Source organism: Streptomyces sp. NPDC053069, from assembly GCF_044546895.1.
Taxonomy (GTDB): domain Bacteria; phylum Actinomycetota; class Actinomycetes; order Streptomycetales; family Streptomycetaceae; genus Streptomyces.
This window is the reverse complement of sequence record NZ_JBITZN010000007.1, coordinates 57672-244733: the sequence shown is the minus strand read 5'-3', so window position 1 is coordinate 244733 and position 187062 is coordinate 57672. Positions and strand designations below refer to the sequence as shown.

The window sequence follows — 187062 nt, the reverse complement described above, 5'->3', positions numbered from 1 at the left end:
GGCGGGGCCCCGCGCGCCCGCCCCCCCCCCCCCCCCCCCCCCCCCCCCCCCCCCCCCCCCAGCGCCGCCGCGCCGGCGCCCGCCCCCCCCCCCCCCCCCCCCCCCCCCCCGACTGCGTACCGGCCCTGGCGGCTGGACAAACACGGAGTCTCGTCTAGACTGATCATCCAGAGATGGATATTTGGTCCAAGGTCTTGCTGGAGGGCTTTCCGTGGACGAAGTGGCACGCAGCGCGGCAGCCCCCGACGAGGCCGATGAGCATCTCATCCGCGAGGCCGAGAAGATCGCCGTGGCGCTGGGGCGCATGTTCCCCGGGCTGTGCGAGGTCGTCCTGCACGATCTGCGGGATCCGCAGCATGCGATCCGGGCGATCGAGAACAACCTCTCCGGCCGCCGGGTCGGGGACTCCGCCACGGAGCTGGGGCTGGCCCGCATCGAGGACCCCGACTACCCCAGCGTCATCCAGAACTACCCCAACCAGTTCCCCGACGGCCGCCCCGCCAAGAGCACGTCCATCGGCATCAAGAACGCCGCGGGGCAGTACATCGCGGCCCTCTGCCTGAACCTGGACGTGTCCGTGCTGTCCCCGGTGACCCTCGCGCTGTCCAACCTGGTGGCCACGGAGGCCGAGCACCGCGAGCAACCCCTGGAGACCCTCCGGGACCGCAACGCGCGCGAACTGCGCCGGGCGGTGGAGGCCCATGCCGCGGAGCGCGCCGCGACTCCCAGGTCGCTGAGCCGGGAGGACAAGAAGGACCTCGTACGGCAGTTGCAGCGCGACGGCTACTTCGACTCCCGCGATGCCGCCCAGACCATCGCGGACCTGCTGGGCGTCTCCCGGGCCACTGTCTACAACTACGCGAAGTAGCGGCGGCACTCCATGACCACCGAGCGGGCGGCGCGACCGTCCGATCCCGAAGAAGCCGGACTCCCCTCCGTGAGCACCCCGGTGAACACCGCTGTGCACGCCCCAGCGACCCTGGCCGACCCGGACACCCCGTTCGCCGTCGTCGACATCCACACCGTGCGGCGCAACATCGCACGCCTCAAGGACCGGGCCGACGCGCTCGGGGTCACCCTGCGCCCGCACGTGAAGACGGCGAAGAGCCTCGACATCGCCGCCCTCCTGCACCCCGGCACACCCTGCCCGGTGACGGTCTCCACGCTCGCGGAGGCCGAGGCGTTCGCCGACGGCGGCTACACCGACATCACGTACGCCGTCGGTATCGACCCCCACAAACTCCCGCGCGTCATCGCGCTGTTGCGCCGCGGCGTCACCCTGCGCATCCTGCTCGACAGCATCGAACAGGCGACGTTCGTCGCCGAAGCCTCCCGTCGGGCGGGTCTCCCGCTGCCCAGCCAGATCGAGATCGACTGCGACGGCCACCGCGGCGGACTGGGGCCCGAGGATCCCGCGCTCCCCGAAATCGGCCGCGTCCTGCACGCCGCGGGATGTCTGGACGGCGTCCTGACCCACGCGGGCGAGTCCTACTTCGCCGCCACCGCCGAGGAACAGCGCCTGGCTGCGAAGAACGAACGCGACACCGCCGTGGCCGCCGCGGAACGGCTGCGCGCGGCCGGCCTGCCCGTGCACATCGTCAGCGTGGGCTCCACGCCCACCGCCCACGCCGCCGAGGACCTCACCGGCGTCACCGAACTGCGCGCGGGGAACTACGTCTTCTTCGACCTGGTCATGGCCGGGCTGGGGGTCTGCCGGGTCGAGGACATCGCCCTGTCGGTGGTCGTGACCGTCATAGGTCACCGCCCCGAGCACGGATGGATCATGACCGACGGCGGCTGGATGGCCATGTCGCGCGACCGCGGGACCGCCGCGCAGGCCCAGGACCAGGGCTACGGCCTGGTCGCCGACCTCGCCGGCCACCTCGTCCCGGGCCTGGTCATGACGGCCGCGAGCCAGGAGCACGGCACCCTCACGGCCCGCGACGGCGCCGACCTGCCCCACCTGCCGGTGGGCACCCGCCTGCGCATCCTGCCCAACCACGCCTGCGCCACCGCAGCCCAGCACCGCGGCTACCACATCGTCGACGGCACACGCCGCGCCGGCCCGGCTCCGGCGATCGAGCATGTCTGGGAACGTGTCACCGGCTGGTGAGCACCAGCTGCGCACCACCGGCGCGGCGATGACACCGGTGAGGGGCGCGCAGCGTCGCGCCTCGAAAATCGATGTCATGGGCAGTACCGGCTCCGATAGCGTCGGCGACGTGACTCCAGCAGATCTCGCCGCCGTCATCTCCGACGGCATTCAGACGGCCATCCAGTCCGGACGCATCGCAGCGCAGATGCCCGAGGAGATCCGCGTGGAGCGCCCCCGCCACCGCGGCCACGGCGACTACTCCACCAACGTCGCCCTGCACCTCGCCAAGTCCGCGGGCCTGCCCGCCCGCGCCGTCGCCGAGGCACTGGCGCCGCTGGTGAGCGCGGCCCCCGGAGTCGCGAAGGCCGAGGCCGCCGGCCCCGGTTTCCTGAACATCACGCTGGAAACCGCGGCGATCGGCGCCCTGGCCCGGGACATCGTCCTGGCCGGCGACACCTACGGACACACCGACCGGCTGGGCGGCCTGCGGATCAACCTGGAGTTCGTCTCCGCGAATCCCACCGGGCCGGTACACATCGGCGGAGCCCGCTGGGCGGTCGTGGGCGATGTCCTCGCCCGGCTGCTCGAGGCCGCCGGCGCGGATGTGTCGCGGGAGTACTACTTCAACGACGCCGGAGTGCAGATCGACCGCTTCGTCCGCTCACTGCTCGCCGCGGCGCACGGCTCGCCGGTGCCCGAAGACGGCTACAGCGGCGCGTACATCGAGGAGATCGCGGCCGCCGTGCTGCGGCGGCGGCCCGACGCCCTGGACCTGCCCGCCACCGAGTCCTTCGCCGTGTTCCGGGCGGTGGGAACGGAGCTGATGTTCGACGAGATCAAGACATCGCTCGACGCGTTCGGAACCCGCTTCGACACCTACTTCAACGAGAAGGCCCTGCACGACCAAGGGGACTTGGACACCGCCGTCGGCCGACTGCGCGACGGCGGCCACGTCTTCGAGCACGAGGGCGCGGTCTGGCTGCGCACCACGGACTTCGGCGACGACAAGGACCGGGTCCTGGTCAAGAGCGACGGCACCTGGACGTACTTCACCGCGGACTGCGCGTACTACCTGAACAAGCGCTCCCGGGGGTTCGACCGGGTGGTCATCATGCTCGGCGCCGACCACGCCGGCTACGTGGGCCGGATGCGGGCCATGGCGGCCTGTTTCGGCGACGATCCGGACCGGCATCTGGAGATCCTGATCGGCCAGCTGGTCAACCTGGTCAAGGACGGCACCCCGGTCCGGATGAGCAAACGGGCGGGTACGGTCCTCACCCTCGACGACCTGACCGAGGCGGTCGGCGTCGACGCCGCCCGGTACGCGCTGGCGCGGGCCAGCGTGGACGCGATGATCGACCTCGACATCGACCTGCTGACCCGGCAGTCGAACGACAACCCGGTCCATTACGTCCAGTACGCACACACCCGGCTGTGCTCCGTCCTGCGCAGGGCGGAGGAAGCCGGTCTCGGCCGGGGCGACCCGGAGGACTTCGACCCCGCCCTGCTCAGCCATGAGCGGGAGGCCGACCTGCTGGGCACACTGGCGGAGTTCCCTCAGGTCGTGGCCACCGCGGCCACCCTGCGCGAGCCACACCGGGTGGCGTACTACCTGGAGGCGCTGGCTGGTACGTACCACCGCTTCTACGACGCCTGCAGGGTCCTGCCGCGGGCCGGCGAGGCTCCGGACGACCTGACCCGGGCCCGGCTGTGGCTGACGGATGCGAGCAGGCTGGTCCTGCGCAACGGGCTGCGGCTGCTGGGCGTCTCGGCACCGGAACGGATGTAGACGCACCCGGAGCCGATGCTACGAGGTGGGGCGGAAGAGGCCCGCGACGGCATCGCACGGAGTCGCCGCGCGGGCCTCCACGAACCATTCCCGGCCGAGCAGCCGACCGAAGACAGGGACCGGCAGACGCACCAGCACTCTCAGCACAGGAGCAAGGCGGCCCGTGCCCGAGACCTGCGAACGGTGGGCGGCCAGAGCCGCCCGCTTCCGTGCGGCGAAGCGTCGGACATCGACGGTGTGGGTGATGGCCGCGCGCGGCGTGTAGCAGGTGCGCACCGTCTCCGCGTCGAACCGCAACGGGATCCGCAGCACGCGCACCAGCTTCACCAGGCGCGCCACCGCGTCCCGCGGCAGGGTCGCCTCCAGCACACGGGGCACCCCGGCCAGCTCGGCGGCGCGTCGGCCGACCTCGTGCACCTTGACGTGGTCGCGGTGGCCGTATCCGCCGTGTGCGTCATAGCTGAGGAGCAGGCCCACGTCCTCCTCGCGGAGGATGGCGGCCAGCCGTTCGGCCGCCTCCTCCGTGTCCGCCCGCACGAAGCGTGCCCGGTCCGGCGGATCCGGATGGAGGACCGCGCCGTGGCCGCTGTCCGCGTACCCCAGATGCACCACCCGCTGCACACCCAACGCGGCAGCACTGGCGCGGAGTTCGGCCAGACGTGGCGTGTCGCCGTCCGGCGCGGCGTCCATGAGTCCGTCCGTGGCGACCACGATCACCACGCGGTGCCCCTCGGTCGCAGCCCGCGCGAGCGTGCCGCCCGTCAGTAACACCTCGTCGTCCGGGTGGGCGTGAAAGGCCAAGACGTTGGTCACGAACCCATTCTGACGCCCTTATCGTTGTGTCGCATGAGCAAGTGGCTGCCGCTGTCCGCGGTTCCCAGGCTGGCCTGCGCGGTGCTCGTCGGAGCGGCGGTCGGTGCGGCCGTCGGCGTGGCGACGCGCCCCCCGCTGGGAATCCTCGCCGGCACCGCGACAACGGAAGCCGTCTTCGTCGTGACGGGCTGGCTGGTGCTCTGGCCGATGGACGCCACCGCGACCCACCGCAACGCCCGGCGTGAGGAGCTGCGACCCCTCCTGGAAGAGCTGGTCGTGGTGGCCGCCTCGCTGTGCGGGCTGGTCGGAATCGTGCTGCTGCTCCTCCTGAACGGATCCGCAGCCGGTCGTGCCGCTGCCCCGACCGCGCTCGCCGGTGTGTTCCTGGCCTGGGCGGCACTTCATCTGATGTACGCCACCCGCTACGCCCATGTCTACTACGACGCGTCCGCCGGCGGCATCGACTTCAACGACCACCAGCCGCCCGCCTACCGGGACTTCCTCTACTTCAGCTACAACCTCGGCATGACCTACCAGGTCTCCGACACCGCCGTCTCCAGCCCGCTGATCCGCTCGATCGTGCTACGGCACACACTGCTGTCCTACGTGTTCGGCACCGGCATCCTGGCCACCACCCTCAACCTGGTCGCGAGCATGGTCACCGGCTGACACATGTGCGGCGATGGTCCGTGCGCACTCCATCGACTCCGTGTGCGTCGTGTCCACTTCCAGGACGTAGGTCACGCCCTGGTGGACCACTTCCGCCTGGGCGGCGGCCATGCCGATGGCGCGATCACCTCGCGCGACCTCACGGCCTGCGGCCACCGCGGCGTCACACCTGACACCGACCCACAGCACCCGCAGGTCACCCAGAGCCTTCCGCCATCGCTGCTGCGAGTACGCCCCGCCGAGGAAGACCTCGTCGACGATGACCCGGGCACCCGCCCGGGCCATCGCGGCGATCCCCTCGATCCATGCCGCTTCCAGCGTCCGGAACTCCGGCCCGACGCTCACCTCTCCGTCCGGAGCGAACTCGATCCCGCCGGCCGATGTGTGCATCGCCGTCGGCATCGCATCGACCAGTGTGTCCGTCCCGAGAGCCAGCCACGGATCCGGCAGCACTGCCTGCAGGCACCGGACGATCCCGGACTTTCCCGAGCTGGACCCACCATTGACCACGATCACCTGAGTCGTCACCGCGCCACGGTAGACGCGTCCGGGCACCGCTCATAACGGATTTCGCGGGGGAGACATCCGCGGCGGGACACACCACGGACTGACAGCCGCCGTGGCGGATGCCGTGGACCGGGCGGCGCGCCCCTGCCGGACTGCCCGAGCCGAGACGTGGCGCTCACGGTCATGTCCGAATCTGGCCAGCACCGGGACCAACCGATCGCCTAGAAAGGGGACATGACGACTTACTCGGCCGTGGTCACCACCGGCATCTACTGCCGGCCGGGCTGCGGGTCGAAGCCGCTGGCGGAGAACGTGCGCACGTTCGAGCACCCGGCGGCGGCCGAGGCGAACGGATTCCGGGCGTGTCTGCGGTGCCGGCCGTACCGGGTGGCCGGGCCCATCGCCGCGGACGTCCCCGAACTGCTGTGCCGGGCCGTACAGTTGATCATCGCGGGAGCGCTGGACACGGGGACCGAAGCCGCGCTCGGTGCCCGGCTCGCCGTGTCGCCCCGGCATCTGCGGCGGCTGTTCACCCAGCACCTCGGTGTGACTCCGGACCAGCTCGCCCGCTCGCGCCGCGCCCACTTCGCGCGCCGCCTGCTGGACGACACGGATCTGCCGGTGGCCGATGTGGCGTTCGCGTCCGGGTTCGGCAGCGTACGGCAGTTCAACCGGGACATGCGGTTCGTGTTCCGGGCCTCACCGCTGGAACTGCGCAGCCGGCGCCGGCGGGCGGACCGGCTGGTGGCGGACGGCGGGCTGGTGATGCGGTTGCCGTTCGCACCGCCCCTGCACTGGCCGGCACTGCTGGCGTTCCTGGCCGAGCGGGCCGTACCGGGCGTGGAGTCCGTGGCGGACGGCGTGTACCGGCGCACGATCAGCCTGGACGGCGAGGCCGGGCTGCTGGAGGTGCGTGCGGGCGGCGAGGACCATCTGCTGCTGCGGGCCCATCTGCCGTTCTGGGAAGGGCTGATCCATGTCGTCGAACGCGTCGGCCGGATCTTCGGCGTGGACACGGACGCCGCCCCGGCCGAGGCCGCCCTCGCCGGAGACCCACGGATCGGCCCGCTGATCGCGGCCCGACCGGGACTGCGGGTGCCCGGCGCCTGGGGAGCCTTCGAGATCGCCGTGGACGCCGTGCTCGGCCAGTACGCCGCACGGCCGCGCGTGCGGGAGCAGCTGGCGGCCCTGATCACGGCCGCCGGCCAGCCGGTTCCCGGGCTCGGCCACGGCCTGACACACCGCTTCCCGTCGGCCCGGACGGTGGCCTCGACCGACCTGCGGAGCGCCGGACTGCCGAAGCCCGCGGCGGACACGCTCGGCGCCCTCGCCCGGGCCGCCGCACAGGACGACACGCTGTTCGACGGGGGCTCCTGCCTGGCGGACTTAGTGCGTGCCGTGGCAACCGTCCCCGGCGTCACCGAGGACACCGCGCACCGGATCGCGCTGCGACTGGGCTACGACGACGCCTTCCCGGCCCTGGATCGCGAGATCGCGCACACACCGGGGGATGAGGCGGGCGCCGCATGGCGTCCCTGGCGCGCCTACGCCGCGACCCACCTGGCCGTGGCCCGACTCCCCGCCGTGACCGCCTGACCGAACCGACTCAACAGCCATCAGTACCGAAGGGATCGCTCATGCACACTGCCCAGCGAGAACTGGCCGACGCCCTGCGCGCCCTGCACACCGCCTCTGACGGGCGCGCGCTGGTGCTGCCGAACGCGTGGGACGCCGCGAGCGCGGCGCTCATCGCACAGGCGGGCGCCCGGGCCATCGCCACGACCAGTGGCGGTGTCGCCTGGTCGGCCGGCCGGCCCGACGGCCACGGCCTGACACGGGAGGAGATGGCCGCGGCCGTACGACGGATCGCCGACGCGGTCGACGTGCCGGTGAGCGCCGACATCGAGGGCGGTTACGGGCCCGGCGCCGACGATGTCGCGGCCACCGTCCGCGCGGTGATCGCGGCCGGAGCGGTCGGTGTCAATCTAGAGGACTCACAGGCGCCGGGCGGGCCGCTGCACGACGTGTCCGCTCAGGCCGTCCGGCTGCGCGCGGCCCGTTCCGCCGCCGCGGAAGCGGGTTTGCCCGGCCTGTGGATCAACGCGCGCACGGATGTGTTCCTGTTCGGCATCGGCGCCGCGGAGGAGCGCCTGGAACACGTGCTGACCCGGGCGAAGGCCTACGCCGATGCGGGCGCCGACAGCCTGTTCGTCCCCGGTCTCGTCGACCTGGACACGGTGGCCGAGCTGGTCCGCCGCGGTCCCCTGCCGGTCAACGTGATGGCGGGCCCGGGCGCGCCGCCGGTGACGGCGTTCGAGGCGGTCGGCGTCCGCCGCGTCAGCGTGGGCACCGCGCTCGCCCAGACCGCGTACGGGACCGTCCGGCGCGCGGCCGCCGAACTGCTGGACACGGGCTCCTACGACGCGATGCGGGGCGCGGCCGACTTCGGCACCGTCAACAACGCCGTCAGCGCCGCACGCGCGGCGCGGTGACGCCCGGCCCACCGTCTGTCTTCGGCGTTCCCCCGCGCGCGGAGCCCCGCGCTCACACCCGCCTCCCAGGCCCTGTGCGGTGCGCGTAACCCCTGGTGAGCAGGGGTGGAGACACCCACGTAATGAGCGGTTCGTACGGTCACGGAAGGTGAGACCAGGTCGAGCACAGCAGAGGGGAGGCGCCCGTGGCCGCGCCGGACTCGCGGAGCGAGGACACGACGAAGGTGCGGACGGTCTGCTCCTACTGCGGGGTGGGCTGCGGCCTGGTCCTCGACGTCGGCACGGGACCGGACGGACGGCGCACGGTCCTGAAGGCGTCGGGGGACAAGCAGCACCCGGCGAACTTCGGCCGGCTGTGCACCAAGGGCGCCACCACCGCGGACATGCTCGCGGCCCCGGGCCGGCTGACCACCGCGCTCATCCGGCCGGACCGTGGCGAGGAGCCGCAGCCGGCGCCCGTGGCCGATGCCGTCGCCGAGACCGCCCGCCGCCTGCGCGCGATCGTCGACGAGCACGGCCCGGACGCGGTCGCGTTCTATGTCTCCGGACAGATGAGCCTGGAGGCGCAGTACCTGGCGAACAAGCTGGCCAAGGGCTTCCTGCGCACCAACCAGATCGAGTCCAACTCCCGGCTGTGCATGGCGAGCGCAGGCGCCGGTTACAAGCTGTCGCTGGGGGCGGACGGGCCGCCCGGCTCGTACCAGGACTTCGACCGGGCCGATGTCTTCTTCGTCATCGGTTCGAACATGGCCGACTGTCATCCCATTCTCTTCCTGCGGATGATGGACCGGGTGAAGTCGGCGGGCGCCAAGCTGATCGTCGTCGACCCGCGCCGTACCGCCACCGCGGCCAAGGCCGACCTGTTCCTGCAGCTCAGGCCCGGCACGGACCTCGCCCTGCTCAACGGGCTGCTGCACCTGCTGCACGAGAACGGCCACACCGACCCCCGCTTCATCGCCGCGCACACCGAGGGCTGGGAGGCGATGCCCGCCTTCCTCGCCGACTACCCGCCCGCCGCCGTCGCGGAGATCACGGGCGTCCCGGAGGAGGACATCCGCGAGGCGGCCCGGCTGATCGGCGAGGCGGGGGAGTGGACGAGCTGCTGGACGATGGGCCTGAACCAGTCCACGCACGGCACCTGGAACACCAACGCCCTGGTCAATCTGCACCTCGCCACCGGCGCGATCTGCCGACCGGGCAGCGGACCCTTCTCCCTGACCGGACAGCCCAATGCCATGGGCGGCCGGGAGATGGGTTACATGGGGCCGGGGCTGCCCGGACAGCGGTCCGTGCTCGCCGACGCCGACCGGGCCTTCGTCGAGGAGCTGTGGCAGCTGGAACCGGGCACCCTGCGCGCCGACGGCGTCGGCAGGGGCACGGTCGAGATGTTCCGCAGGATGGCCGGCGGGGACATCAAGGCGTGCTGGATCATCTGCACCAACCCGGTCGCCTCCGTCGCGAACCGCAAGACGGTCATCGAGGGCCTGGAGGCAGCCGAGTTCGTCGTCGCCCAGGACGTGTTCGCGGAGACGGAGACCAACGCGTACGCCGACGTCGTGCTGCCCGGCGCCCTGTGGACCGAGACCGAGGGCGTCCTGATCAACAGCGAGCGCAACCTCACCCTGGCCCGGCCGGCCGCAGATCCGCCCGGCGAGGCGACGGCGGACTGGCGGATCATCGCCGCCGTGGCCCGCCGGATGGGCTACGAGAAGGGCTTCGCGTACGACAGCGCCGAGGAGGTCTTCGAGGAGATCAAGCGCGCCTGGAACCCGTCGACCGGCTGGGACCTGCGCGGTGTGAGCTACGAGCGACTGCGGCACACGCCCGTGCAGTGGCCGGCGCCGAGCGCCGACGGCCCCGACCGCAACCCCGTCCGGTACCTCGGCGAGGACGGATCGCCGACGTTCCCGACGGCGAGCGGACGTGCCGTCTTCCACGCCCGCCCGCACCTACCGCCCGCGGAGCTGCCCGACGACGACTACCCGTACGTCCTCAACACCGGCCGTCTCCAGCACCAGTGGCACACCCTGACCAAGACGGCCAAGGTGGCCAAGCTCAACAAGCTGAACCCCGGCCCCTTCGTCGAGGTGCACCCCCAGGACGCGGCCGAACTCGGGCTCGCCGAAGGGGATTCGGTGGAGGTCGCCTCGCGGCGCGGGCGGGCCGTGCTGCCGGCGGTCGTCTCGGACCGGGTGCGGCCGGGCTGCTGTTTCGCGCCGTTCCACTGGAACGACCTGTTCGGTGAGTACCTCAGCGTCAACGCGGTGACCAGCGACGCCGTCGACCCCCTGTCGTTCCAGCCCGGGTTCAAGGCGTGCGCGGTGTCGCTGACCAAGGTGGCCACCCCGGTGACGGTGCGTGCTCCGGCCCCGGCGCTCCCGGCGGCCGAGCTCCCGGCGGCCGTGGAGGTCATGGCAGCCTCCACCGCCGCCCCGTTCGGGCTGGAGCCCGCGCCGCCCCCGGTCCTGGCCGAACCCGAGCGCCGCTATCTGACCGGCTTCCTCGCCGGCATCCCCTCCGGCTTCCCGGGCGTACCGGTGCTGCCGCCGGACGCCCCGTTCAGCCCGGAGCACGCCCTGTGGGTGAACGGCGTACTGGCCGGGATGTACTCCAGGACGGAGCCGGCGTGTGCCACCGATGGCCAGCCGCGGCCGATCTCCGACTCCCCGCGCCGCCAGGTCGTGATCCTGTGGGCGTCACAGACCGGCAACGCGGAGGAGTTCGCGACCACGGCGGCGGAGCGCCTCACCGCGGACGGCCATCCCGCCGCCCTTGTGCCCATGGAGGAGGCGGACCCCGCCGCGCTGCCGTCCGACGCCGACCTGCTGCTGATCACGAGCACCTTCGGCGACGGCGACGCCCCCGACAACGGCGCCGGATTCTGGGACGCCCTAGCCGCGCCCGAGGCCCCGCGCCTGAAGGGCAGGCGGTACGCCGTCCTGGCCTTCGGCGACTCCTCCTACGACGACTTCTGCGGCCACGGCCGCCGCCTGGACCGGCGCATGGAGGAGCTGGACGCGGTACGGCTGGCACCGCGCACCGACTGCGAACCGGACTACGAGACCACCGCCGGAGCCTGGCTGGACCAGGTACTCACCGCCTTGCAGACGACCGAGCAGCCGGCCCCTGCCGCTCCCGCTCCGGCGTCCCCGCCGGCAGCCCCTGCGCCGTCCCGGCCGAACCGTACCGCTCCCGTCACCGCCCGTCTCACCGGCAACCGCCTGCTCAGCATGCCCGGCGCGGGCAAGGAGGTCCGGCGCTTCACCTTCGACACCCGCGACAGCGATACGCCGCTCGTCTACGAGGCCGGGGACGCGCTGGCCGTGCACCCGGTCAACCGGCCGGAGCTGGTGACCGAGTGGCTGGCCGTCACCGGTCTGGACGCGGACGCGACCGTGCAGGTCAAGAGCGTGGGAGAGGTGCCGTTCGCCGAGGCCCTGCTGCGCCGTCTGGACATCACCCGCATCACCCCGGACCTGCTGCGCTTCGCCGCCGGCCGCGCCCGCGACCCGCGCGAGCTGCGGAAGCTCCTGCGGCCGGACAACAAGGGCGAGCTGGCGCAATGGTCCTGGGGACGCCAGGCCGTCGACCTGGTCGCCGAGTTCGGCATCCGGGCCGGGGCACAGGAGTGGGCCGACGTGCTGGGCCGCCTGCAACCCCGCCTGTACTCCATATCGTCCAGCCCGCTGACGGACCCCCACCTGGTGTCGCTGACCGTCTCCGTCATCCGCTACGAGAACCTGGCCGGCCGCCCCCGGCAGGGCGTGTGCTCCCCCTTCCTCGCCGACGCCGAGCCGGGCACGCCGGTGCCGGTCCGTGTCCAGCGGGCCCCGCACTTCCGCCCGCCCGCCGACCCGGCCACACCCGCGGTGATGGTGGGCCCCGGCACGGGCGTCGCGCCCTTCATCGGCTTCCTGGAGGAACGCAGGGCCCGCGGCCACCATGCCCCGAACTGGCTGTTCTTCGGCGAACAGCACCGCGCGACGGACTTCTACTACGAGGAGGAGCTGGCCGGGTTCCTGTCCGAGGGCACGCTCACCCGCCTGGACACGGCCTTCTCCCGCGACCAGCGCGCCAAGGTCTACGTGCAGGACCGGATGCGTGAACACGGTCCCCTGCTGTGGTCCTGGCTCCAGGACGGCGCCCACTTCTACGTCTGCGGCGATGCCTCCCGCATGGCCAAGGACGTCGACCGGGCCCTGCGGGACATCGCCGTCCTCCACGGCGGCCTGGACGAGACGGAGGCGGCGGCGTACGTCAAGCAACTCGCCGCCGGCAAGCGCTATGTGCGGGACGTGTACTGACCGTCACATCGTGTCCTGCACGGGGGGCGGGGTCAGGTCTGCCCGGTGTGTACCGGGCCGTCGGCGACCTCGTCGGGGCACTTCCGGCGGGTGCGGGCGGATCCGCCGGTCGTGCCGCCAGTCGAACGCCGCCAGTGCCAGCGACGCCGCCATGCCGACGAGGGCGGCGCCCAGCGCGGTGACGAGGGCAGCGCGGTAGTCGTCACTTCTGCCGAGCACCAGATAGAAGAGGCCGGGCAGCGCGGCGGTCCCCACCGCGGCGCCGAGCCGCTGCCCGGTCTGCAGGGCACCGCCCGCCGCGCCCGCCATGCGCACTGGTACGTCCCGCAGGGTCATGGTGATGTTGGGGGAGACCACGAAGCCGCCCCCGACGCCACCGAGGAACAGAACCGGGGCAGCGGCCCAGGCAGCAATGCCGGGCGGTGCGAAGCGGAGCAACAGCGCGGTTCCCCCCAGGCCGGCGATCACACCCGTGAGACCGCACACGGTGAGCAGGCGGCCGTACCGGTCCACCAGCCGGCCGGCGACCACGGCCGCGCCCGCCGTGCCGAGGGCGAAGGGGGTCACGGCGAGGCCGGAGCGGAGCGGGGAGTAACCCAGGCCGTGCTGGTAGAAGAGCGCGAAGACCAGCCAGACGCCGCTGAAGCCGATGAAGTACAGCGTGCCGACACCGGCCCCGACGGCGTAGCCGCGCACGGTGGTGAACAGACGCGGGTCGAGCAGTGGCTGGGCACCGCGACCGACGAGCCGGCGCTGCCACCGGGTGAAGACGGCCAGGACCGCGCCGCCGGCGGGGAACAGCCACCAGAGACTGCCGATGCCGCCGGAGTCCGCCTGGACCAGCGGGTACATCAGCGCGAGCACGCCGAGTCCGAGGAGCAGGACGCCGGGCAGATCCACATGGCCGCGCCCGGACCGCCGGGTGCGGGGCAGCAGACGGCGGCCCAGCAGTACGGCGAGGATGCCGATGGGCACATTGACGTAGAAGATCCACCGCCAGCCCTGGTCACCGGAGGCCAGGGCGAGGATGGCGCCGCCGGTGAGAGGCCCGGCGGCGGACGAGATGCCCACGGTGGTGCCGAAGAGACCGAAGGCCCGGCCGCGTTCCGCGCCGCGGAACATCTGCTGGATCAGCGCGGAGTTCTGGGGCGCCATGAATCCGGCCGCCAGTCCCTGGGCGAGGCGGGCCACCACCAGCAGAGTGATGTCGGGGGCCGCTCCGCACGCCGCGCTGCAGACCGCGAATCCGCTGAGGGCCAGCAGGAAGATACGGCGCCGGTCCAGGGCGTCGCCCAGCCGGCCGGCGGTCACGAGGGCGAGCGCGAAGGCGAGGGCGTAGCCGGACACCACCCACTGGACCTGGGCGGGGGAGGCGTGCAGGTCCCGTTGGACCGTGGGCAGGGCGACCGCCACGATCGTCACGTCCAGCAGGCTCATGAAGCCGGCCACCAGGGTGACCCACAGGGCCCGCCACCGGCGCGGGTCCGGTTCGTACCCGTCCCGACCGCTTGCGGCTGACGCTGTCACCGGGGCGCTCCTCTCCCCGGGCCGGCACCCGGCTCACCAGGACCGCACCCGGGCGAGTCAAGTTCCCGCGCCGCGACGTGGCCACACATCCCGTTCGAGCGCGCGGGAAATGTGCAGGCGGCATGCCGCCATCGGCTTCCGGGCACCGGCCTTGTCGATCTTCTTACGGCCCGGCCGCCCCACCGCTTCCGGACGGTCGCCGGGCGGGAGCTGAACGGGGCGGCTGGGACGGGACGTACCCTGACCGGGCGATGAGGGAGGGCGCATGAGGGACAACGCGTGCCCCGGTGCGGTGCTGGTCGTCGACGACGACGCGGCCATCCGGCGGTCGCTGGAGCGTGGCCTGAGGCTGAACGGCTTCATGGTGCGCACCGCGGCCGACGGACCCGGGGCGCTCACCATGATCGAGAAGGAACCACCGGACGTCCTGGTGCTCGATGTGTCGATGCCCGGGATGAGCGGCATCGAGGTGTGCACCCGGCTGCGCGACTCGGGCCGGGACCTGCCGGTGCTGATGCTCTCCGCCCTCGACGAGACCGCCGACCGTATCGCCGGACTCCAGGCGGGCGGCGACGACTACCTGGTCAAGCCGTTCGCCCTGCAGGAACTGGTGCTGCGGCTGCACGCGCTGCTGCGCCGCCGGCCGCCCGCCGACCGCGCGCTGCTGCGGGTGGCGGGCCTGCTCATCGACCCGGCGGCGCGCACCGCCGAGCGGGACGGCCACACGCTGGATCTGACCCGTCGCGAGTTCGAACTCCTGGAGGTGCTGGCCCGCAACGCCGGACTCGTCCTGACCCGCGACCAGCTCCTCGAACGCGTGTGGGGCTACGACTTCGACGTGCGCACCGACGCCGTCGACACCTTCGTCAGCTATCTGCGGCGCAAGCTGGAGGCGGACGGAGGCTCCCGGCTGATCCACACCGTGCGCGGAGTCGGCTTTGTGCTCAGGGAGGCCCGGGACACGCCGTGAGACTCTCGACCCGTATCGGCCTCGCCGTCGGCTGCACCGTCCCGCTGCTGGTCCTGGCCTCCGGCTGGCTGCTGCTCAACCTGGTCGCCCGCGATCTGCACCACACCGAGGACCAGCATCTGCGCCAGCGGGCCGCGGCCGTCGCCCCGGACGCCCGGTCGCTGCTGCGGGCCTCGGAGAACGGCCGGCCCAAGGCCACCGACACCAGGGAGCGAAAGCTGTTCAGCGCGGCCCTCGACGTCGGCGTACGCGTCGTCGGACCGCACGCCGACTTCAGCGGCGGCCCCCAGCCCGGCCCGTCCGTGACCCTCCCGCCCCGGCCCGCCGGCCCGGTCACCGTCCGCGACGGCGCCCGCAGCTGGCGAGCCCTGGCCCGGCCCGTCCGGGGCACCACCGGCACCCTGTGGGTCTTCGCCACCGACACCGCCGACCGCACCCAGCTCCGGCTCGTGCGGCGCCGCGTGCTCCTCGCCGCGCTCCTCGCCGCGCCCCTGTCCGGCCTGCTCGCCTGGGGCCTGGCCGCCGGTGCGAGCGCCCCGCTGCGCCGTCTCACCCGCCGCACCGCCGGGCTCGACCCGCGCACCAGCAGCGCCCGGCCGGCCGACCGGCGCACCGGAGTGACCGAGGTCGACGAGCTGGCCGCCACCCTGCGGACCGTCCTCGCCCGCTACGACGAACAGGCCGCCCGCACCGCCGAGGCCCTGGACACCGCCCGCTCCTTCTCCGCCGCCGCGGCGCACGAACTGCGCACGCCGCTGATGAGCATGGGCACCAACCTCGACATCCTCGCCGACCACCCGGGCCTGCCCGAAACGGACCGCGCCGAGGTCCTCGCCGACCTGCGGCGCGAACACGCCCGGCTGCTCGGCCTGTTGGTGATGCTGCGCGAGCTGGGCCGCGGGGACCTGGTGGAGGCGGAGGCGTTCCGCCCCGTCGACCTCGCCGACGTGGCGGACGCCGCCGTCGCCGACGCCCGCCGCCGGGCCCCGGACGCCGAGATCATCCTGGACGCCGCGCCCGGACTCACCGTGCACGGCTGGGAGCCCGGCCTCAGGCTGCTCCTGGACAACCTGCTCGGCAACGCCCTGGCCCACGGCCGGGACGCGCGCGGCCGGGCGCGGGTGCGGGTGGGCGCGAGCGCCACCGCGGACCAGGTCGCGATCACGGTGGACGACCAGGGGCCCGGCGTGCCGCCCGCCGCCCGGAACCGGATCTTCGAGCGGTTCCAGCGCGGCCCGGACAGCGCGGGTTCCGGGCTCGGCCTGACCCTGGTCGCCCAGCAGGCGGCGCTGCACCGGGGGAGTGTCACGGTGACGGACGGACCCGACGGGGTCGGCGCCCGCTTCGCCGTACGGCTGCCCTCGGGCGGTGGCCGACTGCCGGACCGGCGGAACTGGCTCATCGGCACAGCCGGGGCAAACCGGTCACAGAGTTTCCCCAAAGACGCTCCGTAGCCTCCCCCGCGGCGGACGGCGGACCTGGCCGTCCACCGGAAGAGAACGGAGAGGCAGATGAACGTACGACGACGCACGCGCACGCTGCTCGCGGGGCTCGCCATGACAGCGGTCCTGGCGGGCGCGGCGGGGACCGCCTCCGCGGCCGACAGCACCCCCACCGCCAAACCGGCCGGTGACGGGGCCCACGCATTGTGCAAGCGGGTGCCGAAGATCGACCGCCGGATCACACGAGCCCTGCAGCGGCTCGACGCCGGAGCGGGAACGCGCGGCTCGGTGGCGCGGCTGGAGAAGCGGGTCGACAACGCGAAGAAGGCGGGCCACACGGAGATCGCCGGCTTCCTCCAGGACCGGCTGGAGTTCCGTAAGTCGTTGCGGACCAATCTGGAGCAGCGCCAGAAGGACCTGGCGGCCGTCAAGACGTGGTGCGCGGCGGGCGGCAACGGGAAGGCGGCGAGCTGATGCGGGCCCGGCGCCGGGCACTGACGCTGACGGCGGTCACCGCGCTGGTGGTGGTGCTCGGCGCGGGCTGCGCCCACCACGACGGTGCCTCCCCCAAGGCCACGCCCGACGGCGCGGCCACCACCGCGCCGTCCGCCGGGCCCGCGCAACTGGCCGAGATGCAGAAGAAGGTGAACGCGGCCGAATCCGCGGCCGCCGCGGCCGACCGGGACGCGGCGGGCACCGCCGACCGCTGACCCGCGCGGGGGGCGCCGCGCGGCGCCCCCCGCCCGGCACCCCCGTATGCCCGGCCCCCGTCGGGAGACCGGCGCTCAGGTTCCGGGCGCCCCGGTGCGCAGGCCGTCCATGACCAGGTCGAGGAGCCGGGTGGCGCGTGTTTGCCAGTCGTCGTGCGGGTCGAGCTGCCACAGGCCCGCGATGGCGAGGAGGAAGTCGTCCGCGGTGACTCCGGGCCGGATGGTGCCGGCCTCGTCGTTGGCGCGCAGCAGGAGTTCCGCCGCGGACGTCACCGGTGTGGGGGGCGGCTTCCCCGGGCCGCCCGGTGCGCTGGTGGCCTGCCGGATCGCCTCGGCCAGTCCGGCCTTGGTCATGGCGAACTCGGAGAGCCGGTCCATCCAGGCACGCAGGGCCTCCTCGGGTGACCGGGTCCGCAGCAGGTGGGCCGCGGCGTCGGCGACCTGCTGCATCTCGTGCCGGTAGATCTCCAGGACGAGCGATTCCCGGTTGGGGAAGTTCCGGTAGAAGGTGCCCTGTCCGACCCCGGCCTTCTTCGCGATCCCGCTGAGCGGGGCGTCCGCGCAGCGCGACAGTTCGGCGATCGCCACTTCCAGGATGCGCTCGCGGTTGCGCTGTGCGTCCGAGCGCCGGGGTGATTCCTGCTGCTGCGGCACTCGTCCTCCTCGATCGAGGGGTCGTGGCCGAACCTCGACCTTGCTAAGCGGACAGCTGTCCGTTACGTTTCCAGTTAGCGGACAGTCGTCCGGTTGCGTCCACCATAGCCCGCGGACGCCGTCCCACGGCAGTCGCCGGCTGCCACGGTTCCCTCCCGACAACCCCGCGCCTGTGCGGCAGCCGGACCCCTCCTGACCTCCCTGGAAACGCGAAAGAAGCAGCTCATGGCCTCATCGACGTCCAGTGTCATCACCTTGAAGATCAACGGGGAGAAGTACACACTGCCCGTCGACCACCGCACCACCCTGCTCGACGCACTGCGCGAGCGCCTCGCTCTGACCGGTACCAAAAAGGGCTGTGACCAGGGGCAATGCGGTGCCTGTACGGTCCTGCTGGACGGGCGCAGGGCCGTCGCCTGCCTGCAACTGGCCGTGGCGGCCGAGGGCCGTGAGATCACCACCATCGAAGGCGTGGCCGACGGCGACCGGCTGCACCCCGTCCAGCAGGCCTTCCTCGATCTGGACGGATTCCAGTGCGGTTACTGCACGCCGGGACAGATCTGTTCGGCGATCGCGGTGATCGAGGAACACGCGGCGGGCTGGCCGAGCGCCGTCACCGACGACGTCCGGCCGGAAGCGGGGCCACCACCCCTGACAGCCGACGAGATCCGGGAGCGGATGAGCGGCAACCTGTGCCGTTGCGGCGCTTACGTCTCCATCGTCGAGGCGGTGGCCCGCGCCGCCGAAGAGGCGGCGGACGAGCGACGTACGACTCCCACGGCGGGTGCGGAAGAGGTGGCGGCATGAAGGAGTTCGCCTATCAGCGGGCCTCCGACGTGGCCGGCGCCGTCGCGCTGCTCGGTGCCGATCCGGACACCCGCTTCCTCGGCGGCGGCACCAACCTCGTCGACCTCATGAAGACCGGTGTCGAGCGGCCCGCCCGGCTCATCGACATCCGCGAACTCCCGCTCGACGGCATCGAGTCGACACCGGAGGGCGGTCTGCGCATCGGTGCCACCGTCACCAACGGCGACCTGGCCGCCCACCCCGAGGTCCGGCGCCGATACCCGGCGCTGGCGCAGGCGGTGCTGGCCGGTGCGTCGGGGCAGCTGCGCAACATGGCCACGGTCGGCGGGAACCTGATGCAGCGCACCCGCTGCGGCTACTTCACCGACGTCACCAAGCCCTGCAACAAGCGCGTCCCCGGCAGCGGTTGCCCCGCGATCGAGGGTGAGCACCACAACCACGCGATCCTCGGCGCGTCCGGCCACTGCGTGGCCGTACACCCCTCGGACATGGCCGTGGCCCTGACCGCCTTCGACGCCGTCGTCCACTTCGAAACGGCCGACGGCCCGGGGGAGTTGCCGCTCGCCGCGTTCCACCTGCCGGTCGGTGACACCCCGCACCGCGAGACCGCCCTGCCGCAGGGCGCACTGATCACCGGCATCTCGCTGCCGCCCGCCCCGGTTGCCGCCACCTCCCGCTACCGCAAGGTCCGCGAGCGTGCCTCGTACGCGTTCGCCATCGGCTCGGTCGCCGCCGCGCTCGACGTCCGGGACGGTGTCGTCCACGACGTGCGCCTGGCCTTCGGCGCCGTCGCCTCCCGCCCGTGGCGGGCCGTCGCCGCCGAACGTGTGCTGACCGGTGCGACGGCCGACGCCGCGACCTACGCCGCCGCCGCGGACGCCGAACTGGCGGCGGCCCGGCCGCTGCCGCACAACGGATACAAGGTGGACCTCATGCGCAACCTCGTGGTGGCCGTCCTGTCCCAACTCGCCGAGGAGGCCGCCCGATGACCACCGTCACCCCCGGAACCGTCACCCACGCGCCCTCGGTCGGCACCGCCCACACCCGTGTGGAGGGCAGGGACAAGGTCACCGGAGCAGCCCGCTACGCGGGAGAGGTGCCCTTCGACGGCCTCGCCCACGGCTGGCTGGTGCTGTCCACGGTCGCCCGCGGCCGTATCCGCGCCCTCGACACCGACACCGTGCTCGCCATGCCGGGTGTTCTCGCGGTCCTGGACCACCGCAACGCCCCGCGCGTCGACACCGACTTCACCGGCCTGCTGGGCACGCGTCCGGACCCGACCTGCGCGGTCTTCCAGCACGACCGCGTGCCCCACCTGGGCTGGCCGGTGGCCCTGGTCGTCGCCGAGACGCCCGAGCAGGCCAGGGAGGCCGCCGAGACGCTCGTGGTGCACTACGAGCAGGAGCCGCACGACATCGACTTCACGGGCGAGCGCGCGGACGCCTACCCGGTGGACGGCCATATGCCCGGCGTGACGGAGAAGGGCGACCTCGACGCGGCACTGGCCGCCTCGGCCGTCGTCCTGGACGCCGAGTACACCACGCCCGAAGAGCATCACAACCCGATGGAACCGCACGCGGCGACCGCCCGCTGGGACGACGGCCGGCTGGAGGTGATCGACTCCAACCAGGGCGCCACCTGGGTCGTCGGCGAACTCGCGAAGCTGTTCTCACTCGACCCGGCCTCGGTGCGCGTACGCTCCGAGCACGTCGGCGGTGGTTTCGGCAGCAAGGGCCCCCGTGCCCACCAGGTGGCCGCCGTGATGGCCGCGACCGTCCTTCAGCGGCCCGTGCGCGTGGTCCTGACCCGCCGCCAGATGTTCTCGCTGACCGGCTACCGCAGCCCCACCACCCAGCGCGTCCGGCTCGGCGCCGACGCCGACGGACGGCTGCGGGCACTGGAGCACCGCTCGGTCAGCGTCACCTCCACGGTGCACGAGTTCGTCGAGCCGAGCGCCGTGGTGGCCCGGGTGATGTACGACGCCGACGCCCACCACACCGCCAACCGCGTCGTACGGCTCGACGTGCCGACCCCGACCTGGATGCGCGCCCCGGGCGAGGCGCCCGGGTCGTTCGCCCTGGAGGCGGCGTTCGACGAGCTCGCCGAGCAGTGCGGGATCGACCCGATCGAGCTGCGTCTGCGCAACGAACCCGACAAGGGCCCGGTGTCCGGCCTGCCGTTCGCCGGCCGCAATCTGGCCGCCTGCTTCCGCGAGGGCGCCCGCAGGTTCGGCTGGGCGGACCGGGATCCGCGCCCCGGGCTGCGCCGGGACGGCCGCTGGCTGCTCGGTACCGGTACGGCGGCGGCCTCCTTTCCCTCGGGCGCCGCGCCGTCCACCGCGACGGCGACCGCGCACCCGGACGGCACCTTCACCGTCCGGATCGCCGCGGCCGACATCGGCACCGGGGCCCGTACCGCACTCACCCTGGTCGCCGCGGACGCACTCCAGGTGCCGCCGGAGCGTGTCCGGGTGCGCATCGGCGACAGCGACTTCGGCCCGGCGATGATCGCGGGCGGTTCCATGGGTACCCGCTCCTGGTCCTGGGCCGTCAGGACCGCGGTCGGTGAACTGCGCGAACGGCTGGCCCTCGGGGCCGACATCCCCGCCGAGGGCATCACGGTACGGTCCGACACCACCGCGGCCATCGGCGCCCTCGCCCCCGCCGAACGGCACTCGTTCGGAGCGCAGTTCGCCGAGGTCGCCGTGGACCCGGCCACCGGCGAGGTGCGGGTGCGGCGCATGCTCGGCGTCTTCGCGGCGGGCCGGATCGTCAACCCGCTCACCGCCCGCAACCAGCTCCGGGGCGGCATGATCTGGGGCATCTCCATGGCCCTGCACGAGGAGGCCGTCCGGGACCGCGCCTCGGGCGGCCACGTCGGCGCCGACCTCGCGGGCTACCACGTGGCCACGCACGCCGACGTACCGCACGTCGAGGCCGACTGGATCGAGGACACGGACCCGAACGACCCGGTCGGGATCAAGGGCATCGGCGAGATCGGTATCGTCGGCGCCGCGGCGGCCGTCGCCAACGCGGTCTGGCACGCGACCGGCGTACGCCACCGCAGCCTGCCCATCCGCCCCGACCGCGTCCTGTCGGCCGCCGCGGGGGCGCCGGATGCTTGACCTCGCCGAGGAGCTGCACCGCTGGGCCGAGGAGGGCCGGGAGTTCGCCGTCGCCACCGTGGTGGCCGTCGGCGGCAGCGCGCCACGCGGTCCCGGCGCCGCCCTCGCCGTCGACCGCGCGGGCACGGTCATCGGCTCGGTCTCCGGCGGCTGCGTCGAGGGCGCGGTGTACGAGCTGTGCCAGGAGTCGCTGCGCACCGGCAAGGGCGTGCTCGAACGGTTCGGCTACAGCGACGAGGACGCCTTCGCCGTGGGACTGACCTGCGGCGGAACGATCGAGGTGCTGGTCACACCCGTGGCCGGACAGGCAGGGGCGGTCCTGGTGCGGGCCCTGTCGGCCGCCGCACGGAACGAGCCGGCGGCCCTCGTCCGGGTCGCCCGCGGCCCTGCCGCACTCCTCGGCCGCGCCCTGCTGGTGCGGCCCGACGGCACGTACGAGGGCGGCCTCGGCGGCCGTCCGGAGCTGGACCGGACGGCGGCGGCCGAGGCACGGGCCCTGCTGGAGGCGGGCCACACCGGCACGGTGGACGTCTCGGCGAGCGAAGCGGGAGGGGAATCCCCCCGGACGGGGTCCGGGGGAGGCTTCCACTGCCCCGGCGGTCTCACCCTGCTGGTCGAGTCGAACGTGCCGCCACCGCGCATGATCGTCTTCGGTGCGATCGACTTCGCGGCGGCGCTGGTGCGGGCCGGAAAGTTCCTGGGCTACCGCGTGACCGTGTGCGACGCCCGTCCTGTCTTCGCCACGCGGGCCCGTTTCCCCGACGCCGACGAGGTCGTGGTCGACTGGCCGCACCGCTACCTGCGCCGCACCGGTACCGACGCCCGTACGGTCCTGTGCGTGCTCACCCATGACGCGAAGTTCGACGTGCCTCTGCTGAAGGAGGCCCTGCGCAGGCCGGCGGCGTTCGTCGGCGCGATGGGCTCACGCCGCACCCACGAGGACCGCAACCGGCGGCTGCGGGCGGAAGGCGTGACCGAACGGGAACTGGCCCGGCTGCGCTCCCCGATCGGCCTCGATCTGGGCGCGCGGACTCCCGAGGAGACCGCGCTGTCGATCGTGGCGGAGGTCGTCGCCGCGCGGCGGGGCGGCACGGGTGTTCCCCTCACCGGCTCCGGGACGCCGATTCACCGGGAGAGTATAATATTCAGCACTCGATGAATTACTGCTCTCCCGAAGGGCAGGACCGTCATGGAACAGAGGGAACGGACCACCTGCTGTGTGGTGGGCGGCGGCCCCGCGGGCATGGTGCTCGCCCTGCTGCTGGCCCGGGCCGGCGTCGATGTGACGGTCCTGGAGAAGCACGGCGACTTCCTGCGCGACTTCCGCGGTGACACCGTCCACCCCTCCACGCTGGCGCTGCTGGACGACCTGGGCCTGGCCGAGCGCTTCGCCCGGCTGCCGCAGCGCCGCGTACGCACCGTCCAGCTGCCGATCGGAGCCGGCCGCTCGGCGGTCACGGTCGCGGACCTCACGGTGCTGCGCGGTCCCTACAACTACGTGGCGATGGTGCCCCAGTGGGACCTGCTGGACCTGCTCGCGGACGAGGCCCGGCGCGAGCCGTCCTTCCGTCTGCGCATGAACACCGAGGCGACCGACTTCCTGATCGAATCCGGGCGGGTGACCGGAGTGCGCTACCGCACCTCCGACGGCCGCACCGGCGAGCTGCGCGCCGTCCTCACCGTCGCCTGCGACGGACGGGGATCACTGGCCCGTGCCCGCCCGGAACTGGGACTGCACGGCTTCACCTGCCCGATGGACGCATGGTGGTTCCGGCTGCCGCGCAGGGAAAGCGACCCGCAAGGACTCGTCGGCGCCGTCGGCGACCGCTTCCTGACCGCGATGATCGACCGTGGCGACTACTGGCAGTGCGCCGGGCTCATCCCCAAGGGCACCAACACCCAGCGCCGCGCCGCCGGCCTCGACCGTTTCCTGGCCGAATTCGCCGCCGCTGCCCCATGGATGGCCGACCGCGTGCACGCCGTGCGCTCATGGGACGACGTCAAGCTCCTCGACGTACGCCTGGACCGGCTGCGCCGCTGGCACCGCCCCGGCCTGCTGTGCATCGGCGACGCCGCGCACGCGATGTCCCCGGTCTTCGGCATCGGCATCAACCTCGCGGTGCAGGACGCCGTCGCCGCCGCCCGCTGTCTCGCCGAGCCGCTGCGCCGGGGAACCGTGGGCCTGTGCGACGTGCACCGGGTGCAGCGCCGCCGCCGTCCCACGACGGTCGCCACCCAGGCCCTCCAGCGGACCGCCCACGCCCGCTTCATCGCTCCGGTCCTGCAAGGCCGGCCGCCCCTCGGCAGCGCGGACCGGGCCCGGCGCGTGGCACGCCTGATCGCCGAGTCGCGGTGGCTTCGCCGACTGCCCGCGTACTTCGTCGCCTACGGCGCCCTCCGGGAACGCCCGCCCGCCGCGGCCGTCCGGTAGCTCCCGCGGCACCACCCGGCCGGGCTCCGGAAGTGTTTGTCGCCTTGACAAGAGTTGTCGTGACAACGCCTGGTCGACCGCCTCGCGGCCAAGGGCCTCGTCCGCCGCGAGCCCGATCCCGCCTCCCGGCGCACGGTCCGGCTCGTGCTGACCGAGCGGGGGCACACCCTCGTACCGGAACTGGCCCAGGTGGGCCTTGGTCAACGTCCGGTCCGTCGAGCCCACCGACGACCCCGACTGGTGGCGCATGTCCACCCCGCAGGGACCGGCCCGGCTCCGGCTGCGCGCCCACGCCGAGTACGGCATCCTCGATCACGACTACGTCGACGACACCGCCTCCTGGCAGGTACCGGCCCGGGTGGTCCCCAACGGCGAGGGCGCCGAGTTCATGATCACCTTCCATCGGCCGCCGTCGCTCACCGACGCCGTCTTAAAGGAGCAGACCGACCTGGTCGACACCGAACTCGCCGCCCTCAAGGAGATCCTTGAGAGCGGCCGGGCCGACGTCACAGCATGACGTGCTTGACCTGCGTGTAGTCCAGCAGACCGGTGAGGGAGAGGTCGCTGCCGTAACCGGAGTGGCGTACGCCGCCGTGCGGCATCTCCGAGACCGTCGTGCCATGCGTGTTGACCCAGACGATGCCGGTGTGCAGCGCCCGGCTCGCGCGCATGGCCCGGTCGTGGTCGCGGGTCCACACGCTCGCGGCCAGCCCCTGGGGAACCGCGTTCGCCATCCGGAAGGCCTCGGCCTCGTCACCGAAGGGCTGGACGGTGACGACCGGCCCGAACACCTCGCTCCGTACGATCTCGTCCTCCTGACGGACCCCGGCCACCACCGTGGCCTGGTGGAAGTAACCGGGGCGGGCCAGGGCCGCGCCGCCGGTGACGACCTCGGCGTGTGCCGGCAGACGCTCCAGCAGCCCGCGCACGGCGGCGAGTTGACCGGCGTGGATCAGTGGGCCGAAGTCGGCCTCTTCCTCGTCGGGTGCGCCGGGCACGCGCTGCGCCGCCCGCCGGGCGAACGCCTCCAGAAAGACGTCGTGGATCCGCTGCTGGACCAGGATCCTGGTGGCAGCCGTACAGTCCTGGCCCGCGTTGTAGAAGGACAGGTACGACAACTCCTCGACCGCTTGGCCGAGATCGGCGTCCTCATGGATCAGCACCGGTGCGTTGCCGCCGAGTTCGAGGTGCAGCCGCTTGAGGTCGGCCGCCGCTGCCGCCGCGATCTCCTGACCGGCGCGCACGCTGCCGGTGACGGCGACCAGCCGGACGCCGGGGTGGGCGACGAGCGTACGCCCGGTGTCGCGGTCGCCGCACACGACGTTGAGGACGCCGGGCGGCAGGTGCGCGGCGGCCAGCCGGGCGAGCAGTACGGCGGAGGAGGGCGTGGTGTCGGACGGCTTGAGGACGACCGTGTTCCCGGCGGCCAGCGCGGGGGCGATCTTCCAGACGGCCATCATCAGCGGGTAGTTCCACGGCGTGATCTGGGCGCAGACGCCGACCGGCTCACGGCGCAGCACCGAGGTGCGCCCCGGTGTGTACTCGGCTGCCGCGGCACCCGGCAGGTTCCGCGCCGCTCCGGCGAAGTACCGCAACACGTCCACAATCCCCGGCAGTTCGTCCGCCAGGAACAGGGCCCGCGGTTTGCCCGTGTCGGTCACCTCGGCGCTCGCCACGGCAGCCGCCTGCCGTTCCAGGGCGTCGGCGATGCGCAGCAGCGCGGACTGCCGCTGCGCCGGAGTCGCGGCCGACCAGCCGGGAAGGGCCTCCTGTGCCGCCCGGCATGCCGCGTTCACGTCCTCGGGGCCGGAGCGCGGAGCCGTGCCGTGCGGGAGTCCGGTGGCCGGGTCCACCAAGGGCAGCGTGGACCCTGAGGCGGCGGGCACGTCCTTGCCGGCGATGTGGTTGAGGCGGTCGGTGTCAGCCACGGCGCAGTGCCTCCTCGGCGGCGGCTCGGCCGGTGCGGACGGCGCCTTCCATGTATCCGGCGACCCACTGGTCCGAGCCGCAGACGTAGAACGGCGGTTCATGCGTGCCGTGCAGCGGGCCGACCGCCATCACCTCGCCCGGCGGCCACTGGGTGACATAACCCCGGGTCCACGGGTCGGTGCCCCACAGCCGCAGATGACAGGCGGTCGGCCGCAGTGCCTCGTCACCGAACATGGCGGCCACCTCGGCGAGCAGCTCGGGGGTGCGCAGATGGGGCGGGGTGCCCAGCAGGACGCCGTAGCGCTCGGGCGGTATCAACGCCGACAGCACGCCCTCGCTCTGCGGCCAGGTGCTGCCCAGGATCCCTTCGGCCTCGGACAGTCCGCTCAGGCCGTCGGCGCGCCAGAAGGGGCGGTCGTACACGGCGGCGAACTTCGCGGCCGTCGCCTGTCGTTGCCGGTGCAGCGAGGCCAGGCGGGCGTCGCTCACCCCGGTGACGGCGACCGACCGCAGTGGTCCCACCGGCAGGGCGCTCACCACGGCCGCCGCGGTGAGCACCTCGCCGGTGACCAGGCGCACGGCGCAGTGCCCGGGGCGGACGTCCAGCGCGGCGACGGGCGACCCGAGGCGGATGCGCGGGCCCAGCTCGCGGCCCATGACCTCGGCGAGGGTGGCCGACCCCCGCGCCGGCCGCAGCCCCTCCCAGGCGTCGTAGTCGTAGTCCCCCGTACCCGGGACCGCCGCGCTCTTGCGCAGCGCCGCCCGGAGCGAGATCCGCTCGTACGAGCCGCCCGCCAGCGCCAGTTGGCCGATCTCCCACAGCCGCACCACGGCGGGGCCGGCGTGGCAGGAACGCAGCCAGTCGGCCACGGACAGCCGGTCCAGAGCGGCCGCCTCCGGGTGCGACCACGGGTCGTCGGGGTCGACCGTGGCGGCGAGTTCGCTGAACTCCCGTCCGAACAACTCGTGTTGGGCCAGATCGCCGGGGCCGAACCAGTGCGGCGGATCGCCGGCCGAGAGACCCTCGGGGGTGGAACGGGTGATGACGCCCGGCTCGGCGACATAGCTGGGAACCAGTTCCAGGCCGAGTTCCTCGGCCAGCCGGAGGTAGGCGGTGTGGGCCCGTCCGACCACTTCGCCACCCAGCTGGACGGTACGGCCGTCGGGAGTACGGATCTGTTCGACCCGGCCGCCGACACGGTCCCGGGCCTCCAGGACGAGCACATCGGTGCCGGCGGCGGCCAGGTCCCGGGCGGCGGCGAGGCCGGCCAGCCCGGCCCCGAGCACGATCACGTCGTGATGCATCGCATTCGCTTTCGTCGCGGGCGGGCTCAGGCCAGGACCAGACAGTGCTCGGGCCGCCAGCCGAACTCCACCGTCTCGCCGCCGCTCCAGCGGTCCTCCATACGCGCGCGGGCCGTGTTCTGCTCCAGCACCGACAGCGTGACCCCCGGGGCGAGTTCGATCAGGTAGGTGGTGGTCGGACCGCTGTAGACGGTCTCGCGCACCACACCGCTCAGCATCGACATGCCCGGTTCGAAGTCCGACAGCCAGATCTTCTCGGGGCGTACGGAGACGCTGACGGCGGTGCCGTCCGCGACGCCGGGACGTGCGCCGACCGGCAGGGCGGGACCGCCGTCCAGGGCGACCTCACCGCCCCGGTAGGTGCCGTTCATCAGGTTGGAGGTGCCCATGAAGGACGCCACGAACCGGGTGGCGGGGTGCTCGTAGACGTCCTCGGGGGTGCCGCACTGCTCGATCCGCCCCTCGTTCATCACGGCGATCCGGTCGGACATGGTCAGCGCCTCGTCCTGGTCATGGGTGACGAAGACGAACGTGATGCCGACCTCACGCTGGATCTGCTTCAGCTCCACCTGCATCTGCCGGCGCAGCTTCAGGTCCAGGGCGGCCAGCGGCTCGTCCAGGAGCAGCACGGCCGGGCGGTTGACCAGCGCCCGGGCGAGGGCGACGCGCTGGCGCTGACCGCCGGAGAGCGTACGCGGCTTGCGGTCGGCGAGGCCGGCGAGCTGGACCAGGTCCAGCATCTCGCCTACACGCCGCCGGATCTCGGCCTTGCCGACGCCCTTGCGCTTGAGCCCGAAGGCGACGTTGTCGGCGACGCCCAGGTGGTCGAACAGCGCGTAGCTCTGGAAGACCGTGTTGACGTTGCGCCGGTCGGGCGGCAGGGCGGTCACGTCCTCCCCGGCGAGCAGCACCGATCCCTCGGTCGGATCGCTGAACCCGCCGATCATGCGCAGCGTGGTGGTCTTGCCGCAGCCGGAGGGACCCAGCAGGGAGAAGAACTGGCCGGCCTCGATGTCGAGGTCGAGGCGGTGGACGGCGTAGGAGCCGGCGAACTGCTTGGAGACGCCGTCGAGCCGGACTGCGGGCATCGCGTCCATGGGTCACTCTCCGGAGAGGATGTCGAGGCCGCCGCGGCGGCCGAAGAGGCGCGGGATGAACAGGGCCAGGGCGATCAGGCAGATGGATCCCGCGAGCATCAGCGTGCCGACGGCGTTGATGGTGGGCTGCAGCCCGAAACGGATCGCGGAGTAGATCCGCACCGACAGCGGCTGCGGGTCGACGCCGGTGGTGAAGTAGGCGAGGACGAAGTCGTCGAAGACGAGCGCGAAGATCAGGACGGCGGAGGCGAGCACAGCGGGCAGCAGGGCCGGCAGGGTGACCAGGCGGACCGCCTGTCGGCGGGTGGCGCCCAGGTCCATCGCCGCCTCCTCCACCTCGGGGTTCAGCGCGGCGACCCGTGAGCGGAGGATGACGGTGACGTAGGAGATGGAGAAGGTGATCTCGGCGAGTGTCACCGTGCCGGTCGACAGGGCCACGCCCAGTCCCTTGAACAGCAGCATCGACGCCACGCCCGTGACGATCTCCGGCGTGATCAGCGGCACCAGCATGATCAGGCCGGCCAGCGAGCCCAGCCGGGTGCGGCAGCGGACCAGACCGAGCGCGAGCGCCACGCCGAGGACGACCGAACCGGCCATCGCCACCAGGGAGATCCGCAGGCTGGTGCCCAGCGAAGCGATGAGGACGTCGTCGTGGGCGAAGGCGCGGTACCAGCGCAGGCTGAACCCGCCGAAGACGGTCAGCGACTTCTTGGAGTTGAAGGAGAACAGGGCCACCACGGCGATGGGCAGGTAGAGCAGCGCGAAGAAGAGGCCGGTGACGGCGATCAGGATCCGCGGTCCGCGGTCGGCGCGGCCGCGGCGGGTGCGGGTCCGGCCGGTCGTGCGGGCGGGGGTGGTGGCGGAGGGCAGCCGCAGCAGGGTCATCGGGTGGCCTCCGCCTCGTCCATGCGGGTGCGCCGCAGGTATCCGAACATCCCGATGAGCAGGACCAGCATCAGCAGCATCGTGAGCGCGGAGCCCAGCGGCCAGTTCTGGCCCTGGAAGAACTTGTCCTGGATCAGGTTGCCGATCATGATCTGGTCCGGTCCTCCCATGAGCTGTGCGCTGACGAAGTCGCCCATGGCGGGCAGGAAGACCAGGACGAGCCCGGCCGCCGCACCCTGCCGGGTGGCGGGCAGGGTGACGAAGAAGAAGGTGCGGACCGGGCCGCCGTAGAGGTCGCGGCCGGCCTCGATGAGGGAGACGTCCAGCCGTTCCAGGGCCGCGTACAGCGGGATGATCATGAAGACGACGAAGCCGTAGACGAGACTTGCGACCACGCCGACGCCGGTGTTGAGTATCTTCGTGTTCCCGTCGGCCAGTCCGACGGCACGCAGCGCGCTCAGCACGGGGCCGTCGTCGGAGAGGACGACCGACCAGCCGTACATGCGGACCAGGTAGTTGGCGAAGAACGGCACCACGATCGCGGCGATCAGCGCGTGCTTGTACCGTCCGCCGTACAGGGCGATGGTGTACGCCACCGGGTAGGCGATCAGCAGGCAGATCAGACAGGTCAGCAGGGCGTAGCCCAGCGAGCGGGCCAGGACCTCGGTGTAGGCCGGGTCGGCGAGGGCGCGCACGCCGGACAGGTCGAAGCCGAAGCGCGGGTTGCCGAGATCGTCGGTGGTGCCGACCGCGAGGACGGCGACGAGGACCAGTGAGGCGATCAGGAATCCCGTCATCCACAGGGTTCCGGGCAGCATCAGCCAGGTCCACATACGGGTGCCGGTGGCGTCGGAGCCCCGGCGGCGGGGGAGGCGTGCCATGTCAGCCCGCCTTCACATGGGTCCAGGCGGTGTCGCGGGCGTCCTCCGCCGCGCGGCTGCCGTTGCGGAAGAACAGGTCCCCCTTCAGCTCGTCCTCGGTGACGAGGCACTCGGGGAAGGGTTTGACCAGCTCGGCGTAGGTCTTCTCGGAACCGGCCACCGGCATCGGGTAACCGATGTACGCGATGTTCTTCATCACGTTCTCCGGTCGCAGCATGTAGTCGATGAACAGCATCGCGGTGCCGGGGTGCGGGGCGTTCCACGGGATGGCGTAGCAGTCGGAGTTGATCGGCGTGCCCTCCTTGGGGGCCTCGAAGCCGAACACCGAGGGGTCCTTGGCCTGGTTGAGCATGGCGGCCATGTCGCCGCTCCACGCCTGGGTCATGACCGCGTTGCCGTTGAGCAGGTTGTTGTAGCTGTCGCTGGAGAAGCCGCGCAGCCGCGGGCGCAGCGTGCCCAGCAGGGAGGTGATGCGGTCCAGGTCACCGGTGTTCCCGGTGCTGACGTCCAGGCCGAGTGCGAGGGCGCCCATGCCGAGCACCTCGTCGCGGTCGTCCAGCAGGAAGACCCTGCCGCGCGCCTTCTCGCTCCACAGGTCCCGCCAGGAGCCGCTCGGTTCACCGAGTCTGTCGCGGCGCCAGCCGATGCCGGTCTTGTACGCGGTGAACGGGACGGTGTGTGCGGAGCCCGGGTCGTACCAGGGATCGGCGAAGTAGGTGTACGTGTCGAATATGGCGTGGGATTCGGTGAGTTGGGAGTGGTCGATACGGCGCAGCCGGCCCGCGTGGGCCAGCCGCTGGGCCCATTTGGCGGAGGGGAAGACGATGTCGTAGCGGTTGCCGGCGTTGAGCTTGGCGACCATGCCTTCCATCGAGTCGAAGTTCGACTGGATGACCTTGACGCCATACTCCTTCTCGAAGCCCTTGAACACGGTCGGGTCGACGTAGTCGGCCCAGTTGAAGTAGACGAGATCGCCGTCGACGCGCGCTTTCACCGGGGCGAGCGCCTGCGGGCCGGGGCGCTCGGCGGGCATGAACCCGCAGCCGCCGGCCGCGGCGCCGAGCAGTCCGCAGGCGCCGGCCCGCAGCACGGCGCGTCGGGTGGGTGGGGGAACCTCGGGGGACACGGGACGTCCTCTCCGTCGAGGAACGGCACAACTCCAGGGCTGGACCGGCTGGTCGGCTCGCGGAGGCCCTGACTCCGCAGGAAGGACCGGTCTGGGGAGGGTGCGCGCTGCGTCAGCGGGGGAGGGGTAAGCCCGTCCGGAGGCGTACGGTGCGGGGCGCGCGGCAGGACGTCACCGGGTGTCCCCCTCCAGGTCGGCCCGGACCCGGCGGGCGAACCAGCCGACGGCGGCCTCGCGCTGCGACAGCGGGCCCGGCTGGAAACCGGGCGTGGTCAGACCGGCCTGCACGCGCTCCACCAACTCGGCGTCCTCGTCGTTGGTGACCCAGCCGATGCGGATGTTCAGCCGCCGGGACAGCCGGGTGCGGACGCTCTCGCCGTGCCTCGTGTAGAAGCCCCCGGGGATCGCCGCCCGGTCCTGGGCGGTGGGCAGGGCGGTCCACGCGAGCACGTGGTCAGGGTAGAAGTCGATGAGCGTGTTCGGATAGATCACGGCGTACCGCCACACCCGCCGGTCGGCCTCGGTCAGCCCCGGCATCGGGGTCGCGAGGCGCTGGTAGAGCCGCTCGCTCCAGTTCGAGGAGGGCTTGTCGCGCAGCGGTGACTCGAACAGGACGTAGTCCTCCCGCACGTCCGCCGTGTACGCCTGGTAGTCCAGCAGCCGCATGAGCGCCGGGTGGGCCACCGGGACGTGGTACCCCTCCAGGTAGTTGTCGACGATCACCTTCCAGTTGGCGTTCTGCTGCTCGCCGCCGGACAGGTCGTGGATGCGGTGCTTGCCGACGGGGACGAGAGCGGGCCCGGCGTAGCGGCCGACGGCCTCGGCGAGCCCGGCGCAGCTCTCCGTGAGCGGGGTCGCCTCCATGTCGAGGTTGACGAAGACGAACCCGAGGAAGGACTCGACGTTGACCGGGTGCAGGCCGAGCCGGGGCTTGTCCAGGCAGGGGATCCGGCGCGCCTCGGGGGCGCCGACGAGGCGTCCGTCCAGCTTGTAGGTCCAGCCGTGGTAAGGGCAGCGGATCGCCTTGCCGGCCGGCTCGGGCGCGGTGACCAGGCGGGTGCCGCGGTGCCGGCAGACGTTGAGGTGGGCGGCGAGGCCGCCGTCCTCGGTCCGGACCACCAGCACCTCCCGGCCTGCAGCGGTGGCGGTCAGCCGGGAGCCGGGGCCGGGGAGGTCGGATTCGTGGCAGACGAGCTGCCAGGACTTGGCGAAGATGCGGTCGGTCTCGGCCTCGGCGATGGCCGGATCCGTGTAGTAGCGGGCCGGCAGCGCTTCCCCGGGATGCTCGGGGGGCGGATCCGGTGGGGCAGGGGAGAGGGCGGCTGCCCGGGTGGTCGGGGAGTGCATGGAGTCCTCCTCCGCGCCGCGGCGGCGGCGATGGGCGGTGAGGCTGCGCGGGAGATTCAGGCAGGTCGGGCCCCGGGCTGCCGGGCCCGGGCTGACTAATTGGTTAGTCAGAGTGCGGCCCGGGCGGCGCCAAGTCAAGACTTGTGGGCTGACTAATCAGTTAGTTAGTGTCGGGGCAGGCGCTGTCCGGCTCGGCCGGGCACCGCGCACCGATCCGGACACCTGTTTGTCCCCGTCGTGCCCGGCCCTCCCGGCCGGCATCTCGCACCCGCTCCCCGCCCCTCCCGCTCAGGCGTCGGAGCACCGCCCGTCCCTGCCCTCGCCGCGCCACCCCCGTTCCGGGCCGTCCGGACACGGTGCGACCCAGGAGGCCCGCATGAGCGCTCGCCGAAATCCGGTCTGGCTCGGCCTCACGCCCGAGCCCGAACAGGAACTGCCCGCCGCGGTGGCCGCCCTCCGGGCCCCGGCGGACGGCCGCCCGCCACCCGACCTGGTCGCCGCCGAGCGCCACCGCGTCCAGCGGCTGGTGCTGCGCGGCACCCAGGGCGGCTGGCTGCGCTACCTCCGCGAAGTCACCGACCTGGTCGTGGCCGCCGCGGCCTCCGCGACCGCCGACCCCCGCCCGGCGCTGGTGGCCGGCGAGGTCGTCCTCGACCACCACCGCATGCTCATCGGCCTGCCCGGCACCGCCTACGCGCGAACGGCCGCACAACGGCGGGCCCTGGAAACCGCGCTGGCGCGCCTGAGAGCCCGCGGCTGCCCCGCCCTCTCCGACCGCACCGAGCCCAGGAGCACCGTATGACCGGCGTCCACTCACTCCTTCCCGAAGGACAGCCCGGCCTGCTCGTCTCCCCCGTGTTCGGCGCCGAGCCGCACCGCGGTGTGGAGGACCTCGCCCGCTATCTCGCCGTGGGCGGGTATGCGCCGTTGCCCGCGCGCGACCGGCTGCTCGATCTGATCGCCGAGGCCGGACTGCGGGGCCGCGGGGGTGCCGGCTTCCCGGCCGCCGCGAAGCTGCGCGCCGTACGCGCATCATCCGGCAGGCCCGTCGTCGTCGCCAACGGTGAGGAGGGCGAGCCCGGCTCGGTCAAGGACCGGTGGCTGCTGTGCCACCGACCGCACCTGGTCCTGGACGGCCTGCGGCTGGCCGCGGCCCTGACCGGTGCCGAACACGGCTTCGTCTACCTCTCCGACCCCGTCGCCGAACAGGCCGTCCGGCACGCGCTCGGCGAGCGTCCCGCCGGCCTGCGCGTCGATGTCGTACGGACCCGGCACACCTACGTGGCCGGGGAGGAGACCGCGGTCGTACGGCGCATCGAGGGCGGCCCGGCGCTGCCCACGGCGAAACCCCCGCGCCCCTTCGAGGCGGGGGTCGGCGGCGCCCCCACACTGGTCGCCAACGTGGAGACGCTGGCACGGATCGCGGTGCTGCACGCGTGCCCCGACGCCGCCATCGCCGTCGCCGGTGCTCATCTGGTGACACTCTCTGGACCGGGCGGATCCGCCGCCGCGCTGGTCGAGGCGCCGGCCGGTACGCATCTGAAGGCCCTCGCCGACCTGTGCGGGTACGGAAGGGCCGAGGCGGTCCTGCTGGGCGGCCTGTTCGGCGGGCTGTACGGCGCCGGCTGGACGGACCTGCCGCTCGACCACGACGGGCTGAAGGCCGCCGGCGGAGCCCTCGGCTGCGGGGCCCTGCACTTCCTGCACCCGGAGGACTGCCCGGTCGCCATGGCCGCCGAGGCCACCGCCTACCTGGCGGCCCAGAGCACCCGGCAGTGCGGTGTGTGCGTGTCCGGCACCGGTGCGCTGGCCGGCACCCTCACGGCCGTGGCACGCGGCGAGGCCGGTGACGACGCGGCCGAGAAGCTGAACCGCTGGTCGCGGCAGCTGCCCGGGCGCGGGGCCTGCGGGCTCCTCGACGCGGCCGCCCGCCTCGTCGCCACCCTCCTCGCCCACTTCCCCGACCGGCTCGACGCCCACCGCGGCTCCGGCTGCCCGGCGTGCACCGACACGGCACCCGACGACGGCCGCCGCTTCACGGTGGCCGTGCCCTGACCGCTCCACCCCTCGCCCCGAAGCCCCGCGCACCCGAAGGGACCGACCGTGAAACTCCTGCTGGACTCCACCCGCTGCCAGGGCTACGGCCTCTGCCAGGAACCCGCTCCCGAGCTGATCGACCTCGACGAGTGGGGGTACGCCCAGGTCCGCGTCGGCGAAGTGGCTCCCGGTGACGCGGACGCCGCCGTCGCCGCCTGCCCCAACTCCGCTCTCCGCCTGGTGAAATGACATGGGACGCGACCTGTCGGCACTCTTCGACCCCGGCTCCGTCGCCGTCGTCGGGGCCAGCGACGACCCCGCCAAGTACGGCCACGCCATCGCCGCACAAGCCCTGCGGGCCAACGGCCGCCGCCCCGTCCACCTGGTCAACCGGCGAGGCGGCACGGTCCTCGGGCGTACCGCCGCCCCCAGCCTGAGCGCGATCGGCGAGACCGTCGACCTGGCGGTCGTCTCCGTACCCGCCGCCGGCTTCGAGGACGCCGTCGACGAGGCCCTGCGGTGCGGGGCCCGAGCCATCGTCGCCATCACCGCCGGCTTCGCGGAGACCGGCGACGCGGGACGGGCACGCCAGCGTGTCGTCGCCGCACGCGTACGCGCCGCGGGCGCCGTGATGGTCGGGCCGAACTGCCTGGGACTGGCCGACAACACCACCGACCTCTTCCTGGCCTCCGACACCTTCACCCCCGGCGGTGTCGCGCTGCTCAGCCAGAGCGGCAACCTCGCCCTGGAACTCCAGCTCCGCTTCCGCCCGCACGGCCTCGGCTTCTCCCGGTTCGTCTCGCTGGGCAACCAGGCCGACGTCACCCTCGTCGACCTGCTCACCGACTGCGCCCGGCACGAGGGCACCCACGCCATCGCCGTCTACGCCGAGGACTTCGCCGACGGACGCGCCTTCGCCGAGGCGGCCGCCGCAGCGGGCAAGCCCGTGGTCCTGCTCACCGCCGGACGCGGTGACGCCTCCGCCCGCAGCGCCCAGTCCCACACCGGGGCGCTGACCACCTCCGCCGACGTGGTGACGGCGGCGTGCCGGGACGCCGGTGTGGAACTGGTCGCCACCCCGCGTGAACTCACCGTCGTGCTGGCCGCGCTGCACGGCGCTCGGCGCGCGGCCGGACGCCGGGTCGCCGTCCTCACCGATGGCGGGGGCCACGGTGTCATCGCCGCCGACGCCGTCGAGACGGCCGGCCTGACCGTCCCCGAACTGCACCAGCCGACCCAGGACCACCTCCGGACGGTCCTGTGGGACCAGTCGGCCGTCGCCAACCCGGTGGACCTCGCCGGGATGGGCGAACAGCACCCGGGTTCGTACGCCGAGTCCGTCGCCGCGCTGCTGACGGCCGAGGAGACCGACGCCGTCCTGATGACCGGCTACTTCGGCGGGTACGCAGCCGCCGACGGCGGGCTCGGCGGAGGCGGAAGCGCCCTCGCGGACGCGGAACAGGCCGCCGCGCGCCTGATCGCCGCCCGCCACCGCACCACGGCCAAGCCGCTCGTGGTGCAGTCGATGTACCCCGCCTCACCCAGCTGCCGGGCCCTCGCCGCGGCCGGCATCCCGGTCTTCTCCGCCACCGAGGACGCCGCCCGCGCCCTGGCCGCCACGGCACCCCGCCCACCGCACACGGGCGTCACACCCCTGCCCCGCCCCGCAGCACCCCTTCACGAGTGCGGCTACCTGCCCACGCGCAGCGCCCTCAGGGCGGCCGGACTCGCCTTTCCCGTCGCCCGGGAAGTCCATGACGAGCCCGAACTGCTCGCAGCCACCCAGGAGTTCGCTGGGCCGTACGTCCTCAAGGCCCTCCACCTGCTGCACAAGTCCGACGCCGGTGGCGTGGCACTCGGCCTGGCCGGTCCCGCCGAACTCCGTGCCGCCTTCCGCGAGATGCACGCACGGCTCGGCGCCGCCTCCTACTGCGTGGAGGCCATGGCGGACCCGACCGACGGCGTCGAGCTGATCGTCGGAGTCCACCGCGACCCCCGGTTCGGCCCGGTCGCCATGGTGGGCCTGGGCGGAGTGCTGGCCGAGGCCCTGCACGACGTCGCCTTCACCCTCGCCCCCGTGACCGCCGGCCGTGCCCTGCACCTGCTGCGCGGACTGCGCACCGCCGCCCTGCTCGACGGGGCACGCGGCAGACCACCCGTCGACGTCGCCGCGGCCGCCGCGGCCGTCGAGACGATCACCGCGTTCGCCGCCGCCCACCCGGAGCTCGCCGAGATCGAGGTCAACCCGCTGCTCGTGACCCCGCACGGGGTCCTCGCCCTCGACTCCCGCGCCGTACTCGCCTGACCCTTTGCGACCGACCCAAGAGGCCCCCATGGACATGCGCTACACCCCCGAACAGACCGGCCTCAAGCGCCGCGCCACCGCCTACGCACGCCTGCTGATGCGGTACGAGGACCAGTCCGAGCAGGCCGGCGGTCCCCTCCCGCAGAGGACCGTCGCCGAACTGGCCCGGGCCGCCATGGACGCCGGCCTCTACGCCATCAACATGCCCGCCGAGTGGGGCGGCGCCGGGCTCGGCCTCCTCGACCAGGTCATCGTGGAGGAGGAGTTCGGCAAGGTCACCAACTGCCTGTGGGACATCCCCTGGCGGCCCGCCAACGTCCTCGCGTACGGCGACGAACGGCAGCGCGAGAAGTACCTGCTGCCCGTGATCCGCGGAGAGAAGTTCGACGCGTTCGCCGTCACCGAGCCGGGCGCGGGCTCGGACCCCTCCTCCGGCACCTCCACGGCCACCCGCACCGACGGTGGCTGGCTGCTCAACGGGGAGAAGTGGTTCGTCACCTGCGGCGACATCGCCGACTTCCTGCTGGTGCAGGCCGATGCCGGTCCCGAACGGCTGCCCACCCTCTTCTTCGTGGACAAGGGCGCCCCCGGAGTGGCCATGACACGGGTGCCGCACTTCATGCACTCCGCGGTCAACGGGCACCCCGAGTTCACCTTCACCGACGTCTTCGTGGCCGACGAGGACGTCCTCGGCGGCGTCGGCAACGGCTATGAGCTGACCAAGGAATGGTTCACGGACGAACGCCTGATGATCGCCGCCCGCACGGTCGGTGCCGCCGAGCGCGCCCTGCGGCTCGCCCGGGACTGGGCGGTGGAGCGTGAGCAGTTCGGGGCGCCGATCGCCTCGTACCAGCTGATCCAGGGCATGCTGGCCGACTGCGCCGTGGACATCGCCGTCAACCGGGCCTACACCCACCAGGTCGCCTGGGAGGCCGACCACGCCTCGGCCGACGACCGCAAGACGCTGCACGCCAAGGCCTCCACCGCCAAGCTCGCCGCCAGCGAGGCCGCCGGCCGGGTCGCCGACCGCTGTCTGCAGATCTTCGGCGGCCGCGGCTACGACCGCACCTACCCCGTCGAGCGCATGTACCGGGAACTGCGCGTCGACCGCATCTGGGAGGGCACCTCCGAGATCCAGCGCCTCATCATCGCCAACGAGCTGATCAAGCGCGGCACCCGCGCCCTGGCCCTGCCCACCCGCTGACCCCGCCCCTTCATCGCGAAGCGAGGACCTCCATGGACTTCCGTCTCACCCCGCGCCAGGCACAGCTCAAGGCCGCCGCCCGCGCCCTCACCGACGTCATCGCCGCCTACGAGATCCCGTGCGAGGAGAACAACGGCCTGCCCGCCGACGCCCACGCCGAGATCCGCGACGCGGTGCTCGACTCCGGCCTGCAGGCGGTCAACATGCCGGCCGAATGGGGCGGCGCCGGCCTCACCATCGCCGAGCAGGTCACCGTGCAGGAGGAGCTGGGACGGCTCACCGGAGCCCTGTGGGACACGGTGTGGCGGCCCGCCAACGCGCTCCGGTTCTGCACGCCCGAGCAGCGGGACCGCTTCCTCATCCCGGTGATCAAGGGCGAGCGCCGCGACTGCTACGCCGTCACCGAGCCCGGCGCCGGTTCGGACCCGCAGAACCTGGCCACCACGGCGACGAAGAACGACCAGGGCTGGGTGCTCGACGGCGAGAAGTGGTTCGTGACCGTCGGCGACCACGCCGACTTCATGATCGTGCTCGCCGCGGCGGGTCCGGACCGTGCCCCGACGCTGTTCCTCGTGGACAAGGACACCCCCGGCATCGAGATGACCCGCGTGCCGCGCTTCATGCACACCTTCGTCTACGAGCACCCCGAGTTCACCTTCACCGACGTACAGGTCGGCGAGGACGCCGTGCTCGGCGGCATCGGTGAGGGGTACGACATCACCCGTTCCTGGTTCACCGAGGAACGGCTGATGATCGCGGCCCGTACCACCGGTGCCGCCGAGCGCGCGGTGGAACTGGCCCGGGACTGGGCGGTGGAGCGTGAGCAGTTCGGGGCGCCGATCGCCTCGTACCAGCTGATCCAGGGCATGCTCGCGGACTGCGCCGTGGACATCGCCGTCAACCGGGCCTACACCCACCAGGTCGCCTGGGAGGCCGACCACGCCTCGGCCGACGACCGCAAGACGCTGCACGCCAAGGCCGCCATCGCCAAGCTCGCGGCGAGCGAGGCCTCGGGCCGGGTGGTCGACCGGTGCCTGCAGATCCACGGGGGCCGCGGCTACGACCGTGCGTATGCCGTCGAGCGGCTCTACCGGGAACTGCGCGTGGACCGCATCTGGGAGGGCACCTCGGAGATCCAGCGGCTGATCATCGCGGGCGAACTCATCAAGCGCGGCTCCGGGGTCCTGGACCTGCCCACCGCCTGACACCACGGCCGACGCCCCGGTGGGGGAAAGCTGAGGGAAGATGGTCGGGGCGTACGACCACCGAACGAGGGGAGCCGCAGGGTGTCCACCAAGGTGCGCACGGCAGACACGCGTGAGCGCATCCTGACCGCGGCGTGTGAGGCCATCGCCGAGATCGGTTTCGAGAAGATCCGGATGCGCATGGTCGCGGAACGGGCCGGCGTGTCGACGGCGCTGCTGCACTACCACTTCGACACGCGCGAGAAGCTGTTCACCGAGGCGATGACCCACTCCTTCGCCAACACCGCCACCGATGTGGAACGCGACGCCGGGACGGCCCCGGCGGCGGTCGTCCTGGCCCGCATCCTGCGCAACCTGCTGCCGACCGACCCGGAACTGCACCAGGACTGGCGACTGTGGCAGGAACTGTGGGTCCGGGCCCTGCGCGACGAGGCCACCCGGGCCTATGCCGTGGACCTGTACGCCCAGCTGCACACCTGGGTCGCCGATGCGGTCCGGCGGGGCATCGCCTCCGGCGAGTTCGAGCCGACCGACGTGGACGAACTCTGCACGCTCGTGCTGTCCCTGAGCGACGGCTACGGCATCCGCCTCATGCTGCGCGATCCGGTGGTCACCCTGGACACCGCGCTCGCCTCCATCTGGCGCCACGTCGCCGCGGCGCTGGGCCTGCCGGAGGCGGTGCCGGTGGAGTGAACGCCGTAGCGGCTGAGTTTCTTCTGCTCGGCGCCTCTTGTCCTGCCGGCGCCGGCTCGTTCGCCGCGGCCCGGCCTCCGCGCCGGCCCAGATCGCCAACTCCGCCGAGCGCTCCCGCAGATCAGCACCTGTGCGTCTCCGGTGCGCTAGCCGGCTCCGCGGTCCAGGACGCGACGGGCCGCCTCGGCCTCTGCCGCCGGCGGGGACAGCTCGTCCAGCGTGTCGAGCTCGTCATCCGATTCCAGTTCCCGTTCCCAGGCCGCCGCGAGCCTTTCCTGCTCCTGGCGCGGCTTGGCGCCGATCGCCTCCCGGTGATTCGGGTCGAGGGCTGCCAGGAATCGTCCTACCTGATCCGTCGGCATACCGTGCTCCTTGTCGCATGGAGGGGTGCCACTCTGGGCCAGTATGGCCGAATATGCGGGCAGCGGCCGCCCGAGTCTGCCGGGGAACAGCCGGCGCTACTCGACGGCCGGGTCCTCCTGGGCATGCCGCACGGCCTTCTTGACGGCCTGCTCGACCTCGAACCGGCTGGCTTCGGTGGCTGCGGCGTGCGCGGTGATGGCCGCCTGTACCGCCTCGGACGCCTCGCGCCAGCGGCGCATCTGGGCGTCGTACTCGTCACCGGTCAGGCCCGCGAGCTTCGCGCGCTCTACCTCGGCGGATCGTTCCAGCTTGATCAACTCATCGGGGACCTCTGCCACGGGCACGGATCCTAAACGGTGGGAGCACCGCATCGGCCGGCGGACTTACCGGCCGATCGGGTAGAGCCGCCGTCGGTCTCCGTGCGGACCCCGAGGGGGAGCCGAAGGCGGGGCCGAGGGGGAGCCGGTACGGGGTGCGGTGGTCCCCCTACGCTCCCGTACGCCGCAGTGCGGACTCCACGAGCGCTCCCGCCGCCCAGCGCATGACCTCCTTCGCCTCCTCCGTGTCGAGTCCGCACGCGTCACGCGTCGAGATGAGCGCTTCCACGCCGTAGACCAGCATGACCGCCATGGTCAGGCGACGGTGCTCGGCGGGTGGGAGGACGCCGGCGAGGGGTTCCAGCGCGGTGCGGGTCAGATCCAGGCGGGTGCGGTTGCGGAAGGGCAGGTCGTCGGCACGCTCGCCCTGCTCGACCTGCTGCCAGCGGTCCAGGCTCGCCCGCAGCAACGCCCGCCACATGAGCTCGTCACCGAGTTGCACATCCGCGATCCGGGAGACGACCGCATCGACCCGCGCGGCCGGCTCGTCCGGCAGATCGGCCAGCACGTCCGGCGCCCGCATGAGCGTGCGGGCTTCCAGCAGCAGGTCCGAGGGATTGGAGAAGTAACGATACGCCGTGGCCGTGGACACCTGGGCCGTCTCGGCGGCCTCCGCGATCGTGACCGCCCTGCCCTCCCGCAGCAGCGCGACCGCGGCGTCGATGAGCGCGCGCCGGGTGCGCAGCTTCTGCTTCCGCCGGCCGTCACCCCGCCGCTCTGCGCCGTCCGTGCTTCGCGCGCCCCCGTCAGTCATGAGAGAATCCTCTTGTCGTGAGAATCGCCTCTCATTACGGTAGCACTGTCTCATCGCGGGGGCCGCGGGCCGTCAGGCGTGCGGCGCGAGAAGAGAGGGGGCCTCTCGTGGGCTCCACGACACCAGAGGAAATGGAAGCTCTGATCCGGCAGCACATGGCCGCCGAGGAGCGCGCCGACCCGGAAGGGTCGGTCGCGATGTACACCGAGGACATCGAGCACGACGTCGTGGGCGACCCCGGCGGCCCGAAGCACGGGATCCCGGCGGCGCTGGAGTTCTACCGCGGGCTGTGCGAGGAATTCCGCGCGGAGAAGGAGGAGCGCACCCGCACGTACTACGCGGACGACGCCATCACCATCGAGAACGTGATGACGGGTACGGTCCCGAACTCCTTCATGGGCCTCCCGGGCGACGGCCGGCGGATCTCCTTCCGGATCCTGCACGTCTTCGAGTTCCGGGACGGCCGGATCTCGCGGGAGAACGTCTGGCTGGACAGCGCGTCGATCGTCGCCCAGCTCACGGCTCCCGCCCGGACCGGCTGACGCCCGGTTTCCCGCAGCAACCCTGTTCCCTCGCGTTCGACTTCACAGAGAAGCGCGTTTCACTCCACAGAGAAAAGGGACAAGAGTGCGCCACACGTTATGCGTCGGAAGGTGGCTCTTCGCCGCCGTCAGCGCCATCGCGCTGGCACTCGTGCCGAGCCTCGCCGGTGCGGTCACCGCCGCCCCCGCCGAGGACGCCCGGCAAGTCGCGGGCAGATATCTGAACCTCCAGCAGTGCCTGTACTACTCGGCCTCGGCCGCCGACCACTTCACGACCTTCGTGCCGAGCCAGGACAACCGTTTCCTGGCCGGCACGCATGTCTCCGACACCCAGGACAGCGCGCCCACCTGCGGCAGCGGCGACGGAAACTTCGGCCTCATCGCTCTCCTGTCGGGCGTCAAGCCACTGGACCTGCGCGGCGGCCGCTACCTGAACCTGCATCAGTGCACCTACTACTCGGCATCTGCCGTCAACTACTTCACGACGGTGGTACCGAGCCGGGACGGCCGCTTCCTGGCCGGCACGAACGTCTCCAACACCCCGGGTGGCAACGTCAGTTGCGGCAGTGGTGACGGCAACTACGCCATCGTCCCGAACCTGTCGTACGTGAAGGCCCTGGACCTGACCACCGGGACCTTCCTCGACCTGCACCAGTGCGTGTACTACTCGGCCGCGAACACCGACCACTTCACGACGGTGCTCGGCGGAGGCGGGGCCTTCTCGACCGGGACGAAGGTGTCCTCGACCGCCGAGACAACCCCTGCCTGCGCCGCCGGAACCCAGGGCTACGACCTGCTTCCCGTCCTGCCGGGCGTCAAGGCACTCCCGCTGACCTGAACCGCGCCTCGTGTGCGGCGGTGGGCCATCACCGCCGCACACTGCAGCTGGTCGTGCCGGAGCACCACCGTCAATGCTCGTCGTCCGGTGGCAGGCTGGGCACATTGGCGCGAAAGAGGCTGACCAGCAGCCCGTACGGCGCAGGAACTCCGGGCGGACCGCCGCCAGCCGCGCCGGCCCGGCCTCGCGCAGCACGAGGACTTCGTCACCTGCCGGAGAGCCCCCAAGGAGTCCGGTACCTCTCGCCACGGCCTCTGCCGCCTGCGCCCTGAGCCCGGACGGCCGCGGCACCATCACGGTTGCCGCCGGACCTGCAGCCTCACGGCCACCCCGGACCGGCTGGAGGCGACCGCCACCGCGGTCGACGCCGAGGCGCTGGGCCCGGTCCAGGACGTGATCACCCGTCACCTGGTGCGGTTGGCGGTCCGGTAAGCCGCCGCCGGCGCCGCGCACATGCAGGTATCCGCCGACGAAGGCACGCTGCTCACGATGCTGACCCCGCCTGACGGACGCCCGCTGCGCGGTCGAGGTCGGCGTCTTCACCGGATACTCGACCCTCTGCATCACCCGTGGCCCGGCCGCCGGCGGCCGGTTGCTCGCCGGCGACGTCAGCGGGGAGCGGGCCGCGATCGGCCGGCCGTACCGGGCACGAGCGGGCGTCGCCGACCGGATCGACCTGCGCACCGCGCCCGCGCCGGCGACTCGCAGATGCTGAGAACCCGGCCAACCGAACCCGACGACACACGAACTCGCGGGCCCGCCGGTGCGCTTGACGCGCATCCGGTACGGGACTTCGAGGGAGCAGGTCCGCGTCAAGTCACACCAATCGCTCCACTGACCACCGGTCCCTCTGCCAGGATGACCACGCAACGGAGCAGAAGTGACGGGAGGTCCGCGTGGACGAGCGGTTAGTGGTCGAGGTCGTCGGTGAGCGGGCTGCCGACGAGCTTCGGTCACTGCGTGACTGGCTGGTCGCCGAGGAGGAACTGCGCGGGCGGGTGCGGCTGGAGTTGCCTCCCCCGGCGCCGGGTGCCCTGGGCTCGCTCGTGGCGGCACTGACGGTCGCGCTCGGCCCTGGAGGCGTGGCGACGGCCGCCGCGAGCGTACTGATCTCCTGGCTGCGTCGGCGTACCGGCAACGTCTCGGTCAAGGTGGTCCGGCCGGACGGGACAGCGGCGGAGTTCAGCGCCACCAACGTCCTCGGCCTGGACGCAGCGGAAGTACAGCGGATCACCGCCGAACTCTCCCGCTCCCTCGACCCCGCCGGCGATCGGGAAACCGGTGACGCAGGCTGAGCCGTACGGCGCATCCCCGGCGACCGGCCTCGGCTCGCCCGGATCGCGCGCTCTGCTCATCGGCACCGGACGCCACCTCCCCGGCTCCCGGCTCCCCGACGTGCCCGCGGTGTCAGCCACCATCCGGGAGCTCGGCCGCACCCTGGTCGACACCTGCGGGCTGCGGCCCGAGAACCTTCTCCCGCCGCTCCTCGATCCGAAGGACCCGATCGAGTTCGGCAACGCCGTCGTCACGGCCGCCAGACAGGCCGAGGACGTCCTCCTCCTCTACTACGTCGGCCACGGACTGGTCAGCCCGGGCAACGAGCTCTATCTGGCCACGGCCGCGACGGACGACCTGGCCGAGGGGCTGGCGTTCAAGGCGCTGCCGTACCAGGCGGTGCGCGACGCGTTCAGCAACTGCCGGGCGCGCTCCATCATCGTGGTGCTGGACTGCTGCTTCGCCGGACGCGCACACGGGTCCTTCGGTACGGCGGCGGCCGACGCGTTCGCGCTGGCCTCGCTCAGCGGCAGCTATGTGCTGGCCTCCGCCTCGCGGGACGAACAGGCACTGGCGCTGCCGGACGAGCCGTACACGGCATTCACCGGCGAGCTGCTGCGCTTTCTGCGCGAGGGAGACCCCGGCGGCCCGCCGGGACTCACCATCGAGGGCGCCTACCGGCACCTGCGCCGCGTCCTGCCGCTTCGGCACCTGCCCGCACCGGAACGGCACCTCAGCGGCCGGGCCGGGGACCTGGTACTGGCGGCCAACCCGGCCGCCGCGCCCCGGCACACCCCGCCGGCCACCCATGCACCGCCCGAGCAGCCCGACGAACAGATCTGCCCGTATCCGGGCCTCGATCCGTTCACCGCCGACGACGCCAGGTTCTTCTTCGGCCGGTCCCAGACCACCGCCGAGTTGCTCACGAAACTCGCCGACTGGTCGCAGGACGACGGGCCGGTCGCACTGGTGGGGCTGTCCGGCGCGGGGAAGTCCTCGCTGCTGCGCGCGGGCCTGCTGCCCGCCGTCAAGCGCGGCGAACTCCCGCTGCCCGGCGCCGGTACCTGGCCGCAGTTCATCCTCACCCCCGGCGAACACCCGCTGGACAGCCTGGCCGGTCAGCTGGCCCGCCCGACCGGACACACGAAAGCCGAGCTGATCGCCGAGCTGCGTGCGGACCCGACCCGCTCGGCCGGCCTGATGCGCCGCGCCCTGCACCGGTGGAGCGGCGGCCAGGACGTGCCCGGCGGCCGACTGCTGCTCGTGGTGGACCAGTTCGAGGAAGTGTTCACCGCTTGCCAGGACGAGCAGGAGCGGCGCGACTTCATCAGCGCGATCTGCTCGGCAGCGACGGGCGACGAGGCCGCCGCCGTCGGCGCACCGGCCCTGGTCGTGCTCGGCATCCGCGCGGACTTCTACGCCTCCTGTCTGGCGCACCCCGAGTTGGCCGACGTGCTCAAGCACCGCCAGTTCCCGGTCGAACCCATGACGCCGGAGCAGCTGCGCGAGGCGATCGAGAAGCCCGCCGAACTGGCCGGGCTTGAGCTCGAAAGCGGCCTGGCCAGCACGCTGTTGCGCGATCTGCGGGCCGACCGCGAGTTCGCCGGCGGCACCCTCCCGCTGCTGGCCTACGCGCTCTGGCTGACCTGGGGCCGCCGCGAGGGCCGCACCCTGACCCTCGCCGGGTACGGCGCGACCGGCGGCATCTGGGACGCGATCACCCAACAGGCCGACCGCACCTACGACAGCCTGACGCCGGACGCCCAGCGGGCCGCCAAGCTGATGCTGCTCCGTATGGTCCGGATCAGCGAGAGCACCGAGGACACCCGTCGGCGGCTCGATCTCACCGACCTGCTGGCCCAACGGCCGCCGGACGAAGCCGCCGCCATCGCCGCCGCCCGCGACGCGCTGGCCGGCGCGCGCCTGATCACCGTCGACGGCGACAGCGCCCAGATCGCCCACGAGGCGCTGTTGCGCGCCTGGGACCGGCTGCGTGGCTGGATCGACGCCAGCCGCGCCGGTCTGCTGGTCCAGCAGAAGCTCCTCGACGCGGCCGAGTCCTGGGAGAGAGACGGACGCGACCCGAGCGCTCTCTACCGTGGCAGCCAACTGGAACTCGTCCGCGACCAGTTCGGCGACACCGGCCGGCACGGTGGGCGCGACGGCCAACTGGGCGAGCTCGCGGCCGAGTTCTTCGCCGCCAGCGTACGAGCCGACCGGCGGCGCCGCCGCATACGGACGGGAACAGCCGTCACACTGATCCTCCTGGTGGTGGCATCCCTGATCGCGACCGGCTTCGCCGTGCAGGGCCGTAAAGACGCACAGAGACAACAGCGCTCGGCGATCGCGGAGGCGCTGGTGCGCGACGCGGACTCCGCCCGGGCCAACGATCCCAGACTGGCCCTGCAACTCGGCATCGCGGCCGACCGCCTGGACCACACCCCCGCGACCACCGCGAACCTCCTCAGCAGCCTGTTCACGCCCTACGCCAGCACCCTCGCGGCCCACTCCGGCGCGGTGGCCGGTGTGGCGTTCACGCCCGGCGGGCGGACCCTTGCCACCGCGAGCCAGGACGGCACCGTCGTCCTGTGGGACACCAGCTCCCCGCAGAACGTCAGGAGGCTCGGCCGGCTGCAGGGCCCCAGCTTCGGCGTGTACACCGTGGCGTTCAGCCCGGACGGGCGTTACCTCGCGGCCGGCGGCAGCGACCGCGCCGGACTCACCGTGCAGATGTGGGATGTGAGCTCTCCGCGACGACCACGCCGTCTCGGCGAGCCGTTGACCGGCCCGGCCAACGTCCACACGCTGGCCTACGCACCGGACGGACGCATGCTGGCGGCCGGCGCACCGGACGGCAAGGTCTGGCTGTGGGACACCAGCGACCCCGGCCGCACCCACCCGCTCGGACAGCTCCTGACAGTCCAGAACACGGACGTGTCGGCCCTGGCGTTCAGGCCCGACGGGCACCTGCTCGTGACCGGCGGCTTCAATGGCACCGTGGTGCTGTGGGACGTCACCGATCGTGCTCATCCCCGGCGGCTCAAGAACCCGATCAGCCACGCGTACGGGGTGTCCGCTCTCGGCTTCGCCCCCGACGGCCGTACGCTCGTCATCGGCGGCGGAGACGGCAAGGTCGACCTCTGGAACGCCGGCGATCCGGACCATCCCGCCTGGGTGAGCCAGATCCCCGCCGGAGATGCCCCGGTGAAGGCCTTGCAGGTGTTCCGGCATGAGATCGACGTGGCACTGGCCGACCATTACACGACCGTGTGGAACACCTCGCGGCCAACTGCCCCCCGCATGGTCAACATTTCCATCGCCGGGGCGTCCAACTGGACCGGCGCGGTGGCGTTCGCACCGCACGCCGGCCTGCTCGCCACCGGGAGCGCCGACAACACGGTGATCCTGTGGCAGGGCAAGAGCGCCGGCGGAACCGTTCCGCTCTCCGCCCGCATCGGAGGCATCGGTGGGGTGCAGACGATGGCGCTGCGCCCGGACGGCCACGCGGCGGCGACGGGCGGAGTGGACGGCAAGGTGACGTTGTGGGACCTGGCCGATCCGAAGCATCCCAGCGGAGTGACACGCAAGACCGTGCGTCACGCGGGCACTGTGTTCGGGGTGGCCTTCAGTCCCGACGGACGCATACTGGCCAGCGGCAGCCTGGACCACACCGTGATCCTCTGGGATGCCGGCGACCTCCACCATCTCCGCAAGATCACACAGTTCACCGCCAACAAGGGCGGAGTCGACGGGCTGGCCTTCAGTCCGGTCGGCCATACCCTCGCCACCGTGGGCGGGGACGGCGCGATCACGCTCTGGGACACTGCGGACCCCTCCCGTCCCCGGCCCATCGGCCGGCCGATCACGGGGCACCGTGCGGGTGTGGACGCGGTCGCCTTCAGCCCCGACGGACACACCCTGGCCACCGGAAGCTGGGACGGCACGGCCAGACTGTGGAACATCGACGACCTGGCCCGGCCGCATCCCCTGGGCACGCCACTGGCCGGCCACACCAACTGGGTCTCCTCCGTGGCCTTCAGCCCCGACGGACACACCCTGGCGACCGGCAGCCTGGACTCCAGCATCATCCTGTGGGACACCACCGACCCGGCCAAGCCCCAGCACCTCGGTCCGCCGCTCGTCCAGCACAGCAGCTGGGTCCTCGGACTGGCCTTCGGCCCTGACGGCCACACACTGGTGTCGGGCAGCGCCGACCGGACAGCGATCCTCTGGGACGTCACCGATCCCGTTCACCCCTACGACCTCGGCGTGGTCGGCAGCAACCACACCGACTCGGTCACGTCCGTGGCGATCAGCGCCGACAACACCATGCTGCTGACCGCTTCCGCGGACGGCACCGTCAACCTGAACAGCCTGACAAAGCTCAACAACGCGCGCACCCATGCCCGCGACATCGCCTGCGCCCGGGCAGGTCACGGGCTGGCCGCCGGGCAATGGTCCCACTACCTCCCCGATCTCGAGTACGAGCGCACCTGCTGACGGTGACACCTCCACCGCGCGTGCACCCCGTCCACCGCCGCCGGTTCACCGACCGGCGTCAGTGGGCGAGGTGGGCGGCCTGCGGCGAAAGATCTCGGCCACCGCTGTGTTGGCGACCACGACGACCGCCATGGCTACGGCGGCAACAGGATGCCCGACCCCGTACAAGGCCGCTGCCCCGCCGCCCAGCACCACCGTCTTGACGGCGAGTACGAGGGGCAGCCGTGGCCGCAAACGGGCCTTCGGCGCCGCGAACAACGACCACAGGACGATCGCCGCCAGGGGCGTTCCCAGGCCGAGCAGGAGACGAGGCGCAGCGCCCTCGCCGACGGCCGATCCCCACCAGCCCAGACATGCCAGCGCAGCGAGCTCCAGCAGAAACGCCAGGAGTTCGTTCGCGGCGTACCACCGCCGCTCATCGATCACGACCATGGCGTCCGGGCCTTGTGACATGGAGTCCTTCCGATGCGCCGGGACCCCAGCATGACAGGGCGGCGACGTGTGCAGTGCCCTTTCGGGGAACTGCGGACCGGCCCCGGGAAACGGCCGGGATCGCTTCTCCACTAGATTGCGATCATGGAAGATGCTCGTGGACGAACCGGGCGTTCAACGGCTCTCCGACCTGCCGAAGGCCAAGAGGCTGGCGTTTGTGTGGGGCATGGACCAGCTGGACCAGCTCGGAGAGGCGGTCGAGCGGGCCTGCCGGCGCCTGAACCCCGCATGCCGCCGGGTCAACCGCCATCACCAGCGAATTGAACCGTGCGAATTGAGCCGTGCGCTTCGGGATCACCCGATGGAACGAGAAGCACCGGCGTGACATGGGGCTGCGGGGGTCGTTGACCAGGCTATGAAGAAGATCACCGCGCTCGCCGCGCTCACCGTGGCCGGTTTCTCCCTCGCCACCCCGGCCCACGCCGACGAGGACGGCAACCGCCCCGACCACGGCCGCATCAACATCGCCGGCCGGCCGTTCACCGGCGACAACCTCTGCAGGCAGGCGGCCGGGCTCGTCCGCTTCGCCGCTCCGTTGGCCGGCGACTCGATGCAGGACGCCTGCAACAACCATGAGCACCCCGACCGCGTCCGCACCCGGTCCGAAGAGCCCGGCTCCTTCTCCGGTCAGGAGTGACCGCACCGCCGGCACCCGCCGACCGACTGCGTCGCCTGTTCGTCAGCTGGACACGGCCCCGCCCGCGAGGTTCCTCGCAGGCGGGGCCGCGGGGTCTGCGCCCCGGAGGCCGCCGGGGCCGGCCCGCGCCCGCGGCCAGGGCCGGCCGGCTGACGCGAACCGAGGAGGTTCTGCCCCGGCAGCCGGAAGGCTGGACGCCTAGCAGTAGTGACGCCTACCAGTAGTGCCGTCGGCCGGCGACCGCGTGACCCATCGAGCCAAGGATCCAGAAGATCGCGCCGATGACCACGAGGATGATCCCGATGGTCCACAGGATGGACAGACCTGTGACGAAACCGACGACGAGCAGGATGATACCGAGGGCGATCATGACGCGCCTCCTGTTGATGAATCGCTCCTGTCCCTCCGAGTGCCCCGAAGCGGACGATGTCATCACCCGCAAGCCGAAAATCTACGGAAGCCCCGTACCGGTGTGATCGGTCCGCTCAGGGAAGTCGCCAGGACGCGTCGCTCGACAGCTGCTGCTCCGCCCAGATGGTCTTGCCCGTGGCGGTGTACCGCGTGCCCCAGCGCTGGGCGACCTGCGCGACCAGGAAGAGACCGCGCCCTCCCTCGTCGGTGCTGCGGGCACGGCGCAGGTGCGGAGAGGTGTTGCTGGCGTCCGACACCTCACAGATGAGAGCCCGTTCGTGGATCAGACGCAGACCGATCGGACCGCAGGCGTGCCTGATGGCGTTGGTGATGAGTTCGCTCACGATCAGCTCGGTGGTGAAAGCGATGTCCTCCAGCCCCCAAGCGGCCAACTGACGGGCGGCGTTGTCGCGGGCCTCGTGCACCGCCCGGGGATCGGCGGGCACTTCCCAGGAGGCCACGCGGTCGGGGGCCAGGGCGCGCGTCCGGGCGACGAGGAAGGCGACGTCGTCGTGCGGATGACCCGGCAGCAGGATGCGGACCATCGTGTCGCAGATCTCCTCCAGCGGCCGGTCGGGGTGGGCCAGGGCGAAGCACAGCCGCTCGAAGCCGACATCGACATCGCGGTCCGAGGCCTCGATCAGGCCGTCCGTGTAGAGGGCGACGACGCTGCCCTCCTCCAGTTCGATCTCGGCCGACTCGAAGGGCAGACCGCCCAGCCCCAGCGGGGGGCCGGCGGGGATGTCGGGCAGCTCCACCGGTTCGCTGAGGTGGGCGATGGCGGGCGTGGGGTGCCCGGCCCGCGCCACGCTGAGTTTCCGCGAGATGGGGTCGTAGACCGCGTAGACGCAGGTCGCGCCGATCACCACCGGTCCGTCCGTGGCCGCCTCCGCCTCGTCCGCCAGGCGCAGGACGAGGTCGTCGAGGCGGGCGAGCAGCTCGTCGGGGGGCAGGTCCAGGTCGGCGAGTGTCTGTACGGCCGCACGCAGCCTGCCCATGCTGGCCGCCGCGTGGATGCCGTGGCCGACGACGTCCCCGACGACCAGGGCGACGCGGGCGCCGGACAGCGGGATGACGTCGAACCAGTCGCCGCCGACGCCGGCCTCGGCGTCGGTGGGCAGATAGCGGTAGGCGACGTCGACGGCACAGTGCTCGGGCAGATCGGGCGGAAGGAGACTGGTCTGGAGAGCGAGAGCCGCGTGATGCTCGCGGACGAAACGCCGGGCGTTGTCCACGCACACCGCGGCCCGAGCCACTAGCTCCTCCACGAGCAGCAGATCGTCCTCGTCGAACGGGTTGGGGTTCTCCCAGCGCAGCAGCGTGACCACCCCCATGGTCACGCCCCGGGCCCGGAGCGGCACCACCAGGTGTGTGTGCACACCCAGGGAGACGATCTTGGCCATGCGCTCCTGATCACCGGCCAGCCACCATGTCGTCGGTTCCAGTACCGGATCGAGGATCGGCCGGCCCGTGGTCAGGCACCGTCGCTGCGGGGAGACGGCCGGGTACCCGGTCGGCTCCCCGATGGGAACGATCGCCTCCGGAATGTCCTCGCGGATCGACCGGTGCACCGCCCGCTGCAGCGTGTCGCCGGCGACCGGTCCAGGAGTGAGTTCCCTGGCCGCGAGGACGCTCCGGAAGAGGTCGATCGCCACGAATTCTGCGAGCTGCGGTACGAGCACCTCGGCCAGTTCCTGCACCGTGCGGTCGAGGTCCAGGGTGGTGCCGATCCGCTGTGCCGCCTCGTTGACCAGGGCGAGCCGCTCACGTGCCCGGTCCTGCGCGGTGAAGTCGACGGCGGTGTGACACACCCCGAGCGTCCGGCCGCCGACGTCCCGCAGCGGGAACGACGAGCGGAGCCTGAGGTGACCCTGCGCGTTCCGGCGGGACCTCCCGTGCGGGGGTGGCACATGCTCGACAGCGGGCGTCACCCGGCCCGAGATCAGCGCCTGGCGCGCCTGCCAGTCCACGGCCGACGGCACCTGTCCCGGTCCGGCCGGCACCTGTCCGGTTTCGGAAGGCAGCGGGTCCGACGGCACCTGTCCCGGTCCGGGAGGCGCGGGAGTGCGGTCGGCCCCGGGCTGGGTCGGCAGGCCCTCCATGGCGACCAGTGCCTGGTTCACCCACTGGAAGCGCAGCTCACTGTCGAGGACGGCGATGCCGATCGGTGACTCCTCCAGCAGGCCGCGTACCACTGCCTGATCGAGTTCCCACCGGCGCGAGTCGGAGACCTCACAGGCCACGGCGAGCCAGGCGGAGCCCTGCTCCGCGCTCAGCGGACACGCCCGCAGGGCCAGCTCGACCGGGTGGCCCGCACGGTGGCGCACGGTGATCAGGCCCTCCCAGCCCTCGCCGACCCGCTGCGCCGTGGACAGCGCGGACGCCGGCGAGTCCTCGCTCATGAGGACGGAGGTCGCCGGCTGCCCCAGCACGCTGGGCGCCGGATAGCCGAGGAGGTCCTCCGCCCGCTGACTCCAGTACCGGATCAGGCCGTGTCCGTCCACGAGGGCGACGGCGGCAGAGGTGATGCCGAACGGATCGTCCTGGTGCTTGTTGTCCAGATCCTTCAGACCCATGGTGGCGGCCGCATCCGCAAGCGTGTTTTCTCACACCACGGTCTCACATGGACCCGGGTGTGTCTTCGCGCCGACCACCCGGGCCTGTGCACGGTCCGCGGTCCGCGGGGCATCACCCGGCGGCGCGCCGGCGTGGACACTCGGTCCGTGCCCCGCCGGCGCCGTGAGCGTTACCCGCGCGGGCGCTCGAAGGTCAGCAGCAGCCCCTCCACGGCTCCGGGCCCTATACGGCCCTTGACGTCGGCGGAGGTGATGGCCTTGAGGCCCCAGCCGTCCTCGGCGTGCTTGTTCAGGACCTTCTCCAGCTTGTCGCTGTCCAGCGCGTCGCCGATCAGCGACTCCCGGAAGGTGACGACCTTGTACTCGTACGTGTAGCCGCTGCTCATGTGCGGAGTCCTCCTGAACCCGGGCCGGGTGGTGGTGTCATGGCCGGGGCAAGCTAATCATCAACGGGCCGTACGGCAGAAGGCAGGAGGCGTCCGTCGGGTGGGAGGCCCGCGCGGGGTCCCTGTCTCAGGGGGGAAGCGTCGAGGCGTCGTTGAGGCGGACGGCGCACTCCAGCAGGAGGGCGTGGACGAAGGCCTGGGGCAGATTGCCGCGCAGCTGGCGCTGGCGCACGTCGTACTCCTCGGCGAACAGCCCCGACGGCCCGCAGGCCGCCCGGGTTCGTTCGAACCAGCGCAGCGCGCCGGCGCGGTCACCGAGGTGGTCGGTGGCCAGCGCCATGGTGAACCCGCACAGCAGGAAGGCCCCTTCGGCCTCACCCAGCGGGATCCCCTGGTGGACGAAGCGATAGAGGTACCCGTCGTCGCTCAGCTGGTCCTCGATGAAGCGGCGGGTGACGGAGTTGCTCGGGTCGTCGGCGGACGGGAAGCCGCGGGCCAGAGGCGTCAGAAGAGCGGCTTCCGGTCCGTCGTCGTCGGCGGCCCGCCGCCACCGGCCGTCTTCGCGCAGACAGCGGCGCCGGGTCTCCGCGAAGACCGCCTCGGCGAGGTCGGCGCACCGCTGTCCCGTCCGCCCCGGCAGCGCCTCGGCCACGCGTCGCAGACCGCACACCACGCTCAGCCGGGACTGGGTCCACCACCGCTCGTCGAGTTCCCACATCCCTGCGTCGGCCCGCTGCCAGTTGTGTTCCACCGCCCGGACCGCGACCGTGACCGCCTGCTCGGCCTCGGGCGTGAGCCGATCGTGGTGAGCGGCGGCGGCGAACAGCTGGAGCACCTCACCGAACGCGTCGAGCTGGAACTGATCGGCCGCTCGGTTCCCGATCCGGTCCTGGCCTCCCGGGTAGCCGGGCAGCGGAAGCCCTCGTTCTTCCGGTACGGGGCCGCCGTCGACGGTGTATGCCGGGTGCAGGCCCTCACCGTCGGCGAGAACGCGTTCGGCGGTGAAACGCACCGCGGTGTCGAGCAGGTCGTGCGGCCCGTGCGCGGCGACCGCGAGGCCGGCGTAGCTCTGGTCGCGCAGCCAGGCGTAGCGGTAGTCGTAGCTGCGGCCGGTGTTCGCGCGCTCCGGCAACGACGTGGTGACGGCCGCGACCATGCCGCCGGACGAACTCGTCAGGCCGCGCAGAACGGCGTAGGCGTGCCGGGCGTCACGCGGGGCTGCCAGGCCGGAGCAGTCGGGCACGGCCCGCCGCCACGCCTCCTCCGTCCGCGCCCACAGCCGCTCCGGATCCAGCCGGGCGGTGCTCTCCTTCTCCGACAACTCCAGGACCAGGTCGTGCTCCTCGCCCTTGCGCAGGCGGAACTCACCGCGCAGGACGGACCGGGCGTCCCACGCGGCCCGCCGCGCTCCGTGGAGCCGCAGCCGCAGACCGTCGGTGTACGCGGTCCACACATCGCCCTCCAGGCGAGGGCCGCGCATCCCGCCCCGTCCGAAACCCGGACGCGGGTCGAGGGTCAGCCGTAGGCGTGCCTCACCCTCTTCGACACGTATCCGGCGCAGCAGCACAAGACGGTCCACGGAGGCCGGCATCGCCAGCGCGTCGCGGCACTCGATCACGGAGTCGGCGGTCACCCACCGGCTGACCCGGATCAGCGTGCCGTCCTCGTAGTAACCACCCCATACGTGCCAGTGGTCCTCCGGTTCGACGCCGAAGTACCCGCCGCCTCCGATGAGGGCGGAGAACACCGCGTCACTGTGCCAGCGAGGAGCGCACAGCCACACGATCCGGCCCTTCGGGTCCACCACGGCGCCGCGTTCGCCGTCGGCGAGGACGGCGTAGGCCCGCAGCACCCACGGAGGGCAGACGTCGTTCGGCACCTGTGCCGCCTTGTCCGCTGTGTCACCCATGGCACTGCAGATTTCCCGGCCGCCCCGCCGGGAAACGCCCACTGGGCCGGCGGAGGCCGAGCAGACCAAACCCGGTACGACCCTGAGCCGGCCGAACGTGTCCTCGTAGGTGCAGGTGAGGCCGTGGGGCTCGCCGACGGGTCTCTGATGCCTGCCGTGCCGGGGCGAGGTCCTGAACGTCGGCTCGACGGTCGAGGTGCGGGCCGGTTTCACCTACCACGGTGAACGGGTGCTGCGGCAGGTGCCGGTGTCCGTCGAGGTGTCCGAAGGGCTCTCGTTCACGACCGAGTACAGCAACTGCTACTACGGCACCGAGGTGCAGCCCCGCACGGTCGAGACGCACCACAGAGCGCTGTGCCTGATCGACATGCAGGTCGCGCCGGGCCGGTCCGTCGACCTGGCGCCCGTCGCCCTGAAGGTGGGCAAGCGGGCGCTCCGGAAGGACGTGGCCGTGCGGGCCGCGACCGGCATGGACTGGTCGGGCGGCGAGTGGCGGGACATCCACCGGGGCCGCGGTGGGGAACTGACCCTCGCGCAGCGCACCGCAGGCGTGCCGCCCGCCGCCCGCCGGACCGGAGGCATGTCGTACGGCCTGCTGGGTGTGCCCGTGCACAACGCGTGGGATCTGGAGGTGACAGGAGCCGCGCTCAAGGGCAGGAAGGGTGAGACACTCACGGCCCACCTGTCCCTGGACCACCACGGTGCCGATGTCGCGGCCCAACCGGACTCCGAGAACAGCGTCCCGTTCGCCAGGGTCGAAGTGCGGTTCCCCGAGGGCGTGACCGTGCTGAGCACGCCGAAGCTGTGCGGGGTCCCCAACAGCAGGAAGAGGACGCATTACCGGTGCGAGTACGGCCTCTACACCAGCGGTTTCGAGGTACCCGTGCTCCGGGACGGGTTCCACGTGGACTATCCCTTCAAGATGCGGATCGACGACCCGTCCAGGCTCACCGGCGGCATGATCCGTGTCGACGCACCGCCGGAACGGCTGCGGGACGACGCCGACCCCAGGAACAGCACCGCTCCCCTCACCATCGAGGCAGCCGGCGCGGCAGGCGGCTTCGGTCCGACGGCATGGGCCGTGGCCGCGGGTGCGGCAGCCGCGGTGCTGACCGGGCTCCTCGCCCTCGGCCGTCGGCGCAGGCGCTGACGCCACCCCTGCGATCGTTCCCGTCCCCGGTCCCGATGCCGCGTCCCGCATCCGGACGGCACGCGCATACAGCGCTCGCAGCACACGATGCCTCAGCCGGCTACGAGGCGCCGTCGTAGACGAGAAGCCCGTCCTCGCGCACACGCGCGCCGGGCGTCACGGTGTGCGCGCTGAGGCGGCCGTCGTGCATGAGGTGGTAGGCCGGTACACCGCGCGCGAGGACCGCGAAATCTGCGATGAGGCGTCGGTGGCAGCGCCACCAGACCGCTTCCCTGCACATGACGGCGGTGCGGACGTCGGTGGCCTGGAGCAGCAGCTCGTCCATCGCGGTGACGAACGCGTCGGAGCGGGTGTGGGCCGCGTAGCCGCGGAACGAGGCGTTGCGCCAGACGGTGTCGGGACTGTCCGGAGGGGCTCTGCGGAACCCGCCGAGGTCCGGCTCCCACCGGTACGCGATCCCGTGCTGCGGCAGCCACTCGGCCAGCTGCTGCCGGAAGAAGTGCGGGTAGCGGCGGCTCCCGGGGGCGGTGCGCACGTCCACGACGGCCGCCACACCGGCCTGGCGCAGCAAGGAGACGATCCGCTCGCGATCGGCGGTGTTGTGCCCAAAAGTGAGCAGGGCCCCGTCCATGGGGCCAGAGTGTCCATTTTTCCAGGACCCAGGCGTGAGAACGGTACGACGCGGCGCGGGTGCCGGGTGACGAGCGGGTGCGTCCGGCGGCGTGACGAGTCGGGGGTTCGAAGCTGACGTACCGTCAGATGGCGGGCTCGGCCCAGACATCGGGCGGGACGATGCCGGTGGACCGCCCGTAGGCGTCGAGCAGGCGTCCGAGGAGCTTGTCGTGGCGCAGGGTGATGACGCGGTCGACGATGTCGAGGCTGGGATGGGCGGTGGCGAGCTGGGTCTCCAGGCGCAGGGCGTCGTCCACGGAGTGCAGGCTGGCCTGCACGACGAGGTTCTGCGGGCCGGTGACCGCGGCACAGTTGCGGGTTTCGGGCAGGCGGATCAGGGCGTGGCCGATGGCGGGCAGGTCGGCGGGCGGAACCCTGGCCCAGAAGGTGACGGCGACGGGCCAGCCGCCGAGGGGGCGGGCGAAATCACAGCGGAAGCGCAGGACATCGAGTCGGATCAGCTGCTCGATGCGGCGTTTGGCGCTGGACAGGCTGACGCCCAGGGCGGTGGCCAGCGACTGGTAGGAGGCGCGGCCGTCGTGCACCAGCCGGCCCAGGAGGGCGCGGTCGAAGGCGGTGAGGTCACTGGGCCCGGGCCGCGGCGACCGGGTGGCGGGCGGAGTGCTGAGCCGGGCGCGCTGGTCGGGAGCGAGGGCGGCGATGCGCCAACGGCCGCCCTCGGTGAACATGTGGGTGACGATCCGGGCGTGGACGGCGGTGATGCCGGGGACGTGCGGGAGCAGGTCGAGGGTGTAGCGGGACAGGGCGTGCAGGTCACGGGTGGCGACGGTGGCGAGGATGTCGTGGCCGCCGGCGGAGCGCTCCAGGGTGAGCATGTGCGGATGGCCGCTCAGGGCCTGGGAGACGGAGGCCGCGGCGCCCGGGGCGCAGTCGATCTGGGCGTAGGACAGACATATCCGGTCCAGCAGGCGCGGGCCGGGTGAGAGCGCGACCCACGCCGTGCCGTGCTCGGTGAGGCGGTTGAAGCGGCGGGCGACGGTGACCGGGTCCACCCCGAGGGCACGGCCGAGCTCGGTCCACGAGGCTCTCGGCCGCAGTTGCAGCGCATGGATCAGCGCAAGGTCGTCCTCGCTCAGCTCGTGTGCACCTTCCTGCACCACTACGGGCTCCCTGGCGAGAATCCTGCGTTTCCCCTGCCTTCCATGGCCAGTCTTGCACTGTGGAAGCGGCAGGGCCCGCACGGGGCGGGCCGGAGCAGGAGGACCGGACCATGGCGTTCGCCGACTACCAGAACGAGATCTACCTCGCCGGGCTGCACGGCGTGGCACCGCGGCTGCCGATGACCTGCGCGGAGCTGGAGGCGCCGGCCCTGGCCGCGATGACCCCGTCGGTGCGCTCCTACGTCGCGGGCGGCGCCGGGGACGAGTACACCCAGCGAGCCAATGTCACCGCCTTCGAGCAGTGGGGTCTCGTCCCGCGCATGCTGGTCGGCGCGAGGGAACGGGACCTGTCGGTCGACTTGTTCGGCATGCGCCTGCCCGCGCCGCTGTTCCTTGCTCCGATCGGCGTGATCGGGCTGTGCGCCCAGGACGGCCACGGCGACCTCGCCACCGCACGCGCCGCCGCCCGGACCGGTGTGCCGATGATCGCCTCCACCCTGACCGTCGACCCGATGGAGCAGGTGGCCGCCAAGTTCGACGGCACCCCGGGCTTCTTCCAGCTCTACACGCCCACCGACCGGGAACTGGCCGAAAGCCTCGTCCACCGTGCCGAAAAGGCCGGCTTCAAGGGCATCGTGGTCACTCTCGACACCTGGATCACCGGCTGGCGTCCCCGTGACCTCGCCGTCAGCAATTTCCCTCAGCTGCGCGGACACTGCCTGGCCAACTACACCAGCGATCCGGTCTTCCGCTCCCGTCTCGCCAAGTCCCCCGAGGACGACCCGGCAGCCGCGGTGATGCGCTGGGCGCAGACCTTCGGCAACCCGCTCACCTGGGACGATCTGCCCTGGCTGCGGTCGATGACCGACCTGCCGCTGATCCTCAAGGGCATCTGCCACCCCGACGACGCCCGCCGCGCCAGGGACGCCGGCGTGGACGGCATCTACTGCTCCAACCACGGCGGACGCCAGGCCAACGGCGGGCTGCCCGCGCTGCACTGCCTGCCCGGCGTCGCCGAGGCCGCCGGTGACCTGCCGGTCCTCTTCGACTCCGGCATCCGCTCCGGCGCCGACATCGTCAAGGCCCTCGCCCTGGGGGCGACCGCCGTCGGTATCGGCCGCCCGTACGCCTATGGCCTGGCCCTCGACGGGACCGACGGCATCGTCCATGTCCTGCGCTCGGTGCTCGCGGAGGCCGACCTCCTCATGGCCGTCGACGGCTACCCCACCCTGGCCGACCTCACGCCCGACGCCCTCCGCCGCATCCGCTGACCCGGGACGGTCCGTGCGCCCCTGACGTCCGGCTGCGAGAGGCGCCCGGAGAGCTCGCAACCGGGCGGCGCGGGCCGCCCGGCACACACCGTGCTCGTGTGAGCCCTGTACGCGCCCCCGCCCGGGCGGGAAGACTGCCTTCGCGGTGGGTGGTTGGCCAGAACATCACCCACCGATACGGATCCGAGTTCTCCGGAAGGCAGGTCGGCTGCTGTGCTGTTGAGGCTGCCCACATCCGTGTCCGAAGCCCAGACGTGCCTGGCCGAGGGTGCCGTGCCGATCGGCGGGGCGACCCTCGTCTGGGCCACCTGGCAGCGGGACGGATTTCCCGAACAGGCCATGTCGCTGCGGGAGTTGCCGGAGGCCAACGTAATGGGGCGGCAGACGGTGGGCGGCGCCGTGGTCCTGCACCGGATCGACGACCGGGTTCCGGACGTGCTCCGCCTGGCCGCCGCCATGGTGGGCACCGGAGCCGTGCGGCGGACCGCGACGGTCGGCGGCAACCTCGTCGGCAGCACGCTGCGCTGTCTGCTGCCCGCGGCACTCGTCCTGGACGCCCGGGCGACAGTGCTGGAATCCGACGGCCTCCAGGAGACGGACATGGCCGAGCTGGTGGCCAAGCGTCCCGTCCTCGTCAGCCTGCGCTGGCGTACACCGCTCGCCTCCTCCTACCGCAAACTGGCCGGAGAGACAGGCGGACCGCCACCCCTCGTCGTCGCCTCGGCGGTCCACGCCGACAACAGCGGCAACCGCCTGCGGGTCGCCGTCCGCGACGGTCATGAGGTGCTCAGCGGCAGCGTCAGGTGCACCACCGCCACCGACGCCGAGGAGACCCTGCACTCGCTGAGCGAGACCGCCCTGGGTGACCTGCCGGCCTCCGCATGGCAAGCCGTCCACGCACAGGTCACCGGTCTGCTCGGCGATCACAGCACGGAGTGACGAGGCGGAGCGCCGACCGCTCCGCCCCCGGCACACTGCTTCGTCCCGCAGCACCTCCCGCCGAACGCGCGGCCCGCATGCCCTGAGGCTGGCTTGGCAACCGCTTGCAGCAGCCTCGGCGGACGGCGCAGCATGGCGGTTCCCACCCGTTGTCCGGCAGGGAGTGGTCCATGCGCCCGAGCTCGCCAGCGAGGAGAGTGAGACGCGCACAGCCCACGACGAGTGATGCCGGTGTCCCGTGTCTCCCGAAGGGGATGGACGTGCCAGAGCCGCTTGATGCCGTGACCCCTGTTGCCGCCGGCGGGCCCGGGTTCCCGCCGGAGGCGACCGCACCGCCGACAGTCGGAGTGGAGGAGGAGTTCGTCCTGGCCGACCGGCACAGCAGGTCGGCCGTGTACAGATCCCTGTCCGTCGTACCTGCCGCCCGCGCGCACCTCGGCGCGCCACATGTCACCCCCGAACTCTCGCAGTCCCAGGTGGAGACGGTCAGCGCGGTGTGCCGTACGGCCGCCGAACTGGAGGCCGAGATCCTGCGATTACGCGCCGGTGCGGCCGCCGCGGCCGCCGAGTACGACTGCCTGCTGGTGCCCAGCGGCACGGCGGTCCTCGGTCGCACCGGGCCACCGCCCCTCCTCGACCAGCCGCGTTATCTCGCCCTCGCCCGCCGCTTCGGGCTCCTGGTCCACGAGCAGGGCGTCAACGCCTGCCACGTGCACGTCGGCGTGGCCGAACGGGAAGAAGCCGTGGAGGCGGTCAACCACCTGCGCGGCTGGATGCCCCTGCTGCTGGCCCTCACCGCCAACTCCCCGTACAGCGGCGGATCGGACACCGGTTACGCGAGCTGGCGCTCCATGGTCTGGAGCCGGTGGCCCGCTGCGGGGCCGCCCCCCTATCTGCGGGGCGCGGCCCACTACGCACGGGTCGTCGACCAACTCGTGGCCACCGGAGCGGCGATGGACTCGGGCATGATCTACTGGCACGTGCGGCCTTCGGCGCATCTTCCCACCATCGAGGTACGCATTGCGGACGTGATGCCCGACGCCGGGACCACCACCGCGTACGCGCTGCTCGTCCGCGGCCTCGTCGGGCACGCCGTCGAGGCGGCACGCGCCGGCGAATACGCGCCCGAGGTCCCCGACCTGCTGCTGCGGGCGGCATGCTGGCAGGCCGCCCGGCACGGTCCGGCCGGCACCCTGCCCGCCACCCACACCCGCGACTGCGCGGTCACGTCCGTCGGCCGGTTGGTCGAGGAGCTGTGGAAACGGGTGGAGCCGTACCTCAGCCGGTACGGCGACGACCAGTGCGTCGGCGACTGGCTGAGCGATGTCCAGGTCGACGGGACCGGCTGCGCGCGCCAGCGGCGTGTCGCGAAACAGTACGGAGGCCGCCTGCAGGCAGTGGTGGACGACCTCGCTGTCGAGCTTCCCGGATGACACGCCAGGCGGTCTTCTCCGGGGTGGGTACCGCGGCGCCGGACGCCCAGGGAGTCGGCGGGTCCTTGCCGCGCCGACTTCCTGGGCCTCACCGGCATCACCGCTCCCGGCTCCCGACGTGGGTCACCGGTGCGAGTCCTCGTGGGACAGTTCGAGGTCGTGGTCGGTGACGCCGCTTGCGTCCACGCGCAGTGATGCGGCGACCGGCGGGTAACCGCCGGCGATGACGGTGTACTCGCCGCCGGTGAGGTCGGTGAACCCGTAGGCGCCGTCGGGGCCGGTGACCGCCGTTGCGACCACGTTCCCGGCCGCGTCCAGCAGAGTGACCTTGGCGTCGGCGAGCGCCCTGCCGGTGGCGGTGCTGACCACACCGTGGAGCCGGGCGCCGGGTTCGAGGCGGACCTCGTAGGCCCCCGTCGTTCCCGGGGTGGCCTCGACCGGCAGGGCGGTGGGGCGGTGGCCGGGCGCGTTCACAGTGAGCGTATGGCTGCCGGGGACCAGATCGGCGAGCAGGAAGGTGCCGTCGGCCGCCGAGGTGCCCGAGGAGACGACCTCGCCGCGTACATCGGTGGCGACCAGGAGGGCGCCTGGCAGCGGGTGTCCGTCGACGGCGTCCCGGACGGATCCGGTGAGGGCGGCGCTGCCGCTCAGCGCGAGGTCGCACCCGACCGGCTCATTGCCGACGAGGACCGTGACGGCCTGCGGCTGCCGCGCGCCGGCGGCGCCGATCAGCACATAGGTGCCGGGGCGCGGGACGCTCACCGCATAGCCCCCGTCCTCGGCGCTGACGGCGCGGTCGAGCTGCCGTCCCTCGACGTCGATCAGGGTGATCACGGCCTGCGGCACCGGCCTGCCCGCGCCGTCCAGCACCCGGCCGCGAACGCCGTACGACGGGGCGCCGTGAGGGGGTCCGCCCCCCTCCGCGGAGGCTCCGGCGACGGGTGCGCCTCCGGCGGCGGGCTCGGCTCGGGCGACGGACCGGGCGGCGGGGGTCGCGCCGACGGCTGACTCCACGGCAGCCGACCCTTCGGCGGTGGCCGCGGGCGGCTCCACAGCTGAGCCGGGCTCCGCAGCTTGGCCGGGCTCCGCGGCCGGGCCGCGGTTCTCCTCGGCGGCCTGCGCCTCCAGACCGGAGACCTTGCGCAGCGGCACCTCCTTGGTCCACAGAGCGACCAGGAAGCCCAGCACCATCACGGCCGCCGCGATCAGGAACACCAGTTGCATCGAGTCGGTGAAGCCGGCCTTGAACGGCTGCGCCAGGCGCGGGTCGAGCCGCTGGATGAACGAGGAGTCGTTCAGCACGCCGGAGCCGCTCCCGCCGCCCGCCCGGGGGTGCCTGAACATCTCCAGCACCGGGGCGTTCGCGGGATCGGAGCGTACGGCCGGGTCATGGAGCGCGGCCTGGAAGCCGGGCGTTTCGTACGCGGCCCGGAAGGCGGAGCCGATCTTGTCGCCGACGGTGCTGAACAGCACCGAGAGGAAGACCGCGGTACCGGCGGTGCCGCCCATCTGTCGGAAGAAGGTGGCGGACGCGGTCGCCACGCCCATGTCCTTGGGCTCCACGGCGTTCTGCACGGCCAGTGTCAGTATCTGCATGCACCCGCTGAGGCCGATACCGAACAGTGCCATGTAAGCCATGGTCTCGGGCAGCGGGCTGTTCCACTGCACGCGGTAGTGGAACAGCAGCATGGCGGCGATGATCAGCGCGGTGCCGACGATCGGGAAGATCTTGTACTTGCCGGTCTTCTGGATGATGCGTCCGACCACGATGGTCCCGGAGATCATCCCGACCATCAAGGGCAGCATCAGCAGGCCGGACCTGGTGGGGCTGACGCCCTTCACGATCTGCAGGTACAGCGGAACCATCATCATCCCGCCGAACATGCCCATGCCGATGAGCACGGACAGCAGGCTCATCTTGCTGAACACCGAGCTGCGGAACAGCCGCATCGGGATCAGAGCCTCCTCGCCCATGGCCCGCTCGACGAAGATCCACACCACCAGGCCGACCGCGCCCACCGCATAGCAGACACAGGCCTTCGCGGACGTCCAGCCCCAGTCCTGCCCCTGCTCGGCCACGAGCAGCAGCGGCACCACACCGACGGCGATGGTGAGCGCGCCCCACCAGTCGATGCGGTGCTCGCGCCGGGTGTGCGGGAGGTTCAGCACCTTGGCGACGACGAACAGGGCGATGACGCCGACCGGCACGTTGACGAGGAACACCCAGCGCCAGCCGGCGATGGTCAGGATGCTGCCGCGGCCCGCCAGGAAACCGCCGATCAGCGGGCCGAGCACGCTGGAGGAGCCGAACATCGCGAGCATGTAGCCCTGATACCGGGCCCGCTCCCGGGGCGGCACGATGTCACCGATGATCGCCAGCGCCAGTGACATCAGACCGCCGGCGCCGATGCCCTGGAAGGCCCGGAAGGCGGCCAGCTCGGTCATCGAGGTGGCGAACGAGCAGGCCGCCGAGCCGACGATGAAGATGCTGATGGCTGCCAGGAAGAAGGGCTTGCGTCCGTAGAGGTCGGACAGCTTTCCGTACAGCGGCGTGCTGATGGTGGACGTGATCAGATACGCGGTGGTGACCCACGCCTGGGAGCTGAGTCCGTGCAGATCGTCGGCGATCGTGCGGATCGAGGTGCTGACGATGGTCTGGTCGAGCGCCGCGAGGAACATCCCCAGCATCAGGCCGCTGAGGATCGTCATGATCTGGCGGTGCGTCAGTCGGCCGGCCGGCGGGGCCGACGGGGCTGTCGCGGCGGCTTCCCCACGGGGCGGGGACGCGGGCGTGGTCATGCGTGCAGATCTCCTTGCCTCGCCCCGCCACCCGCGCACTGCCCGGCTGGAGGGCTACCCGTGTCGCTCATCACTCGCTATCCGTTGCTTGCGGCTACCAAGTGAGTCTAGATCCCGGGGAGAGGAGGGTGCATCACGCTGGTGCACCGGCCGAACGGGCGACGACGACTCGCCACCCGTTCGACCAGTTGCGACGGCGGTGACCGGTGGCACCCGTTACAGATACGGGCGGGTGATCAGCTCGATCGCGTGACCGGCGGGGTCCTTGAAGTACACCCCTCGACCGCCGTGCTCGTTGTTGATCTCGCCCGGGCGTCGCATCTGCGGATCGGCCCAGTGCTCGACGCCGCCCTCGCGCAGTCGCCGGTACGCCCGGTCGAACAGCTCGTCGTCGACCAGAAACGCGTAGTGCTGCATCTGGATCTCCACCGGCGGCTCGGCGAACTGGAGCAGTACGCCGTCGGTGAGCTGGATGTTGGTGAACGGGCCCCAGGACGGTGCTTCCGGAAGTTCCAGGAGCTCCCGGAAGAACCGGGCCGACTCGTGGCGGTCCTTGGCGGCAATGATGGTGTGGTTGAACGTGACTGTCATGCGGCTGACCTCGTTGTTGTCCGGCACGGGAAACGGAATCGCGGTGCACGACCGCGAGGGGGTCCACGTGCCGAACCGAGGGGGTGCGTTCTGCGCACCCGCTGTGCGATCAGCCTTCCACCGGAAGACCAATCCGTGTGTGGCGTAGCGCCGGTCCGGTGTTCACATCACAGGACATTACTTGATCTTGCAGGCCGCGCCAACCGGATAAGCTCTCCGTCCTCGCCTTGGGAGGTGGCGGGGACGGAGTTCAGCCCGTTCTGGTTCTCCTCCGCACGTCTCTTTCTGTGTACGCCGGGAGTCGTAGCAAGTCTGCCCCGTAGACGGATCCGTGGGCTCCGCCGGCACGAAAAGCTCGTTCCCCACTGGAAGTTGACCGAAGGGAACGGCCATCGTGCGGACCGGACGCATCGCGCCCTTGCTCACCGTGGGGATCACGGCAACGCTGCTCCCCGCCCTCGTGCCGGCGGCACAGGCATCCGCGGCGGAACCACTGAGGAGATTCGAGAACCAGAAGCCCGCCTGGCACCGATGCGCCCCGTCACAGCCCGCGGCGTTCCAGTGCGCCACCATCCAGGTACCGCTGGACTACAGCCGCCCCGACGGCAAGAAGATCAAGCTGGCCATCTCCCGTATGAAGACGGCTGTCCCCGGCAAACGGCACGGCGCGATCCTCTTCAACCCCGGCGGACCGGGCGGCGAGGGCCTGGACATGCCGGTCATGATGAAGAACGCGATGCCGAAGAACGTGCGCGAGCAGTACGACCTCATCGGGTTCGACCCGCGCGGCGTGGGCCGCAGCACCCCGCTCACCTGCGGTCTCACGCCCAGGGAACAGAACATCGAACACCCCTACAAGGCGGCGACGTTCAGCCGGGACGTCAAGTGGGCCCGGACCGTCGCCGACAAGTGCCGTGCCGAGAACGGCGACCGGCTCGCGTACTTCACCACCCGCAACACCGCTCGTGACATGGACGTCATCCGCGCCGTTCTGGGCGAGAAGAAGATCTCCTACCTGGGCTACTCCTACGGCACCTACCTGGGCGCCGTCTACGCGCAGATGTTCCCCACGCGGACCGACCGCTTCGTCCTGGACAGCGCGGTCGACCCCGCCCGGGTGTGGCGCGGGATGATCCAGGTCTGGGCCGAGGGCACCGAGCCGGCGTTCACCCGCTGGACGAAGTGGACCGCCCGGCACGACCGCACCTACGGCCTCGGCAACACCCCGGCGCAGGTGAAGAAGACGTTCTGGGACCTGATCGCCCGGGCCGACCGCACTCCGATCGACGACGCCGGCCAGAAACTCACCGGGGACGACATCCGGGCCGCACTGCGCGCCGAGTTCTTCAGGCCCAAGTCCGCGGCCGATGAGGTCGTCAGGCTCAAGAAGGCCGCCGACGGCCATGCGTCCCTGCGTCCTTCCCCCGCGCCGGACCGGCAACCGGAACCGCGCTTTGCGCAGGTCCCCGCCGCACAGCAGCCGACCGACAACGCCTCCGTGGTCTTCTGGACCGTGCTCTGCGGCGACACCGCGGCCTGGCCACGCGACCCCGAGCAGTACCGGCGTGACGCGATCCGGGACAAGGCCACGTACCCCCTCTACGGCGACTTCGCCTCCAACATCACCCCCTGCGCGTTCTGGACCGAACCGGCCGAGCCCGTCACCGAAGTGCACAACACCCTGGGTGTGCTTACCGTCCAGAACCAGTGGGACTCCCAGACACCCCTGGCCAGCGGCCTCGGTATGCATCACGCCCTGAAGGGCTCACGCATGGTGTACGTCAAGGGAGGTGAGGGCCACGGTGTCTACTCAGGAGACCCACGCGCCTGCGCCGACCGTACCGTCAACGCCTTCCTGAGCAACGGCAGGCTTCCGGCCCGTGACGTCACCTGCAAGCCGTCCGGCCGCCGGAGCCCCGGCGTGACGTCCCTTCCCGTCCCCGGGCCGTCGCACACACCGCAGTCGCCCCGCTTCTGACGCGGCTGACGGAGCCGGTGACATGGCCGGCTCTGCTGCGGTCATGACAGACTGCCCCGCTCGCAGACCCGGCGGGCGACCTCCCGGAGCTTGATGTTGTTCTCCTGCGAGTAACGGCGCAGCACGTCGAACGCCTGCTCTTCGGTGAGGCGGTGGCTCCCCATGAGAATGCCCATCGCCTCGCCGATCATGTGGCGGGTGGCGACGGCGTGCTCCATCTGGGCGTGCGTGCGGGCACTGGAGAACGCGACCGCCGCATGCGAGGCCAGCAGCCAGCCGGCCAGTTCACTGGTCTCGGGGAAGGCGCCGGGCCTGCACGAGTAGAGGTTCAGCGCGCCCAGCTCTTCGTCCTCGGTGTACAGCAGGAACCCCATCATGCTGCCCACACCCAGCTGACGGGCCATGGGGGCGAAGGCGGGCCAGCGCGGCTGCTCCCGGGTGAAGTCGGCGATGCGGAAAACCCGCTCCTTTGCGCTGCTGCGCGCCGCGTCGAAGCAGGGCCCCTCACCCAACCGCTCCTGCAGCCGGTCGCTGTCGACGACGAGCTGCCCGGTGGGCGCGAGCGTCTGCACCTTCGTGCCGTGCAGCACCAGAATGCCGGCCGCGTCGCAGCCCTCGACCAGCTTGGTGGCCGAAGCGGTGATCCGTTCCAGGGTGGCGCCGACCGACTTCTGCGCCAGAAGATCCCGCGCCATCGCCGCCATCTGCTCTGCGAACCGAGCCCAGTCCATCGTGTCCTCCGCCTCTCGGTTCGTCCCGGACAGGCCGTGTCCCAGCATTCCACGCAAGCCGGACCGCGTGTGTGTGAGACATCCCGGTTCCCCGGGCCCGTCCGGCCCCTGTGCCGGAAGAACGGCTCTCTGCCCCGGACGGTGCCACTCGGCCGGGTGGGACGGCGGCCCGCCGGCGGAGGACCACGGGCGGCGGGCCGATCGGCCGATCGTCGGCGCGACCGTGCCGGGACGGGGCCCGGCGCGGAGGTTCACTCGCGGGGAGCGATCTCCCTCCCGTCGGCGTCCCGGACGGTGATGGCCAGCATCGGGCAGATGTCGGCGGCCTCCAGGGCGCGGTCGTCGTCCTCCGCGATGCGCTCGCGCACGGGGCGCGCATGGTCGTCGTCCAGGGCGAACAGGTCCGGTGCGGCCCCGGCGCACATCCCGGAGCCGATACAGCGGTCGGAGGCGATGTGCAGCTGCCAGCCCATGGGCCGCCTCACCAGCTCACCGGCATGACGCGGGGGCCACGCACCAGCATCTCGGTCTTCCAGGTGATGTCCCCGGCGACGCGCAGCCGGGGGAACCGGGCCACCAGCGCGCCGACGGCCTCCTGCAGTTCGAGGCGGGCCAGGGGAGCCCCGAGGCAGTGGTGGACGCCGTGGCCGAAGCCCAGATGTGCGTTGCCGCTCCGGGAGAAGTCGAGCGTGCCGGCCGCGGTGAAGCGCAGCGCGTCCCGGTTGGCCGCGCCGATGGCGACCAGCACCGGTTCCCCGGCCCGCACCAGGGTGCCACCGACCTCGATGTCCTCCTTGGCGTAGCGGGGCATACCGGCACCGCTGCCCAGCGGCACGAAGCGCAGCAGCTCCTCGACCGCGCCGGTGATGAGCGAGGGCTCGGCACGCAGGCGGGACAGCGCCTCCGGATGGTCGAGAAGGGTGAGCACGAAGTTGGGGATCTGGGTGGCCGTGGTCTCGTGGCCGGCGATGAGAATGCCGACGCACAGGTCGACGAGTTCCAGCTCGGACAGCCGGTCGTCGTGATCGCGCGCCTCGATCAGCGCCGTCATCAGGTCGTCCCGGGGCTGCTCGCGATGAGCGGCGATCAGCTCGGCCATGTACGCCCGCAGCTCTTCTCGGTTGCGGTCGAACTCCTCGGCGGTGAGCGAGCTGGTGGACAGCGCCGCGTCGCTCCACGTGCGGAATCGCGGGCGGTCCTCCTCCGGTACCCCGAGGAGGCGGCAGATCACCGCGACCGGAATGGGCAGGGCGTAGCGGTCGACCAGGTCGACCGGCGGCCCTGCCGCTTCCATCTCGTCCAGCAGCGTGGACGTCAGCTCCCGGATCCGCGGCCGGAGTTTTTCGACCTGCCGCACGGTGAAGGCCTTGGCGACCAGCGAACGCAGCCTCGTGTGGTCGGGCGGGTCCATGCCGAGGATCCCGCTCTCCCGCCTGCCCTCGGAGGCGCGCGGCTCGTCGTGTTCGAGGCCCAGGGCCCGGCTGAAGCGCTGGTCGCCCAGGACCAGCCGGGCGTCCGCATAGCGGGTGGCGAGCCACGCCGGTTCCCCGTACGGCAGCTGGACGCGTAACAGCCCCGGCGTGTCCCGGGCTCGTTCGTACGCCTCGGACAAGGCCAGGTCATGGCTGGAGTTGAAGGGATAGGCGAGGGGTGCGGGGTCCGTTGCAGTCACTGCTGCCTCCCTGGTGTAAGCACACGCTTACAACGCTAGGAGGCGCTCACCTGGAGGTCAACGACGCTAACCGGCCGTTACTCTGACGGCTCCTCGGGCAGGCGCGGAGCGGGCTCACGGCGGACGGCAGAAGGAGCAGAGGGTGGACATCGGCGAGCACACGCGGCAGCAGGACCAGCCCGGGGACGGCCCCGCGAGCGAGGACTCCCCGCACCGTCCGCGTGACGCCCGCGGGACCCGACTGCGCATCCTGCACGCGGCCGGCGCGGTCTTCGCCGAGCGCGGATACGAGGCGGCCACCGTCCGCGACATAGCCGGACGCGCAGGGGTGAACCAGGCACTCATATTCCGTTACTTCGGATCCAAAAAGGCCCTGCTCACCGAGGTCATGGCGCAGGGTGGCAAGGAGCAGCTGATCAGCACGCCCACGGACCGGCTGTTCGAGACCGCGCTGCGCGGCGTCCTGGCCGAGGGCGGCAAACCCGATGCGGACCGACTGCTGGCCGTCTACCTGCGCTCCATCGGCAGCGCCGATGCCGCCCCGGACACCGTACGCGCGCTGGGGGAGGAGTACGCCGCCGCCCTCGCCGCCCTCTCCTCCGCCGACGACAGCAAGCTGCGCGCACAGCTCGCCATGGCCTGGCTGCTCGGTATCGGCCTGATGCGGGTCGTGGTCGGCCAGGAGCCGCTGGCGAGCGCAGAACCGGACGAGATCTGCGGCCACGTACTCACGGCACTCGAAGGACTCCTGCACGACGAGAAGGCGCCCGGGGGCCGAGGAGCGGACCAACACCCGGCCAAGCGCCGCTGACCAGGCCGGCCAAGCGCCGCTGACCAGGCCGACGGCGCCCTGCACGTCCACGAGCGGCTGATCGACACGCTCCTCGGCGGTGCCGCCGCCGCCATTGCGGCCTGCGCCGCCGTGCATCGCTGCCGTGTCGTCCTGAACGGCGTGGTCGGCCGGACAATTGAAAATGCCACGACGGCCGAAAAACATCCGCGGTGGGCGCACCGGATGTTTTGACAGGCCATGCTGTGAAACATTCGGGCGAGATCGCACAACGCGCACCGGTTGCGTAACCCCCTTGAAAGGGAAACGAGTTGCCCCTGCACGTTCTCACAGCGTCCAGTGACCATTCCGTGATCGCCGAATGGGCCGGTGGAAAGGCCGAGAACCTCCACACCCTGACCACGTCCGGTTTTCACGTACCACGCTGGTCCGTCCTCGGCCTGGACGTCTTTGCGGAATTCTGCCGCGGCAGCGGTCTGGACGAGCACCTGGCCCGGCTGCTCGCCGACGGCCGGCACGCGCAGGCCCGGCAGGTCGCCGAGGACGTCGCCGGCCTGATCGAGGCCGCCCCGCTCGGCGCGCGCGTCACCGAAGCCATCGCCCTGGCATACCGGCAGGCCGGCGGCGGTGCGGTGGCCGTCCGCTCGTCCGGCGCGGAGGAGGACGGCGCACGGCACTCCTTCGCCGGCCAGTTCGACAGCTTCCTCAATGTCCGGGGCCTGGACGACGTCACCGCCCATGTCCGCCGCTGCTGGGCCTCCGGCTTCTCCGAACGCTCCCTGCGTTACCGCGCCCAGCGCCGGCTGCCGCCCGGTACCGGTGGTGTCGCCGTGATCGTCCAGCGCATGGTGCCGGCCGAGCGCAGCGGCGTGCTGTTCACTGCCGACCCGACCACCGGCCGTACCGACCGCCAGCTGGTCAGTGCCGTCCACGGGCTGGGGGAAGGGCTGGTCTCCGGCGCGGTCGACGCCGACACCGTCGTCCTGGACGCCGCCACCGGCCGGCCCCTCACCACGGTGATCGGCGACAAGCAGGAGCGCTACGACGCCGGACCCGGACCGGGCTGCCGGGTGTCACCCGTCGCCGCCGAGGACCGCGCCAGGTGCGCCCTGACCCCCGCCGACCTGGCCCTGCTGCACGAGACCGGGCGCCGCATCACCGCGCACTTCGGCGCCCCGCAGGACATCGAGTGGGCCATCGCCGAGGGCACCCTGTGGATCCTGCAGAGCCGCCCGGTCACCACCCCGGCTCGCGCGCCCGAACCCGAGGGAGAGCTGCGGATCTGGGACAACTCCAACATCATCGAGAGCTTCGGCGGCGTCGTCTCCCCCCTCACCTTCAGCTTCGCCGCCGACACCTACGCCAAGGTGTACGACGGCTACGCCCGCGCCCTGGGCGTACGCGGCGAGCAACTGCGCGAGGTGGGGGAGTGGACCCCGCACCTGCTCGGATACCTCCACGGACGGGTCTACTACAACCTGTTCCACTGGTACCGCATGGTGCGCCTGGCTCCGCTGTACCCGCTCAACCGGCGCGTGTTGGAGAAATCCCTCGGGGTCGCCGAGAGCATTTCCGACGAGACCGCCGACGCCTTGCATCCGTTCACCCCTCGCTCCGGGCTGCGCGCCCGGTTGTCACAACTGGTCCGCACGAGCGTCTTCACCTGGCGATTTCTCACCGTCCGGAAATCCGTGGAGAGGTTCCACCGGGATTTCTACCGGGCGTACGCAATCTTCAACGATGTCGATTACGACTCCCTGCCCGGCGACGAGACCTACCGCCGTTTCCGTCGGCTGCAGCGCGAACTCATCGAGAAATGGGGCCCGATGCAGGTCCTGGACGCCACCATCCTGCTCTCCGTGGGACTGCTGGCCCTGCTCACCCGCAGCTGGCTGCCGGACGCCCCCGAGTGGTTCACCTGGGCCGCGGCCGCCCCCGCCGGCACCGTGGAGTCGGCCGAACCGGTGCGGGCACTGCGCGAGCTGGCCGCCCGGGCACGCGCCGACTCCGAGATCCTGCACCTGCTGGAGCACACATCCGACTCCGCGGCCCACCGGGCGCTGCACGAGGCCGGCCACACCCGGTTCCTGGCGGCCGTCGACGCCTACATCGCCGACTACGGCTATCGCAGCCCCGACGAACTCAAGCTGGAGGTCCCCGACCTGCACGAGAACCCGGCTGGACTGTTCACGCTGCTGCGCGACGCATTACGGGACCCCGCGAACGAGGGCGCCCGGGACCGGGGCTGTGAGGCCGACGCCTACCTCGACGAACACCTGCACGGCCCGCGCCGGCTGCTGTACGAGCGGGTGCGGGGCAAGGCCCGGGCGGCGCTCGCCGACCGGGAACGGCTCAGGTTCTGCCGTACCCGGGCCTTCGGCGCGGCCAAGCGCATGCTGCGCGCCCTGGGACGCGACCTGGCGCGCACCGGTGCCATCGATGCCTGGGACGACGTGTTCATGCTGCGTCTGGAGGAGATCAAAGGTGCCTACGAGGGCATGATCGTCCACACCGAACTGCGCGAGCTGGCCGCGCTGCGCCGCAGGCAGCTGGCCGCCGACACCGCCCTGCACGCACCGTCCCGCTTCATCACCCACGGCGCCCCGTACTGGTCGGGCAACCTGGAGCGGGCCGGCTGGGCCGGCGGTCCCGCCGCCCGCAGCGGCGCCCGCGAGTTGCGTGGCACCCCCTGCGGCCCCGGCGTCGCCGAAGCGGCCGCCGTGGTCACCGACCACCCGCACGACATCGGGGGCGGCGTCCTGGTCACCTACCGCACCGACCCCGGCTGGGTCGCCGCGCTGCCCTCGGCCGCCGCCCTCGTCATCGAACGCGGCAGCCCGCTCACCCATGTCGCCGTCGTCGCACGGGAGTTGGGCATCCCGACCGTGGTCCAGGTCAAGGACGCCACCACCGAGATCCGCACCGGCACGCGGCTGCGCGTCGACGGCGCCGCCGGGACCGTCACCGTACTCACCGACCCGCCCGACGACGGCGCAACCCCCGACCGGCACGGCGCGTCCGCCGCCCTGAACGGCCCCCGAACGGAGGCACACCCGTGATCCTCACCGAGGACCAACTGCAGGACCTGCTCGACCAATCCCTCGCCGAACCTCCAGGCGGCGTCGAGTGGGCCGTGACCCTCGAGGGCTCCATCGCGGAAGGGTTCGGCAACCCCTCCTCCGACATCGACTTCCTGCTCGTCGCCCGCTGCGCGGAGGAGCCGCCGACCATGCCGTCACTGCTTTTCGTGGACGGCCGGCGGGTGGAGGTCCGCACCCGGTCGGTACGGCAGCTCGCCGACCAGTTCCGCGCGGTGGAGCAGGCAGCCGAACGGCCCGGCCGGCTCTCCGAGGACCTCCTCAACCGCTGCCAGCGACTGCTGCACAGCCACCCGCTGCGCGGACACGCCCTGGTCGAGGAGGTCAAGGCGCTGCTGCCCGTCGAACGGTTCCGGCGGATCACCGCCGACTGGTGGGCGCACCGGGCCCGCCAGTCCCTCAGGCAGGCGACGGCGCTGCTCTGCCTCGGCGAGAGCGACGAGGCCGTCGACTGGACCCGCGCCGGACTCCTCCAGACCGTCAAGTCCTGGGCGGCCGGCCTGGGCGAGACCTACCTCGAACCCAAGTGGCTGTCGCTGCAACTGGACCGCACCGGCCGCGCGGACGTACGCGACCGCTACTGGGAGCTGGAGGCCGTCTCCCTCGCATCCGGTGACGCGGATGCCGCCCGCGACCACCTCAGCGCCTGCCTCGCGTTCGCCACGGATCTCGGGCTCACCGGTGTCCCCCGGCGCCCCGAGCAGCTCACCGTCGCACGCGTGGCCGGGGTGACCACCTGGCAGGCCGGCGAACGGGTCCACGTCATCCGCGGCCGGCGCGACGTGTTCGCCCTGGGCGACGACGCCGGCGCCGTCTGGCGCTCCCTCGTCCTGGGCCGGCCGCTGCCCCACGTGCTGGCGGCGGCCGCCGGCACCGGCGTCGCCGACCCCGGCTCGCTGCTGGCCGCCTTCCTGCGCTACGGGCTGATCCGGCTCGCCTGGAAGGGCGGCGGCACCGTCACCCCCTCGCTGCCGCTCGCCGCCCCGACCGGTCCGGTCACTCCGCCGCCGTCCACCGCACAGCCGATGCTGTCGGTGCACGGCGCCGCCGTCGGCGGGCCCCGCGCCGTCGATCTGATGCCGCTGCCCGCCGATCGGTTCGCCGCCGCGGCCATGGCGCTGGTGTGGTCCAACGTGGTGGCCGAGAACGCCGTCGAGGACTTGACCGGGGCCCTGCGACGCGGCCAGTGGCGGGTCGCCGCACTCACCGCGCGCCGCGCCGTACACGCCGCGCTGCGCGGCCTGTTCAGCGCCCATGGCGTCCATCCGCTGCCCGCCGACCCCGACCTCGTACGCCGCCTGGAGCTGCTGCCCCCGGCCGCTCGGCCGATCGGGGCACGCGCCGGCGAACTGCTGCGGCGCAGCGTCGACTCGGCGGAACACGGCGACAGCCTGCTCGCGGAGCTGCGCGGGTTCATCGCCCAGGTCCGCGCCGCCGCGGGCGCCGACTCCTTCCCGCTCTCCTTCGACTCCGCGGACACCTGGCGGGCCACCCTGCAACTCGGCTACGACTGGCTGCGCATCGGCGCCCACCTCGACGCGGAACTGCCCATCGAAGAGGCCCGCGACCTGCTGACCGGCCACGGCACCCAGCCCCAACCGGCCCTGCCCCGGCACCAGGCTCCGTGAGCCCCCTGCCCGACCTTCCGTCCGGAGGTAGCCACCGATGTCCGACCCGATGACGGTGCTGGTGACCGGCGCCGGCGGTTTCGTGGGCGCGGAGGTGACCGCCCGGCTCACCGCCGAGGGCCACACCGTGCTGGCGCTGCTGCACCACACCCCCGACATCGTCCGCAACAATGGCAGAAAACTCACCCCCGGGCCGGGCACCCTGACCCGGATCACCGGCGACATCACCCGCCCCGGCCTCGGGATGACCGACGACGACCGGCGGCTCGCCGCCATCGCCGACCGGATCGTGCACTGCGCAGCCGTCACCGACTTCGGGCTGCCGGACGAACGCTACGACCGCATCAACGTCGTCGGCACCCGGCACGTCCTCGACCTCGCCCTGGCCGTGCGCATCCCGCTGGTGCACCTCAGCACCGCCTATGTGTGCGGGGAACGCGACGGCATGGCCCGCGAGGACGAACTCGATGTCGGCCAGCACCCCGGCAACGGCTACGAGAAGAGCAAACTCACCGCCGAGACCATGGTCCGCACAGCCGCGACGGACGGCCTGCCGGTGTCCGTGGTGCGCCCGAGCATCGTCACCGGCGCCACCCGCAGCGGTCGCGTCCGTGACTTCAAGACCATCTACCCCGTGCTCCGGATCCTCACCCAGGGACTGGTAAGGACCGTGCCCGGTCACTACGACGCCGTCCTCGACCTGGTCCCGGTCGACCGCGTCGCCGCCCTGGTCACCGAGGCCGCCACCCGCACGAAGGACGCAGAAGGCCACACCCTGCACGCGGTCGGCCACGAGCTGACCCTGCGGGACTTCTCCGACGTCCTCGCCGAATACCCCTGCTTCCAGGTGCCGCGCTTCGTCCCGCCGTCCGCGTTCTCCGCCACATCCCTGCCGAGCCGCGAACGCGCCTACTACGACCGTGTCATCTCCCTGTACGACACCTACTTCCGGCGGCGCGTCCGCTTCGACGACTCCCAGGCCGCGGCCTTCAGCAGCCGTCCGGCCCTCACGGGTGCACGGCCGTACCTGCGCCGCCTCCTCGACCACTGCCTCGCGACCGGCTATCTGGGCCCGGCCCCATGCCGGACGCCGGCCGCCGCAGTCCGACCCGACGGGAGCACCCACCGATGACCCCCGACCCTCTCGCCCGGCCCGCGCACGGCATACCCGTGTCCGCGCTGCTGACCTGCCACCCGGCCAAACAACGGCTGTACGGCGCGGACACCTACTTCCAGGAGAGCCACGATCAGCTCGCCGCGCTCACCGACGACGTCACCGGGTTCGCCCACCGGCACGCCGCGCTGCTGCTGAAGCCGGACGCCGTGGTGGCCCGCAGGCTGGAGGCGGCCGTGGACTGGGTGACCGGACGGGGCTTCAGGATCGTCGCAGCGGCCGTCACCCGGTTGACCCGCACCATGATCCGCGCTCTGTGGTACTTCCAGTGGAACCTCGCCACCCCCCACCGCAGAAGGCTCGCCGCCCTGTTCCTGGAGGACGCAGACGCCCTGGTGCTGATCCTCCGCCCCGGCCACGACCTGGACATCCCCGCGTCGGTCGAACTCACCCGGCTCAAGGGGCCCACGGACCCCGACGCCCGCCGGCCGGGCCAGCTGCGGCACCTCCTCGGCCGCCACAGCTACCTGCTGAACCTGGTGCACACCCCCGACGAGCCCGCCGACGTGCTGCGGGAGCTGGCCGTCCACTTCGACGACACCGCACGCGACCACCTCTTCCGCTCCGCCCTCGCCGGCGAGGACCGCACCGAGGACGCCCTGCGGCTGACCGGCCGGCTGTACGCGGCCACCAAGCCCCGTGACCTCGACTTCGACCCCGCCGTCGAACGGCTGCGCGATGCCGTGTCCCGGCACCCGGGCACCGATCCGGCGGTGGCACCACGCCTGCTGCTGGAGACCGCGTGGGAGCACGGGATCGACCTCGACCCGTGGGACACCGTCATCGTCGGCTCCAAGGTGCTGCCCATGCGGCACCCCGGCCGCGTTCCCGTGCTCGACGGGGCCGACGCCGCAACCTGGCGCCGCCACCTGGACAGCCTGAAGTGAGGAGCGGTCCATGCAGTTCACCCGGACACTCGCCAAGGAAGTGGTGCACCGGGCAGCGGTCGCCGAGGTCTTCCTGACCGACGCCGAGCGCCCCAGCGACGACGAGCTGCTGCTGGCCGCGCAACTTCCCCGCCGCCACGCCTACTACCACGACACCCTTGAGCCCCGCACCCACCACGATCCGCTGCTGCTGCTCGAAGCGTGCAGGCAGGGCATCTTCGTGGTGGCCCACCGCTACCTCGACGTCCCCCTGGGGCACAAGTTCCTGCTGCGCGCGGTCGAGTTCGAGGTGCCGGACCCGACGGCGCTCACCTGCGGTGACCTTCCCACCGAGGCCGTCATCGCGGTCCGCATCGAGCACCGGTTCCGCATCCGGGCCGCGGTGACGGGACTGCGGCTGCGCTTCACCTGCACCATCGGCACTCAGGAGGCCCTGCTGGCCCGCATCGACTACTCCTGGATGCCGCCCGAGGACTGGACGCGTCTGCGGGCCGGTCAGCGGGGCGCACTCGGCCTGCCCGACGTGCCCGTCGCCCTGCCCGGCCCACGCGTCGATCCCGCACTCGTCGGGCGGCGTGACCCGGCCAACACGGTCATCTCCCCACCGCACGCCGCAGACGACGGCACCCGCACAGCCCACCTGGTCGTCGACACCACGCATCCGAGTCTGTACGACCACTGGGTCGACCACGTGCCCGGCATGCTGGAGCTGGAGGCCTTCCGCCAGCTCGCCGTCACCGCGGCCGTCGCCGCCGGCGCCGTCCGCACGCCCGCGGCGCTGCCGGTCGGCCTGACCGCGCGGTTCCGCTGCTTCGCCGAGATGGACCTGCCGCTCCGGTGCCGGACCGCTCCCGTGCTGCCCGGCGCCGGCATCGAGTGCACCCTGCGTCAGCCCGGCGCCGTCGCCGCCGAGGCCCGGATCCGGCTGGCCGAACCGGACCGGTCCGGCAGGGCGGGAGTCCTCGCGGGCCGGGCAGCCCACGGAGCCGTATGACGTCGTTTCCGCCGGCCCCGGCCAGACTGGGCCGTTTTGTGCTGCACAGGTTCCGGCCGCACCTCTACGTCACCTACGGGCTGCTGTGGGTCCTCGCCCTGGAGAGTACGGCGGTGGCCGCCACCGGTAGGGCCTGGCGGCCCTCCGGCGCCACCTGGGTGCGGGTCACGAGCGTCGTACTGGCGCTGCTGTTCCTGCGGATGCTGGACGAGCAGAAGGACCTCGCCCACGACCGCGTGCACCACCCGGACCGGCCGCTCGTCACCGGCGCGATCACCGCGGCCGAACTGCGCGGCGCGATGGCCGTGATCACCGTCGGGGCGGCGGCCCTGAACGCCGCCCTCTCGGCCACGGACGCCCTGCTGCTCCTCGCGGCCCTCGGGTACGGGCTGCTCCTCGCCGCCCTGGAACGGCTGTCGTCCGCGGTACGCGACCGTCAGCTGCTCGGCCTGGCGGTCACCTACCCGGTACAGGTGGTGCTCGGCGCCTATGTGTACGGCTCGCTCGTCGCCGCCGGGACCGTCACCGGCGACTGGCGCGGCGCGGTGCTGCTCGCCCTGAGCGCCTGCGTGTTCCTGCACTTCGAGTTCGCCCGCAAGACGGCCTGGGAGGCGCCGCCCGGAGCCCGTCTGTACGCGGCGGACATCGGACCGCGCCGCAGCGCGCTGGTGACCGCGGGGTTCGCAGCCGGTGCGGTCGGCTGCCAGGTGCCGCTGTGCGCGCCGGACGGCCCGCTCGGGCTGCTGCCCTGCCTCGCGGTAGCCCTGCCCGCCTGGGGCACCCGGCGCTTCCTGTCCGCGCGGCGCGGCGCCTGGCCGATGCCCACCGCGATCGGCTTCGTCGTGGCCACGTACCTCGCGCTGATCACCCGGGCGGTGCTGTGGCCGTGACCGACGAACCTGCGCTGTCCTGCGAGGAGTTGCTGACCACCACGCGATGCGTGCGGCGCGGCCTCGACCTGGACCGGCCGGTGGATCCGGCACTCGTCAAGGACTGCCTGGGCATCGCCCTGCAGGCGCCCAACGGAAACAACCGGCAGAACTGGCGGTGGATCCTGCTCACCGACCCGCGGCTGCGCGCGAAGGTTGCCGAGGTGTACCGGGCCGCCTTCTACGACCGCAACGCCGCCGCACTGGAGCAGCCGGCACAACTGCCCCGGGCCACGCGCTCCGTGCTCACCGCCGCACGGTCGCTCGCCGACCGGCTGCACCGGGTCCCCGTCCTGGTCATCCCGTGTCTCGAACTGGCCGACGGACGGCTGCCCCCCGGCAACCAGGCCGGCCTGTGGGCCTCGTTGCTGCCTGCCGCCTGGAGCTATGCGCTGGCCGCCCGCAGCCGTGGTCTGGTCACCGCCTGGACGACGGTCCATCTGGACCGCGAGCAGGAGATCGCCGGCCTGCTGGGCCTGCCGCCCACCGTCCGTCAGGGCGCGCTGCTGCCGACGGCGTACCCGCTGCGCACCACCTTCCGGCCGGGGCCGCGACTGCCGCTGGAGCAGGTCCTGCACCACGACGGCTGGCAGGGCACCTGACCGGCATCCAGCCGATCACAGGTGCTTACGGGGATGTCTGTGCCGTGTCGTCGTCCTGCGGGGGCGTCACCCGGGGCGCCGTGGTCGCCCGCGGAATCAGCTGGGTGGGCAGGATGATGTGCCGGGCGTGGTCGGCCGCCGTGTCGTCGATGAGCTGCAGGGCGAGTTCCCCCGCGAGCCGGCCCATGTCGGAGGGCGACTGCGCGACGGTGGAGAGGTCGAACCACGGGGCGACCTGGTGGTCGTCGAAGCCGATGACGGACATCCGGTCGGGCACGTGGATGCCGGCCTGGCGCAGCGTGTGGATGACGGCCACGGCCAGCTCGTCCTGTTCGGCGAAGAGAGCGGTGGGCGGCTCGCGCAGGCTCAGCAGCTGCCCGATGCCGGTGACGAGGGCCCGCGTGTCGTCGGCCGCCATGGTGACCACGAGTTCGTCGTCGACGGGGATGCCCGCCTCGGTCAGCGCCTGCTGGTAGCCGAGCAGGCGTTCGCGCGAGCTGAAGCTGAAGCCGGTGGCCCCCGTGGTCGGCGCGAACGCGATCCGGCGGTGGCCGAGGTTCAGCAGGTGCCGGGTGGCCTTCAGGGCACCGGCGACATCGTCGACGTACACACTGGGCCGGCCCTCGGCGTGCTGGCTGACGTAGATGACCGGCATCCCGAGGTCGTCCAGGCGTGCGGTCTCCTCATCGGTGAGGTCGAAGCCGAAGACCAGCAGCGCGTCGGCGTTCCGGCGGGCCGGGAGACGCTCGAAGAACGCGGTGCGCTCGGCCATGTCGGGGATGACATAGACGTTCAGTTCCCGGCCGGCCGCGCGCAGCAGGGGACCCAGGCTGGACAGCGCCGATCCCATGAACCACGAGTTGAGTGTCGGTACGAGCACCGCCACCACCCCGGTCTTTCCCGTGACCAGGCTCGCCGCCTGGCGTGAGACCGCGAAGTTCAGCTCCCTGGCGGCCTGTTCGACCCGGGCACGGACCTCCGGCGAAACGGTCGGAAGGCCGCGCAGGGTGCGCGAGACGGTGGAGGGGGAGACGCCGGCCCGTTCGGCGACGTCGGCCATCGTGGGGTGCCGTTGAGCGGGTGACATGAGCGGAAGTTAGCACAGGGACGGGTCTCGCTCCCAGCTGTCGTGACAGCGCTGTCACGACAGCAGTACGCCATCGTGATGTCATCCTTTGCCAGTAAATAGGGCATCTGTACTTCCAGATATGTTCGAGCTACCGGCAAGTTACGGATTGACTGCGCCCGAGTGCACTCCTAGCGTGCAAGCGTTGTCTCGACAGCGTCGATTCATTCCTTCGGTTCCCGCACGACCAGGAGAGAGACAGTGAAGACCAGAACCACCAGAGCCCTCCGGTGCTCGGCGACGCTCGCCGCCGCCGGGCTCCTTCTCACCGCCTGCGGCTCGAACGGGGGCAGTGACTCGGGCGAGCCGGCCGGGAGCACATCCTTCGAGGGCCGTGGCCCCATCACCTACGTGGCGGGAAAGGACACCTCCGGCGTCGTGCCGAAGGTCATCGACCGCTGGAACAAGCTGCACCCGAAAGAGAAGGTCACCTTCGTCCAGCTGCCCACGGACGCGGACTCGCAGCGGCAGCAGATGATCCAGAACGCGGAGACGAAGTCCGACGCCTACACCGTGCTCTCCCTCGACGTCGTGTGGACGTCGGAGTTCGCCGCCCACCAGTGGATCGACCGCCTGCCCGAGCAGAGGTTCTTGCTGCGGAACATGCTCAAGCCGGTGGTGGAGACGGCGAAATACCGCGGCGGCCTGTACGCGGTCCCCGCCAGCTCCGACGGCGGACTGCTGTACTACCGCACCGATCTGCTGAAGAAGGCCGGCATCACCAAGCCTCCGGCCACCTGGTCCGAGATGACCGCCGACTGCGCCAAGGTGAAGCGGCTGCCCGGGGCCGAGGGCATGTCGTGCTACGCCGGACAGCTCCAGAAGTACGAGGGCCTGACCGTCAACTTCGCCGAGGCCGTGAACTCCGCGGGCGGTGTCGTCACCGACGCGAGCGGCAAGCCGGACGTCGACACGCCCAGCGCACGCAAGGGCCTGGACTTCCTCGTCGGCGCCGTCAGGAACGGCACGATCCCGAAGGAGGCCATCACCTACCAGGAGGAGGACGGCCGCCAGGCATTCCAGTCCGGCAAGCTGATCTTCCTGCGCAACTGGCCCTACATGTACGCGCTCGCCGAAAAGAGCAAACTGGCGGGGAAGTTCGCGGTCGCGCCGCTGCCCGGTCTGAACGGACCCGGCTCCTCCAGCCTGGGCGGTCACAACCTCGCCCTGTCCTCCTTCGCCAAGAACAAGGCCACGGCGCTGGACTTCATGAAGTTCTTCAGCAGCCAGGACAGCACGAACACGTTCCTGAAGGACGCCTCCCTCGCCCCGCCGTACGCGACGTCGTACGACGATGCCTCGCTGGTCAAGCAGTATCCGTACCTGCCCGTCCTCAAGCAGTCCATCCTGCACGCCGTGCCCCGCCCGCGGGTCGTGCAGTACGGCGACGCGACCTCGGCGATCCAGCAGGAGGCGTACGCCGCGCTGACCGGCGCCAAGAGCAGCGCGCAGGCGCTCAAGGACCTGCAGAGCGCGCTGCAAAAGTCCACGGCGCAGTGAGGAGCGGGTGATGACCGACACGACGATCCCGCCCGGCACCCCGGTGCACGCACGCGGCGGCACCTCCCGGCAGCCGTCCACGCCGGTGCCCCCGCGCCGCCGCACGCGCGCCCGGGCGACGGCCGGTTCGGGCCGGATGGCGGCCCTGCTGGTCTCGCCGACGCTCCTGGTGCTGGCCGTCGTGGTGCTCTATCCGACACTCATGGCGCTGCACGAGTCGCTCTACGGACCCAAGGGCCTCGATCCCAGGACCGGATTCATCCGCACCGCAGAGCCGTTCGTCGGGCTGCACAACTACGCCGACATCTTCGGCGCCGACGGCCGGCGGTTCTGGAACGCCTTCTGGAACACCACGTTCTTCACGGTCGTCACGGTGGGGCTGGAGACGGTAATCGGCGTGGCGATGGCACTGATCATGCATCAGGCCTTCCGGGGCCGCGCCCTGGTACGAGCGGGCATCCTCGTGCCCTGGGCGGTGCCCACGGCCATCTCCGGCCTGCTGTGGCGGTGGATCTTCAACAGCAACGGCGTGGCCAACGCGATCCTCGGACGCCAGATCCTGTGGACCACCGAAGGCTTCCACGCCAAGGTCGCGGTCGTCGTCGCCGAGGTGTGGAAGACCGCCCCCTTCATCGGGCTGCTGGTCCTGGCCGGCCTCCAGGTGATCCCGAAGGAGGTCTACGAGGCCGCCCGCATCGACGGGGCCGGCGCCCTGCGCCGGTTCCGGCACGTCACCCTGCCCCTGGTGAAGCCCGCACTCCTGGTGGCGGTGCTGTTCCGCTGCCTGGACGCGCTGCGGATGTTCGACCTGCCCTACATCCTCGTCGGCGCGCAGAAGAACTCGGTGGAAACCCTGTCCATGCTCGCGCAGAACGAGGCTTCCAACGTCCGCTTCGGACCGGCCTCCGCCTACGCGGTGATCCTCTTCCTCTACGTCCTGCTCATCGCGCTCGCCTTCGTCCGGCTGCTCGGCGCGGACCTCGTCGGCGACCGGGACGGCACGAAGGGGAAACGCAGCATGCTGCGGCTGCGGGGCATCCTGGCGCCGCGCCGGACGGAGGTGGCGGCATGACCCGCACGGCGACCTGGCGCACCCGGCTGCTGTACGTGGGAGTCGCCGTGGTGGTGGCCTACTGCCTGGCCCCGTTCTACTGGATGCTGGTCTCCAGCCTGCGACGCACCTCCGACATCTTCGACACCTCGCTACTGCCCGCCCCGGTGTCGTTCGAGAACTACCGGGCCGTGTTCGACCCGTCCCAGGGGTTCACCCGAGCACTGCTCAACAGCCTGGTCGTCGCGGGCGTCACCACGGCACTGGCGCTGCTGCTGGCCACGTTCACCGCCTACGCGATGGCCCGGCTGGAGTTCCGGTTCAAGCGGCTGATCCTCACGCTGATCATCGCCACCTCGATGTTCCCGGTGGTGTCGATCGTGGTTCCGCTGCTGAAGCTGTTCACCGACATCGGCTGGATCAACACCTACCAGGCGATGATCGTGCCGAGCATGTCGTTCGCGCTGCCCCTGGCCGTGTGGAACCTCACCACGTTCTTCCGGCAGATGCCCGACGAGCTGGAGCACGCCGCGATGATCGACGGCTGCACCCGCGGCCAGGCATTCCGCAAGGTCATCATCCCGCTCGCCGCGCCGGGCATCTTCACCACCGCGATCATCACGTTCATCGCCGCCTGGAACGAGTTCCTCATCGCCCTGTCGATGACCAACAAGTCCGCCATGCAGACGGCACCGGTCGCCATCTCCAAGTTCGCCGGCGCGACCCAGTTCGAGACCCCGTTCGGCAGCCAGATGGCGGCGGGCGTCCTGGTCACCGTCCCGCTGGTGGCGATGGTGCTGCTCTTCCAGCGCCGTATCGTCGCCGGACTCACCGCCGGCGCAGCCAAGTAGACACCTCACCCTCCCGCACTCCCGAAGGGCCCACTCCAGACCATGCCCAGCACCGCGCCGTGGTGGCGCAGCGCCGTCATCTACCAGGTCTACATCCGCAGTTTCGCCGACGCCAACGGTGACGGTGTCGGTGACATCGCCGGGATCCGCTCCCGCCTGCCGTACCTCAAGTCCCTCGGTATCGACGCCATATGGATCAACCCGTGGTACAAGTCCCCGATGGCGGACCACGGTTACGACGTGGCCGACTACCGAGAGATCGACGCGCTCTTCGGCACGGTGGCCGAGGCCGAGCAGCTCATCGAGGAAGCCCACCGGCACGGAATCCGCGTCATCCCCGACATCGTGCCCAACCACACCTCCGACCAGCACGCGTGGTTCCAGGCCGCCCTGGCGTCGGGCCCGGGCAGCCCCGAACGCGAGCGCTACGTCTTCCGCCCCGGCCGCGGACCCGACGGCTCCGAACCGCCCAACGACTGGGTCTCCTGCTTCGGCGGCCCGGCCTGGACCCGGCTGCCCGACGGCGAGTGGTACCTGCACCTGTTCGCCCCTCAGCAGCCCGACCTCAACTGGGAACACCCCGACGTCCGGGCCGAGTTCGAGTCGATCCTGCGCTTCTGGTTCAGCCGGGGAGTGGACGGCTTCCGTATCGACGTCGCCCACGGACTCGTCAAGCACCCCGAACTGCCCGACCTCCCGCCCCGCCAGGAACCGGCGGTGCTGGGCCCCCTCGTCTCCCGGGAAGCGGCCGAACCGGGGCCCCGGCAGCACGTCGACCACCCCCACTGGGACCGCGACGAGGTCCACGACATCTACCGCGCCTGGCGCAAGGTGGCCGACGAGTTCCCCGGCGACCGGTCGTTCGTCGCCGAGGCCTGGGCCGACACCCCCGAACGGCTCGCCGCGTACGTCCGCCCGGACGGCCTGCACACCGCGTTCAACTTCGACTTCCTCATGTCCAGTTGGAGTGCGAAGGAGCTGCGCGCCGTCATCGACGACTCACTCGCCATGCTCGGCGCGGTCGGTGCGCCGGCCACCTGGGTGCTGTCCAACCACGACGTCATGCGCCACCCGAGCCGCTACGGCCGCCGGACGGTCAAGCGGTGGACCGCCAACGAGCCGTACCGCCCCGAGGGCCCCGTGGACCTGGCGCTGGGCACCCGGCGCGCCCGCGCGGCCGCCCTGCTCATGCTCGCCCTGCCCGGCGGCGCCTACATCTACCAGGGCGAGGAGCTGGGCCTGCCCGAGGTCGAGGACCTGCCCGAGCACGTGCTCCAGGACCCCGTCTGGGAGCGGTCCGGACACACCGACCGGGGCCGCGACGGCTGCCGCGTGCCCATCCCCTGGAGCGGACAGTCGGCACCGTACGGCTTCAGTCCCGAGGACGCCTCCGCCGCGCCCTGGCTGCCGCAGCCCGCCGCGTGGGCCGAGCTGAGCGTCGAGGCGCAGACCGGCGACGCCGCGGCGATGCTGGAGCTCTACCGCGGCGCCCTGCGCCTGCGCCGCGAACACCCCGCGCTCGGCGACGGCACCCTCACCTGGCTGGACGCTCCCGAGGGTGTCCTGGCCTTCGCCCGCGACCCCGGTTTCACCTGCGTGGTCAACCTCTCGCCCGACCCCTGCCCCCTGCCCGCCCACACCTCGGTCCTGGTCGCCAGCACCCCCATCGAGAACGGCCGCCTCGCACCCGACCAAGCGGTCTGGCTCGCTGTATAGAACGGCTCGCCCGCCCGGCGCACCTCCGCCCCGGAGGTGCGCCACGAGCTCATGAGGCCGTTCCCGGCCGGATCGGCGCGGGCGAAGAGGCCCCCGCGATCAGCAGCCGGGGGCTTCCCGTGCCGTCCGCGGGGACGCTCCACACGTCGCTGCTGCCGACCTTGCCGTCGGCCGGGAGCGCATAGGCGACGGTGTGGTTGTCGAGCCAGACGGCCTGATCGTCGACGCTGTGGCGTTCGGCGAGTGCCGTCTCGTGCAGGGTGTTCAGGTCGAGGACGTACTCGTGCCAGAGGGCGGCACCCGACAGGACCCGCTTCTTGAAGACGACGCGGGTCCCGTCGGGGGAGAGCGAGGGACACTCCACGTTCCGGGCCAGGGTGGTGACCATACGCCGGGAGAGTGAACCGCGTACGAGGTAGGTGTTGTCGGCGGTGTTGAGCGTGGCGTAGAAGGTGTCGTCGTCGGAGGCGAAGGTGACGCCCCAGAAGTTGATGTCCGAAGCGTGGTAGGGCTTGCCGTCCTTGACGATGGAGAACGTCTCCAGGCTGGGAGTCAGCCGCATGGTGCGGGTGTCGAGGATCGAGGTCCGAGTGGAGAAGAAGGCGGACGCATAGGACTCGCCGGAGACGAAGACGGTCCAGGCGGCGAAGTGGCCGCTGGGGGAGACCCGGGCCCGGCTGGGGGTGCCCGCGAGCGGGAAGGTGCGCAGGGTGCGCAGACGGTCGTCCAGGAGCAGGGCGCGGTTGCTCTGCCTGAGGACGCCGGGGGTGGACTGCAGGCAGACGCCCGTGCCGGCCGCCGCGTAGAAGCGCGCGCACTTCAGGTCCGAGGCGGTCCGCCCGCCCCCGGGGTCGGTGGCCGGCACCGCGGCGACCGCGGTGCGATGCGGGCCGCCGATCCCGTTGAGGAAGGTCAGGCGGTCCTTCTGGTCGAGCGTCACCGTGCCTGCGCTGACAGCGGGACCGCCCGTCTGCGGCTGGTTCGCCCGGTCCGCGCGGGCGGCGGCGTGCAGCACGACGCCGGTGGCCAGGCCTGCCAGGAGCAGGACCGCCGCGACGAGTACGAGCAGGCGGCGGCGCAGCGATGTCATCGGGATCCTTGTGGTTCTCGGTGCCGGCGGCGTCATCGGGCCCCGCCCGTCGGCCGCAGCACCATGCCCGCGGCGGCGGCGCAGCACAGCAGACCGACCGCCGATCCGGCCAGCGCCGGTCCGTCTCCCCACACCGTCCAGGCGGCGCCGAAGGCCAGCGAGCAGCAGAACCGGGCCAGCGCCTGGCTGGTACCGACGATGGCCAGGCCGCTGGCGCGCAGCTGCTCGGGCACGATGCCGGCGAGCGCGGCCGGGAGCACACCGTCGGTCGCCGCGTAGAACGTGCCGTGCAGGGCGAGGACGAGAAAGGGGAGGGCCGGCGTGGCGGGGGCCCACAGCAGGAGGGCGTAGGCGATGAGCAGACCCATGTGCCCGGCGAGGAACACGGTGCGCCGTCCGGCCCGGTCGGCCAGTCCGCCGACGGGCACCGCCAGCAGCAGGAACACGGCGGCGGTGCCCAGCGGCAGCAGCGTGAACCACTGCTCGCCGACCCCCGCACGCCGCTGCAGCAGCAGATAGACGAAGGCGTCGCTGACGGTGGTCAGGCCGAGCAGCGCGGCACAGCCGGCGAGCGCCCGCAGACGCGGCAGGCGCAGCAGCGCCAGCGCCTCGCGTACACGGACGGGCTGCCTGCCGTCCGCCGCACCTGGCGCGCTGTGACGTCTGCCGGGTACGAACAGCACCAGGACGAGCACGCCGAGCGCGGCGACACACGCGCTCACGCCGAACACGGCGTCGTAGCCGTCGGCCGCCGCGCGCAGGATGAGGAAGGCCGCCAGCGGGCCGAGCATCGCGCCGGTGGTGTCCATCGCCCGGTGGACGCCGAACGCCCGGCCCTGGTGACCGGCCGGCGTCGACAAGGAGATCATCGCGTCGCGCGGGGCGGTGCGCAGGCCCTTGCCGGTCCGCTCCAGGGCGAGGACCGTACCGAGTGTGCCGAGGCCGCTCGCGAGCAGGAGCAGCGGCTTGCACAGCGCGGACAGTCCATAGCCGAGTCCGGCCAGCAGCTTGTGGCCGCGCACCCGGTCGGCGAGGTGGCCGCCGGTGAGCTGCACCAGCGCGCTCACGCCGTTGTAGACGCCGTCGAGGGTGCCGAATCCCAGCGGGCTGAAGCCGAGCGTGCTGACGAGGTAGAGCGGCAGGACGGCGGTGACCATCTCCGAGGAGATGTCGGTGATCAGACTGACCGCACCCAGCACGAGCACGACCGGGGCGACCTTGGGCACCGGGCCGCGTCTTCGGCCCTGCTCGGTGTCCGCCCCCGGCGGTGTGGAGCGGTCGGTGAGATACATGGTCAGGGACTCCAGGTGCGGTGCGGATCAGGCATGCCTGCTGCTCTCGTCCCGAAGCCAGGTGCCGAAGTCCTTTTCCCCGATGGCCTTTTGGGCCTTCCGGCGGGCGACGACCGCTGCCGCGACGAAGACCAGGACACCGGGGAACAGCTTCGGCTCCCTGCGCAGCACGGCCAGCAGATCCGCCTTGCTCGTGCGCGCCGAAGCTCCGTCCGGGCTCTGCTGCCGTTCGACCTGGGCGGTGGACACCGCGGCGCGGATCCGTCGCTTGATCAAGTCCCGCCAGGTGCGCGGCGGGTGGACCACGACACGGGCCGCGCCGACCACGCGTCGCTCCTCGGGGGCGAAGGCCAGGGACGCGGCCAGGTCGTCCGCCATCAGCGGCGGCAGCGCGGCGATCCGGGCGTGCCCGGCCTTGGAGACCGCGATCACGCCTCGGCCGAACAGCCCCTTGCGCACGGCCGGCAGCCGCTGCCACACCTGGTAGTAGGCACGCACCCGCCAGGCACAGCCGGCCAGCGGGATCTGACGTTCGGGGGCGGTGGCGAGAACGCCCGCGGTGGCGTCGCACAGCGGCTCGGTCAGCGCCCGTACGGCGGCGCTCGTGATCACGACATCGGCGTCCACATACAGGCGCGGGAAGCCGCGCGCGTGATCGTCACCCGTGCGCAGGGCGACGTGCTTGGACGGGACGGGAATCTCGACCACCCGGACGCGCGGGCCGCGTGCGGCCGCGATCCGCGCGGTGTCGTCGGTACAGCCGTTGCACACGACCACGATGTCGGTCTCGGCCCCGGAGCTGTCGGCCAGCAGGGAATCGAGGAGCCGGCCGATGACTCGTGCCTCGTTGTGAGCCGGGATCACGATGCTCGTCACGGGGGCAGTATGCAGCCAATATCGCTCATGCGATGCGTGTTTCGTCCAACTGTTCCCGCGACTGCGGCTCGTGGTCTAGATTGAGGACCGCCGGGCCGATTTGGGTGGGGAACTCGACCGCATGTCACGGCGTGGCCCGGTGAACGGATTCTGCACAGGCAATACCAGCATGCCGGGGGCATGGGGCGGTTGGGGAACCGCTGAAGCTCCCTTGCTTTCCAGTGCCGCTGTGTCGAGGGCACTTCGGTCAGGGACAGCCGCGCATGTGGGGGGTGGCATGACCATTGAGGTCACGCATGAGCATGTGGTTGTGGAACACAGAATTCCACAAGGTCGCCGAAGACGTTGGGAGCAGAAGTACCGGAGAGCCCTGCTGGTCGCGGACGGTCTGGCGGCCGTTGTCGCGGCCTTATTGATCCACGCGGCTTACGGCCGCTGGGCGGTGGCTGTGGCGCTGCCCCCGGCGTGGATCGTCGTCATGCTCGTCCATCGCTCCTACGACCGCAGCGCCCTGGGCCTGGGCAGCGAGGAGTACCGCCGGGTGCTTCGAGGCGCCGTCGCACTGCCGGCGCTGGCCGCGGTCGCCTACTGGCTGTTCACACACGATTCCGGGCTCCTTCATGACATGGCCATGGCTGCCGTGCCGGTCGCCGCGATCGCCCTGTCGATCCGGTACACCCTGCGCCGCCGGCTGCACAGACGATGGTCACGCGGCCGGGACCGCAGCGCCACGCTCCTGGTCGGGCCGTCGCACGGCATCGTGGAGCTGGCCACGGTGCTGCGGCGGGGCGGAGCACAGGAACTGCAGGTCGCCGGCGTCTGCCTGAGCGACCCGCAGAACGCCGCACGGACACGCAAGTTGGGGATGCCCTTCCTCGGCGGTCTCGGCGACCTGCACGACGTGGTCCGGGCCCTGGGCATCAGCACCGTCGTGGCACTGCCGGTGCCCGGCGCCGACGCCTCCGTGCTGCGCCGGATGTCCTGGACGGCAGCCGTACAGGGCGTCGACTTCCTGCTGGCCCCCGTACTGACCGATGTGTCCGCCTCCCGGCTGGCGGTACGGCCCACCAACGGGGTGCCGCTGATGCGCTTACAGGGGCCGAACCTGTCCCGGATCTCCCGGCTGCCCAAGGAACTGCTGGACCGGACGCTCGCAGCGGCTCTCCTGACGGTCCTCGCCCTGCCCATGCTGCTGATCGCCCTGATCGTCCGGCTGGACAGCTCCGGCCCCGCCCTGTTCAGACAGCAGCGGGTGGGCCGGTACGGCGACCACTTCACCATGCTGAAGTTCCGCACGATGCGACCGGACTCGGAGGCCCTGCGGGCGGAACTGGCACACCTCAACCAGAACAGCGACGGCCTGCTGTTCAAGGTGCGGGAGGACCCGCGGGTCACCCGGGTCGGTTCGTTCCTGCGCCGCAGCTCGCTCGACGAACTGCCGCAGCTGATCAATGTGGTCAGAGGCCACATGTCACTCGTCGGCCCGCGCCCGCCGCTGCCCGAGGAGGTGGAGGAGTACACGCCGGACATCAAGCGCCGGCTGCTCGTGAAACCCGGCCTCACCGGACTGTGGCAGGTCAGCGGCCGCTCCGACCTGCCCTGGGACGAGGCGGTCCGGCTCGATCTCGGATACGTGGACAACTGGTCGATGGGCCTGGACCTTTCGATCCTGGTGCGCACCGGGTCCGCAGTGGTGCGAGGAACGGGGGCGTACTGATGGACCAAGGGAAGAGGAACCACGTGACGCAGACCAGGGAGCCGTTGGGGGTCGCGGTCGTCGGGGCCGGCTACTGGGGTCCCAACCTCGTCCGCAACTTCCAGGCCAGCGAGCGGTTCCGGCTGCGCCGGCTGTGCGACCTGGACGTGGAGCGGGCCCAGCGGGTCCTCGGCGGGTATTCGACGGTCCAGGCCACCGCGGACTACGCGGCCGTCCTCGCCGACCCCTCCGTCGACGCCGTCGCCGTCGCCACACCCGCCGGAACCCACCTCGACATCGCCCTGGCCGCCCTGCGTGCCGGCAAACACGTCCTGGTGGAGAAGCCCCTCGCGGCGACGTACGCCGACGGGATGCGCCTGGTGACCGAGGCGGAGGAGCGCGGCCTCACCCTGATGTGCGACCACACCTACTGCTACACGCCCGCCGTGGGCCGCATCCGGGAGCTGGTCCGGGCCGGCGAACTGGGCGAGATCCACTTCGTCGACTCGGTCCGGATCAACCTCGGCCTCGTCCAGAAGGACATCGACGTGCTGTGGGACCTGGCCCCGCACGACCTGTCGATCCTCGACTTCATCCTCCCCGACCACGTCGAACCGGTCGCCGTCGCCGCCCACGGTGCCGACCCGATCGGCGCCGGACAGGCCTGCGTGGCCTATCTGACGCTCCAGCTGAACACCGGCGCCATCGCGCACGTGCACGTCAACTGGCTGTCCCCGACCAAGGTTCGCACCACCATGGTGGGCGGCGCCAAACGCACCCTGATCTGGGACGACCTCAACCCCCTGCAACGCGTGGCGGTCTACGACCGGGGCGTGGACCTGGCCGCACCGCAGGAGATCGGCGCGGACGAGCGCCGGGACATGCTCATCTCGTACCGCGCCGGAGACATGGTCGCGCCCGCCATCGGCGAGAAGGAAGCGCTGCGCAGCATGGTCGACGAGTTCGCCGACGCGATCAGTGCGGGGCGGGCGCCGCTGACCGACGGCCGGGCGGGCCTCAGGGTGCTGGACATTCTCGAAGCGGCGTCCCGCAGTCTCGAATTCAAGGGCGCGGTCGTCGGCCTGCGCGCCGGGCGCTGAGGACATGCAATTGACCGGGAGGGCAAGGCAGTTGAGCAGCGTACGAGGAAAGAAGATCCTGGTCACCGGGGGAGCGGGCACCATCGGCTCGCACCTCGTCGACCTCTTGGCCGAGGGCGGCGCCCGCGAGATCGTCGTACTCGACAACTTCGTGCGCGGACGGCGGGCCAACCTCGCCCAGGCCCTGCCCGGCGGCGTCGTGGAGGTCGTCGAGGGTGACATCCGGGACGCCGCCACCGTACGGAAGGTCACCGAGGGCGCCGACCTGGTGTTCCATCTCGCCGCCATCCGCATCACCCAGTGCGCGGAGGAGCCACGGCTCGCCAACGAGGTCCTGGTCGACGGCACCTTCAACGTCCTGGAGGCAGCGGCCGAGGCCGGCGTGTCCAAGGTGATCGCCTCATCCTCGGCGTCCGTCTACGGCCTGGCCGAGACCTTCCCGACGACCGAGCGCCACCACCCGTACAACAACGACACCTTCTACGGCGCGGCCAAGGCCTTCAACGAGGGCATGCTGCGCAGCTTCCACGCCATGTACGGACTGGACTACGTGGCGCTGCGCTACTTCAACGTCTACGGCCCCCGGATGGACATCCACGGTCTCTACACCGAGGTGCTCATCCGCTGGATGGAGCGCATCGAGGCGGGCGAGCCGCCGCTGATCCTCGGCGACGGCATGCAGACCATGGACTTCGTCGACGTGCGTGACATCGCGAGGGCCAATGTCCTGGCCGCCGAGCCGGGTCTCACCGACGAGGTGTTCAACATCGCGAGCGGCACCGAGACTTCGCTGCGCGAACTCGCCGACGGCCTGCTGGAGGCGATGGGGGCCGAGGGACTGGAGCCCGTGTACGGGCCCGCCCGCACGGTGAACGGGGTCACCCGCAGGCTCGCGGACACCGCACAGGCCGCCGAGCGGCTCGGCTTCACGGCGCGGATCGACCTGCGCACGGGGCTCAACGACCTGGTGGCGTGGTGGCGTGCGGAGCGGGAGGCGGCCAAGTGAGCACCGACCGCATCCCGGTGATGATCCCCTGGCTCGGCGAGGAGGAGGCCCGGGCCGCCTCCGACGCGGTGCTGTCCGGGTGGGTCGCCCAGGGCCCCCGGGTCGCCGCCTTCGAGCGGGCCTTCGCCGAGCGGGTGGGCGCCGAGCACGCCGTCGCGGTCAGCTCCTGCACCACCGCCCTGCACCTGTCGCTCGTCGCGCTCGGACTGGGGCCCGGCGACGAGGTCGTGGTGCCCTCGCTGTCGTTCATCGCCACCGCCAACGCCGTGCGCCACGTCGGCGCCGAGCCCGTGTTCGCCGACGTCGACCCGGCCACCGGCAACCTCACCCCGGCCACCGTGGACGCGGTCCGCACCCCGCGCACCCAGGCCGTCCTCGCCGTCCACCAGGGCGGCGTACCGGCCGATGTGCACGCCCTGCGCGCCGCCTGTGCGGACTGGGACCTGCCCCTGGCCGAGGACGCGGCCTGCGCCATCGGCTCCACCGTCGGCGGCAAGCCCGTGGGGCACGGCGCGCTGATCGCCGCCTGGTCCTTCCACCCGCGCAAGGTCGTCACCACGGGGGAGGGCGGCATGATCAGCACGGACAGCGCCGAGTGGGCGGCCCGCCTGCGCCGGCTGCGCGAGCACGGTATGAACGCCTCGGCGGCCGAGCGCCATGCGAGCAACAGGCCGGTCCTGGAGAGCTACCTGGAGGTCGGCTTCAACTACCGGATGACCGACATCCAGGCCGCGGTCGGCCTGGTCCAGCTCGGGAAACTCGACGCGATGATCGCGCGCCGCCGACAGCTGGCGGCCCGCTACGACACGCTGCTGCACGACGTCCCCGGCCTCACTCCCGTACGCGACCCCGCGCACGGGCAGAGCAACTTCCAGTCCTACTGGGTGCTGCTGGACCAGGACTTCCCCGCAGGCCGGGACGACCTGCTCGCCGCGCTCGCCGAGGCCGGTGTCTCCGCCCGGCGCGGGATCATGGCCGCGCACCTCGAACCCGCCTACGCGGACCACCCCCGCGCGCCGCTGCCGGTCACCGAGCGGATCAGCCGCGACTCACTGATCCTGCCCCTGTTCCACACGATGACCGAGGCCCAGCAGGACCGCGTCGTGGCGGCGCTGCGCGAACAGGCCCGAAGATGAACGGGCTGCTGATCGTCGGCGCGGGCGGCTTCGCCCGGGAGACCGCACAGGCCGTACGCGACGCGGCCGATGCCGAGCTGCTCGGCCACCTCGACGACAACTCCGCCCTGCACGGTACCGAGGTGGACGGCGTGCCCGTCCTCGGCGGCTGCGACCTGGTCCACGACCTGCCCCGCGCCCGCGTGGTGATCTGCGTGGGCAACCCCCGGGACTACGCGGCCCGCGCCCGTCTGGCCCGCAGGCTCGCCCTGCCCCCGGACCGCTACGCCACCGTGATCCACCCGGCGGCGGCGGTGTCATCGACGTCCCGGGTCGGCCCCGGCTCGGTCCTGCTCGCGCACTGCGTCCTGACCGCCGCCGTGCGGGTGGGTGCGCATGTGGCGGTGATGCCGCAGGTCGTCCTCACCCATGACGACGTGGTGGAGGACTACGTCACTCTCGCGTCCGGCGTCCGCCTGGGCGGGGGAGCGCGGCTGGAGCGGGGCGCCTATGTCGGCTCCGGGGCCCTGGTCAGGGAGGGCACGGCGATCGGAGCCTGGTCGCTGGTCGGGATGGGCAGCACCGTGCTCGGCGATGTGCCGCCGGGAGAGGTCTGGGCGGGGAGCCCGGCCCGGCGGTTGCGCGCGGCGGACGCGCCCGCGCTCGACGAACTCGCGACGCGAAAAATGGGGGGTCCCGTCCGATGAACCAGATTCCGCTTGTCGACCTCAAGGCGGCCCACGCCGAGGTGGCCGAGGAGGTACGGGCAGGATTCGAACGGATCCTGGCCGACACCGCGTTCATCGGCGGAGACGAGGTCCGCCGATTCGAGCACGCGTACGCGGAGTTCGGCGGTGTCGCGCACTGCGTGGGCGTCGCCAACGGAACCGACGCCGTCGAACTCGCCCTGCGCGCCAGTGGGGTCGGGCCCGGCGACGAGGTCGTGGTGCCCGCCAACACCTTCATCGCCACCGTGGGCGCCGTGGCCAGAATCGGTGCGCGACCGGTCCTGGCGGACTGCCTGCCCGACACCCACCTGCTCGACCCCCAGGCCGCGCTGGACGCGGTCGGCCCGGCCACCCGCGCGGTGGTACCGGTGCACCTCTACGGGCAGATGGCCGACGTGACGGAACTGGCCGGCCGGCTGCCCGGTCGCGTACGGGTCGTCGAGGACGCCGCGCAGTGCCAGGGCGCCACCCGCGACGGCCGCGCGCCGGGCAGTGGCGGCATCGCGGCCACCAGCTTCTACCCGGGCAAGAACCTGGGTGCCTACGGCGACGCGGGCGCGGTGCTGACCGACGACGAGGAACTGGCCGGCCTGGTGCGGGCGATCGCGAACCACGGCGGCGTCGCCAAGTACCGCCACGACGTGCCCGGGTTCAACAGCCGTCTCGACGGGCTGCAGGCCGTCGTCCTGCGGGCCAGGCTGGCCCGGCTGGCGGACGGCAACGCGGCCCGGCGGGCAGCCGCGGCCCGCTACGACGCACTGCTCGCCGACCTGGCGGTCACCGGCCGCATCGTGCTCCCCACAACGGCGCCCGGCAACGTCCACGTCCAGCACCTGTACGTCGTCCAGGTCGTCGGCGCGGACCGCGACGACATCGTCGGCAAGCTCAACGCCGAGGGCATCGGCGCGGGTGTGCACTATCCCGTCCCGGTGCACCTCACGCCCGCGTACCGCCATCTCGGCCATGTCCGGGGCGACTTCCCGAACGCCGAGAGGGCGGCCGGCCGGATCCTGTCGCTCCCGCTGTACCCGCAGATCACCGCCGATCAGCAGCAGCGCGTCGTGGACGCGCTCACCGACGCGCTCGGAAGCTGACCGGCCCCGGCTCCACCCGACGGCACGCGTCGGTCCTGCACAGCACCGCTGAGAGGTACTCATGAACAGATGGAGCAGACGGATCCGGGGCGTCCGCCTCGCCGTCGTGGCGGCATTGATATGGGCGGTGCTCCCCCAGGCTGTACCGGCCCAGGCGGCATCCGATCCGTGCGGAGCCGGCTCGAACCCCGTCGTGTGCGAGAACTCCAAGCCGGGCAGCCCGAAATCCGACTGGTTCTCGCCCAACGCCTACGGTGACATCCAGGGGTTCTCCACCAAGGAGAGCGTCCAGGCCGGGGACACCGTCCAGTTCAAGGTCCAGTCGAAGGTCCCCTACCACATCGAGATCTACCGGCTGGGCTGGTACGGCGGCGACGGCGCGCGCGAGATGTCCACCGCGGCCCAGGCGGCCGTGACCTATCCGGCCAACTACATCACCAAGCCCGCCGGTTGCACCACGAAGAGCAGCACCGGCCTGGTCGACTGCGGCAACTGGCCCGTGACCGCGACCTGGACGGTGCCCAGCGGTGCCGTGTCCGGCCTGTACATCGCGAACCTGACGCAGACGGACGGCGACGGCCTGATGCCATACCCGTTCGTCGTCCGCAACGACTCCAGCACCTCCGACATCGTCGTACAGACCAGCGATCAGACCTGGCAGGCCTACAACGACTACGGCGGCCAGGATCTGTACGGCGGCACCGGGCCCGCTCCGGACGGCCGCGCCTACGAGGTCAGCTACAACCGGCCGCTGGACATCGGCGGTGACAACGGCATCTACGGCTCCGAGTACATGATGCTGTCCTGGCTGGAACGCAACGGCTACGACGTCAGCTACCTGTCCGGCGTGGACGTGTCGGCCAACGGCGCCACCCTGCTGAAGAAGCACAAGGTGTACATGTCCTCCGGTCATGACGAGTACTGGACGCAGAGCCAGTACTCCAACGTCCTGGCGGCCCGCAAGGCAGGCGTCCGCGAGGCCTTCTTCAGCGGCAACGAGGTCTTCTGGAAGACGCGGCTCGCCCCGAGCATCGACGGCGCCGGCACGGCGAACCGGACCCTGGTCTGCTACAAGATGACCAAGATGTCCCAGAACAACGGCATCGCCGACCCCAGCGGCATCTGGACCGGCACCTGGATGGACCCGGCCGGCAGCGACTACGGCCAGACCTACCAGCCGCCGAACATCCTCACCGGCTCCATGTTCCAGGTGAACGGCTACCGCAGCGACGCGATCACCGTCCCCGGCTCGTACGGCAGGAACCGGCTGTGGCGCAACACCTCCATCGCCAACCTCACCGCCGGGCAGACCGCCACCTTCCCGACGGGCACCCTCGGTTACGAGTGGGACAGCGACGTCGACAACGGCACCAGGCCCGCGGGGGAGATCGACCTGTCGTCCACGACCGTGGACATCAACGACGGCAAGCTCCGCACGGACTGGGGCAACGTGTACGGCAACGGCACGGCGACGCACAACCTCGTCGAGTTCCGCGACCGGGACTCGGGCGCCCTGGTGTTCGGGGCGGGGACCGTGCAGTGGTCGTGGGGCCTGACCGACATCCCCACCTACAACCCCGAGGACACGGTGGTCACCGAGGATGCCCGGATGCAGCAGGCGACCGTGAACGTCCTGGCCGACATGGGGGTCAAGCCACTGACCCTGCAGAGCAACCTCGTCACCGCGACGGCCTCCACCGATACCACGGGTCCGGCCGTCACCGTGAAGAGCCCGGCCTCCGGGATCACCGTCCCGGCGCTGAAGCCGGTCACCATCACCGGCACCGCCACCGACTCCGGCGGAGGCGTGGTGGCCCGCGTGGAGGTGTCCACGGACGGCGGAACCACCTGGAAGGCCGCGAACGGCCTGGCGTCCTGGAGCTACAGCTGGACCCCGACGACCCCGGGCCCGGCGTCCGTCGCAGTCCGCGCGGTCGACGACAGCGTCAACATCGGCGCGGTCACCACCGTCCCGCTGACCGTCGGCCCGCAGGCCTGCCCCTGCACCGTCTGGCCGGCCTCGGCCGTTCCCGGCACCGTCAACGCGGGCGACGGCAGCTCGGTGGAGCTCGGCGTCAAGTTCCGCACCACGACGGCCGGTTCCCTCACCGGTGTCCGCTTCTACAAGTCACCGGCCAACACGGGCACCCACACCGGGAGCCTGTGGAGCGCCTCCGGCACCCGCCTGGCCACCGGCACCTTCACCAAGGAGACGGCCTCCGGCTGGCAGCAGCTGAACTTCGCCACCCCGGTCAGCGTCAAGGCCAACACCACCTACGTCGCCTCCTACTTCGCTCCCAACGGCGGGTACTCCTACGACGGCGGCTACTTCTCCGGCAGCGACGCCGGCCTGGCCCCGCTCACGGCACTGAAGTCCGGCACGGACGGCGGCAACGGCGTCTACCACTACGGCTCGACCAGCGCGTTCCCGTCCTCGCCGTCCTCCGGCAGCAACTACTGGGTCGATGTCGTGCTGGACACCTCGACGGCCAGCACGACCCCGCCCACCGTCACCTCCACCTCCCCGACGTCCGGGGCGACCGGTGTGTCGATCACCGCACCGGTGTCGGCCGTCTTCAGCTCGGCCGTCGACACCGACGCCCTGGCGTTCACCCTGAAAGGCCCGGACGGCACCACCGTGCCGGGAACCACCACGCTCCCCGCGTCCGACAAGGCGACCCTCACACCGTCGACGCAGCTGGAACTCCACACCACCTACACCGCGTCCGTCCAGGCCTCCGACCTGTGGGGCAACGCCATGGCCGACCCGGTGACCTGGTCCTTCACCACCAGTTCCACCCCGCCCGCGGTCACCTGTCCCTGCACGCTGTGGGGTTCGTCCACCGTGCCGGCCAACGCCGACATGACCAGTGACACCAACTCCGTGGAGCTGGGCACCCGGTTCACCTCCTCGGCGGACGGCTGGATCACCGGCGTCACGTTCTACAAGGGCACCGGCAACACCGGCACGCACACCGGCAGCCTGTGGACCGACGACGGCACGCTGCTCGCCACCGGCACCTTCACCGGCGAGACGGCCTCGGGCTGGCAGCAGATGACGTTCGCCGCTCCGGTGGCCGTGACCGCGGGCACCCCGTACGTCGTCTCCTACCACGCGCCGCACGGCAACTACGCGGTGGACGGCGGCTACTTCGCGGCAGCCCACCAGTCCTATCCGCTGACCGCCACCGCCGACACCACCGCGCACCACAACGGGCTCTACCGGTACGGCACCGACCCGGCCTTCCCCAACGGTTCCTACGGCTCCGCGAACTACTGGGTCGGCCCGGTCTTCACCGCCGACAACCCGAGTGCGTCCCTGTCGACGGCCAAGGCCTCGGAGGTGACCGCGTCCTCGGTGACGCACACCGCCGACGCGCAGGACGCCCTCGTCACGACCCTGCCCGCCTCGGCCGGCGTGTCGTCCGTCAAGGCGACCGTGACCGTCCTGAGGGGTTCCGAGGCGGCCAGGAAGCTCCACGTCACCGCCGTCACCTCCTATGACCGGGCCACCCACAGGGTGTCCGTCCACCTGTCCGCCCCGTTGCCGGACGGCACACGGTTCACGGTCACCGTCACCGCCCGGGACCGGCACCAGCACCCGGTGAAGTCCCGCAGCTGGACCCTGACCGGCAAGACCGTCCGCAAGAAGATTGGCTCCCTTGATCGATGAGCACCGTCAGTGTCGTGATCCCCTGCTACAAGTACGGCCACTTCCTGGCCGACTGCGTGCGCAGCGTCCTGGACGAGCAGGACGGCGTCGACGTCCGGGTACTCGTCATCGACGACGCCTCGCCCGACGACTCGGCGGAGACCGCGCACAAGCTGGCCGCCTCCGACCCCCGGATCGAAGTCCGCGTCCACGCGACCAACAAGGGCCACATCGCCACCTACAACGAGGGCCTGCTGGAATGGGCCGACGGCGACTACGTCGCCCTCCTGTCGGCCGACGACCGGCTGGTCCCAGGGGCCTTGGTGCGGGCCGCCGCGCTGCTGGACGCCCATCCCGAAGCGGGGTTCGCCTATGGGCGCCCGCTGCGTTTCCAGCACGGCGGCCCGCTGCCGGCGGCCCGCACGCACAGCACCGGCTCGGTCGTCTATCCCGGGCGGTGGTGGCTGGAGCGGCGCTTCCGCGAGGGCACCGGCTGCATCACTTCGCCGGAAGTCGTCGTCCGCACCAGCCTCCAGCGCACGGTCGGCGGCTACGACCCGGCCCTGCCGCACGCCGGTGACATCGAGATGTGGATGCGGCTCGCCGCACACGCCGACGTCGGCTACATCCGCGGTGCCGACCAGGCCTTCTACCGCGTCCACGGCAAGAACATGTCCACCACCGACTTCGGCGGTCAGCTCGACGACCTGCGCCAGCGCCTGGTGGCCTTCGACTCGGTGCTCGCCAAATGCGCCGACCGGCTGCCCCACGCCGACTGCCTGGCCGACGAGGTCCACACCCGGCTCGCCCGCTTCGCGCTGCGCCGGGCGTACCGGGCCTACGACCGGGGGCGCACGGATGTCGTCCCGGTCGACGCGTGCGTGGAGTTCGCCGCGCAGTGCCTGCCGGGATACACGGCGCTGCCGGAATACCGTGCGCTGCGGTTGCGCAGGCGGATCGGTGCGCAGGTCATGCCCTATCTGCAGCCGCTGGTGTGGTCGGCCGTGGCCGAGCGCGGCCGGGAGTGGCTGTGGTGGGAGTCGTGGAAGCGCCGCGGTATCTGATGGTGCGTCGGCAAGCCTCAGTGGGTCGCCGGAACAGGGCCGGCGTGACGGCGGGGAGAGACGTGACGGCGCCTCAGCAGGAACCGGTCGAGCCACAACGCGCCGAGAACCCCGCCGGCCGCGCCGAGCAGAGCCATGCCCGCCAGGCCCCGGCTCTTGTCACCCTGCACCTGTGCCGCGCTCGGCGAGGTCAGGACGGAGGCGGTGATCCGCGACCCGGCCGGCACCCCCTGGGCCGACTGCAACTGGTCGACATGCCGGGTGTAGACATCGATCATGCGACGGACCGCCGCCACGGCGGCGCCGGCGCCGGACGCCTGCGACTGCATCTGCAGCGAGGGGATCAGGTAACGGGGCGTCGCGCTGGTGCCGCTGTTGCGTGGGACGAGATGGTAGCTCCCCCGAACGCCCACGGCCCGCAACTCCTTTGCACCGTCGGGGGATCGCAGCTGCTGGACGACCGCATAGGACACCAGGGCGAGCGGGGGCTGCAGATTGGTGAGCTGATTGGGCTGGTTCCGCGTCACCGGCGGTTTGAGGACGACCACCGCGGACCCGACGTACTGGGGAGCGGGACGCACCACGTGATACGCCCCGGCGGCCGTCAGCAGCAGCGCGACCACCACGACGTACCAGCGTCGGAGCAGCGCATCGGCGACGTTCCCGGGCGACATGTGAGTTCCTTCCGTCGCCCCCGATACTGGCAGGGCACGCGGTGGGACGCCATCGAATGGGGGGATGGTTCATGAATCTCGATGAGATATGGGCCATTCTGCGCAGACGTTGGTATTTCATGGTGCCCTTCACCCTGCTCAGCCTGCTCGGCGGCGCGTATCTGTATGTGACCGTCCCCGTCTCCTACCAGTCGCAGAGCTCGGTCGCCCTGCTGGACTCCTCGGCCGTCGCTCGGCTGGCCCCCACCTTCGGCAACCCCATCTCGAACGCTGGCGGTTCGCTCATCGTCACGGCCGACGTGCTGATCAGGACCCTTGAATCGAACGACGCCGCCAAGGAGTTGCACAGCAGGGGCGTCACGGACCCGTACACCGCCGGCTTCGCGCCGCAGAGCGACAGCCCACTGCTCGTGCTCAGTGTTACCGGGACCGACCGGGCGAAGGTGCTCAAGGAGACCAGCACCCTGACCACCTTCGCCGGCGAGCAACTCGATGCCCTGCAGGCCGCCGCCAAGGTCCCGCCCGCGTATCTCGTGCAGACCGCCCCCGTCGTGCTGCCGCAGACCCCGGTGGCCAAGTCGAAGAGCCGCTACCAGGACGTCGCTGCTGTCGTCATCCTGGGCGTCGTCAGCGCGTTTTTGCTGTCGATCCTGATGGAGGGCGTCGCGGTGGTCCGCCGCCGGCGGCAGGGCACCGCACGACAGCAGGAGACCCGCACCCCCAAGCGGGTACGAGCAGGACCGCTGAGCCGACGGGTGGACGCCACCGCGATCCTCACCGTCTACTTGGCGCTCGCCTTCTTCATCCCGTCGAACCTGGCCCTGCCCGCGCTCGGCGGCGTCGGCACGCCGGCCAACGTCTTCGCCCTGCTCGGACTGCTCTGGTACCTGGCGACCTGGCTCGGCGGCCGTGTCCTTCCCGCACCGGGCACCAGGCTCGCACGGGTCGCGATGTGCGTGCTCGGGCTGGCCGTCCTCGCGGCGTATGTCGCCGACGCGATGCGCGAGAGCTCCCACGAGGAGGTCCTCGGGGCCGACCGCGGGCTCATCGGGTTCCTGGTGTGGGTGTCGCTGGTCGTCCTGACCTCGGCGGGGGTGCAGGACCGCGCACGGCTGGACGTGCTGCTGCGCCGGGTGGTGGTCATGGGGTCCGTCGTCGCCGCGATCGGCTTCTACGACTTCTTCGCGGCCACCAACATCGCCGACTCCCTCCACATCCCCGGGCTCCAGACCAGCGTGGCGCAGGTGAGCGTCATGGACCGCGGCGCCTTCACCCGGCCCCGGGCCACCACGGCCCAGCCGCTGGAGTTCGCCGGCATGCTGGCGATCCTCCTGCCCTTCGCCGTCCAGCAGGCCTTCGATCCGGTACGCCGTCACCGCCATGTGCTGCGCCGCTGGGCACCGGTGGTGCTCATGGCCGGTGCGCTGCCGCTGACCGTGTCGCGGACCTCGATCATCGGCCTGCTGCTGGTCGCCCTGGTGATGGTGCCGCGCTGGAAGCCGGCCCGACGGTGGGCCGCGATCGGTGTGATGACGGCCTCCGTGGCCGTCTTCAAGGTGCTCGTCCCCGGGCTGATCGGCACGATCACGGGCCTGTTCGCGTCGTTCCTGTCCAACTCCGACAGCAGCACCCAGGCCCGGACGGTCAAGTACAGCGCGATCGTGCCCTATCTGCAGGAGCATCCGCTGTTCGGGCGGGGCTTCGGCACCTTCACCCCGGACCTGTACTTCTTCACCGACAACCAGTACATGCTGACCCTGGCCGAGACGGGCGTGCTCGGGCTCGTCGCCCTGCTCGTCCTGTTCGTCACCGGAATCCACCACGGCGGCGCCCTCCGGCGGCTGGCCCGCACCGAGTCCGACCGCGAACTGGGGCAGGCGTTCTTCGCCTCGTCGGTGGTCGCCCTGGTCATCAGCGCCACCTTCGACTCACTGAGCTTCCCGATGTTCGCCGGGATGTTCTTCCTGATGCTGGGGGCGGGGTGCAGCTGTCTGGGCTTCGTCCGGCGCGAGGCGGCAACCGCCGCCGTCCCGGCCCCGCGCGCCGCCTCCGAAGACCGGCTTCCCCACCTCATGGAGTCCCGTTGAGCCCTGTCGCCGTCATCGTCGTCACCTGGAACAGCGCCCCGGTGCTCCCCGGGTTCCTCGCCGCACTCGGGGACGGCATGGCCGGTCTCGACTGGCGGCTCGTCGTCGCCGACAACGACTCCGCCGACGACACCGTCGAGGTGCTCCGTGCGCTGGCCCCCGACGCGACCGTCGTCCAGACCGGCCGCAACGCCGGGTACGCCGCAGGCATCAACGCTGCGCTGGGCGCCGCCGGTGCGTACAGGGCCGTACTCATCTGCAACCCCGACATCCGGATGCGGCGGGGCTGCGCCCGACGTCTCGTGGACAGTCTCGGCGACGGCGTGGGGATCGCCGTGCCCCTCCTGTACGAAGACGGCCGGGACTCGCCCCATTACTCACTGCGCCGGGAGTCGAGCGTGTCCCGGGCCCTCGGCGAGGCCGTCATCGGAAACCGCCGGGCCGGGCGCTTCCCGCACTGGAGCGAACTCGTCACCGACCCCGCCGCCTACCGACGGCCCACGCGCGCGGACTGGGCGACCGGCGCGCTCATGGCCGTCGCCGCGGACTGCCTGGCCGCCTGCGGTCCCTGGGACGAGTCCTTCTTCCTCTACTCGGAGGAGACCGAGTACTGCCTGCGCGCCCGGGACCGTGGATACGCCACGCAGCTGGAACCGACAGCCGAGGCCGTCCATCTCGGCGGCGACTCCCAGGTCTCGCCCCGGCTCTGGACTCTGCTGACGCTCAATCGCGTGCGCCTCTACGGGCGGCGCCACGGGGCCGTCGCAACGGCATGCTTCCGAGGAGCCGTGTTCCTGCGCGAGGCGTCGCGAGCGGCTCTCGGCAGGAGGGCCAGCCGCGCGGCGGCAGCCGCCCTGCTCAAGCCGGGCGCGCTGCGGGCCACACCGGCACCGTGACGCTCAGTCGGCCCACGACGTGTAGAAACTCCCCGGGTTCACCAGATACCGCACGGTCGCCCGCGGCACGTGCCGCACACTGTGACCGCGGCTGTACCGGTGGACGAGCTCCCAGTCCTCCCGCGGAAGCACCTCCGGCGTCCGCCGCAGCCGGCTGAAGTGCAGCGAACCGTCCCGCCGCGCGACGAACGCGTTGGTGTCCAGGAAGGACTCCCGGGCCGCCCTGCGGCGGTCGAACGGCACGGACAGGATGTCCCGCTCGGTCCCGTCCGGCAGGACGCGGCGCAGCGCCGTGTAGACGCCGTCGGGCCCGTGGGGGGACTCCAGAACCGCCAGCGCCTGTTCCAGATGGTCGGGCTCCCACAGGTTGTCGTCGTCGAGGAAAGCCACGTACCGGGAGCGGCTGAGGCGGATGCCCACATTGCGCACGACGCCGGCAACGCCCGTGTTGCGTGCCAGCGAGACCGCGAACAGGCGCGGATCGTCCGGCAGTTCGGGGAGCCCGGCACCGTCGTCGACGACCACCACGACCTGGTCGCGGACGGTCTGCGCCAGGGCCGAACGGACGGCCGCCCGCAGCTCGTCGGGTCGGCGGTGGGTGGCGATGACCGTGGCGACCAGGGCGCAGGGCAGTGGCGCGGCGGCAGCCCCGAGCCTGCGAGCCTCGGCGGTTTCGAAGCGGCGCAGCCGCACCGCGGAGGGAAAGAGGAGGACCTTGTTGCGCAGCTCGAACAGGACGAGCCAGCCGAAGGCGCGCTTGAGGAGCTCCCAGGGGGCGCGGGCGATGCGTCGCATGATCCTCTTCCTCAGCCGGCCGGCTCGGGGGTGATCGGGGTGCCGTGGGAGAACCGGTTGCCGCGCCAGACGTTGCCGGTACCGCCGGCGTTCCAGGCGGTGACGGCTCCGTAGACACCGCAGTTGCGGTGGTAGCGGGTGGAGAAGACGTTGTCCGTGACCTCGATCCCGGTGGCGCCGTCGCCACCCCCGTAGAGGCAGTACGCGCCACCGGCCAGCAGGTTGTGGTCGATGACCGTATCGGAGACGGGCCCGGAGTCGGCGAACAGACCCAGGCTGGCGGAGGCTCCCCGGTCGACGGCGACGGGATTGAGCAGGGTGTTGTGACGGATGATCAGCCGGCCCTTGTTGCTGCCGCCGCTGATCACCGCGTCGGTGTGCTGCCACTCGCCACCGGCGTTGCGGAAGGGGACGAGGTCGTGGACGTAGGAGTCGTGGATATAGCCCTGGCCCATGGACAGGGCGTTGCCGAAGACGGAGATGTCGCTCCAGCCGACCTCGATGGAACTGCCGCCCATGTTCGACACGGCGTAGTCCACCCCGCCGTTGTCGGGACCCTTGCCGGGGACGGCGGTGATGGTGGTGTGGAGGACCTTCAGTCCGCTGTGACCGGGGCGCAGGTTGACCCCCCACCAGTTCGTGGAGGTGATCCTGGTGTCGACGATCGTCACGTTGTCCGCGTAGATGTCGAGTGAGCCGGTGATGTCCCACCCTCTGATGACGGTCCCGTCCGTCCTGACGGTCATGTTCCCGGTGGAGTGCGGCGTGAGGGGGACGCGGGGGCCGGTGCTGCGGGCATCGGGGAAGCCGGCTGACCGGGGGCTCCCGCTGGTGGCGTGAGCGGTGCCGTTGGTTCCGTCTTCGGCGGTGTGGCCCGCTCCGCCGGCGCAGGCGGTCGCCAGCGCGAGCGTCACAAGGGCGGCCAGGCCGCGGATCCTGGTCATACGGTCTCCGGTGCCCGGGAACCGAGGAGCAGGCGGCGGCCGGGCAGGACACACACCGCGTAACAGGCCAGGGCCGCTGTACCGATGAGGAGGAGGGCGGGGGTGCCGTCGCCGAGGAACCGCTTCCCGGCGAGGATCAGCAGGGTCATCACGGTCCCCCCGAGCAAGGGCCAGGCGCAGGCTGCGGCGATGTGGGCGAGGCCGATCCCGGCCCGGCCCAGGGCGTAGAGGAAGGCGGGTACGACGAGACAGGCGGCGACCAGGACATGGCCCTGGGAGACGCCGACGATGCCGCCGAGGCGCGCGCCGACGAGGAGGACGGGGACGAGGGCCACGACCCACAGGCCCTGGACGAGCAGGAGGGCGCGCCGTTGCTCGGTGGCGACGAGGCAGTCGTAGGCGAGTTCGCAGCCGATGCGGATCAGGCCGAGGGCCATCAGCCAGGGCAGCGCATCGGCGGCGGGCACCCACGTGCCGCCGTACACGAGGTGCACGACCGGCGCGGCGAGGCTGCCGAGCAGCACGCACAGCGGGACGGTGCCGGTGACCAGCACGCCCAGGGCGCGGCTGAAGCCTCGAACGAGGGCCTGCGGGGAGCCGGCGAGGCGCGAGAAGCCGGCGAAGGAGACACGCCGGGCCGCCTCGGAGATGATGCGCACCGGCCAGCCGGACATGTTGAACGCCAGGACGTAGAAGCCGAGGGAGACCTGACCGAGGGTGGAGCCGACGACCAGGGTGTCCACATTGACGACGGCGAGGGCGAGGAGGCTCGCGCCGGCCAGCGGCAGCCCGAACCTCAGCAGCGCGCGGGCCTGTTCGGGATCCCAGCCGAACCGCAGGGTGCCGGGGGCGGCCAGGGCGCAGCCGGCGAGGGCGGCGATGTTGCCCGCGACCGCGCCCCAGGCGAAGCTCATCGCGCCCCAGCCCGCGAAGGCCAGCACCAGGGTCACGGAGGTGCTGATGAGGAAGTTGAGCGCATCGATGACCATCCGCCTGCCCTGGGCGAACTCCCGGGTCAGAAAGCCGGCGGGCACCTGGGCCACCCCGTCGATCACCAGGCACAGGCACATCACCCGCAGTACGCCCGCGGCTCCGGGCGAGTCGAGCAGCCCTGCCACCGTCGGTGCCGAGAAGAACAGGGCGGCGTACAGCAGGCCGCTGGACGCGGTGGCCAGCGTCAGTACCGTCGGCGCGAAGCGGCGGGGATCGCCGTCCCAGCGGACGATGGCCAGGCTGACGCCGAGTTCGTTGGCGGAGAGCAGGACCAGGAGCACGGTCTGGGCGATGCCGTAGACGCCCCACTGAGCGGGCCCGAGGGCGAAGCGCGCCAGCAGGATGCCGGTGGCGAAGTTGCCGAGGCGCATGACGACGGTGTTGATCAGGCTCCAGCGGGCCGCGGAGCGGACCTTGCGGCCGAGGGAAGCGGGAGCGGGGGTGTCGCTCGGCTCAGCGGTCCCGCTGTCCGGTGTGCGAACGCTGTCCATGAGTCGACTCCTCGTCGAGCGGCTCGGCGGCGGGTGCCACGGCCATGGCGGGCCGTCCGGCCCTCGGCTCCGCGGCGGCCCTGGTCTCGGCGGACCGCGACCAGGTGGGCGGCGGCCGGAGGGCCACCGTCTCGTCCGTCGCCGGTTCTCCGGTCGCGGACGTGGGGGCGGTGACCGGTCGCGCAGGCTCGTCCGGCTGCGCCGGCGCGCGCGGCCGGCGGCGGGCCTCCACGTAGAAGACGGCGACCAGGCTCAGCACCAGTCCCAGGAACCCGGCCATGACCAGGTATTCGAGCCGGGTCTTGGTCTGCGCCACCGGGTTCTGGGGGGCCACGACGGTCGTCATACGGATCATGGCCTTCGGGGCCACCGACTGCTGTTTCTGGAACTGCTCCAGCCGTTGTCCGGCATACGCGGTCAGGATGCGGTCCGAGGCCAGCACGTCGGTCTTGTCGGTGCCGGTGACCGTGAGCCACATGAGTGGCCCCTGGGCGTTGTCGGCGAGCTTGGCCTCGAACGTCCCCGTGGCGCCACGGGACTTGAGCTCCCGCACGGAGTCGTCGGAATTGAGATTGCGGGCCAGGCCGTCGGCCATGCCGGTGAGCGAGGTCTGCGTGCTGAGGAAGGGGTTGCCGTCGTAGGCCACCGTGGCCTTCTGGGAGTTCAGGAGGACCACCGTGCTCTGCGACTGGTAGGTCACCGGAACCAGCAGGTACACGGCGACCGTCAGTCCGGCGGTCAGCAGCAGTCCGGGCAGCAGGACGCGCCAGCGCCTGCGCATGACCCGGAAGATCTCAGCGAGATCCATGGCGGTCCCCCCTCGCGACCCGACGTTCGACGAGCATATGCGGCAAGCGGATCATTTGGGGAAGGTTCGGTCGGTCGGCCTCGGCCGTGTGCTCGCGGTGCCTCCCTCCATCAGCACGTCGGCGATGCGGTCGCTCGCGCGCCCGTCCCACAGTTCGGGCCGGCGCGGTGCGGGCGGATCGTCCAGCACCCTGTGCACGGTGGAGACGATGCGCGCCGGGTCGCGGCCGGCCAGCACATTGGTGCCCTGCTCGACGGTGATCGGCCGCTCGGTGTTCTCCCGCAGGGTCACGCACGGCACGCCCAGCGCGGTGGTCTCCTCCTGAATGCCGCCGGAATCGGTCAGCACGAGGCGGGCGGAGTCCTGCAGGGCGATGAAGTCCAGGTATCCGGCGGGGGGCACGAGCCGGATGCCTGCGGGGACGCCGATGTCGGCCAGCCGTCCGGCCGCGCGCGGGTGCACGGGCAGCAGCAGCGGACAGCGGCCGGCGATCTCACCGAGGGCCTTCAGCAGCCCGGCGAGGACCTCGGGATCGTCCACGTTGGCAGGGCGGTGCAGCGTGACCAGGCCGAACTCCCCTCTGCTCAGGCCGTACCGGCGGAGAATGCCCGAGGCCCTGGCCCGTTCCAGGTTGGCCAGCAGGGTGTCGATCATGACGTTGCCGACCAGGTGGATCTGGTCGTGCCGGTAGCCCTCCGCCCGCAGGTTCTCGACGGCGTCGGGTGAGGGGGCCAGCAGGTAGTCGCTGACGCGGTCGGTGGCGACGCGGTTGACCTCCTCCGGCATGCTCCAGTCGCGGCTGCGCAGGCCGGCCTCGACGTGCGCCAGCAGCGGCCCGGCCTTGGCGGTGACCAGGGCGCAGGCCAGAGTGGAGTTGATGTCGCCGACCACCACGACGATGTCCGGGCACACCTCGCCGAGAAGGGGCTCGAACGCGGTCATCACGCGTCCGGTCTGCTCGGCGTGGGTGCCGGAGCCGACCCCCAGGAAGCGGTCGGGCGGCCGGATGCCGAGGTCGGCGAAGAACACGTCGTTCATGGCCGGGTCGTAGTGCTGACCGGTGTGCACGAGGACCACCTCGGCGCCCCGGCGTTCCAGGGCGTCCATCACCGGTTTGATCTTCATGTAGTTGGGGCGTGCCCCGGCGACACAGACGATGCGCGGCATGGCTCAGAGCACCTCGATCGTGGGTCCGGCCGGCAGCCGCCGGCGGCAGTCGAGGACGAAGGGGGCGTGTTCCGCGACGAGTTCGTAGTCGAAGCTGTCGTGGTCGGTGAGCAGGACCACCACATCGGCCGCCGCCAGCTCCTGAGGCACCGGCTCGACCCGCACCAGCCGGCTGTCCATCGGCAGACTCTCGACGACGTGCGGGTCGGCCGCCCTGACCTGGGCCCCCATGTCGAGCAACAGGTGGGAGATGCGCAGGGCGGGCGACTCGCGGGCGTCGCCGGTGTTCTTCTTGTACGCCAGACCGAGCAGCAGGATGCGCGAGCCGTTCACGGAACGACGTCTTTCGTTGAACAGGTCGCTGATACGGCGCGCCACGTACTCGGGCATGTGGTTGTTGATGTCGTTGGCCAGTTCCACGAAGCGGAAGCTCTGCCCGAGTTCGCGCTGCACCCGCCAGGACAGGTACGAGGGGTCGATGGGCAGGCAGTGGCCGCCGACACCGGGTCCGGGTGTGAACCTCATGAACCCGAAGGGCTTGGTGGCGGCGGCGTCGATGGCCTGCCAGACGTCGATGTCCAGGTGGTGGGCGAACATCGCGATCTCGTTGACCAGGGCGATGTTCACATGGCGGAAGGTGTTCTCCAGCAGTTTGGCGAGCTCGGCCTCCTTGGGCGAGCTCACCGGGACGGTGGTGTCGACGAGTTGGGCGTAGAAGTCCTGAACGGCTTTGAGGGACGGTTCGTTGACCCCGGACACGACTTTCGGGGTCTGCTGGAAGCCCCAGACGGCGTTTCCCGGGTCGATCCGCTCCGGGCTGTAACCGAGGTGGAAGTCCGCACCGGCGGTGAGGCCCGAGCCCTCCTCCAGGATCGGGGCGAACAGCTCCTGGGTGGTGCCGGGATAGGTGGTCGACTCCAGGACGACGGTGGCTCCGGGGCGCAGGTAGCGGGCGAGGGTGACCGCCGACTCCTTGATGTAACGCAGGTCGGGAGTGCCCTCGTGCAACGGGGTGGGGACGGTGACGACCGCGACGTCGAAACCGCCGCAGTCGCGGGCCGATTCGCTCGGACGGTAGGCACCGTTGTCCAGTGCCGCGCGGATCCGCTCGGAGGAGACGTCCTCGACGAAGGACTCACCGGCGGCGAGGCTCTTGATCCGCCGCGAGTCGACGTCGTAGCCGATCACCTCGTGTCCGACCTCGGCGGCGCGGATGGCCAGTGGCAGGCCGACATATCCCTGTCCGACCACGACGACGCGCATCAGTGACTCCTGTTCGCGGAAGCGGGCGGCGGGGTGAGCCGGATGAACTCGCGCGCCGTCATGAGGACGAAGGCAGCATTGGTGGTGAGATAGCGCCGGCCCAGGCGGCGCGGCTCCTGCAGCGCGCGGTAGAGCCACTCGAGTCCCCACCGCTGCCACGATGCGGGGGCCCGTCTGGTGACACCGGCCAGGATGTCGAAGGAGCCGCCGACTCCGTGGACGACGCGGGCGCCGGTGCGTGCGCCGTAGGCGGCGGTGAAGATCTCCTTCTTCGGCGAGGTCATGCCGAGGAACAGCATTCGGGCGCCGCTGCGGGCGATGGCGCCGGCTATGGCTTCCTGCTCGGAGTCGTCGAAGTAGCCGTTGCGGCTGCCGGCCACCTTCAGCCGGGGGAAGCGGTTGGCCACCCGGCGCAGCATCCGCTCCAGTACCTCCTGCTTGGCGCCGAGGAAGTACACGGACACTCCTGCCGATTCCGCCTCGGCCAGCAGCCGCAGGAACAGATCGATACCGGCCACCCGTTCCGGTAACGGCGCACGCAGTACCCGGCCGGCCCAGACCACGGCCTGCCCGTCGGCGAGGACCAGATCGCAGCCGGCCACGGCCTGGGCGAGCCGCGGGTCGCGCCGCATGTTCACCAGCTTCGCGGCGTTGACCACGCCGATCTCCAGCTGTCTGCCGTCCCGCACCGCCTCCAGGCAGCGCTGTACGGTCTCGTCCATGGTCAGCGGGTCCAGCTCGACCCCGAACAGGGACTGACGCGCGGTCATATCCGGCCTCCCTGCCAGGCGTAGAGCATCCAGCCGAATTCGTACGGCCGGCATTCGCGGTCCACGGACAGGGGGCGGTACACCCGGTCCAGGGGTTTCAGCCGGAGGCTGGGAGCGATCCGGGTGCCGAGTCCCCGGGCGGCGCGTACGGCCTTCTTCGGATCACCCCGGTAGACCTTGCGCCAGGTGGCGCCGAGCCCGTCGAGGATCAACGGCTCCTTCCGCTCCGGGTGTTCGGCCAGTTCGGGCACGTCCGTCATCCAGGCGAGGCCCGTCCGGACCGACGCGCCGAAGTCGGTGCCGCCGGCGTCGGCGAGATCGAACAGGGCGGTCGGCGCCATGGCGTGCTGATGGACGCTGTAGACCGGGTAGCCCTCCACGACACCACCGGTGCGGGCGTCGTAGTGCCACCACCACTGCCCGCCGTCGCCCTGCAGGGCGCAGATCCGCGCCGCGCAGGCCTCGGCCGCGGCCAGCGCCTGCGGATCACCGTCTCCGTCACCGCTGGCGTGTGCGCGGGCCAGGGCCTGAAGCGGATAGGTCTGGTCGGCGAAGCAGCCCACGTGCGCCCGGTACCAGGGCAGCAGGCCGGGCCCGGTGGCGTGCGGGAACAGCGGGCTGTCCCCGATCCGGGCCCGCAGCAGACGGTCACGGGCTGCGGAGAAACGTCTCTCCACATCGACCGTGCCACGAGCCGCCGCGAGGGCGGACAGCACCCACGCCGCCTCGACGGTGTACTGCGGCCGGCCGTCTTCGTCCAGGGCCTCGACCCGAGCGACGGCGTCCGACAGTTTGGGGTGCCCGGTCTCGGCGGCGGCCCAGGCGATCAGCGCCGCGTCGCCGAGGTTGGCCACCGCGGGCAGCGATTCCACCAGCAGGCCTGTGAACTCCTGTGCGGTACGCCCGCCGAGCACCGCGCGCTGGCGGTCCTCGGGCAGGAACCGGACCCCCAGGGCGGTGATGGCCGCGTACCGGGTGCTGGTGCCGCGCCGTTCCAGGGTCCAGGATCCGTCGGGTGCCTGCCGCCCGGCCAGGGTGAAGGCGAAGGCCTCTCCCCCGGGGAGCAGCATCGACGGAAGGCCCGACTCGGCGACTGCGAGCAGTCGTTGGGCGAGGGCGAGCAGCTTCGGCTCCTCACGACCGAGCGCCGCCAGACGTGTGATGGTCATCGTTCGGACACACCAACCCCCCTGTGGGTCCCCTTGTGCGCAGACTTGTGAGCGCCGTGGCGCGAACGGCCGCACGGCGGAAGAAAGGCGCGCCAGACGTCAGGCGTCGGAGCGGTCGTCGCTCCTCGTTTCGGACACAGGTGTCCCCACCCGGTAACCCCCCTGGGCACTGGCGTGTGTGCTCACTGTGCCCGGTCTGCACAGTTCGCACACATGTTATGCCTGCATGTGTTCGAGGGTCGGTGTTTTGGCAGAATCGGCAGTCACGCGCGCTCGACGAGTCCGCCGTCCTTCTCGTCGTACAGCGCGCCCGTCTCGGGGCACTGCCATCCGCCCGGCTCGCCCTCCCGCTCCACCAGCCGGACACCGGCCCGGCCGACCCAGCCGATCCGGCGTGCCGGTACGCCCGCCACGAGCGCGAAGTCCGGCACGTCCCGGGTCACCACGGCACCCGCCGCGACCAGCGCCCAACGACCGACCCGTACCGGCGCCACACACACTGAACGCGCCCCCAGCGACGCCCCCTCGCCCACCACCACTGCCACGGCCTCCCAGTCGCCGCCGCGCTTCAGCCGGCCCCGCGGGTCCACCGACCGGGGGAAGTGGTCATTGGTGAGCACCGCCGCCGGGCCGACGAACACCCCGTCTCCGAGCACCGCGGGTTCGTAGACCAACGCGTAGTTCTGGAGCTTCACATGGGCGCCGATCCGCACTCCCGGACCGACGTACGCTCCCCGGCCCACGATGCACCCGCTGCCCAGCCGGGCGTCCTCCCGTATCTGGGCCAGGTCCCAGACCGTCGTCCCGTCACCGATCGTGGCCGTCTCGTCGACCTGGGCGGTCGGCTGGATCCTGAAGTTCACCGGGTTGAACCTTTCTTCTCGTCGAGCAGAGCAGGAAACGCCGCCTGCAGCGCCTCCCGCCAGGGACGGATCGGTTCCATTCCTGCCTGGCGCCAGAGGTCGTGCCCCAGAACGCTGTACGCGGGGCGGGGGGCGGGCCGCACGAAGGCGGTGCTGGTGGTCGGCCGCACCCGTCCGTGGTCCGCGCCGAGCAGCCGGAAGATCTCCCGGGCCAGGCCGAACCAGGTCGTCTCCCCACCGCTGGTGCCGTGGTAGATCCCGGCGGGCGCGCTGCCGGCGAGGGCGGCCCGCCCCAGCCGCACCATCCGGTCCGCGAGGTCCACCGTCCAGGTGGGCTGTCCGTGCTGGTCGTCGACCACGTCGACGGTCTCCCTCACCGACTCCAGCCCGATCATCGTGTCGATGAAATTCCCGCCCCCCGCCCCGTACAGCCAGGCCGTCCGCACGACGTACCCCGCGTCCGGGAGTTCCGTCAGCACCGCCTGTTCCCCCGCCAGCTTGGTGCGTCCGTACGCGCTGCGCGGTGCCGTCGGGGCGTTCTCGGCGTACGGACTGGTGCCGTCGCCCGCGAAGACATAGTCCGTCGAGACCTGGATCAGCCTCGCCCCGATCTTCGCGCACGCCTCGGCGAGGTGCCGGGGCCCGTCACCGTTGACCCGCAGGGCGTCCGCCTCGCGCGCCTCGGCGTCGTCGACGGCCGTCCAGGCGGCGCAGTTGACCACGATCCGGGGCCGCTGCGCGTCGACGGTGCCGTGCACCGCATCCGCGTCCGTGATGTCGAGATGGCCACGGGCCAGGCCGACGGCGTCCTCGCCGTCCCGGTGGAGCCGTGCCAGAAGATCCCGCCCGAGCATGCCGGCGGCGCCGGTGATCAGCCAAGTGGTGGTCATGGTCCCCTGTTTGTCGTCCGAAGGTGGCCGGGGCAGATCTATCGGAGCGCCGCGCGTTCCTTCAGCGGCTCCCACCAGGAGCGGTTCTCGCGGTACCAAGTGACCGTTTCGGCAAGGCCGATGGCGAAGTCCTTACGGGGCTCGTAACCCAGCTCCGCACGTGCCTTGCTGCAGTCCACCGAGTAGCGGCGGTCGTGTCCCTTGCGGTCGGGGACGTACTCGACACTCGTGTGCCAGTCCGCGCCGCAGGCCTCCAGCAGCAGAGCGGTCAGCTCCTTGTTGGACAACTCGGTACCGCCGCCGATGTTGTAGACCTCACCGGCGCGCCCCTTCGTGCGCACCAGCTCGATGCCCTGGACGTGGTCGTCGATGTGCAGCCAGTCGCGGACGTTGCCGCCGTCGCCGTACAGCGGGACCTTCCCGCCGTCCAGCAGGTTCGTGACGAACAGCGGGATGACCTTCTCGGGGAAGTGGTGGTGCCCGTAGTTGTTGGAGCAGCGGGTCACCCGCACGTCGAGGCCGTGGGTACGGTGGTGGGCGAGGGCGATCAGGTCGGCCGACGCCTTGGAGGCGGCGTACGGGGAGTTGGGGCGCAACGGGTCCGTCTCCGGCCAGGAGCCGGAGTCGATGGAGCCGTACACCTCGTCGGTGGAGATGTGCACGAAGGTCCTCGGTCTTCGGCGTCCGGTGTGTCTTTCGTGGCGCAGCGCCGCCTCCAGCAGCGTCTGGGTGCCCACCACGTTGGTCCGGACGAACTCGGCGGCGCCCAGGATCGAGCGGTCCACATGCGACTCGGCGGCGAAGTGGACCACCTGGTCGTGAGCGGCGAGCAACTCGTCGACCAGCGCGCCGTCGCAGATGTCGCCCTGGACGAAGGCGAATCCCGGGTGGCCGCGCACCTCGTCGAGGTTGGCCGGATTACCCGCGTAGGTGAGCTTGTCCAGCACCGTGACCGTCACATCACCCGGGCCGGCCGGACCGAGGAGCGTGCGGACGTAGTGCGAGCCGATGAAACCGGCACCGCCGGTCACCAGAATCCGGGTCGGGCCGTCGGGCGAGGAAGAGGCCGTCATGACGAGATCTGCACTTTGCTGTGGTCACCGAGGACGAAACGGTGAGCGGCAGGCTTGCGGGTCGCGGGAGTGACCTCGACATTGCGGCCGATGAGGGAGGCCTCCACCCGCCGGACGCCGCTCAGCGAGGAGTCGCGCAGCACGATCGAGTACTCGATCTCGCTGTCCTCGATCCGGCAGTCGTCGGATATCGAGGTGAAGGGGCCGACGTACGAGTCGGTGATCACGGTGTTCGCGCCGACGACCGCCGGGCCCACGATCCGGCTGCCGGTCACCTTGGCCCCGGTCTCGACGCGCACCCGGCCGATGATCTCGCTGCCGGCGTCGACCGTGCCGTCGATCCTGCGCTCCAGGGTCTCCAGCACCGAGCGGTTGACCTCGAGCATGTCGGTGACGTTCCCGGTGTCCTTCCAGTACCCGGAGATCGTGGTGGACCGCACGTCACGCCTGGCGTCGATCAGCCACTGGATGGCGTGCGTGATCTCCAACTCGCCGCGCCAGGACGGCTGGATCGCGCGCACGGCCTCATGGATCGCCGGGGAGAACAGATACACGCCCACCAGCGCCAGCTCGCTCTTGGGATGTGCGGGCTTCTCCTCCAGGCCGATCACCCGGCCCGCCGTGTCCAGCTCGGCCACGCCGAACGCGTGCGGGTTCGGCACCTTCGTCAGCAGGATCTGTGCCTCCGGCCGCTCGGTGCGGAAGGAGTCCACCAGATCCTTGATGCCACCGACGACGAAGTTGTCGCCGAGGTACATCACGAAATCGTCCTCGCCCAGGAACTCATGGGCGATCAGCACCGCGTGGGCCAGCCCGAGCGGTGCCTCCTGCCGGATGTAGGTGACGTCGACACCGAACGCGGAACCGTCGCCGACCGCCTCCCGGATCTCCTCTGCGGTGTCCCCGACGATGATCCCGACCTGGGTGATGCCGGCCTCGGCGATCGCCTCCAGACCGTAGAACAGCACCGGTTTGTTCGCGACCGGTACAAGTTGCTTCGCCGATGTATAAGTTATGGGGCGCAATCGGGTACCTGAGCCACCAGACAACAAAAGTGCCTTCATGCGTATCACCCTACTTTCGCCGGACTCGCCGACGGAGGGATTCCGCACAGTGCAGGGCAGCCTTCGGTGAGTGAGCCCTGAACGGCACCTCAGGGCCACCGGCGGAAAACCGACGGTGGCCCGAAGCCGCGATCAAGGCCTGTGAGGCTGTGGTCCGCCGTTCGAGGCGGCTGCCCCGGGGGATGGTGACGGACAGACGAGTTCGTCCGCCTCGGTGTGGATCTCCCAGTGATCGGCGTGGACATCGGCGCCGGTTTCACCTGCACCACAGCAGCCTCGCCCGCCGTCTCCAGCAGATCGGCAAGGTCCTGGGCGTGGAACTCACCGAACCCGCCGGCCTGATACGGGCCACGCTCGCCCTCACCGCCTGGCGGCTCCTCGACGACTGGGCACGCGGGATTCAGGGGGTCGACCGGATACCGGAGGAACGTCCTGGCCGGCGGCGCTCATTGGACTTTCCGCCGAGGGAATCGAACATCCATGGTGGGGAAAGCGCCTTGTGCACAGGGGCGTCGGCAGATGGGATCGCCAGGGTCAGGACAGCGGCGCGGAAGAAAGCGGATGACATCCATGCTCGACGGCTGTACGCCCTGGCCCGAGGAGTTCGTCGACCGCTACTGGGCGGCCGGGCACTGGCGTGGCAATACGCTGGACAACCTGCTGCGCGACTGGGCCCTGCAGCACGGACCGCGGACCGCGCTCGTGCACGGCGGTACCCGCATCACGTACGCGCACCTGAACCGGCGCGTGGACCGAATGGCCGCAGGGTTCCGGCTGCGCGGCCTGAGGCCCCGGCAACGGGTCGTCGTCCAGCTGCCGAACGTGCCCGAGTGGGTCGTCACCGTGTTCGCGCTGATGCGCGCCGGCGCGGTCCCCGTGTGCTGTCCGGTCTCTCACCGCGCGTCCGAGGTGTCCCACCTGGTGCGGGTCACCGAGGCCGCCGGCTACGTCGGCCCTTCGACGTACCAGGGCTTCGACCACACGGCGATGGCCGCGGACATCGCGGCCCGGGGGCCCTTCCTGCGGCGGGTGTTCACCCGTGAGGCGCCGGGAGCCGCGTCCCCGTACGGCGGCCTCAGGACCGACCCGTCGGGCTGCCACTACTTCCCGCTGGACTCCATCGACGCCCCGCCCGGGCCGGCGCTTGCGCAGGGCGCCGATCAGGTGGCGTTCCTCCTGCTCTCCGACGACACCACCGCGGCGCCCGAGCTCGTTCCGCGCACCCACAACGACTACGCGTACCAGGCGCGGGCCGCCGCCGAACTGGTGTCGCTCACCGAGAACGACGTCTACCTCGCCGCGCTGCCCGCCGAGTTCAATCTCACCTTCGGCTGCCCGGGGATCATCGGCACCCTCTCCGCCGGCGGCACCGTCGTCCTGGTCGAGAGCCCGGAACCCGCCGAATGCCTTCCGGCCGTGGAACGGGAGCGGGTCACCATCACGTCGGTGGTGCCCGCCGTCGCCCGGCTATGGCTCGACGACCTCCCCAAGATCCGGGCCGACTTGAGCAGTCTGCGTCTGGTGCAGGTCGGCGGCGCACCCCTGCACCGGGCGACCGCCGCACGGATGGGCCCCGCGTTGGACTGTCGCCTGCAGCAGGTCTTCGGCCCGGCCGAGGGGCCGCTCGCGCTCACCCGGCCCGCCGATCCCGACGAAACCGTACTCACCACGCAGGGCCGGCCGCTCTCGCCCGACGACGAGATCCGGATCGTCGACACCGACGGCAGGGACGTGCCCGACGGGGAGCCCGGCGAACTCCTCGCCCGCGGTCCGTATACCCTGCGAGGGTATTACCGGGCATCCGACCACAACGCTCGCGCCTTCACCCCCGACGGCTACTTCCGCACCGGTTTCCTCGCGCGGCGCAGCCCGGCCGGCAACCTGGTGGTGACCGGCCGCCTCAAGGACGCCCTGCGGCGCACCGGCCACGAAGCACCGTCCAGCCTGTGACGGGCAGGGCCGGCCCGGCGTCATGCCGTGCACAGGTCCGTCGCAATCCCTTCCGACGTCGTTTGCGTATCTCTTTCATGAAGTCCCTCTCTGCCACCGACATCACCCTGAGAGGACTGGGAGCGTGCTGCGCCGTCGGCAATGTGGTGCTGCACGGCCTCCTCGTCCCTGATCACCTGGAGGAGAAGTTCTACATCGGGTTGCTGTTCGCCCTGGGCAGCGCCGTCATGCTCGTCGTGGCGGCGGTACTGGTGACCATGAGGCGTCCGGCAGCCGCGTGGCTGACCGGAGCCCTGGTCAGCCTCGGTATGATCTTCGGTTTTCTGTTCTCGCGCACCGTTGGCCTGCCCGGCGGCTACTACGAATCCGGCTGGGAACCGCCGTACGGCCCCCTTTCCCTGATCGTGGAAGGGCTGTTCGTCCTCGCCTCCCTCACCTGGCTGGGAGCGAGACTGACGAGTGACGCCTACCCGGCACCGCCGCATCAGGCGGCGAGTACGCCGCGTCCGGCGGCACCCTCAACGGCCCGAGGCGTCAGCCGGTCGTACCGAAACGCGTCATGACGGTCATGGCCGGCCGGATGTCGCGCACCGCGGGGCGCGGCGTCCACCTCGTCCCCCGCACCGCGGCATGATCCCCGCCGTGTCATTCGGGTGTCTCAGCCCGCGGCTCCTCACCGACGGGCAGGCCCACAGGGCGGCGGCCCGGCGGCTGTTGTGGCTCGGTGCGCGCCCGGACGGGGGGCGTCGGGCGGTCGACCGGTTCGTCGGCGGTCACGGTCGTCGGCTCTCCGTGGTGCAGCAGGAGCAGCGGTTCGCCTTCCACCAGCTTGTACCGCGTACGGGAGCGGCCGATGTCCACCGTCAGTCTGCGTCCGCGTACGAGCACGGTGAACGCCACCCTGGACAGCGCTTCCGGCAAGCGCGGTGTGAACGCCAGCCGGTCCGGCTTCCCGTCCTCACCGATGTACCGGCGCATCCCCCCGAACCCTGCGATCAGGGCGATCCAGGTTCCGGCGAGGGAGGCGATGTGCAGCCCGTCACGGGTGTTGTGCTCAAGGTCGTCCAGGTCCATCAGCGCGGCCTCGCCGAGGTAGGCGTAGGCGAGCCGCAGATGCCCGGTCTCGGCGGCGAGCACCGCCTGGCAGCACGCCGAGAGCGAGGAATCGCGCACGGTCAGGGCGTCGTAGTAGGCGAAATTGCGTGCCTTCTGCTCCGCGGTGAAGACGTGCGGGCACTCCATCATCGCCAGCACCAGGTCGGCCTGCTTCACCACCTGCTTGCGGTACAGGTCGAAGTAGGGGTAGTGCAGCAGCAGCGGGTAGTTCTCGGGTGGGGTCGCCTCGAAGTCCCAGCGCTGGAAGGTCGTGAAACCGGCCGACTGTTCATGGACGCCGAGAGACGCGTTGTACGGCAGTGCCATGCGGGCCGCCGCGTCCCGCCACACCGCGGCCTCCTCGTCGTCGACGCCGAGCTCCGCGGCCCGGTCCGGATGGCGTACCGCCACGTCCGCGGCGGCCAGCAGGTTCTGCTGGGCCATCAGGTTGGTGTAGAGGTTGTCCCGGGCGAACGCGCTGTACTCGTCGGGGCCGGTCACCCCGTCGATGTGGAAGACGCCTTCCGCGTCATGGTGACCGAGGGAACGCCACAGCCGCGCGGTGTTCACGAGGAGGTCGAGTCCCTCGGCACGCTCGAAGTCCTCGTCTCCGGTCACCATGACGTACCGCACGACGGCCATGGCGATGTCGGCGTTGACGTGGAAGGCGGCCGTCCCGGCGGGCCAGTAGGCGGAGCACTCGGCGCCGTCGATGGTGCGCCAGGGGAACGTCGCCCCGGCCAGCCCGAGTTGGCGCGCACGTTCCCGGGCCGCCGGCAGCGTCCGGTGCCGCCAGCGCAGCGCCGAGGCGACGGCCTCCGGCGCGGTGAACGTGAGCACCGGCAGCACATAGGACTCGGTGTCCCAGAAGGAGTGCCCGTCGTACCCGGTTCCGGTCAGGCCTTTCGCGGGAATCGCCCGGTTCTCGCCGCGGGCCGCTGCCTGGAGCACATGGAACAGAGCGAACCGCACCGCCTGCTGGATCTGCGCGTCGCCCTCCACCTCGACGTCCGCGCCGGCCCAGAAGCGCTCCAGGTACGCCCGCTGCGCGGCGACCAGTCCCTCCCAGCCGGTGCTGACCGCCGCCGCCACCGCCCCGTCCACCTGATCGTGCACGGCCGGCAGCGAACGCTCCCCGGACCAGCCGTACGCCACGAACTTCACCAGGCGCAGCGGCTGTCCGGGCACCAGGTTCGCGGTCACCGTCAGCCGGCTGACGTCGGGCTCGCTCTGTGCCGTCCAGCGCGTGCTCTCGGGCCCCTCCACGACGTGGTCGGCCGCCGCTCCCACCCGCAGTGCGCTGACGTCGGTGCAGTGCACGAGCCGCAGCCGGGTGTCCTGCGCGAAGTGCTCCTCGGGCACCAGCGGGGACCCGGTCGCCGCTGCGACCCGGGGATCGCCCTCGAAGCGGGGCAGCTGTTCGTTGGCGACGAGCTCGGACTGTACGGCCACCGTGGTCGGCCCGTCGACGGGCTCCACCTCGTACACCACCGCGGCCACCGCTCGCTGGGTGAAGGACACGAGCCGCCGTGAGGTGATCTTGACCGTACGGCCGCCGGGTGAGGTCCACCGGGCGGTCCGGCTGAGCACACCGGAGCGGAAGTCCAGGACCCGCTCGTGCGCCAGCAGCCGGCCGTAGCGCAGATCGCACGGGTGGTCGTCGACGAGCAGCCGGATGACCTTGCCGTCGGTGACGTTGATCATCGTCTGGCCGGACTCGGGATACCCGTAGCCCGCTTCCGCGTACGGCAGCGGATGCCGCTCGTAGACGCCGTTGAGGTAGGCGCCGGGCAGTCCGTGCGGCTCTCCCTCGTCGAGGTTCCCACGCCACCCGACGTGCCCGTTCGACAGCGCGAACACCGATTCGCTCTGGGCGAGCACGTCGAGGTTCAGCTCCGTCTCGCGCAGGCACCACGGCTCGACCGTGTAGCTGGGATGCGTGATCACCGCGACTCCAGAAGCTCGGCCAGGTCCCGGACCACCACATCGGCCCCGTGCGCCCGCAGTTGCTCCGCCTGGCCCACCCGGTCGACGCCCACGACCATCCCGAACCCTCCCGCCCGGCCCGCCTCCACGCCGGCCAGGGCGTCTTCGAACACGGCCGCCTCGTCCGGTTCCAGGCCCAGCCCGCGCGCCGCCTCCAGATAGGTGTCCGGAGCGGGCTTGCCGCGCAGCCGACGCTCGTGCGCCACCACTCCGTCGATCCGCTCGTCGAACAGGCCCTCGATCCCGGCCGCCACCAGCACGTCCCGGCAGTTGGCGCTGGACGACACCACCGCGCAGCGCAGCCCGGCTTCCCGCACCGCGTGCACGAAACGGACCGAGCCCTCGTAGGGCTCCACCCCGTCCTCGCGGATCCGCCGCAGCACCAGGTTGTTCTTCCGGTTGCCCAGGCCGTTCACGGTCTCGGCCTCCGGCGGGTCGTCCGGCGATCCCTCGGGCAGGTGCACCCCGCGCGCCGCGAGGAAGGTGCGTACCCCGTCCTCACGGGGGCGCCCGTCCACGTACTCGTCGTAGTCGTCGACCGCGTCGAAGGGCACGAACGCGGTCCCCTCACGTGCGGCGCGCTCACGGAGATAGTCGTCGAACATCTCCTTCCAGGCGGCCGCGTGCACTTTCGCGGTCTGGGTGAGCACCCCGTCGAGGTCGAACAGGCAGGCACGGACGTGAGCAGGAAGCCCCAGCATGCCGCCGAGGCTAGAAGGCGGACACAGCCAGCGGTGGCAGGACACCGCCCGGCAGGCCGGAAGGCACCCACTCGGTGGAGAGGTGCTCCCTCTGAGGTTCCTCAAGTCATTTGGCGGACCGGGAAGGCGACCGGCACAGTGATCGACATGAAAGCATTCACGGGGCTGACCAAGAAACACGACGCCGTACTGCTCATCCGGGACTCCGACCTGGTCGCGGCGACCCTGCGGCAGGCGCTGAGCGAGGCGTCCCCCGAAGAGCGCCCAGGCCTGGAGCGCGCCGCCGCGCTGGTCGAATCCACGGCCGCCGCGACCGACCCGCAGCTGCGCGCCCGCTGGGTCCGTTCCCGGCTGGACGCCGTCGGCTTCACCGGGGACATCGCCTCCGTCGCGGCGGTCAGGGCGCTGCGCCAGGCCGAGCCCTCGCTGAGCCTCCTGGCGTCCGTACAGCTGCAGAGGGACGCAGTGGCCCACCCTGAATGATCCGGCACGCCCGGTGCCGATCGTGGCCACCCCGGCACGCCGCCCGCCACCTGCGCACCTGAAGAGCTGCACCCTGGGACGGGGCCGTTCCCGGGACGGGACCGTTGTCGCTGCGCACCGGACAGCACGCCCCGCAGCCGGCCCCCAGCCACCGGCCGGCGGTCCGCTGACCACCCCGCCTTCCCGCCTAGTGGCCCCGAGGGGGTTCGTCAGTCCCGCACTGCCCCGTACACCGGCGCCGCAGACGTCCTCGCTGCCTGACGGGAACCGCGCTCCGGGCGCCAGGTGGCGACGAGGGCGGCCGCGAGGAGGAGTTCGGCGATGTCACCGCCGTAGTACATGATCTCCGCACCGCCCTGGACCTGAGGGATGGGAGCGCGGATGTCTATCCAGAATCCGCCGTACATCAACTGCGCGATGACCGCGTGCGCGGCGATGGCACAGCCGAGGCAGACCAGCCGGGCCCGTACGCCGGGGCGGGCCGGAGCGGGGTCCGGACCCGCGATGACGTGGGCGAACAGACAGCCCGACAGCAGGAAGTGCACGTGCAGCAGCCAGTGCCCGGCAGGATGGGCCATGGCGGTGTTGTAGAGCGGCGTGAAGTACACGACCGCGAGACTGCCGGTGGACAGCAGCAGGGCCGGCACCGGATGGGTGAGGAGACGGGCCGGACGACTGTGCAGGAACACGGTGAGGCCGCGGGCGCGCGGTGCGGGCAGGGCGCGCAGCAGGAGCGTCACCGGGGCGCCGAGTACGAGGGCGAGCGGGGCGTACATGCCGATGAGCAGGTGCTGGGCCATGTGACCGCGGAAGTCGCTGTGGGCCAGGGGCGCGAGGGGCGGCAGCAGGGCGATGGACGCCAGGGCGAGACCCGTGACGAAACTGACGGCGCGCCAGCAGCTCCACCCCCGTACCGGGTTGCGGCGGCGCGCCCGGTGGACCAGGAGGAGATAGAGGACCGCACACACCAGCAGGCCCAGCAACGGCACCAGTACGTCTGCCGCACCGCTGCCCTGCGGGTGATGCATGTGGCCGCTGTCGTCGCCCATCAGCCGGCTCGGCCTGCCCGCCCGGTGCCGGCGGCCTGCGGATCGAAGGGCCGTGCACCACGCTGGAGCAGCCGGCCGCCGCCGACCAGCAGCGCTCCGAGTGCGAGGAAGCCCATGTCCCACCAGAGCTGGTACGGCCCGCCGTGGACGTGGTGGATGCCCAGGATCTGGTGGTCCAGAATGCCTTCGACGAGGTTGAACAGGCCCCAACCGGCCAGAATCCAGCCCCACAGGACCCGCGAGGCCCACACGCGGCGCCTGCCGGTCGTCACCCGCGCGTAGAGGATCGCGAGGCCGGTGAGCACAGCGATCCAGCACACGGTGTGGAAGATTCCGTCCCACACGGTGTTCATCTCCAGCCCGGAGACGGTGTGCGGGTCGTAGTACTTCACACCGATGTGGTCGTGATTGGTGCTGGTGAGCATGTGGTGCCACTGCAGCAGCTGATGCAGCAGAATGCCGTCGACGAACCCGCCCAGCCCCACCCCGAGGACGATCCCGGGCAGCTGAAGGCTCGGCGGCGCGGTGTGGTCCCTGGTTCCGTCCACGGTGGTGGCCATGACCATCCTTCCCTCGGCGTCCGCTGTCCCTCAAGGAGCTACCAGTTCCCCGGCCCCACGGCGCCGTCACCGTCGGCCATTCGCAGACGACGCCGTGCCGCGCGAGGATTTCGGCCAGACGAGGACTTCGCCCGGACGAAAACTTCGGCCGGACGACGACGGCGCGGTACAGCGTGCCGAAGACCGCCGCCGCTCAGAACGTCCAGCGCGTATGGGTGTAGACCCCCTCGCGCCGGCCGAAGCCGTACGCCGTCTCGGGAGCCACCGCGAACACCACCACGTCCCCCCTTCGGAACGCATCCCCGATGCCGTGGAAGGTGCCCTCGGGCGAGGTGATGTGCGGCCCGTACTTCGCCTCATATGCCGCGATGACCTCGTCCAGCACGGCCGGATCGGCAACCGGCTCGGCCCTGCCCTCCACCACCAGGTCGAGCCCTTCGCCGAGCGAGTTCCCGCCGGTGGTCAGCGCGCAGTGGCTGTCATGAGCGAGGTTCTTCGCCTTCTGCTCCCCCTTGCCGGTGGAGAAGTACAGCACCCCGTCGTGCCAGGCGGCGATCACGGGCGTGACATGCAGCCGGCCGTCCGCGCGCACCGTGGACACCCAGAAGATCTCGGCGGCCCTCATCTGCCGTTCGGCCTCGGCCCATTCTGTGGCGGTGACGTCCGCGGCACCCGGCCGGGGATTGAGCGCGGAACTGTAGCGGGCGTCCAGCTCGGACGTGGGCTGCTTGGCGGGTCCCTGTAGTGGCATGCGGATCTCCTTCCTCCCCCCATGTAAGCCGACCGCCCTGATCGGGAACGCCGCCACGCCGTCACCGTTCGGGTGTGGCCGGACGAGATGTGGTCGTGGGTTCTTGCGCCAGTCGTTTTGCTGTCGCTCACCGTCCCGTGCCAGGCGCGGGAAGAGGTAGCCCTGCCGGCCCACCTCCTCGCCGAAGAGCGTCGGAAGCCACAGCACCATCTTCAGCACGACTCCGACCGCCCACATGCCGAGCCGGTTCCGTGCACCCCGCCGAACGGACAGCGACCGGCGAAGGTGCCGATGGCCAGGAGCGGTGACATGGCAGCCCACATGCCGATGCAGGCGACGCCGATGCAGACGAACAGGCCGCGTCGCCGGTTCAGCGGCCCAGGAGCAGTCCCGTTCCCGACACCTCGGCGCGGATGCCGTCCCTGTCCACCGTCACGCGCTGCAGACGCAGGGAGCCTCCGGGTGGCTTCGGGAGCTGGAAGGCGAAGGAGAAGCGGTCGGCGATCTGGGGGCGGGTGAGCTTGGTCAGCGCGGTGAGCAGGGACGGGTCGAGGCCCAGCCTGGTGAGGAGTTCCGGGTGGGCGAGAGCGGCGTCCACGAGGTTGATGCGGGTCAGCCGGTGCAAAAAGCGCGGGGCGCCGGTGAGTCGATGGAGTTTGTCCTCGTCGTGGAGCGCGGCGCGCACCGCGCTGTCGGGGACACCGAGGCGGTGCACGATCTCGGGGAGCGCCAGGAAGGCCTTGATCTTCTCCGCCTCCCGGGTGAGGCGTCTCGCCGATGCGGGGGTCAGGTGGAGCCCCTCGGCGGGCCTGGTGCCGGGCCGGTAGGTCGCGAGGCCGTCGATGTCGAGCCGGATGCCGTCCACGGAGGTGGCGATGCCGCGGTCCCCGTTGCGCCGGATGCGCGCGTCGGCCCGTACGCTCAGGTCACGGCCCGCCATGTGCAGGGAGCCGCGGGCCTGGACGCCTTCCGGTCCGTGCGCCGTGAAAGCCACCTGGGAGGCGCCGAGTTCGCGGTTCATGTCGGCGAAGGACAGCAGGACCTGGCCGCGCACCTGCCGGACGAGTGCGCCGCGCACCGCGGTGGGTCCGTCGCCGTCGATGCGTATGTCGTGTGCGGTGGCGGTGACCTGGGTGAGGGTGACCCGGTGGGCCGGGATGCCGGGGACGGTCACCCGGACCGAGTCCAGGCGTTGTGCGGCCAGTTGCGTGAGGAAGGGAAAGCCGCCGATCCGTACCTCGGGGGCGGCTGCGAGGTGCAGTTTGTCCTTCAGCTGTTCTGAGGCCCTGTACTCGGCGTACAGCAATGCCCAGCGGTCGGCAAGGGTGACGAGGCAGGCGAGGGTGACGACCCAGGCGAGGCCCCGGACCACCGTGGGCAGGCCCGTGGCGCGGTTGCGACGGCGGCTGCCGCGCCGGTGGTTGGGGGGTGTCCAGGGCTCCTCGGCGTCGTCCTCCTGCCGGGCCGGCGCGCTGTCCTCGGTGAGGAAGTCGTCCAGCGGATGGTCTGCCAGCGAGGCCAGTTCGTCGTACGGATTCCGGCGGGGTGGAACCTCTTCGGCGGGAGGCCCGTCCGACTGAGCAGCATGATGCGTCTTTATGTGGGGGGTACGCATCGGTAGATTTGATCACATAATGGCACCCGGTGCGCAAGTCCTACCTGAAGTAAGGCGCGAAATACGTCACTTGGGTGGGCGCGGCTCGGCTGAGCGCGATGTCCGGGCCCACCCCAGGGAGCGTTCCACCGCCCGCTGCCAGTTGTCGTACTCCGCCTCCCGCAGTCGGGGATCCATGGCGGGCAACCACTGCGCCGCCCGGTGCCAGTTGCGGCGCAGCACTTCCAGGTCCGGCCAGTAGCCGGAAGCGAGGCCGGCCGCGTAGGCCGCGCCGAGGGAGACCGTCTCGGCGACCAGGGGCCGCACCACGGGCACGTCGAGGACGTCGGCCACGAATTGCATGAGCAGGTTGTCCGCGGTCATGCCCCCGTCCACCTTCAGTTGCTGCAGGGAGACCGAGGAGTCGGCGTTCATGGCGTCGACGACCTCGCGGGTCTGCCACCCGGTGGCCTCCAGGACGGCGCGCGCCAGGTGCCCCTTGGTGATGTACGAGGTGAGGCCCACGATGACCCCGCGTGCGTCACTGCGCCAGCGGGGTGCGAACAGGCCCGAGAAGGCGGGGACGATGTAACAGCCGCCGTTGTCCTCCACCGTCCGCGCCAGGGTCTCGATCTCCGGGGCGCTGCTGATCAGGCCCAGGCGGTCACGGAACCACTGGACGAGTGCGCCGGTGACGGCTATGGACCCTTCCAGGGCGTACGCCGGCCGCTGGTTCCCGATCTTGTAGGCGACGGTGGTGAGGAGCCCGTGCCGGGACCGCACGACGTCGCCCCCGGTGTTCAGCAGCAGGAAGCTCCCCGTTCCGTAGGTGCATTTCGCTTCGCCCGGCGAGAAGCAGGTCTGGCCGAAGAGCGCGGCCTGCTGGTCGCCGAGGGCGGCGGTGAGGGAGACGCCCGGCAGCAGCGAGCGGGCGTCGCCGTACGTCTCGGCCGACGACCTGATCTCGGGCAGCATCGAGCGGGGGACGCCGAAGAAGGCCAGCAGCTCTTCGTCCCAGGTGAGCGTGTGGATGTTCATCAGCATCGTGCGGCTGGCGTTGGTGGCGTCGGTGATGTGCAGGCCACCGTCGGTGCCTCCGGTGAGGTTCCAGATCAGCCAGCTCTCCATCGTCCCGAACAGCACCTCCCCGTCTACGGCGCGCTGCTGCAGACCCTTGACGTGGTCGAACAGCCAGCGGATCCGCAGCGCCGAGAAATAGGTCGAGGGCGGCAGACAGCACCGTTGCAGGAAGAACTCCTCACCGGGGTCCTTTCTGAGCTCCTCGACGAGCGGCGCCGTACGGGTGTCCTGCCATACGATCGCCCGGCCCAGCGGTGCGCCGGTACGCCGGTCCCAGAGCACGGTGGTCTCGCGCTGGTTGGCCAGGCCGACGGCGGCGACCTGTCCCGTGCCGACCCCGGCGTCGGACAGGGCCTCCGGCACGACGCGTCGTAGGTTCTGCCAGATCTCGACGGCGTCGTGCTCGACCCAGCCGGGCCGGGGGAAGTGCTGCTGGTGCTCCTTCTGCGCGACCGAGACCAGCCGCCCGCGGTGGTCGAAGAGAATGCATCGGGTCGAGTTGGTGCCCTGATCGATGGACATTACATACCGTTCAGCCATGATCGGGTCTGCCTTCCGATGGATAAGGGGCGGCTGTCCTGGCCTACCAGCGGGCGGCTCCCAGGTCTCTGGAGATCGCGCGCGCCGCTTCACGGATCAGGGTGACCAGGCTCGGGCGGGGACGGCCCTGGCTGTCGCAGATCCGCTCGACCGGCCCGGACAGGCCGATGGCGCCGACGACCAGGCCGCCGTGGCCGCGGATCGGCGCGGCGAGCCCGGCCTCGCCCATGCTCATCTCCTGGATCTCGGCGCCCCAGCCGAGTTCCCGCACCTCGGCGAGTGCCCGGGTGAGCCGCTCGCGGTCCACCAGCGTGTGGCGGGTGTACGCCTCCAGGCCAGGCCTGTCGCCGGGCTCGATCGTCGCGGTCCCGAACGCCAGCAGTACCTTGCCCAGCGAGGAGGCGTGCAGGGGCAGCAGCGAGCCCACGTCCAGGGTCTGGAAGGTGTCGTCCGGCCGGAACACATGGTGGACGATGAGCACGCTGCCCTCCAGCGGGGTGCCCAGGCGTACCGCCTCCCCGCTGCGGGCGGCGAGGGCATCGGCCCAGTTCAGGGAGCGCGAGCGGAGTTCGTTGACGTCCAGGTAGCTGGTGCCCAGGTGCAGCAGGGCGGCTCCGAGCTGGTATTTCCCGGTCGCCGCGTCCTGCTCGACGAAGTCCACGTGCTGCAGGGTGCGCAGGATGCCGTGGGCGGTGCCCTTCGCCAGCCCGAGCGAGGCCGCCACCTCGCCGAGCCCGAGTCGGCGGGGCCCACCGGCGAGCAGGCGCAGGATCGCCGCCGCCCGTTCGATCGACTGGACTGGGCCGGCCATGAGCCGAGCCTATTACCGCCGCGGGTGCTTCGCTCCGCGGGCGGACGGCGCTCGGGGGTCGCAGGTGAGCAAAGCCGTTCGGCAATGCCGACCGCTGTTCATTGACGGGCCGGATTTGTCTTCATAGTTTGCTGCGAAGCCGGTATGCGTGAGGACACAGCGTCGGACCGGCAGCACACACCATGGGGAGAGACCATGACGGCTCAGCTCAACACGCTGCTTCGGGCGGCTTGCGAACACGTGTGTCCGGTGCCCCCCGTCGCCGGCGCCGTCTCGGCCGTACGCCGGCGTGTTGCGGCGGTCCTCGCCGACTGGAGGGTGTTCCCGGAGCTGGTCGAGGACTCTCTGCTCGTGGTGTCGGAGCTGGTCACCAACGCGCTCCTGCACGCCCGCCCCCCGGCCGTACTCCGGTTGTCCTGGATACCCGACGACGGCGCCTGCACCCTGCGCGTCGAGGTCACCGACGCAGGGGCTGCGTTCCCGGTGGGCGGGGCCCGTGCCGACGACCCGGACGAGCACGGCCGGGGCGAGACGATCATCCACGCCCTGGCGACCCGCCACGGCATACGCGTCCACCCGGGCGGGGTCACCCGATGGGCCGATCTCGTCGCGGTCTAGAGCGTGGCCTCCACCGGAGACGGCAGGAAGGCCGTTTCGCTGTCCGCGGTCTGCCTGCGGAGCAGGAGCAGGGCGGCGTCGTCGTGCAGGCGGCCGCCCACATGCGTCAGCAGCTCGTCGTGCAGCGCGGTGAGTGTGCGGGCCGGCTCGTCGGAGACATGGCGGGCCAGCCCTTCGGCGAGCGGATAGAACTCGCGCGCCTGATCGCGGGCCTCGGTGACCCCGTCGGTGTAGAGCAGCAGCTGCTCTCCCACCGCGAAGGGCAGCCGCTGCAGACGAGGGGCCTGGCCCGAGAGGGCACGCAGCCCGAGAGGCGGCGCGGGGTGGGCCGGCTCCACCGCCCTGACCTCTCCGGACGCGGATATCAGCAGCGGAGGCGCGTGTCCGCAGTTGACGACCTCCAGCTGTCCGGGCCGGGGCCATCCGGCGACCACGGCGGTGACGAAGTCGTCGGGGCCGAGGTTGCGGGCGAGGCTCCGCTCGATCCTGCCGACGACGGCGAGCAGGTCGGGCTCGTCATGGGCGGCCTCGCGGAACACCCCGAGCACCAGTGCGGCGGTCCCCACGGCGGGCAGCCCCTTGCCGCGCACGTCGCCGACGATCAGCCTGACACCGTGCGGGGTGGGCACCAGGGCGTACAGATCCCCGCCGATCCGGGCCTCCGCCGCCGCGGCGCTGTAGCGGACGGCCACCCGGAACGGTCCGACGGTCTCCGGGACGGGCTGGAGTACGGCGTGCTGGGCGGCCTCGGCGACCGAGCGGACGGCTGCGAGGACCCGCTCACGCCGGCTGCGCAGCGCGCCGGCCAGGCCGCTGGCCGCCGTGACGGCCAGCAGCGCGGACAGTACGGCCATCAGCTCACCGGCGGGAACGCCGTTCCTGATACCCAGCCCCGCGCCCAGCGCCGTGGCGAGGAGACCGGCACACAGCACCCCGCGCGGCCCGTTGGTGGCGGCGGCCAGCGCGGGCCCGGCCGCCAGCAGCGGCAGCCAGACCATGCCCGCCCCGCCGGAGATGTCCACGAGCACGACGACGGCGAGGACCAGGACCGGCAGCACGGCTGTTCCGGGGGACGGCTGACCGGCGGCACGCCGGCGTACCGATCCCCAGATGCCGGCTGCACGCTTCCTGAACAAACTCGGCTCCTGGTCGCCACCATGGTGTCGGGCCTGACTCATGTTTCTTCCGCAGTCCTCGCCTGTACGGGATGCACACCCGGAATGTCCCTTTCGTCAAGGAAAACGGGCTCGGCGTGGCTGCCACAAGAAGCGGAATTTCAGATAGTGAGCGAGAGGCTCCTGGTGATACGGCTCGCGACCGGGAGCAGCCGTGCCCGGATCTCCTCGATCTGGTCCCGCCGTTCCACGGGCAGGGAGACACCGAGCGAGCCGAGCGTGCCGCCACGATAGACGGGCACGGCGACGCACACGGTGCCGAGTGAGTACTCCTCCAGGTCCGTGACCGCCGGGGCGAGGGGGGACGACGCGATCCTGCGCAGCAGCTCGGGAAGGCTGGTGACCGTACGTGGTGTGAGGTCGGGTAGGTGGTGGCGCGACAGATAGTCCCGGCGGGCGTCCTCGTCCAGCTCACGCAGCACGGACTTGCCCAGGGCGGTGGCATGTCCGGCGTCCTCGAACCCCACCCAGAGATCGACCCGTGGGGCACGGGGCCCGTCGACGATCTCGGCGACCCTGATCTCACCGTCCTCGTAGAACGTGAGGTAGGTGGCGGTGCACAGCTCGTCCCGCAGGGCGGCGAGCGCCGGGCGGATGCGGCTGAGCAGGGTCTGCGTGCCGGCCGCCGAGTGCAGGGAGTTCAGTCTGTCGCCCAGGACGAAGCCGCCGTCGTCCAGTTTCCGCACGTATCCGTCGTGCACCAGGGTGCGCAGCAGGTGATACGCGGTGGCCAGGGGCAGACCGGTCTCGCGTGCCAGCTGTTTCGCCGGCGCGCCGTTCTCGTGCGCGCTCACCGCTTCCAGCAAACGGAAGGCCCGCTGCACGGACGTGATGAGCGTGGGGCCGTCCTGAGCGCTCATAGGACCAGACTGCGCCGGGGGAGGTGGCACGGGCAAGGCGGGGATCACCGCCGGAATCGCCGATGGACCGGCCGCGCGTCGATACGCCGATCCTCACCTCGGATCGGCGAGTGTCGTGCCGGAGAACGTGCCAAAGAGACAACGAAACGCCTCGAAGGAGCGCAATGATCAAGTCTTTCCGGATTGCGGCTGTCACTCTCCTCGCCGTCGGTGGCCTCGGTGTGTACGCGGCCGACGCGTCGGCGGCCGCCTCTCGTTTCGGCTCCGCTCCGATCGGCGCCCTGGCTCACGGCTCCGCGCGGTTCCCGGCGCCGCCCACGGGTGACAGTGCCGAGGGGGCGTCCGCCGGCCGAGCCTTGGGCGGCCCGGCCGATCCCATCAGTCTGGGACCCCTCAACGTCGCGGTCCCTGCGGTGGGTCTGCTGTAGCGGCGGCCGGGCTCGGCGCCACAGAGGCGGAGCGCCTGCCGGAGCAAGGAACCCGGAGAGGCCGTACGCAAGTCCGACCGCGACTTCGCGGAGCTGCTTCCCGAGGGCCCGGCCACGCCCGTCGGCCATGGGCTGCACATCCAGGAGCGGCACCGCGGCAAAGGGGTACGGGCAGGCCGCGAAGGCGGCCGGCGAACAGGCCTGACGCGGCTCTCCACGCCACGGCCCGGCGCGGGGCGGCGGTGGCCCGCGGTCATGAGGCCACGCCGGTCAGGGCCAGGAATTCGCTCCGCGAACGGGCGTCGGACCGCAGCAGGCCGAGCAGGGTGGAGGTCATGGTGCTGGAGCCGGTGGCCTGCACCCCGCGCAGCGTCATGCAGGAGTGCTCGGCCTCGATGACCACGCCGACGCCTTTGGGCTCCAGGTGTGTCTGCAGCCAGTCGGCGACCTGCTTGGTCAGGCGTTCCTGGACCTGCGGCCGGCAGGCGAAGTGCTCGACGACGCGGGCCAGCTTCGACAGGCCCAGGATGCGGGCGCCGGGCAGGTAGCCGACGTGGGCGGTGCCGACGAACGGCAGCAGATGGTGCTCGCACACGGAGCGGACCGGAATGCGGCGGGCCAGGACGAGTTCGTCGTAGCCCTCCTCGTTGGGGAAGGTGGTCAGGTCGAAGGAGCGCGGGCTGAACAGTTCGGCGTACGCACGGGCCATCCGCCCCGGTGTGCCGCGCAGGCTCTCCGAGGCGGTGGAGATGCCCAGTGCGGTGAGGAACTGGCCGGCCGCTGCCTCCGCGGCGGCCAGGTCGATACCGTCGGGCTCGTGGACGACCCGCAGCGCGGGTCGTGCGGATGGCGCGTCCTCCGCATCGGGCAGGTCTATTCGGGCGGTGGTGCGGTGCTCGGGCCGCGGGCTCATGTCAGCTGCCTCCGATGCCCAGGGCGGTGAGCAGGACCAGGACGAGGGTGACCACGGCGAACAGGCCGTGTGCCAGCACCACGGCGAGGGGGAAATGCCGTTCGGCGGGTACGGCCCCTTCGGCTCCGGCAGCCGTCGCGGCGGCCGGTACCGCCCCGGCCGTGGCGCGGTCGCGGTAGACGGGGATCCAGCGGGCGAGCATCACGAATCCGAGCAGGGCGACCGGCAGCAGCAGACCGAACGACGTCCAGGCCAGGGCGCCCTTGTCGGCCACGACATAGATGATCCACACCACCAGCCCGATCGCGGCCAGGGCGAAGTGCCCGAAGACGACGGGTGCGGGCAGGCGGCTGGTGCCGGATTGCTGCTGCCGGATTCCACCGCGTTGGATCCAGGTGCCGAGCATGTAGAAGCCGCCCAGAGCGGTGACCACCCAGGTGATCAGTGCGGCGATGTCCATGGGAACTCCCAGCTGAAGACGGGGTAGGAGGCGGTCGGAGGGCACCGGCCGCCGTGGCGGGTGCGCGGCCCGGGTCAGGCGACGGAGCGGGCGTTCCCCGGGCCGCGGTCGGTGGTGAATCCCTCGGCCTGGGTGCTCTCGTCGGCGACCCGGACGCCGTAGCGGTAGGCGAGCTTGCCGCCGAGGAATCCAGAGACGCCCAGGGCTGCCACGCTCAGTGCGGACAGGACGAGCCGCCCGATGCCGACGCTGCCACCGCCGGTGTGGTCGCCGTACCGCCACAGGAAGTTGACGACGTAGGCGGCGGTCACCAGCAGGTTCAGCGTCATGTGGACCAGGGCGGTGCGAAAGGCCGGGGTGCCGCTGGGGATCGCGAACAGGTCGAGGAATCCGACCATGGCTGCCAGCAGGGCACCGATCACCCCGACCGCGATCAGCCACTCCGAGGACTGGGTCAGGAAGCCCGGACGGTGCACTGCGTGGGACGCGATGTCGAACACCAGGCTGGTCACCCAGGCACCGATCGGCACGGTCACCAGGATCGGGTGGAACGGGTGGCCGTACGGGCCGGCGAGCGAGGCGCTGACCGGACGCTTCGCCTGAAGCTGTGGCTCATTGACCATCGCAACCTCCCAGGGGTTTCACCAATAAATGTTGGTCTTATTCGGGTAAGACGTCAAGACGCGCAGAACAGAGGGCCAAAAAGGCAGTTGCGCCCAGCAAGGTGGGAGTTACTGTGGTCTCGTGGCTTCCCACCCGACTCCGCAGCCCGACACGGCCGACACCGCCCTCGACTCCGTGAGCGTCCTGAACGAGGACTCGCGCAGGCGCATGTTCACCTTCATCCGGCGGGCCCGCCGTGCCGTCACCCGCGACGAGGCCGCCGCCAGCGTCGGCATATCCCGCAAGCTCGCCGCCTTCCACCTCGACAAACTCGTCGACGCCGGCCTGCTGCGCGCCCGCTACGAATCACCGGGCGGCATCCGCAAGGTCGGCAGACAGCCGAAGGTGTACGAGGCCACCGACACCCAGATCACCGTGACCATCCCCGACCGGCGCCACGAACTGCTGGCCGGTCTTCTCCTGGACGCCGTCCTGACCGAGGGCGCCGACGAGAACGCGACGCAGGCGGCCATGCGCACGGCCGACCAGCGGGGCCGGCAGATGGGCGAGGCCGCACGCGAGGAGACCCGCCCGGGCCGTCTGGGCCCCGAGCGCGGGCTGACCGCGTGCGAGCGGCTGCTGGACCAGTACGGCTACGAACCGGTCCGGGAGAGCCCCACCCGGCTCCGGCTCCGCAACTGCCCCTTCCACCCGCTGGCAGCGAAGGCCCCCGACCTGGTGTGCGGCATGAACCAGGCCTTCCTGAGCGGCTACCTCGACGGTCTTCAGGTCACCGGAGTCCACGCCGTCCTCGCCCCCGAGCCCGGGGAATGCTGTGTGCGGCTCGGCCCGAGCAGCCCCGAGGATGACGACCGGACGCCCCAGGACCGCTGAGGGCGACACCGGCCGCCTGCCTCCGGCGGGCCACCGCCCAGATGCACGGCACTGCCCTCGGCGCAACGATCGTAGGGAGGGCCGGCTCTGCGCCGCTGCGCGGGGCCCGCCCGTCGACCGGTTGCTCGGTATCCGCCCGAGCTGGGGGAAACGCCCGTCATGGCGTTCCGACCGGAGCATCTGCCATGTTGACCAAGCGCATCCTGAACCGTGCTGCTCGTTCCACGGAACCGGTAGCGCATCCCACCACCGCCTCCAGGACGACCGCCGCCGATGCCGGCCTGCTGCTGATCAGACTGACCTTCGGTCTGCTCATGGCCGCCCATGGAGCTCAGAAAGTCTTCGGGCTCTTCGGAGGCCCGGGCCTGACCCGGACCGGCAAGGGGTTCGCGGCCCTGGGCTATCACCCGGGAAAGCTCTTCGCCACGATCGGCGGCCTGTCCGAATTGCTCGGCGGCCTCGGCCTGGCGCTCGGTCTGCTGACGTCGCTGGCGGCTGCCGCCCTGATCGGCGTCATGATCAACGCGATGGCCACGGTCACCGGCGCGCACGGCCTGTGGGAGACGGACGGCGGCGTGGAATACAGCGTGTGCATCGCCGTCGTCGCTCTGGCCGTCGCAGCCACAGGTCCCGGCCGGCTGGCCGTCGACCGCTTCTTCCGCTGGGGCGAGGGCGGCTGGACGGAGGCGGCCTTGGCCCTCGGCCTCGGCGGCGCCGCCGCTGCGGTCACGCTCGCTCTCTGAACGGACCACCGGCCCACTCGGCCATCCCGCGCCGGTCGAGTGCCCGGCCCGCTCACACGGCCGGCCGGGCCGCGGTGTAGTCCCCGAGCACACGACCGCCCGTCCAGCCCTGGGCCTCGGCCTTGGACACGTCCAGGACGACGGAGTTGGCCAGCTGGTCGACCGCATAACGGGTGAGGAACGGCTCAGTGTGCGGACGCAGCCGGGCCAGCGACTGGGCGGCGCCCGCTGCGGCGTGGGCGACCGCCGCCGGCAGGTGGCGGATCCGGGCCCGTATGCCGTGGGCACGGAGGACCGCCCGTACGGCCTGGTCACGGTCGTACGGCGCCGGGTCGGCGATGTTGTAGGCGCCCGGCGGCCAGTCGGCGGCGCTCAGGCACGCCTCGGTGAGGTTCTCCACGGCCGTCAGGCTGAGGCGGACGCTCGGGCCGGGCAGCAGAAGCAGGCCGCTGCGGACGCGGGACACCAGCCGCGGCACCAGATGCGGATCCCCGGCACCGTAGACCGCCCGGGGACGCAGCACCACGGCACCGGCAGTGAGCGCCAGCGCCTCACCGGCGGCCTTGGTACGGCCGTACGCGTTCAGCTGGCTGTGCACCGGATGGTCCTCGGTGATCCGCGCCCTTCCGGGGCCGGGCGCGTAGACACTGGCGCTGCTCACCCAGACCACCGGTCGGCCGGCGGCGGCCTGCAACAGACGTGCTGTGCCCTCCACGTTGACGGCACGCATCGCCGCTTCGGCGGGGGAGCCGGGCACCGGGTCGCCGACCGCCGCCGCGCAGTGCACCACGATGTCGGCGCCGGCGAGGTCCGGCACCTCGTGGGCGGCGTCCCACGGAATGTGCCGTCCGACCGGGCCGGGGCGGCGCCCCACACACAGCACCTCGGCGCCCCGGAGGGCAGCCGTGGCGGCGACATGGGAGCCGCAGAAGCCGCTCGCCCCCGTGACGGCGATCGTGGTCATCGGGCCTCCGAAGGGCGGGCGGTGGAGCGGACGGTGAGCGAACGCCAGCCGGGCAGAGCCGCGGACCGGTCGGCACGGGCCCGCACGACGGCGGGGCGGTGGGCCGCGAGTGCGGCGAGCGCGTCGTCGAGCTGCGCGCGGGCCAGGCGCGCACCGGGGCAGGCGTGGGATCCGGCGCCGAAGACGAGCTGGGCCACCTCGGGCGGCGCGGGATTGCGGATGTTCGGGGGATCGGTGTGCGCCCGGGCCGCGTGCCGTGCCACCAGGATCAGGCGGTCCCCTGCCCGTACCGGGCACCCGTCGAGAGCGCCGCCGGCCGCTGCGGCGCGCGGCAGCAGCGGGGACGGAGCGATCACCCGCAGCAGTTCGGTCACCAGGGCCGGCCGCAGCCGGTCGTCGGCCGCCTGGTCCCACCAGGCCGCGTCGGCACACCAGGCTGCGGCGCGTGGGAGAGCCGCCACCGTGGTGTTGACGGCGGCGACCGCGAGCATGGCCCGCAAGGCCGTTTCCGCCGACTCGCCGGGCGCGCTGCCTCGGGTGAGCAGGGCCTCCAAGCGGGCCGTCGCCCTGGCCGCCGCCCGGGCGGTGCCGGGCAGCCGTGGCCCGGGCAGATGACCGCGTACGGCGGCGGCCGCCACGTGGGCGGCAGCCACGGCGACACCCTCCGGGTCCGCGCCCGTCCCGAGCAGCGCACAGACGGTGGCCCCGGCCAGCTCGCGGGCCAGCGGCACCAGGTCGACCGTGCGGCCGTCGGCCAGTGGGGCGAGACGGCGGGTGAGGACCTCCCGCCACACCGGGCGCAGCCGCTCCACCCCGGCCGCGCCGAGCCCTTCGGCAACCGCACGGCGGGTGGCACGGTGACCGGCGCCCTCCTGGTCGAACAGCGACCCGCCGGCGGACAGCTCCCGCGCGGCCCCGCCGGTGGTGCCGGCCGCGGTGCGGTCCAGCGGAACACGGGTGAGGGCGTGCCGGTACGCATCGCTGCCGTGCACCAGCACCGTCCCTCCGAGCCGGGTCACCGTCCGGTGACGGCCGGCCGCGAGCAGAGTGAACAGCACGGGGTGGGAACGGGTGTACACGCGCCGGTCACGGCGGCGTGCCGCCCGTACGCCGGGCGGGACGGGCGCGGCGGTCACCGCACGTGTACCTCTCTCGTGTCGGCGGGGCAGTAGCGTCGGTCCCAGGACCACAGGAGGGTCCGGCGCGCACCCCACGCCCGCAGACGGCGCAGGCTGGAGTGGACCACCATCCGCTCGGCCCGCGCGATCCGGTCGCTGTACGCGCGTGCCCGGTTGAGGAGGACCACGTCCTCGGGCGGCCCCTGCAGCGGGACGCGCGGTGTGCCCCCGCAGCGCAGATACAGAGCCGCCGTGACGGCGAGGTTGTGGCCGTGGCACAGCACGTACGGCGCGCGGAAGCGCGGGTGGCGATGCTCCGTGCGGTACCGCCCGTACAGCGCGGTCGCGCGGATCACCGCCGGCAGCAGATACCGCTCGGCGAGCGAGGGGTGTTCGTCCCTGCGTGGCACGCTCCGCCCGCAGGCCAGCTCCGTGCCGCGCCCGAACTCCCTGCGTACCGCCGCGATCCAGTCCGCGGCGGGTACGCAGTCGGCGTCGGTCCGTGCGAGCAGTGCGGCGCCCTGCCCGATGGCGTACCGGAATCCGGTGTCGGCGGCGGCCCCGGCGCCCGGCTCCTCCTCTTCGATGAGGTGCACGGGAAAGGGCGCGGCGGCGGCGAAGCGGCGCACGACCTCCGCGGTCGCGTCCGTGGAGGCGTTGTCGACGACGACCAGGGTGAAGCCGGTGTCGGTCTGGGCGGCGAGCGCGGCCAGGGTGGCCCCGATGCCGGCCTCCTCGTTGTAGGCCGGTACGACCACCCACAGCGGCGCGCTCATCCCCGGGCCCCTTCCGCGAGGCGGGCGGCGGCCAGGCGCGCGGTGGCCGCGCGGTCCGGCTTGCGGGAGCGCCCGGACAGCGGAATGTCGGCCAGCAGCACCGCATCGGGCCGGGCGGACCCCATCCGCCCCAGCGGACCGGTCAGCGCGGCCCGCAGCGCCGCACGGTCGGCACCCCGGCCCGGCTGCACGACGGCGACCAGGCGCTCGTCGCCGTCACCGGCCGGTACGCCGACCAGCAGGGCCAGTTCGACGCCGGGCACGTGCAGCGCCGGCTCGTACAGCCCCGGGTAGATGTTCTCCGCGCGCCTGAGCACCATGTCCTTCAGGCGGCCCTGCAGCACGATCCGGCCGCCCTCCAGGTGCGCACGGTCACCGGTGGCGACCCACGGGTCCGGGTCCTCGCCCAGGTAACGGTCCCGGGCCGCCGGACCGGCCAGCAGCAGTTCACCGGAGGCGTCCGTCCTGGCCGTCACCCCCGGCAGCGGAGCGCCCACCAGATCGCCCCCGCTGGTGAAAGCGGCCTTGTCGGCCTGTTCCACCGCGGCGGCGGGGAACAGCTCGGTCAGCGCGTACACGCCCCACGCCTCCCGCGCCCCCGCCTGCTTGACCCGGGTGAGCAGATCGGCACTGGCCGGAGCCGACCCCGTCCACACCCGCCCGGTGAACCGGGCCCCCGCGGCGAGCAGCAACCGCAGCTGAGGTGGCGTCAGATAGGTGGCCTGCGGGTCCAGTCGGCGCAGCTGCCGGACCAGAACGCGCGGCGAGCGGGCGGGCAGCGCGACCGGTGCACCGCTCGCCAGGGACGGCACGAGGACGAAGAACGTCCCGCCCAGCACCGGCCGTTCGGCCTCCACCGGGACCAGACCGGTCACCGTGGCCATCCCCGCCGCGAGCGAGGAACGGGTGTGCACCACCGCACGCGGCCGGGACGTGGTGCCCGAGGTGAAGACGATGACCGCGTCGCCGTCCTCGTCCACCGGACGCGGCAGGACCACCGACCGGACCCCGGTCTCCAACGCCGGGGCACAGCCGGGCAGTCGGGGGCCGACCGTGGCCACTGGCCCCAGCGTCGCGAGGTCCGGCAGGGCCAGGTGCGCCCGACGGGCGAGCGGGCGGGCCCACCCGGCGACGGCCTGGGCGGTGGCGTCGGCGAGGACGACATCGGGCCGGGCGAGGGCGAGCCGGGCACGCAGTACGTCCGGTCCCGCGCCCGGGTCGAGCACCGCGGCCCGCGCCCCGAGCCGGTGTACGGCGAGCATCACGGCCAGCGCCCGGGGTCCGGGCCGTACCGCGACGCCGACGGTGCTGCCGCGTGCGATGTCCCGTGCGTGCAGCGCAGCGGCGTAATGGTCGGTGAGGTCGGCCAGGTCCCCGCAGGTGGCCATGACGCGTACGGCTCCGTTCCGGGCGGTGCCGAGAACGGCGGGCCGATCGGGGCTCTTGCGCAGGGCGTGGGCCAGTGTGTCGAGCATCAGCGAGGGTCCTCCGGGTGCCGGCCCGGGCCCCGGTCGAGGTACCAGCGGGCCGTGCCGACCAGCCCGTAGGCGCGCAGCCGCCGGGTGGAGTTCTCGACGACCATGGCGCGGGCGTGGACGATGGCGGTGGTGCGGCGCCGGACCCGGTTGAGGAAGAGACGGTCGGTGGGGGAGGGGCGGCGCGGCATACCGCCGACGGCTTCGTACAGGGCGGCCGTGACGGCCATGTTGTTACCGGCGTGCATCCGGTACGGCGTGAGATAGCCGTGCCGGCGCCCGTGCGCGGGGCGGACCCGGCCGAAGAACGCGGCGACGCGGACCAGCGTGCGGAAGACGGCACGCCCGAGCGGTCCGTGTTCGTCGCGACGTGCGTCGATACGACCGCACACCAGGCCTGCGCCCTGCCGCAGGGCGTCGCGGGCGGCGGCCGTCCAGCCGGGGCGCGGCAGACAGTCCGCGTCGGTGCGGGCCAGCATCGTCGCGCCGTTGCCTATGGCGTACCGGAAACCGGTGTCCACGGCACAGCCGACGCCCTTCTCCGGCTCGCTGAGCACATGGACCGGGAAGGGGGCCCGGCGGGCGAAGTCGTACGCCATCGCTGCCGTGGCGTCGGTGGAGGCGTTGTCCACGACGACGAGCGTGAAGTCCCGGTCGTGCTGGGCCGCGAGCGCGTCCAGCGTGGCGCCGATCCGCGTGGCCTCCTGGTGTGCGGGCACCACCACCCACAGGGCACTCACGCCTTCTCCCACACCATGGTCATCAGGCTCACGCCACCGCCCAGGCCCACGAACAGCACCCGGTCGCCGGGAAGCAGCCGCCCGTGGACCCGGTCGAGCTGCACGCCCAGCGTGGCGCTGGCCATGTTGCCGAGCTCGGGCACCGTGACGACGAGCCGGTCCCGGGGTATGCCGGTGAGCTCCACGAACCGCTCCAGGTACGGCACGGTGACCTGGTGCACCAGGACGTACCGGAAGTCGCCCCAGTCCAGCCCGGTGCGCAGCCTCATCCGGTCCAGCACCGACGTGCCGATCTTCTCGAACACCTCGCGCAGTTCGGTCCCGTCGCCGCGGAAGTACGTGTGCTCGTCCCCGCGGGGGTGACGCGAACCGCCACCGAAGATCCCGCCGACCCGCCAGTGCTCGGAATGCGTCTCGGTGTCGACGTCGAGGATGCCGCCCTGCTCCACGGCCTCCAGCACGACCGCGGCTCCCGCGTCACCGAAGGTGTAGCCCGCGAAGCCGTCCCGGAGCTGCCCGGGGCCGGAAGGGGCGTGCCGCACCGCCCGGCTCGGGGTCTCCCCGGTGACCACCAGAGCCCGGCGGGCCCGGCCGGCCAGGATCATCGCCCGCGCCGTGTCGATTCCGTTGACGAAGCTGTTGCACGCGTTCGTCACATCCAGCGCATGCGCCCGGGAGCCCAGCTCGGCCTGCACGACGTGGGCAGTCGCCGGTTCGGCCATGTCCCGCGTGGCGGAGGCGAACACCAGCAGATCCACGTCGTACGGAGCCAGACCGGCCCGGAGCAGCGCGGTACGCGCCGCCCGCACCGCGAGCGTCGAGGCGTACTCGCCCTCCGCCGCGGCCCGGCGCGAGACGATCCCGGTGACGCGTTCGAGCATCCGGGCTGGCAACCGCAGCCCGGATGCCGTGGAGATCTGCTCCTGCAAGTGCTGGGACGTGACCGCGAGCTCCGGCAGGCAGGACGCCACTGACGTGATGCCCACCCGGAGCACGGGACCGCGAGCAGCGTGGTCTGTGTGCATGGGCTGGACGCTATGAGCGGGCACGGACGGCCTGCCTGAGCACGCGTACTCAACTCGCCTAGGTAGAAGCCGCCCACCAGGTCGTCTGTGCACACGCCACGCCGCGGAGGGCGCGCCCGTGGACGCGCCCTCGATTGCCTGTGGTGACCGCTAGCCGACGATGATCACAACCGTTCCGTTGTTGAACCGGTGGTCGAACCGGTGGTCGAAGCGGTGGTCGAAACAGAACCAGGGGTGGTGGAAGCAGAAGCCCCGGTGGTCGAAGCGGAACCCGCCGTGGTCGAAGCAGCGCCAGTCGTGATGGCCGAAGCACTGGTCGGTGATCACACCGGTGTGAACGGACGGGGCTGCTGCTGCCGCCGTGCCTGCTGCGCCGATCGCAGCGCCGCCGGCCATCAGCAGGCCGGCCGCGGACGCCGCGACGAGACGCCTCGCGCCTTGTACTCGCATGATGGATGCACCCTCTTCTTTCCGGACTGCGGCCCTACTCTCAGTACGTCAGCGGCGCGCTTCGGGATTGCGCCTCGGCGGGACGGATACGGCGAGCGGTTGCCGAGCGCCGCGCTCGACCGCGCGCGCCGGCTCGTCGTACGGCTGCGCGACGATGCTGCCCGATGGATGGACTCCCGTGGTACGACCGGCCAGTGGCAGCCCGGGGAACTGGACGAACGGCTCTCCCGGATCCTCAGCAAGGCGTTCCTGCTCGCCGCCGGCACGAAGATCACCGACGAGTCCGTTCTCCTGCAGATCAAGCGAGGTGCCTGATGGCCACCGTGACCTTCCGGGACGAGACCGCGACGGGCAGGCCGGTCACCGAGCGGGAGATCGCCGGGCTGCCGGAAGGGATGACCGTACGGGAGCTGATCAGGATCCGGGTCCGGGAGACCGACCTGAACGGCTACCGTCTGCGCGAGCCCCGCCGCATCGAGAGCACCAGGCCGTGATCGCCGAACGCGCCTTCCCGGCCAACGGGTTGTTCGTGCCGGCAGGCGATCGCCAGGTGGAGGACCTCGACGAAGTCCTGGATCTCAGCGCCGATCCCGACCTGGTCTTCATCAAGCTCGTCGCCCTCGTCGGCGGCTGAGGGACCCGCATCTGCCGGCGGGTACAGTGCGGGCGTGTCCGACGATGCGGCACGCTTACGGCAGGTCGTCGCGCCCCAGCCAGGCCGGCTTGACGGGCACCCCGTCCGCGTACCGCTCGTCCTGCTCCGCCGGCTCATCCGGCGAAGCGATGGGGCCAGTCGGCGTCTCCACAGGTTCTGGGGCGGCGGGCGCGGCGGAGTCCTCCAGCAGTTCCGCCACCGTGAACCGGGTGGCGAAGGACTGCCATGCCCCGTCCACGACGACGAGGAAACCGTCGCCGTCCCGAAGGAGCCGACGGCGTCTGGGACTTCGGGGATGCTCGGGCGAGTGGTTCCGGGCCCGCCGTTCCAACTCCGCGAGCGCCTCGGCACGAGTTCCGGAGACGTGCGCGACGACGTGCGCCTCCATGTGCTTGCCCTCGCCGGCACCCAAGGTCATCTCGACAACCAGTGCCCACGTCGTCATGTCCGCCGCCTTCATGTTCGTACTGCTGCCTGGAGCAGGGCCTTCTCCGCCACGGGAGTTGGGGATGTTGACGGAGGAGCGCCTGAGTATGTGCGCTCTGGTGGGGGAGGGAGCCGGCCACAACGCTGGGGGGATGCGTCAAGGACTACTGAAATCCGTACCTCACCTGCTCTCGATTCCCTTGCTGGCGGGGGTGTCACTGGCTGCGTGGGCTGTCTGGCTGGGCTGGGACCAGCATCGCGACGTCCGTCCCGATGGCTCGACGACCGGCCCGTACGAGGCGTGGCAGGTGATCGGGCTGGTGCTGACCCTGCTGGTACCGGTGTGCTGGGCGGCGTACCGGGGCTACACCGTCGGCGGTGTGTCGGGTACGACGGCCGGTCTCACCCTTGCGGCCTTTGCGGACTGGTCGGACGACTCCACCGGACTGTTCGGGGTCGGCGTCGCGATGGTCATGATCGGCAGCCTGGCCACGACCTTGGCCGTGTCCGCAGTGATCGCCTGCAGGAAACAAGGCCCATGACGTCCTGGAGCTGCGTACGACGCCGGCGGCTCGACCGGCCGCGATGATCTCCTCGACGCTGCTGACGAGGGGATGCCGGGACCGACGAGCCGATGACGGCAGGAAACGTCCTAGACGCCTCTGCGGCGGAACCAGCCGCGTCCAGGTGTGAGCGGGGCGGACGGGCCAGGGTGGGGCGGGGGAGAGGACACGGGGTGTGGGGCAGGGGTGGGGCCGGGGTGTGCGGGCGGGACCGGGCCGCCGTAGGGAGCCGGAGACGGACCGGGGTGGGCCTGGGGTGGCGTCGGGCCGGGGAACGGCGGCAGGGTCTTGAACTGGTCGTGAAGGGTGACTGTCGGCGTGATCCGGCGCAGGGCGGCGCGCACCAAGGTGAGCGGGTGATCGGGGAATTGGGGATCCCACTGCTCCAGGTCGGCCACGTGGTACGGCAGACCGCCGAACTGCCCGCCCCCGGCGTACGGATGGGGCTGGAAGTAGGCGGCCGGCCCCACCTGACTCATCACCATGGCTTCCCGCAGGCCGGTCGTGGCACCCTCCGCAGCCTGCACCTTCACCACGGTGCTGCAACGGTCCTTCGGCAGCGTCCAACTGCCGATGAAGGCCTGCCCCTGCCTGCTCTGCAGCGGCATCTTGATCAGCTGGCGCAGCGCCGGGACGCCGTCCACGCTTCCCACCACCGCTTCGATGAGGCCGCCACCGGATCCGGCCGCGCCCTGGGCGCTCCCGTAGCGCAGCCGCTCCTGCTCGTGCAGGGGGGCCGGCAGGTCCGGAACCAGGGGAAAGAAGTGGACCGACAGGACGAGCCCCGCTGCATCGGTCCACAGGCCGGGCTCACGCTCGGTGAAACCTGTGAGGTCCAGGCCGGTGATCGGGGTCTGGGCGATCGAAGTCATGCTGATCATCATGCCGGGTCGGTGGGGCGGAGTCGTGGCCAGGGCCGGGGCAGGCGGATGCCCGGCGGTCACCAGGGCGTCCTTCGTCCCGTCCGGGGCGGAGCCACCACCGGCGACAGCGATCGGTGCGACCATCAGCCCATCGACCACGAGCCCATCGGCCGGCAGTTCCTGCGCGAGGGCAGTCACGGCGGCCCCGGCCCCTCGGGCCGGATCCAGCGTGGCGGTCGTCCCGTCGCAGATGTGAAGATTTGGCCCCCGCTGGTCCGCCACCCCGGGCCTGGCGGACCAGCGCCTTGGAGGCGCCGTCGCGGGGTAAGTGGAACTTACGCCTCCAGTGGCGGCCGCGGAAGACCTGTAGATGTGGTCCAGGTCATATTGACCCGGTCGGGCCGCAGGCCCGGGCCCGGGAGGGGGGTCAGCCGATGAGTGAGCGGAACTGGTCGATCGTGCGGCGCCGCATCGTGAGAAAGGCCAGCCAGGAGCTGTCGGCGTAGTGCAGCCGGAAGCGGGCCATCAGCTGTGTCCGCGGCCTGCGTTCGACCCGGGTCACCCAGGCCCGCGGCACCTCCCACACCGGGGTGCCGTCGAGGGGCTGGACGAGTCCGATGCGCTGGTCGGTCACCCGCAGCAGCAGCGCGCCGGAGGTGTGGGGCATCTGAGCGGCGATGCTTCCGGCTGCTCCGGACTGGGCGCCGACGCTGTTGACCAGGTCGTTCGCGAGGGACCGGACGATGGTCGGGCTGATGCCTTTGGCGCTCTTGGCAGGAACGACGGTGCCGTAGCCCAAGAGCCGCTCGCCGGGGGCCAGTTGATTGAGGGCGGAACGCTCGTGGAGGACCGACATGCTCGTGATCATATGCCGTGCAGGTGGAGGATGCGGCACCGCCCTTGGCCGTACCAGCCGTCGTCGCCGCTCGGCAGGGTGCAGAGGCTGAGGGTCCCTTGACGCAGCCGTGGTTCGGCTCAGGCCGGCAGGTTCAGTTGCCAGGAGACGCCGAACCGGTCGTTGACCCAGCCGAACTTCCTGCTGAACCCGTAGCCCCCCAGCGGCATGAGCTCCGTGCCGCGCTCGACCAGGGCCGCGTGGAGGCGGTCGATCTCCGGCTCGCTCTCGCACTGCACGAAGAGCGAGACCGCGGGGGTGAAGGTGAAATCGTGCTTCGCAGGGCTGTCGATGCACATGAACTGCTGGCCGGCGAGTGAGAACGTCGCATGCCGCACGCTCCCCTCCTTGCCCTCGCCCCCGGCGCCGTAGCGGGTGATGTTGACGAGCTCGGCGCCGTCGAAGAGTGAGATGTAGAAGGTCATCGCTTCCTCGGCGTCGCCCTCGAACATCAAGAACGTGGTGATCTTCTGCGATGCCGTGATCTCCATACCGCTCACTCCTCCAGTGCCTCGGACAGCCGGCACACGAGCGCCCCGGACAGTCGACACATGGCCACCGTAGCCGGTGGCCTCCTCCGCATCCGGCCGCGACCCAGAGCCGACATGAACAAGGCCCCGGGATGGAGCGGAGTCGTCACCGGCGGGGCGACGGCCGTCGTCCGATTCCCCCGAGGGAGTGTTCGTGCGCATCCATCCGGAGCCGGTCACCGAGCGTGACCCGGCGACGGGGCAGATGCTCTACGGGGTGGACCTTGTGCCTTGGGGCGACCCGGAATACAGACGGTTTGGCCCGGCGACGGGGCCGAACGGCCCCTGTCGGGCACCGGTCGGTACACCGGAAGGTGACGTGCTGTGCCCCCAGCGCCGAGACCGGCATGCGTCACACCCCCGATCACCGGCCGAACCGGGAAGGACCACAGATGTCCCTCGACACGCAGCAGGCGTCCGCCGGACTCACCGACGAGGAGCTCGCCACCCTGAACGCCCACTGGCGCGCCGCGAACTACCTCTCCGTGGGCCAGATCCATCTCATGGCCAACCCCTTGCTGACCGAACCGCTGCGGCCGGAGCACGTCAAGCCACGGCTGCTCGGCCACTGGGGCACCTCGCCGGGCCTCAACCTGGTCCACACTCATCTGAACCGCGTCATCAAGGCCCGCGACCTGGACGCCCTGTGTATCTGGGGGCCCGGCCACGGCGGCCCGGCCGTTCTGGCGAACTCCTGGCTGGAGGGGTCGTACACCGAGACCTACCCGGACATCACCCGGGACGCGGCCGGCATGGCCCGGCTCTTCAAGCAGTTCTCCTTCCCCGGCGGGGTGCCCAGCCATGTCGCCCCCGAGACCCCGGGCTCGATCCACGAGGGCGGGGAGCTCGGCTACTCCCTGTCCCACGCCTACGGCGCCGCACTGGACAATCCGGACCTGCTGGTCGCCTGCGTGATCGGGGACGGAGAGGCGGAGACCGGCCCGCTGGCCGCCTCCTGGCATGCGAACAAATTCCTCGACCCGGTCCACGACGGCGCCGTGCTGCCGATCCTGCACCTGAACGGCTACAAGATCGCCAACCCGACGGTGCTGTCCCGCCTGCCCGACGCCGAACTCGATCAACTCCTCAGCGGCTACGGCCACGAGCCGATCCACGTCACCGGCGACGACCCGGCCGCCGTTCACCGCGCGATGGCCGAAGCGATGGACACCGCCGCCGACCGCATCGCCGCCCTGCAGCGCGCCGCCCGCCGGGACGGGGTCACCGACCGGCCCCGCTGGCCGGTGATCGTCCTGCGCACACCCAAGGGCTGGACCGGTCCCGCAGAGGTCGACGGACTGCCGGTCGAAGGCACCTGGCGTGCCCACCAGGTGCCGCTCGCCGCTGTCCGTGACAACCCCGAACACCTGCGCCGACTGGAGCAGTGGATGCGCTCCTACCGGCCCGAGGAACTGTTCGACGAGCATGGCGCCCCGCGCGCGGACGTGCTGGCCTGCATCCCCCGGGGCGCCCGACGGCTCGGTGCGAACCCGCACGCCAACGGCGGACTCCTGCTGCGCGAGCTGCCCCTGCCTCCGCTGGAACGCTACGCCGTGACCGTCGACAAACCCGGCGCGACCCTGCACGAACCGACCCGCGTGCTCGGCGACATGCTGCAGGACGTCATGGCGGCCACTGCCGGCCGGCGCGACTTCCGGCTCGTGGGCCCCGACGAGACCGCCTCCAACCGGCTCCAAGCGGTCTACGCGGCCAGCGGCAAGGCCTGGCAGGCCGCCACCCTCCCGGTCGACGAGCACCTGGACCGGCACGGCCGAGTGATGGAGATCCTGTCCGAACACACCTGCCAGGGCTGGCTGGAGGGCTATCTCCTCACCGGCCGGCACGGGCTGTTCTCCTGCTACGAGGCGTTCGTGCACATCGTGGACTCGATGGTCAACCAGCACATCAAATGGCTGCGTACCACCCGCCGCCTGCCCTGGCGGGCCCCCCTCGCCTCCCTCAACTACCTGCTGACCTCCCATGTATGGCGCCAGGACCACAACGGCTTCTCCCACCAGGACCCCGGCTTCGTCGACCACGTGCTGAACAAGAGCCCGGAAGTCGTGCGGGTCTACCTGCCGCCGGACGCCAACACCCTGCTGTCCGTGGCCGACCACGTGCTCCGCAGCCGTGACTACGTCAACGTCGTCGTCGCCGGCAAACAACCGTGCTTCGACTGGCTGTCGATGGAGCAGGCGAAGGTCCACTGCGCCCGCGGCGCCGGCATCTGGGAGTGGGCCGGCACCGAGGACGGCGCGCGTGAACCCGACGTGGTGCTGGCCTGCGCCGGGGACGTACCCACCCAGGAAGTGCTGGCGGCGGCCCAGTTGCTGCGCCGCCACCTGCCCGAGCTTGTCGTGCGGGTGGTGAACGTCGTCGACATCGCCCGGCTGCTGCCGAGCGAGGAACACCCGCACGGCATGGGCGACTTCGCGTACGACGGGCTCTTCACCGCTGACAAACCGGTGATCTTCGCCTACCACGGCTATCCGTGGCTGATCCACCGCCTCGCCTACCGGCGCACCGGTCACCGCAACCTGCACGTGCGCGGATACAAGGAGATCGGCACCACGACCACGCCGTTCGACATGGTGGTCCGCAACGACCTGGACCGCTACCGCCTGGTGATGGACGTCATCGACCGCGTCCCCGGCCTGGCCGTACGGGCGGCGGCCGTACGCCAGCGCATGGAGGACACCCGGCAGCGCCACCACGACTGGATCCGCGAGAGCGGGACGGACCTGCCCGAGGTGGCGGACTGGTCGTGGGACAGCTGAGCTCCGGCGCGGCCCGCCGTCGATGTCGTCGCCGGCCCGAAGCGGTTTCCGGCTCCCGGCCCGGGGTACTCGGTGTGGCTCGACTTCGGAGGGAGGCATGGAGATGACAGCCAGGCGCGACCAGCACGGGGACCGCTACGACCGTGCGCGCACCCCGGAGGAGCCCGGGTCGCACTCGGGCGCGGAGAGCCAGGCACGAAGCCGGTCCGTCCCGGGTACGGCCGGAGCCAAGGAGGGCTACCAGCCCGAACGGGGCACGACAGCGGGCAAGCCCCTCGAAGGCATCGAGGACCCCGAGGCCGGCGACGAGGCGGCCCACGGCACGGACACGAGCGACCGCTGACCCAACGGACGACGGACGCCCCCCTCAGATGTGCAATTCGGGGGGAAAGCCGGTCCAGCGCAGCTCGGCGGGCAGATGGCGCATGTCGTTGGAGACGAGGACGGAGGCCGGCCGACCGGGAGCGTAGCGGATCACCGTGAGCGCGGCGTTGCCGTGGTTGAGGCCGAGCCAACGCCATTTCGGCGCGTACATGGCGTCCCGGACGAGCCAGGCGACCAGGAAGTTGTGGGTGACGACCAGTTCGTGCCGCTCCTCTTCTCCCTCCACCGGCCCGGTGAACAGATCCAGCGCGCGGCGGGCCAGCGCAGGTCCGTGCTCCCGCTCCTCATCCGTGGCGTCGGCGAGAAAGCGGAGGAAGAAGTCTGCCGATTCCTGAGGGAGCTCGTCCCTTGCCGGCACATGGGGAACGTAGTCTCCGGCAACGTCCGAGACGTGCAGAGGGACGTTCTTCAGCTGGTCGCCGATGAGACGCGCGGTCTGCTCCGCCCGGGGCAGCGGACCATGGTGGACAGCGGCGAGGGGAATGTCCCGGAGGCGCCGGCCGAGCAGTGTGGCTTGCCGACGGCCGCCCGCTGTCAGCCCGCTCTCGTCCGCCGACGCCTCGCCGTGCCGGACGAGATAGAGGTAACGGGTGGCCGTGCCGGTCATCTGGAACTCCTCTGGCCCCTTGAGCGATCTTGTGCATCGATGGACGCTGCCTTCCTCGGTGCCGGTTCCGGCAGGCCCCGGGTCACAGGTCGTCCGAACGGTCGCGGATCACAGGGATGCGCTGTCGGCGTGCGGGACACGGCGGGGGTGGATGAGACCGGTCTCGTACGCCACCGTCACGGCCTGTGCCCGGCTGCTGAGGTCGAGCTTGGCCATCATCCGGTTCAGATGCGTCTTCACCGTGGCGATGCTCACCGTGAGGCGGTCGGCCACCTCCCGATTGGAGAGTCCCTGGCCGACCAGACTGAGTACGTCTCGCTCCCGGTTGGTCAGCGAGGCCAGGACGGCGGGGTCGGTGCTGGCGGGTGACGGACGGCTGAGGTAGGTGTCGATGAGCCGCCGGGTGACGGTCGGCGCGAACAGCATGTCACCGTCCGCGATGGTCCGGATGGCGGTGAACAGCCTTTCCGGAGGCGTCTCCTTGAGCAGGAAGCCGCTCGCGCCCGCCCGCAGCGCGGCGTACACCAGCTCGTCGAGGTCGAACGTGGTGAGCATGACGATCTTCGGCTTGGGCTCGTCCGACGCGGTGAGGATCTGCTCGGTCGCGGCGACCCCGTCGAGTCCGGGAAGCCGGATGTCCATGAGGATCACGTCCGGCCGTCTCCCTGCGGCCAGTGCGACCGCCTCCTCGCCGGTCGCGGCTTCCCCGCACACGTCCAGATCGGGCGTCGCACGCAGCAGCGCCGAGAGCCCGCTGCGGACGAGTGCCTGGTCATCGACGACGAGCACACGTGTCATTCCCGTGGTCCCCCCGAACTCGGTGCACCTCATCTGTCTGCAGGCGGCTCCGCGGCCGGGTGGCCGTCCCGGCCCGCGCGGTACGGGGCGGGTAGCGTGAACGCCACCTCGAATCCCGCCGCCGGTCGGGGCCCTGCGCGGAAACTGCCGCCATAAAGCCTCACGCGTTCATACATGCCGATCAACCCATGCCCGGTTCCCGTGGAGCTTTGTCCGAATGCTGGCGGGCGTTGACCGATTCCCACGCCTGGGTCGGTGGCCGGGGCCTCCCGCTCACCGATGCCGCCTTCCCTTCGGCCCCCGTCGTCGGTCACCGTGACGGTCAGCGCCCCGGTGCCGTACACCAGTGATACCCGGACCCGGGCGGCCGGCCCGGCATGTTTGAGGGTGTTGGTCAGGGCCTCCTGGACGATCCGGTAGGCGCACAGATCGGCTCCCGGAGCCAGCTGCCGCGGCACACCCGTGACGTGGGTGTCGACGGTGAGCCCCGCGGCGACCATGCGTGCGGACAGTTCTCCCAGGCGGGCCAGGCCCGTGTCGGGGTCGGGCGGCGGTCCGGACACGGCGTCGGTACCGTCCGTCGTCACGCGCAGCACATGAAGCAGGCCGCGCATCTCCTCCAGCGCCTCGCGCGTGGTGCCCTCGATGGTGTGCAGTGCTTCGCGGGCCTTCGCGGCGTCCGTGTCGAAGACGTACCGGGCCAGTCCGCTCTGCACCGAGACCACCGACAGTTGGTGGGCGACCACGTCGTGCAGTTCCCGGGCGATGCGCACGCGTTCCTCGGTCACCGCGTGCCGGGCACGCGCTCCCTCCTCGGCCCGCAGCCGCGCGGTGAGGCGGTCCAGTTCGGCGTTCTGCTGCTCCAGACGGCGCAGGTTCCGGCCGAAACCCCAGGCGAGCAGGAGGACCACGAGGGTCTGCCCCAGGGCAACGGCCGCCGACACCGCATGGGAGGCCATCGTGTTGTGGAGCCATGCGCCCATGACGGGCAGGGCCGCCAAGGCGGTCTCCCGGGTGGGCCGTGCGGCGGCGATCGTGAAGAACGCCAGCATCGGCGACCACACGTTGACCGACGGCTGGTAGCCGAGAGCGGTGTAGACGGCGAGGCCGGCGCAGGTGCACCACAGCACCGGCCACGGGACCACCCGACGGACCGCCAACGGCAGATGGATGACGCAGGTCAGGACGACGGCACGCGTGTCGAAGGGGGGCCAGCCGGAGGGCGTGTACTGCTCGGCGAAGCCCAGTGTGACTCCCAGCATGCCCGCTGCGATCGCCGTGTCGAGACAGACCCTTTGACGTGGCGTCACCCCCAAGCGCATGCCCGAAGACTAGCCATGACGTCTTTGGCCGGCCGTCGGACCAGGGGTTGAACTCCGGCGGTGGATGGCTTGAGGGGCGTAAACCTGCGCGGTAGCCGGCGTACCGCCGGGGACTGACCCGCGAATTGCAACCACCGTGGGATTCGCTGGGGCAGCCGCTCTCGTAGCGTCGTCGACGCAAGCCGGTTCCAACACGGGGGACGGTGCGCCCAGGCCACGCAAGGCAGCGACGACAGCTGACTTCAGGGCCGGGCAGCCACCTCGGTCTGCATCCACGACGGAGGAATCATGTTCATACCGCGCCTCAGCACCCGCGCAGCGGTCCTGGTCGCGACGACGACCCTGCTCACGGGCTTGGGCGGCGCCGTCGCCGCGACAAGCGCTGCCGCCGCCGACGCCAGTGCTGCGGGGTCGTGCACGTTCGCCCATCCCAAGACGGTGAAGACGGCGAAGGTCGACTCGATCAACATCCAGCTCCGCTACAGCACCTCCACCCGCTGCGCATGGGGCCGCATCTACAACGCGGACCCCGGCGACAAGGTCTGGGTGGACCGCTCCTCGAACAACGGCCGCACCTGGGAAGGCCCGCTGAGCCTGACCACGGTGCGGAGCGGCTCGGACACGCATACCGCTTCACGCTACGACGGCGGATATGTGATGCGCGCCTGTGCGTGGAACGACTCCACGCACCACATCAAGTGCACCGGCTGGTACTGATCCCGCCGCGAGCACAGGGCCGGTCAGGCCCGTGAGCGTCAGGAGGCCGCCCGGAACACCCGGGCGGCCTCCGCGTGTTGGGCCCGCCGTCTGCTGGATCAGCACGGCGGAGTGTGCGCTTCCGCAACGTCGGACGCCTGGGGCCCGTGCCTTTCGTCGGCGCCTGGATTCATGGTCCCGGCCCGGCGGGTGCGGTCTACTGCGGCGGCGTGAAGAGGATCCTGCGACCGAAGCGCGCGCACATTCCGGCCCCTCTCCGGGGCCGCTACTGGGGCGGTCAGCGTGGTCGACAGCCCCCGAACAGCTCGACACCGCCGTACGGCCGCCCATTCCTGGCCGATCGCCGCCCCGCACGGACTGACGAGGGCCCCCTCGGCGTCGAGGCGGGGTGCCCGCCTGCCGGGAGACCACCTCGTGGCCGGCATGGCCCACGCCCGCACGGGTCCGACGCGGCCCACGCGCCGGCCCGCACCCGCAGAGAGGTGAGCACACCCGCAGAGAAGTGAGCCGACAGATGCAGCGCATCGCCTTCCTCCGGTCCGCGGACATCCAGCGCGCCGACCCCTACATCCACGGCATCGCCCCCGCCCTGGCGCAGCTCGGTGCCGAGGCCCGTCTCTTCCATACCCACGGCGACTGCAGTCCGGACCTCTTCCCGGGCACGAGTGAGCGGCTCGACCCCGCCGCGACACCGGACGAGTTCGTCGCGCGCGTGCGCGCCTGGGGCGCCGACGCCGCCGTGGCGATCTCCCTGCCGGACGAGAACGCCCTACGCGACGCCGTCGTCAAGACCAACTGGAAGCCCTCGGCATCCGCGCCGTCATGACTCCTTGGGGAGCAGGTCTTCGAACAATCCTCGGTGAGATGAACAAGCGCTTAGTAAGATGAGGTCTCCGGAGTCCGCGCGGTAGGAAGGGGCAGTTGTGCCGACGTCGCAAGCCGAGGCCTTCTACGAGCGGGAGTCCGGCAGCCGGTTCCTGCCCACCGCCTACACCCGGGGCCCCTGGGACGCCGACTCCCAGCACGCCGGCCCGCCGGCCGCCCTGCTCGCTCTGGCCGTCGAGCAACGGCCGGGCGGACGGCCGGACATGCGGGTCGCCCGGCTCACCTACGAGATCATGCGCCCGGTCCCGATACGGCCGCTGACCGTGGCCACACGCGTGCTGCGCGCCGGGCGCAGCGTCGAGCTCGTGGAGGCGGTGCTGACACCCGAAGGCGGCCAGGAAGTGATGCGGGCGACGGTGCTGCTGATGAAGACCGCGCCGGACTCGGTACCCCAGGTGTCGCCGGGCCCGCAGGTGCCCGGGCCCTCGACCGCGCCCTTGAAGGCGTTCTTCCCGGTTCCGTGGGATCAGGGCTACCACACCGCCATGGACGTACGCTTCGCGGCCGGTTCGTTCCTCGATCCCGGACCGGCCACCGCGTGGATGCGGATGAGGGTCCCCCTGGTCGCCGGGGAGGAGATCACGCCGCTCAGCCGGGTGCTGACGGCTGCCGACTCGGGCAATGGTGTCAGTGCCGAGCTGGACTTCCACCGCTACGTCTTCGTCAATGCCGACCTCACCGTCGGCCTGCACCGCCATCCCGAGGGCGAGTGGGTGTGCCTGGACGCCCGGACGATGGTGGACGGCGCCGGTATTGGTCTGGCCGAGTCCGCCCTGCACGACGAGAAGGGGCCGCTCGGCCGCAGTACCCAGAGCCTGTATGTGGCCGCGCGCGGCTGAGACGACGGGGGAGGTCCGGAGGCTGCTGGACGGGGGAGGGGGGTGACGCCTCCCACGAGAGCCATGTCACGTCCTACCGCGGATAGTAGCTCCAGACCGCCTCAAGCAGGAAAGAAAGCCGCTAGAACGGCTAATTTTGGACATTTCTCCGTAGTTGGGTAGTACGTCACATTCTTGCGCCGGTTTCCGCGCCCCGATAACCATGTCTGTCGTTGCCGGAGCCGCAGGACGCACCGGGCCTACCTACCCAGGCCTGGTCCGCTGTGCCCTGCAGCACGGGGCCTCGCCCCGACGCCCTACAGGCCGCGACCGACCCGGCCGGCGCCTCTACGACGTCCCCACAGGAGAGACCCCTTCATGACCGCGTTCACCACCCGCCGCCTTGCCCGCCTGCGTACCCTCGCCCTGACCGGCATCGCCACCACCGGCGCCGCGACCGTCGCGCTGACCCTGATGCCGGCGTCCGCGCAGGCCGCCGAAGCCCCGCAGACGAACGCCGCCCACACGATCGCGGCCCTCCCCAGCGCCGGCCACGCCGACTCCAAGGGCACCAGCGGCACCACAGGCAACCTCGACGGCTGGATCAAGCAGTCCCTGGCGATCATGAAGGCCAAGGGCATCCCCGGCAGCTACGAAGGCCTCAAGCGCAACATCATGCGTGAGTCCGGCGGCAACCCCAACGCCCAGAACAACTGGGACGTCAACGCGCGGCAGGGCACCCCGTCCAAGGGTCTGCTGCAGGTGATCGACCCCACCTTCAACGCGTACCACGTCGACGGCACGGCGCACAGCGCCACCGACCCGGTGGCGAACATCACCGCCGCGGCCAACTACGCCGCGCACCGCTACGGCTCCATCGACAACGTCAACTCCGCGTACTGACCCCGCACCCCGTGCGGGAAGCCGCACCGCGGCGCCCGTGGGCTGGGCGCCGCGGCCCTCGTCTCACGGCAGGAAGGTCACCTCGGGGAAGGCCCGGGTCGGGCCGTCGAGCAGGTGGCCGTGGCGACCGCGTAGATGCAGGTCGAAGAAGGCGAGCGGGTACGCCTGCTGGATGCGTACCGCCCGGGCCGGGTCGAGCGTGCCGGTCCAGGCGCGCAGCTGCTCGTCGCTCATCCCCACCGCCTTCGCCAGCTGCGGAATCAGCACCTGGTTGTCGCCGTAGGACGAGTGGACGGCACCCTCGGCCCGGATGTCGAGCCGCCATCCCCGCAGGTGCGTCCAGAACTCGGCGACGCTCGGCTCCGCGGCCCGGGTGAACTGGGCGGTCATCATCATGAACGGCCGGTCCAGGTCACCGGTGACGGCGGGCAGCATCGGACCGTCGAGGCTCAGCCCGGCCCGCACGCGGGCATCGTCGAGCATGACGCGGGCGGTCGCCGTCCCGCCCTTCGACCAGCCGAACATGCCGATGCGGCGCGGATCGATCGCGCAGGCCAGGCCCTGCGGCAGCGACCGGCCGCCGGCATCGGGATTGCGCCCGGCGGCGAGGTCCTCGACGCAGTCGAGGACGAACCGGATGTCGGCCGCGAAGTCCGCCGGCCCCATTGCGACCTCCCGGTCCGGGGCGAGGACCCGTCCGTCGGGGAACTCGGTGAAGGCGTCGTAGGTGTGGGCCACTGTCACCACCGCGTAGCCGTGGCTGGCGAGTTCCTGCACCATGACGGTGTGGTCCCCCCGGTGGCTGTGCGCGCCGTGCGAGTACACGACGACGGGCAGCAGCTCCCGGCCGCCGCGCCGCACCGGGGCACCCTGGTGACCGGCGGTCAGCGGCACTTGTGCGGCGTCGGCGGGGAAGTCCGCGGACGTGAGCAGCGCTCGCAGGTTGGCAGGGGACATCCACGGTGCCGGCGGATACCGCTCGGCGTCCCGGGCGGGGTACCAGACGCTCGCCATCAGCTCCCGATGGCGCCCCGGTCCCGCCACGGGGTCCGGGCGGGCGGCGTCGACGAGGTGCAGCGCCACCGTGCCCACCGGGTACGGCCCGGTCGGCGCGGGCAGGGCGAGCTGCGCGGGGGTCGACGTACCCGAGGCCGCCCGGGCCGGCCCGGCGAGGCCGAACGGCACGGCCGCGCCGACCGCCAGCGCGGCTCCCAGAAGGCGACGGCGGGTCAAGGTGTCTCGACTGGTGAACGGTGTGGTGGTCACGGCCTCTCCCTGGGTCTCCTGGACGGAACCGGGCTCAACTGCCTGACCGTCAGCTGTGCCCGCGGTCGCGCATCGGTGTGCTGTGCCGAGATCCGTGCGCATGTGCGGAACGCTGTCATCCGCCACGGCCGTGCCGCGTCCGCCCACCGGATGCAATCCACCGTCTCCTCAGCCCACGGGTGTACCTCCGCAGGCTGACGGCCCCCCGGTTCCCGGTGGTTCAAGGCAGGCGGTGTAGTTTCGAGGCCCCAGCTCGCCATCGAGAGGAACCCGCCGTGAGCGTCGAACGTATTGGTCCGCCCCTTTTCGGTACGGAGCGCGAGACGCTGCGGGCGTTCCTGGAGTTCCACCGGGCGACCCTGGCGATGAAGTGCGAGGGCCTGACGGAGGAGCAGCTCAAGGAGCGGTCGAGCCCACCGTCGACCCTCTCCCTGCTTGCTCTGGTCCGCCACATGGCCGAGGTCGAACGCGCCTGGTTCCGCCGGGTGTTCGACGACAACGCCGCCCCGATGGTCTGGTCGGAGAAGGAGTTCGACTTCCAGGCCGCGTACGACACCACGGACGCGAGCGCCGAGGAGGCGTTCGCGGCATGGGAGGCCGAAGTCGAGCACTCGCGCCGCATCGAGCGCGAGGCCGAGTCCCTGGACCTCGCCGGGCACCAGCCGCGCTGGGGTGAGGACGTGTCCCTGCGGATGGTGATGCTCCACATGATCCTGGAGTACGGCCGCCACAACGGCCATGCCGACTTCCTCCGCGAGGGAGTGGACGGCACGGTCGGCGCCTGACGACGCGCGCGTCACGGCGGACGTCGCTCCGCACCTTCGTGACCGCCGTCGTCACCGCGTCGAAGGACGGCAGAGTCGTGTAGCCGGCCACGGCCTCATGAGCCACCCGTGTTCGGCGGCGGCACCTGGGCACCGCTGCCGTCCGGCTTGTCGATGCAGTCGATGAACGTGACGATGCCGGGCCGGACCGTGCCGTCGGTCGCCAGGAACGTGCTCGCCGGATGGTTACGGAGCAGGCACGTGTCATAGCGGACGACGGAGGGGAGTGCCGTGTGTGAGTCGGTCGTGCGGTACTGGTGACGACCCATCAACTGACAGGAGTCGTAACGGATCAGCGGTCCCCGCGGCCCTACCGTGTAGCGATGCGTTCGCACGTCGGCGGAGAAGTCCTTGCCGGCGGTGGCGGTGTCGTCGCAGTCGTTGAAGTGGACCGTTCCGCTGTTCCACACGCAGTCGATGATCACCACGTTCCGGTTGCGCACCTCGAAGCGGATGTCCTCGGCGTGGAAGCGCTGTACGGCGTCGTAGTGCTGTGCCACAGGGAACCGGAACAACGTGCTGGTGCTGCCGTATTCGTGGGTGGCCGCGGGGCGTTGGCCCGTGACGACGTAGGAGCCGCCGCGGCAGGTGATCGAGCCGCCGTAGGGGAACTCCAGGAAGTTGCCCCACTCGTACTCGACCCTCATGTCCGTGAACCAGTAGTTCAGGAACTGGTCCTGGTCGTTGCGGTTGGTCTGTCCGCGCCGTGAGAGACCCGAGTAGAGAAAGGCCCGGCGATAGCTGCCGCCGATCTCGCACGCCAGCCAGCGCATTTCGGAGTTGTTGTTCGTGCCGTCCAGCGCGAGGCCGTACTCCCACTCTCCCGTCCACTTGCACTCCGAGAAGCGGTAGTCCTGTGCCTGCCCCGTCGAGTAGGAGCTGAAGAAGGAGGCGCCCGGGGTGGTCGAGCGGAACTGCATGCGCTCGAAGGACAGGTTGAACCAGCAGTCCTCATTGCGGCACAAGAAGGAGCCGGGGCCTGTCTTGGGGCGGAAGACGAGGCTGGTCATGCGTTTGCCCGCCCCGCAGAAACGCAGTCCGTTCGCGGGCCGCGGGGGCGCGACGCCATTCATCAGCGCATGTGGCCGGCTGATGAGGAAGTCGCCGGCCGGAATCTCGATCACCATGCGTCCGACACCGTCCCTGACCCGGGCGGCGGCGACAGCATAGGCGAGCTCGAAGGCCCCGGTGTCGTCGGTCCGCCCGTCTCCCACAGCCCCCAGGTCCGCCACGTTGATGGTCGGCGGCCGTTCAGAAGCGGTACTGCCGCACACCGAAATGGCCATTCCCGAAACCCCTAATATCACCTCAACAGTGCACAATCCGAACGTATCAAAAGGCGGAGTGTGATTCATGGTGGCCAGGGCTGCGTCGCCGCCGGGGTCACCGGGGTGGCTGCACGGCAGGTCCCCGTTCGGACGTATTGCATTGGTGACGTTTCTGGTGGCGCCTTAACCTCGGGCCATGGCGATATCTTCGCGTCCGCGGCGTTCGGCCAAGCCGATACGGCAGTCCGGACGCACGCTGGTCGTCGTGCTGATGGCCGTGCTGACATGTCTGCTCAGCGCCCCCGCCGGAGCCGGCAGCGCCTCTGCCGACGCCACCAGGTCGAGCTTGCGGCTGTTCGTCATGGGCGACAGCATCGCCGGCGGCAGTGACGAGGGCGGCTACGGATCGCACGGCTGGCCCGCGCTGGTGGCAGCCCGGTTGGGACTGACGCTCACTCTCGACGGTGAGGGCGGCACGGGCTACACCACTGCCGGCCCGCAGCCGGGCCGACGGGCCTACCCGCAACGGGTTGACGACGCTGTCGCGGCGGCGCCCGACGTGGTGATCGTCGAAGGGTCCCGCAACGACCTGGATCCGACACGAAGCAAGGCAGCCGCGGTCGACACCCTGCGCCGGCTGCGGGCAGGCCTGCCGCACGCGCGCATCCTGGTCATCGGGCCCATCTACTCCGACCCGCAGCCGGTCGCCTCGCGACCGGTCGACGATGCCGTCGCGGCTGCGGCGGCCGAAGTGCCCCTGCCGTATGTGTCCGCGGTGCGGCGTGCGTGGTTCACCGGCTCCGCCCACCAGTTCATCGGCAGTGACGGCGTCCATCCCACAGACGCGGGACACGTCTACCTGGCCGACCAGATCAGCCCCGAAGTGTCCCGGCTGTTGGGTTACTAGTGCCCGTGCCGGTGTGCGGTCGGCCGATCGAATCGAGCAGCCGCCGTTCTTCCGGCGTGAGCCGGAGTGCGCCGGCTGCCACGTTGTCGACGAGGTGTTCCGGGTTGCCCGTGCCGGGGATGGCCAGCACATGGGAGCCTTGCTGCAGGGTCCAGGCCAGACGGACCTGCGCGGGTGAGACGCCGTGTGCGCGGGCCACGGCGCGGACCTGGTCGTGCTCGGCCCGGACGGCTCCGGCCTCGCGTCCCTGCCCGGCGATGGAGAAGAAGGGCACGAACGCGATGCCCTGCGCGGCGCATGCGCGCAGCATCGCGTGTCCGCCGGGGGTGTCGATGCCGTAGCGGTTCTGGACGCAGACCACCGGTGCGATCTCCTGCGCCTCGGCCAGGTGCTCCGGGCGGGCGCCGGCGATACCGAGGTGGCGGACGAGTCCGGCGTGGCGCAGTTCGGCGAGAGCTCCGAAGTGTTCGGTGATGGACTCCTGGTCCATGATGCGCAGATTGACCACGTCGAGGTGGTCACGGCCCAGTTGGCGGAGGTTCTCCTCGACCTGGCCGCGCAGTTGGTCGGGTCGCGCCGGCGTGATCCACTCGCCGTCGGCATCCCTCGCCGGGCCGACCTTGGTGACGATGACGAGATCGTCCGGATAGGGCGCCAGCGCCGAGTTGATCAGTTCGTTGGCCGAACGCATCCGGGAGAAGTAGAAGGCCGCGGTGTCGATGTGGTTGATGCCGAGGCTGACTGCGCGTCGGAGGACGTCGATCGCCTGGCTGCGGTCGCGGGGGGTGCCCTCGTGGAAGGCGGCGCTACCGGTCAGGCGCATGGCGCCGAAACCGATCCGGTTGACCTCCGAGTCACCGAGCACCCAGGTGCCGGCGGCTGCTGCAGAGACCATGTGTGACGTCAACTTTTCCTCAGCTCCATCCGAGTCGGCCCTCGTCCGCGAACGGTTCGAGGCGCGGCGATCCTGGAGTATGCGCAGATGGCGAGCGTGACCGTAAGGCGCGAAGGGCTGGGGGAATGTCACAACACGACCGGGAACTCGTGGGCGCCCGTTCCGAGTTGTTACCGGTGAAGCTTCCGTGCCTGGCGGTGATCAGTGGTCGGGCAGCAACGTCGTGCGGTTCTCAGATGGCGTCACGGATGGCCCGTTCGAAGCGCTCGACGTGGCTGCGGGCGAGCTGTGCCGCCCTGTCGGAGTCACCGGTGACGATCGCCTCGATCAGCGGTCCGTGCTCCTCGACATGTCCGGCCATGTCGGACAGCCGGTCGACGAACAGACACCAGATGCGGGTGGCCAGGTTGTCGTGGCGGACGAGGGTGTCTTCCAGGTAGGGGTTGTGCGTGGCGGCGTAGATGGCGCGATGGACCTGGAGGTCCAGGTGCATGAGTGCGGCGGCGTCGCGCCCCCGGGAATCCGCGCTCGCCAGCTCCCGCCGTAGAGCGGTCAGGTTCGCGCGGTCCGTGGGTGTGGCGCGCCGCGCTGCCTGCGCGGCGGCCAGGGGCTCCAGCTCCTGACGCACCTCGGAGATGTGGGCCAGGTCGGTGATGTTGACATCGGTGGCGAAGGTGCCGCGCCGGGGGTAGGCCGTGATGAGCCGCTCGTACTGGAGCCGCTTGAGCGCCTCGCGCACCGGCGTCCGGCCGACGCCGAGGGACTGGCCCAGCTGCTCCTCGTTGATCGGCGCGCCCGGGCGGATCTCCAGCATGACGAGCCGGTCACGGATGGCGCGGTAGGCGCGCTCGGCGAGGGACAGTTCCTCGTCCTCCGGTGCCCCGCTCCTGGGGTCGGTCGCCGCCTGCTGCATGGATGCCCCCTTGACCTGTCCGGCGAGCTCCCATACCTTACCGGAGGCGCTGATATATCAGTTGCTCATTAGCTGGCTTCCAGGATGGTGCACAGATGGCAGCGAACCCGTCGCCCGCAACGCTCACCTCCCCGCTCTCCCTCCCGCTCAGCGAACTCGACCCGGACGTCGCCGCCGCCGTCGACGCCGAGCTGCGCCGCCAGCAGTCCACCCTTGAAATGATCGCCTCCGAGAACTTCGCCCCGGCCGCCGTGATGGAGGCCCAGGGCTCGGTGCTGACCAACAAGTACGCCGAGGGCTACCCGGGCCGCCGCTACTACGGAGGCTGCGAACACGTCGATGCCATCGAGGAACTGGCCATCGCCCGGGTCAAGGAACTGTTCGGCGCCGAGGCCGCGAACGTACAGCCGCACTCGGGCGCCCAGGCCAACGCGGCAGCGATGTTCGCGCTGCTCCAGCCCGGCGACACGATCCTCGGCCTCGACCTGGCGCACGGCGGCCACCTGACCCACGGCATGCGCCTCAACTACTCCGGCAAGCTGTACGACGTCGTGCCCTACCACGTGCGCGAGTCGGACCTGCGCATCGACATGGACGAGGTGGAGCAGCTCGCGCTCGCGCACCGGCCCAAGATGATCGTCGCCGGCTGGTCGGCCCACCCCCGGCAGCTGGACTTCGCCGCGTTCCGGCGGATCGCCGACGCGGTGGGCGCGTACCTGCTGGTGGACATGGCGCACTTCGCCGGCCTGGTGGCCGCGGGCCTGCACCCGAGTCCGGTGCCGTACGCCGACGTCGTCACGACCACCACGCACAAGACCCTCGGCGGCCCGCGCGGCGGTGTGATCCTCAGCCGTGCCGACCTGGCCAAGAAGATCAACTCCGCGGTCTTCCCGGGCCAGCAGGGCGGCCCGCTGGAGCACGTCATCGCGGCGAAGGCAGTGGCCTTCAAGGTGGCGGCGGGGGCGGAGTTCAAGGAGCGGCAGCAGCGCACTCTGGGCGGCGCCCGCATCCTCGCCGGACGGCTGCTGGCCGACGATGTGGCCGAGGCCGGGATCACGGTGCTGACCGGAGGCACCGAAGTCCACCTCGTCCTCGTCGACCTGCGCAACTCCGCGCTCGACGGCCGGCAGGCCGAGGACCGGCTGCACCGCATCGGTATCACCGTCAACCGCAACGCTGTGCCCTTCGACCCCCGTCCGCCGATGGTGTCGTCAGGACTGAGGATCGGTACGCCGGCCCTGGCCACCCGCGGCTTCGGCGAGACGGAGTTCCGGGAGGTCGCCGACATCATCGCCGAGGCCCTGAAGGGCGAACAGTCCGACGACGAACTGCGCGCCCGGGTCGGGAAGCTCGCCGCCGCCTTCCCGCTCTACCCCCACCTGAACGGAGACCCGGCATGACCGCCGAGCAGCTTCCGGAGCACCCGGACTTCCTCTGGCGCAACCCCGAGCCGCGCTCCTCGTACGACGTCGTCATCGTCGGCGCCGGCGGCCACGGCCTGGCCACCGCGTACTACCTCGCCAAGAACCACGGCATCACCGACGTCGCCGTACTGGAGAAGGGCTGGCTGGCCGGCGGCAACATGGCCCGCAACACCACCATCATCCGCTCCAACTACCTCTGGGACGAGAGCGCGGCGATCTACGAGCACGCACTCAAGCTGTGGGAGAGACTCCCGGAAGAGCTGGACTACGACTTCCTGTTCAGCCAGCGCGGCGTCCTCAACCTCGCGCACACCCTTCAGGACGTCCGCGAAGGGGTGCGCCGGGTGGGCGCCAACCGCCTCAACGGAGTCGACGCCGAGTGGCTGGAGCCGGACGAGGTCGCCGAGATCTGCCCCATCCTCAACGTCTCGCCCCGCACCCGGTACCCGGTCCTCGGCGGAACCTTCCAGCCGCGGGCCGGCATCGCCAAGCACGACCACGTCGCCTGGGCGCTGGCCCGCCGGGCCGACGAGCTGGGCGTGGACCTGATCCAGGGCTGCGAGGTCACCGGCTTCGTCAAGGACGGCAACCGGGTCGTCGGCGTCGACACCCCCCGCGGCCGCATCCTCGCCGGCCGGGTCGGCCTCGCGGCGGCCGGGCACAGCAGCGTGCTGGCCGAGCGCGCCGGCTTCCGCCTTCCGGTGCAGTCCCATCCGCTGCAGGCGCTGGTCTCCGAGCTGCACGAGCCGGTCCATCCGACGGTGGTCATGTCGAACCACGTCCATGTCTATGTGTCCCAGGCGCACAAGGGCGAGCTGGTGATGGGCGCGGGCGTCGACTCGTACAACGGCTACGGGCAGCGCGGTTCCTTCCACGTGATCGAACAGCAGATGGCCGCCGCCGTAGAGCTGTTCCCGGTCTTCGCGCGGGCGCATGTGCTGCGCACCTGGGGCGGCATCGTCGACGTCACCCCGGACGCCTCCCCGATCATCGGCACCACTCCCGTCGAGAACCTGTATGTCAACTGCGGCTGGGGCACCGGCGGATTCAAGGCCACCCCGGCCGCCGGCTGGACCTTCGCGCACACCATCGCCACGGGCGAACCGCACCCGCTGAACGCACCCTTCGCCCTGGACCGTTTCGCGACGGGCGCCCTGATCGACGAACACGGCGCGGCAGCCGTGGCCCACTGAGGAGGACAGCGTGTTGCTGATCAGCTGCCCGTGGTGCGGTCCCCGTGACGAGACCGAGTACCACTACGGTGGACAGGCCCATGTCGCCCACCCCGGCAACCCCGCGGACCTCACCGACGAGCAGTGGGCCGAGTACGTCTTCTACCGCGACAACCCCAAGGGCCCCTTCGCGGAGCGATGGGTGCACAGCACCGGTTGCCGCCGCTGGTTCAACGTCCTGCGCGACACCGCAAGCCACGAGGTGCTCGCCGTCTACCGGCTCGACGAGCCCCGCCCGGAACTGCCCCAGGCCGGAGGAACCCGATGACCGACCAGCGATACAGGCTCCGGCAGGGCGGCCGCATCGATCGCGGCACGTTGCTGCACTTCACCGTCGACGGGCGGGAGCTGACCGGCCACCCCGGAGACACCGTCGCCTCGGCCATGCTGGCGAACGGCATCATCGAAGTCGCCCCGTCGCTCTACCGTGGCCGCCCGCGCGGCATCGTCGCCGGGGGCGTCGAGGAGCCCAACGCCCTGCTGCAGCTCGCCGGCCCGTGCTCGGAGGGCATGCTGCCGGCGACGACCGTGGAGCTGTACGACGGCCTGTCCGCCACCACCCTGTCCGGCATGGGCCGGCTCGACCCCGCCCCCGACCCCGCCGTCTACGACAAGAAGTACGTCCACACCGACGTCCTGGTCGTCGGCGCCGGACCGGCCGGGCTCTCGGCCGCCGCCGAGGCCGCCGGCTCCGGCGCCCGGGTGATCCTCGTCGACGACCAGCCCGAGGCCGGCGGTTCGCTGCTCTCCGGCACCCGGGCCGACCTCGAACGGGTCGCCGAGCTCCGCGCGCTGCTCGACGCCGCTCCCGAGGCCGTCGTACTGCAACGCACCACGGCCTTCGGGTCGTACGACGACAACTACGTGCTGGCTCTCCAGCGCCGCACCGACCACCTCGGAGCCGCTGCCCCCGAGGGCGTCTCGCGCCAGCGCCTGTGGCACATCCGCGCCCGCCAAGTCGTCCTGGCGACCGGCGCGCACGAGCGTCCCCTGGTCTTCGCCGGCAACGACCGCCCCGGAGTGATGCTCGCCGCGGCCGTACGTTCCTACCTCAACCGGTACGCCGTCGCGCCCGGTTCGCGTGCCGTGGTCGGCACGACCAACGACAGCGCCTACGACACCGTCGCGGACCTCCACGCAGCCGGCATCGACATCGCCGCCGTCGTGGACGCGCGCCCCGAGCTGTCCCGCCGTGCCGCCGAGTCCGCCATGGCGGCGGGGGTGCGGGTGCTGACGGGCAGCGCGGTGGTCGGCACCGCGGGCGACGGCCGGCTCACCGGCGTGACCGTGCAGGCGCTCGACGCCGACGGGCAACTCACCGGCGCCCCCGAGTCGTTCGACTGCGACCTGCTCGCCGTCTCCGGCGGGTGGAGTCCGGTGGTGCACCTGCACAGCCAGCGTCAGGGCCGGCTGCGCTGGGACGAGGACCTGGTCGCCTTCGTCCCCGACGGCACCGTACGCAACCAACACGTCGTCGGTGCGGCCCGCGGGACGTACGACCTCGAAGGCTGCCTCGCCGAAGGGGCGCGGGCCGGTGCCCGGGCCGCGACGGACGCAGGGTTCCCGGTTGCCGTACCGTCGCCCGGCGACGCGCGGACCGGAGCCGGGCGGATGCGCGCGCTGTGGCTGGTACCCGCTCCGGAAGGTGAACCCGGCACGTGGGACAGCCACTTCGTCGACCTGCAGCGCGACGTCACCGTCGCCGACGTCTGGCGTTCCACCGGCGCCGGTATGCGCGGCGTCGAGCACGTCAAGCGCTACACCTCGCTCGGCACCGCCAACGACCAGGGCAAGACGTCCGGCGTCAACGCGATCGGTGTGATCGCCGAGGCACTCGGTGGGGGCGCGTCACCCGGGGAGATCGGCACCACGGCCTACCGGGCGCCGTACACGCCGGTCGCGTTCGCCGCCCTGGCCGGGCGTGAGCGCGGCGAGCTGTTCGATCCGGAGCGCACGACGTCCCTCCACAGCTGGCATGCCGCGCACGGCGCGGAGTTCGAGGACGTCGGGCAGTGGAAGCGCCCCCGGTACTACCCCCGGCCCGGTGAGGACATGGACACGGCCGTGGCCCGCGAGTGCCGCGCCGCCCGTGAGGGCGTGGCGTTCATGGACGCCTCGACCCTCGGCAAGATCGAGATCTGGGGAGCGGACGCGGGCGAGTTCCTCAACCGCATCTACACCAACGCCTTCAAGAAGCTCAAGCCCGGCACGGCCCGCTACGGCGTGATGTGCAAGACCGACGGCATGATCTTCGACGACGGCGTGACGCTGCGCCTCGACGACAACCGCTACTTCATGACCACCACGACCGGCGGCGCCGCAGCGGTCCTGGACTGGCTGGAGGAGTGGCTGCAGACCGAGTGGCCGGAACTCGACGTCCACTGCACCTCGGTGACCGAGCAGTGGGCGACGATCGCCGTCGTAGGCCCGCGGTCCCGCCAGGTCGTGGCTCACCTCGCACCGGACGTCGACCTGTCCGCCGAGGCGTTCCCGTTCATGGCCTTCCGCGAGACCACCCTGGCCTCCGGCATCCCGGCCCGCATCTGCCGGATCTCCTTCTCCGGCGAACTCGCCTACGAGATCAACGTCTGTGCGTGGTACGGCCTCGCCGTCTGGAAGCAGGTCTACGAGGCCGGGCAGCCGTACGGCATCACCCCGTACGGCACCGAGACCATGCATGTCCTGCGGGCCGAGAAGGGCTACATCATCGTCGGCCAGGACACCGACGGCACCGTCACCCCGCAGGACGCCGGCATGTCCTGGGTGGTCTCCCGGCAGAAGGACTTCATCGGCAAGCGGTCCCACTCCCGCGCCGACACCTCCCGCACCGACCGCAAGCACCTGGTCGGCCTGCTGCCGAGCGACCGCACGACCCGGCTGCCCGAGGGCACCCAGCTCGTGGCGCCGGACGTGCCCGTCACCCCCGAGGCCGGGCCGGTGCCGATGCTCGGCCATGTCACCTCCAGCTACCACAGCCAGGCCCTCGGCCGCCCCTTCGCCCTCGCCCTCGTCGCCGACGGTCGGGCAAGGATCGGCGAGACCCTGCTCGCCCCGGTGGGGGAGACCCTCGTGCCCGTCGAGGTGACCGACTCCGTCCTCTACGACCCCGAAGGGACCAGGCGAGATGGCTGAGCCGACGATCGACGCACGGGTGAGCCCGCTGGCGCACCTGGCGGAGCGGATGCGCGCCGCCGCCGTCACCGGCGCCCGCGGCGTCACGCTGACCGAGTGGCCGTTCGTCACCATGGTGAACCTGCGCGTCGACCCCGCCTCCGAAGCGGCCGACCGCATCGAGAAGACCCTGGGCACGCCGCTCCCGCGCCAGTGCGGCCACACCACCGCATCCGGCCCCCACACGGTCGCCTGGCTCGGCCCCGACGAATGGCTCGTGCTGTCCCAGGCCGAAGCGACCGCTGTGGCCGCCGAGTTGCGCGCGGCACTCGCCGACGCCCCGGGCTCGGTCGTGGACGTCTCCGCCAACCGCACCACGCTGGAACTGAGCGGTCCCGCCGCCCGGCAGGTGCTGGAGAAGGGCTGCCCGCTCGACCTGCATCCCCGGGCCTTCGGACCCGGACAGGCGGTGTCGACCACGGTGGGCCCCGTCGCGGTACTGCTCTGGCAGGTCGACGACCGGCCGACGTACCGGCTGTTCCCGCGCTCCTCGTTCGCCGACCATCTGGCGCGCTGGCTCATCGACGCGATGAGCGAGTACCGCGGCCCGGAGGTGCCCTGATGCGGTGAGCGCCCCGCCTGTTCTTCCCCGGGCCGGCGGACCGCACGGAGAGGCCCGGCAGTCCGGTTGCGGGCCGTTCGTTGAGGCGTAGCCTGGACGTGATCGGCCCTGCCCGATTCTGGAGGTAGGCGATGTTTCTCCGATTCCTGCGGCGTCGTAAGCCGCAGCGGCTGGTCCTTCTCGGCAACGGCCGTCTGATCCGGGGCTTCAGCGGCGGACTCTACGACGGCCACGGATATCAGTCCTGACACCGTCCGTGGCGGAACTCTGGAGGATGAGCGGTGGCAGAGGACACCGATGCCCTGGAAGCCATGACAAGGATCCTGTCACCGCATTGCCGTGTCACCCGGATGTCCGACGGAGCACTCGTCGCCGACTGGAAACGGACGCGTTTTCTCGGGATGTCGGCGGAGGACGTCCAGAAGTTCACCGAGGGAAGCCCCGAGGAACGCGCCGAGCTCCTCTCCGCCCTCGTCCGGGCCGGATGCGCGACGGGCGGCCGGAACAAGCGCGCGGACGCCTGCGCCGGGCTCTGGCTGCGCGCAGTGCACCTGCTGATCCGGACCGTGGGATTCGGACGTGTCCTGCGGCTGCTGTCCTTGGCCGCCCCGGGTTACGCCCGCGCCGACCTCCCCTCCGCGGAGGAGGCCCGACGGCTGAAACGAGCGGTGCAGACACACAGCCGCAGCAGCTGGTTCGTCAACGGCGACTGCAAGTCCGAGGCCGTGACGGCCTTCGTCCTGCTGCGGCGGCGCGGTCTGAAGGCCGTACTCCACGTCGGTGTACGCGAACACCCCTTCGCCCTCCATGCCTGGACCGCAACGGCCGGCCTGTGCATCCCCGACGCCGATCCGCGCGGGCACGCCTTCACCCCGGTGCTCTCGATCGACTGCGGGGCACAGTGACATGGATGCGCTCCGCCTCACATGGGCCGGTGGCGCACCGAGGCTCCGGACCGCCGACGTCATGGCGCGTCAGGGACTCGTCACGACGGTCTCCTCCCCGGCCGGCACCGCTGCCGTCGTGGGCTGGGTCGGCTCGGCCCGCGACCGGACGGCGGGCGCACACGGCCTCCTCGACGCCTTCGGCCGGCAGGGAGCCTGCCCACCGCTGCCGGACGGCGACTACGCGGCGGTTCTGGTGTGCCCCGACCGGATCCTGCTGATGCGCGACGAACAGGCACGCGTTCCCCTGTTCTTCAGGGCCTCCCGTGACCGCGTCAATGCCGTGAGCACCTCCGCCGGCAGTCTCGGCAGCGCCACAGAGCTGGAACCCCGCTACTTCTGCCGCTACCTCACCGGCAACATGGCCCAACCGCACACGGACCTCACCCCTTTCACCGGGGTACACCGCGTCCTCGGCGGGGAGGTGCTGGAGCTCTCCCGCACCGGGCAGCTGCGCAGTCGTACGCGGCGCCCCCTCCATCGCGCCACCGACCCGCTCGCGCCGACGACTGACGGGCCCCACCTCGCCGGGGCCGCCAAGGAGCTGCGCCTGGCGCTCGAGACCGCCGTCCTACGCCGTATGGGCACGACGACGGCGTGCCATGTCTCGGGCGGCACCGACTCGACCAGCGTCGCGCTGCTCGCCGCACGTCTGCTGGCCGAGGGGCGGGGCGGCCCCGGGGACCTCGTCCTGCTCGCCGGGCGTTTCTCCCACGGGGAACTGGCTGCGGAGCAGCCGTACCTCGACATTGCGATGGAGGAGATCCGGCGGCACACACCCGCAGCCCGCCCGGTCGTCGTCGATGCCGACGACGTGGCCGATTTCGACGACTTCCCGCACCACGCGGGAGACGCGGACGAGCCTCATGCGCACGCCTTCCGCGCCCCGTTCTGGAGCAGACTCCACTCCGCGGCCGCGGAACAGGGCTGTGACACCCTCCTGACCGGCTGCGGAGCCGATCCCCTCGCGGACGCCAACCCGTTCCACCTGCACAGACTCGCCCGCACGGGCCGGCTACGGCAGATGACCCGGCAGGCACGTGCCTGGGCCGCGGAGAGCGAGCGGGGTCTGCGGGACGTCGTGTACGCCCATGTGGTCCAGCCGGCTCTTCCCCTCATGACCGAACGGTTCACCGCACTGGTCCGCAGCGGAACGGTTCTCGGCGGCCTCGGCACCTTCAACCGCCCCCGATGGCTGCGGCCCGGATTCGCGCGCGCTCACGGCTACCGGGAGGCGGTCCTCGCGGAGAGCCGCTTCGTGTTCGGGCGCAGACCGGAACAGTCGCTGTACGACGCCGCCAACTACGTCGCCGCTCCCGACCCGCTGTCATGGCACCGCGCGCGGCAGGACGGGTTCTTCCTCTCACACCCCTTCCTCGACCCGGCGGTCGTCGCCACGATGCGCCGCCTCCCCCTCGCAGTCACTTTCCGGCCGGGCCCTCCGAAGGCGGTGCTCCGCGAGGCCATGGCGGACCTGCTCCCTGCCCCGATCCGCGACAGGGCGGTCAAGGTGCCCTTCAACGACCTCTATGCCCGCGGCCTGCGGAGGCACGGGGACGAACTCATCGCCTTGTGCCGCTCCGCCCGGCATCCGCTGATCGCGGAGATGTTCGACGTCGACCTGCTGTGCCGGGCGGTGCGGGAGGCACAGCTCGGCATCGGGGACTCGTACTCCTGGGACCGTATGAACAGCTCGCTCGCCCTGGTGGCCTGGCTGGAGCGACTGGACCGGCGCGTCGGCGCGCACGGCGTGGCGCTGCCCGTCAGCGCTGGCTCTTGATGTCCCACAGGTTCCGCACGTGAGGGCCCGTGATGAGGTCGACGAGGCCGTACCGGCTCGTCACCTCGCGTTGTTCCGTAGGGGGCGGGACATGTCCCTCCTCGCCCTTGCGCGCGATGGACGTCACCACCGTCGCGCCGTGCGTGCCGAACCTCCAGTACACGGTGACGAAACGCGGATCCCTCGTGTACTCGTCGATCGCATTGTTCTCGTGCACCCTGGCACGGTAGACGAGGAAGTCGAAGTCCTTTCCCTGTTGTTTCCTCACCCATTCGGGGACCTGATTCCCGCCCCAGGATTTCGCCAGGAACTGGAGCGGTGGCTCCAGCACGAGCCGGTCCTTGCGGGCGAGGCTCGCGGTGGCATAGAACGTCACCTGGTCGTACTTCGTGTCGAGGGGCAGTTGTACCACCAGCTGCGTGGCGAAGCTGTCGCTCGACTCGATCCACTGTCCATAGGGCATCCACGGTTGCGCCGCCAGCAAATCGCCGGGCTGGTGGATCTCCCTGCGGGAGAGCGGGTTCACCTCCGAGGGTTTGGTCCACTGGTCGGCATCGGCTCGCCACTGCTGGCGGAGCCGGTCCGTGGGGCTGAGCGTCACCTGTTGGGCCATCACATGGAATTCGGAGCCGAGCACATAGAAGCTCCTCTCGCCGCGGTTCTGGAGGGTGATGTTCACCGGTACGGCGAACGCCTTGCGGTCCGTGCTCAGCTCTGCCTTCCCCACGGACAACGTGATGATGGGCCTGGTTTCCCGCTCGTACGGCTGATAGAGGCTCTGGTAGCCGAAGTTGGCGACCGCGATGAGCGAGGGGACGATCACCGCGACGGCCACCCGCTTGGGCGCGGGGACCATGACCGACGTCCGCCACACGGCGAAGACGGCCCAGGTCGAACCCGCCGTGAGCGCGCCGAACAGCACCTTGTAGACCGTGGAATCGCCGTCCTTCCACGTCTCGGCCAAGAGCATGGCGTTGGTCAGCAGGGCCGTGAACGTGCCGATCAGCGCGACCAGGCCGGAGTAGGGGAAACAGTGCTGGATCCAGTGGTCCAGGGCGGCGACGGCGCCCACCAGCGTGGTGAACGAGACCGCGAGAAGAACGGCACCGGTGACCCGGCCGGGGAAAGTCAGAGCATGGAGGAAGTTTTCCCGGCCGAACCGAGCCTGCAGCACCGTCGTCGTGAGAAGGACCAGCACGATCACTGCCAGAGACACCCGAGACCGCCAGCTCCGCAGCGAGGGCCGTACCACTCTCGGGCGCAAGCCGGACTGAGGTCTGGGCGGAGTCCGCACCCGATCACCTCCTGAGCCCGTCGGTCGTGCCCCGCACGTGTGCAGCGCGGCCGCAGGAGATCTGCTGCCGCGCCGAGGGTCCGAGCACCATCGTCCGCGGTGATCCACCGGGCCGCCATCCGGAGCCCCCGGACGTGGGACCGCCGCCGGGGGCGTCGGCCCCGAGACCGAGCAGGTCACCAGCCTCGGTTGTCGCGGGCACGCCCTTGTCCTGACAGGCCTGTCGAGAGCTCCGCCGAAGGGCTATTGACAGGCGGAGAGGACGGATTCCGCGACCGAGGTGCGGGCATACAGCACCGAGCGGCCGGCTCGGTGGGCGCTGACGAAGCCTGCCTTGCGCAGTGCCGTCAGGTTCTGAGAGACCCCGGCCATGGAGATCCCGGTGCGGTGGGCCAGTTCGGTGGTGGTGGCCGGCGTCTCCAGTTCGGTGAGCAGCACGGTCCGCGTGCGGCCGAGGACGGCGGAGACCGCGGCGGTCCCGGTGGCCGGACGGCGTTCCCACAGCGTGCCGACGCCGCGCGCCCGGTAGGCGAGCTGCGGTGGGTCCGGTGGTGCCACCCGCGTGGACAGGCCCGATCCCTTGAAGGCGGAGGGAATGAGCAGGAGACCTGCGCCCGCGGTGTCCCGGGACATGGTCCGCTTGCGGCGGACCAGGCGCAGTACGTTGTCGTCCCAGCTCACCAGCGGGTGCAGGTCGTTGATGAGGTGGCCGGCGCCCAGCTCGGCCGCCTGCCGGGCGCGGTGGAGGACGTCGGCGTCGAGCACGGTGCGCAGCCGCGCCCAGTACGGCGCGAGCGCCAGCTCCCAATAGGTCTCGATCTCCTCCACGACCCGCACCAGACGGGCTTGCGGGTCGGCATACAGGGATCGCAGCCGGGTGCCCATGCCGCCTCGATGGCGCCCGAGATGGTCGAGGTCCCGCCGGACGCGGTCGGCGGGCGTGGCCAAGATCGTGGTCAGCTCCTCCGCCAGCGAGGGGGCCGGGCCGGGGGGTGCCGGATTGAGGAAGTCCGGGACGTAGCCCGAGGCCGGGACCAACTCGGCGAGCCACCCTCTGCCCAGCCCGGAAGCCGCCACCCGTGGCCGTACCTGCTCCAGCCAGCGTCGGTGCACGGGATCTGCGGCACCGGAGCTCAGCAGCCGGAAGCTGGCTCCGACCTCCCACATCGGTGAGACGGCGAACCGCATCTGCGCCAGATCGCTCGCCGAGAACGCCAGCTCCGCCACGACAACCCCCGGGATTCAGCCATACCTGAATCGATGGTGGCCACCCTAGCGGGCCGAGATCATTCCGGCATGAACTCACAGACGATCACCGCCGCGGCATCGGGCACCTGGAAGCTGGGAGACCTGACGGTCAACCGGCTCGGCTTCGGAGCCATGCGCCTGCCGCAGACCGGCGAAGCTCTCGTCGCCGACGCCGTTCCGCGCGACCGTGACCAGGCGATCAGCGTGCTGCGCCGCGCGGTCGAGCTCGGGGTGAACCACATCGACACCGCCGCGTTCTACTTCTCTGCGCTGCGCTCCGCGAACGAGCTGATCAACCGGGCCCTGGCGCCGTATCCGGAAGACCTCGTGATCACCACCAAGGTCGGGCAGCCGCGTGACCCGTCCGGTGCCTGGCTGCCCCATGCCACGCCCGAGCAGTTGCGCGGGCTGGTCGAGGAGAACCTGCGCCAACTCGGCCGGGACCACCTGGACGTGGTCAACCTGCGTATCGTGGGGACCGATTCGATCGCCGAACGGTTCGGCGCGCTGGCCGAGCTGCGCGAGGCCGGGCTGATCCGCCACCTCGGACTCTCCAACGTCACTTCCGCACACCTCGCCGAGGCCCGGACCATCGCCCCGGTGGTGTGCGTGCAGAACATGTACGGCCTCGGAGTGCGGCCCGACCAGGACGCGTTCGTCCACTCCTGCGGTGAGCAGGGTGTCGCGTTCGTGCCGTTCTATGCGATTGCCGCTTCCGGACGCCAAGCCGGGGCAGGCGACGGCGATCACCCGGAGATCCTGGCCGTCGCCCAGGCTCACGGAGTCGGTCCCGCGCAGGTCCGGATCGCCTGGACACTGCACCGCGGCCCGCACGTGCTGGCCATCCCCGGCACCGGCAACCCTGACCACCTGGCATCCAACGTCGCCGCCGGCGCCCTACGACTCACCGAAGCCGACCTCACCCTCCTCGACTCCCTGCACAGCCAGAAACTCTGAGACGGGGCTGGGAATCCTGGCCTCCTCGGCCGAGGAGCCGCCGCTGCCCGGATGTTTCACCTCACGGGTTTTTCGAGGAGCGTGAACGACTTGGTGGCGCCGCCCGGCTGAGGCTTGTCTTCTGTGTGGCCGACGACCTGGTAGCCGGCGTCACGGTAGTAAGCGGTCAGACGATCGTTGCCTTTCAGGCAGTCGAGGCGGGTCAGGGTACGGCCCACCTCGGCCACCCGCTGCTCGGCGGCTCGCAGAAGCAGCCGTCCCGTCCCCGGCAGGGCGGCGGCACGGTCCACCATCAGGCGATGCACATAGCCGGCCGTCGGAGGCTGCGGGCCCCATGCGTCCGGATCCTCCCACCACAGTTCCCAGGCCCCGACCGTACGGCCGTCGGCTTCTGCGACCCAGACCTCGCCGTCCTTCATGATCCGGCGGAAGTGGTCTTCGCCCAGTTCCCCGGGCTGCCACTGGCCGGTCGTACCACGGGAGTTCATCCATCGGGCAGCATCGTCGCGCAGCCGTACGAGGGTGGAGAGGTCGGCGCCGGAAGCCGGGCGGAAACGTAGGTCATTCACCCGCCGATCCTCGCACGGCCGGTGCAGCTTCTTACGGGTGGCCCTGCGGTTGCCCGGGCTGCCGGGCGGGGGCCGTCCTGGGTAGCGGGCTCAGGGGCAGGATGTCACGAGCACGGTTCGGGCGGTGCCGAACCACTGGGGCCCTAGCGTCGGGGACATGACGCACACGATGCATGAGATCGGCCGGTACGAGGACGTGCGGGCGGCGCTTGCCGATCCGGCGCTCGTGCCGGAGCTGCCGGCTGCGGACGACGGTCCGGTGGGGGCGAGTGTCGCCTGGCTGCGTGCCACCGTGGCCCGGTTCGGTTCCGGGGAGCCGCACCGGCGGCGACGGGCTCTGGTGGAGGACGAACTGGCCCGGCTGGAGCCCGCCTCTCTGTGGCAGACGGCGGCGACAGCGCCCGCCGGGGAGACCAGGGTGCGGGTGGTGCGTACCCTCGCCGAAGCTCTGGGGATGCCGGAGGCCGGGGCAGTGGCCGAGGCGGTGACCGTGGTGGCCAGGGCCTACTTCGGGGGTACGGACGCGGCCGCGGACGAGGCGGTGGGCTGGCTGGTGGCGCGACTGGCGCCACAGGGCGCGGACGAGCCCGCTCTGGAGTCCGTCGCCAACCGCATCGGGTTGCTGGTGCAGGCATGTGAGGCGACGGCGGCGCTGGTGCAGGCCGCGGCCGACGGTGACGTTCCGCCGGCCCGGGTGCTTCGGGAGGTTCCGCCGGTACGGACCATGCGCCGCGTTGCCGCCAGGGCCACCCGGGTCGCCGGCCGTGACATCGCCGCGGGCGATGTGGTGCTCCTGGATCTCGTGAGCGCCCAGCGTGCGCACCCCGTGCCCCTCACCTTCGGCGCGCCGCCGCGGGTCTGCCCCGGCCGGGCCCACGCCCTCGCCCTGGCCGGGGGCCTGCTCCAGCGCCGGCTGACCGACTTCGCCCGCCTGCACCACCGGACAGCCCCGCTGCTGGTGCCCAATGCCTGGGACTATGCCTCCGCCGCCGCCCTGGCGGCGCAGGGCTTCCAGGCGATCGGTACCACCAGCCTCGGCGTGGCCGCGGCCGCCGGACTGCCGGACGGGGCGGCCGCCACCGCCGACGCGACCCTGGCCCTGGCCCGGCGACTCGGACGCGGTTCCTTCCTGTTCACTGTCGACGCCGAAGGAGGCTTCAGCGACAGCCCGGACGACGTGGCCGAGCTGGCCCGAAGGCTGCACGACGCAGGAGCTGCGGGCATCAACCTCGAAGACGGCCGCCCGGACGGCACGCTTGCCCCCGTGGACATGCAGGCCGCGAAGATCGCCGCCGTCAAGGCCGCTGTGCCAGAGCTGTTCGTGAACGCTCGCACCGACACCCACTGGCTCGGGCGCCAGGAGGAAGAGACCGCCCTCCGCCTCGCCCGCTACGAACAGGCCGGTGCGGACGGCGTGTTCGTGCCGGGGCTGTCGGACCGAGACGGAATCGCCGCCCTCACGGCGACCCTCACCGTCCCGCTGAACATCCTCTACACACCGACCGGACCCACCCTCGCCGAGCTGGCAGCGCTGGGCGTACGCCGGGTCAGCCTCGGCTCGCTGCTCTACCGCAGAGCCCTGGCGGCGGCCGTGAACACCGCCACCGCCATCCGCGACGGCCGGCCGGCGGATCTCGGGACACCCACCTACGGGGAAGTACAGGCGTTGAGCGGCTGATGAGAAGGCGCAGAGGTTCACGTGACGCACCTGGCCGACCGGCGACCAGGACTCCCCGGAGATCTGGGGCTGCAACGACGGGCCGGCCGTGCAACGGCGAGCCCAGGCCAGGAGCAGCACCCGGTGACCTCCGTTTGCACGTCGAGTGTGCGGGTGGGGCCGAAGTAGTTGGGGTCCCACACCGTGTCGAGGATCTGCTGGCGGGAATGCACGGCACCGGGATCGCCGGCCAGTTGGGCCAGGAGATCGAATTCCTTCGGGGTGAGGGTGAGCGGGCGCCCGTCGATGGTGACGCCCCTGGTGCGCCGGTTGGTGACCGTGATGACCACCGCCAACGCCATGACCCAGCTGAACGCCGACCCGAGCATGCGCGGCCGTATCGTCTCCGTCCATCTGCTCGTCGTGCTCGGCGGCACCCCGATCGGCGCACCTCTGGTCGGCCTGGTCTCCGACACCCTCGGCGCCCGCTTCAGCCTCATCCCCGGCGGCGCGATCTCTGCCCTGGCCGCCATCAGCCTGTCGGCCGTGGTCACGGCACGCTCCCGCACCACCCAGGAGAGCACCCCGCTCCCAGGCCGTCTTCAGCGCCCTTCCCCGTGTGCCAGGGGCCGGAGGAGTGAAACCGGGTTCGAACGGGCATGTCCTGTTCGCTCGGCACAGTGGGGGGTAAATGAGCAGAAGCCTCGCCAGGCGACGACGTGAGGTGCTGATACTGGCGTCCGGGCCCGTCCTCGGGGCAGGCGTAGGCGCGGTGACCAACCTGATCACCTCCACCTGGAACTGGTGGCTCTTCGGCGCGCTGCTCCTCCTGGTCTCCCTCGCGGCCGTGGGCGCCGCACTGGTGCCGGGCAGCGGTCCTCCCGCAGACGACTCCGCCCAGGTCGAGCAGCCCAGCGGTGGCCCGAGCACACTCCCTCCGGGGGCCGCGGTATTCGCCGGCCGCGAGAGCGAGCTCGACCGGATACTGAACGCCCGGCCACCCGCAGCGCGGCCCCGGGCCCTGATCTGCCTCGTCACGGGCCCTCCGGGGAGCGGCAAGACGGAGCTCGCCGTACAGGCGGCCCACCGTCTCGCCGTGCGCTATCCGAGTGGTCAGCTGTTCGTCGGGTACCGCAGCAACACCGAGTCGGCCGGTCGCCTCCTCGCGGAGGACGCCCTGGCCGCGCTGCTGGCCGCCGTCGGCGCCGCGGCGGGAACGACGCGCTTCGATCCGCTCAGCATGACCGGTCAGTGGTTGAACACCGTCAACAACAGACCGTTCCTCATGGTCCTCGACGACGTGAATCAAGCCGAACAGGTGGAGCCCCTTCTGCCTGCCTCCCCCCGTGCGATGGTCATCGTCACCAGTCGGACCATGCTGACCGGCCTCGACGCGGACGTCCACATCGAGGTCGACGCCCTGAGCGAAGAAGGTGCCAGGTCGGTCGTCACCGCCATCCTGCACCGAGGTTCCCGCACGGTCGACGACACGGTGATCGACGCGGTGGTGGCCCTGTACCGCCTGCCCCTGACCATCAGGCACATCGCGGACCGTATCGTCGCCGAGCAGACGCCACTCGCCCTGCACACCGAGCCGCCCGTCCCCCTGAGTGGTGAAGGAACCGAACCCATGCTGGCGGCGATCGAAGCGCTAACTCCGGTAAGGCACCTGGTCTTCCGCCGGATGGCACTCCACCCGGGGCCGCACGTCACCGACGAGATCGCCGCAGCCCTGGCCGGTGTGCCCCTCCGGGAAGCGGCGGACGCTCTCGCCCTGCTGCACAAGCACGGGCTGATCATCAGGCCCGATCCACATGGATATGGTCTGCACGACCTGGTGCGATCGCTGGCACACCGCGAGGGCTCACGTCGGGACGGAACGAGTGCGCAGGCCCGCGAGCGGCTGTTCAGGTGGGCGGCGGAGCGGCTGGTACGGGCCAACGACGGCATCCACGCCCCGCTCTTCCTCGGGGAACCCCAGGTGACCATGGACGAGGAACAGGCCCTGCAGTGGCTGCACCGCTACTTCGAGGACCTGCGGTCGGTGGCGCGCCTGGCCATCAACACCGCCTGGCCGGAGAGTTGGCGACTGACGGCCGGACTGGCCTACTACATGCGCGTGAAGAAGCGGAACATCCATCAGGCGATAGGACTCAACCAAGCGGCGCTGCAGATCACACCGGTGTCCGACGAGGCCGGCAAGGCTCACTGCCAGGCGCAGCTGGCGGCCCTGCACCGTGTATCGGGGGAGTACGACAAAGCTCTGGAGCAGGCCGAAAAGGCGACAGAGGCCTTCAACCGGCTGGGCGACCGACGCAACGAGGCGCATGCCGCCGCCGAAGTGGGCACCAACCGCTACCACTTGGCCGACTACCCCTCCGCACGCGTGACGATGGGCAGCGCCGTCGCCCTCCACGAGAGGGCGGGCCAAACGCGCGGCAGGGCCAACGGGCTGGGGGTTCTCGGACTGATCAAGAGGGCGACGGGTGACTACGGAGGAGCGCGCGAACACCTCACAGAAGCGCTGGCCCTCTACCGTGAGATAGCGAACCATCGCAACGAGGCATGGATCCGAATCGAACTCGGCGTCATCGACCGGCTGACCGGAGAATTCCACAGCGCCGAGGAGCAGTTCAACGCGGCGCTGGACATCAACACCAGATTGCAGGACGTGAACGGCTGCGCCTGGGCCCGGCGCGAGCTCGGGATCCTGAAGAGGATCCTCGGTCAGTACGACGAGGCGCGCACTCTGCTGCAGGGTGCGCTGCGGGAGTTCAAGGCGCTGGACAGCCGGCGCAACATCGCGGACGCGGAGGTCGAACTCTGCTCCCTCCACCGCGTGCTGGGTGAACCGAGCACAGCACGCGGTCATGGTGACACGGCGCTCCGGATGTACGAGCGCATGCGAAACCGCCGAGGCGGCGCGTGGACGAAGACCGAACTGGGCGCACTCTCTGCCGCAGAGGGGGATTTCGGCACGGCGGACAGCAAGCTCGGGGAAGCGCGGGCGACCTGCGAGGAGATCGGCGACCGCTCCGGCGAAGCCCGCGCCAACATGGAGCTGGGCAGACTTGAGCTGAGCCGGGGGCAGGATGCGGCAGCGTGGCCGTACCTTGAAAGGGCCCGGGAACTCTACACCGAGCTTGGTGCGCCACAGGTTGCAGAGGTGCGGAGCCTGCTCGACGGAGGGTGACAGATCGCCCTCCAGGTCTGTTACGGCGGTTCCACACACCTGCCTGACCGGCGTGTCGCTCATGCCGCGCACGACGTGACGCACATCGCCGATCATCTCGGACCGAGAGGGTGCCCAGGCAAACGAGAGCCGCGGGGTGGTCCCTGCCGAGATGGTCGCCCAGCTCTCGGTGGGTCTGGTGGTAGTTGCGTTCGGCCTCGGCGGTCTCGCCGAGCGAGGCCTCGGTGTTCGCCAGGTTCACCCGGCAGTGCATGCCGAACGGATGTTCCGGACCGAGCGTGGTCCGCAGCGCGGCGTGAGCCTGTTCGCACGTCTCCCGGGCCTCCACCGGCCGACCGGTTGGGGTGAGCATCCACCTGGACCTGCCGGCCGATCCGAGCCCGGCCTCCGTTGCGGGAGGTGATCAGTACAGGCCCGGTCGGGCTGTCGACCAGCAGGCACTCGATGGACTCGGGGGACGTCGCGTTGTCGAAGACCAGCAGCCACCGGTCGTACGACTTCCCCCGGCGCAGTGCGTCCCGGACCGCGTCGACCGTGGCGCTGTGCCGGGCCAGTTCTGCGAACCGGCGCTGCGCCAGGTCACCGAACTCCGCCTCGATCCACCGGTGTTCCGGCCGTGAGTCGCTGATCCGGACCGGCACCAGGACACGCCGCGACCCCATCGGGTCGGCGGCGGCCACCGCCTCCCACACAGCCCTGGCCTGCGGGGACCCCTGACAGGCGGCGGAGAGCACCGCGACCGTGCGAACGGCGCCGTGCACCCTGCGGGCGACGTCTTCCCGCAGTGGAACACCGGCGCCGCTGCCGTCCTCGGAGTGGGCGTCGTCCACCGTGAAGCCGGCGTCGGTGAGGACCCAACTGGTCCAGTCGGCTCACATCCGGTCCTCGGGCACATGGCTCAGGAACACATGAGTGGGAGGCGGCGACCGTCGTCGGACGACGGCCTCCAGGTAGTGCCGTCGCTGCGCCCCGGTCATCGGGGCCATGGAGGTCACGTCGCCCTCGGTGATGACCGCCGTCAGTCGTTCACAGGCCGCGAGCAGGGAGGCCGGGACGCCCGGCTCGTCACGGAAGGTTGCGAGGATCTCCTCGTAGGCGTACGTGGGTTTGTACGGGACCTCCATGTTGCCCCAGTAGTGGCGCGGGTCGACGTGCGAGGTGCGGCCCAGCGACTGGTCGAAGGCGAGGCGGACCTTGGCGCGCGCGGCCTCCAACCGGTCCGCATCGGAGTCCTCCACCCGCATGGGCACCGGCAGGATCCGGATGCGGCGGTTCCCGTAGGTGTCCGCCACCCGGCGGGCGACGGCCGCCGCGCCCTCGATGCTCTGGTCGTTGTGCGTGAAGCAGTTCACCAGGACGTCGGGGAAGTGGATGGTGCAGACGTCGGACATGTCGCTCAGGCCGGAGCGGCTGTCGACGAGGACGTAGTCGTATCCTCTGCGGAACCCGACGCACAGCGCGTCCAGGAACTGGCCGCCGTACTGGTCCTCGTAGAAGCGGTCCCAGTTGAACTGGGAGAAGACGGAGGAGTAATTGCGGTCCTGGCGGCCTCCCGAGATGAAGTCGAGTCGGCCGCCGGCCGGAAAGGCCCATTGCAACGGGGACACGGCTCTGCTGATGTCGGCCTGGCCGCTGATCCATGCGGTGGCCTCCTCGGTGGCGTCGGGGTGTCCGCTGCCCCACCGGGAGTCGACCCGCAGCAGGTAGTCGTTGAGCAGGTCCAGGACTCCGGGGCGGTCGCGCAGTGCGTTCGGTTCCAGGAACGGATACAGGAAGCGGTCCAGCCCCGGCGCCTCCAGATCCCAGTCGACCACCAGGACCCGCCTGCCCTGCGAGGCCATGATCCAGGCGGTGTTGGCGAGCGCCATGGTGCGGCCGACGCCACCCTTGTAGCTGTAGAACGTGACGATCTTGCCGCCCTCGGGGCGGGCGAGCGGGCCGGTCACGGCTGGGCCTCCTGGTCACCCTGGGCGTCGGACGCGTCCCGGGAGGACGGGGTCGAGGATCGCAGCGTAACCCGGTACAGGTACTGGTGGGCCGCGCCGTCGGCGAGTTTTACGAAGCCTGGGTTTCAGGCACGGTCGGCCTGCCCCGTTGGGATGCGGGGTCTGTTGCGGCCGGCGGCCATCCATGCGACGGCGCCGTCGACGGCCCAGCGCAGGGGGATCAGCCGGCTGTCGGCGGCTCCGACACGGCCTCGTGCGACAGGGTCACGGCCGTGGTGTGTCGATGTCTCCAGCCACCGGCCCAGTTCGCCGAAGTCGCTGTCGTCGAGATCCACGTCCACGAAGCTCGTCCAGCGTGGGCCACTCCGCCCCATGACCCTGCAGTCGTACCGGCGCGTAGGGGCGGGCAGACGGTATTCCGCCAGATGGAAGGCGGTGCAGACCTCGAAGCCCACGCCCAGCAGCAGAATGTCCGCATCGCCGTCGTACAGGCGGCCCAGGGGGGATCGCTCACCCAGCAGGCAGTCCCGTGCATGATGCGCGACAGTCCTCTTGGCGCCCGGGCCGAGCGCGGCAAAGGACGTCTGGGGGTGGTCGCTGCGTGCTGCTCCCACGGCGGTACGCACCTGCTCGGCGATCGCTCCCATTCCCTCCGACGGCGTGGACGCAGCGTGGAATGGCGTCATCCGGGCGTGGTGTGCGCTGAGTTGACGCTTCGACATGCCCCGGGTTCTGGCGAGGTAGGTGCGGGAGGTCAGTGAGTTGCCCGGTGTGAAGGTGGGGACGACCAGTGTGCCGTCGCTGCCGAGCACGTCGCGAAGGCGCGCACGACCGTGAGGGCACCGCCGCTCACCGTTCCCACAGACCGCAGCGACGCGTGCACCAGGAGGGTCGGCCTTCGACCACACCCCAGACTTCTCAGTTCGGCACTGAGCGAGGCCTCACTGAACATCGGCGGTCAGCTCCACAGCCTGTCGGCCATCCGGCGCCCGTGGTCGGTCAGGTCTCCGGCAGGCAGCGTCCCAAGCGGTGTTCGGCCCAGATATGCAGACCGCAGCCCGTCCTTCGCCTCGCGGGTTGCGGCCAGGTCGAACAGGTCCGACAGGGCGTTGAACTTCATCTGCTGCACTCCGTCGACGAGCAGCGCGGCCAGCGAGCCGGCGGTGGCCGGCAGGGACAGCCCCAAGGCACCGAAGGCATCCGGGCCGGCGGCCACAACGCCCTGTTCCCCCGGACCGCTGATGGGTGTGCAGACGGTGAGCAGCGCGCGGACGCCCGCGGCACGGTCGCCGTGCCGGTCACGGACATGGACGGCGGCTTCGGCGAACAGCCGTTGCCACCGGCCGTACTCCTCCTCGTTCAGCCGTGGCGCCGGAGTGGCCATGAAAGCGTCCCGATGCGGGTCACCGTCCTCCACGAGGATGCGGAACCCGTCCATGACAACGCTGCGCACCGGTTCCCAGTCCGGCAGACCAGGCGAGGTCCCGGTCACCGGAATCGGCAGCGAGCGATCACGGACGCGCAGCATCAGGGCCCCGCCGCGGACGATCAGCTCACGGTTCTCCGGACGGGGCGGCAGGACCAGTCGGCCGTGGCCCGGGACATGGACGGCCTGCGCGGTCGCGGGCAGTCCGACTGTGAGATCGGCACCGGTCCGCAGCGCGACGGCCACAGCGATCTCCACGAGCCGCTGCCGGACCGCGTCACGGACCAGGTGTCCTTCGAGGGCGCGCGCCGACCAATGGCGGAGGTACGGATGGCGGAGAACCTGCGTCGTCGCACCGGGCCATCGCCGGTCCATGCGGGTCACGGCGTCCGCTTCCGGCCCCCGATACCGCGCACAGAGTGCGGCGAAGAGCACCCTGCAGATACTTGACTCCGCTCTCACGAGCTCACGCAGCACGTCGGCGTCGCCGGCCCCCGCCGCGAGCGAGTCGAAGCCGTGCGACGTGAGCCGGTGCGCATGGCCGACCGGCCGCGGGCGGGCGCTCTGAAGACAGTGGTCGATCAAGCGGATGAGATCGCCGCAGTACACCGACGGGTTGTCGAAGCCGTTGGCCGAGCGGTACCGGTGGGCGTACAGCCCACCGCCGCAGATCCGTACCACCCGGCATTCCCGGCACGTCCGGGACAGGCCGGTGATGCCGGCCTGCTGGACGAGGAAGCCGGGGTGGCCCGCCGCCTCGTCGAACGAGTGCCGCAGTACGTGGAATCCGGTCCGTGGCGCGTCCTGCCCTGCTGTCTTGAGCCAGTCGGCCTGCTCGATCTCGCCGTCCGTCTCGACGACGACCAGGTCGGGGCTGCCGAGTCCGAGCGCCTCGGTGAGAGATCGCCTTCCGTCCCGCCCGGCCTCGATCGAATCGAAGAGGCGAACGCTGAACGGCTTGCCGTCGGCGGTCCACAGGTCATACACAGTCGTCAGCCACCGTGCGTACGCGTGGGGATGCCCGCTCAGCCGTGAGGGAGGGTGATCCCAGGTCGCATGGGGCAGGAGGAAGTCCACGCGTGGCGGATCGAGCGCCACCAGAGCCCGGTACACGCCGACTGGATCGTTCTCGACGTCGACCGTGCACAGCAGGCCCGCGAATATGCGGCGGTACGCAGGCGACCCGATGAGCCGTACGGCGCGGACCACCGCGTCGTACGACCCCGTTCCGTTGGCACGTCTGCGATGCCGGTCGTGGGAAGCACGGTCCCCATCCAGGGAGATTCCGGTGTGGATCGCCTCCCGGGCCAGTACGTCGCAGAAGTCGCCGTCCAGCCGGAGTCCGTTGGTCTGCATGCGCAGGTCGAGATCACACACTCCGTCCAGCGCCCCGCGCAATGCGGAGGCGATCCGTGCCAGCCGTTCTCGGCCCGCGAGCAAAGGCTCACCGCCGTGCAGAACGACGTGCACACGGGGAAGTTCGGGGTGAGCGCGGGCGTGCTCGGCGATCCGTGACACCGTTGCCGCCACCACGTCCTCCGGCATGACAGGAGGACGCCGCCGCCAACTCTGGTCGGCGTGCCGGTAGACGTAGCAGTGGTCGCACGCCAAGTCGCACCTGCTGTGCACCTTGAGAACGAACTGGCGAAAGGCTCTCGGCCCGGGCGTCATGGGCGGATGCCGGCGTGGCCCGTTCAGATGGCGGAGTTGAATTCCGGGCCGCAGAGGTGCCGGGACGGCAGCAGTCGACTGAGCACGGGGCAGTCGTATACGGCCAGGTCTTCCAGAGGCGTAACGGTGCAGTCGGGAACGCACGTGCTGAGAGGCGAGGTCTGTGCGGTCGTCGTGAGCAACTCGCTTGTACCTCCGAGGGGGGACTCTCCGGCTGCGCTCATCGGTATCTCCTTCGCCATCTCGTGGAGGATGCACAGGAGCGGTCGAACCGTGGCACCGGGCCACCGAGCACCCATCATCGTGGCTTCGACGCCCGAAGAAAAGTGCCGTTTCGGCTACTGCGTCGGAGAGATCACGACCGGCTGGAGCTCAGCCGCTCGATGGCCTCCAGGACACCCCTGCGGTGCGCGTGCGTGCGCTCGTAACCCTCGAGAATGTGCAGGTCGGACTCGGACAGCAGGGGGAGGCGCCGCTCGATCTCCTCGACGCTGAGCTGGCTGAAGCCGGCGATGGGCAGGCTTTCCTCGCTGCTGACCGCTCCCTGGATCTGCTCGGCCGCGGCACTCACTTCGGGCCTGTAAGCCACCGGCTCGTCTTCGACGGCGAGGCGCTGTTCGGGGCGTTCCGCCCGGCTCAGCCGGTTGACGACGGCCCGCAGCGGGCGGGTGGCCGCATGGGCGAGGCCGCCCTTCGCCGTCTGTTCCACGCGGAATCCGTCGCTTGCGGCGGCCACGGTTCGGGCCTGCCGGGCGAGGCTGTCCTCGAGCAGGGCCAGCAGCTCCTGGTCCTGGCGGCGCATTTCCTGGAGCAGGTCGAGGGTGGCGCGGTCCTCGGCCTGGTCGGCGAGAACTTCGCCGGCCCGCGTCGTGGCCAGGGCCCGGGCCGCTACGGCGTACTCGTCCTCGGTGTTCCTCAGCATCTGCCGCTCGTCGGCCGGCCCTCGGCCGCGCAGCACGCCGGTCACGGTCTTCTGCCCGATGGTCAGCGGGAGCGTCGCCGCTCTCCAGGTGGTACGGGCGGCGAACCGCGCCATGTCGGTCACGCCGCCCAGCAGTCCGCGCGGCTGCAGTCCGCTGACATGGCGTTCGATGCGGTGCACACGGTCCTGCATGTCGTCGGCCTGGCGCTCGAGCATCTGCCGATGGGGACCGGGCGGCGCGAGAGCCGCATCCGCCCGCAGTCGGTCGCGCGCCGCGGCATGGGCGTGGTGGGCATCCTCGAGCGCGGGAATCAAGGTCTGCGTCATCGCCATGGGGGACTGCTCCCTGCCTAGGGGATCGGGCGGCGTTCAGCCGCGCAGAACGTACGGCTGCACAGCCGGCCGTCCTCCTGCGGCTCAGCAGCCGGGATCATCCTGCGAATCCCGCGCCAAGATCACCCGCCGGGAGCATGCTCGCCCGTGGGCAGCGACGGTACTGGAGCCCGGCCCGCCCCGCGCTGTCATGGCACGGAAACGGTCTACCGACGGTTCGGCCATCCGGGTGAGGGTCCATGTCCGCAGAGCGGCAAGGGCAGGGCAGCGCGCCGGGCACGCCGGTTCAGGAGCGGCTCGGGTACTCCGGCTCCCCGCCGTCGGCGTCGAACACCTTGGTGAAGGTGGCACCGCACGGGCAGCGCGAGTACTCGACCAGTTCCCCTTCTTCCGACACGCTCAGCCCCTGGCTGAGTCGCACATGCACATGATCACCCATGAGGAGCTGCTTTCCTTGACGCCCGTCGTCCGCCTCATCGTGCGGGCTCGCCGCTCCCGTCGGCAATGCCGCAGCTCACACAGTCCACGAGTGAGGCCACGGCGCTTCATCGCGCGGTGAGATCCGGCGGCCGCAGCGATGCTCCTGGAGTCCCCATGGGCGGCACCACTCTCGCACGCGGTTCGGGCTGAACAGGCCGATCAGGAGGGTCGTCGGCGAGTGTGGTCCGGGGCGCTGCGAGGGCGGCGTCGAGCGAGGGGTGAACGGGCAGGGCCTGGGCGAGTCCGCTGCTGTGCAGGAGCCGCTCCACCCGCCCTTCGGGGCAGACCAGGCGCAGTTCACCCTCGTCCTCGTCCAGCAATGCACGCACGGACATCAGGCCACTGAGGCCACCGGCGTCTGCCCAGGTCAGCTCGGACAGGTCCACGATCAGGTTGAGCAGGTGCCGGTGCTTGGCGGTGACGG

170 protein-coding genes and 5 pseudogenes (1 of these 175 cut by a window edge) are annotated in these 187062 nt (G+C 71.4%); 89 read left to right on the top strand and 86 right to left on the bottom strand.

Features of this window, described 5'->3' with window-relative positions:
• Nucleotides 1-211: 211 nt before the first annotated feature.
• The 3 genes from ACIGXP_RS18455 to argS all read left to right on the top strand — a co-directional run bounded on the left by ACIGXP_RS18455 (nucleotide 212) and on the right by argS (nucleotide 3884).
• The gene (locus ACIGXP_RS18455) at nucleotides 212-868 is read left to right on the top strand and encodes a transcriptional regulator (protein ID WP_399769467.1); all 657 of its coding nucleotides are present in this window, start codon (nucleotides 212-214) and stop codon (nucleotides 866-868) included.
• 69 nt (nucleotides 869-937) lie between these two features.
• Complete coding sequence (locus tag ACIGXP_RS18450; protein WP_399769465.1) at nucleotides 938-2113, top strand: DSD1 family PLP-dependent enzyme; 1176 nt, start codon at nucleotides 938-940, stop codon at nucleotides 2111-2113.
• Nucleotides 2114-2222: 109 nt separating this feature from the next.
• The gene (gene argS / locus ACIGXP_RS18445; protein WP_399769462.1) at nucleotides 2223-3884 is read left to right on the top strand and encodes an arginine--tRNA ligase; all 1662 of its coding nucleotides are present in this window, start codon (nucleotides 2223-2225) and stop codon (nucleotides 3882-3884) included.
• Between the two features lie 18 nt (nucleotides 3885-3902).
• On the opposite strand, the gene ACIGXP_RS18440 is transcribed toward argS, so the two are convergent.
• Nucleotides 3903-4697, bottom strand: coding sequence for a PIG-L deacetylase family protein (locus ACIGXP_RS18440; protein ID WP_399769460.1), 795 nt, complete (start codon nucleotides 4695-4697; stop codon nucleotides 3903-3905).
• 33 nt (nucleotides 4698-4730) lie between these two features.
• Between ACIGXP_RS18440 and ACIGXP_RS18435 the strand changes: the two genes are divergently transcribed.
• A complete protein-coding gene (locus ACIGXP_RS18435; RefSeq protein WP_399769458.1) occupies nucleotides 4731-5366 on the top strand; it encodes a DUF1345 domain-containing protein in 636 nt (211 codons plus the stop codon).
• Here ACIGXP_RS18435 and cpt read toward each other — a convergent pair.
• Complete coding sequence (gene cpt / locus ACIGXP_RS18430) at nucleotides 5280-5894, bottom strand: chloramphenicol phosphotransferase CPT (RefSeq protein WP_399769456.1); 615 nt, start codon at nucleotides 5892-5894, stop codon at nucleotides 5280-5282. The genes ACIGXP_RS18435 and cpt overlap by 87 nt on opposite strands.
• A 213-nt stretch (nucleotides 5895-6107) precedes the next feature.
• Here cpt and ACIGXP_RS18425 point away from each other — a divergent pair, with 213 nt between their 5' ends.
• The 3 genes from ACIGXP_RS18425 (at nucleotide 6108) to ACIGXP_RS18415 (ending at nucleotide 12669) form a co-directional block, all read left to right on the top strand.
• Nucleotides 6108-7469, top strand: a complete 1362-nt coding sequence (locus ACIGXP_RS18425; protein WP_399769454.1) for a bifunctional transcriptional activator/DNA repair enzyme AdaA — start codon at nucleotides 6108-6110, stop codon at nucleotides 7467-7469.
• Nucleotides 7470-7510: 41 nt separating this feature from the next.
• Nucleotides 7511-8365: an isocitrate lyase/phosphoenolpyruvate mutase family protein gene (locus tag ACIGXP_RS18420; RefSeq protein ID WP_399769453.1), complete on the top strand. Its 855-nt coding sequence runs from the start codon at nucleotides 7511-7513 to the stop codon at nucleotides 8363-8365.
• A 185-nt stretch (nucleotides 8366-8550) separates the two neighbouring features.
• Nucleotides 8551-12669 carry a molybdopterin-dependent oxidoreductase gene (locus ACIGXP_RS18415; protein WP_399769451.1) on the top strand — a complete coding sequence of 1373 codons (4119 nt, stop codon included), beginning with the start codon at nucleotides 8551-8553 and terminating at the stop codon, nucleotides 12667-12669.
• 32 nt (nucleotides 12670-12701) lie between these two features.
• On the opposite strand, the pseudogene ACIGXP_RS18410 reads toward ACIGXP_RS18415, so the two are convergent.
• Nucleotides 12702-14196: pseudogene (locus ACIGXP_RS18410) on the bottom strand (MFS transporter).
• Between the two features lie 265 nt (nucleotides 14197-14461).
• On the opposite strand from ACIGXP_RS18410, the gene ACIGXP_RS18405 reads away from it, so the two are divergent.
• The 4 genes from ACIGXP_RS18405 to ACIGXP_RS18390 are packed head-to-tail and all read left to right on the top strand — an operon-like array spanning nucleotide 14462 to nucleotide 17318.
• Nucleotides 14462-15166 carry a response regulator transcription factor gene (locus tag ACIGXP_RS18405; protein ID WP_399769449.1) on the top strand — a complete coding sequence of 235 codons (705 nt, stop codon included), beginning with the start codon at nucleotides 14462-14464 and terminating at the stop codon, nucleotides 15164-15166.
• Nucleotides 15163-16620 (top strand): sensor histidine kinase, encoded by a 1458-nt coding sequence (locus tag ACIGXP_RS18400; protein WP_399769447.1) that lies wholly within the window; start codon nucleotides 15163-15165, stop codon nucleotides 16618-16620. The genes ACIGXP_RS18405 and ACIGXP_RS18400 overlap by 4 nt, the downstream gene beginning before the upstream one ends.
• 57 nt (nucleotides 16621-16677) lie before the next feature.
• Nucleotides 16678-17082 carry a hypothetical protein gene (locus ACIGXP_RS18395; protein WP_399769445.1) on the top strand — a complete coding sequence of 135 codons (405 nt, stop codon included), beginning with the start codon at nucleotides 16678-16680 and terminating at the stop codon, nucleotides 17080-17082.
• On the top strand, nucleotides 17082-17318 hold the full coding sequence (locus ACIGXP_RS18390) for a hypothetical protein (RefSeq protein ID WP_399769443.1): 237 nt from the start codon (nucleotides 17082-17084) through the stop codon (nucleotides 17316-17318). Before ACIGXP_RS18395 ends, ACIGXP_RS18390 begins: the two co-directional genes overlap by 1 nt.
• A 75-nt stretch (nucleotides 17319-17393) precedes the next feature.
• Here the strand turns inward: ACIGXP_RS18390 and ACIGXP_RS18385 are convergent, their stop codons facing one another.
• The gene (locus ACIGXP_RS18385) at nucleotides 17394-17972 is read right to left on the bottom strand and encodes a TetR/AcrR family transcriptional regulator (RefSeq protein ID WP_399769441.1); all 579 of its coding nucleotides are present in this window, start codon (nucleotides 17970-17972) and stop codon (nucleotides 17394-17396) included.
• Nucleotides 17973-18197: 225 nt separating this feature from the next.
• On the opposite strand from ACIGXP_RS18385, the gene ACIGXP_RS18380 reads away from it, so the two are divergent.
• The 6 genes from ACIGXP_RS18380 to ACIGXP_RS18355 all read left to right on the top strand — a co-directional run bounded on the left by ACIGXP_RS18380 (nucleotide 18198) and on the right by ACIGXP_RS18355 (nucleotide 24851).
• A complete protein-coding gene (locus ACIGXP_RS18380) occupies nucleotides 18198-18779 on the top strand; it encodes a 2Fe-2S iron-sulfur cluster-binding protein (protein ID WP_363220703.1) in 582 nt (193 codons plus the stop codon).
• A complete protein-coding gene (locus tag ACIGXP_RS18375) occupies nucleotides 18776-19768 on the top strand; it encodes a xanthine dehydrogenase family protein subunit M (protein ID WP_363220702.1) in 993 nt (330 codons plus the stop codon). The genes ACIGXP_RS18380 and ACIGXP_RS18375 overlap by 4 nt, the downstream gene beginning before the upstream one ends.
• A complete protein-coding gene (locus ACIGXP_RS18370) occupies nucleotides 19765-21903 on the top strand; it encodes a xanthine dehydrogenase family protein molybdopterin-binding subunit (RefSeq protein WP_399769438.1) in 2139 nt (712 codons plus the stop codon). Before ACIGXP_RS18375 ends, ACIGXP_RS18370 begins: the two co-directional genes overlap by 4 nt.
• Nucleotides 21896-23062, top strand: coding sequence for an XdhC family protein (locus tag ACIGXP_RS18365; RefSeq protein ID WP_399769436.1), 1167 nt, complete (start codon nucleotides 21896-21898; stop codon nucleotides 23060-23062). The genes ACIGXP_RS18370 and ACIGXP_RS18365 overlap by 8 nt, the downstream gene beginning before the upstream one ends.
• A gap of 30 nt (nucleotides 23063-23092) precedes the next feature.
• Nucleotides 23093-24334 (top strand): FAD-dependent oxidoreductase, encoded by a 1242-nt coding sequence (locus ACIGXP_RS18360; protein WP_399769435.1) that lies wholly within the window; start codon nucleotides 23093-23095, stop codon nucleotides 24332-24334.
• Between the two features lie 196 nt (nucleotides 24335-24530).
• Nucleotides 24531-24851 carry a hypothetical protein gene (locus tag ACIGXP_RS18355; RefSeq protein ID WP_399769433.1) on the top strand — a complete coding sequence of 107 codons (321 nt, stop codon included), beginning with the start codon at nucleotides 24531-24533 and terminating at the stop codon, nucleotides 24849-24851.
• Here ACIGXP_RS18355 and ACIGXP_RS18350 read toward each other — a convergent pair.
• From ACIGXP_RS18350 to ACIGXP_RS18320, 7 genes are all read right to left on the bottom strand, one after another.
• Entirely contained in the window at nucleotides 24841-26262 is a 1422-nt protein-coding gene (locus ACIGXP_RS18350) for an aminobutyraldehyde dehydrogenase (protein ID WP_399769431.1), read from the bottom strand. The two genes, ACIGXP_RS18355 and ACIGXP_RS18350, sit on opposite strands and share 11 nt — an antisense overlap.
• A complete protein-coding gene (locus ACIGXP_RS18345) occupies nucleotides 26255-27568 on the bottom strand; it encodes a flavin monoamine oxidase family protein (protein WP_399769429.1) in 1314 nt (437 codons plus the stop codon). Before ACIGXP_RS18345 ends, ACIGXP_RS18350 begins: the two co-directional genes overlap by 8 nt.
• Before the next feature lie 26 nt (nucleotides 27569-27594).
• Nucleotides 27595-28665: an ABC transporter ATP-binding protein gene (locus tag ACIGXP_RS18340; protein ID WP_399769427.1), complete on the bottom strand. Its 1071-nt coding sequence runs from the start codon at nucleotides 28663-28665 to the stop codon at nucleotides 27595-27597.
• A gap of 3 nt (nucleotides 28666-28668) precedes the next feature.
• Entirely contained in the window at nucleotides 28669-29550 is an 882-nt protein-coding gene (locus ACIGXP_RS18335; RefSeq protein ID WP_399769425.1) for an ABC transporter permease, read from the bottom strand.
• On the bottom strand, nucleotides 29547-30431 hold the full coding sequence (locus tag ACIGXP_RS18330) for an ABC transporter permease (RefSeq protein ID WP_399769423.1): 885 nt from the start codon (nucleotides 30429-30431) through the stop codon (nucleotides 29547-29549). The genes ACIGXP_RS18335 and ACIGXP_RS18330 overlap by 4 nt, the downstream gene beginning before the upstream one ends.
• Before the next feature lies 1 nt (nucleotide 30432).
• Entirely contained in the window at nucleotides 30433-31557 is a 1125-nt protein-coding gene (locus tag ACIGXP_RS18325) for a spermidine/putrescine ABC transporter substrate-binding protein (RefSeq protein ID WP_399769421.1), read from the bottom strand.
• Between the two features lie 171 nt (nucleotides 31558-31728).
• Nucleotides 31729-32904 carry an aromatic ring-hydroxylating dioxygenase subunit alpha gene (locus ACIGXP_RS18320; protein ID WP_399769419.1) on the bottom strand — a complete coding sequence of 392 codons (1176 nt, stop codon included), beginning with the start codon at nucleotides 32902-32904 and terminating at the stop codon, nucleotides 31729-31731.
• A 376-nt stretch (nucleotides 32905-33280) separates the two neighbouring features.
• Here ACIGXP_RS18320 and ACIGXP_RS18315 point away from each other — a divergent pair, with 376 nt between their 5' ends.
• The 7 genes from ACIGXP_RS18315 to ACIGXP_RS18285 all read left to right on the top strand — a co-directional run bounded on the left by ACIGXP_RS18315 (nucleotide 33281) and on the right by ACIGXP_RS18285 (nucleotide 40348).
• A complete protein-coding gene (locus ACIGXP_RS18315; RefSeq protein WP_399769417.1) occupies nucleotides 33281-33706 on the top strand; it encodes a hypothetical protein in 426 nt (141 codons plus the stop codon).
• Nucleotides 33703-34959: an NADH-ubiquinone oxidoreductase-F iron-sulfur binding region domain-containing protein gene (locus ACIGXP_RS18310; protein ID WP_399769415.1), complete on the top strand. Its 1257-nt coding sequence runs from the start codon at nucleotides 33703-33705 to the stop codon at nucleotides 34957-34959. The genes ACIGXP_RS18315 and ACIGXP_RS18310 overlap by 4 nt, the downstream gene beginning before the upstream one ends.
• Nucleotides 34960-35007: 48 nt before the next feature.
• A complete protein-coding gene (locus ACIGXP_RS18305; RefSeq protein WP_399769413.1) occupies nucleotides 35008-35190 on the top strand; it encodes a ferredoxin in 183 nt (60 codons plus the stop codon).
• A 1-nt stretch (nucleotide 35191) separates the two neighbouring features.
• Complete coding sequence (locus tag ACIGXP_RS18300) at nucleotides 35192-37246, top strand: acetate--CoA ligase family protein (RefSeq protein ID WP_399769411.1); 2055 nt, start codon at nucleotides 35192-35194, stop codon at nucleotides 37244-37246.
• Between the two features lie 28 nt (nucleotides 37247-37274).
• Nucleotides 37275-38450 carry an acyl-CoA dehydrogenase family protein gene (locus tag ACIGXP_RS18295; protein ID WP_399769409.1) on the top strand — a complete coding sequence of 392 codons (1176 nt, stop codon included), beginning with the start codon at nucleotides 37275-37277 and terminating at the stop codon, nucleotides 38448-38450.
• Nucleotides 38451-38482: 32 nt separating this feature from the next.
• On the top strand, nucleotides 38483-39655 hold the full coding sequence (locus ACIGXP_RS18290) for an acyl-CoA dehydrogenase family protein (RefSeq protein ID WP_399769407.1): 1173 nt from the start codon (nucleotides 38483-38485) through the stop codon (nucleotides 39653-39655).
• Nucleotides 39656-39736: 81 nt separating this feature from the next.
• Nucleotides 39737-40348 carry a TetR/AcrR family transcriptional regulator gene (locus tag ACIGXP_RS18285; RefSeq protein WP_399769405.1) on the top strand — a complete coding sequence of 204 codons (612 nt, stop codon included), beginning with the start codon at nucleotides 39737-39739 and terminating at the stop codon, nucleotides 40346-40348.
• A 146-nt stretch (nucleotides 40349-40494) separates the two neighbouring features.
• Here the strand turns inward: ACIGXP_RS18285 and ACIGXP_RS18280 are convergent, their stop codons facing one another.
• From ACIGXP_RS18280 to ACIGXP_RS18270, 3 genes are all read right to left on the bottom strand, one after another.
• Entirely contained in the window at nucleotides 40495-40710 is a 216-nt protein-coding gene (locus ACIGXP_RS18280; RefSeq protein ID WP_363220885.1) for a hypothetical protein, read from the bottom strand.
• Between the two features lie 96 nt (nucleotides 40711-40806).
• Nucleotides 40807-41049 (bottom strand): hypothetical protein, encoded by a 243-nt coding sequence (locus ACIGXP_RS18275; RefSeq protein ID WP_363220886.1) that lies wholly within the window; start codon nucleotides 41047-41049, stop codon nucleotides 40807-40809.
• Between the two features lie 148 nt (nucleotides 41050-41197).
• Nucleotides 41198-41842, bottom strand: a complete 645-nt coding sequence (locus tag ACIGXP_RS18270; protein WP_399769403.1) for a TetR/AcrR family transcriptional regulator — start codon at nucleotides 41840-41842, stop codon at nucleotides 41198-41200.
• A 131-nt stretch (nucleotides 41843-41973) separates the two neighbouring features.
• Between ACIGXP_RS18270 and ACIGXP_RS18265 the strand changes: the two genes are divergently transcribed.
• From ACIGXP_RS18265 to ACIGXP_RS18240, 6 genes are all read left to right on the top strand, one after another.
• The gene (locus ACIGXP_RS18265; RefSeq protein ID WP_399769401.1) at nucleotides 41974-42384 is read left to right on the top strand and encodes a nuclear transport factor 2 family protein; all 411 of its coding nucleotides are present in this window, start codon (nucleotides 41974-41976) and stop codon (nucleotides 42382-42384) included.
• An 85-nt stretch (nucleotides 42385-42469) separates the two neighbouring features.
• Complete coding sequence (locus ACIGXP_RS18260; protein ID WP_399769399.1) at nucleotides 42470-43222, top strand: hypothetical protein; 753 nt, start codon at nucleotides 42470-42472, stop codon at nucleotides 43220-43222.
• 261 nt (nucleotides 43223-43483) lie between these two features.
• Nucleotides 43484-43654 carry a DUF2218 domain-containing protein gene (locus ACIGXP_RS18255; RefSeq protein ID WP_399769851.1) on the top strand — a complete coding sequence of 57 codons (171 nt, stop codon included), beginning with the start codon at nucleotides 43484-43486 and terminating at the stop codon, nucleotides 43652-43654.
• A 70-nt stretch (nucleotides 43655-43724) separates the two neighbouring features.
• Nucleotides 43725-43937, top strand: a complete 213-nt coding sequence (locus tag ACIGXP_RS18250) for an O-methyltransferase (protein ID WP_399769848.1) — start codon at nucleotides 43725-43727, stop codon at nucleotides 43935-43937.
• A 181-nt stretch (nucleotides 43938-44118) separates the two neighbouring features.
• A complete protein-coding gene (locus tag ACIGXP_RS18245) occupies nucleotides 44119-44517 on the top strand; it encodes a hypothetical protein (RefSeq protein WP_363221163.1) in 399 nt (132 codons plus the stop codon).
• Nucleotides 44504-48997: a caspase family protein gene (locus tag ACIGXP_RS18240; protein ID WP_399769397.1), complete on the top strand. Its 4494-nt coding sequence runs from the start codon at nucleotides 44504-44506 to the stop codon at nucleotides 48995-48997. Before ACIGXP_RS18245 ends, ACIGXP_RS18240 begins: the two co-directional genes overlap by 14 nt.
• A 45-nt stretch (nucleotides 48998-49042) precedes the next feature.
• Here ACIGXP_RS18240 and ACIGXP_RS18235 read toward each other — a convergent pair whose 3' ends face one another.
• Nucleotides 49043-49450: a YrdB family protein gene (locus ACIGXP_RS18235; protein ID WP_399769395.1), complete on the bottom strand. Its 408-nt coding sequence runs from the start codon at nucleotides 49448-49450 to the stop codon at nucleotides 49043-49045.
• Nucleotides 49451-49580: 130 nt separating this feature from the next.
• Between ACIGXP_RS18235 and ACIGXP_RS18230 the strand changes: the two are divergent.
• Together ACIGXP_RS18230 and ACIGXP_RS18225 are read left to right on the top strand one after the other, a co-directional pair.
• A pseudogene (locus tag ACIGXP_RS18230) lies at nucleotides 49581-49733 on the top strand (diadenosine tetraphosphate hydrolase); the annotation flags it as partial.
• Nucleotides 49734-49844: 111 nt separating this feature from the next.
• Nucleotides 49845-50126 carry a hypothetical protein gene (locus ACIGXP_RS18225; protein WP_363220279.1) on the top strand — a complete coding sequence of 94 codons (282 nt, stop codon included), beginning with the start codon at nucleotides 49845-49847 and terminating at the stop codon, nucleotides 50124-50126.
• Nucleotides 50127-50340: 214 nt separating this feature from the next.
• Here the strand turns inward: ACIGXP_RS18225 and ACIGXP_RS18220 are convergent, their stop codons facing one another.
• From ACIGXP_RS18220 to ACIGXP_RS18205, 4 genes are all read right to left on the bottom strand, one after another.
• Nucleotides 50341-50496, bottom strand: a complete 156-nt coding sequence (locus ACIGXP_RS18220) for a DUF6131 family protein (protein WP_360081858.1) — start codon at nucleotides 50494-50496, stop codon at nucleotides 50341-50343.
• Between the two features lie 115 nt (nucleotides 50497-50611).
• The gene (locus ACIGXP_RS18215; protein WP_399769392.1) at nucleotides 50612-53113 is read right to left on the bottom strand and encodes a SpoIIE family protein phosphatase; all 2502 of its coding nucleotides are present in this window, start codon (nucleotides 53111-53113) and stop codon (nucleotides 50612-50614) included.
• A gap of 170 nt (nucleotides 53114-53283) precedes the next feature.
• The gene (locus ACIGXP_RS18210) at nucleotides 53284-53499 is read right to left on the bottom strand and encodes a DUF4177 domain-containing protein (protein WP_031168938.1); all 216 of its coding nucleotides are present in this window, start codon (nucleotides 53497-53499) and stop codon (nucleotides 53284-53286) included.
• Between the two features lie 127 nt (nucleotides 53500-53626).
• Entirely contained in the window at nucleotides 53627-55408 is a 1782-nt protein-coding gene (locus ACIGXP_RS18205; RefSeq protein WP_399769390.1) for a glycoside hydrolase family 15 protein, read from the bottom strand.
• 229 nt (nucleotides 55409-55637) lie between these two features.
• On the opposite strand from ACIGXP_RS18205, the gene ACIGXP_RS18200 reads away from it, so the two are divergent.
• A complete protein-coding gene (locus ACIGXP_RS18200; protein ID WP_399769388.1) occupies nucleotides 55638-56558 on the top strand; it encodes a hypothetical protein in 921 nt (306 codons plus the stop codon).
• 100 nt (nucleotides 56559-56658) lie between these two features.
• On the opposite strand, the gene ACIGXP_RS18195 is transcribed toward ACIGXP_RS18200, so the two are convergent.
• Together ACIGXP_RS18195 and ACIGXP_RS18190 are read right to left on the bottom strand one after the other, a co-directional pair.
• Entirely contained in the window at nucleotides 56659-57189 is a 531-nt protein-coding gene (locus tag ACIGXP_RS18195; protein ID WP_399769386.1) for a DUF488 family protein, read from the bottom strand.
• 124 nt (nucleotides 57190-57313) lie between these two features.
• Nucleotides 57314-58351, bottom strand: coding sequence for an Lrp/AsnC family transcriptional regulator (locus ACIGXP_RS18190; RefSeq protein ID WP_399769385.1), 1038 nt, complete (start codon nucleotides 58349-58351; stop codon nucleotides 57314-57316).
• A 110-nt stretch (nucleotides 58352-58461) separates the two neighbouring features.
• Between ACIGXP_RS18190 and ACIGXP_RS18185 the strand changes: the two genes are divergently transcribed.
• From ACIGXP_RS18185 to ACIGXP_RS18175, 3 genes are all read left to right on the top strand, one after another.
• Nucleotides 58462-59622, top strand: coding sequence for an alpha-hydroxy-acid oxidizing protein (locus tag ACIGXP_RS18185; protein ID WP_399769383.1), 1161 nt, complete (start codon nucleotides 58462-58464; stop codon nucleotides 59620-59622).
• A gap of 213 nt (nucleotides 59623-59835) precedes the next feature.
• A complete protein-coding gene (locus ACIGXP_RS18180) occupies nucleotides 59836-60561 on the top strand; it encodes an FAD binding domain-containing protein (protein ID WP_399769381.1) in 726 nt (241 codons plus the stop codon).
• Between the two features lie 260 nt (nucleotides 60562-60821).
• Entirely contained in the window at nucleotides 60822-61994 is a 1173-nt protein-coding gene (locus ACIGXP_RS18175; RefSeq protein WP_399769379.1) for a glutamate--cysteine ligase, read from the top strand.
• Nucleotides 61995-62117: 123 nt separating this feature from the next.
• On the opposite strand, the gene ACIGXP_RS18170 is transcribed toward ACIGXP_RS18175, so the two are convergent.
• Nucleotides 62118-64793 carry an MFS transporter gene (locus ACIGXP_RS18170; protein ID WP_399769377.1) on the bottom strand — a complete coding sequence of 892 codons (2676 nt, stop codon included), beginning with the start codon at nucleotides 64791-64793 and terminating at the stop codon, nucleotides 62118-62120.
• Nucleotides 64794-65009: 216 nt separating this feature from the next.
• Nucleotides 65010-65384 (bottom strand): VOC family protein, encoded by a 375-nt coding sequence (locus ACIGXP_RS18165; protein WP_363218902.1) that lies wholly within the window; start codon nucleotides 65382-65384, stop codon nucleotides 65010-65012.
• A gap of 394 nt (nucleotides 65385-65778) precedes the next feature.
• On the opposite strand from ACIGXP_RS18165, the gene ACIGXP_RS18160 reads away from it, so the two are divergent.
• Nucleotides 65779-67362, top strand: coding sequence for an alpha/beta hydrolase (locus ACIGXP_RS18160; protein WP_399769374.1), 1584 nt, complete (start codon nucleotides 65779-65781; stop codon nucleotides 67360-67362).
• A 41-nt stretch (nucleotides 67363-67403) separates the two neighbouring features.
• Here the strand turns inward: ACIGXP_RS18160 and ACIGXP_RS18155 are convergent, their stop codons facing one another.
• The 3 genes from ACIGXP_RS18155 to ACIGXP_RS18145 form a co-directional block, all read right to left on the bottom strand.
• Nucleotides 67404-68093, bottom strand: coding sequence for a GAF and ANTAR domain-containing protein (locus tag ACIGXP_RS18155; RefSeq protein WP_399769372.1), 690 nt, complete (start codon nucleotides 68091-68093; stop codon nucleotides 67404-67406).
• Nucleotides 68094-68344: 251 nt separating this feature from the next.
• Nucleotides 68345-68566 carry a ferredoxin gene (locus ACIGXP_RS18150; RefSeq protein WP_399769370.1) on the bottom strand — a complete coding sequence of 74 codons (222 nt, stop codon included), beginning with the start codon at nucleotides 68564-68566 and terminating at the stop codon, nucleotides 68345-68347.
• Between the two features lie 8 nt (nucleotides 68567-68574).
• Complete coding sequence (locus tag ACIGXP_RS18145; protein ID WP_399769368.1) at nucleotides 68575-69765, bottom strand: cytochrome P450; 1191 nt, start codon at nucleotides 69763-69765, stop codon at nucleotides 68575-68577.
• A 142-nt stretch (nucleotides 69766-69907) separates the two neighbouring features.
• Between ACIGXP_RS18145 and ACIGXP_RS18140 the strand changes: the two genes are divergently transcribed.
• From ACIGXP_RS18140 to ACIGXP_RS18105, 8 genes are all read left to right on the top strand, one after another.
• Nucleotides 69908-70576, top strand: coding sequence for a TetR/AcrR family transcriptional regulator (locus tag ACIGXP_RS18140; RefSeq protein ID WP_399769366.1), 669 nt, complete (start codon nucleotides 69908-69910; stop codon nucleotides 70574-70576).
• 290 nt (nucleotides 70577-70866) lie between these two features.
• Nucleotides 70867-73614 carry a phosphoenolpyruvate synthase gene (locus ACIGXP_RS18135; RefSeq protein WP_399769364.1) on the top strand — a complete coding sequence of 916 codons (2748 nt, stop codon included), beginning with the start codon at nucleotides 70867-70869 and terminating at the stop codon, nucleotides 73612-73614.
• On the top strand, nucleotides 73611-75281 hold the full coding sequence (locus ACIGXP_RS18130; protein ID WP_399769362.1) for a hypothetical protein: 1671 nt from the start codon (nucleotides 73611-73613) through the stop codon (nucleotides 75279-75281). The genes ACIGXP_RS18135 and ACIGXP_RS18130 overlap by 4 nt, the downstream gene beginning before the upstream one ends.
• 37 nt (nucleotides 75282-75318) lie before the next feature.
• The gene (locus tag ACIGXP_RS18125; protein WP_399769360.1) at nucleotides 75319-76413 is read left to right on the top strand and encodes an SDR family oxidoreductase; all 1095 of its coding nucleotides are present in this window, start codon (nucleotides 75319-75321) and stop codon (nucleotides 76411-76413) included.
• The gene (locus tag ACIGXP_RS18120; protein ID WP_399769358.1) at nucleotides 76410-77342 is read left to right on the top strand and encodes a nucleoside-diphosphate kinase; all 933 of its coding nucleotides are present in this window, start codon (nucleotides 76410-76412) and stop codon (nucleotides 77340-77342) included. The genes ACIGXP_RS18125 and ACIGXP_RS18120 overlap by 4 nt, the downstream gene beginning before the upstream one ends.
• A gap of 10 nt (nucleotides 77343-77352) precedes the next feature.
• Nucleotides 77353-78336 (top strand): ScbA/BarX family gamma-butyrolactone biosynthesis protein, encoded by a 984-nt coding sequence (locus ACIGXP_RS18115; protein ID WP_399769356.1) that lies wholly within the window; start codon nucleotides 77353-77355, stop codon nucleotides 78334-78336.
• A complete protein-coding gene (locus tag ACIGXP_RS18110) occupies nucleotides 78333-79226 on the top strand; it encodes a hypothetical protein (protein ID WP_399769354.1) in 894 nt (297 codons plus the stop codon). The genes ACIGXP_RS18115 and ACIGXP_RS18110 overlap by 4 nt, the downstream gene beginning before the upstream one ends.
• On the top strand, nucleotides 79223-79867 hold the full coding sequence (locus ACIGXP_RS18105; RefSeq protein WP_399769352.1) for a nitroreductase family protein: 645 nt from the start codon (nucleotides 79223-79225) through the stop codon (nucleotides 79865-79867). The genes ACIGXP_RS18110 and ACIGXP_RS18105 overlap by 4 nt, the downstream gene beginning before the upstream one ends.
• A 25-nt stretch (nucleotides 79868-79892) precedes the next feature.
• On the opposite strand, the gene ACIGXP_RS18100 is transcribed toward ACIGXP_RS18105, so the two are convergent.
• The gene (locus ACIGXP_RS18100) at nucleotides 79893-80954 is read right to left on the bottom strand and encodes a LacI family DNA-binding transcriptional regulator (protein ID WP_399769350.1); all 1062 of its coding nucleotides are present in this window, start codon (nucleotides 80952-80954) and stop codon (nucleotides 79893-79895) included.
• A 240-nt stretch (nucleotides 80955-81194) separates the two neighbouring features.
• Between ACIGXP_RS18100 and ACIGXP_RS18095 the strand changes: the two genes are divergently transcribed.
• The 4 genes from ACIGXP_RS18095 to ACIGXP_RS18080 are packed head-to-tail and all read left to right on the top strand — an operon-like array spanning nucleotide 81195 to nucleotide 86111.
• A complete protein-coding gene (locus ACIGXP_RS18095) occupies nucleotides 81195-82493 on the top strand; it encodes an ABC transporter substrate-binding protein (protein ID WP_399769348.1) in 1299 nt (432 codons plus the stop codon).
• A gap of 10 nt (nucleotides 82494-82503) precedes the next feature.
• Complete coding sequence (locus ACIGXP_RS18090) at nucleotides 82504-83565, top strand: carbohydrate ABC transporter permease (protein ID WP_399769346.1); 1062 nt, start codon at nucleotides 82504-82506, stop codon at nucleotides 83563-83565.
• Nucleotides 83562-84395 carry a carbohydrate ABC transporter permease gene (locus ACIGXP_RS18085; RefSeq protein WP_399769344.1) on the top strand — a complete coding sequence of 278 codons (834 nt, stop codon included), beginning with the start codon at nucleotides 83562-83564 and terminating at the stop codon, nucleotides 84393-84395. The genes ACIGXP_RS18090 and ACIGXP_RS18085 overlap by 4 nt, the downstream gene beginning before the upstream one ends.
• A gap of 42 nt (nucleotides 84396-84437) precedes the next feature.
• The gene (locus tag ACIGXP_RS18080; protein ID WP_399769342.1) at nucleotides 84438-86111 is read left to right on the top strand and encodes a glycoside hydrolase family 13 protein; all 1674 of its coding nucleotides are present in this window, start codon (nucleotides 84438-84440) and stop codon (nucleotides 86109-86111) included.
• A 49-nt stretch (nucleotides 86112-86160) separates the two neighbouring features.
• On the opposite strand, the gene ACIGXP_RS18075 is transcribed toward ACIGXP_RS18080, so the two are convergent.
• Genes ACIGXP_RS18075 through ACIGXP_RS18065 form a run of 3 tightly spaced genes read right to left on the bottom strand, consistent with a single transcriptional unit; the run spans nucleotide 86161 to nucleotide 89369 of the window.
• Nucleotides 86161-87201 (bottom strand): TolB family protein, encoded by a 1041-nt coding sequence (locus tag ACIGXP_RS18075; RefSeq protein WP_399769340.1) that lies wholly within the window; start codon nucleotides 87199-87201, stop codon nucleotides 86161-86163.
• Between the two features lie 32 nt (nucleotides 87202-87233).
• Nucleotides 87234-88493: an MFS transporter gene (locus ACIGXP_RS18070; RefSeq protein ID WP_399769338.1), complete on the bottom strand. Its 1260-nt coding sequence runs from the start codon at nucleotides 88491-88493 to the stop codon at nucleotides 87234-87236.
• A gap of 27 nt (nucleotides 88494-88520) precedes the next feature.
• The gene (locus ACIGXP_RS18065; RefSeq protein ID WP_399769336.1) at nucleotides 88521-89369 is read right to left on the bottom strand and encodes a glycosyltransferase; all 849 of its coding nucleotides are present in this window, start codon (nucleotides 89367-89369) and stop codon (nucleotides 88521-88523) included.
• Between the two features lie 310 nt (nucleotides 89370-89679).
• Here ACIGXP_RS18065 and ACIGXP_RS18060 point away from each other — a divergent pair, with 310 nt between their 5' ends.
• The 8 genes from ACIGXP_RS18060 (at nucleotide 89680) to ACIGXP_RS18025 (ending at nucleotide 100824) form a co-directional block, all read left to right on the top strand.
• Nucleotides 89680-91086: a sugar transferase gene (locus ACIGXP_RS18060; RefSeq protein ID WP_399769334.1), complete on the top strand. Its 1407-nt coding sequence runs from the start codon at nucleotides 89680-89682 to the stop codon at nucleotides 91084-91086.
• Between the two features lie 23 nt (nucleotides 91087-91109).
• Nucleotides 91110-92165: a Gfo/Idh/MocA family protein gene (locus ACIGXP_RS18055; protein WP_399769332.1), complete on the top strand. Its 1056-nt coding sequence runs from the start codon at nucleotides 91110-91112 to the stop codon at nucleotides 92163-92165.
• A gap of 31 nt (nucleotides 92166-92196) precedes the next feature.
• Nucleotides 92197-93171: an NAD-dependent epimerase/dehydratase family protein gene (locus tag ACIGXP_RS18050; protein ID WP_363218544.1), complete on the top strand. Its 975-nt coding sequence runs from the start codon at nucleotides 92197-92199 to the stop codon at nucleotides 93169-93171.
• The gene (locus tag ACIGXP_RS18045) at nucleotides 93168-94307 is read left to right on the top strand and encodes a DegT/DnrJ/EryC1/StrS family aminotransferase (protein ID WP_399769330.1); all 1140 of its coding nucleotides are present in this window, start codon (nucleotides 93168-93170) and stop codon (nucleotides 94305-94307) included. The genes ACIGXP_RS18050 and ACIGXP_RS18045 overlap by 4 nt, the downstream gene beginning before the upstream one ends.
• Nucleotides 94304-94993 carry a NeuD/PglB/VioB family sugar acetyltransferase gene (locus tag ACIGXP_RS18040; RefSeq protein WP_399769328.1) on the top strand — a complete coding sequence of 230 codons (690 nt, stop codon included), beginning with the start codon at nucleotides 94304-94306 and terminating at the stop codon, nucleotides 94991-94993. The genes ACIGXP_RS18045 and ACIGXP_RS18040 overlap by 4 nt, the downstream gene beginning before the upstream one ends.
• Nucleotides 94990-96108, top strand: coding sequence for a DegT/DnrJ/EryC1/StrS family aminotransferase (locus tag ACIGXP_RS18035; protein ID WP_399769326.1), 1119 nt, complete (start codon nucleotides 94990-94992; stop codon nucleotides 96106-96108). Before ACIGXP_RS18040 ends, ACIGXP_RS18035 begins: the two co-directional genes overlap by 4 nt.
• Nucleotides 96109-96169: 61 nt before the next feature.
• Nucleotides 96170-99781: a DUF4082 domain-containing protein gene (locus ACIGXP_RS18030; RefSeq protein WP_399769324.1), complete on the top strand. Its 3612-nt coding sequence runs from the start codon at nucleotides 96170-96172 to the stop codon at nucleotides 99779-99781.
• On the top strand, nucleotides 99778-100824 hold the full coding sequence (locus ACIGXP_RS18025; protein ID WP_399769322.1) for a glycosyltransferase: 1047 nt from the start codon (nucleotides 99778-99780) through the stop codon (nucleotides 100822-100824). The genes ACIGXP_RS18030 and ACIGXP_RS18025 overlap by 4 nt, the downstream gene beginning before the upstream one ends.
• A 17-nt stretch (nucleotides 100825-100841) precedes the next feature.
• On the opposite strand, the gene ACIGXP_RS18020 is transcribed toward ACIGXP_RS18025, so the two are convergent.
• Nucleotides 100842-101498: a hypothetical protein gene (locus ACIGXP_RS18020; RefSeq protein ID WP_399769320.1), complete on the bottom strand. Its 657-nt coding sequence runs from the start codon at nucleotides 101496-101498 to the stop codon at nucleotides 100842-100844.
• A gap of 71 nt (nucleotides 101499-101569) precedes the next feature.
• Here ACIGXP_RS18020 and ACIGXP_RS18015 point away from each other — a divergent pair, with 71 nt between their 5' ends.
• A complete protein-coding gene (locus ACIGXP_RS18015) occupies nucleotides 101570-103585 on the top strand; it encodes an O-antigen ligase family protein (RefSeq protein WP_399769318.1) in 2016 nt (671 codons plus the stop codon).
• Nucleotides 103582-104481 (top strand): glycosyltransferase family 2 protein, encoded by a 900-nt coding sequence (locus ACIGXP_RS18010; RefSeq protein WP_363218552.1) that lies wholly within the window; start codon nucleotides 103582-103584, stop codon nucleotides 104479-104481. The genes ACIGXP_RS18015 and ACIGXP_RS18010 overlap by 4 nt, the downstream gene beginning before the upstream one ends.
• Before the next feature lie 3 nt (nucleotides 104482-104484).
• On the opposite strand, the gene ACIGXP_RS18005 is transcribed toward ACIGXP_RS18010, so the two are convergent.
• The 12 genes from ACIGXP_RS18005 to ACIGXP_RS17950 form a co-directional block, all read right to left on the bottom strand.
• Nucleotides 104485-105276: a glycosyltransferase family 2 protein gene (locus ACIGXP_RS18005; RefSeq protein WP_399769316.1), complete on the bottom strand. Its 792-nt coding sequence runs from the start codon at nucleotides 105274-105276 to the stop codon at nucleotides 104485-104487.
• Between the two features lie 11 nt (nucleotides 105277-105287).
• A complete protein-coding gene (locus tag ACIGXP_RS18000; protein WP_399769314.1) occupies nucleotides 105288-106220 on the bottom strand; it encodes a hypothetical protein in 933 nt (310 codons plus the stop codon).
• On the bottom strand, nucleotides 106217-107704 hold the full coding sequence (locus ACIGXP_RS17995; RefSeq protein ID WP_399769313.1) for an oligosaccharide flippase family protein: 1488 nt from the start codon (nucleotides 107702-107704) through the stop codon (nucleotides 106217-106219). The genes ACIGXP_RS18000 and ACIGXP_RS17995 overlap by 4 nt, the downstream gene beginning before the upstream one ends.
• Nucleotides 107667-108512: a chain length determinant protein gene (locus tag ACIGXP_RS17990; RefSeq protein ID WP_363218556.1), complete on the bottom strand. Its 846-nt coding sequence runs from the start codon at nucleotides 108510-108512 to the stop codon at nucleotides 107667-107669. The genes ACIGXP_RS17995 and ACIGXP_RS17990 overlap by 38 nt, the downstream gene beginning before the upstream one ends.
• 51 nt (nucleotides 108513-108563) lie before the next feature.
• Nucleotides 108564-109679: a non-hydrolyzing UDP-N-acetylglucosamine 2-epimerase gene (gene wecB / locus ACIGXP_RS17985; RefSeq protein ID WP_399769311.1), complete on the bottom strand. Its 1116-nt coding sequence runs from the start codon at nucleotides 109677-109679 to the stop codon at nucleotides 108564-108566.
• A gap of 3 nt (nucleotides 109680-109682) precedes the next feature.
• Entirely contained in the window at nucleotides 109683-110942 is a 1260-nt protein-coding gene (locus ACIGXP_RS17980) for a nucleotide sugar dehydrogenase (RefSeq protein WP_363218558.1), read from the bottom strand.
• The gene (locus ACIGXP_RS17975; protein ID WP_399769310.1) at nucleotides 110942-111712 is read right to left on the bottom strand and encodes a WecB/TagA/CpsF family glycosyltransferase; all 771 of its coding nucleotides are present in this window, start codon (nucleotides 111710-111712) and stop codon (nucleotides 110942-110944) included. Before ACIGXP_RS17975 ends, ACIGXP_RS17980 begins: the two co-directional genes overlap by 1 nt.
• A complete protein-coding gene (locus ACIGXP_RS17970; protein WP_399769309.1) occupies nucleotides 111709-112881 on the bottom strand; it encodes a hypothetical protein in 1173 nt (390 codons plus the stop codon). Before ACIGXP_RS17970 ends, ACIGXP_RS17975 begins: the two co-directional genes overlap by 4 nt.
• A 263-nt stretch (nucleotides 112882-113144) precedes the next feature.
• Nucleotides 113145-113744 (bottom strand): acyltransferase, encoded by a 600-nt coding sequence (locus tag ACIGXP_RS17965; RefSeq protein WP_399769307.1) that lies wholly within the window; start codon nucleotides 113742-113744, stop codon nucleotides 113145-113147.
• Nucleotides 113741-114634, bottom strand: a complete 894-nt coding sequence (gene rfbD, locus ACIGXP_RS17960) for a dTDP-4-dehydrorhamnose reductase (protein ID WP_363218562.1) — start codon at nucleotides 114632-114634, stop codon at nucleotides 113741-113743. Before rfbD ends, ACIGXP_RS17965 begins: the two co-directional genes overlap by 4 nt.
• Before the next feature lie 38 nt (nucleotides 114635-114672).
• Nucleotides 114673-115707, bottom strand: coding sequence for a dTDP-glucose 4,6-dehydratase (gene rfbB, locus ACIGXP_RS17955; RefSeq protein WP_399769305.1), 1035 nt, complete (start codon nucleotides 115705-115707; stop codon nucleotides 114673-114675).
• Nucleotides 115704-116771 carry a glucose-1-phosphate thymidylyltransferase gene (locus ACIGXP_RS17950; protein WP_363218564.1) on the bottom strand — a complete coding sequence of 356 codons (1068 nt, stop codon included), beginning with the start codon at nucleotides 116769-116771 and terminating at the stop codon, nucleotides 115704-115706. Before ACIGXP_RS17950 ends, rfbB begins: the two co-directional genes overlap by 4 nt.
• A 561-nt stretch (nucleotides 116772-117332) precedes the next feature.
• On the opposite strand from ACIGXP_RS17950, the gene ACIGXP_RS17945 reads away from it, so the two are divergent.
• Nucleotides 117333-118721: a (2,3-dihydroxybenzoyl)adenylate synthase gene (locus tag ACIGXP_RS17945; protein ID WP_399769302.1), complete on the top strand. Its 1389-nt coding sequence runs from the start codon at nucleotides 117333-117335 to the stop codon at nucleotides 118719-118721.
• 77 nt (nucleotides 118722-118798) lie between these two features.
• On the top strand, nucleotides 118799-119284 hold the full coding sequence (locus ACIGXP_RS17940) for a hypothetical protein (RefSeq protein ID WP_363218286.1): 486 nt from the start codon (nucleotides 118799-118801) through the stop codon (nucleotides 119282-119284).
• Nucleotides 119285-119366: 82 nt separating this feature from the next.
• On the opposite strand, the gene ACIGXP_RS17935 is transcribed toward ACIGXP_RS17940, so the two are convergent.
• Both ACIGXP_RS17935 and ACIGXP_RS17930 read right to left on the bottom strand, forming a co-directional pair.
• The gene (locus ACIGXP_RS17935) at nucleotides 119367-121763 is read right to left on the bottom strand and encodes a glycoside hydrolase family 65 protein (protein ID WP_399769300.1); all 2397 of its coding nucleotides are present in this window, start codon (nucleotides 121761-121763) and stop codon (nucleotides 119367-119369) included.
• Nucleotides 121760-122503 (bottom strand): HAD family hydrolase, encoded by a 744-nt coding sequence (locus ACIGXP_RS17930; protein ID WP_399769298.1) that lies wholly within the window; start codon nucleotides 122501-122503, stop codon nucleotides 121760-121762. Before ACIGXP_RS17930 ends, ACIGXP_RS17935 begins: the two co-directional genes overlap by 4 nt.
• Before the next feature lie 147 nt (nucleotides 122504-122650).
• Between ACIGXP_RS17930 and ACIGXP_RS17925 the strand changes: the two genes are divergently transcribed.
• Nucleotides 122651-122986, top strand: a complete 336-nt coding sequence (locus ACIGXP_RS17925) for a hypothetical protein (RefSeq protein ID WP_399769296.1) — start codon at nucleotides 122651-122653, stop codon at nucleotides 122984-122986.
• A 209-nt stretch (nucleotides 122987-123195) separates the two neighbouring features.
• Here ACIGXP_RS17925 and ACIGXP_RS17920 read toward each other — a convergent pair whose 3' ends face one another.
• The 6 genes from ACIGXP_RS17920 to ACIGXP_RS17895 all read right to left on the bottom strand — a co-directional run bounded on the left by ACIGXP_RS17920 (nucleotide 123196) and on the right by ACIGXP_RS17895 (nucleotide 129371).
• Nucleotides 123196-124035: a cytochrome c oxidase assembly protein gene (locus ACIGXP_RS17920; RefSeq protein ID WP_399769294.1), complete on the bottom strand. Its 840-nt coding sequence runs from the start codon at nucleotides 124033-124035 to the stop codon at nucleotides 123196-123198.
• Entirely contained in the window at nucleotides 124035-124595 is a 561-nt protein-coding gene (locus ACIGXP_RS17915; protein ID WP_399769292.1) for a DUF2243 domain-containing protein, read from the bottom strand. Before ACIGXP_RS17915 ends, ACIGXP_RS17920 begins: the two co-directional genes overlap by 1 nt.
• Before the next feature lie 193 nt (nucleotides 124596-124788).
• Nucleotides 124789-125346, bottom strand: a complete 558-nt coding sequence (locus ACIGXP_RS17910) for a pyridoxamine 5'-phosphate oxidase family protein (RefSeq protein ID WP_399769290.1) — start codon at nucleotides 125344-125346, stop codon at nucleotides 124789-124791.
• A gap of 370 nt (nucleotides 125347-125716) precedes the next feature.
• Nucleotides 125717-126961: a DUF2993 domain-containing protein gene (locus ACIGXP_RS17905; protein WP_399769288.1), complete on the bottom strand. Its 1245-nt coding sequence runs from the start codon at nucleotides 126959-126961 to the stop codon at nucleotides 125717-125719.
• Between the two features lie 66 nt (nucleotides 126962-127027).
• The gene (glpK, locus tag ACIGXP_RS17900) at nucleotides 127028-128560 is read right to left on the bottom strand and encodes a glycerol kinase GlpK (RefSeq protein ID WP_363218295.1); all 1533 of its coding nucleotides are present in this window, start codon (nucleotides 128558-128560) and stop codon (nucleotides 127028-127030) included.
• A gap of 43 nt (nucleotides 128561-128603) precedes the next feature.
• Nucleotides 128604-129371: an IclR family transcriptional regulator gene (locus ACIGXP_RS17895; protein ID WP_363218296.1), complete on the bottom strand. Its 768-nt coding sequence runs from the start codon at nucleotides 129369-129371 to the stop codon at nucleotides 128604-128606.
• Nucleotides 129372-129566: 195 nt separating this feature from the next.
• Here ACIGXP_RS17895 and ACIGXP_RS17890 point away from each other — a divergent pair, with 195 nt between their 5' ends.
• On the top strand, nucleotides 129567-129989 hold the full coding sequence (locus ACIGXP_RS17890) for an ATP-binding protein (protein ID WP_399769285.1): 423 nt from the start codon (nucleotides 129567-129569) through the stop codon (nucleotides 129987-129989).
• Here the strand turns inward: ACIGXP_RS17890 and ACIGXP_RS17885 are convergent.
• Nucleotides 129986-131167: a PP2C family protein-serine/threonine phosphatase gene (locus ACIGXP_RS17885; RefSeq protein WP_399769283.1), complete on the bottom strand. Its 1182-nt coding sequence runs from the start codon at nucleotides 131165-131167 to the stop codon at nucleotides 129986-129988. The two genes, ACIGXP_RS17890 and ACIGXP_RS17885, sit on opposite strands and share 4 nt — an antisense overlap.
• A gap of 98 nt (nucleotides 131168-131265) precedes the next feature.
• Nucleotides 131266-132024: an IclR family transcriptional regulator C-terminal domain-containing protein gene (locus ACIGXP_RS17880; protein WP_363218298.1), complete on the bottom strand. Its 759-nt coding sequence runs from the start codon at nucleotides 132022-132024 to the stop codon at nucleotides 131266-131268.
• Nucleotides 132025-132188: 164 nt separating this feature from the next.
• Here ACIGXP_RS17880 and ACIGXP_RS17875 point away from each other — a divergent pair, with 164 nt between their 5' ends.
• The gene (locus ACIGXP_RS17875) at nucleotides 132189-132452 is read left to right on the top strand and encodes a hypothetical protein (protein WP_399769281.1); all 264 of its coding nucleotides are present in this window, start codon (nucleotides 132189-132191) and stop codon (nucleotides 132450-132452) included.
• A 253-nt stretch (nucleotides 132453-132705) separates the two neighbouring features.
• Here ACIGXP_RS17875 and folE read toward each other — a convergent pair whose 3' ends face one another.
• The 3 genes from folE to ACIGXP_RS17860 form a co-directional block, all read right to left on the bottom strand.
• A complete protein-coding gene (gene folE / locus ACIGXP_RS17870) occupies nucleotides 132706-133365 on the bottom strand; it encodes a GTP cyclohydrolase I FolE (protein WP_363218300.1) in 660 nt (219 codons plus the stop codon).
• Between the two features lies 1 nt (nucleotide 133366).
• Complete coding sequence (locus tag ACIGXP_RS17865; RefSeq protein ID WP_363218301.1) at nucleotides 133367-133825, bottom strand: hypothetical protein; 459 nt, start codon at nucleotides 133823-133825, stop codon at nucleotides 133367-133369.
• Nucleotides 133826-133899: 74 nt separating this feature from the next.
• Nucleotides 133900-134448, bottom strand: coding sequence for a DUF2231 domain-containing protein (locus ACIGXP_RS17860; RefSeq protein WP_399769278.1), 549 nt, complete (start codon nucleotides 134446-134448; stop codon nucleotides 133900-133902).
• 121 nt (nucleotides 134449-134569) lie between these two features.
• Between ACIGXP_RS17860 and ACIGXP_RS17855 the strand changes: the two genes are divergently transcribed.
• Together ACIGXP_RS17855 and ACIGXP_RS17850 are read left to right on the top strand one after the other, a co-directional pair.
• The gene (locus tag ACIGXP_RS17855) at nucleotides 134570-135322 is read left to right on the top strand and encodes a helix-turn-helix transcriptional regulator (protein WP_399769276.1); all 753 of its coding nucleotides are present in this window, start codon (nucleotides 134570-134572) and stop codon (nucleotides 135320-135322) included.
• A gap of 185 nt (nucleotides 135323-135507) precedes the next feature.
• Nucleotides 135508-136065: a DoxX family protein gene (locus ACIGXP_RS17850; RefSeq protein ID WP_399769274.1), complete on the top strand. Its 558-nt coding sequence runs from the start codon at nucleotides 135508-135510 to the stop codon at nucleotides 136063-136065.
• A 52-nt stretch (nucleotides 136066-136117) separates the two neighbouring features.
• On the opposite strand, the gene ACIGXP_RS17845 is transcribed toward ACIGXP_RS17850, so the two are convergent.
• The 7 genes from ACIGXP_RS17845 to ACIGXP_RS17815 all read right to left on the bottom strand — a co-directional run bounded on the left by ACIGXP_RS17845 (nucleotide 136118) and on the right by ACIGXP_RS17815 (nucleotide 142613).
• The gene (locus ACIGXP_RS17845) at nucleotides 136118-137029 is read right to left on the bottom strand and encodes an NAD-dependent epimerase/dehydratase family protein (RefSeq protein ID WP_399769272.1); all 912 of its coding nucleotides are present in this window, start codon (nucleotides 137027-137029) and stop codon (nucleotides 136118-136120) included.
• A complete protein-coding gene (locus ACIGXP_RS17840; protein ID WP_399769270.1) occupies nucleotides 137026-138165 on the bottom strand; it encodes a cytochrome P450 in 1140 nt (379 codons plus the stop codon). Before ACIGXP_RS17840 ends, ACIGXP_RS17845 begins: the two co-directional genes overlap by 4 nt.
• Complete coding sequence (locus tag ACIGXP_RS17835; protein WP_399769268.1) at nucleotides 138162-138923, bottom strand: glycosyltransferase; 762 nt, start codon at nucleotides 138921-138923, stop codon at nucleotides 138162-138164. The genes ACIGXP_RS17840 and ACIGXP_RS17835 overlap by 4 nt, the downstream gene beginning before the upstream one ends.
• Nucleotides 138920-140398 (bottom strand): class I adenylate-forming enzyme family protein, encoded by a 1479-nt coding sequence (locus ACIGXP_RS17830; protein WP_399769266.1) that lies wholly within the window; start codon nucleotides 140396-140398, stop codon nucleotides 138920-138922. Before ACIGXP_RS17830 ends, ACIGXP_RS17835 begins: the two co-directional genes overlap by 4 nt.
• The gene (locus tag ACIGXP_RS17825) at nucleotides 140398-141138 is read right to left on the bottom strand and encodes a glycosyltransferase family A protein (RefSeq protein WP_399769264.1); all 741 of its coding nucleotides are present in this window, start codon (nucleotides 141136-141138) and stop codon (nucleotides 140398-140400) included. Before ACIGXP_RS17825 ends, ACIGXP_RS17830 begins: the two co-directional genes overlap by 1 nt.
• Nucleotides 141135-142163, bottom strand: coding sequence for a 3-oxoacyl-ACP synthase III family protein (locus tag ACIGXP_RS17820; RefSeq protein WP_399769262.1), 1029 nt, complete (start codon nucleotides 142161-142163; stop codon nucleotides 141135-141137). The genes ACIGXP_RS17825 and ACIGXP_RS17820 overlap by 4 nt, the downstream gene beginning before the upstream one ends.
• Before the next feature lie 150 nt (nucleotides 142164-142313).
• Nucleotides 142314-142613: a hypothetical protein gene (locus ACIGXP_RS17815; protein WP_363218311.1), complete on the bottom strand. Its 300-nt coding sequence runs from the start codon at nucleotides 142611-142613 to the stop codon at nucleotides 142314-142316.
• A gap of 99 nt (nucleotides 142614-142712) precedes the next feature.
• Here ACIGXP_RS17815 and ACIGXP_RS17810 point away from each other — a divergent pair, with 99 nt between their 5' ends.
• The 3 genes from ACIGXP_RS17810 to ACIGXP_RS17800 are packed head-to-tail and all read left to right on the top strand — an operon-like array spanning nucleotide 142713 to nucleotide 143247.
• Nucleotides 142713-142928, top strand: coding sequence for a hypothetical protein (locus tag ACIGXP_RS17810; protein ID WP_399769260.1), 216 nt, complete (start codon nucleotides 142713-142715; stop codon nucleotides 142926-142928).
• Entirely contained in the window at nucleotides 142928-143107 is a 180-nt protein-coding gene (locus ACIGXP_RS17805) for a hypothetical protein (RefSeq protein ID WP_399769258.1), read from the top strand. The genes ACIGXP_RS17810 and ACIGXP_RS17805 overlap by 1 nt, the downstream gene beginning before the upstream one ends.
• A complete protein-coding gene (locus ACIGXP_RS17800; protein WP_399769256.1) occupies nucleotides 143104-143247 on the top strand; it encodes a hypothetical protein in 144 nt (47 codons plus the stop codon). The genes ACIGXP_RS17805 and ACIGXP_RS17800 overlap by 4 nt, the downstream gene beginning before the upstream one ends.
• A 55-nt stretch (nucleotides 143248-143302) precedes the next feature.
• Here ACIGXP_RS17800 and ACIGXP_RS17795 read toward each other — a convergent pair whose 3' ends face one another.
• Entirely contained in the window at nucleotides 143303-143713 is a 411-nt protein-coding gene (locus ACIGXP_RS17795; protein WP_399769254.1) for a hypothetical protein, read from the bottom strand.
• Between the two features lie 193 nt (nucleotides 143714-143906).
• Here ACIGXP_RS17795 and ACIGXP_RS17790 point away from each other — a divergent pair, with 193 nt between their 5' ends.
• Nucleotides 143907-144236: a hypothetical protein gene (locus ACIGXP_RS17790; RefSeq protein ID WP_399769252.1), complete on the top strand. Its 330-nt coding sequence runs from the start codon at nucleotides 143907-143909 to the stop codon at nucleotides 144234-144236.
• Between the two features lie 110 nt (nucleotides 144237-144346).
• Here the strand turns inward: ACIGXP_RS17790 and ACIGXP_RS17785 are convergent, their stop codons facing one another.
• The 3 genes from ACIGXP_RS17785 to ACIGXP_RS17775 form a co-directional block, all read right to left on the bottom strand.
• Nucleotides 144347-145318: a hypothetical protein gene (locus ACIGXP_RS17785; RefSeq protein WP_399769250.1), complete on the bottom strand. Its 972-nt coding sequence runs from the start codon at nucleotides 145316-145318 to the stop codon at nucleotides 144347-144349.
• A gap of 229 nt (nucleotides 145319-145547) precedes the next feature.
• Nucleotides 145548-145976, bottom strand: coding sequence for a hypothetical protein (locus ACIGXP_RS17780; protein WP_363218317.1), 429 nt, complete (start codon nucleotides 145974-145976; stop codon nucleotides 145548-145550).
• Between the two features lie 119 nt (nucleotides 145977-146095).
• Nucleotides 146096-146506 carry a VOC family protein gene (locus ACIGXP_RS17775; RefSeq protein ID WP_399769248.1) on the bottom strand — a complete coding sequence of 137 codons (411 nt, stop codon included), beginning with the start codon at nucleotides 146504-146506 and terminating at the stop codon, nucleotides 146096-146098.
• Between the two features lie 431 nt (nucleotides 146507-146937).
• On the opposite strand from ACIGXP_RS17775, the gene ACIGXP_RS17770 reads away from it, so the two are divergent.
• Nucleotides 146938-149322: a phosphoketolase gene (locus ACIGXP_RS17770; protein WP_399769246.1), complete on the top strand. Its 2385-nt coding sequence runs from the start codon at nucleotides 146938-146940 to the stop codon at nucleotides 149320-149322.
• 103 nt (nucleotides 149323-149425) lie between these two features.
• Complete coding sequence (locus ACIGXP_RS17765) at nucleotides 149426-149665, top strand: hypothetical protein (RefSeq protein WP_399769244.1); 240 nt, start codon at nucleotides 149426-149428, stop codon at nucleotides 149663-149665.
• 24 nt (nucleotides 149666-149689) lie between these two features.
• Here ACIGXP_RS17765 and ACIGXP_RS17760 read toward each other — a convergent pair whose 3' ends face one another.
• From ACIGXP_RS17760 to ACIGXP_RS17750, 3 genes are all read right to left on the bottom strand, one after another.
• Complete coding sequence (locus tag ACIGXP_RS17760; protein WP_399769242.1) at nucleotides 149690-150313, bottom strand: histidine phosphatase family protein; 624 nt, start codon at nucleotides 150311-150313, stop codon at nucleotides 149690-149692.
• Nucleotides 150314-150421: 108 nt separating this feature from the next.
• On the bottom strand, nucleotides 150422-151111 hold the full coding sequence (locus ACIGXP_RS17755) for a response regulator transcription factor (protein ID WP_363219839.1): 690 nt from the start codon (nucleotides 151109-151111) through the stop codon (nucleotides 150422-150424).
• A gap of 29 nt (nucleotides 151112-151140) precedes the next feature.
• Nucleotides 151141-152373 carry a sensor histidine kinase gene (locus ACIGXP_RS17750; protein ID WP_399769239.1) on the bottom strand — a complete coding sequence of 411 codons (1233 nt, stop codon included), beginning with the start codon at nucleotides 152371-152373 and terminating at the stop codon, nucleotides 151141-151143.
• 348 nt (nucleotides 152374-152721) lie between these two features.
• Here ACIGXP_RS17750 and ACIGXP_RS17745 point away from each other — a divergent pair, with 348 nt between their 5' ends.
• The 4 genes from ACIGXP_RS17745 (at nucleotide 152722) to ACIGXP_RS17730 (ending at nucleotide 155756) form a co-directional block, all read left to right on the top strand.
• Nucleotides 152722-153150 (top strand): DUF2690 domain-containing protein, encoded by a 429-nt coding sequence (locus ACIGXP_RS17745; RefSeq protein WP_399769237.1) that lies wholly within the window; start codon nucleotides 152722-152724, stop codon nucleotides 153148-153150.
• A gap of 514 nt (nucleotides 153151-153664) precedes the next feature.
• Nucleotides 153665-153976, top strand: a complete 312-nt coding sequence (locus ACIGXP_RS17740) for a hypothetical protein (protein ID WP_399769235.1) — start codon at nucleotides 153665-153667, stop codon at nucleotides 153974-153976.
• 97 nt (nucleotides 153977-154073) lie between these two features.
• Complete coding sequence (locus ACIGXP_RS17735; RefSeq protein ID WP_399769233.1) at nucleotides 154074-154874, top strand: thioesterase family protein; 801 nt, start codon at nucleotides 154074-154076, stop codon at nucleotides 154872-154874.
• 357 nt (nucleotides 154875-155231) lie between these two features.
• Nucleotides 155232-155756: a transglycosylase SLT domain-containing protein gene (locus ACIGXP_RS17730; RefSeq protein WP_399769231.1), complete on the top strand. Its 525-nt coding sequence runs from the start codon at nucleotides 155232-155234 to the stop codon at nucleotides 155754-155756.
• Nucleotides 155757-155819: 63 nt separating this feature from the next.
• On the opposite strand, the gene ACIGXP_RS17725 is transcribed toward ACIGXP_RS17730, so the two are convergent.
• Nucleotides 155820-157022: an alpha/beta hydrolase family protein gene (locus ACIGXP_RS17725; protein WP_399769229.1), complete on the bottom strand. Its 1203-nt coding sequence runs from the start codon at nucleotides 157020-157022 to the stop codon at nucleotides 155820-155822.
• Between the two features lie 275 nt (nucleotides 157023-157297).
• Here ACIGXP_RS17725 and ACIGXP_RS17720 point away from each other — a divergent pair, with 275 nt between their 5' ends.
• Complete coding sequence (locus ACIGXP_RS17720; protein ID WP_363220602.1) at nucleotides 157298-157807, top strand: DinB family protein; 510 nt, start codon at nucleotides 157298-157300, stop codon at nucleotides 157805-157807.
• Nucleotides 157808-157902: 95 nt separating this feature from the next.
• On the opposite strand, the gene ACIGXP_RS17715 is transcribed toward ACIGXP_RS17720, so the two are convergent.
• Nucleotides 157903-159201: a glycosyl hydrolase family 28-related protein gene (locus ACIGXP_RS17715; RefSeq protein ID WP_399769227.1), complete on the bottom strand. Its 1299-nt coding sequence runs from the start codon at nucleotides 159199-159201 to the stop codon at nucleotides 157903-157905.
• Between the two features lie 109 nt (nucleotides 159202-159310).
• Between ACIGXP_RS17715 and ACIGXP_RS17710 the strand changes: the two genes are divergently transcribed.
• Nucleotides 159311-160021, top strand: coding sequence for an SGNH/GDSL hydrolase family protein (locus tag ACIGXP_RS17710; RefSeq protein WP_399769225.1), 711 nt, complete (start codon nucleotides 159311-159313; stop codon nucleotides 160019-160021).
• Here ACIGXP_RS17710 and ACIGXP_RS17705 read toward each other — a convergent pair.
• Complete coding sequence (locus ACIGXP_RS17705; protein ID WP_399769223.1) at nucleotides 159987-160916, bottom strand: oxidoreductase; 930 nt, start codon at nucleotides 160914-160916, stop codon at nucleotides 159987-159989. The genes ACIGXP_RS17710 and ACIGXP_RS17705 overlap by 35 nt on opposite strands.
• Nucleotides 160917-161148: 232 nt before the next feature.
• Nucleotides 161149-161829, bottom strand: a complete 681-nt coding sequence (locus ACIGXP_RS17700) for a GntR family transcriptional regulator (protein ID WP_363220606.1) — start codon at nucleotides 161827-161829, stop codon at nucleotides 161149-161151.
• A 95-nt stretch (nucleotides 161830-161924) separates the two neighbouring features.
• Here ACIGXP_RS17700 and glyA point away from each other — a divergent pair, with 95 nt between their 5' ends.
• The 7 genes from glyA to ACIGXP_RS17665 all read left to right on the top strand — a co-directional run bounded on the left by glyA (nucleotide 161925) and on the right by ACIGXP_RS17665 (nucleotide 170942).
• Nucleotides 161925-163229, top strand: a complete 1305-nt coding sequence (gene glyA / locus ACIGXP_RS17695; protein WP_399769220.1) for a serine hydroxymethyltransferase — start codon at nucleotides 161925-161927, stop codon at nucleotides 163227-163229.
• Nucleotides 163226-164446, top strand: coding sequence for a sarcosine oxidase subunit beta family protein (locus ACIGXP_RS17690; RefSeq protein ID WP_399769218.1), 1221 nt, complete (start codon nucleotides 163226-163228; stop codon nucleotides 164444-164446). Before glyA ends, ACIGXP_RS17690 begins: the two co-directional genes overlap by 4 nt.
• Nucleotides 164447-164456: 10 nt before the next feature.
• The gene (locus ACIGXP_RS17685; protein WP_363218623.1) at nucleotides 164457-164753 is read left to right on the top strand and encodes a sarcosine oxidase subunit delta; all 297 of its coding nucleotides are present in this window, start codon (nucleotides 164457-164459) and stop codon (nucleotides 164751-164753) included.
• On the top strand, nucleotides 164750-167617 hold the full coding sequence (locus ACIGXP_RS17680; RefSeq protein WP_399769216.1) for a sarcosine oxidase subunit alpha family protein: 2868 nt from the start codon (nucleotides 164750-164752) through the stop codon (nucleotides 167615-167617). The genes ACIGXP_RS17685 and ACIGXP_RS17680 overlap by 4 nt, the downstream gene beginning before the upstream one ends.
• A complete protein-coding gene (locus ACIGXP_RS17675; protein WP_399769215.1) occupies nucleotides 167610-168218 on the top strand; it encodes a sarcosine oxidase subunit gamma in 609 nt (202 codons plus the stop codon). Before ACIGXP_RS17680 ends, ACIGXP_RS17675 begins: the two co-directional genes overlap by 8 nt.
• Before the next feature lie 281 nt (nucleotides 168219-168499).
• Nucleotides 168500-169123 carry a lasso peptide biosynthesis B2 protein gene (locus ACIGXP_RS17670; protein WP_363218620.1) on the top strand — a complete coding sequence of 208 codons (624 nt, stop codon included), beginning with the start codon at nucleotides 168500-168502 and terminating at the stop codon, nucleotides 169121-169123.
• Between the two features lie 61 nt (nucleotides 169124-169184).
• Nucleotides 169185-170942 carry an asparagine synthase-related protein gene (locus ACIGXP_RS17665; protein WP_399769212.1) on the top strand — a complete coding sequence of 586 codons (1758 nt, stop codon included), beginning with the start codon at nucleotides 169185-169187 and terminating at the stop codon, nucleotides 170940-170942.
• Here the strand turns inward: ACIGXP_RS17665 and ACIGXP_RS17660 are convergent.
• Both ACIGXP_RS17660 and ACIGXP_RS17655 read right to left on the bottom strand, forming a co-directional pair.
• A complete protein-coding gene (locus tag ACIGXP_RS17660; protein ID WP_399769210.1) occupies nucleotides 170926-172158 on the bottom strand; it encodes a hypothetical protein in 1233 nt (410 codons plus the stop codon). The genes ACIGXP_RS17665 and ACIGXP_RS17660 overlap by 17 nt on opposite strands.
• Nucleotides 172159-172479: 321 nt before the next feature.
• Entirely contained in the window at nucleotides 172480-173454 is a 975-nt protein-coding gene (locus tag ACIGXP_RS17655; protein ID WP_399769846.1) for a helix-turn-helix domain-containing protein, read from the bottom strand.
• A 78-nt stretch (nucleotides 173455-173532) separates the two neighbouring features.
• Between ACIGXP_RS17655 and ACIGXP_RS17650 the strand changes: the two genes are divergently transcribed.
• Nucleotides 173533-174441, top strand: coding sequence for an oxidoreductase (locus ACIGXP_RS17650; protein WP_399769208.1), 909 nt, complete (start codon nucleotides 173533-173535; stop codon nucleotides 174439-174441).
• Nucleotides 174442-174497: 56 nt separating this feature from the next.
• On the opposite strand, the gene ACIGXP_RS17645 is transcribed toward ACIGXP_RS17650, so the two are convergent.
• The gene (locus ACIGXP_RS17645; protein ID WP_399769206.1) at nucleotides 174498-175010 is read right to left on the bottom strand and encodes a GNAT family N-acetyltransferase; all 513 of its coding nucleotides are present in this window, start codon (nucleotides 175008-175010) and stop codon (nucleotides 174498-174500) included.
• Between the two features lie 157 nt (nucleotides 175011-175167).
• Between ACIGXP_RS17645 and ACIGXP_RS17640 the strand changes: the two genes are divergently transcribed.
• Nucleotides 175168-176688: an isocitrate lyase/phosphoenolpyruvate mutase family protein gene (locus ACIGXP_RS17640; protein WP_399769204.1), complete on the top strand. Its 1521-nt coding sequence runs from the start codon at nucleotides 175168-175170 to the stop codon at nucleotides 176686-176688.
• Nucleotides 176689-176825: 137 nt separating this feature from the next.
• Here the strand turns inward: ACIGXP_RS17640 and ACIGXP_RS17635 are convergent.
• Nucleotides 176826-177005 (bottom strand): annotated as a pseudogene (locus tag ACIGXP_RS17635) (winged helix-turn-helix domain-containing protein); the annotation flags it as partial.
• On the opposite strand from ACIGXP_RS17635, the gene ACIGXP_RS17630 reads away from it, so the two are divergent.
• Both ACIGXP_RS17630 and ACIGXP_RS17625 read left to right on the top strand, forming a co-directional pair.
• On the top strand, nucleotides 176974-177390 hold the full coding sequence (locus tag ACIGXP_RS17630; RefSeq protein ID WP_399769885.1) for a hypothetical protein: 417 nt from the start codon (nucleotides 176974-176976) through the stop codon (nucleotides 177388-177390). The pseudogene ACIGXP_RS17635 and the gene ACIGXP_RS17630 overlap by 32 nt on opposite strands.
• Nucleotides 177391-177439: 49 nt before the next feature.
• Nucleotides 177440-179860, top strand: a complete 2421-nt coding sequence (locus ACIGXP_RS17625; RefSeq protein ID WP_399769202.1) for a tetratricopeptide repeat protein — start codon at nucleotides 177440-177442, stop codon at nucleotides 179858-179860.
• A 145-nt stretch (nucleotides 179861-180005) separates the two neighbouring features.
• Here ACIGXP_RS17625 and ACIGXP_RS17620 read toward each other — a convergent pair.
• The 8 genes and pseudogenes from ACIGXP_RS17620 to ACIGXP_RS17585 all read right to left on the bottom strand — a co-directional run.
• Nucleotides 180006-180212: pseudogene (locus ACIGXP_RS17620) on the bottom strand (tetratricopeptide repeat protein); the annotation flags it as partial.
• Between the two features lie 211 nt (nucleotides 180213-180423).
• Nucleotides 180424-180720: pseudogene (locus ACIGXP_RS17615) on the bottom strand (TIR domain-containing protein); the annotation flags it as partial.
• A gap of 12 nt (nucleotides 180721-180732) precedes the next feature.
• Nucleotides 180733-181806: a tyrosine-protein kinase family protein gene (locus ACIGXP_RS17610; RefSeq protein WP_399769199.1), complete on the bottom strand. Its 1074-nt coding sequence runs from the start codon at nucleotides 181804-181806 to the stop codon at nucleotides 180733-180735.
• 125 nt (nucleotides 181807-181931) lie between these two features.
• Nucleotides 181932-182618 (bottom strand): AAC(3) family N-acetyltransferase, encoded by a 687-nt coding sequence (locus ACIGXP_RS17605; RefSeq protein WP_399769197.1) that lies wholly within the window; start codon nucleotides 182616-182618, stop codon nucleotides 181932-181934.
• A gap of 146 nt (nucleotides 182619-182764) precedes the next feature.
• Nucleotides 182765-184903: an FxsB family cyclophane-forming radical SAM/SPASM peptide maturase gene (locus tag ACIGXP_RS17600; RefSeq protein WP_399769195.1), complete on the bottom strand. Its 2139-nt coding sequence runs from the start codon at nucleotides 184901-184903 to the stop codon at nucleotides 182765-182767.
• A gap of 355 nt (nucleotides 184904-185258) precedes the next feature.
• Nucleotides 185259-186158: a hypothetical protein gene (locus ACIGXP_RS17595; RefSeq protein ID WP_399769193.1), complete on the bottom strand. Its 900-nt coding sequence runs from the start codon at nucleotides 186156-186158 to the stop codon at nucleotides 185259-185261.
• Nucleotides 186159-186444: 286 nt separating this feature from the next.
• Entirely contained in the window at nucleotides 186445-186597 is a 153-nt protein-coding gene (locus ACIGXP_RS17590; RefSeq protein WP_363218607.1) for a hypothetical protein, read from the bottom strand.
• A gap of 106 nt (nucleotides 186598-186703) precedes the next feature.
• Nucleotides 186704-187062 carry the 3' portion of an STAS domain-containing protein gene (locus tag ACIGXP_RS17585; RefSeq protein ID WP_399769191.1) on the bottom strand. The gene runs 106 nt beyond the window's last position, so 359 of the gene's 465 nt are visible here — the last part of the coding sequence; its start codon lies off the right edge, out of view; it ends in the stop codon at nucleotides 186704-186706.

Excerpts from the sequence above, each read along its gene's own strand:
- ACIGXP_RS18005 (WP_399769316.1), bottom strand. The coding sequence starts at position 105,276 with ATGCGACGCATCGCCCGCGCCCCCTGGGAGCTCCTCAAGCGCGCCTTC.
- ACIGXP_RS17970 (WP_399769309.1), bottom strand. The coding sequence starts at position 112,881 with ATGACCATCACACGTCTGGCGGCGCTCGGTCGTGAGGAGCCGAAGCTG.
- ACIGXP_RS18155 (WP_399769372.1), bottom strand. The coding sequence starts at position 68,093 with ATGGACTGGGCTCGGTTCGCAGAGCAGATGGCGGCGATGGCGCGGGAT.
- ACIGXP_RS17930 (WP_399769298.1), bottom strand. The coding sequence starts at position 122,503 with ATGCTGGGGCTTCCTGCTCACGTCCGTGCCTGCCTGTTCGACCTCGAC.
- ACIGXP_RS18300 (WP_399769411.1), top strand. The coding sequence starts at position 35,192 with ATGGGACGCGACCTGTCGGCACTCTTCGACCCCGGCTCCGTCGCCGTC.
- ACIGXP_RS18395 (WP_399769445.1), top strand. The coding sequence starts at position 16,678 with ATGAACGTACGACGACGCACGCGCACGCTGCTCGCGGGGCTCGCCATG.
- ACIGXP_RS18150 (WP_399769370.1), bottom strand. The coding sequence starts at position 68,566 with ATGGGCTGGCAGCTGCACATCGCCTCCGACCGCTGTATCGGCTCCGGG.
- folE (WP_363218300.1), bottom strand. The coding sequence starts at position 133,365 with ATGAGCCCGCGGCCCGAGCACCGCACCACCGCCCGAATAGACCTGCCC.
- ACIGXP_RS17730 (WP_399769231.1), top strand. The coding sequence starts at position 155,232 with ATGACCGCGTTCACCACCCGCCGCCTTGCCCGCCTGCGTACCCTCGCC.
- ACIGXP_RS17700 (WP_363220606.1), bottom strand. The coding sequence starts at position 161,829 with ATGCAGCAGGCGGCGACCGACCCCAGGAGCGGGGCACCGGAGGACGAG.
- ACIGXP_RS17675 (WP_399769215.1), top strand. The coding sequence starts at position 167,610 with ATGGCTGAGCCGACGATCGACGCACGGGTGAGCCCGCTGGCGCACCTG.
- ACIGXP_RS17705 (WP_399769223.1), bottom strand. The coding sequence starts at position 160,916 with ATGGTCTCTGCAGCAGCCGCCGGCACCTGGGTGCTCGGTGACTCGGAG.
- glpK (WP_363218295.1), bottom strand. The coding sequence starts at position 128,560 with ATGGCTGAACGGTATGTAATGTCCATCGATCAGGGCACCAACTCGACC.
- ACIGXP_RS18235 (WP_399769395.1), bottom strand. The coding sequence starts at position 49,450 with ATGTCACAAGGCCCGGACGCCATGGTCGTGATCGATGAGCGGCGGTGG.
- wecB (WP_399769311.1), bottom strand. The coding sequence starts at position 109,679 with ATGCCGCGCATCGTCTGTGTCGCCGGGGCACGCCCCAACTACATGAAG.
- ACIGXP_RS18090 (WP_399769346.1), top strand. The coding sequence starts at position 82,504 with ATGACCGACACGACGATCCCGCCCGGCACCCCGGTGCACGCACGCGGC.
- ACIGXP_RS18380 (WP_363220703.1), top strand. The coding sequence starts at position 18,198 with ATGGCCTCATCGACGTCCAGTGTCATCACCTTGAAGATCAACGGGGAG.
- ACIGXP_RS18295 (WP_399769409.1), top strand. The coding sequence starts at position 37,275 with ATGGACATGCGCTACACCCCCGAACAGACCGGCCTCAAGCGCCGCGCC.
- ACIGXP_RS17945 (WP_399769302.1), top strand. The coding sequence starts at position 117,333 with ATGACATCCATGCTCGACGGCTGTACGCCCTGGCCCGAGGAGTTCGTC.
- ACIGXP_RS18335 (WP_399769425.1), bottom strand. The coding sequence starts at position 29,550 with ATGACCCTGCTGCGGCTGCCCTCCGCCACCACCCCCGCCCGCACGACC.
- rfbB (WP_399769305.1), bottom strand. The coding sequence starts at position 115,707 with ATGACGGCCTCTTCCTCGCCCGACGGCCCGACCCGGATTCTGGTGACC.
- ACIGXP_RS18210 (WP_031168938.1), bottom strand. The coding sequence starts at position 53,499 with ATGAGCAGCGGCTACACGTACGAGTACAAGGTCGTCACCTTCCGGGAG.
- ACIGXP_RS18030 (WP_399769324.1), top strand. The coding sequence starts at position 96,170 with ATGAACAGATGGAGCAGACGGATCCGGGGCGTCCGCCTCGCCGTCGTG.
- ACIGXP_RS17780 (WP_363218317.1), bottom strand. The coding sequence starts at position 145,976 with ATGTCGGTCCTCCACGAGCGTTCCGCCCTCAATCAACTGGCCCCCGGC.
- ACIGXP_RS18270 (WP_399769403.1), bottom strand. The coding sequence starts at position 41,842 with ATGACTGACGGGGGCGCGCGAAGCACGGACGGCGCAGAGCGGCGGGGT.
- ACIGXP_RS18075 (WP_399769340.1), bottom strand. The coding sequence starts at position 87,201 with ATGACATCGCTGCGCCGCCGCCTGCTCGTACTCGTCGCGGCGGTCCTG.
- ACIGXP_RS18360 (WP_399769435.1), top strand. The coding sequence starts at position 23,093 with ATGGAACAGAGGGAACGGACCACCTGCTGTGTGGTGGGCGGCGGCCCC.
- ACIGXP_RS18015 (WP_399769318.1), top strand. The coding sequence starts at position 101,570 with ATGAATCTCGATGAGATATGGGCCATTCTGCGCAGACGTTGGTATTTC.
- ACIGXP_RS18310 (WP_399769415.1), top strand. The coding sequence starts at position 33,703 with ATGACCGGCGTCCACTCACTCCTTCCCGAAGGACAGCCCGGCCTGCTC.
- ACIGXP_RS17850 (WP_399769274.1), top strand. The coding sequence starts at position 135,508 with ATGTTGACCAAGCGCATCCTGAACCGTGCTGCTCGTTCCACGGAACCG.
- ACIGXP_RS17755 (WP_363219839.1), bottom strand. The coding sequence starts at position 151,111 with ATGACACGTGTGCTCGTCGTCGATGACCAGGCACTCGTCCGCAGCGGG.
- ACIGXP_RS18185 (WP_399769383.1), top strand. The coding sequence starts at position 58,462 with ATGGCGTTCGCCGACTACCAGAACGAGATCTACCTCGCCGGGCTGCAC.
- ACIGXP_RS17595 (WP_399769193.1), bottom strand. The coding sequence starts at position 186,158 with ATGGCGATGACGCAGACCTTGATTCCCGCGCTCGAGGATGCCCACCAC.
- ACIGXP_RS18265 (WP_399769401.1), top strand. The coding sequence starts at position 41,974 with ATGGAAGCTCTGATCCGGCAGCACATGGCCGCCGAGGAGCGCGCCGAC.
- ACIGXP_RS17865 (WP_363218301.1), bottom strand. The coding sequence starts at position 133,825 with ATGGACATCGCCGCACTGATCACCTGGGTGGTCACCGCTCTGGGCGGC.
- ACIGXP_RS18085 (WP_399769344.1), top strand. The coding sequence starts at position 83,562 with ATGACCCGCACGGCGACCTGGCGCACCCGGCTGCTGTACGTGGGAGTC.
- ACIGXP_RS17745 (WP_399769237.1), top strand. The coding sequence starts at position 152,722 with ATGTTCATACCGCGCCTCAGCACCCGCGCAGCGGTCCTGGTCGCGACG.
- ACIGXP_RS18330 (WP_399769423.1), bottom strand. The coding sequence starts at position 30,431 with ATGGCACGCCTCCCCCGCCGCCGGGGCTCCGACGCCACCGGCACCCGT.
- ACIGXP_RS17775 (WP_399769248.1), bottom strand. The coding sequence starts at position 146,506 with ATGGAGATCACGGCATCGCAGAAGATCACCACGTTCTTGATGTTCGAG.
- ACIGXP_RS18435 (WP_399769458.1), top strand. The coding sequence starts at position 4,731 with ATGAGCAAGTGGCTGCCGCTGTCCGCGGTTCCCAGGCTGGCCTGCGCG.
- ACIGXP_RS18020 (WP_399769320.1), bottom strand. The coding sequence starts at position 101,498 with ATGTCGCCCGGGAACGTCGCCGATGCGCTGCTCCGACGCTGGTACGTC.
- ACIGXP_RS17950 (WP_363218564.1), bottom strand. The coding sequence starts at position 116,771 with ATGAAGGCACTTTTGTTGTCTGGTGGCTCAGGTACCCGATTGCGCCCC.
- ACIGXP_RS18370 (WP_399769438.1), top strand. The coding sequence starts at position 19,765 with ATGACCACCGTCACCCCCGGAACCGTCACCCACGCGCCCTCGGTCGGC.
- ACIGXP_RS18205 (WP_399769390.1), bottom strand. The coding sequence starts at position 55,408 with ATGGGTGACACAGCGGACAAGGCGGCACAGGTGCCGAACGACGTCTGC.
- ACIGXP_RS17880 (WP_363218298.1), bottom strand. The coding sequence starts at position 132,024 with ATGAGCGCTCAGGACGGCCCCACGCTCATCACGTCCGTGCAGCGGGCC.
- ACIGXP_RS18340 (WP_399769427.1), bottom strand. The coding sequence starts at position 28,665 with ATGGACGCGATGCCCGCAGTCCGGCTCGACGGCGTCTCCAAGCAGTTC.
- ACIGXP_RS18225 (WP_363220279.1), top strand. The coding sequence starts at position 49,845 with ATGAAGAAGATCACCGCGCTCGCCGCGCTCACCGTGGCCGGTTTCTCC.
- ACIGXP_RS18115 (WP_399769356.1), top strand. The coding sequence starts at position 77,353 with ATGCAGTTCACCCGGACACTCGCCAAGGAAGTGGTGCACCGGGCAGCG.
- glyA (WP_399769220.1), top strand. The coding sequence starts at position 161,925 with ATGGCAGCGAACCCGTCGCCCGCAACGCTCACCTCCCCGCTCTCCCTC.
- ACIGXP_RS17750 (WP_399769239.1), bottom strand. The coding sequence starts at position 152,373 with ATGCTGGGAGTCACACTGGGCTTCGCCGAGCAGTACACGCCCTCCGGC.
- ACIGXP_RS17905 (WP_399769288.1), bottom strand. The coding sequence starts at position 126,961 with ATGCGTACCCCCCACATAAAGACGCATCATGCTGCTCAGTCGGACGGG.
- ACIGXP_RS17995 (WP_399769313.1), bottom strand. The coding sequence starts at position 107,704 with ATGGACAGCGTTCGCACACCGGACAGCGGGACCGCTGAGCCGAGCGAC.
- ACIGXP_RS17765 (WP_399769244.1), top strand. The coding sequence starts at position 149,426 with ATGACAGCCAGGCGCGACCAGCACGGGGACCGCTACGACCGTGCGCGC.
- ACIGXP_RS17860 (WP_399769278.1), bottom strand. The coding sequence starts at position 134,448 with ATGGTCAATGAGCCACAGCTTCAGGCGAAGCGTCCGGTCAGCGCCTCG.
- ACIGXP_RS17975 (WP_399769310.1), bottom strand. The coding sequence starts at position 111,712 with ATGACCGCGCGTCAGTCCCTGTTCGGGGTCGAGCTGGACCCGCTGACC.
- ACIGXP_RS18080 (WP_399769342.1), top strand. The coding sequence starts at position 84,438 with ATGCCCAGCACCGCGCCGTGGTGGCGCAGCGCCGTCATCTACCAGGTC.
- ACIGXP_RS17920 (WP_399769294.1), bottom strand. The coding sequence starts at position 124,035 with ATGGGCGACGACAGCGGCCACATGCATCACCCGCAGGGCAGCGGTGCG.
- ACIGXP_RS17875 (WP_399769281.1), top strand. The coding sequence starts at position 132,189 with ATGATCAAGTCTTTCCGGATTGCGGCTGTCACTCTCCTCGCCGTCGGT.
- ACIGXP_RS18420 (WP_399769453.1), top strand. The coding sequence starts at position 7,511 with ATGCACACTGCCCAGCGAGAACTGGCCGACGCCCTGCGCGCCCTGCAC.
- ACIGXP_RS18425 (WP_399769454.1), top strand. The coding sequence starts at position 6,108 with ATGACGACTTACTCGGCCGTGGTCACCACCGGCATCTACTGCCGGCCG.
- ACIGXP_RS17890 (WP_399769285.1), top strand. The coding sequence starts at position 129,567 with ATGACGGCTCAGCTCAACACGCTGCTTCGGGCGGCTTGCGAACACGTG.
- ACIGXP_RS17980 (WP_363218558.1), bottom strand. The coding sequence starts at position 110,942 with ATGCGCGTCGTCGTGGTCGGACAGGGATATGTCGGCCTGCCACTGGCC.
- ACIGXP_RS18375 (WP_363220702.1), top strand. The coding sequence starts at position 18,776 with ATGAAGGAGTTCGCCTATCAGCGGGCCTCCGACGTGGCCGGCGCCGTC.
- ACIGXP_RS18345 (WP_399769429.1), bottom strand. The coding sequence starts at position 27,568 with ATGCATCACGACGTGATCGTGCTCGGGGCCGGGCTGGCCGGCCTCGCC.
- ACIGXP_RS18315 (WP_399769417.1), top strand. The coding sequence starts at position 33,281 with ATGAGCGCTCGCCGAAATCCGGTCTGGCTCGGCCTCACGCCCGAGCCC.
- ACIGXP_RS17760 (WP_399769242.1), bottom strand. The coding sequence starts at position 150,313 with ATGACCGGCACGGCCACCCGTTACCTCTATCTCGTCCGGCACGGCGAG.
- ACIGXP_RS18195 (WP_399769386.1), bottom strand. The coding sequence starts at position 57,189 with ATGGACGGGGCCCTGCTCACTTTTGGGCACAACACCGCCGATCGCGAG.
- ACIGXP_RS18125 (WP_399769360.1), top strand. The coding sequence starts at position 75,319 with ATGTCCGACCCGATGACGGTGCTGGTGACCGGCGCCGGCGGTTTCGTG.
- ACIGXP_RS18215 (WP_399769392.1), bottom strand. The coding sequence starts at position 53,113 with ATGGGTCTGAAGGATCTGGACAACAAGCACCAGGACGATCCGTTCGGC.
- ACIGXP_RS18000 (WP_399769314.1), bottom strand. The coding sequence starts at position 106,220 with ATGACCAGGATCCGCGGCCTGGCCGCCCTTGTGACGCTCGCGCTGGCG.
- ACIGXP_RS17885 (WP_399769283.1), bottom strand. The coding sequence starts at position 131,167 with ATGAGTCAGGCCCGACACCATGGTGGCGACCAGGAGCCGAGTTTGTTC.
- ACIGXP_RS17990 (WP_363218556.1), bottom strand. The coding sequence starts at position 108,512 with ATGGATCTCGCTGAGATCTTCCGGGTCATGCGCAGGCGCTGGCGCGTC.
- ACIGXP_RS17845 (WP_399769272.1), bottom strand. The coding sequence starts at position 137,029 with ATGACCACGATCGCCGTCACGGGGGCGAGCGGCTTCTGCGGCTCCCAT.
- ACIGXP_RS18405 (WP_399769449.1), top strand. The coding sequence starts at position 14,462 with ATGAGGGACAACGCGTGCCCCGGTGCGGTGCTGGTCGTCGACGACGAC.
- ACIGXP_RS17815 (WP_363218311.1), bottom strand. The coding sequence starts at position 142,613 with ATGCGAGTACAAGGCGCGAGGCGTCTCGTCGCGGCGTCCGCGGCCGGC.
- ACIGXP_RS17910 (WP_399769290.1), bottom strand. The coding sequence starts at position 125,346 with ATGCCACTACAGGGACCCGCCAAGCAGCCCACGTCCGAGCTGGACGCC.
- ACIGXP_RS17690 (WP_399769218.1), top strand. The coding sequence starts at position 163,226 with ATGACCGCCGAGCAGCTTCCGGAGCACCCGGACTTCCTCTGGCGCAAC.
- ACIGXP_RS17590 (WP_363218607.1), bottom strand. The coding sequence starts at position 186,597 with ATGGGTGATCATGTGCATGTGCGACTCAGCCAGGGGCTGAGCGTGTCG.
- ACIGXP_RS18220 (WP_360081858.1), bottom strand. The coding sequence starts at position 50,496 with ATGATCGCCCTCGGTATCATCCTGCTCGTCGTCGGTTTCGTCACAGGT.
- ACIGXP_RS18120 (WP_399769358.1), top strand. The coding sequence starts at position 76,410 with ATGACCCCCGACCCTCTCGCCCGGCCCGCGCACGGCATACCCGTGTCC.
- ACIGXP_RS17940 (WP_363218286.1), top strand. The coding sequence starts at position 118,799 with ATGAAGTCCCTCTCTGCCACCGACATCACCCTGAGAGGACTGGGAGCG.
- ACIGXP_RS17640 (WP_399769204.1), top strand. The coding sequence starts at position 175,168 with ATGACGCACACGATGCATGAGATCGGCCGGTACGAGGACGTGCGGGCG.
- ACIGXP_RS17925 (WP_399769296.1), top strand. The coding sequence starts at position 122,651 with ATGAAAGCATTCACGGGGCTGACCAAGAAACACGACGCCGTACTGCTC.
- ACIGXP_RS17835 (WP_399769268.1), bottom strand. The coding sequence starts at position 138,923 with ATGAGCGCGCCGCTGTGGGTGGTCGTACCGGCCTACAACGAGGAGGCC.
- ACIGXP_RS17665 (WP_399769212.1), top strand. The coding sequence starts at position 169,185 with ATGGCGCGTCAGGGACTCGTCACGACGGTCTCCTCCCCGGCCGGCACC.
- ACIGXP_RS17915 (WP_399769292.1), bottom strand. The coding sequence starts at position 124,595 with ATGGCCACCACCGTGGACGGAACCAGGGACCACACCGCGCCGCCGAGC.
- ACIGXP_RS18290 (WP_399769407.1), top strand. The coding sequence starts at position 38,483 with ATGGACTTCCGTCTCACCCCGCGCCAGGCACAGCTCAAGGCCGCCGCC.
- ACIGXP_RS18365 (WP_399769436.1), top strand. The coding sequence starts at position 21,896 with ATGCTTGACCTCGCCGAGGAGCTGCACCGCTGGGCCGAGGAGGGCCGG.
- ACIGXP_RS17715 (WP_399769227.1), bottom strand. The coding sequence starts at position 159,201 with ATGAATCACACTCCGCCTTTTGATACGTTCGGATTGTGCACTGTTGAG.
- ACIGXP_RS17805 (WP_399769258.1), top strand. The coding sequence starts at position 142,928 with ATGGCCACCGTGACCTTCCGGGACGAGACCGCGACGGGCAGGCCGGTC.
- ACIGXP_RS18165 (WP_363218902.1), bottom strand. The coding sequence starts at position 65,384 with ATGACAGTCACGTTCAACCACACCATCATTGCCGCCAAGGACCGCCAC.
- ACIGXP_RS17650 (WP_399769208.1), top strand. The coding sequence starts at position 173,533 with ATGAACTCACAGACGATCACCGCCGCGGCATCGGGCACCTGGAAGCTG.
- ACIGXP_RS18100 (WP_399769350.1), bottom strand. The coding sequence starts at position 80,954 with ATGTCACCCGCTCAACGGCACCCCACGATGGCCGACGTCGCCGAACGG.
- ACIGXP_RS18110 (WP_399769354.1), top strand. The coding sequence starts at position 78,333 with ATGACGTCGTTTCCGCCGGCCCCGGCCAGACTGGGCCGTTTTGTGCTG.
- ACIGXP_RS17600 (WP_399769195.1), bottom strand. The coding sequence starts at position 184,903 with ATGACGCCCGGGCCGAGAGCCTTTCGCCAGTTCGTTCTCAAGGTGCAC.
- ACIGXP_RS17830 (WP_399769266.1), bottom strand. The coding sequence starts at position 140,398 with ATGCTCGACACACTGGCCCACGCCCTGCGCAAGAGCCCCGATCGGCCC.
- ACIGXP_RS18070 (WP_399769338.1), bottom strand. The coding sequence starts at position 88,493 with ATGTATCTCACCGACCGCTCCACACCGCCGGGGGCGGACACCGAGCAG.
- ACIGXP_RS17740 (WP_399769235.1), top strand. The coding sequence starts at position 153,665 with ATGCAGCGCATCGCCTTCCTCCGGTCCGCGGACATCCAGCGCGCCGAC.
- ACIGXP_RS17820 (WP_399769262.1), bottom strand. The coding sequence starts at position 142,163 with ATGCACACAGACCACGCTGCTCGCGGTCCCGTGCTCCGGGTGGGCATC.
- rfbD (WP_363218562.1), bottom strand. The coding sequence starts at position 114,634 with ATGACCACCACTTGGCTGATCACCGGCGCCGCCGGCATGCTCGGGCGG.
- ACIGXP_RS18170 (WP_399769377.1), bottom strand. The coding sequence starts at position 64,793 with ATGACCACGCCCGCGTCCCCGCCCCGTGGGGAAGCCGCCGCGACAGCC.
- ACIGXP_RS18320 (WP_399769419.1), bottom strand. The coding sequence starts at position 32,904 with ATGCACTCCCCGACCACCCGGGCAGCCGCCCTCTCCCCTGCCCCACCG.
- ACIGXP_RS17630 (WP_399769885.1), top strand. The coding sequence starts at position 176,974 with ATGGTGACGCCCCTGGTGCGCCGGTTGGTGACCGTGATGACCACCGCC.
- ACIGXP_RS17710 (WP_399769225.1), top strand. The coding sequence starts at position 159,311 with ATGGCGATATCTTCGCGTCCGCGGCGTTCGGCCAAGCCGATACGGCAG.
- ACIGXP_RS18025 (WP_399769322.1), top strand. The coding sequence starts at position 99,778 with ATGAGCACCGTCAGTGTCGTGATCCCCTGCTACAAGTACGGCCACTTC.
- ACIGXP_RS18280 (WP_363220885.1), bottom strand. The coding sequence starts at position 40,710 with ATGCCGACGGATCAGGTAGGACGATTCCTGGCAGCCCTCGACCCGAAT.
- ACIGXP_RS17770 (WP_399769246.1), top strand. The coding sequence starts at position 146,938 with ATGTCCCTCGACACGCAGCAGGCGTCCGCCGGACTCACCGACGAGGAG.
- ACIGXP_RS18040 (WP_399769328.1), top strand. The coding sequence starts at position 94,304 with ATGAACGGGCTGCTGATCGTCGGCGCGGGCGGCTTCGCCCGGGAGACC.
- ACIGXP_RS17895 (WP_363218296.1), bottom strand. The coding sequence starts at position 129,371 with ATGGCCGGCCCAGTCCAGTCGATCGAACGGGCGGCGGCGATCCTGCGC.
- ACIGXP_RS17795 (WP_399769254.1), bottom strand. The coding sequence starts at position 143,713 with ATGACGACGTGGGCACTGGTTGTCGAGATGACCTTGGGTGCCGGCGAG.
- ACIGXP_RS17680 (WP_399769216.1), top strand. The coding sequence starts at position 164,750 with ATGACCGACCAGCGATACAGGCTCCGGCAGGGCGGCCGCATCGATCGC.
- ACIGXP_RS18035 (WP_399769326.1), top strand. The coding sequence starts at position 94,990 with ATGAACCAGATTCCGCTTGTCGACCTCAAGGCGGCCCACGCCGAGGTG.
- ACIGXP_RS18390 (WP_399769443.1), top strand. The coding sequence starts at position 17,082 with ATGCGGGCCCGGCGCCGGGCACTGACGCTGACGGCGGTCACCGCGCTG.